Annotated in this window: 213 protein-coding genes, 1 other RNA gene, 1 pseudogene and 1 riboswitch; of the genes and pseudogenes, 130 read left to right on the forward strand and 85 right to left on the reverse strand. The window is 65.2% G+C overall.

Annotated elements, in window-relative coordinates; genetic code table 11:
• Positions 1–100: 100 nt before the first annotated feature.
• From ACFPO9_RS12815 to ACFPO9_RS12830, 4 genes are read right to left on the reverse strand one after another with little or no spacing between them, the layout of a single operon-like run.
• The gene (locus tag ACFPO9_RS12815; RefSeq protein ID WP_379771319.1) at positions 101–877 is read right to left on the reverse strand and encodes an SDR family NAD(P)-dependent oxidoreductase; all 777 of its coding nucleotides are present in this window, start codon (positions 875–877) and stop codon (positions 101–103) included.
• A 52-nt stretch (positions 878–929) separates the two neighbouring features.
• Positions 930–1451: a TPM domain-containing protein gene (locus ACFPO9_RS12820; protein WP_379771321.1), complete on the reverse strand. Its 522-nt coding sequence runs from the start codon at positions 1449–1451 to the stop codon at positions 930–932.
• Positions 1451–2305, reverse strand: a complete 855-nt coding sequence (locus tag ACFPO9_RS12825) for a TPM domain-containing protein (RefSeq protein WP_379771323.1) — start codon at positions 2303–2305, stop codon at positions 1451–1453. Before ACFPO9_RS12825 ends, ACFPO9_RS12820 begins: the two co-directional genes overlap by 1 nt.
• A 13-nt stretch (positions 2306–2318) precedes the next feature.
• Positions 2319–2945, reverse strand: coding sequence for a LemA family protein (locus ACFPO9_RS12830; RefSeq protein WP_379771326.1), 627 nt, complete (start codon positions 2943–2945; stop codon positions 2319–2321).
• A 165-nt stretch (positions 2946–3110) separates the two neighbouring features.
• Here ACFPO9_RS12830 and pyrF point away from each other — a divergent pair, with 165 nt between their 5' ends.
• On the forward strand, positions 3111–3932 hold the full coding sequence (pyrF, locus tag ACFPO9_RS12835; RefSeq protein ID WP_379771329.1) for an orotidine-5'-phosphate decarboxylase: 822 nt from the start codon (positions 3111–3113) through the stop codon (positions 3930–3932).
• A 35-nt stretch (positions 3933–3967) separates the two neighbouring features.
• On the opposite strand, the gene sbcB is transcribed toward pyrF, so the two are convergent.
• Together sbcB and ACFPO9_RS12845 are read right to left on the reverse strand one after the other, a co-directional pair.
• Entirely contained in the window at positions 3968–5419 is a 1452-nt protein-coding gene (gene sbcB / locus ACFPO9_RS12840) for an exodeoxyribonuclease I (RefSeq protein ID WP_379771331.1), read from the reverse strand.
• Between the two features lie 88 nt (positions 5420–5507).
• Positions 5508–6467: a GGDEF domain-containing protein gene (locus ACFPO9_RS12845; RefSeq protein ID WP_379771684.1), complete on the reverse strand. Its 960-nt coding sequence runs from the start codon at positions 6465–6467 to the stop codon at positions 5508–5510.
• A gap of 109 nt (positions 6468–6576) precedes the next feature.
• Here ACFPO9_RS12845 and ACFPO9_RS12850 point away from each other — a divergent pair, with 109 nt between their 5' ends.
• Complete coding sequence (locus ACFPO9_RS12850) at positions 6577–7383, forward strand: helical backbone metal receptor (protein ID WP_379771333.1); 807 nt, start codon at positions 6577–6579, stop codon at positions 7381–7383.
• Here the strand turns inward: ACFPO9_RS12850 and ACFPO9_RS12855 are convergent.
• The 5 genes from ACFPO9_RS12855 to ACFPO9_RS12875 all read right to left on the reverse strand — a co-directional run bounded on the left by ACFPO9_RS12855 (position 7377) and on the right by ACFPO9_RS12875 (position 11828).
• Positions 7377–7781, reverse strand: a complete 405-nt coding sequence (locus tag ACFPO9_RS12855; RefSeq protein WP_379771335.1) for an HPF/RaiA family ribosome-associated protein — start codon at positions 7779–7781, stop codon at positions 7377–7379. The genes ACFPO9_RS12850 and ACFPO9_RS12855 overlap by 7 nt on opposite strands.
• Positions 7782–7857: 76 nt before the next feature.
• On the reverse strand, positions 7858–8538 hold the full coding sequence (locus ACFPO9_RS12860; RefSeq protein WP_379771338.1) for a DUF1345 domain-containing protein: 681 nt from the start codon (positions 8536–8538) through the stop codon (positions 7858–7860).
• Positions 8535–9794, reverse strand: a complete 1260-nt coding sequence (locus ACFPO9_RS12865) for an MFS transporter (protein ID WP_379771340.1) — start codon at positions 9792–9794, stop codon at positions 8535–8537. Before ACFPO9_RS12865 ends, ACFPO9_RS12860 begins: the two co-directional genes overlap by 4 nt.
• Before the next feature lie 237 nt (positions 9795–10031).
• Positions 10032–10769, reverse strand: a complete 738-nt coding sequence (locus ACFPO9_RS12870; RefSeq protein ID WP_379771341.1) for a methyltransferase domain-containing protein — start codon at positions 10767–10769, stop codon at positions 10032–10034.
• 30 nt (positions 10770–10799) lie between these two features.
• Positions 10800–11828, reverse strand: a complete 1029-nt coding sequence (locus ACFPO9_RS12875) for a CDP-6-deoxy-delta-3,4-glucoseen reductase (protein WP_379771343.1) — start codon at positions 11826–11828, stop codon at positions 10800–10802.
• Positions 11829–11840: 12 nt separating this feature from the next.
• On the opposite strand from ACFPO9_RS12875, the gene ACFPO9_RS12880 reads away from it, so the two are divergent.
• Both ACFPO9_RS12880 and ACFPO9_RS12885 read left to right on the forward strand, forming a co-directional pair.
• The gene (locus ACFPO9_RS12880; protein ID WP_379771345.1) at positions 11841–12728 is read left to right on the forward strand and encodes an NAD-dependent epimerase/dehydratase family protein; all 888 of its coding nucleotides are present in this window, start codon (positions 11841–11843) and stop codon (positions 12726–12728) included.
• A 158-nt stretch (positions 12729–12886) separates the two neighbouring features.
• Positions 12887–13162 (forward strand): hypothetical protein, encoded by a 276-nt coding sequence (locus tag ACFPO9_RS12885; protein ID WP_379771347.1) that lies wholly within the window; start codon positions 12887–12889, stop codon positions 13160–13162.
• 63 nt (positions 13163–13225) lie between these two features.
• On the opposite strand, the gene ACFPO9_RS12890 is transcribed toward ACFPO9_RS12885, so the two are convergent.
• The 3 genes from ACFPO9_RS12890 to ACFPO9_RS12900 all read right to left on the reverse strand — a co-directional run bounded on the left by ACFPO9_RS12890 (position 13226) and on the right by ACFPO9_RS12900 (position 18196).
• On the reverse strand, positions 13226–14035 hold the full coding sequence (locus ACFPO9_RS12890) for a glycine-rich domain-containing protein (RefSeq protein WP_379771349.1): 810 nt from the start codon (positions 14033–14035) through the stop codon (positions 13226–13228).
• Positions 14036–14328: 293 nt separating this feature from the next.
• Entirely contained in the window at positions 14329–16179 is a 1851-nt protein-coding gene (locus ACFPO9_RS12895; protein ID WP_379771351.1) for a sensor histidine kinase, read from the reverse strand.
• Positions 16180–16438: 259 nt separating this feature from the next.
• Positions 16439–18196 (reverse strand): glutamine--tRNA ligase/YqeY domain fusion protein, encoded by a 1758-nt coding sequence (locus ACFPO9_RS12900; RefSeq protein ID WP_379771353.1) that lies wholly within the window; start codon positions 18194–18196, stop codon positions 16439–16441.
• 124 nt (positions 18197–18320) lie between these two features.
• Between ACFPO9_RS12900 and ACFPO9_RS12905 the strand changes: the two genes are divergently transcribed.
• The 7 genes from ACFPO9_RS12905 to ACFPO9_RS12935 all read left to right on the forward strand — a co-directional run bounded on the left by ACFPO9_RS12905 (position 18321) and on the right by ACFPO9_RS12935 (position 23038).
• A complete protein-coding gene (locus ACFPO9_RS12905; RefSeq protein ID WP_379771356.1) occupies positions 18321–18461 on the forward strand; it encodes a hypothetical protein in 141 nt (46 codons plus the stop codon).
• 113 nt (positions 18462–18574) lie between these two features.
• A complete protein-coding gene (locus ACFPO9_RS12910; RefSeq protein WP_379771358.1) occupies positions 18575–18865 on the forward strand; it encodes a DnaJ domain-containing protein in 291 nt (96 codons plus the stop codon).
• A 33-nt stretch (positions 18866–18898) separates the two neighbouring features.
• Positions 18899–19414, forward strand: a complete 516-nt coding sequence (locus ACFPO9_RS12915; protein WP_379771360.1) for a hypothetical protein — start codon at positions 18899–18901, stop codon at positions 19412–19414.
• Entirely contained in the window at positions 19411–20208 is a 798-nt protein-coding gene (locus ACFPO9_RS12920; protein WP_379771363.1) for a hypothetical protein, read from the forward strand. The genes ACFPO9_RS12915 and ACFPO9_RS12920 overlap by 4 nt, the downstream gene beginning before the upstream one ends.
• 17 nt (positions 20209–20225) lie before the next feature.
• Entirely contained in the window at positions 20226–21110 is an 885-nt protein-coding gene (locus ACFPO9_RS12925; protein WP_379771365.1) for a hypothetical protein, read from the forward strand.
• A 139-nt stretch (positions 21111–21249) separates the two neighbouring features.
• Positions 21250–22458 (forward strand): MFS transporter, encoded by a 1209-nt coding sequence (locus tag ACFPO9_RS12930; protein ID WP_379771367.1) that lies wholly within the window; start codon positions 21250–21252, stop codon positions 22456–22458.
• A gap of 259 nt (positions 22459–22717) precedes the next feature.
• Positions 22718–23038, forward strand: coding sequence for a hypothetical protein (locus ACFPO9_RS12935; protein WP_379771370.1), 321 nt, complete (start codon positions 22718–22720; stop codon positions 23036–23038).
• A 161-nt stretch (positions 23039–23199) separates the two neighbouring features.
• Here ACFPO9_RS12935 and ACFPO9_RS12940 read toward each other — a convergent pair whose 3' ends face one another.
• Both ACFPO9_RS12940 and ACFPO9_RS12945 read right to left on the reverse strand, forming a co-directional pair.
• Positions 23200–24444 (reverse strand): CaiB/BaiF CoA transferase family protein, encoded by a 1245-nt coding sequence (locus tag ACFPO9_RS12940; RefSeq protein ID WP_379771372.1) that lies wholly within the window; start codon positions 24442–24444, stop codon positions 23200–23202.
• 35 nt (positions 24445–24479) lie between these two features.
• Positions 24480–26243: a cation:proton antiporter domain-containing protein gene (locus ACFPO9_RS12945; protein WP_379771374.1), complete on the reverse strand. Its 1764-nt coding sequence runs from the start codon at positions 26241–26243 to the stop codon at positions 24480–24482.
• 85 nt (positions 26244–26328) lie between these two features.
• Between ACFPO9_RS12945 and ACFPO9_RS12950 the strand changes: the two genes are divergently transcribed.
• Positions 26329–28131 carry a sensor histidine kinase gene (locus ACFPO9_RS12950; RefSeq protein ID WP_379771376.1) on the forward strand — a complete coding sequence of 601 codons (1803 nt, stop codon included), beginning with the start codon at positions 26329–26331 and terminating at the stop codon, positions 28129–28131.
• Here ACFPO9_RS12950 and ACFPO9_RS12955 read toward each other — a convergent pair.
• Complete coding sequence (locus ACFPO9_RS12955; RefSeq protein WP_379771378.1) at positions 28121–29035, reverse strand: MORN repeat-containing protein; 915 nt, start codon at positions 29033–29035, stop codon at positions 28121–28123. The genes ACFPO9_RS12950 and ACFPO9_RS12955 overlap by 11 nt on opposite strands.
• Before the next feature lie 18 nt (positions 29036–29053).
• Positions 29054–29878 (reverse strand): MORN repeat-containing protein, encoded by an 825-nt coding sequence (locus ACFPO9_RS12960; RefSeq protein ID WP_379771381.1) that lies wholly within the window; start codon positions 29876–29878, stop codon positions 29054–29056.
• A 189-nt stretch (positions 29879–30067) separates the two neighbouring features.
• Between ACFPO9_RS12960 and ACFPO9_RS12965 the strand changes: the two genes are divergently transcribed.
• Positions 30068–30325: a hypothetical protein gene (locus tag ACFPO9_RS12965; protein ID WP_379771384.1), complete on the forward strand. Its 258-nt coding sequence runs from the start codon at positions 30068–30070 to the stop codon at positions 30323–30325.
• Between the two features lie 4 nt (positions 30326–30329).
• On the opposite strand, the gene ACFPO9_RS12970 is transcribed toward ACFPO9_RS12965, so the two are convergent.
• On the reverse strand, positions 30330–32657 hold the full coding sequence (locus ACFPO9_RS12970; protein ID WP_379771386.1) for a family 1 glycosylhydrolase: 2328 nt from the start codon (positions 32655–32657) through the stop codon (positions 30330–30332).
• A 288-nt stretch (positions 32658–32945) separates the two neighbouring features.
• Here ACFPO9_RS12970 and trpS point away from each other — a divergent pair, with 288 nt between their 5' ends.
• Both trpS and ACFPO9_RS12980 read left to right on the forward strand, forming a co-directional pair.
• Entirely contained in the window at positions 32946–33986 is a 1041-nt protein-coding gene (gene trpS / locus ACFPO9_RS12975) for a tryptophan--tRNA ligase (protein ID WP_379771389.1), read from the forward strand.
• A 388-nt stretch (positions 33987–34374) separates the two neighbouring features.
• The gene (locus ACFPO9_RS12980) at positions 34375–35424 is read left to right on the forward strand and encodes a serine endopeptidase (RefSeq protein ID WP_379771391.1); all 1050 of its coding nucleotides are present in this window, start codon (positions 34375–34377) and stop codon (positions 35422–35424) included.
• On the opposite strand, the gene ACFPO9_RS12985 is transcribed toward ACFPO9_RS12980, so the two are convergent.
• The 3 genes from ACFPO9_RS12985 to ACFPO9_RS12995 are packed head-to-tail and all read right to left on the reverse strand — an operon-like array spanning position 35408 to position 37539.
• Positions 35408–36526: a sensor histidine kinase gene (locus ACFPO9_RS12985; RefSeq protein WP_379771394.1), complete on the reverse strand. Its 1119-nt coding sequence runs from the start codon at positions 36524–36526 to the stop codon at positions 35408–35410. The genes ACFPO9_RS12980 and ACFPO9_RS12985 overlap by 17 nt on opposite strands.
• A gap of 44 nt (positions 36527–36570) precedes the next feature.
• A complete protein-coding gene (locus ACFPO9_RS12990; protein WP_379771397.1) occupies positions 36571–37005 on the reverse strand; it encodes a DUF3597 domain-containing protein in 435 nt (144 codons plus the stop codon).
• Positions 37006–37023: 18 nt separating this feature from the next.
• The gene (locus ACFPO9_RS12995) at positions 37024–37539 is read right to left on the reverse strand and encodes a hypothetical protein (protein ID WP_379771399.1); all 516 of its coding nucleotides are present in this window, start codon (positions 37537–37539) and stop codon (positions 37024–37026) included.
• A 171-nt stretch (positions 37540–37710) separates the two neighbouring features.
• Between ACFPO9_RS12995 and ACFPO9_RS13000 the strand changes: the two genes are divergently transcribed.
• Positions 37711–38679, forward strand: coding sequence for an alpha/beta fold hydrolase (locus ACFPO9_RS13000; protein ID WP_379771401.1), 969 nt, complete (start codon positions 37711–37713; stop codon positions 38677–38679).
• A 1-nt stretch (position 38680) separates the two neighbouring features.
• Here ACFPO9_RS13000 and ACFPO9_RS13005 read toward each other — a convergent pair whose 3' ends face one another.
• Positions 38681–39772, reverse strand: coding sequence for a S41 family peptidase (locus tag ACFPO9_RS13005; protein WP_379771403.1), 1092 nt, complete (start codon positions 39770–39772; stop codon positions 38681–38683).
• Positions 39773–39916: 144 nt separating this feature from the next.
• Here ACFPO9_RS13005 and ACFPO9_RS13010 point away from each other — a divergent pair, with 144 nt between their 5' ends.
• From ACFPO9_RS13010 to ACFPO9_RS13055, 10 genes are all read left to right on the forward strand, one after another.
• Positions 39917–40249, forward strand: a complete 333-nt coding sequence (locus tag ACFPO9_RS13010) for a DUF1294 domain-containing protein (RefSeq protein WP_379771405.1) — start codon at positions 39917–39919, stop codon at positions 40247–40249.
• Positions 40250–40253: 4 nt separating this feature from the next.
• The gene (gene ugpQ / locus ACFPO9_RS13015; protein WP_379771408.1) at positions 40254–41003 is read left to right on the forward strand and encodes a glycerophosphodiester phosphodiesterase; all 750 of its coding nucleotides are present in this window, start codon (positions 40254–40256) and stop codon (positions 41001–41003) included.
• A 78-nt stretch (positions 41004–41081) separates the two neighbouring features.
• Positions 41082–41294 carry a flagellin gene (locus tag ACFPO9_RS13020; RefSeq protein ID WP_379771411.1) on the forward strand — a complete coding sequence of 71 codons (213 nt, stop codon included), beginning with the start codon at positions 41082–41084 and terminating at the stop codon, positions 41292–41294.
• Between the two features lie 175 nt (positions 41295–41469).
• The gene (gene alaS / locus ACFPO9_RS13025; RefSeq protein WP_379771414.1) at positions 41470–44079 is read left to right on the forward strand and encodes an alanine--tRNA ligase; all 2610 of its coding nucleotides are present in this window, start codon (positions 41470–41472) and stop codon (positions 44077–44079) included.
• Positions 44080–44224: 145 nt separating this feature from the next.
• Complete coding sequence (locus tag ACFPO9_RS13030) at positions 44225–45646, forward strand: MFS transporter (RefSeq protein ID WP_379771416.1); 1422 nt, start codon at positions 44225–44227, stop codon at positions 45644–45646.
• Between the two features lie 172 nt (positions 45647–45818).
• Entirely contained in the window at positions 45819–46046 is a 228-nt protein-coding gene (locus tag ACFPO9_RS13035; RefSeq protein ID WP_230027656.1) for a sulfurtransferase TusA family protein, read from the forward strand.
• Between the two features lie 202 nt (positions 46047–46248).
• Complete coding sequence (locus tag ACFPO9_RS13040; protein WP_379771418.1) at positions 46249–46998, forward strand: electron transfer flavoprotein subunit beta/FixA family protein; 750 nt, start codon at positions 46249–46251, stop codon at positions 46996–46998.
• A gap of 17 nt (positions 46999–47015) precedes the next feature.
• A complete protein-coding gene (locus tag ACFPO9_RS13045; RefSeq protein WP_379771421.1) occupies positions 47016–47948 on the forward strand; it encodes an electron transfer flavoprotein subunit alpha/FixB family protein in 933 nt (310 codons plus the stop codon).
• A 130-nt stretch (positions 47949–48078) separates the two neighbouring features.
• Positions 48079–49869 (forward strand): acyl-CoA dehydrogenase, encoded by a 1791-nt coding sequence (locus ACFPO9_RS13050; RefSeq protein WP_379771424.1) that lies wholly within the window; start codon positions 48079–48081, stop codon positions 49867–49869.
• 163 nt (positions 49870–50032) lie between these two features.
• The gene (locus tag ACFPO9_RS13055) at positions 50033–50746 is read left to right on the forward strand and encodes a hypothetical protein (protein WP_379771427.1); all 714 of its coding nucleotides are present in this window, start codon (positions 50033–50035) and stop codon (positions 50744–50746) included.
• Positions 50747–50765: 19 nt separating this feature from the next.
• Here the strand turns inward: ACFPO9_RS13055 and ACFPO9_RS13060 are convergent, their stop codons facing one another.
• On the reverse strand, positions 50766–51179 hold the full coding sequence (locus tag ACFPO9_RS13060; protein ID WP_379771429.1) for an NINE protein: 414 nt from the start codon (positions 51177–51179) through the stop codon (positions 50766–50768).
• A 274-nt stretch (positions 51180–51453) separates the two neighbouring features.
• Between ACFPO9_RS13060 and rpsP the strand changes: the two genes are divergently transcribed.
• The 10 genes from rpsP (at position 51454) to ACFPO9_RS13110 (ending at position 60152) form a co-directional block, all read left to right on the forward strand.
• Positions 51454–51702, forward strand: a complete 249-nt coding sequence (gene rpsP / locus ACFPO9_RS13065; protein ID WP_258844542.1) for a 30S ribosomal protein S16 — start codon at positions 51454–51456, stop codon at positions 51700–51702.
• Positions 51703–51726: 24 nt separating this feature from the next.
• Complete coding sequence (gene rimM, locus ACFPO9_RS13070; RefSeq protein ID WP_379771433.1) at positions 51727–52272, forward strand: ribosome maturation factor RimM; 546 nt, start codon at positions 51727–51729, stop codon at positions 52270–52272.
• Positions 52273–52276: 4 nt separating this feature from the next.
• On the forward strand, positions 52277–53038 hold the full coding sequence (gene trmD, locus ACFPO9_RS13075; RefSeq protein ID WP_379771436.1) for a tRNA (guanosine(37)-N1)-methyltransferase TrmD: 762 nt from the start codon (positions 52277–52279) through the stop codon (positions 53036–53038).
• A gap of 109 nt (positions 53039–53147) precedes the next feature.
• Entirely contained in the window at positions 53148–53528 is a 381-nt protein-coding gene (gene rplS / locus ACFPO9_RS13080; protein ID WP_379771439.1) for a 50S ribosomal protein L19, read from the forward strand.
• Positions 53529–53588: 60 nt separating this feature from the next.
• A complete protein-coding gene (locus tag ACFPO9_RS13085) occupies positions 53589–54254 on the forward strand; it encodes a CoA pyrophosphatase (protein ID WP_379771441.1) in 666 nt (221 codons plus the stop codon).
• Between the two features lie 99 nt (positions 54255–54353).
• Entirely contained in the window at positions 54354–55313 is a 960-nt protein-coding gene (locus tag ACFPO9_RS13090) for a CobD/CbiB family protein (protein WP_379771444.1), read from the forward strand.
• A 105-nt stretch (positions 55314–55418) separates the two neighbouring features.
• Positions 55419–55769 (forward strand): DUF3579 domain-containing protein, encoded by a 351-nt coding sequence (locus tag ACFPO9_RS13095; protein ID WP_230027493.1) that lies wholly within the window; start codon positions 55419–55421, stop codon positions 55767–55769.
• An 81-nt stretch (positions 55770–55850) separates the two neighbouring features.
• Positions 55851–56300 carry a CBS domain-containing protein gene (locus tag ACFPO9_RS13100; protein ID WP_379771447.1) on the forward strand — a complete coding sequence of 150 codons (450 nt, stop codon included), beginning with the start codon at positions 55851–55853 and terminating at the stop codon, positions 56298–56300.
• Between the two features lie 156 nt (positions 56301–56456).
• On the forward strand, positions 56457–59207 hold the full coding sequence (locus ACFPO9_RS13105; protein ID WP_379771449.1) for a M16 family metallopeptidase: 2751 nt from the start codon (positions 56457–56459) through the stop codon (positions 59205–59207).
• 153 nt (positions 59208–59360) lie between these two features.
• The gene (locus ACFPO9_RS13110; RefSeq protein ID WP_379771452.1) at positions 59361–60152 is read left to right on the forward strand and encodes an SDR family oxidoreductase; all 792 of its coding nucleotides are present in this window, start codon (positions 59361–59363) and stop codon (positions 60150–60152) included.
• A gap of 2 nt (positions 60153–60154) precedes the next feature.
• Here ACFPO9_RS13110 and ACFPO9_RS13115 read toward each other — a convergent pair whose 3' ends face one another.
• The 7 genes from ACFPO9_RS13115 to ACFPO9_RS13145 form a co-directional block, all read right to left on the reverse strand.
• The gene (locus ACFPO9_RS13115; protein ID WP_379771455.1) at positions 60155–60895 is read right to left on the reverse strand and encodes a GntR family transcriptional regulator; all 741 of its coding nucleotides are present in this window, start codon (positions 60893–60895) and stop codon (positions 60155–60157) included.
• A gap of 63 nt (positions 60896–60958) precedes the next feature.
• Positions 60959–62026: a flavodoxin family protein gene (locus tag ACFPO9_RS13120; protein WP_379771457.1), complete on the reverse strand. Its 1068-nt coding sequence runs from the start codon at positions 62024–62026 to the stop codon at positions 60959–60961.
• 142 nt (positions 62027–62168) lie between these two features.
• Positions 62169–63476, reverse strand: a complete 1308-nt coding sequence (locus ACFPO9_RS13125; protein WP_379771459.1) for a tetratricopeptide repeat protein — start codon at positions 63474–63476, stop codon at positions 62169–62171.
• A gap of 140 nt (positions 63477–63616) precedes the next feature.
• Entirely contained in the window at positions 63617–65098 is a 1482-nt protein-coding gene (gene nagZ / locus ACFPO9_RS13130; RefSeq protein ID WP_379771462.1) for a beta-N-acetylhexosaminidase, read from the reverse strand.
• 3 nt (positions 65099–65101) lie between these two features.
• Positions 65102–66112 (reverse strand): SIS domain-containing protein, encoded by a 1011-nt coding sequence (locus ACFPO9_RS13135; protein ID WP_379771685.1) that lies wholly within the window; start codon positions 66110–66112, stop codon positions 65102–65104.
• 13 nt (positions 66113–66125) lie between these two features.
• Positions 66126–67229, reverse strand: coding sequence for an N-acetylglucosamine-6-phosphate deacetylase (nagA, locus tag ACFPO9_RS13140; protein WP_379771465.1), 1104 nt, complete (start codon positions 67227–67229; stop codon positions 66126–66128).
• Positions 67226–68110, reverse strand: coding sequence for a glucosamine kinase nucleotide-binding domain-containing protein (locus tag ACFPO9_RS13145; RefSeq protein ID WP_379771468.1), 885 nt, complete (start codon positions 68108–68110; stop codon positions 67226–67228). Before ACFPO9_RS13145 ends, nagA begins: the two co-directional genes overlap by 4 nt.
• Positions 68111–68603: 493 nt before the next feature.
• On the opposite strand from ACFPO9_RS13145, the gene ACFPO9_RS13150 reads away from it, so the two are divergent.
• Positions 68604–69056, forward strand: a complete 453-nt coding sequence (locus tag ACFPO9_RS13150; protein WP_379771471.1) for a hypothetical protein — start codon at positions 68604–68606, stop codon at positions 69054–69056.
• Positions 69057–69147: 91 nt separating this feature from the next.
• The gene (locus tag ACFPO9_RS13155) at positions 69148–69705 is read left to right on the forward strand and encodes a dihydrofolate reductase family protein (protein WP_379771473.1); all 558 of its coding nucleotides are present in this window, start codon (positions 69148–69150) and stop codon (positions 69703–69705) included.
• Here ACFPO9_RS13155 and ACFPO9_RS13160 read toward each other — a convergent pair.
• Entirely contained in the window at positions 69702–70784 is a 1083-nt protein-coding gene (locus ACFPO9_RS13160) for an AI-2E family transporter (RefSeq protein WP_379771476.1), read from the reverse strand. The genes ACFPO9_RS13155 and ACFPO9_RS13160 overlap by 4 nt on opposite strands.
• Before the next feature lie 30 nt (positions 70785–70814).
• A complete protein-coding gene (htpX, locus tag ACFPO9_RS13165; protein WP_379771479.1) occupies positions 70815–71684 on the reverse strand; it encodes a protease HtpX in 870 nt (289 codons plus the stop codon).
• 165 nt (positions 71685–71849) lie between these two features.
• Between htpX and ACFPO9_RS13170 the strand changes: the two genes are divergently transcribed.
• Positions 71850–72266 (forward strand): hypothetical protein, encoded by a 417-nt coding sequence (locus tag ACFPO9_RS13170; RefSeq protein WP_379771481.1) that lies wholly within the window; start codon positions 71850–71852, stop codon positions 72264–72266.
• On the opposite strand, the gene ACFPO9_RS13175 is transcribed toward ACFPO9_RS13170, so the two are convergent.
• Both ACFPO9_RS13175 and ACFPO9_RS13180 read right to left on the reverse strand, forming a co-directional pair.
• Positions 72267–72758, reverse strand: a complete 492-nt coding sequence (locus ACFPO9_RS13175) for a phage regulatory CII family protein (protein WP_379771484.1) — start codon at positions 72756–72758, stop codon at positions 72267–72269. It lies immediately after the preceding gene.
• A 57-nt stretch (positions 72759–72815) separates the two neighbouring features.
• A complete protein-coding gene (locus ACFPO9_RS13180) occupies positions 72816–73178 on the reverse strand; it encodes a hypothetical protein (protein WP_379771487.1) in 363 nt (120 codons plus the stop codon).
• Here ACFPO9_RS13180 and ACFPO9_RS13185 point away from each other — a divergent pair.
• The 6 genes from ACFPO9_RS13185 (at position 73177) to ACFPO9_RS13210 (ending at position 78488) form a co-directional block, all read left to right on the forward strand.
• Complete coding sequence (locus ACFPO9_RS13185) at positions 73177–73716, forward strand: hypothetical protein (RefSeq protein ID WP_379771490.1); 540 nt, start codon at positions 73177–73179, stop codon at positions 73714–73716. The genes ACFPO9_RS13180 and ACFPO9_RS13185 overlap by 2 nt on opposite strands.
• Before the next feature lie 4 nt (positions 73717–73720).
• Positions 73721–74503 (forward strand): hypothetical protein, encoded by a 783-nt coding sequence (locus ACFPO9_RS13190; protein ID WP_379771492.1) that lies wholly within the window; start codon positions 73721–73723, stop codon positions 74501–74503.
• Between the two features lie 26 nt (positions 74504–74529).
• Positions 74530–75294 (forward strand): hypothetical protein, encoded by a 765-nt coding sequence (locus ACFPO9_RS13195; RefSeq protein ID WP_379771494.1) that lies wholly within the window; start codon positions 74530–74532, stop codon positions 75292–75294.
• Positions 75295–75466: 172 nt separating this feature from the next.
• Positions 75467–76045 carry a sugar phosphate isomerase/epimerase family protein gene (locus tag ACFPO9_RS13200; protein ID WP_379771496.1) on the forward strand — a complete coding sequence of 193 codons (579 nt, stop codon included), beginning with the start codon at positions 75467–75469 and terminating at the stop codon, positions 76043–76045.
• A gap of 8 nt (positions 76046–76053) precedes the next feature.
• On the forward strand, positions 76054–76347 hold the full coding sequence (locus tag ACFPO9_RS13205; RefSeq protein WP_379771498.1) for a hypothetical protein: 294 nt from the start codon (positions 76054–76056) through the stop codon (positions 76345–76347).
• Between the two features lie 101 nt (positions 76348–76448).
• Positions 76449–78488, forward strand: a complete 2040-nt coding sequence (locus tag ACFPO9_RS13210) for an acyltransferase family protein (protein WP_379771501.1) — start codon at positions 76449–76451, stop codon at positions 78486–78488.
• On the opposite strand, the gene ACFPO9_RS13215 is transcribed toward ACFPO9_RS13210, so the two are convergent.
• The 3 genes from ACFPO9_RS13215 to ACFPO9_RS13225 form a co-directional block, all read right to left on the reverse strand.
• Complete coding sequence (locus ACFPO9_RS13215; protein WP_379771505.1) at positions 78425–80380, reverse strand: CocE/NonD family hydrolase; 1956 nt, start codon at positions 80378–80380, stop codon at positions 78425–78427. The genes ACFPO9_RS13210 and ACFPO9_RS13215 overlap by 64 nt on opposite strands.
• 172 nt (positions 80381–80552) lie before the next feature.
• Positions 80553–80951 carry a hypothetical protein gene (locus ACFPO9_RS13220; protein ID WP_379771508.1) on the reverse strand — a complete coding sequence of 133 codons (399 nt, stop codon included), beginning with the start codon at positions 80949–80951 and terminating at the stop codon, positions 80553–80555.
• A 4-nt stretch (positions 80952–80955) separates the two neighbouring features.
• A complete protein-coding gene (locus ACFPO9_RS13225; RefSeq protein ID WP_379771510.1) occupies positions 80956–82326 on the reverse strand; it encodes a GIN domain-containing protein in 1371 nt (456 codons plus the stop codon).
• A 149-nt stretch (positions 82327–82475) separates the two neighbouring features.
• On the opposite strand from ACFPO9_RS13225, the gene ACFPO9_RS13230 reads away from it, so the two are divergent.
• The 9 genes from ACFPO9_RS13230 to bufB all read left to right on the forward strand — a co-directional run bounded on the left by ACFPO9_RS13230 (position 82476) and on the right by bufB (position 89565).
• Entirely contained in the window at positions 82476–83300 is an 825-nt protein-coding gene (locus ACFPO9_RS13230; RefSeq protein WP_379771512.1) for a metal-dependent hydrolase, read from the forward strand.
• Between the two features lie 75 nt (positions 83301–83375).
• Complete coding sequence (locus ACFPO9_RS13235) at positions 83376–83561, forward strand: hypothetical protein (RefSeq protein WP_230027521.1); 186 nt, start codon at positions 83376–83378, stop codon at positions 83559–83561.
• Complete coding sequence (locus ACFPO9_RS13240; RefSeq protein WP_379771515.1) at positions 83543–84040, forward strand: hypothetical protein; 498 nt, start codon at positions 83543–83545, stop codon at positions 84038–84040. The genes ACFPO9_RS13235 and ACFPO9_RS13240 overlap by 19 nt, the downstream gene beginning before the upstream one ends.
• A gap of 132 nt (positions 84041–84172) precedes the next feature.
• On the forward strand, positions 84173–85816 hold the full coding sequence (locus ACFPO9_RS13245) for an ExeA family protein (RefSeq protein ID WP_379771517.1): 1644 nt from the start codon (positions 84173–84175) through the stop codon (positions 85814–85816).
• A 1-nt stretch (position 85817) separates the two neighbouring features.
• Positions 85818–86609: a general secretion pathway protein GspB gene (locus ACFPO9_RS13250; RefSeq protein ID WP_379771519.1), complete on the forward strand. Its 792-nt coding sequence runs from the start codon at positions 85818–85820 to the stop codon at positions 86607–86609.
• Positions 86596–87138, forward strand: coding sequence for a molybdopterin-guanine dinucleotide biosynthesis protein B (mobB, locus tag ACFPO9_RS13255; RefSeq protein ID WP_379771521.1), 543 nt, complete (start codon positions 86596–86598; stop codon positions 87136–87138). The genes ACFPO9_RS13250 and mobB overlap by 14 nt, the downstream gene beginning before the upstream one ends.
• 76 nt (positions 87139–87214) lie before the next feature.
• The gene (locus tag ACFPO9_RS13260; RefSeq protein WP_379771523.1) at positions 87215–87415 is read left to right on the forward strand and encodes a YjfB family protein; all 201 of its coding nucleotides are present in this window, start codon (positions 87215–87217) and stop codon (positions 87413–87415) included.
• Positions 87416–87600: 185 nt separating this feature from the next.
• The gene (locus tag ACFPO9_RS13265; protein ID WP_379771526.1) at positions 87601–87888 is read left to right on the forward strand and encodes a BufA1 family periplasmic bufferin-type metallophore; all 288 of its coding nucleotides are present in this window, start codon (positions 87601–87603) and stop codon (positions 87886–87888) included.
• A gap of 6 nt (positions 87889–87894) precedes the next feature.
• Positions 87895–89565: an MNIO family bufferin maturase gene (gene bufB, locus ACFPO9_RS13270; protein ID WP_379771529.1), complete on the forward strand. Its 1671-nt coding sequence runs from the start codon at positions 87895–87897 to the stop codon at positions 89563–89565.
• A gap of 42 nt (positions 89566–89607) precedes the next feature.
• Here bufB and ACFPO9_RS13275 read toward each other — a convergent pair whose 3' ends face one another.
• From ACFPO9_RS13275 to fumC, 3 genes are all read right to left on the reverse strand, one after another.
• Positions 89608–89898: a DUF883 family protein gene (locus ACFPO9_RS13275; protein ID WP_379771531.1), complete on the reverse strand. Its 291-nt coding sequence runs from the start codon at positions 89896–89898 to the stop codon at positions 89608–89610.
• 167 nt (positions 89899–90065) lie between these two features.
• Entirely contained in the window at positions 90066–90278 is a 213-nt protein-coding gene (locus ACFPO9_RS13280) for an RNA-binding S4 domain-containing protein (RefSeq protein ID WP_230027530.1), read from the reverse strand.
• A 208-nt stretch (positions 90279–90486) separates the two neighbouring features.
• Positions 90487–91881 carry a class II fumarate hydratase gene (fumC, locus tag ACFPO9_RS13285; protein WP_379771534.1) on the reverse strand — a complete coding sequence of 465 codons (1395 nt, stop codon included), beginning with the start codon at positions 91879–91881 and terminating at the stop codon, positions 90487–90489.
• Between the two features lie 95 nt (positions 91882–91976).
• Here fumC and ACFPO9_RS13290 point away from each other — a divergent pair, with 95 nt between their 5' ends.
• Both ACFPO9_RS13290 and ACFPO9_RS13295 read left to right on the forward strand, forming a co-directional pair.
• A complete protein-coding gene (locus tag ACFPO9_RS13290; RefSeq protein WP_379771537.1) occupies positions 91977–93182 on the forward strand; it encodes a type IV pilus assembly protein FimV in 1206 nt (401 codons plus the stop codon).
• A 370-nt stretch (positions 93183–93552) separates the two neighbouring features.
• Positions 93553–93945, forward strand: a complete 393-nt coding sequence (locus ACFPO9_RS13295; protein ID WP_379771539.1) for a winged helix-turn-helix transcriptional regulator — start codon at positions 93553–93555, stop codon at positions 93943–93945.
• On the opposite strand, the gene ACFPO9_RS13300 is transcribed toward ACFPO9_RS13295, so the two are convergent.
• The 4 genes from ACFPO9_RS13300 to ACFPO9_RS13315 all read right to left on the reverse strand — a co-directional run bounded on the left by ACFPO9_RS13300 (position 93940) and on the right by ACFPO9_RS13315 (position 96269).
• Positions 93940–94569 (reverse strand): FadR/GntR family transcriptional regulator, encoded by a 630-nt coding sequence (locus ACFPO9_RS13300; RefSeq protein ID WP_379771540.1) that lies wholly within the window; start codon positions 94567–94569, stop codon positions 93940–93942. The genes ACFPO9_RS13295 and ACFPO9_RS13300 overlap by 6 nt on opposite strands.
• Positions 94566–95093: an alginate lyase family protein gene (locus ACFPO9_RS13305; RefSeq protein ID WP_379771541.1), complete on the reverse strand. Its 528-nt coding sequence runs from the start codon at positions 95091–95093 to the stop codon at positions 94566–94568. The genes ACFPO9_RS13300 and ACFPO9_RS13305 overlap by 4 nt, the downstream gene beginning before the upstream one ends.
• A gap of 12 nt (positions 95094–95105) precedes the next feature.
• On the reverse strand, positions 95106–95906 hold the full coding sequence (locus ACFPO9_RS13310; RefSeq protein ID WP_379771542.1) for a hypothetical protein: 801 nt from the start codon (positions 95904–95906) through the stop codon (positions 95106–95108).
• A 123-nt stretch (positions 95907–96029) separates the two neighbouring features.
• Positions 96030–96269, reverse strand: a complete 240-nt coding sequence (locus ACFPO9_RS13315) for a hypothetical protein (RefSeq protein WP_379771544.1) — start codon at positions 96267–96269, stop codon at positions 96030–96032.
• Positions 96270–96556: 287 nt separating this feature from the next.
• On the opposite strand from ACFPO9_RS13315, the gene ACFPO9_RS13320 reads away from it, so the two are divergent.
• Both ACFPO9_RS13320 and ACFPO9_RS13325 read left to right on the forward strand, forming a co-directional pair.
• Positions 96557–96718 carry a hypothetical protein gene (locus ACFPO9_RS13320; protein WP_379771690.1) on the forward strand — a complete coding sequence of 54 codons (162 nt, stop codon included), beginning with the start codon at positions 96557–96559 and terminating at the stop codon, positions 96716–96718.
• A pseudogene (locus tag ACFPO9_RS13325) lies at positions 96706–97191 on the forward strand (NAD-dependent epimerase/dehydratase family protein); the annotation flags it as partial. The gene ACFPO9_RS13320 and the pseudogene ACFPO9_RS13325, both read left to right, overlap by 13 nt.
• 24 nt (positions 97192–97215) lie before the next feature.
• Here the strand turns inward: ACFPO9_RS13325 and ACFPO9_RS13330 are convergent.
• The 6 genes from ACFPO9_RS13330 to ACFPO9_RS13355 form a co-directional block, all read right to left on the reverse strand.
• Positions 97216–99468 (reverse strand): alpha/beta hydrolase family protein, encoded by a 2253-nt coding sequence (locus tag ACFPO9_RS13330; RefSeq protein ID WP_379771545.1) that lies wholly within the window; start codon positions 99466–99468, stop codon positions 97216–97218.
• Between the two features lie 131 nt (positions 99469–99599).
• Entirely contained in the window at positions 99600–100247 is a 648-nt protein-coding gene (locus ACFPO9_RS13335; RefSeq protein ID WP_379771546.1) for a dihydrofolate reductase family protein, read from the reverse strand.
• Complete coding sequence (locus ACFPO9_RS13340; RefSeq protein ID WP_379771547.1) at positions 100244–100642, reverse strand: VOC family protein; 399 nt, start codon at positions 100640–100642, stop codon at positions 100244–100246. The genes ACFPO9_RS13335 and ACFPO9_RS13340 overlap by 4 nt, the downstream gene beginning before the upstream one ends.
• A gap of 1 nt (position 100643) precedes the next feature.
• A complete protein-coding gene (locus tag ACFPO9_RS13345) occupies positions 100644–101213 on the reverse strand; it encodes a hypothetical protein (RefSeq protein WP_379771548.1) in 570 nt (189 codons plus the stop codon).
• Complete coding sequence (locus ACFPO9_RS13350; protein ID WP_379771549.1) at positions 101210–102604, reverse strand: amino acid permease; 1395 nt, start codon at positions 102602–102604, stop codon at positions 101210–101212. The genes ACFPO9_RS13345 and ACFPO9_RS13350 overlap by 4 nt, the downstream gene beginning before the upstream one ends.
• A 22-nt stretch (positions 102605–102626) precedes the next feature.
• Entirely contained in the window at positions 102627–103241 is a 615-nt protein-coding gene (locus ACFPO9_RS13355; protein ID WP_379771550.1) for a tetratricopeptide repeat protein, read from the reverse strand.
• Between the two features lie 138 nt (positions 103242–103379).
• Between ACFPO9_RS13355 and pdxR the strand changes: the two genes are divergently transcribed.
• Positions 103380–104846, forward strand: coding sequence for a MocR-like pyridoxine biosynthesis transcription factor PdxR (gene pdxR / locus ACFPO9_RS13360; RefSeq protein ID WP_379771551.1), 1467 nt, complete (start codon positions 103380–103382; stop codon positions 104844–104846).
• 199 nt (positions 104847–105045) lie between these two features.
• On the opposite strand, the gene ACFPO9_RS13365 is transcribed toward pdxR, so the two are convergent.
• Positions 105046–105327: a flagellar protein FliT gene (locus ACFPO9_RS13365; RefSeq protein ID WP_379771552.1), complete on the reverse strand. Its 282-nt coding sequence runs from the start codon at positions 105325–105327 to the stop codon at positions 105046–105048.
• A 334-nt stretch (positions 105328–105661) separates the two neighbouring features.
• On the opposite strand from ACFPO9_RS13365, the gene ACFPO9_RS13370 reads away from it, so the two are divergent.
• The 5 genes from ACFPO9_RS13370 to ACFPO9_RS13390 all read left to right on the forward strand — a co-directional run bounded on the left by ACFPO9_RS13370 (position 105662) and on the right by ACFPO9_RS13390 (position 112131).
• Positions 105662–108277 carry a M1 family metallopeptidase gene (locus ACFPO9_RS13370; RefSeq protein WP_379771553.1) on the forward strand — a complete coding sequence of 872 codons (2616 nt, stop codon included), beginning with the start codon at positions 105662–105664 and terminating at the stop codon, positions 108275–108277.
• 47 nt (positions 108278–108324) lie between these two features.
• Positions 108325–110376 carry a M13 family metallopeptidase gene (locus ACFPO9_RS13375; protein ID WP_379771555.1) on the forward strand — a complete coding sequence of 684 codons (2052 nt, stop codon included), beginning with the start codon at positions 108325–108327 and terminating at the stop codon, positions 110374–110376.
• Positions 110377–110514: 138 nt separating this feature from the next.
• Complete coding sequence (locus ACFPO9_RS13380; protein WP_379771686.1) at positions 110515–111138, forward strand: class I SAM-dependent methyltransferase; 624 nt, start codon at positions 110515–110517, stop codon at positions 111136–111138.
• A 199-nt stretch (positions 111139–111337) separates the two neighbouring features.
• The gene (locus ACFPO9_RS13385) at positions 111338–111517 is read left to right on the forward strand and encodes a CsbD family protein (RefSeq protein ID WP_379771556.1); all 180 of its coding nucleotides are present in this window, start codon (positions 111338–111340) and stop codon (positions 111515–111517) included.
• A gap of 71 nt (positions 111518–111588) precedes the next feature.
• Entirely contained in the window at positions 111589–112131 is a 543-nt protein-coding gene (locus ACFPO9_RS13390) for a DUF2939 domain-containing protein (protein ID WP_379771557.1), read from the forward strand.
• On the opposite strand, the gene ACFPO9_RS13395 is transcribed toward ACFPO9_RS13390, so the two are convergent.
• On the reverse strand, positions 112128–112598 hold the full coding sequence (locus ACFPO9_RS13395) for a hypothetical protein (RefSeq protein ID WP_379771558.1): 471 nt from the start codon (positions 112596–112598) through the stop codon (positions 112128–112130). The genes ACFPO9_RS13390 and ACFPO9_RS13395 overlap by 4 nt on opposite strands.
• A gap of 45 nt (positions 112599–112643) precedes the next feature.
• Entirely contained in the window at positions 112644–113717 is a 1074-nt protein-coding gene (locus ACFPO9_RS13400) for an AI-2E family transporter (protein WP_379771559.1), read from the reverse strand.
• Between the two features lie 121 nt (positions 113718–113838).
• Here ACFPO9_RS13400 and ACFPO9_RS13405 point away from each other — a divergent pair, with 121 nt between their 5' ends.
• Positions 113839–114018, forward strand: coding sequence for a CsbD family protein (locus ACFPO9_RS13405; RefSeq protein ID WP_379771560.1), 180 nt, complete (start codon positions 113839–113841; stop codon positions 114016–114018).
• Positions 114019–114115: 97 nt separating this feature from the next.
• Here the strand turns inward: ACFPO9_RS13405 and ACFPO9_RS13410 are convergent, their stop codons facing one another.
• The 4 genes from ACFPO9_RS13410 to ACFPO9_RS13425 form a co-directional block, all read right to left on the reverse strand.
• Positions 114116–116326, reverse strand: a complete 2211-nt coding sequence (locus tag ACFPO9_RS13410; protein WP_379771562.1) for a S9 family peptidase — start codon at positions 116324–116326, stop codon at positions 114116–114118.
• A 104-nt stretch (positions 116327–116430) separates the two neighbouring features.
• Entirely contained in the window at positions 116431–116682 is a 252-nt protein-coding gene (locus tag ACFPO9_RS13415; RefSeq protein WP_379771563.1) for a hypothetical protein, read from the reverse strand.
• Positions 116683–116761: 79 nt separating this feature from the next.
• Positions 116762–118168: an MATE family efflux transporter gene (locus ACFPO9_RS13420; protein ID WP_379771564.1), complete on the reverse strand. Its 1407-nt coding sequence runs from the start codon at positions 118166–118168 to the stop codon at positions 116762–116764.
• Between the two features lie 40 nt (positions 118169–118208).
• On the reverse strand, positions 118209–119108 hold the full coding sequence (locus ACFPO9_RS13425; protein WP_379771566.1) for a c-type cytochrome: 900 nt from the start codon (positions 119106–119108) through the stop codon (positions 118209–118211).
• Positions 119109–119333: 225 nt separating this feature from the next.
• On the opposite strand from ACFPO9_RS13425, the gene ACFPO9_RS13430 reads away from it, so the two are divergent.
• The 4 genes from ACFPO9_RS13430 to ACFPO9_RS13445 all read left to right on the forward strand — a co-directional run bounded on the left by ACFPO9_RS13430 (position 119334) and on the right by ACFPO9_RS13445 (position 121817).
• On the forward strand, positions 119334–120263 hold the full coding sequence (locus tag ACFPO9_RS13430; RefSeq protein WP_379771567.1) for a DnaJ C-terminal domain-containing protein: 930 nt from the start codon (positions 119334–119336) through the stop codon (positions 120261–120263).
• A 2-nt stretch (positions 120264–120265) separates the two neighbouring features.
• Complete coding sequence (locus ACFPO9_RS13435) at positions 120266–120577, forward strand: chaperone modulator CbpM (protein ID WP_230027565.1); 312 nt, start codon at positions 120266–120268, stop codon at positions 120575–120577.
• A 74-nt stretch (positions 120578–120651) separates the two neighbouring features.
• Positions 120652–121227 carry a type 1 glutamine amidotransferase domain-containing protein gene (locus tag ACFPO9_RS13440; protein WP_379771568.1) on the forward strand — a complete coding sequence of 192 codons (576 nt, stop codon included), beginning with the start codon at positions 120652–120654 and terminating at the stop codon, positions 121225–121227.
• Positions 121224–121817 (forward strand): type 1 glutamine amidotransferase domain-containing protein, encoded by a 594-nt coding sequence (locus tag ACFPO9_RS13445; RefSeq protein ID WP_379771570.1) that lies wholly within the window; start codon positions 121224–121226, stop codon positions 121815–121817. The genes ACFPO9_RS13440 and ACFPO9_RS13445 overlap by 4 nt, the downstream gene beginning before the upstream one ends.
• Positions 121818–122282: 465 nt before the next feature.
• Here ACFPO9_RS13445 and ACFPO9_RS13450 read toward each other — a convergent pair whose 3' ends face one another.
• The 4 genes from ACFPO9_RS13450 to ACFPO9_RS13465 all read right to left on the reverse strand — a co-directional run bounded on the left by ACFPO9_RS13450 (position 122283) and on the right by ACFPO9_RS13465 (position 125334).
• Positions 122283–122957 (reverse strand): hypothetical protein, encoded by a 675-nt coding sequence (locus tag ACFPO9_RS13450; protein WP_379771571.1) that lies wholly within the window; start codon positions 122955–122957, stop codon positions 122283–122285.
• 519 nt (positions 122958–123476) lie between these two features.
• A complete protein-coding gene (locus ACFPO9_RS13455) occupies positions 123477–124457 on the reverse strand; it encodes a hypothetical protein (RefSeq protein ID WP_379771573.1) in 981 nt (326 codons plus the stop codon).
• A gap of 1 nt (position 124458) precedes the next feature.
• Positions 124459–124842, reverse strand: coding sequence for a hypothetical protein (locus ACFPO9_RS13460; protein WP_379771574.1), 384 nt, complete (start codon positions 124840–124842; stop codon positions 124459–124461).
• An 18-nt stretch (positions 124843–124860) separates the two neighbouring features.
• Complete coding sequence (locus ACFPO9_RS13465) at positions 124861–125334, reverse strand: ribbon-helix-helix domain-containing protein (RefSeq protein WP_379771576.1); 474 nt, start codon at positions 125332–125334, stop codon at positions 124861–124863.
• A gap of 128 nt (positions 125335–125462) precedes the next feature.
• Here ACFPO9_RS13465 and ACFPO9_RS13470 point away from each other — a divergent pair, with 128 nt between their 5' ends.
• From ACFPO9_RS13470 to ACFPO9_RS13480, 3 genes are all read left to right on the forward strand, one after another.
• On the forward strand, positions 125463–126152 hold the full coding sequence (locus ACFPO9_RS13470; RefSeq protein ID WP_379771577.1) for a recombinase family protein: 690 nt from the start codon (positions 125463–125465) through the stop codon (positions 126150–126152).
• Positions 126153–126472: 320 nt separating this feature from the next.
• Positions 126473–126811 (forward strand): hypothetical protein, encoded by a 339-nt coding sequence (locus tag ACFPO9_RS13475; protein ID WP_379771578.1) that lies wholly within the window; start codon positions 126473–126475, stop codon positions 126809–126811.
• 498 nt (positions 126812–127309) lie between these two features.
• Complete coding sequence (locus ACFPO9_RS13480) at positions 127310–128425, forward strand: hypothetical protein (protein WP_379771579.1); 1116 nt, start codon at positions 127310–127312, stop codon at positions 128423–128425.
• Positions 128426–128482: 57 nt separating this feature from the next.
• Here ACFPO9_RS13480 and ACFPO9_RS13485 read toward each other — a convergent pair whose 3' ends face one another.
• Entirely contained in the window at positions 128483–130090 is a 1608-nt protein-coding gene (locus ACFPO9_RS13485; RefSeq protein WP_379771580.1) for a DUF6538 domain-containing protein, read from the reverse strand.
• Between the two features lie 96 nt (positions 130091–130186).
• Positions 130187–130545: a transfer-messenger RNA gene (gene ssrA / locus ACFPO9_RS13490) on the reverse strand.
• A gap of 159 nt (positions 130546–130704) precedes the next feature.
• Here ssrA and ACFPO9_RS13495 point away from each other — a divergent pair.
• Positions 130705–131556 carry a class I SAM-dependent methyltransferase gene (locus tag ACFPO9_RS13495; RefSeq protein ID WP_379771582.1) on the forward strand — a complete coding sequence of 284 codons (852 nt, stop codon included), beginning with the start codon at positions 130705–130707 and terminating at the stop codon, positions 131554–131556.
• Positions 131557–131571: 15 nt separating this feature from the next.
• On the opposite strand, the gene ACFPO9_RS13500 is transcribed toward ACFPO9_RS13495, so the two are convergent.
• The 4 genes from ACFPO9_RS13500 to ompA form a co-directional block, all read right to left on the reverse strand.
• Positions 131572–132201 carry a glycine zipper 2TM domain-containing protein gene (locus tag ACFPO9_RS13500; RefSeq protein WP_379771583.1) on the reverse strand — a complete coding sequence of 210 codons (630 nt, stop codon included), beginning with the start codon at positions 132199–132201 and terminating at the stop codon, positions 131572–131574.
• A gap of 102 nt (positions 132202–132303) precedes the next feature.
• Entirely contained in the window at positions 132304–132999 is a 696-nt protein-coding gene (locus tag ACFPO9_RS13505; protein ID WP_379771585.1) for an HAD family hydrolase, read from the reverse strand.
• A 24-nt stretch (positions 133000–133023) separates the two neighbouring features.
• The gene (ubiG, locus tag ACFPO9_RS13510) at positions 133024–133725 is read right to left on the reverse strand and encodes a bifunctional 2-polyprenyl-6-hydroxyphenol methylase/3-demethylubiquinol 3-O-methyltransferase UbiG (protein WP_379771688.1); all 702 of its coding nucleotides are present in this window, start codon (positions 133723–133725) and stop codon (positions 133024–133026) included.
• A 171-nt stretch (positions 133726–133896) separates the two neighbouring features.
• Entirely contained in the window at positions 133897–134610 is a 714-nt protein-coding gene (gene ompA / locus ACFPO9_RS13515) for an outer membrane protein OmpA (RefSeq protein WP_379771587.1), read from the reverse strand.
• Between the two features lie 408 nt (positions 134611–135018).
• On the opposite strand from ompA, the gene gyrA reads away from it, so the two are divergent.
• From gyrA to cysM, 16 genes are all read left to right on the forward strand, one after another.
• Positions 135019–137634 (forward strand): DNA gyrase subunit A, encoded by a 2616-nt coding sequence (gene gyrA / locus ACFPO9_RS13520; RefSeq protein ID WP_379771589.1) that lies wholly within the window; start codon positions 135019–135021, stop codon positions 137632–137634.
• Between the two features lie 153 nt (positions 137635–137787).
• Positions 137788–138336: a DUF2059 domain-containing protein gene (locus tag ACFPO9_RS13525; RefSeq protein WP_379771591.1), complete on the forward strand. Its 549-nt coding sequence runs from the start codon at positions 137788–137790 to the stop codon at positions 138334–138336.
• A gap of 10 nt (positions 138337–138346) precedes the next feature.
• Positions 138347–139435 (forward strand): 3-phosphoserine/phosphohydroxythreonine transaminase, encoded by a 1089-nt coding sequence (gene serC, locus ACFPO9_RS13530; protein WP_379771592.1) that lies wholly within the window; start codon positions 138347–138349, stop codon positions 139433–139435.
• A 126-nt stretch (positions 139436–139561) separates the two neighbouring features.
• Entirely contained in the window at positions 139562–140632 is a 1071-nt protein-coding gene (pheA, locus tag ACFPO9_RS13535; RefSeq protein WP_379771593.1) for a prephenate dehydratase, read from the forward strand.
• A 31-nt stretch (positions 140633–140663) separates the two neighbouring features.
• Positions 140664–141767, forward strand: a complete 1104-nt coding sequence (hisC, locus tag ACFPO9_RS13540; RefSeq protein WP_379771594.1) for a histidinol-phosphate transaminase — start codon at positions 140664–140666, stop codon at positions 141765–141767.
• Positions 141768–142673: a prephenate dehydrogenase gene (locus ACFPO9_RS13545; RefSeq protein WP_379771595.1), complete on the forward strand. Its 906-nt coding sequence runs from the start codon at positions 141768–141770 to the stop codon at positions 142671–142673. It abuts the gene before it with no gap.
• Entirely contained in the window at positions 142670–144001 is a 1332-nt protein-coding gene (gene aroA, locus ACFPO9_RS13550) for a 3-phosphoshikimate 1-carboxyvinyltransferase (RefSeq protein ID WP_379771596.1), read from the forward strand. The genes ACFPO9_RS13545 and aroA overlap by 4 nt, the downstream gene beginning before the upstream one ends.
• 4 nt (positions 144002–144005) lie before the next feature.
• Entirely contained in the window at positions 144006–144668 is a 663-nt protein-coding gene (gene cmk, locus ACFPO9_RS13555; protein ID WP_379771598.1) for a (d)CMP kinase, read from the forward strand.
• 88 nt (positions 144669–144756) lie between these two features.
• A complete protein-coding gene (gene rpsA, locus ACFPO9_RS13560; RefSeq protein ID WP_379771599.1) occupies positions 144757–146463 on the forward strand; it encodes a 30S ribosomal protein S1 in 1707 nt (568 codons plus the stop codon).
• 18 nt (positions 146464–146481) lie between these two features.
• Positions 146482–146787 (forward strand): integration host factor subunit beta, encoded by a 306-nt coding sequence (locus ACFPO9_RS13565; RefSeq protein WP_072787195.1) that lies wholly within the window; start codon positions 146482–146484, stop codon positions 146785–146787.
• 216 nt (positions 146788–147003) lie between these two features.
• The gene (locus ACFPO9_RS13570) at positions 147004–147306 is read left to right on the forward strand and encodes a LapA family protein (protein WP_230027580.1); all 303 of its coding nucleotides are present in this window, start codon (positions 147004–147006) and stop codon (positions 147304–147306) included.
• Positions 147307–147334: 28 nt separating this feature from the next.
• Positions 147335–148510, forward strand: a complete 1176-nt coding sequence (gene lapB, locus ACFPO9_RS13575) for a lipopolysaccharide assembly protein LapB (RefSeq protein ID WP_230027581.1) — start codon at positions 147335–147337, stop codon at positions 148508–148510.
• A 12-nt stretch (positions 148511–148522) separates the two neighbouring features.
• A complete protein-coding gene (locus ACFPO9_RS13580) occupies positions 148523–149890 on the forward strand; it encodes a UDP-glucose dehydrogenase family protein (RefSeq protein ID WP_379771600.1) in 1368 nt (455 codons plus the stop codon).
• 8 nt (positions 149891–149898) lie between these two features.
• Positions 149899–150897 carry a D-glycero-beta-D-manno-heptose-7-phosphate kinase gene (gene rfaE1 / locus ACFPO9_RS13585; protein ID WP_379771602.1) on the forward strand — a complete coding sequence of 333 codons (999 nt, stop codon included), beginning with the start codon at positions 149899–149901 and terminating at the stop codon, positions 150895–150897.
• Positions 150898–151013: 116 nt separating this feature from the next.
• Positions 151014–151385 carry a ComEA family DNA-binding protein gene (locus ACFPO9_RS13590; protein ID WP_379771603.1) on the forward strand — a complete coding sequence of 124 codons (372 nt, stop codon included), beginning with the start codon at positions 151014–151016 and terminating at the stop codon, positions 151383–151385.
• Between the two features lie 202 nt (positions 151386–151587).
• Positions 151588–152490: a cysteine synthase CysM gene (cysM, locus tag ACFPO9_RS13595; protein ID WP_379771604.1), complete on the forward strand. Its 903-nt coding sequence runs from the start codon at positions 151588–151590 to the stop codon at positions 152488–152490.
• 140 nt (positions 152491–152630) lie between these two features.
• Here the strand turns inward: cysM and ACFPO9_RS13600 are convergent, their stop codons facing one another.
• From ACFPO9_RS13600 to ACFPO9_RS13620, 5 genes are all read right to left on the reverse strand, one after another.
• Positions 152631–152969 carry a hypothetical protein gene (locus tag ACFPO9_RS13600; protein ID WP_230027585.1) on the reverse strand — a complete coding sequence of 113 codons (339 nt, stop codon included), beginning with the start codon at positions 152967–152969 and terminating at the stop codon, positions 152631–152633.
• Positions 152970–153419: 450 nt separating this feature from the next.
• Positions 153420–154595: a lytic murein transglycosylase B gene (mltB, locus tag ACFPO9_RS13605; protein ID WP_379771607.1), complete on the reverse strand. Its 1176-nt coding sequence runs from the start codon at positions 154593–154595 to the stop codon at positions 153420–153422.
• Positions 154592–156610, reverse strand: coding sequence for a transglutaminase TgpA family protein (locus ACFPO9_RS13610; protein WP_379771608.1), 2019 nt, complete (start codon positions 156608–156610; stop codon positions 154592–154594). Before ACFPO9_RS13610 ends, mltB begins: the two co-directional genes overlap by 4 nt.
• Positions 156607–157620: a DUF58 domain-containing protein gene (locus ACFPO9_RS13615; RefSeq protein WP_379771609.1), complete on the reverse strand. Its 1014-nt coding sequence runs from the start codon at positions 157618–157620 to the stop codon at positions 156607–156609. The genes ACFPO9_RS13610 and ACFPO9_RS13615 overlap by 4 nt, the downstream gene beginning before the upstream one ends.
• Before the next feature lie 17 nt (positions 157621–157637).
• On the reverse strand, positions 157638–158558 hold the full coding sequence (locus tag ACFPO9_RS13620; protein WP_379771610.1) for an AAA family ATPase: 921 nt from the start codon (positions 158556–158558) through the stop codon (positions 157638–157640).
• 71 nt (positions 158559–158629) lie between these two features.
• On the opposite strand from ACFPO9_RS13620, the gene ACFPO9_RS13625 reads away from it, so the two are divergent.
• The 6 genes from ACFPO9_RS13625 (at position 158630) to ylqF (ending at position 164478) form a co-directional block, all read left to right on the forward strand.
• Positions 158630–159559: a histone deacetylase family protein gene (locus ACFPO9_RS13625; RefSeq protein ID WP_379771611.1), complete on the forward strand. Its 930-nt coding sequence runs from the start codon at positions 158630–158632 to the stop codon at positions 159557–159559.
• A 56-nt stretch (positions 159560–159615) separates the two neighbouring features.
• Complete coding sequence (locus ACFPO9_RS13630; RefSeq protein WP_379771613.1) at positions 159616–160488, forward strand: hypothetical protein; 873 nt, start codon at positions 159616–159618, stop codon at positions 160486–160488.
• A gap of 211 nt (positions 160489–160699) precedes the next feature.
• A complete protein-coding gene (locus ACFPO9_RS13635) occupies positions 160700–161587 on the forward strand; it encodes a hypothetical protein (RefSeq protein WP_379771614.1) in 888 nt (295 codons plus the stop codon).
• Entirely contained in the window at positions 161577–162869 is a 1293-nt protein-coding gene (locus ACFPO9_RS13640) for a hypothetical protein (RefSeq protein ID WP_379771615.1), read from the forward strand. Before ACFPO9_RS13635 ends, ACFPO9_RS13640 begins: the two co-directional genes overlap by 11 nt.
• 10 nt (positions 162870–162879) lie before the next feature.
• Positions 162880–163497, forward strand: a complete 618-nt coding sequence (locus ACFPO9_RS13645) for a hypothetical protein (RefSeq protein WP_379771617.1) — start codon at positions 162880–162882, stop codon at positions 163495–163497.
• 30 nt (positions 163498–163527) lie between these two features.
• Entirely contained in the window at positions 163528–164478 is a 951-nt protein-coding gene (gene ylqF / locus ACFPO9_RS13650; protein ID WP_379771618.1) for a ribosome biogenesis GTPase YlqF, read from the forward strand.
• Between the two features lie 15 nt (positions 164479–164493).
• On the opposite strand, the gene ACFPO9_RS13655 is transcribed toward ylqF, so the two are convergent.
• Positions 164494–165414 carry a LysR family transcriptional regulator gene (locus tag ACFPO9_RS13655; protein WP_379771620.1) on the reverse strand — a complete coding sequence of 307 codons (921 nt, stop codon included), beginning with the start codon at positions 165412–165414 and terminating at the stop codon, positions 164494–164496.
• Positions 165415–165513: 99 nt separating this feature from the next.
• Between ACFPO9_RS13655 and ACFPO9_RS13660 the strand changes: the two genes are divergently transcribed.
• Positions 165514–166896 (forward strand): S41 family peptidase, encoded by a 1383-nt coding sequence (locus tag ACFPO9_RS13660; protein ID WP_379771622.1) that lies wholly within the window; start codon positions 165514–165516, stop codon positions 166894–166896.
• Complete coding sequence (locus ACFPO9_RS13665) at positions 166893–167054, forward strand: hypothetical protein (RefSeq protein ID WP_379771623.1); 162 nt, start codon at positions 166893–166895, stop codon at positions 167052–167054. The genes ACFPO9_RS13660 and ACFPO9_RS13665 overlap by 4 nt, the downstream gene beginning before the upstream one ends.
• Here the strand turns inward: ACFPO9_RS13665 and ACFPO9_RS13670 are convergent.
• The 3 genes from ACFPO9_RS13670 to ACFPO9_RS13680 all read right to left on the reverse strand — a co-directional run bounded on the left by ACFPO9_RS13670 (position 166976) and on the right by ACFPO9_RS13680 (position 171155).
• A complete protein-coding gene (locus tag ACFPO9_RS13670; protein WP_379771624.1) occupies positions 166976–167800 on the reverse strand; it encodes a DODA-type extradiol aromatic ring-opening family dioxygenase in 825 nt (274 codons plus the stop codon). The genes ACFPO9_RS13665 and ACFPO9_RS13670 overlap by 79 nt on opposite strands.
• Before the next feature lie 200 nt (positions 167801–168000).
• The gene (locus tag ACFPO9_RS13675; protein ID WP_379771625.1) at positions 168001–168933 is read right to left on the reverse strand and encodes a hypothetical protein; all 933 of its coding nucleotides are present in this window, start codon (positions 168931–168933) and stop codon (positions 168001–168003) included.
• Positions 168930–171155, reverse strand: a complete 2226-nt coding sequence (locus ACFPO9_RS13680; RefSeq protein ID WP_379771626.1) for a M1 family metallopeptidase — start codon at positions 171153–171155, stop codon at positions 168930–168932. The genes ACFPO9_RS13675 and ACFPO9_RS13680 overlap by 4 nt, the downstream gene beginning before the upstream one ends.
• Positions 171156–171267: 112 nt before the next feature.
• A riboswitch (cobalamin riboswitch) is annotated at positions 171268–171502 on the forward strand.
• Between the two features lie 73 nt (positions 171503–171575).
• Between ACFPO9_RS13680 and ACFPO9_RS13685 the strand changes: the two genes are divergently transcribed.
• The 4 genes from ACFPO9_RS13685 (at position 171576) to ACFPO9_RS13700 (ending at position 175531) form a co-directional block, all read left to right on the forward strand.
• Positions 171576–173528 carry a TonB-dependent receptor gene (locus ACFPO9_RS13685; RefSeq protein WP_379771627.1) on the forward strand — a complete coding sequence of 651 codons (1953 nt, stop codon included), beginning with the start codon at positions 171576–171578 and terminating at the stop codon, positions 173526–173528.
• 200 nt (positions 173529–173728) lie between these two features.
• Complete coding sequence (locus tag ACFPO9_RS13690) at positions 173729–174391, forward strand: thiol:disulfide interchange protein DsbA/DsbL (protein ID WP_379771628.1); 663 nt, start codon at positions 173729–173731, stop codon at positions 174389–174391.
• The gene (locus tag ACFPO9_RS13695; RefSeq protein ID WP_379771630.1) at positions 174388–174729 is read left to right on the forward strand and encodes a hypothetical protein; all 342 of its coding nucleotides are present in this window, start codon (positions 174388–174390) and stop codon (positions 174727–174729) included. Before ACFPO9_RS13690 ends, ACFPO9_RS13695 begins: the two co-directional genes overlap by 4 nt.
• 127 nt (positions 174730–174856) lie before the next feature.
• Positions 174857–175531 (forward strand): thiol:disulfide interchange protein DsbA/DsbL, encoded by a 675-nt coding sequence (locus ACFPO9_RS13700; protein WP_379771632.1) that lies wholly within the window; start codon positions 174857–174859, stop codon positions 175529–175531.
• Between the two features lie 2 nt (positions 175532–175533).
• Here the strand turns inward: ACFPO9_RS13700 and ACFPO9_RS13705 are convergent, their stop codons facing one another.
• Positions 175534–176850 carry an ATP-binding protein gene (locus ACFPO9_RS13705; protein ID WP_379771634.1) on the reverse strand — a complete coding sequence of 439 codons (1317 nt, stop codon included), beginning with the start codon at positions 176848–176850 and terminating at the stop codon, positions 175534–175536.
• Positions 176851–177088: 238 nt separating this feature from the next.
• Between ACFPO9_RS13705 and ACFPO9_RS13710 the strand changes: the two genes are divergently transcribed.
• The 4 genes from ACFPO9_RS13710 (at position 177089) to ACFPO9_RS13725 (ending at position 180724) form a co-directional block, all read left to right on the forward strand.
• Entirely contained in the window at positions 177089–178321 is a 1233-nt protein-coding gene (locus ACFPO9_RS13710) for a hypothetical protein (RefSeq protein ID WP_379771635.1), read from the forward strand.
• Between the two features lie 65 nt (positions 178322–178386).
• Positions 178387–179265 (forward strand): MipA/OmpV family protein, encoded by an 879-nt coding sequence (locus tag ACFPO9_RS13715; protein ID WP_379771636.1) that lies wholly within the window; start codon positions 178387–178389, stop codon positions 179263–179265.
• A gap of 2 nt (positions 179266–179267) precedes the next feature.
• Positions 179268–179948: a hypothetical protein gene (locus ACFPO9_RS13720; RefSeq protein ID WP_379771637.1), complete on the forward strand. Its 681-nt coding sequence runs from the start codon at positions 179268–179270 to the stop codon at positions 179946–179948.
• A gap of 26 nt (positions 179949–179974) precedes the next feature.
• Positions 179975–180724 (forward strand): SDR family oxidoreductase, encoded by a 750-nt coding sequence (locus tag ACFPO9_RS13725; RefSeq protein ID WP_379771638.1) that lies wholly within the window; start codon positions 179975–179977, stop codon positions 180722–180724.
• A 13-nt stretch (positions 180725–180737) separates the two neighbouring features.
• On the opposite strand, the gene ACFPO9_RS13730 is transcribed toward ACFPO9_RS13725, so the two are convergent.
• Positions 180738–181424 carry a response regulator gene (locus tag ACFPO9_RS13730; RefSeq protein ID WP_230027611.1) on the reverse strand — a complete coding sequence of 229 codons (687 nt, stop codon included), beginning with the start codon at positions 181422–181424 and terminating at the stop codon, positions 180738–180740.
• 254 nt (positions 181425–181678) lie between these two features.
• On the opposite strand from ACFPO9_RS13730, the gene ACFPO9_RS13735 reads away from it, so the two are divergent.
• On the forward strand, positions 181679–183910 hold the full coding sequence (locus ACFPO9_RS13735) for a heparinase II/III domain-containing protein (RefSeq protein ID WP_379771640.1): 2232 nt from the start codon (positions 181679–181681) through the stop codon (positions 183908–183910).
• A 68-nt stretch (positions 183911–183978) separates the two neighbouring features.
• Here ACFPO9_RS13735 and ACFPO9_RS13740 read toward each other — a convergent pair whose 3' ends face one another.
• From ACFPO9_RS13740 to ACFPO9_RS13750, 3 genes are all read right to left on the reverse strand, one after another.
• Positions 183979–184557 carry a superoxide dismutase gene (locus ACFPO9_RS13740; RefSeq protein WP_379771642.1) on the reverse strand — a complete coding sequence of 193 codons (579 nt, stop codon included), beginning with the start codon at positions 184555–184557 and terminating at the stop codon, positions 183979–183981.
• A gap of 95 nt (positions 184558–184652) precedes the next feature.
• Positions 184653–186014 carry an exodeoxyribonuclease VII large subunit gene (gene xseA / locus ACFPO9_RS13745; protein WP_379771643.1) on the reverse strand — a complete coding sequence of 454 codons (1362 nt, stop codon included), beginning with the start codon at positions 186012–186014 and terminating at the stop codon, positions 184653–184655.
• A gap of 815 nt (positions 186015–186829) precedes the next feature.
• The gene (locus ACFPO9_RS13750; RefSeq protein WP_379771644.1) at positions 186830–187132 is read right to left on the reverse strand and encodes a hypothetical protein; all 303 of its coding nucleotides are present in this window, start codon (positions 187130–187132) and stop codon (positions 186830–186832) included.
• 141 nt (positions 187133–187273) lie between these two features.
• On the opposite strand from ACFPO9_RS13750, the gene ACFPO9_RS13755 reads away from it, so the two are divergent.
• From ACFPO9_RS13755 to ACFPO9_RS13785, 7 genes are all read left to right on the forward strand, one after another.
• A complete protein-coding gene (locus ACFPO9_RS13755; RefSeq protein WP_036237285.1) occupies positions 187274–187879 on the forward strand; it encodes a MotA/TolQ/ExbB proton channel family protein in 606 nt (201 codons plus the stop codon).
• Positions 187879–188331, forward strand: coding sequence for an ExbD/TolR family protein (locus ACFPO9_RS13760; RefSeq protein ID WP_230027662.1), 453 nt, complete (start codon positions 187879–187881; stop codon positions 188329–188331). The genes ACFPO9_RS13755 and ACFPO9_RS13760 overlap by 1 nt, the downstream gene beginning before the upstream one ends.
• Before the next feature lie 245 nt (positions 188332–188576).
• On the forward strand, positions 188577–189620 hold the full coding sequence (lpxK, locus tag ACFPO9_RS13765; RefSeq protein ID WP_379771646.1) for a tetraacyldisaccharide 4'-kinase: 1044 nt from the start codon (positions 188577–188579) through the stop codon (positions 189618–189620).
• Positions 189601–189774 (forward strand): Trm112 family protein, encoded by a 174-nt coding sequence (locus ACFPO9_RS13770; RefSeq protein WP_379771648.1) that lies wholly within the window; start codon positions 189601–189603, stop codon positions 189772–189774. The genes lpxK and ACFPO9_RS13770 overlap by 20 nt, the downstream gene beginning before the upstream one ends.
• Before the next feature lie 7 nt (positions 189775–189781).
• The gene (kdsB, locus tag ACFPO9_RS13775) at positions 189782–190534 is read left to right on the forward strand and encodes a 3-deoxy-manno-octulosonate cytidylyltransferase (RefSeq protein WP_379771649.1); all 753 of its coding nucleotides are present in this window, start codon (positions 189782–189784) and stop codon (positions 190532–190534) included.
• A gap of 160 nt (positions 190535–190694) precedes the next feature.
• Positions 190695–191351: an adenylate kinase gene (adk, locus tag ACFPO9_RS13780; protein WP_379771650.1), complete on the forward strand. Its 657-nt coding sequence runs from the start codon at positions 190695–190697 to the stop codon at positions 191349–191351.
• Positions 191352–191520: 169 nt separating this feature from the next.
• Entirely contained in the window at positions 191521–193728 is a 2208-nt protein-coding gene (locus tag ACFPO9_RS13785) for a sodium-translocating pyrophosphatase (RefSeq protein WP_379771651.1), read from the forward strand.
• Here ACFPO9_RS13785 and ACFPO9_RS13790 read toward each other — a convergent pair.
• Entirely contained in the window at positions 193652–194188 is a 537-nt protein-coding gene (locus ACFPO9_RS13790) for a DsbA family protein (protein ID WP_379771652.1), read from the reverse strand. The genes ACFPO9_RS13785 and ACFPO9_RS13790 overlap by 77 nt on opposite strands.
• Positions 194189–194262: 74 nt before the next feature.
• A complete protein-coding gene (locus ACFPO9_RS13795) occupies positions 194263–195561 on the reverse strand; it encodes an acetyl-CoA hydrolase/transferase family protein (protein WP_379771654.1) in 1299 nt (432 codons plus the stop codon).
• 139 nt (positions 195562–195700) lie between these two features.
• Between ACFPO9_RS13795 and ACFPO9_RS13800 the strand changes: the two genes are divergently transcribed.
• The 17 genes from ACFPO9_RS13800 (at position 195701) to ACFPO9_RS13880 (ending at position 217231) form a co-directional block, all read left to right on the forward strand.
• Positions 195701–196087, forward strand: coding sequence for a VOC family protein (locus ACFPO9_RS13800; protein ID WP_379771656.1), 387 nt, complete (start codon positions 195701–195703; stop codon positions 196085–196087).
• A gap of 86 nt (positions 196088–196173) precedes the next feature.
• A complete protein-coding gene (locus ACFPO9_RS13805) occupies positions 196174–196974 on the forward strand; it encodes a hypothetical protein (RefSeq protein WP_379771658.1) in 801 nt (266 codons plus the stop codon).
• A gap of 91 nt (positions 196975–197065) precedes the next feature.
• Positions 197066–197833: a 3-hydroxyacyl-CoA dehydrogenase gene (locus ACFPO9_RS13810; protein WP_379771659.1), complete on the forward strand. Its 768-nt coding sequence runs from the start codon at positions 197066–197068 to the stop codon at positions 197831–197833.
• Positions 197834–197941: 108 nt separating this feature from the next.
• Positions 197942–199726 (forward strand): gamma-glutamyltransferase, encoded by a 1785-nt coding sequence (gene ggt / locus ACFPO9_RS13815; RefSeq protein ID WP_379771660.1) that lies wholly within the window; start codon positions 197942–197944, stop codon positions 199724–199726.
• Between the two features lie 93 nt (positions 199727–199819).
• Positions 199820–204079 (forward strand): hybrid sensor histidine kinase/response regulator, encoded by a 4260-nt coding sequence (locus ACFPO9_RS13820; protein ID WP_379771661.1) that lies wholly within the window; start codon positions 199820–199822, stop codon positions 204077–204079.
• Between the two features lie 169 nt (positions 204080–204248).
• Positions 204249–204941 (forward strand): response regulator, encoded by a 693-nt coding sequence (locus tag ACFPO9_RS13825; RefSeq protein WP_379771662.1) that lies wholly within the window; start codon positions 204249–204251, stop codon positions 204939–204941.
• Between the two features lie 109 nt (positions 204942–205050).
• Positions 205051–207186, forward strand: coding sequence for a hybrid sensor histidine kinase/response regulator (locus ACFPO9_RS13830; RefSeq protein WP_379771664.1), 2136 nt, complete (start codon positions 205051–205053; stop codon positions 207184–207186).
• A gap of 47 nt (positions 207187–207233) precedes the next feature.
• Complete coding sequence (locus ACFPO9_RS13835; protein ID WP_379771666.1) at positions 207234–207794, forward strand: hypothetical protein; 561 nt, start codon at positions 207234–207236, stop codon at positions 207792–207794.
• A 31-nt stretch (positions 207795–207825) separates the two neighbouring features.
• Positions 207826–208038 carry a ParD-like family protein gene (locus ACFPO9_RS13840; protein ID WP_230027629.1) on the forward strand — a complete coding sequence of 71 codons (213 nt, stop codon included), beginning with the start codon at positions 207826–207828 and terminating at the stop codon, positions 208036–208038.
• Complete coding sequence (gene map / locus ACFPO9_RS13845) at positions 208035–208802, forward strand: type I methionyl aminopeptidase (RefSeq protein WP_379771668.1); 768 nt, start codon at positions 208035–208037, stop codon at positions 208800–208802. Before ACFPO9_RS13840 ends, map begins: the two co-directional genes overlap by 4 nt.
• 177 nt (positions 208803–208979) lie before the next feature.
• Positions 208980–210440 carry a tyrosinase family protein gene (locus ACFPO9_RS13850; protein ID WP_379771670.1) on the forward strand — a complete coding sequence of 487 codons (1461 nt, stop codon included), beginning with the start codon at positions 208980–208982 and terminating at the stop codon, positions 210438–210440.
• A 17-nt stretch (positions 210441–210457) separates the two neighbouring features.
• A complete protein-coding gene (locus tag ACFPO9_RS13855) occupies positions 210458–211624 on the forward strand; it encodes a GNAT family N-acetyltransferase (RefSeq protein ID WP_379771672.1) in 1167 nt (388 codons plus the stop codon).
• A 286-nt stretch (positions 211625–211910) separates the two neighbouring features.
• Complete coding sequence (locus tag ACFPO9_RS13860) at positions 211911–213035, forward strand: GNAT family N-acetyltransferase (protein ID WP_379771673.1); 1125 nt, start codon at positions 211911–211913, stop codon at positions 213033–213035.
• Positions 213032–214123: a GNAT family N-acetyltransferase gene (locus ACFPO9_RS13865; protein ID WP_379771674.1), complete on the forward strand. Its 1092-nt coding sequence runs from the start codon at positions 213032–213034 to the stop codon at positions 214121–214123. The genes ACFPO9_RS13860 and ACFPO9_RS13865 overlap by 4 nt, the downstream gene beginning before the upstream one ends.
• Positions 214120–215319, forward strand: a complete 1200-nt coding sequence (locus ACFPO9_RS13870) for a glycosyltransferase family 4 protein (RefSeq protein WP_379771675.1) — start codon at positions 214120–214122, stop codon at positions 215317–215319. Before ACFPO9_RS13865 ends, ACFPO9_RS13870 begins: the two co-directional genes overlap by 4 nt.
• Positions 215243–216094 carry a WecB/TagA/CpsF family glycosyltransferase gene (locus tag ACFPO9_RS13875; RefSeq protein WP_379771676.1) on the forward strand — a complete coding sequence of 284 codons (852 nt, stop codon included), beginning with the start codon at positions 215243–215245 and terminating at the stop codon, positions 216092–216094. Before ACFPO9_RS13870 ends, ACFPO9_RS13875 begins: the two co-directional genes overlap by 77 nt.
• A gap of 12 nt (positions 216095–216106) precedes the next feature.
• The gene (locus tag ACFPO9_RS13880; protein WP_379771678.1) at positions 216107–217231 is read left to right on the forward strand and encodes a hypothetical protein; all 1125 of its coding nucleotides are present in this window, start codon (positions 216107–216109) and stop codon (positions 217229–217231) included.
• Here ACFPO9_RS13880 and ACFPO9_RS13885 read toward each other — a convergent pair.
• Positions 217219–217439 (reverse strand): hypothetical protein (locus ACFPO9_RS13885; protein ID WP_379771679.1); only part of this gene is annotated, 221 nt, incomplete at its 5' end. The two genes, ACFPO9_RS13880 and ACFPO9_RS13885, sit on opposite strands and share 13 nt — an antisense overlap.

The following is a 217439-nucleotide window of genomic DNA, read 5'->3' on the forward strand; positions in this document are numbered from 1 at the left end:
ATAGTGGAGACAGGTGAGATTATGCTGCGCTGCGATATATAGGTCCAATTTTGAATTCAGATAGCAGACATTCGCCGATCTGATAACTGGTGGGCTCGGATCATTCCTTCACCGGCACCGTGTAGTTGAGCGCCATCCGGCCGCCGTCCGCGTACAGGGTCTGGCCGGTCATGTAGGAAGCGTCGTCGCTGGCCAGGAAGGCCGCGATGCCGGCGATCTCTTCCGGTTCGCCGCAGCGTCCCAGCGGGGTGCGCGACAGGATGGTATGGCGCGCCTCGGGGCTGCCCATCACCGCATTCTTCGCCAGCTCGGTCAGGATGGTGCCGGGGCCGATCGCGTTGACGCGGATGCCATGTTCGGCCAGGGCAATCGCCGCCACGCGGGTCAGCTGGTTCACGCCGCCCTTCGAGACCACGTAGGGAATCTGGTTCGGGATGGCCAGTTCGGCGTTCACGCTCGACATGTTGATGATGCAGCCGCGCTTGTCCGTATCCGTGCGCTTGACCATTTCGCGCGCCACCGCCTGGCTGCACAGGAACATCGATTTCAAGTTGACGCGCAGGACGCGGTCGAAGTCTTCCTCGGCCAGTTCGAGGAAGCCGGCGGCATGGGTGACGCCGGCATTGTTGACCAGGATGTCGACCTGGCCGAAGGCCGCCAGGGTGGCCGCCAGCATGGCGTCGACGTCCGACTTCTGGCTGACGTCGGCGACCACGAAGCGGGCGTTGTCGCCCAATGCTTCGGCGGCGGCCGCGCCTTCCGGACGCACGTCGACCAGCATCACGCGCGCGCCTTCGCGCACCAGGCGCTCGGCGCAGGCATAGCCGATTCCGCGGCTGGCTCCGGTAACGATGGCGACTTTCTGGGCAAGTTTCATGGCAGGCTTTCCTGGATAGAGAAAGCGCCATTGTAACGGGGCCAGCCCCGGGCTACAGCATCAAAGGCTTGTCCGGCAACTCGTTCGGCCGCGCGCCGTTCGACGGGAAGTGCTGGCGCAGCAAGCCATTGACCTGCTGGACGGCGTCCAGGGTGGCGTCGTGGAAGCGGCCCTGGGCAAAGCCCGCCGTCATGGTGTTGCAGATCGCCTGCCAGGTGGCGGGTTCGATGCGGCGGTTGATGCCGCGGTCGGCCACGATGTCGACCTTGTGGTCGGCCAGGTTGACGTAGATGAGGATGCCACAGTTGTCCTCGGTGTCCCAGATGCCGTAGTCGGCAAACAGGGCCAGCGCGCGCTGGCGGTTGCTGATGGCATCCCATACCGCCGACAGCGGCAGGGATTTCTCGACGATCAGGCGGACCTCGCCGCGGTGGGTCTGTTCGCCGGCCGTGATCGCTTCGGCGATGGCTTCCAGGGTCGCCGGCGGAAACAGGCGGGCGGCCTCGGTCCGCGTGCTGAGCAGGTGGCGCAGGCTGCGCTTCAAGCGGCCGGGATTGTTCTGTGCCGTGTCCATTACCAGTCTCCCGAGGCGCCGCCGCCGTCGAAGCTGCCGCCGCCGCCGCCGGAAAAGCCGCCGCCATCCGAAAAGCCGCCGCCGCCCGAGAATCCACCGCCGCCGCCGCGGTTGTTCAGGTTACTGAGGATGCTGCCGAGGATGAAGCCGGTGGCGCCACTGTTCCAGCCATTGTCGAAGCGGCGTCCGATACCCGGCTGGGACAGCCGCGAGCGGCGCGGGCTGAACAGCGAGCGCAGCACCGTCAGGCCGATGACGATCAGGAAGATGCTCATCACGATGCCCGGACCGCCGTCCTCGTCCTGCGCCTGCTGTTGCGCCTGGCCCTGCTGGGCCTGGGGCGCGGGGAATTTTTCCTGGTTGAGCAGGGCGGAAATCGCACCGACCCCGGCGACCAGGCCGCCGTAGTAATCGTTCTGGCGGAAGTGCGGGGCGATCGTGTCCTGCAGGATGCGTTTCGACTGGGCGTCGGTCAGCACGCCCTGGACGCCGCGCCCGGCCTCGATGCGCAGGCGCCGCAGCGAGGCGGGATTGTCGCGCGCGACCAGCAGCAGCACGCCGTCGTCGACGCCCTCGCGGCCCAGTTTCCAGGCCTCGGCCACACGGATGCCGTACTGCTCGATGACCTCGGGCTCGGTCGATTTCACCAGCAGCACGGCGATCTGGCTGCCGGTCCGGGTTTCATGGTCGGCCAGCACGCGTTCCAGGTTCTGGCGCTGCTCGGCGGTGAGCATGCCGGCCTGGTCGGTGACGCGCGCCGTGTACGCGGGCACCTCCTTGAGCTGTGCCTGCGCCTGCCCGCTCAGCAACAAGGCAAGCGCGAAGACCCACAGCAGGCGCAGCAGCGGCTTCATCGTCGGCATCCGCTTACTTGCCGAAGTCGACCTTGGGCGCGGTCGAGATCGAACGCTCGTTCTCGACCGTGAACGAAGGCTTGGGCGCGTAGCCGAACATCTTGGCGGTGAGGTTGGTCGGGAAGCTGCGCGCCAACACGTTGTAGTCCTGGACCGCGGCGATGTAGCGCTGGCGCGCCACCGTGATGCGGTTCTCGGTGCCTTCCAGCTGCGATTGCAGGTCGCGGAACTGGGTATCGGCCTTCAGGTTTGGATACGCCTCCGACACCGCCATCAGGCGCGACAGCGCGCTCGACAGCTCGCCCTGGACCTGCTGGAACTTCTGGAAGGCTTCCGGGTTATTCAGGACTTCCGGCGTGATCTGGAAGCTGGTCGCGGCGGCGCGCGCACGGGTGACGGCTTCCAGGGTTTCGCGTTCGTGGGTGGCATAGCCCTTGACGACATTGACCAGGTTCGGGATCAGGTCGGCGCGGCGCTGGTACTGGTTGACCACTTCGCCCCAGGCGGCCTTGGTCGCCTCGTCCTTGGCCTGGAACTGGTTGTAGCCGCAGCCGGACAGCAGGGCGCTGGCCAGGACCGCGGACAGCAGCAGGGCGGCCCAGCGCGTGAACAGGGAAGGCGCCGCAGATGATTTCTTCATGATGAAGTCCGTCGCGAGTTGTCGAATAACTAAAAATATACCTGAATTGGCCGTGCGGCGGCGTCCGGCCGAAACGTCGGGCGGCCGGACCGTACGCCGGGGCGGCCGGGGCTGGTTTTTGCGCGGTACAATAGAGGGTTTGCAACAAGTGACCAAGGGCCTGCCATGAACTTCATCGACAAGCTGAACGCCGCCTGGCGCAGCAACGATTCCCTGCTGTGCGTGGGACTCGACCCGGACATCGAGCGCTTCCCCGCGCACCTGCGCGATCACCCGGAAGGCATCGCCGAATTCTGCAAGGCCATCATCGATGCGACCGCCGACCTGGCCTGTTCCTTCAAGCCGCAGATCGCCTACTTCGCGGCGCTGGGCGCGGAAGACCAGCTGCAGACGGTCTGCGACTACCTGAAACAGCGCTATCCGCACATCCCGCTGATCCTGGACGCCAAGCGCGGCGACATCGGCGCCACCGCGCGCCAGTACGCGCGCGAAGCCTTCGACCGCTACGGCGCGGACGCCGTCACCGTCAACCCCTACATGGGCTTCGATTCGGTGGAACCCTATATGGCGTGGGCCGACCGCGGCGTGATCGTGCTGTGCCGCACTTCGAACGCGGGCGGCTCGGACCTGCAGTTCCTCGACGTCGGCGGGCGCCCGCTGTACCAGCATGTGGCGCAACTGGTGGCCGAGAAGTGGAACAGGAACGGCCAGTGCGCGCTGGTGGTCGGCGCCACCTTCCCGGAAGAACTAGCCCAGGTCCGCGCCATCGTCGGCGACATGCCGCTGCTGGTGCCGGGCATCGGCGCCCAGGGCGGCGACATTGCGGCGACCGTGCGCTCGGGCCGTACGGTGAACGGCGCCGGGATGATGATCAATTCCTCGCGCGCGATTTTGTACGCGCAGCCGCAGGGGGATGAGGATTTCGCCGCCGCGGCAAGGCGGGTGGCGATGGAGACGCGCGACGCGATCAACCAGCACCGCGCGTAATCGGTAGGGCGGGCACCCCGTGCCCGCGTTCACAATCAATACCGTTGTGGCGCAATCGACTCCGCATAATCGTACAACGCGCCGAGAATCTGTTCGGCCCGCTCATCCGCCGTCTCCGACAAGGCATCGATCTCGGCAAACAACTGGTCGATCGTCCTCGCTCCGCCAGCGCCCTCGAACAGCCGCGCCGCGCGGTGCGCTTCCCAGCTTTCCACTTCCTGCTCATGCAAGGTATGCGGGAAGTTGCGGCAGCGGTAGCGGAACAGGATCTCGGACAGCCGCTCGTCCTCGAAGCTCGGCTGCCGGTCCACCAGGCGGGCAGGGGGCTCGGCCCGCAGCGATTCCAGCTGGCGCCGGTCGCCCTGCGAGACGAAGCCGTTGTACAGGCCCTCGTCGACGTCGGTATCGGCGCCGGAGCCGCCGTCGCGCTGGAACACCTTCTGCCACACCGCGCTCATGTCCGGCCCATCGGCCGCGATGCGCGCATGCGCCATGCACTGCTCGATATCGAGCTGCCATTTCGCCGCCAGCTTCGGGTCCAGCGTGCGCAGGTTCCCGACCAGCATCGGCGATTTATTCAGGTGCACGCTCTTGATCGGCAGGCGGGATACCCCTTCCGGCATCTCGGCGGCGCGCGTGAACAGGCGCTCGCGGATCGTCTCCACGCTCAGGGCGAACAGCTCGGACGGGTCGTGGCGGCAGTCCCAGACCAGCACCTCGTTCTTGTTGGTCGGGTGCGAGGCCAGGGGATAGACCAGGCCCAGGCAGCCGCGTTCGGCCGGGAACATGCCGGACACGTGCAGGAAGGGCTTGCGCTGGCCGCGCTCCAGGTGCAGGCCCATTTCGCTGGCCACCTTGTCCTTGCGGCGCAGCTCCAGGCAGAAATCGAACAGCTTGGGCTGCTTGCTGCGGATCAGGCGCGCCATCGCGATGGTCGCACGCACGTCGGACAGCGCGTCGTGCGCGGCCTCGTGCACCAGGCCGTTGGCGCGGGTCAGGTCCTCCAGGCGGAAGCTGGGCTTGCCGTCCGGCCGCATCGGCCAGTGGATGCCGTCCGGGCGCAGTGCATAGGTCATGCGCACCACGTCCAGCAGGTCCCAGCGGCCGCAGCCGTTCTGCCATTCGCGCGCATACGGGTCGATCATGTTGCGCCAGAAGAGGAAGCGGGTGACTTCGTCGTCGAAGCGGATGGTGTTGTAGCCGACCCCGATGGTGCCCGGCTCGCTGAACACTTCGCACACGCGTTTCGCGAACTCGTGCTCCGGCACGCCGTGCTCCAGGCAGTGCTGGGGGGTGATGCCGGTGATCAGGCAGGCCTGCGGATCCGGCAGATAGTCGGGCGCCGGCTGGCAGTAGAGCATGACCGGCTCGCCGATCTCGTTCAGCTCGGCGTCCGTGCGGATTGCGGCGAACTGGGCCGGGCGATCGCGACGCGGCACCGCGCCGAAGGTTTCGTAGTCGTGCCAGAGAAAGGTGTGGTTGCTCACGGAGAGGCTGCTCAAGAATTACGATGGGCCATTCTAACTTGCCGCTCCAACCATGCCCAGCCCGGCCGCAAGCGGTGAAACGGAACCTTCACACGTGAATGCGGTCCCGTCCGGCCTCCTTGGCGCGGTACAGGGCGGCATCGGCGGCCTCGACCAGGCTGCGTTCGTCCTGCTCCGCCCCCAGGCTGGCCACGCCGAAGGAACCCGTCAAGTGGGGCAGGGCGATGCGCATGTCGTCGAACACGACCGCCTCGCGCATCCGTGCGCACAGGCGCTCGGCCACCATCACGGCCAGCGTGCGGTTGGTGTTCGGCAGGATCGCCATCAGTTCCTCGCCGCCATAGCGCACCGCAAAGTCCGAGGGACGCAGGGCGCTGCGGATCACGGCGGCCGCGGTGGCGAGCGCCGTGTCGCCGGCCATGTGGCCGTGGGTGTCGTTGAAGCGCTTGAAGTGGTCGAGATCGATCATCACAAGCGACAACGGGCTACGGTCCATGCGGCTTCGCGCCACCAGCTTGGGCAGCATGTCGTTCAGCCAGGCGCGGTTGTAGAGGCCGGTCAGGCCGTCGTTCATCGACAGCTGGCGGTAGAACTCGCCCAGCTTCTGGCGCCGCCGCAGCAGGGCATTGGCGGCGCGGATGCGGAAGGACAGCAGGCGCAGCAGGTTGCGGGCGACGCCGTTGCCTTCGTCGATCAGGCGCCAGACCAGGGCCGGCTCGATTACCAGCAGCTCGCTGTCGTCCAGCGCCGTGATGGCGTCCAGGTTGGCCGCATCGTCCAGCACCGACTGCTCGCCCACGCTCTCGCCGGGCAGGACGCGCTGGATCTCGCCTTCGCCGGCGGCCGTCGCCGGCTGCACGCCGAGCGAGCCGGACAGCACGACGTAGAGGCGTGCGCGCAGGCCGTCCTCGACCGGTTCGCCCTTCGCCACCTTCACCACCGGGCAGGCGGCCAGCAGCGCCGCCACGGCCGGGGTGTCGGCGTCGCGGAACAGCTCCAGCTCGCGGATGGTGTAGCGGGACGCGCCGAAGGCGCCGATGATCTTCAATGCAACCCCAGGTAGATGACGAATATTGACGAGCTCGAAATCATACCGCATTGCAACTTCTAATCGTCACTTGGCGTCCGATAAACAACAGTGTGTTTCAATAGCGGCCATGAATACAGAGATAACTTTCACCGACGCGCTCGGCCAGCGCCACGCACCGGCCCCGGACGCCCGCATCGTCTGCCTGGTGCCCTCGATTACCGAACTGCTGTGCGAACTGGGCCTGGCCGATCGGCTGGTCGGACGCACCGGCTTCTGCATCCACCCGCGGGAGCTGGTGGCCGCCATCCCCAAGGTGGGCGGCACCAAGGACGTCAACATCGACAAGATCCGCAAGCTGGCGCCGACCCACGTGGTGGTCAACATCGACGAGAACGAGAAGCCGACCGTCGACCGCCTGGCCGAGTTCGTGCCGCACGTGGTGGTCACGCACCCGAACGCGCCGCGCGACAACCTGGATCTGGCGCGCCTGATGGGCGGGATCTTCGGCGCGGGGGACGCGGCCGAACGCTGGTGCGCCGAATTCGAGAAGGAATACGCCGCCCTGAAAGCGCTGCCGCCGGGGCCGCCAAGGACGGTCCTGTACTGCATCTGGCAGGACCCGTGGATGATGGTGTCGGGCGAGACCTATATCGCCAGTATGCTGGCCGAGCTGGGCTGGCAGGTGCCGCAACTGGGGACGGGGGAGCGCTATCCGCGTTTCGACTGGTCGCAGGCGCTGGTGGACGGGCTGGATGTGGTGCTGTTGTCGACCGAGCCCTACCGCTTCACGGAAGAACATGCCGACGCGCTGGAAAAGCAGCTCGGGATTCCGGTATTCCTGGTCGATGGGGAAATGATGTCCTGGTACGGCAGCCGCGCCCTCGAAGGCCTGCGCTATCTGCGCAGGCTGAGGGCAATGATGGAAACTTACTGATTATCGGTCAGACCCTTGAAGGACTCGGCAGGGATCTCGTCGTCGTCGACGTCGGCGATGGCGCCAACCGGCATCGGTTCGCGTTTGGCCTTGTCGTTCAGGCGGCCTAGGGCGCTGTCCAGAGCGCGCTTGAGCTTGCTGGCGGCGCCCGAAATCGACAGGTGCAGGTTCTCGGCGTGGGCATGCACGACCACCGCGTCGTAGCCGGCCACGCGCGCTTCCATCATGCAGTAATTGTCGCCGTCCGCATGTTTCTGGCCGTTCTGGTTGCTCAGGTGGACGTCCACGCGGCGGACTTGCTCGAAACGGCCGACGCTGGATTCGACGGCTTCGCGCACGCGTTCGTCGAGGCCCTGGTGGCGGTCGATGGTGTTGTCGGTATTAACGTTGATTTCCATAAATCGCTCCAATAGTTGACACTGTTGAAACGATCTTACACCGTCCGGCGCATTTCCCGCGTTTCGATTGGCGCCATCAAGTGTTCACCAGGCTGGCGGCGATGTTGATCGACAGGCCGAGGATGGCCAGGTTGAAGAAGAAAGCCAGCACCGACTGGCCCAGCACCAGCTTGCGCATGGGACGCGACATCACCGTCACGTCCGAGGTCTGGACCGCCACCGCGATGGTGAAGGAAAAGTAGAGGAAGTCCCAGTAGTTCGGCTCGAGGCGCGCGCCTTCCTGGTCCTGTTCCGGGAAGCGCAGCGGGCGCCGGTCCTGCGGCGCGCGATAGTACAAATGGGCATAGTGGAAGCAGAACAGCACCCCGACCAGCAGCCAGGAGCCGATCACGGTCAGCGCCGTGAAGGCATAGCGCAGCGCGACCTGGTCGGACGGCATGTGGTCCATGCGGGTCAGCTCGGAGACGATGGCGTACAGGCTCAGCACCGCGCCGGCGACCAGGGTGAACAGCACCGTGCCGGCGTTCTCGTCCTGCCGGCTCGCGATCTCGCGCACCTTGCGATGGTCGGCGCGCGACATCAGCCAGGCCATGCCGAACAAATAGATCCAGACCCCGGCATTCCAGCCGATCAGGGCGCGCTGCTGCCAGAGATGCGAATCCGGCCAGGCCAGGCCGACCACCGCGCCGAATGCGATGGCCAGCGTCAGGTGCGGGCGCGAACGGATGAAGTGGTGCAGCAGAAGTTTGTCCATCATCCCGCCTTCCGCGCGGCTTCCTCGGCCTCGTGGTGCGGGAAGCGGTCCATGCGTGAGAGCACCGGGAACAGCTTCATCCAGGCGCCGGTGACCACCAGGGTGGCGGCGCCGCCGAGCAGGATCGCGCGCACCAGGCCGAACCAGCTGGCGGTAAGGCCCGATTCGAACTCGCCCAGTTCATTCGAGGCGCCGATGAAGACGGAATTCACGGCGCTGACGCGGCCGCGGATCTCGTCCGGGGTCTCGTACTGTACCAGCAGGTGGCGCACGTAGACGCTGACCATGTCGCCGGCACCCAGCAGGAACAGGGCGGCCAGCGCGATGGCGAAGCTGCCGGTCAGGCCCATCGTCACCGTGGCCAGGCCGAACAGCGCGACGCCGCCGAACATCCAGGCCCCGACCTTGCGGCGGATCGGGAAGAAGGCCAGCAGGATCGAGCACAGCGCGGCGCCGGCGCCGGGCGCGGTCCGCAGCAGGCCCAGGCCGGTGGGGCCGGCCGCCAGCACGTCGTGCGCATAGGCGGGCAGCAAGGCGGTCGCGCCGCCGAACAGCACCGCGAACAGGTCCAGCGAGATCGCGCCCAGCACGATCGGGCGCGACCACACGAAGCGCAGGCCCTCCAGCAGCGTGTGCCAGCTGACCGGGGCCTTGTTCATGACCTGTGGCGCGCTTTTCGTGGCGGCCATCAGCAGCACCGACAGCGCCAGCAGCACGCTCGATACCGTGTAGACGACGTTCGGCCCGAACACATACAGCAGGCCGCCCAGCACCGGGCCGGCGATCACCGCCACGTGAAAGGTCGAGGAGCTGAGCGCCACCGCCTGCGAGAAGTCCTCGATCGGCACGAGGTTGCGCAGCACGGCCTGCGAGGCCGGCATCATGAAGGCGCGCGCGCTGCCATACAGGACCAGGATCGCGAACACCGGCCACACGACATGGCTGCCGGACAGGGTGAAGCCCACCAGCAGCAGGCTGCACAGCAGCTGGGTGCACATGCACAGCAGGATGATGGTGCGGCGGTTGTGGGTGTCGGCCACGTGGCCGGCCCACAGGATCAGGGCCAGGAAGGGCGCGAACTGCGCCAGGCCGATCAGGCCGAGGTCGAACAGGCTTTGGGTGATCTGGTAGACCTGCCAGCCGACCGCCACGCTCTGCATCTGGACGGCCAGGGTGCCCAGGAAGCGGGCGGAAAGATAAAACGAGAGATTACGGTTGCGCAGGACGCCTAGGCTGCCCGTGGGGGAATTCAGTGACATGAGATGGAAAGAGGGTGCTGGCAGGGATGCCAACGCTCATTGTGCCTGATGTCGGATGAGTGTGCAGTCAATACGGTCGAACGCTGGGCACTGGACGCTCGCACGTCGTTCCCGCGCAGGCGGGAACCCAAGTTGGTCGCGCTAAGGCAACGCCTGCAAACTTGGGTCCCCGCCTTCGCGGGGACGACGAGTTAACTCGCGGGGACGACGCGTTAACTCGTGGGGACGACGCGTTAACTACTTCTTGAATCGGACAGCAAACTTGTCGTCCGGCTTATCCATCTTGAAAAAAGGCTGCTCCCGCGGATCCGACGCCACGTGCAGGTAGTCGCCGCGCCCGTCGACCTTGAAGCCGGCCGCGGTGACTTCCTCGACCAGGGTCTCCTCGTCGATGCGGTGCAGGGTCTTGGTGGCGGACAGGCCCGCCCCCTTCTTGGCCGCGTTGTCGACGATGACGAGCAGCCCGCCCGGCTTCAGGGCTTCGTACAGGCGCTTGTTCATCGCCGCGCGGTCGGCGGGGGTGTTGGCGATGTCGTGGTAGGACATGTTGATGGTGATGAGGTCCAGCGGCGGCGTGCCTTTCGGGACCGGGTCGTTGAAGTCCGCCACCACCGCGTGCAGGTTGGGCAGGGTCGCATTGCCCACGCGTTCCTGCAGCTTGGCGTTCGGCTTCGCGTTCTGGGCCCACACTTCGCCTTTCGGTCCCACCGCCGCGGTCAGCAGGGCCGCGGTGGCGCCGCCGCCCGACGAGACGTCGAGCGCCTTCATGCCGGGCTTGACCTGGGCGAAGGACAGGAACTCGGCCGGCTTGCGCTTGGCGTCGTCCTTGTGGTCGTCGGCGGTGCGGATCGGGCTGGCGACCGCGGCCTGGTAGCTGGAGGCGTTTGCCTGCCCGGCGGCATGGGCGGGCAGGCCGGCCAGCAGGGCGGCGGAGATGGCGGAGAAGACGAGGGCGGAACGGAGCGAAGTACGCATGGAGTAGCCTTTCATCGAATGAGAAAGCAATCAGGACTGCGCGAGGTCGGCCTCCGTCGTGAATGCGTCCGCGTAGAATTCCTCGGCCGGCAAGCCGCACTGCGCCACGTAGTCGGATCTGGCCGAATCGACCATCACCGGCGCACCGCAAGCATACACCTGGTAGCCCGACAGATCGGGGATATCCTGCATCACCGCGGCGTGCACGTAACCTGCACGGCCGGTCCACGCATCTTCCGGCAGCGCGTCCGAGATCACCGGCACGTAGCGGAAGTGCGGCAGCTCGCGCGCCCACTGTTCGCACAGCGCGTGCATGTACAGGTCCTGCGGGCGGCGGCCGCCCCAGTACAGGTGGACCGGGCGTTCGGACTTCAGGTGCATCATGTGCTCGACCAGGGCCTTGACCGGCGCGAAGCCGGTGCCCGAGGCCAGCAGGACGATCGGCTTGTTCGATTCTTCGCGCAGGAAGAAGGTGCCGAGCGGGCCTTCGAAGCGCAGGATGTCGCGCTCCTTCATGGTCGAGAACACGTGGTCGGTGAACAGGCCGCCCGGCAGATGGCGGATATGCAGTTCCAGCGGGCCGCTGAACGAGGGCGCATTGGCGATGCTGTAGGCGCGGCGCTTGCCGTCTTTCAGCAGGAACTCGACGTACTGGCCGGCGCGGTAGGCCAGGGCCTCGTTGGCCGGCAGCTGCAGGCTGAGGATGGCGACGTCGGGCGCGGCGCGGCGGATGCCGGTCACGCGGGTCGGCATCTTGCGCACCGGGTAGTCGGTGCTGCCGCCCACTTCGCGGGCCTCGATCGTGACGTCGCCTTCGGGCACGGCGCAGCACATCAGCGCGTAGCCCTGCAGCTTTTCCTGCTCGGACAGGGCGCGCGGCTGGTGCGGCTTGTGGTGGATCGTGCCTTCGACGACCTTGCCCTTGCAGGAGCCGCAGGCGCCGTTCTTGCAGCCGTAGGGCAGTCCGATGCCCGAGCGGATCGCCGCCGCGAGCACGGTTTCGTCCTGCTCGCATTCGTAATGGTGGCCGCTGGGCTGAACGGTAATCTGGAACGTCATACAATCCTCGGAATGAATACTCAAAATAAGATCAGATTCGATAAGCCGCGCCTGCTGATCGTCGGCTGCGGCGATGTCGGCATGCGCCTGCTGCCGCTCGTGGCGAAGCGCTTCCGCGTGTTCGCCGTCACCAGCCAGCCGGCGCGTTGCGCGGAGCTGCGGGCGGCGGGCGCGGTCCCCATCGTGGCCGACCTCGACCGGCCGGCCAGCTTGACACGCCTGGCGCGGCTGGCGCCACGTGTGGTGCACCTGGCGCCGCCGCCGCGGCAGGGCGCACTGGACCTGCGCACGCGAAATTTGACCGCCATTCTACCCGAGGGCACCCATGTCGTTTATATCAGCACATCCGGTGTCTACGGCGACCGCAAAGGCGCCCTGATCGACGAGACCGCGCCGCGCGCCGCGCGCAACGCCCGCGCGCAGCGCAGGGTCGACGCCGAGCAGGTGCTGCGCGCCTGGGCCGTCGGCGCCGGCGGCAAGGTATCGATCCTGCGCGCGCCCGGCATCTATGCGAAGGACCGCCTGCCGCTCGAACGCCTGCGCCAGGGCACGCCGGCGCTGGCGCCGCAGGACGACGTCTACACGAATCACATCCACGCCGACGACCTGGCCCGGCTTGCATTGCTGGCGCTATTCCGTGCGCGCCCGGGCCGCGCCTACAACGCCAGCGACGACACGCACATGAAGATGGGCGAGTACTTCGACCTGGTGGCCGACGCCTTCGGGCTGCCGCGCCCGCCGCGCCTGGCGCGCGCCGATCTGGAACAGGTGGTGTCGCCCATGCTGCTGTCCTTCATGTCGGAGTCGCGCCGGCTCGACAACCGCCGCCTCAAGCGCGAGCTGCGCGCCGGCCTGCGTTATCCGCGGGTCGAGCAGGCGGTGGCGGACATGGCGAAATAAGGCGGTCTTAAGCAAAAGATAATGGGTCCGTGTATCATTCGGGGTTGCTGCTCTGCGGCCATATAAATACTACAAATACCCCAAAACTAGCTTATTTTTCACGATCCCACGAGGGAAGTGAAGAATATCCCACGGACTGTCATTTTCGAAGGAAGACCATGCCTATTAGAAGGATACCGGCAGGTGGCGTCTACGACCCCAACCGGGTTCTCGACGCCATCATCACCAAACTCAGGCTGAAGAACGATGCCGCGCTGTCGCGCGTGCTGGAAGTCGCGCCGCCGGTGATCAGCAAGATCCGCCACAACACGCTGCCGATCGGCGCCACCATCTTGCTGCGCATGCACGAGGTGTCCGATTACAGCATCCGCGAATTGCGCGCGCTGATGGTGCGTGCGGATGCGGATGCGGGCCTGGGTCTGGGCCTGGCCTGAACGGCCAAAAAAAATCCGTCCCGGCGAGGGGACGGACCAGGGATACGCCTGCCGGCGCTTGCTTCAGGCTGCGAGCGCTTCTCGGGCTTCGCGGCGTGTGGCCGTGCTGATCGCCGCGCCGCAGTAGGCGGTCGAGGCCTTCACGGCAGCGCCGCAGTACGCGCTTGCCGCCTTGACCGCCGCGCCGCAGTAAGCGACGTCGGTCCTGGTCGCCGCTCCGCAGTAGGCGGTCCGGGCCTTGATGGCCGCTCCGCAATAGGCGGTCGCCGCTTTCACTGCGGCGCCGCAATAGGCCGTCTCTGCCTTCACAGCCGCACCGCAGTAGGCCGTCTGCGCCTTGACCGCAGCGCCGCAGTAGGCGGTTTCGGCTTTTACGGCCGCGCCGCAGTAGGCCGTTTCGGCCTTCACCGCGGCGCCGCAGTAGGCCGTTTCGGCTTTCACAGCAGCGCCGCAGTAAGCGGCAGCCTGGCCGGCGACGTCCGCGCGCAGTGCCGGATAGGTGTCGCCGAAGGTCCGCTCATACAGCTCGCGCATGCGCTCGCCGCTGTCGACACGCACCTGCTCGTCGGCTTCCCCACCCAGGCCGACGTAGGGATAGTGATGCAGGAAGTAGCCGAAAGCCTTTTCGCAGTCGGTGGCGTATTTCATGGTGTCGAGAATGTGGTAGTGCCAGAAGGTGTCGACGTCGGCCAGCGGGGCCGTATCTTCATGAGGATACTTTTTCATGAGGCACAAGAAACGGCGGTATTCCTTTTCAACGGCATTGGCCTGTTCCAGGCTCCAGCCTTCACCGGATTCGACATGCATGAGCTTTACCTTGATCGGTTCCAGATCGAGTTCCATTACTGCTTTGAATTGGTCGTTCGCATTCATGGCCATCCTCATTTTTCGAATGATTTTATGGAATTGCAGTTCCTAGTTTCGGTTGTCGACGTGCTGAATGGGTGAGCCCTCTCTTTCTGCTGTCAGCCAGCAAATGGGATGCTTGTCCTTGAGCTGCGTTGCAGGAATTCAATGTAGTAGAGCAAAAACTTGGGACGTTTGTGCCGGCGCAAATTTTGCCAAGTTGATTCCTAAACGTTGCGAAATCGGCCTACACGCAAAAGAATTGGTTTGAAAGCGTGCAACCGGAATATTCTTATTGACTACTTGCAAAAAAAGGGCGGCTAGACGATGGCGGGGCTTGGTAAGGGTGCCTCCTGGGGCACCGCCGCCGTGTCCTGCACATGGTTGATCGGCACCGAGACACGGACCACCGTGCCGCCTTCCGCGCCGCTGTAGATGGCGCAACTGCCGCCCAGAATGTGGACGCGTTCTTCGATGCCCACCAGGCCGAATGAGCCGTGCTTGTTGCGTCCGCCGGGCGGCAGGCCGCAGCCGTTGTCGCTGATCTTGAGGGTCAGCAGGCCGTTCTTCACCTCGAGCTCGACCGCAGCCTCGGTGGCGTGCGCGTGCCGCACGATATTCGTCAGCGATTCCTGGAGGATGCGGAAGACCGCCGTCGCGCAGTGGTCGCTCAGGGCGATTTCCTTGTGGTCGTCGCGCAGCGTGCATGCGATGTCCGTGCGCCGCTGGAACTGGTTGACCTGCCATTCGACCGCGGCGGACAGCCCGAGGTCCAGCACGGTCGGGCGCAAGTCGTTGATGATCTGGCGTACGCTCTTGATCGTGGTGTCGATCTGCTGCACGGTCGTGTGGGCGCGCTTGTGCAGGTGCGGATGATTGGCCCTGGTGCGCTCGGCCAGCATCTCAGCCTCGATCCGCAGTGCGAGCAGGTTCTGACCCAGGTCGTCGTGGATTTCACGGGCGATCCGCTTGCGTTCGAGTTCCTTGATCTGGTACGCGTGATCGGCCAGGCGCCGCAGCCTTTGGTGCGACAACTGCAGCTTGTGCTGGCTCTCCCTGAGCTCCCGCGTCATTTCCTTGGCGATGCTCAAGGCCGCCCGCCGCGACGAAGCCAGCGTGTACAGCAGCGCGTACAGCAGGACCGAGCCGATGAAGCCGAAGCCCATCATGAATTTCGGAGAGTAGGTGTCCAGACCGGAGTACAGGGCCGACTTGCGTACGCTGTAGGTGGTCTTCCAGGGCCGGCCGATGAAGTCCAGCGGCAGGGTGATGGAGAAGGCGTCGTCGCCGGTGTCGAGCGGCGGCGAGGGGTTCGCGTGGGTCCCCTTGCTGTCGAAAAGGATGCGTGGACTGAAGCGCGCCGCGTCCTGCGTGGCGTCGGCGCGCGGGCCGGTGTCGAACAGGGTCATGCGCACGCCGGGAATCGGCGTTTCATCGAGCACGCCATGCAGCAGCCTGGGCAGGCTGAAGGCGATGCCGATCGATCCCTGGTAGAACTCACGGCGCTGTTCAAGCGTGTCGAGCGGCGCGCCATGGCGGTAGATCGGCATGCGGATGCCGAGGAAGATGTTGTTCGGGCCAGACAGTGCGGCGATCGGCGTGCCGGAAGCCTGCATCCTGCCCGAATCGCGCGAAGCCAGGATCTGCCCTGCCACCCACTGGTTGGCCATCAGGTCGATCCCGTAATGCTCCGTCGTCCTCGGTACAGGTTCGATGAACAGCGTCGCCAGGTAGTGCTCGCGTATGCCGGGAGGCTTGACGACGCCCCGCATCGGACGGCCCATCAGGTCGGTCATCACTTTGGTCAGACGGGCTTCGAAAGCGGGGCGCTGAGCCTCGTCGAGGTAGACGCCATAGTTGAGCGTCTCGACCGCGGGATAATGCCGGTCCAGGTGCAGCCGCTGCACATAGTCGTGGAACTGGCGATAGTCGACCTGGTCGGCGCTTCCCAGCATGCTGCCCGCGTTGCGCAGGAGATCGCTGTACGACTTGATGCGTACATTGATGATGTTCTGGGCTTGCCTGGCGTGGTTGGCGAACCGTTCTTCCGCATCGCTTTCGATTGAGCGCTGGGTCACCTCGTACAGCAGGCCGCCAATCAAGGAAGAAAGGAGTATCCCGCTCCAGAACGAAAACTTGATGCCCGAGAACCTGTCTCCCAGTACCTTCATGACTGAACTCCCTGGTAACGTCCCGGCAAGCACTGCCGCAGTCCGCGTTTCCTAAAATTACGGAATTCAGGAGTTCTTGCCAGCCTATCAGTTTGGAGGGTTGTAAAACGTTTTTGTCAGCGATGGCTAGTTGATTTTTGTCAACTTTGTGTCATGCTGTATAGAATTAAATTTGCGTTCCCCGCATGCAGGCAATAAAAAGCCCGGTTCGTAAACCGGGCTCCTTCATCGATCCGTTTGGGCAGCCAATGCAGGCGGCTTATTTGGCCCAGCTGTCCTTCAGCGTCGTCACGCGGTTGAACACCGGCTTGCCCGGCTGCGAATCGACGCGGTCGGCCACGAAGTAGCCGTGGCGCTCGAACTGGAAGCGCTGCTCCGGTTCCGCCGCCTTCAGGCCCGGCTCCAGGTAGGCGGTGACGGTTTCCAGCGCGTTCGGGTTCAGCACTTCCCTGAAGTCCTTGCCGCCGGCGTCCGGGTTCGGGTCGCTGAACAGGCGGTCGTACAGGCGCACTTCCGCTTCCAGGGCCTGCGCGGCGCTGACCCAGGTGATGTTGCCCTTGACCTTGTAGTTGTCGGCGCCCGGCGTGCCCGATTTCGAGTCCTCGAAATAGTTCACGTGGACCGCGGTGACCTTGCCGTTTTCGTCCTTGTCGTAGCCGGTGCACTCGACCACGAAGCCGTACTTCAGGCGCACGCGCGCGCCCGGCTTGTCGGCGGTCGGCGGGGTGAAGCGATGGTAGCCCTTGCTCGGGACTTCCATGAAGTCTTCCTGCTCGATCCACAGCTCCTTCGTGAACGGGAAGGAGCGCTGGCCCATTTCCGGATGGTGCGGGTGGACCGGGGCGCTGCACTCGACCACTTCGCCTTCCGGGAAGTTGTCGACGATCAGCTTCAGCGGACGCAGCACGGCGATCGCGCGCGGCGCCTTCGGATCGAGGTCGTCGCGCAGCGCGCCTTCCAGTGTGCTCATGTCGATCCAGCCGTCGGCCTTGCTGACGCCGATGCGCTCGGCGAACAGCTGGATCGATTCGGGCGTGTAGCCGCGGCGGCGCAGGCCGACGATGGTCGGCATGCGCGGGTCGTCCCAGCCGGTGACGATCTTGTCGTCGACCAGGGCGCGCAGCTTGCGCTTGGACATCACCACATAGGTGAGGTTGAGGCGCGAGAATTCATACTGGCGCGGCACCGGGCGCTGGACGAAGCCGCCTTCGGCCAGGGTCTCGACCAGCCAGTCGTAGAAGGGGCGGTGGTCCTGGAACTCGAGCGTGCACAGCGAGTGGGTGATGTTCTCCAGCGCATCCGAGATCGGGTGCGTGTAGTCGTACATCGGGTAGATGCACCACTTGTCGCCGGTGCGGTGGTGATGCGCGTGGCGGATGCGGTACAGGGCCGGGTCGCGGTTGGTCATGATGGGGGAAGACATCGCGTCTTCGCTCATTTTCGCGCGCAGGATGTGCTCGCCGTCCTTGTACTTGCCGGCCTTCATGTCGCGGAAGATCTGCAGCGATTCCTCGGCCGGGCGGTTACGGAAGGGCGAGTTGGTGCCCGGCGTGCCGAAATTGCCGCGGTTGCGCGACATGTCCTCGGCGCTCTGGCTGTCGACGTAGGCATAGCCCTTCTCGATCAGGTACTCGGCCATCGCGTACAGCTGGTCGAAATAATCGCTGGCGTAGTGCAGGTGTTCCTGGCCGCCTTGCTCCCAGGAAAAGCCCAGCCACTTGACGCTGTCCATGATGGTGTCGACGTATTCCTGGTCTTCCTTTTCCGGATTGGTATCGTCGAAGCGCAGGTTGCAGCGGCCCTGGTAGTCGCGCGCCAGGCCGAAGTTCAGGCAGATCGATTTTGCGTGGCCCACGTGCAGGTAGCCGTTCGGCTCCGGCGGGAAGCGGGTGATGACCGAAGGCATGCCTTCGCGCTTGTGGGTGCCTGCCGCGAGGTCGGATTCGACGATCGCGCGAACGAAATTCGACGACGGCGCGGGCGTTGCCGCAGCCGCGGCGTTCTTATCAATGCTCATGAAAAAGGTGTTTGGATGGGTTAGATGACAGGCATTTTACCGTAGCTATGTGGTCAAGCGCACGGTTTGCAAGGGACGCCTCTGGGCATACTTGGGAATATTGTCTCTCACCACAAGGCTAACCATGCAAACGCCTTCCTCTCACCGGGACCTCGTCACCGCTTATCTGCTGGCCCTGGCAGGCTTGCCGTTCACGCTGCGCCGCGACGCCGCCGGCCGCCTGCAGCCGCTGCCTTTGCCGGTCCAGCCGCTGCGCCGGCGCTAAGCGGCCATGACGTCGCCGCGCCGGCAAGCGCCTGGCCTGCCTGTCAAGTTGGCGTTTTCTATAGCATAATCGCGGATTATTGTTTTTTTCGCGCACCAGCCGGAGACTTCCAAGTGGAAAATTTATACGCGATCCTCGGCGTCGCGCCGAATGCGACGGATGACGAGATCAAGAAAGTCTACCGTTCGCTCGCGATGCGCTACCACCCGGACCGCAACCAGGCGCCGGGTGCGGAGGCGCGTTTCAAGGCCGTGACCAAGGCCTATGAGGTGCTGTCCGACCCGGCCAGGCGCGCCGAATACAACCAGAGCGTCAACCACCGCATCGTCCTCGACGCCGAAGGCGAGGCCTTCGAATTGTGGCGCTCTTTGTTCGCCCTGAATGGCGTGAACCTCCCGCATTGATGGCGGCATTAACAGACAGAGATTGAAGCAACCATGAAAAAAGTACATCCGGAATTCGCTTTCCAGTCGCGCGAACTCGAAGGCCAGATCGACGGCACCCTCGGCGATCCGCCCAACCGCAAGAACTACGACATGATGGTGCAGGCCCTGGTGTCGGAGTACGGCAATGGCGACGGCCTCGACGACGTCAACATGATGGCCTTCGCGCTGGTCGACCGCATCCGCTTCAGCGACCCGAAAGGCCTGGTCCGCGAAGCCATGGATTATGAAAGCGACGACCCGGCCAAGGTGTTCGCGATGGCGAATTGCGACGGCGACGACGAAGGCAAGGCCATGTACGCATCCATCTGCGAAAATCATCCGGAGCTGGCGCGCCAGGCGATCGTCACCGCCTTCCTGTACAAGAACCAGGCGCGCTGGGAAGACGACGACCAGTCGCTCGACCAGCTGGCGCGCGGCGACGAAGGCGACGACGACGAGCTGGACGACACCTCGGCCGGCGACGACTTCACCCAACTCTTCGACCAGGACGGAGGTGACCGCGAATGAGCGACGAATCCAAATCCAGCGAATCCAACTCGAATTTGCCGGCGCTGACCAGGCAGGTCAATGAACTGGTGCTGGCCGGCTCCCTGCAGCACGCCGAGGAAGCCCTGTCCAAGGCCGCCGACGAGCACGGCGACTATGCCGTGGCCGAGGTGCTGGCTACCCTGCCGCCGCAGGTGACGGCCCTGCACCTGGCCGGCTTCGACGGCGCCAAGACCTCGGTCGCGACCCTGCTGGTGCCGCCGAAAGCCTGGGCCGAGAGCCTGGCCTACCTGGCCGCCACCTGGCCGGACGACATGATCGAGGACGATCCCGAGCGCATCGCCGAGAACCTGTTCAACCACATGCACGGCGTGGTCTACGCCACCGACGACGAAGAGCGCCGCCACGAGCTGCTGAGCGAAGCCTCGTCCTCGGACTGGGGCGCGACCGCGTTCGCGATCGTCTGGTCGCTGGCGCCGAAAGAAATCCTGGAAGTGGCGGGCGAGATCGGCAGCAAGGGCCGCTACGTGACCGGCCAGACCAGCGCCGACAGCGACATCGTGCCGCTGGCGATCGACCTGGCCAAGGCCAGCGAGGACGGCTGGGAACGTTCGCTGCTGGAGCTGTTCCCGGAATTCCGCAACGCCGCCGACCTGGCCGACGTCGAGCTGCCGGAAGACGAGGACGAAGAGTCCGAGTTCCCGCACCGTAGCACCCGCGAACTGCTGTACCGCCTGCGCAAGCAGGTGCCGTCGGTGCGCAGCGCGCCCAAGCGCAGCAGCCGCCGCAGCATCGGCACGGACATCTTCTCGTGAGCGGCGTGTCTGCATCCATGCTCCCTGCAATCGTCATCGAGAAGCTGCCGCGCCTGATCCGCGCGATCCGGCATCTGGCGCAAACCGCCAGTCCCGACGAAGCCGCCGGCCTGGCCGACGAGCTGGCCGGGATCACGGCGATGGTGGCCGAGAAGTTCACCAACGACCGCACCGCCGAAGGGATCCAGCGCGCGCTGCTCTTGAGCGTCGGCGGCATGTCGCTGGGCCTGGAATACCTGCTCGAAGACGAGACCGACGACGAGGTCGGCGACAAGGCCGCGGCCTCGCTGCTGATCTCGGAAGGCGCGGAACTCGTGTTCCAGCAAGGCTTCCGCCTGGTCCGCGAACTGGCCGCGCTGCCGGAAGACAGCCTGGTGGGCGAGTACGACACCGACCCGGTCTACGCCCAGCGCCGCTTGAAGGAACTGTTCGTCGACCTCTGCACCGCCGACCCGGGCGAGAGCTGGACCGGCTACGAACGCTACCAGGCCCAGCTCAAGCAGCGCAAGAGCGTGCAGGCGATCGTGCGGGCGGCCCAGTGGCTGCGCCGCCATCACTACGAAGGCGCGGTGCAGGACCCGGACCTCAACGCCGAGGGTGTGATCGCGCTGGCGATTGTGTTCGGCATCGAAGGGGCAGGGCGCATCGTCGCGCGTACCAACCACAGGGAGTTCGAGACCCTGGTCAAGACGGTGCGCAAGCGCAAACCTGACTTCCAGGCCGGCTGGGCAAAGCTGCTGGAGAACGTCCCGGCGCCGCACCACGCGGTCATCGCCGAGCGCATCGCCCTCTACCGCAACAGCGACATCCTGCGCGACATCGCGGGGGCCGCGCCGATGAAGCAGCTGTTCGTCGAGCTGGAAAACTTTGCCGGGTCGGAGCTGGACGCCGAGTATCCGTGATTGTTGGCGTGGGCACGGCGTGCCCACCCTACGTTTGTCGCAATGCCGTAGGGTGGGGTCTTGAGGCCGGGGGCCTCAAGACGAACGAGCCCACCGCCGTATTGACATGGCTGCCGACGTTTGCGGCTAAGATAGCCGCATGTCCCACACCCCCATCGCCGCCGGCAGCCACGAATTCAGGCGCATCAACCGCGCCATGGTCTTCGGCGGCTTCTCCACCTTCGCCCTCCTGTATTGCGTGCAGCCGCTGATGCCGCTGCTGGCCCACGATTTCCAGCTGACCCCCGCGCAGAGCAGCCTGGCGCTGTCCGTCGCCACCGGCACCCTGGCGGTGTCGCTGCTCGCATCGAGCGTGCTGTCCGAGCGCTACGGCAGGAAGCCCCTGATGGCCGGCTCGATGTTTTGCGGCGGAGTCCTGACCCTGCTGGCCGCCTTCGCCCAGGGCTACGGCCAGCTGCTCCTGCTGCGCGCGCTGCTCGGCCTGCTGCTGGGCGGGATGCCGGCCCTGGCCATGGCCTACCTCAGCGAGGAAATCGCCGGCCCCTCGCTGGGCCACTCGATGGGCCTGTACATCGGCGGCAGCGCCTTCGGCGGCATGACCGGGCGGGTGCTGGCCTCCGTCATCAGCGACTTCTACGACTGGCGCATCGCCGTCGGCGCGATGGGCGCGATGGGCCTGTACGCGGCCTGGGAATTCAATCGCAGCCTGCCGGCATCAACCAACTTCCGCGGCGGCCAGGGCGGCTGGCGCGCGCTGTTCAGCGGCACGGCAAAGCACGTGCGCGACGCCGGGCTGCCCTGGCTGTTCTCGCTGTCCTTCCTGCTAATGGGCGTGTTTGTCAGCATGTACAACTACATCGGCTACCGCCTGCTGGCCCCATCCTTCGGCCTGCGCCAGAGCGCGGTCGGGGCGCTGTCCATCCTTTATTTGCTCGGCATCTTCAGCTCGGTCTGGGCCGGCAAGCTGGCCGATCGTCTGGGCCGCCGCAACGTGCTGTGGATGGTGATGCTGGTGATGCTGGGCGGGCTGCTGCTGACCCTGTCCAATATGGTCGTGCTGATCGTCGCCGGCATGGGCCTGTTCACCTTCGGCTTCTTCGCCTCGCACTCGGTGTGCAGCAGCTGGGTCGGCCGGCGTGCAAGGCCGCCGCAGGCGCTGGCCTCGGCCTTGTACCTGTTCTTCTACTACCTGGGTTCGAGCGTGGTCGGCTGGGTGTCCGGCATCGTCTGGGCCTGGGCCGGCTGGGCCGGGGTGGTGAGCATGCTGGGGGCGGTGCTGCTGGCGGCGATGGCGGTGGCGCTGCGGCTGCGGGGTCTGGCGCCGCTGGAACCGGCCACGACGGCTTAGCTGCCGTCGAGCCTGCGCCAGCAGGAAGGCAAGCCGCGGATCGGCCCTGTTCGGCGAGACTTCCAGGATCTTCGCCATGAGCCTGCTTGACTGATTGTTACTTGAATCCGACAAATATCTCTTTAAAAACAGCGGCATGGCGGCGAGTGATGCTCAAATCCGGCAAATTTCGCCATCCCAGCCATACCGTTCGTGCGCCGCCAACTCGCCAACGGGTCTACCATTTAGCTCCTGTTTCAACCACTGCAAGGAGCACGTCATGTTGCAAGCAAACGAAATCCAGCAGCGTTTTACCCACATCCAGCAAACGATCAAGGAAGCCGAGCAAGCCTGCCGTTCGGGCGATGCCCCGGACGACCTGAAGGATTGCATCGAAAAAATGGCCCGCGAATCCCAGCAGGCCCAGCAGGTGATGCAGTCGCAGGACCAGCAGCGCATGGTCCAGGCCGTTGATGACCTGGAATCGATGGGCGACGAAGCCAAGCGCATCAGCCGTTCATCGAGCATGTCGCCGCAGCTGGAGTCGGCGGTCAGCAAGGTGCATGCTGAACTGTCCCAGCTCAAGCACCAGCTGCATTAAAGGCTCGCAAACCTACTGCGCGGCTGCGGTGACGGTCTGCGATGCTCACCGTACTTTCGTACGGTTGTGCTTCTCGGCCGCCACCGCAGTCGCTCGCTACGGTTTTCGAAGCCTTTAATTAAAGAACCTGAATCGTGGGCACGGAGTGCCCACCCTACAGATTAAAGAACCTTCTTTTCCCTCAGAGCGGCGATCGCATCAAAGCTCATGCCCAGGATCTCGGCCAGCACCTCTTCGGTATGCTGGCCGAGCAGCGGCGGCGCCTTGGAGCTGGTGGCTGGCGTCGCCGACATCCGCATCGGGCTGCGTACCAGTTTCACTTCGCCCGCTGTCGGATGGGGCAGGGCGATCTCGATGCCGCGCGCCTTGACCTGCTCGTTGGCGAAGACCTCGTCCAGGTTGTTGATCGGGCCGCAGGGCACGCCTTTCTCTTCCAGCATCGCAATCCACTCGTCGCGGCCGCGCGTGGCAACCATTTCGGCCAGCAGCGGCACCAGCACCTCGCGGTTTTTCACGCGCTGCGGATTGGTGGCGAAGCGCTCGTCCTCCGCCAGCTCGGGCCGGCCGCCGGCTTCCACGAATTTCCGGTACTGGCCGTCGTTGCCGGCGGCGACGATGATGTGGCCGTCCGCGCAGGCGAAGGTCTGGTAGGGCACGATGTTGGCGTGGGCATTGCCCCAGCGCCTGGGGCGCTTGCCGCTGTTGAGGTAATTGCTGCCGACGTTGGCCAGCATCGCCACCTGGGTGTCGAGCAGGGACATGTCGATGTACTGGCCTTCGCCGCTGCGGTCGCGGTGGGTCAGCGCGGCCAGCACGGCGATGGTCGCGTACATGCCGGTCATCAGGTCGGTCAGGGCCACGCCGGCCTTCTGCGGGCCGCCGCCCGGCAGCTCGTCGCGCTCGCCGGTCACGGACATCAGGCCGCCCATGCCCTGGATCAGGAAGTCGTAGCCGGCGCGGTGGGCGTAGGGGCCGTCCTGGCCGAAGCCGGTGATCGAGCAGTAGACGATGTCCGGTTTCACCGCCTTCAGCGATTCGTAGTCCAGGCCATAGCGCTTCAGCTGGCCGACCTTGAAGTTCTCCAGCACCACGTCGCAGTGTTTCGCCAGTTCGCGCAGCAGGGCTTGGCCGTCCGGGCTGGCGATATCGACCGTCACCGAGCGCTTGCCGCGGTTGGCGGACAGGTAGTAGGCGGCTTCGCCGGTCGCCTTGCCGTCGGCGTCGGGCGCGTAGGGCGGGCCCCAGGCGCGGGTGTCGTCGCCGCTGTCCGGGCGCTCGATCTTGATCACGTCGGCGCCGAGGTCGGCCAGGTTCTGCGAGCACCAGGGGCCGGCCAGCACGCGCGAAAGGTCCAGCACGCGGATGTGGCTCAGCGCGCCGGGCAGGGTGTTCGTCTCGGATGCCATCTTGTCCTCAATGGATGCGTTATCGTCGGGCAGGATTATACGGCGCTGCCCGGGGCCGTCAGCGCCTGCGCGAACCGGTCGCGTTCGCGGTCGACGATGCCGTCCACCAGGCGTTCGTCCAGGCCCATCGCTTCCAGCACGAAGGCGGACAGCTGCAGGCTGGCTTCCAGGGTCTCCGGCACCACCACGCTGGCGCCGGCGAGTTTCAAGGCCCGCGCATGCTTCTCGTCGCGCGAGCGGGCGAACAGGCGCGCGTGCGGGAATTCACGGCGGATTCCGCGCACCGCATGCAGCGCCGAACTCGGATGGTCCATGGTCAGCACGATGGCGGGCGCCTCGTCGGCATGCACGCGGCGCAGCAGTTCGGGGCGCGAGGCGTTGCCGAAGTAGACCGGCACGCCCTTGGCATGCAGCTCGGACACCAGCTTGGCATTGTTCTCGAAGGCGACGTAGGGAATGCCCTGGCTTGCCAGCAGCTTGGCGAGCTGCTGGCCGACGCGGCCGAAGCCGGCGATCACCACGCGCCCGCGCGCATCTTCGAGTTCGCCCTGCGCCTGCTGCGTTTCCTGTTCGCGCGCCTGGCTTTCGGCGCGCTCGCCGATGCCCTTGCCGATGCGCGCCAGCAGCGGCGTCAGGAACAGCGACAGGCCCACCGCCAGCATCACGCGCCCGCCCAGGCCGGGCTCGAGCAGCTTCGAGCTGATCGCATAGCCGATCACGATGAAGGCGAATTCGCCGCCCTGGCCCAGCAGCAGGGCGCCCTCGACGGCGCGGCCCCAGGACAGGCCGCCGAGGCGCATCACCGGCGCGATCACGATGGCTTTCAACAGCACCAGCAGGGCCACCGCGCAGGCCAGCCACAGCGGCGCATGGAGGATCTGCAGCGGGTCCATGCCCATCCCGACCGTCATGAAGAACAGGCCCATGAGCAGGCCCTTGAAGGGCTCGACCATCAGCTCGACCTCGTGCTTGAACTCGGTCTCGGCCAGCAGCAGGCCGGCAATCAGGGCGCCCAGCGCCATCGACAGCCCGGCCATGGCCGACAGGCCGGCAATGCCGAAGGTGCTCAACAGGATCAGCGCCATGAACACGTCCGGCTGGCGGTGCCGGGCGAAGGCGCGGAACAGCGGGTGGACGACTCTTCCGCCGATCAGGTAGATGAGGGCGATCGCCAGCGCCGCCTTGGCCATCGCCAGCAGCGCGATCAAGGCCACGTTGTCATTCGCGCCGCTGCCGCCGCCCAATGCGCCGATCAAAATCAGGATCGGCACCACCGCCAGGTCCTGCAGCATCAGCACCGCGAACGCGGCCTGGCCCAGCGGCGTGCCGGTGGTATGGCGCTCGCTCAGCAGCTGCATCACCACCGCGGTGGACGAGAGCGACAGCACCAGGCCCAGCACCAGCGAGGCTTCCATGGACTGGCCCAGCAGCAGCCAGACGGCGCCGCCGAGCAGCAGGGCGCACAGCAGCACCTGCGCGCTGCCGGCCCCGAACACCCAGCGCCGCATCGCCCACAGGCGCGCCGCCGACAGTTCCAGGCCGATCATGAACATCAGGAACAGCACCCCGAGTTCGGCCAGCATGGCGATGTCCTCGTTGTTCGGGAAGGTGAACCAGGCCAGCCAGGGCTGGTCGGCGGCCATGCGCCCCAGGCCGAAAGGCCCGAACAAGGCGCCGACCGCCAGGAAACCCAGCACCTGGTTGATGCGCAGGCGCTGCAGGGTAGGGATCAGGATGCCGGCGAGGCTGAGGAACAGCAGGATTTCCCGGAGGAAGGGGAAGGGGTGTTGCTCTTGCACTGGGTACGGCCTTTCAGTAAAAATATTTCAACATATACATAAATGATAATATGGACGGTTTTACAAGGTCCAGCATTGGCGTCCGATGAAAACCCGCACCTATCTGTTACTGATGCTGGTGGCCATCATCGTTCCGGTCGCCTTCCTGGCCATACTGGGCCTGTCGATGCTGCTGCGCTTCGAGCGCGAAGCGCGCATCCACGGCATCGAGGAAGTGGCGCGTTCCACCTCGCTGCTGATCGACAGCGAAATCGCCATCGCCGAAGCCTCCATCAACAATATCGCGAATTCGCAGGACATTGCGACCGATAATTTCGAGCGCCTGCACCGGCTGCTGTCCGCCACCCGCAAATCACCGCTGAGCTGGACCCTGATCGCCGATTACGAAGGCAACGGCCTGATGAACACCTATGTGCCCTACGGGACGCCGCTCGCCAGGAAATCGGGTGCCTGGGCCGCCGAAATCTACGACGGCCAGAAGACCAAAGTGAGCGGCTATTTCGTCGGCGCCAGTTCGAAGCGCGGCGTGGTGTCGGTGAGCGTCCCCTTGCCCCTATCGGCGGGGAAGAAATACGTGGTCACCCAGATCTTCGATCCGGATTATTTCAACAAGGTCTTCAAGCGCAGCACCATGCCGGCGAGCTGGATCGTCGGCGTGTCCGGCGCCAGGGGCATCACCATCGCGCGCAGCAGGAATGCGGCGCGCTTCGTCGGCACGCCGGTGCGCCCGGAACTGCGCGCCGCGTCGCAAGCTTCGCTCAGCGGCGTGCTGCGGCACCCGACCCGGGAGGGCGTCGAGGTCTACGACGTGTTCGTGCGTTCCGAATTGACTGGATGGACCGTGGCGATCGGCGTGCCGGTCGCGGAAATCGAATCGGCCTCGCGCCTGGCCGCCTGGTCCGCGGCGATGGCGCTGCTGGCGGTGCTGGGCGGCGCGGTCGGCATCGCCTTCCTGTTCGGCCGCCGGATCGACAAGTCGCTCCGGTCTGCGACCCTGGCCGCCCATGCCCTGGCGCGCGGAGAAGTCACGCCGGTCACGCGCTCGCAGCTGAAGGAGGCGGACGTGCTGCTGGGCGAACTGCACCGCGCCAGCGTCGCCCTGTCGCAGGAAAGCGCCGCGCGCATGGCGCTCGAAGGCGAGCGCGAACGGCTGCTGGACAGCGAGCGCGCCGCGCGCCGGCAGGCGGAGGCGCAAAGCGACGCCAAGGACACCTTCATCTCGATGCTCAGCCACGAGCTGCGCAACCCGCTGGCGGCGATCAGCGGCGCCATCGCCGTGATCCGCCTGCCGGACATGGCGCCGGCCAGGCTGGATAAGGCCTGGGAGATCGCGCTGCGCCAGCTGCGCCACCTGACGCGGATGGTGGACGACCTGCTCGACGTGCGGCGTGTCCTGTCCGGCAAGGTCACGCTGGAGAAGGAGCGGGTCGACATCGGCAAGCTGCTGCGTTTCTGCTGCGATTCGCGCCGCATCGCCGAGACCAGGCGCCATCACTGGCAGGTGCAGACCGTGGAGGCCTGGGTGCTGGGCGACCGCACCCGCCTGGAACAGGTGGTCGACAACCTGCTGGTGAATGCGATCAAGTACACGCCCGAAGGCGGCAGCATCACGGTGCATAACGCGATCGAGGACGGCATGGTCGTGCTCGAGGTGCTCGATACCGGCGTCGGCATCGATGCCGATGTGCTGCCGACGATCTTCGATTCCCTGGTCCAAGGGCCGACCACCATCGACCGCTCCCAGGGCGGCCTCGGGCTCGGCCTGTCGATCGCGAAGGGGCTGGTCGACATGCATGGCGGCGCCATCGCGGCCGCAAGCGGGGGCCTGGGCAAGGGCAGCGCGTTCAGCGTGCGCCTGCCGCTGGCCGCCGGCAGCCTCAATAGCTGACGGTCAGCGACAGGTTGAAGGGCACCACGCCGGGGCAGGGCTGGCCGCCGCACCGCGCCGGCTTGTACTTGAGCAGGCCCGCGGCAGCGCCGATCGCACGCTTGATGTCCGGCGCCAGCTTGCCGAAGGTGCTGACGGAGCTGACCTTGCCGTTCGCATCCACCGCCACGTACAGCAGGAGGTCGTCGTGCAGGTTGAGGCGGCCGGCCAGCTTGGCGAGGGCGGTGTACAGCTCCTGCGCGCCCTTGGCGGGGTAGGGCGGATCGTCGCCGACGTCGAGCGCCGGGTAGTAGGAGCGCACGAAGCGCTGCTGGTCGGCGGTCAGCTCGTCGAAGCCCTTGTCCAGCGGCAGCGAGCCGTAAGCCACCTTGTTGGGCAGGTGGGAGCCGGTGGGCGTGTTGCCCGCCAGCGAAAAGGTGGCCGACTTCGTGGCCGCGGATGGGCGCTCCACCGGCACGTCGACCCGCTGGCCGTTTTCGAAGCGCACCTCGGCGCTGCGGCCGCTGCCGGCAAAGGTCATGACGCCCTTGCCGTGGCGGCGGCCCTGCTTCCACTCGCCCTCGTAGGCGCCGCCCAGCATGTAAGTCATCTTGCCGGCGCCGTCGGGCAGCCCATCCTTCCATTCACCCCGGTAGCGGTCGCCCTTCGGCGACAGGGCCTCGGCGATGCCGGTGCGGCGCCCCATGTGGACTTCGCCTTCGTACTGCGTGCCGTCCGGGTCCTGGAAATAGCCCTTGCCGTCGGGGACGCCGTTGGTGACGGTGCCGATGTAGGTGGCGCCGTTGGGCAGCTTGAGCTGGACTTCGCCTGGCGCCATGGCCGGCGCCGGTGCGGGCGCCTGGGCGAAGGCGGCGGATGGGCCCAGGGCCAGGAAGAGGGCGAACAGCAGCGGTACGGTTTTCACGAATGGGGCGGTCACTTTTTAGTAGAGGGTGCGCAGCTTCAGGTTGAAAGGCACGACGCCGGCGCAGGGCTGGCCGCCGCATTGCGCCGGCTTGTACTTGAGCAGGCCGGTGCCCAGGGAGATCAGGTCCTTGTACCTGGTGTCGATGCTGCTGATTGTCGTTACCGAGGTCACATTCGCCTCCGCATCCACCGCCACGTAGACCAGGATGTCATCCATGATTTCCAGATGGCGTACCAGGGCCACCAGCAGCCGGTACAGTTCCTTCCCGCCCTTGAGCGGATAGGGCGGTGCGTCGCCGGCATCCAGCGCCGGGTAGGAGGAGCGGACCAGGCGCTGCTGGTCGGGCGTCAGCTCGTCGTAGCCCAGGTCCAGCGGCAGGCTCGCATAGACCACCTTGTTCCGGATGTGCGAACCGGTCGGCTCTTCGCCCGACCGCAGCCAGAACCTGGCCGCGGCCGTGGCGGCGGACGGATGCTCCTCCGTCACGTCGACCCTGTGGCCGTCCACGAAGCGCACTTCGGCGCGGCGCTCGCTGCCGGCAAAGCGCATCACGCCCTTGCCGTCGCGCTTGCCGTTCTTCCATTCGCCTTCATACGAGCCGCCCAGCATGTAGGTCATGGTACCGATACCGTCGGGCTTGCCGTTCTTCCATTCGCCCTCGTATAGGTCGCCGTTCGAAAAACGGCCCCTGGCCAGACCGTTGATGACCGGGCCGTGATAGGTGCCGCCGGCAGGCATCGCGAGCTGGATCTCGGGTTGGGATGGCTCGGTCGATTTCGCAAAGGGAGCGATGCATCCCAGCGCAAGGCCGAGGGCGGACAGGAACACGGCGGATCTCACGAAGAGCCTCCTCGCTATTGAAGATGCATTGATTTTCAGCCAATTTTTGACTGGCAGTCAACAATATCGACACAATGTGGCGCAGGCGCATCCAGGCGACGGGGTTGCTACATTCCGAGAGTTTTCGTGGGCACGAAACTGCTAAGCTTGCCGGTTGAACAAGCTGTAAACCGGAGAACAGCAAAGCGCATGAAAACAGTGCTATCGATCATCCTCGCCAGCCTGGCCTGCGTACCAATGCGGCCTTCAGGCGCAGCGGCCGCGGACACGCCCAAGCGCGTGACCGTCACCGGCGGCGCCGGGTACAAGACCTCGCTGAGAACGTGCAAATACTACGTGCCGGCCGCGACCGACGTCGGCGCCAATGCCGACATCGCTTTCAACGCCGAGCCCGACATCGTGGTACTGCAGTCGGTCTCGCGCGCCGAAAGCGGCTGCGCGCCCTGAGCGCTCAGGAGCGCTGCGCCTGGAAAGCCTCCACCGGCGTTTCCGCCATCTGGCGCCCCTCGCCGGCCACCGGCTGGCGGGTTTCCATCGCCCGGATCAGCTCTTCCATCTCCGGATCTTCCTGCTTGCGCAGCTCGAGGTAGCGGGCCAGCGCGTTGTCCAGCGCCGGCAGCAGGATGCCGCGCTCGCTGCTCATGGCCGTGTAGCCGGGGCGCGCGGCGACGAAGCCGCAGTGCGCGGCCGGCTTCGCTTCCAGGCGGCTGGCGTCGATGCCGGCCGCCTGCGCCGCCTTCAGGGCCAGCTCGGCCCAGCTGACGCCGCCCGCATTCGACAGGTGCCAGATGCCGGCCTCGCCGTCGATGGCGAGGTCCAGGCAGGCGTGCACCAGGTCGGGCACATAGGTCGGCGAGACCACCATGTCGCTGGCGGCCGTGAAGGGCTCGCCGCGCTCGAAGGCCTGCAGGGCAAGCGTCACGAAGTTGTGCTTGTCCCAGGGCCCGAAGAAAGCCGAGGTGCGCACCACCAGCGCGCCCGGATGCTTGTCCAGCACGCGCTGCTCGGCTTCCGCCTTGCTGCGGCCGTACACGTTCAGCGGCGCGACGGCGCTGCTCTCGAGGTACGGGCTGTCCTGCGCGCCGTCGAACACCAGGTCGCTCGAGAAAGTCGTCAAGTGGATGCCATGGCGGGCGCAGGCGGCGGCCAGGATCGCCGGGCCGATGGCGTTCTCGCGCATGCAGCGCTCGACGTCGTTCTCGGCCTCGTCCACGCGCACGTAGCCGGCGGTGTTGACCACCGCCCACGGCTGGTGATGGGCCAGCGCGCGTTCGACCGACTCGGCGTCGGTGATGTCCATGTCCTGGCGCGACAGCAGGCGGTAGGCCAGGTTGCGCTTGCGGCACAGGCGGGCGAAGGCGCGGCCCAGGGTGCCGCTGGCGCCGGTGATCAGGATCGGACGGCTGCCGGTGCCGACCACGGTGTGGCCGTCGGCGGTGATCGAGGTGAGGGCGGCCGGGGTCGCGACCGGCGGGCACAGGAAGCGGCCCGGACGGCGCCACCAGCCCTGGCCGCGCAGCACCGGGTGCGACAGCGGCTGGCTCGAGGCCAGCTCGCGCATCATGCGCGCCAGCGCGGTCGGACGCGGCTCGGGCGAGCGCACGTCGAAGGGACCGGGCTCGTAGTAGCCGCGGTTCTGGGTCACCAGGCTGTTCCAGTCGAAGGAGCCGAGCAGCGACCACACCGTCACCGCGCGCAGGTCGACCCCGTTGTGGCGCGATTCCTTGGCCGCTTCCCAGATCTCGAGCAGCCAGCGCAATTGGTCTTCGCGATTGGCGTCGATGTGGGCTTCGGTGATCGCCAGCGGGATGCGGTAGCGCTCCCAGATTTCCGACAGCAGCGGCGCGATGCCGGCGGTGGGCGTGGCCAGCGCGCGCGAGGCTTCGATATCGGCGCAGGGGATGCCGTCGGCCATGCCGCGATGGTGCGCCGGGTAGCGGTCCGGGCGGTGATCGAGCCAGCGCTCGCTGGTCACGTAGTAATTGACGCCGATGATGTCGGGCGGGCAGGGGTTCTCGCGGAACCACAGGAATTCGTCTTCGGCGATGCCGGTTTTGGTGAGATAGCTCCACAGCGGGTGCTCGGGACCGACCATGCCGCACAGCAGGTCCCAGGCCAGCCAGCGGCGCTCGTTGTAGAACTCGGCCACATGGGCCAGTTCCGGCGTGCTGTAGGTTTTACCGAGGTCGTCGGTCTGGACCAGCTTGGCGTTCGGGTTGACGGCGCGGATCGCGCGCATGGACAGCACCACCGCGCGGCACTGCACCAGCAGGGCTTCGATGAAAGTGCGGTCGTCGCGGCCGTGCGGGTACCAGACGCCGTACAGGCCGGCGAAACGTGCGGTGGTACAGGGTTCGTTGACCGGGGTGTAGTATTCCAGCCAGGGGTAGCGCGCGGCCACCGCGCCGGCATACTCGGCCAGCTGTTCGGCGAAGGCCGGGTCGACCAGGCTGGTGTGGCGCGGTCCGCTGCCGTGGTGCACCAGGCCGGCGATCGGCGTGACGCCGGCTTCGCGCAGGGCGTTCAGGCGCTCGTCCGGCCAGGACCAGTCGGCTTGATCGACGCCATCCGGCGCGGTGCGTTCCCAGATGATGGGGTAGCGGATCGCGCGGATGCCGAGCGAGGCGAAACGCTCGATGTCGGCCGGGCGGGTGGCGTGGCCGTTGCGGTCGAGCTGGTGGAAGTAGTCGTCGCGGACGCGGTTGACGGTGCATTCGAGACCGCCCCAGAGCTGGAGCGGGTGTGGATCGTGGCTGTTCGTGCTCTTCGTGGAATTCATATTACACCAATCTTAGTTAATTTTATAGCAACAAAAAAATCATGGCGGTCCCTGCCAGTCCATATGTCTGGGATCGACGGCGCGCATTGACGGTTGACAGCGATGCGGCAACCTGCAACCATGCCATCCATGAATTTTTCGAATACACATTCCGTCCTCGTTTCCTGGTGGCGCCGCTGACAGCGCGCGGCCAGAGAGTTGAATGTGAATCAATGAACGCCGCCTCGATTCAAGGTGGCGTTTTTGTTGGCGCGGCAGGATCGGGGCAAGGATAAAAAAGGAACCCCGATGAGTCTGCAAACCCCTGTCACTCCCGCTTCGCCCAACAGTGCTGTCATCCTCACCGGCGACCGTCCTACCGGGCCGCTGCACCTCGGCCACTTCGTCGGCAGCCTGCGCAATCGCGTCACTTATCAGGACCAATATCGCCAATTCATCATGCTCGCGGACGCCCAGGCGCTCACCGACAACATGGATGACATAGGTAAGGTACACCGGAACGTGATCGAAGTGGCGCTCGATTACCTTGCCGTAGGGATCGACCCGAGCAAGTCGACCATCCTGATCCAGTCGCAGATTCCGGAACTGGCCGAGTTGACCTTCTATTACCTGAACCTTGTCACCGTCGCGCGCCTCGAGCGTAATCCGACCGTGAAGGCGGAGATCGTCCAGCGTGGCTTCGAGCGCGACATCCCGGCCGGCTTCCTGACCTACCCGGCCAGCCAGGCCGCCGACATCACCGCCTTCAAGGCCGGCATCGTGCCGGTGGGCGACGACCAGATCCCGATGATCGAGCAGTGCAACGAGATCGTGCGCAAGTTCAACCGCACCTACGGCCAGGGCAAGGACATCCTGGTCGAGGCCAAGGCCATCGTGCCGGAAGTCGGCCGCCTGCCGGGCACCGACGGCCGCGCCAAGATGAGCAAGTCGCTCGGCAACACCATTAACCTGGGCGCCAGCGCCGACGAGATCCGCGCCGCCGTCAAGGGGGTCTACACCGACCCGCTGCACCTGAAGGTGTCCGACCCGGGCCACCTGGAAGGCAACGTCGCCTTCATCTACCTGGACGCCTTCGACACCGACAAGGCAGGCCTGGCCGACATGAAAGCCCACTACACCCGCGGCGGCCTGGGCGACTCCATCGTCAAGAAGCGCCTGGAAGGCATCCTCCAGGACATGCTGGCGCCGATCCGCGAACGCCGCGAGGAGTTCGCCAAGGACAAGGGCCAGGTCATGCAGATCCTGAAGGAGGGCACCTTCAAGGCGCGTGAAGTGGCGGCGCAGACGATGGATGAGGTGCGCAAGGCCTTGGGGCTGTCGTACTTCTAATGTATGCAGGGTTTGAACAGTTCGTGAGGAACCTACTTGTTCTGACGAAGTCTTATTCAGTATGAGCAAGTCCGTTCCCATCAGTGTTGCCGCTCGCGATGTGAAGGCGGCTAAGAACCTGAGGAATCTGGCGGTCAGTTCGACCGCGACGGCCTGTGGAGGGGATGGCTCTGGCCCGGTGTACATACACTGGGCGAAACCGGTCCAGCGAAGCAGGAATCCAATGGCGAGGCAGCTTCAAGAAACAATGGCTTGCTTCGCGTAAGTTTGGAAGAACGGTAGCGCGATACGGGACCTGCGGTAGCGCAAACTGCCTGGTTTGCGCTTTCTGATAGCACCCTGCTGTCATCGGTGGCAACCTGCGGTTTTTAAACCGACGGAGGCTCCGATGAACAAAGGTTTGCGCCTGACCGAGGCATGGATGCGGCGGGCCTTGTGGCTGGTTGCGTTCGTGTTTGCCTGGTTCCTGATCGGCCTGGGCAGCCAGGTCGTCGATAATCTGGCCTACCTTGGCCCGCCGCCGCCGGAAGACGCCTTCGTCGATCCGGACAAGGCCGCGCCGCTCAAGGGCGCGATCGAGCAGGCAGGCCGGACGCGCGTGGCTGCCGGCGAGGCTCTGGAGCAGGCACAGCATAAGCATGAGGTTGCGGAGGCGAAGACGCGCAGTGCGCGCCAGGCCTTCGACAACTGGATCGCTACGCGCCAGACCACCGCGCGGCCGGACCAGGACGGCGAATTGATCGCGCGCACCCGCGAGCTCGACAGGCTTGTGGCAACCGAGCACGATGCTCTCCAGGCCGTCGAGGCGCAACAGCAGATTCTTCTCGATGCGAAGCAGGCCGAGAGCCGGGCCGACGACGCCTATGAAGCCTTGCTGCAGCCTTCGCGCAAGCTGGCCTATGAACAAGCGAAGCGCGAAGCGCGCAAAGTCTTCCTGTTGCGGATCGGCGTGACGCTGCCTTTACTGGGTATCGCCGGCTGGCTGTTCAGGCACAAGCGCAACGGTACTTACTGGCCGTTCACCTGGGGCTTCATCTTCTTTGCGCTGTTTGCCTTTTTTGTCGAACTGGTGCCTTACCTGCCGAGCTATGGCGGCTACGTGCGCTATGGCGTCGGGATCGTCCTGACCGTCGTCGTGGGACGCTACGCGGTCCGTTGGCTCCAGGCCTGGCTGGAGCGCCAGAAGGCGGCGGAAGCTCTGCCCGAGCAGGAGCGGCGCACGACCATGCGCTACGACCTTGCTTTGGAAAGGATGGGCAAGAGCCTGTGCCCGTCCTGCGAACGGCCAAGCAACTTCAAGGACAAGACGCTGGCCCACTGTCCGCATTGCGGCATCGGCCTGTTCGATCGCTGCCAGGCCTGCCGCACGCGCAAGAATGCGTTTGCACGCTTCTGCTTTTCCTGCGGCACGCCGGCCGAAGTCAGCCTTGCGGATTGAACTCGCGCCCGTCGATCGGGATGTCGAGGGTGAAGGTGGTGCCGGCCTGTTCCGAGCTGTCGAGCACCACGGTGCCGCCGTGGCGCTTGGCGACTTCCTGGACGAAGGGCAGGCCGATGCCCCAGCCGGTCTTGTCCGATTCTTCGCCGCGGTTCAGGTATTCGAAGATGTCCTTGCGGCGCTCGTCCGGGATCGGATTGCCGAAGTTGTGGACCGAGATGATCACGCGGCCGTGGGTCTGGGCGACGTTCAGGCTGACCTGCTTGCCGTCGCCGTACTTGGCCGCGTTCAGGGCCAGGTTTTCGAGCGCGCGCCGCATCGCGCTTTCGTTCCACCAGCCGACCACGGCCTCGCCGCTGACCTCGCAGTGCGCCGGCGTCGTGTCGTTCACGTGCTCGCCGACCTTGACCGCCAGCGCCAGCGCATCGACCTGGGCCAGCGCCAGCGGCGCGGCCTGCGCCGTCGGCTGGCTGAGGGCGTCGAGCTGTTCCTGGAACATGCGCTCCAGGCGCAGGCCGTTGTCGAGGATCTTCCGGACGATCTTGTCCGACTTGCCGGGATGCGCCGCCAGCAGCAGTTCCGCGCCCGAGATGATGACCGACAGCGGGCTGCGCATGTCGTGCGTGAGCGAGGCCGCGACCCGTTGGCGGAAGGCCCGCTGCAGGGCCGTGAATTCTTCGATGGCGTCGCGGATCGCCTGGTCGAAGGAGGAGCCGATGATGCGCAGTTCTTCATCGCTGAAGCGGATGCCGCGCGCATGCGCGACCTCCAGCAGGGCGTCGCGCAGCAACTGGTATTCGTAGACGATTTCGACCGCCTTGTACTCGGTCGTGCGGGCCCGCTCGCTGCCATGGCCGGTGGCGGCGCTCGAATCCGCGGCGGCGTTCTCCCGGTCGAAGCCGGGGCTCAGCGCTTCCGCGATGTTCCCGTAGAACAGGGGCAGGGTGTCGAGCAACACCGGATGGCTGACCTCGTCCGCGCCCGGGATCAGGCTGCGCACACGTTTTTCCCATTCGGCAAAAACTTCGTCGCGGATGGCCAGTACTTTCCTGGACTGTTCGGATAGCTTGCTGCTGCTGGATTGTTGGTTTGTCGAAAGCATTTTCACCTTAAGGCTGCGGCGGGGGCGCCGCCGCAGCCCTTGCCTTAATCCTGCAGGTCGGCCGGCACCTTGCCGCCGTTTTGCGCGAGCTTGGTCATGACCTGCTTGTGCAGCCAGATGTTCATGCTGGCCGAGTCGTTGGTGTCGCCGCTGTAGTGCAGTTCGGCCGCCAGGTCCTTGCGCGCCTGCAGGCTGCTGTCCAGGTTCAGCAGTTTCAGCAGGTCGACGATCGAGGTGCGCCAGTTGAGCTGCTGGCCGGACTGCGCCTGCATGTTGGTCAGGACCTGCTCGACGTCTACCTGCTGGGCGGCGGGAGCGGCCGCAGCGCCGCCGGCTGGCGCCTGGGCTTGGGGCGCCGGCGCCGGTGCGGCTTGTGGAGCACTTGGCGCCGGAGCGGCAGTGCCGCCGGCTGGTGCTTGCGTATTGGCCGGATGGTGGCCGGGGAAGATTTTGTGGAAGATGTCGCCGAGGATACCCATTGTGTTCTCCTTTTTACGTTAGTGACGTTGCATGCCTTGCGCCATGTGGCCCAGCGCGATCGCCAGCGCGGCGCCGCCCAGGGCTTTTACCAGGGTCGGATGGTCCGAGTAGAAATTGCCCATCTGATCGACGATGCCCGGATCCTGCTTTTCCGCGTGGGCGGCGATGTCCTGCACCTGTTCAGGCGAGAGCTGGGACGCCTGTTCCGGCGTCACGCGGTTCTGGCCGCCACCGAGGAGATTGCCGAGCACACCGCCGGCCGCGCCGGACAGCAGTTGCGGGCCGAGGCTGGCGATCAGCTGGTTGAGCATGCCGGCGCGCTGGTTCGGGTCGCTGTGGCCGAACAGCTGGCCGACCATCTGCGGGAACGGCGGCGTCTGGTCCGAGCGCAGCGCCTGGGTCACGCCGCGCGCCACTTCTTCGCGTGGGGCCTGCTGCGCCACGCGGTCGAAATCGTCGCTGGCCTGTGCCTGGTTGGCATTGGCGGCGCCGCCCAGGTACTGGTTCAGCAGGTTGCCTAGATCAAAACCCATGATTTCCTCCTGTATTAGGACAGTCGAAGGAGGAGAGTAGGCGCATCAAAGGATTTGCTCCGTACGTTCATTAACGGACAGTGCGGACAGTGCGAACAGGCGGGCCGCTTCGCCGGCGCACAGATCGTCTTTATAATTGCGTAATTACAACAACAACGGGCTCCGACGATCATGCGTTGCGCGACACTCCTTACCGTTTTGCTGGCTGCGCTTGCCTGCCTGCCCTCCGCCCAGGCGGCTTCTACAACCGGCGCCATGCAGGCCGGCGAACACCAGGCTGTCGTCAACGATGTGCGTCTGTGGTACAAGGTCGCCGGCCATGCCGCCGCCGGCACGCCGCCGCTGCTGTTCCTGCACGGCGGTCCCGGCTACAACAGCTACAGCTTCGAGGCCCAGGCCGGCAAGGCGCTGGAAAGCAGCCTGCAGCTGGTCTACCTGGACCAGCGCGGCAGCGGCCGGTCCGAACGTCCATGGACCGGCGCCTATTCCATTCCCGCCATGGTCGAGGACGTCGAAGCGCTGCGCAAGCAGCTCGGCGTCCCGAAGCTGGCCCTGATGGGCCATTCCTTCGGCGGCGCCCTGGCGCTGGAATACGCCGCCGCTTATCCGCAGCACGTCAGCAAACTGGTGCTGGTCAGCGCCGCCTCCGATATCCCGTCTGCCTGCGCGGCCCGCGTCGCCTTCCTCGACAAGCGCTATCCGGCCGATCTCGCCAGGGCGCGCGCTGCTGCCACGGAACGCAAGGAAACGCCGGACAACTGCTTCTTCGCCTTCAACTCGGTGGCCGACGACATCCGCGAACGCGTCAACGACGAAACGATGTTCCCGGACATGAAGCAGGCCGCTGAGCAGCGCGCCGTCGATGCGAAGAGCGGGCTGCGCAATACCGGCGAGCTGGGCGGGGCGCTGTGGAACAAGGGCTTCCTGTCCTACCGCTTCAGCCGCTTCGATCGCTTGAGCATGCCGGTGCTGGTGCTGGCCGGGCAAGAAGATCATGCGATCGGCCTGCCGGCCCAGCGCGCGCTGCAGCAGTCGCTACGCCAGGGCAGGCTGGTCGAGTACGCCGGCGCCGGCCACTTCCCCTACCTGGATGCACCGCAGCGCTTTACCCGGGATGTGGTCGACTTCCTGAAGAAATAGCTCAGCGAACCAGGGCGGCCTGCGCTGCCGCCCGTGCCGCTGCGTAGCTGCGTGCGTTTGCAGCCGGCATCGCGATATCCGGCCGCACGCCGGCGCCTTCCCAGTTGGCGTGGGTGATCGGACTGATGGTCTCCGCAACAGGTATCAGCGCAAGAAAATACGGGCTCAGGCGAAATGGCGCCATCGGATGGGCGCCGCCTCGCGTGGTTTCGCCGACCACGATCGCCCGTTTCCGGGTCTGCATCGCATAAGCAAAATCTTCGCCGGCGGAGAAGGTGGCATGGCTGGTCAGGATATAGACGGGCCGGGCCGAACCATAATGCGCGCCCTCGACCTTCCCGCGTGTCCACATCTGCAGGCGCTCCCCGCTGCGCGGCGCCACCACGTCGCTGAGGTGGGTCGGCTGGTCGAAAAAGTAGCTGGCCAGAAGTGCCACGCCATCCCGGTTGCCGCCGCTGTTGTTGCGCAAATCGATGATCAGCGCCCTGGAGCCGGCAAGGCGATCCATGGCCGCCGCAAATTTTTCGGCCGACCGATGCGGCCGTTCGAAACCGTCGATGCGGAGGTAAGCGATGCCAGCCTCCGACTGCGTCGCTTCTTCGACACCAAACTTCGCCATGTAGCGGCCGAGACGATCCACCAGCCACGCCGGCAGCGGTTGCTCGTCCTTGTATGGCGGAGGGAAGTTACGCTCTTCCAATACGGGCACGCCCTCGGGCGCGAAGATGACCTGCATATGCCGGTCATCGCTCAGCCGCTGTAATTCGCTTGTCAGCAAGCGGGCAAACTGGCCTGGAGAGCTGATGCCGTCGTATTCCTTGTCACGTTCGGCCTGCCTCAAGGCAGCGGCGACACCTGCCGCCTTTGCGGCGTCGAGATAGCGCCGCGACACTTTGTCCGCCAGGGATTCGACCAGTTCGGCACGCATCGCCGGCGTCACGTCGAGTCTGCCTGCCGTATGCGCCTCCTGCCAGGTCGCCAGGGTGCTCGGAAGGATGACGGCAAGGGTCAGGTAGGCGATGGCCAGGAAGGCGATGCCTTTCGCCAGCCGGTAGGGATCGGAAAATTCGCGTCTCAGGCGCGCTGCCAGCATGTCTGTCCTAGGTTGGTAAAATATTTACTTTAATGTAGCAATTAAAAATTCCCTTGGCTAGCATTTCATGCCGGCGGCCTGCAAGACCACCTTGAACCGGTTTGCTCGGTGGACACCTGGAGCGGCTGCGCGTAAGCTGCCGCCATGACGCCCTACCTGCCCATCTTCGTATTCGCGCTGCTGTACGGCGGCGCCACTGTCGCCTGGCAGCTGCCGCCGCTGGTGGGCGCCGCCTACCTGGCGATGAGCCTGGTTTGCTTCTGCAGCTACGCGCTGGACAAGTCGGCGGCGCGCAAGAACGAGCGGCGCACGCCGGAAAGCACCCTGCTGATGCTGGGCCTGTTCGGCGGCTGGCCCGGCGCGCTGCTGGCCCAGCAATGGCTGCGCCACAAGACGGTCAAGCAGCCCTTCCGCCAGATGTTCTGGTTCACGGTGGCGGCGAATATCGTGCTCTTCCTGTGGCTGTCGAAGAGCTAAGACCATGTGGCGATACCCGCAAGTCCTGGCCCACCGCGGCGGCGGCACCCTGGCCCCCGAAAACACCATGGCAGGCCTCCTGCGCGGCATGCGCGCGGGCTTTCGCGCCATCGAATACGACGTGATGCTGGCGCGCGACGGCGTGCCGGTGGTGATGCACGATCCCTTCCTGGGCCGCACGGTGCCCGGCTCCGGCCATGTTTTCGATTACGATGCGCTGGAGTTGGCCGCCATGGACGCCGGCGGCTGGTTCGGCCGCGAATACGAGGGCGAGACCGTGCCCCTGTTCGTCGAGTTCGCGCAGTTCTGCAAGTCCCACGGCGTGTGGATGAACATCGAACTCAAGCCGGCGCCGGGCCACGATATCGAGACCGGCGGGACGGTGGCGCGGATCGCCGCCGCCATGTTCGCCGGCGAACTGGAGCGGGCGCCGCTGCTGTCCTCGTTCAGCATGGACGCCCTGCTGGCGGCCTACGAAGTCGCGCCGCAACTCCCGCGCGCCTGCCTGGTGAACGAACTGCCGCCCGACTGGGAGCGCTGCGCGCGCGCGGTGGACGCCGTCGCCATCCACGTCAACCACCGCCACTTGACGCCGGCGCAGGCGCGCGCCGTGAAAGCGGCAGGATTCGGACTGTTTTGCTATACCGTCAATGAGCCCGCGCGCGCCGCGGAACTGCTGGGCTGGGGCGTGGACGCCTTCTGCACCGACCGGATCGATCTGATCGGTCCGGAATTTGCAACCCGCGTTAAGTAAATGCTATTGCACCCTTCAGATTTATAAGACTTGTCGTTAAGTCATGGACCGCTCGATGAACATGCAGTCGCTGCCGAAATGGTTCACGGAAGGCAGGGCGGCGCTGATCCAGGGCGCGGACGAGCGCCTTCGTCGATCAACCTGGCATCGTCGCAAAGCCGGATCCAGGACGTCGACTACGCCAGCACCACGGCCAAGCTGACCCGCTCGCAGATCCTGCAGCAGGCGGCGTCGGCGATGCTGAGGCAGGCGAACGGGCAGCCTGGCGCGGTGCTGGCTCGTTTACGCTGATTGAACCGTGGGCACAGGGTGCCCACCCTACCATTCGCTGTAGGGTCGGCACCCGTGCCCACGGCAATTGTTGCATTTAGTGCAATTCCTCGATTCAGCGCCTGCAATTCCTTCCGACAGCTACGCTATAATCATTTTCTTTATATAGCATGCTGCCCTCACACGCCCCTACGACATGAAATCCACCGAAATACGCGAAAAGTTCCTCAAATTCTTCGAGTCCAAAGGTCATACCATTGTCCGCTCGAGCCCGCTCGTGCCGGGCAACGACCCGACGATGTTGTTGACCAACAGCGGCATGGTGCAGTTCAAGGACGTGTTCCTGGGCCTGGATTCGCGTCCGTACAAGCGCGCCACCACCGTGCAGCGCTGCGTGCGCGCCGGCGGCAAGCACAACGACCTGGAAAACGTCGGCTACACCGCGCGCCACCACACCTTCTTCGAAATGCTGGGTAACTTCAGCTTCGGCGACTACTTCAAGCGCGACGCCATCAACTTCGCCTGGGAGCTGCTGACCAAGGTCTACGCGCTGCCGGCCGAGAAGCTGACCATCACCGTCTACTTCGAAGACGACGAAGCCTACGACATCTGGGCCAATGAAATCGGTGTGCCGAAAGAGCGCATCATCCGCATCGGCGACAACAAGGGCGCGCGCTACGCCTCCGACAACTTCTGGCAGATGGCCGACACCGGCCCTTGCGGCCCCTGCACCGAGATCTTCTACGACCACGGCGCCGACATCTGGGGCGGTCCTCCGGGCTCGCCCGAGGAAGACGGCGACCGCTTCATCGAGATCTGGAACCTGGTGTTCATGCAGTTCAACCGCGACGAGTCCGGCGTCCTGACCCCGCTGCCGAAACCCTCGATCGACACCGGCATGGGCCTCGAGCGCCTGGCCGCGGTGCTGCAGCACGTCCACTCGAACTACGAGATCGACCTGTTCCAGGCACTGATCAAGGCCGCCGCCCGCGAAACCGGCGCGACCGACCTCGAGTCGAAGTCGCTGCGCGTGATCGCGGACCACATCCGCGCCGCATCCTTCCTGATCGTCGACGGCATCATCCCGAGCAGCGAAGGCCACGGCTACGTCCTGCGCCGCATCATCCGCCGCGCGCTGCGCCACGGCCACAAGCTGGGCCAGACCAAGCCCTTCTTCTTCAAGCTGGTCGAAGACCTCGACATCGAGATGGGCGGCGCCTATCCGGAACTGCGCGAAGCCAAGGCCCGCGTGATGCAGGTGCTGAAGGCCGAGGAAGAGCGTTTCGGCGAGACCCTGGAAAACGGCATGAAGATCCTGGAAGCGCAGCTGGCCAAGGATCCGCAGAACCTGGACGGCGCCACCGCCTTCACCCTGTACGACACCTACGGCTTCCCGCTCGACCTGACCGCAGACATCTGCCGCGAGCGCAACGTCACGCTGGACGAGGCAGGCTTCGCCGCCGCCATGGAGCAGCAGAAGAAGACGGCGCGCGCCGCCGGCAAGTTCAAGATGGCCGCCAACGTCGAATACGCGGGCGAGAAGAACAAGTTCGTCGGCTATGACGCGCTGGTGCACGACAGCCACGTGGTCGCGCTGTACGCCGACGGCGTGAAAGTAGAAGAACTGAAGGCCGGCCAGGACGGCATCGTGGTGCTGGACACCACGCCGTTCTACGCCGAATCCGGCGGCCAGGTCGGCGACAAGGGCCTGATCAAGGCAAGCGCCGGCGTGTTCGAAGTCGAAGACACCCTGAAGATCCAGGCCGACGTCTTCGGCCACCACGGCGTCCTGCAATCGGGTTCGCTGAAAGTGGGCGACACGGTCGATGCGCAAGTCGATGAAGCCAAGCGCGCGCGCACCATCCGCAACCACTCGGCCACCCACCTGATGCACAAGGCGCTGCGCGAAGTGCTCGGCTCCCACGTCCAGCAGAAAGGCTCGCTGGTCGATCCGGACAAGACCCGCTTCGACTTCGCCCACAACGCCCCGGTCACCGCCGAGGAAATCGCGAAGGTCGAGCAGATCGTCAACGCCGAGATCCTGCAGAACCACCCGACCCAGTCGCACCACATGTCGATGGACGACGCCATCAAGCACGGCGCGATGGCCCTGTTCGGCGAGAAGTACGGCGACACCGTGCGCGTGCTGGACATCGGTTCCTCGAAAGAGCTGTGCGGCGGCGTGCACGTCACCCGCACCGGCGACATCGGCCTCTTCAAGATCGTCTCGGAAGGCGGCGTCGCCGCCGGCATCCGCCGCATCGAGGCGGTGACGGGCGAGGGCGCGCTGGCCTGGGTGCAGGCGACCGCTCGCCGCCTGCAAGAAGCAGCGGCCAGCCTGAAGACCGGCCCGGACGAACTGCCGTCGCGTATCAATCAGGTACAGGACCAGGTCAAGGCGCTGGAGAAGGAAGTCAACGCGCTGAAGTCGAAGCTGGCCGCCGGCCAGGGCGACGAACTGGCCGGCCAGGCCGTCGACATCAACGGCGTCAAGGTGCTGGCCGCGACCATGGAAGGCGCGGACGTCAACGCCCTGCGCGAAACCATGGACAAGCTGAAGGACAAGCTGAAGACCGCTGCCATCGTGCTGGCCTCGGTGGCGGACGGCAAGGTCAGCCTGATCGCCGGCGTCACCAAGGACGCCACCGGCAAGGTCAAGGCCGGCGAGCTGGTCAACTTTGTCGCCCAGCAGGTGGGCGGCAAGGGCGGCGGCCGCCCGGACATGGCCCAGGCCGGCGGCACCGACGCCGCTGCGCTGCCGCAGGCGCTGGCCGGGGTGGCTGGCTGGGTCGGTGAGCGCGTTTAAGCAATAAGTCAGCTTTTAAACCGTAGTTAGCAGTAAAACCGTCGTCCCCGCGCAGGCGGGGATCCAAGTTCTCTTTGCGTCACGTTAGCGCAGGCAAACTTGGGTCCCCGCCTGCGCGGGGACGACGTCCATATAAAGGAGCCGCATGAGCAGCCTGCCCCCGCATTGCGACCGCGCCCTCGCCGAAGGCAAGCCCGACGCGGCCCGCGCCGCGCATCCGAACCTGGTGCTGGCGACGTCCATCCTGTCGAGCAGCCTGGCCTTCATCGACGGCTCGGTGGTCAATGTCGGCCTGTCGGCGATCGGCAAGAACCTGGCCGGGACCGGGGCCGACCTGTCCTGGGTCGTCAGCGGCTATCTGCTGCCGCTCAGTTCCCTATTGCTGCTGGGCGGCGCGCTGGGCGACCGTTATGGCCGCAGGCGCATCCTGCTGACCGGCATCACGATTTTCGGGCTGGCTTCCCTGCTGTGCGCGTTCGCCATCAACCTGTGGATGCTGGTCGGCGGCCGCGCCTTGCAAGGCATCGGCGCGGCCTTGCTGCTGCCGAACAGCCTGGCGGTCCTGGGCGCGACCTTCGAGGGCAAGGCGCGCGGGCGCGCGATCGGTATCTGGGCCGCGGCCGGCGCGGCGGCAGGGGCGGTCGGGCCGCTGATCGGCGGCTGGCTGATCGACGCGGTCGGCTGGCGCGCGATCTTCTATATCAACCTGCCGGTGGCGGCGCTGGCGATCTTCATGGGCTGGCGTTTCGTCCACGTGAAGACCAGCGACAAGCCGGTCGCGCTCGATCCGCTCGGCGCGCTGCTGGCCAGCCTGGGCCTCGGCTGCGTGACCTGGGGCCTGGCCGCCGCCTCCGCCGAAAAGCGGATGACGGCGGCGTCCGGCATCGCCCTCGCGGCCGGCGTGCTGATCCTGCTGGTGTTCCTGTGGATCGAGCATCGCGCCGGCGAACGCGCGATGCTGCCGCTGAAGCTGTTCGGCGCCAGCAGTTTCTCGGGCCTCAACCTGATGACCTTCCTGCTCTACGGCGCACTGGGCGCGCTGATGCTGCTGGTGCCCTACGTGATGATCGAGTCGCTGCATTACTCGGCCAGGGAGGCCGGCGCCGCACTGCTGCCGTTTCCGATCGTGCTGGCGATCGGCTCGCCGCTGATGGGGAAGTTCGCCGGCAGCCACGGCTCGCGCCTGCCGCTGGGGATCGGCGCCATGATCGTGGCCGGCGGATTCCTGCTCGGCACGCGCATCGGTTCGGGGTCCTACCTGGCGACGGTGTTGCCGGCGATGGTGTTGATCTCGCTCGGCATGGCCTGCGTGGCGGCGCCCCTGACCACGGCCGTGCTGTCCTCGGTGGACGCCAGCCATACCGGCATTGCGTCCGGTTTCAACAGCGCGGTGGCGCGCGGCGGCGGCCTGATCGCCACCGCCTTGCTGGGCATGGTGCTGACCGTACGGGGCAGGGCGCTGCTGGCGCCGTTCCACGCGGCGATGGTCGTCTGCGCCGTCGCCGCGGCGCTGGCCGGCGTATGCGCCTTTGTGTGGGTGAAAGGAAACAACCGGCAGCAAATGTAAAGCGCCTGTTCCTCGGATGTTCCATGAACTATAATAGTCGTTGTTAAAATGCAACGGCTGGGTGCGTCTTTTGGTGCGGTGCGTCATAATCCCGCAATTGGAGTACTATCCGGGAATCTGCCCAACTTACGCAGGCATATCGATGAGCGAAACCATACTTGATACCGGCACCATCGAGGTCCAGAAAGACCTCGATGCGCGTGGCTTGAACTGCCCGCTGCCTATCCTGAAGGCCAAGAAGGCCCTCGCCGAACTGACGAGCGGCGAAGTCCTGCGCATCGTCGCGACCGACACCGGTTCCGTGCGCGACTTCCAGGCCTTTGCCAAGCAGACCGGCAACGCGCTGCTGGCCCACACCCACATCAACGGCGAATTCACCTTCTGGCTGCGCCGCAAGTAAGCGCGCACCTTACCGAACGGGGCAGGGCGGCAGCGGCCCCGTATGACATCAGATTGAACAGACAAGCTTCCCGTAAAATTAGGGGATTTCTTCTACCTGAAAAACGCACGATCGTGCTTTAATTCTGTGTTGAAGCCCTTTTGCTCTTATAATTCGGATCATTTTTCGCTTTAGTCCTCATTCCATTTTCCAAAGGCCCACTATGAAAGTCCTGGTACCCGTCAAACGCGTGGTCGACTACAACGTCAAGGTCCGCGTCAAGTCCGACGGCAGCGGCGTCGATATCGCCAACGTCAAAATGTCGATGAACCCGTTCGACGAGATCGCGCTGGAAGAGGCGACCCGCCTGAAGGAAGCGGGCAAGGTTACCGAGATCGTGGCGGTGACCTGCGGCGTGACCCAGGCCCAGGAAACCCTGCGTACCGGCATGGCCATCGGCGCCGACCGCGGCATCCTGGTCGAGACCGGCCCCGAGATCGAGCCGCTGGGCGTGGCCAAGGTGCTGAAGGCGCTGGCCGACAAGGAGCAGCCGCAGCTGATCATCCTGGGCAAGCAGGCAATCGACGACGACTCGAACCAGACCGGCCAGATGCTGGCGGCCCTGCTGGGCTGGCCGCAAGCGACCTTCGCCTCGAAGGTCGTGCTGGAAGACGGCAAAGTGACCGTGACCCGCGAAGTGGACGGCGGCCTGGAAACCGTGGCCCTGACCCTGCCGGCCATCGTCACCACCGACCTGCGCCTGAACGAGCCGCGCTACGTGACGCTGCCGAACATCATGAAGGCCAAGAAGAAGCCGCTCGAGACCATCAAGCCGGAAGACCTGGGCGTCGACGTGACCCCGCGCCTGAAGACGCTGAAAGTGTCGGAGCCGGCCAAGCGCTCGGCCGGCATCAAGGTCCCGGACGTGGCGACCCTGGTGCAGAAGCTGCGTACCGAAGCCAAAGTCATCTAATTTAGGATAAGAAAATCATGGTCGCACTCGTTATTGCAGAACACGACAACGCCTCGCTGAAGGGCGCCACCCTGAACACCGTGACCGCGGCCGCCCAGTGCGGCGGCGAGGTGCACGTGCTGGTCGCCGGCGCCGGCTGCGGCGCCGTCGCCGAGCAGGCCGCGAAGATCGCGGGCGTCTCGAAAGTGCTGGTCGCCGACGCGCCGCACTTCGCCGACGGCCTGGCCGAGAACGTCGCCGAGCAGATCCTGGCGGTCGCCGGCAGCTACTCGCACATCCTGGCCCCGGCCACCGCCTACGGCAAGAACATCCTGCCGCGCGTGGCCGCCAAGCTGGACGTGGCCCAGATCTCGGAAATCACCAAGGTCGACGCCCCGGACACCTTCGAGCGTCCGATCTACGCCGGTAACGCCATCGCCATCGTGCAATCGGGCGACAAGGTCAAGGTCATCACCGTGCGCAGCACCGGCTTCGACGCCGCCGCCGCCGAAGGTGGTGCGGCAAGCGTCGAAAGCATCGCGGCCGTCGCCGATTCGGGCAAGTCCTCCTTCGTCGGCCGCGAACTGGCCAAGTCGGACCGTCCGGAACTGACCGGCGCCAAGATCGTCGTCTCCGGTGGCCGCGGCATGGGTTCGGGCGACAACTTCAAGCTGCTGGAGCCGCTGGCCGACAAGCTGGGCGCCGCCATGGGCGCCTCGCGCGCCGCCGTCGACGCCGGCTACGTGCCGAACGACTGGCAGGTCGGCCAGACCGGCAAGATCGTCGCCCCGACCCTGTACATCGCGGTCGGCATCTCGGGCGCCATCCAGCACCTGGCCGGCATGAAGGACTCGAAGACCATCGTCGCCATCAACAAGGATCCGGAAGCGCCGATCTTCTCGGTGGCCGACTACGGCATCGTGGGCGACCTGTTCGAGGTCGTGCCGGCGCTGGTCAAGGAACTGGGCTAATAGTTATACCGTCGTTCCCGCGCAGGCGGGAACCCAAGTTCGTCGTGTACCACTAGCGTGTGACGCTACCGCTGCACAAATAAACTTGGGTTCCCGCCTCCGCGGGAACGACGCATTTAAGGAGACCACGGTGAGCTACAACGCCCCCCTGAAAGACATGCTGTTCGTCGTGAACGAACTGGCCAACCTGGCCGCGATCAACCAGCTCCCCGGTTGCGAAGACGCGACTCCGGACACCGTCGAGGCGGTGCTGGAAGAAAGCGCGAAATTCTGCGGCGGCGTGGTCGCTCCGCTGAACCATGCCGGCGACAAGGAGCCGAGCTTCTGGCACGACGGCCAGGTCACCACCACCAAGGGCTTCAAGGAAGCCTTCCGCGGCTTCGCCGAAGCCGGCTGGCAGGGTGTCCAGCACCCGGCCGAATTCGGCGGCCAGGGCCTGCCCAAGCTGGTCGCCACGCCCTGCGTGGAGATGCTGCACGGCGCCAACCTGGCGTTCGCGCTCGTGGCGCTCCTGACCGACGGCGCCATCGAAGCCCTGCTGACCGCCGGCACCGACGAGCAGAAGGCGCGCTTCATCGAGCCGCTCATCTCCGGCAAGTGGACCGGCACCATGAACCTGACCGAGCCGCAGGCCGGCTCCGACCTGGCCGCCGTGCGCACCCGCGCCGTGCCGCAGGGCGACGGCACCTTCAAGATCTTCGGCACCAAGATCTTCATCACCTACGGCGAGCACGACATGGCCGAGAACATCATCCACCTGGTCCTGGCGCGCACGCCGGACGCGCCCCCGGGCGTGAAGGGGATCTCGCTGTTCATCGTGCCGAAGTTCCTGGTCAACGAAGACGGTTCGCTGGGCGAGCGCAACGACGCCCATTGCGTTTCGATCGAACACAAGCTGGGCATCAAGGCCAGTCCGACCGCGGTCCTGCAGTTCGGCGACAACGGCGGCGCCATCGGCACCCTGGTCGGCGAAGAGAACCGCGGCCTCGAATACATGTTCATCATGATGAACGCGGCGCGCTTCGGCGTCGGCATGCAGGGCGTCGGCCTGGCCGAACACGCCTACCAGCAGGCGGTCGCCTTTGCAAAAGACCGCGTGCAGTCGCGCGCCGTCGAAGGGTCGAGCGGCCCGGTCGCCATCATCAACCACCCGGACGTGCGCCGCATGCTGATGTCGATGCGCTCGCAGACCGAGGCGGCGCGCGCGCTGGCCTACGTGGGCGCGGCCTACAGCGACCTGGCGCACAGCCATCCTGACGAAGCCACCCGCAAGGCCAATCTCGCGATCTACGAATACCTGGTCCCGGTGATCAAGGGCTGGTCGACCGAGATGTCCGAGAACGTCGCCCGCGACGGCGTGCAGGTGCATGGCGGCATGGGCTTCATCGAAGAAACCGGCGCGGCCCAGCACTACCGCGACGCCAAGATCCTGACCATCTACGAGGGCACGACCGCGATCCAGGCCAACGACCTGGTCGGCCGCAAGACCGTCCGCGACGGCGGTGCTGTGGCGAAGTCCATCATCGCCCAGGTCCGCGCCACCGAGGCCGCATTGGCCGAGAAGCAGGGCGCCGATTTCGCCGCCATCCGTGAACAGCTGGCGGCCGGCAGCGCGGCGCTGGAGCAGGTGGTCGACTTCGTGGTCGCGGCTACCCGCGCGGATCCGCGCGCCGTGTTCGCCGGCAGCGTGCTCTACCTGAAGCTGGCCGGCATCGTGCTGGGCGGCTGGCAGATGGCGCGTGCGGCTTTGGTCGCGCAGCAGAAGCTGGATGCGGGCGAGGGCGACGCCGCCTTCTACCGCGCCAAGATCGGCACGGCGCGCTTCTTCGCCGACCACGTGCTGTCGGGCGCGGCCGGCCTGCGCCACGCGATCGTCGACGGCAGCGCCGGCGTGCTGGCGCTGGAGGTCGAGCAGTTCTGATTCGGCAGGCTGCGTAGGCGCTGCATTCTCGATACAAGGGCAGCCCGCGGGCTGCCCTTTTTCATTGCTTCGCCGCGCACTTGAGTTTTCTTAAACTTCCGGCTGAACCGGGCCGCATAGAATCAGCTCATCCGCATTCACCTGAGGAGCGAGCATGATTTCCATGAAGCCGAGACGTGTGTTGCAGATGACGATGCACCTGGCGATGCTGTCCGCCCTTGCCGCCTGCGGCGGCGGCGGCGATTCGTCGTATACGCCTGTCCCCGATCCGCAGACCCCGACCTCGCCCACCCCGCCGACACAGCCGATACCCCCGACGGGGCCGACCACGCCCACCAATCCGCCGCCGACCGACCCGGCGCCGCCCGACGAGATCGTCGTGACCCTTGCCGATGCCTGGTCGGACATCGGCCTGACTGTCAGTACCAGCGTGCGGACCTGGCCCGACTGGGTCGGCACCGGCCAGCCGGTGGACGGCGTCGGCTGCGCCAGGAACGAGGATTACCACATCCACACGCTGCTCACGATCTACCGCGACCGCGCCCGGCTGGCGATGCCGGACATGATAGGCCGCAGCGGCTGCACCTACGAGCTGCACACCCACGATGCCTCGGGCGTCATCCACATCGAGACCGACGTACCCAAGAAATTCATGCTGAGCCAGTACTTCTCGCTATGGCGCCAGCCCTATACCGGCACCAATATCGCCGGGCTGAGCGGACCTTTCCGCTTCTACCTGATCGAGGGCGGCAAGCTCACGCGCTACGTCGGTGACCCGATGGCGATCGAGCTGAAGGCCTACCGCGAGATCGTGATCCTGAGCGGAAAGAACCCGCCGCCGGTGTTGCCGAAGTACCGGTGGACACCGGGTCTATAAGCTTTGGCAAGGCTGTAATTCAGCCGTAGGCGCCGCCGGTCCACAGCAGGTCGAACAGGCGCGACAGCGTTGCAATGACGCTGGTCGCGCCGACCAGCATGGTCAGCACCAGCAGCACCGCCAGGATCCAGTGCGAGTCCGATTTGCGGCCCGGGGATGGGTTGAACTTCGCGTCCCATTTCTCGTCCGGCGTCAGGCCGATGACCAGCGCCTCGATGAAGCCGACGATGCAGGAAATGAAGATCGGCAGCAGGGTCCAGAAGGGATTCGGCGCGTGTCCGAGGCCGTAGATCATCCCGGCCACCGGCAAACTGCAGACGTGCAGCAGGCCGAGGCGGTCGACGCTGCCCCTGAGGTAGAAGCGGTGGACGCTGAGGCCGCCGAGGGCGAAGGCGAGGGCGGTGGCGAGGGTCTTGTTCTTGTGGTTCGACATCAAGGCTGGGACAGCGGCGTGTCTTTGCTAAAAGGAAAGATCGCAGTATGGTCGAAAACGGCTGGCGGAGCAGCATTTTTCGTGGTTTTCAACGGCATGCACGGGGCGGCGAAGCGCCGTCACTGTGGCGTTGTTGGGAAAAATAGGCGATAATGCTGGATTCGGCCGGTCTGCGCGCCGGGTTTTTTGTTTTTTGACAAATGCTTGCTGAGGCACGGCGCGGCGCGCTATAATCGTCGGCTTTCTCCGTCCAGCACAATTTTTTGGAAATATTATGGTCGTTATTCGTTTAGCTCGTGGTGGTGCCAAGAAGCGCCCGTTCTACAACATCGTTGCAACCGATTCGCGCAACCGTCGCGATGGCCGTTTCATCGAGCGCATCGGCTTCTACAACCCGATGGCATCGGGCAAGGAAGTTGGCCTGAACATCACCGCTGACCGTCTGGCCTACTGGCAAGGCGTTGGCGCACAACTGTCGCCGACCGTTGCTCGCCTGGTCGCTGGTCAGAAAGTCGCCGCTTAATCATTAAGCGAAAGTATTACTGGTTTGACCGATTCAGCAGCAATTCCTGACGACCTGGTACAGGTCGGACACATCACCGGCGCCTACGGGCTCCGGGGCGGCATCCGCGTCACGCCCTATTCGGCCGACGCCGATGCGCTGCTGAGCGTGAAAACCTGGTGGCTCGACAAGCCGGCGCTGCATCCCGTCAAGGTGCGCAGCGCGAAGTACCATAGTGGCGATGTTACTGCCACCCTGGTGGATGTCACCGACCGCAACGTGGCCGAGGCGCTCAAGGGCGCAACGGTGCAGGTGTCGCGGGCGGAATTTCCGGCGCTGCCGGAAGATGAATACTACTGGTCCGACCTGATCGGGCTGGATGCCGTGAACCTGCAGGGCGAAGCCCTCGGCAAGGTCGCCGACATGATGAGCAACGGTCCGCAATCGATCCTGCGCATCGTGCCTGTTCCCGACGCCAGTGCGCCCGAGGCGAAGCTCGAGGAGCGCCTGGTGCCGTTCGTGGACCAGTTCGTCAAGACCGTCGACCTCGAGGCAAAGCTGATTACCCTGGACTGGGGCCTGGATTTTTAACGCGATGCAGTTCGACGTCGTGAGCTTGTTTCCGGAGATGTTCGCCGCGCTGACGCAGTCGGGCGTGACCCGCCGCGCGCACGAGCAGGGCCTGTGGAAGCTGTCGATCTGGAATCCGCGCGATTTCACCCAGGACCGCCACCGCACCGTGGACGATCGCCCGTATGGCGGCGGCCCAGGCATGGTGATGCTGGCGAAACCCCTGGAAGCGACGATTGCCGCGGCCAGGCAGCGCCAGGTCGACCTGGGTTTGCCGCCGCCGCGCGTGGTGTTCATGTCGCCGCAAGGCAAGCCGCTGACGCATGAGCGTGTGATGGCGCTGAAGGACGAGCCCGGCCTGGTCCTGCTGTGCGGCCGCTACGAAGCGGTCGACCAGCGCCTTCTTGACCGCTGCGTCGACGAGGAGATTTCCCTCGGCGACTTCGTGCTGTCCGGCGGCGAACTGCCGGCGATGGCGCTGATGGACGCCGTGGTGCGTAACCTGCCCGGCGCGTTGGGCGACGAAGCCTCGGCAGTCGAGGACAGCTTCGTCAACGGACTGCTGGATTCGCCGCATTACACGCGTCCGGAAGTCTACGAAGACGTGGCCGTGCCACCCGTGCTGATGGGCGGCAACCATGCAGAAATCATGAAGTGGCGCCGCCGGCAGCAGCTGGAAGCGACCGCGAAGAAACGGCCCGATCTGCTGGACAAGGCGCGCAGCGCCGGTCAGCTGAGCAAGGCCGATGAAAAGTTTCTGGCAGAGCTGGACAAGCCTGCTACTTAGGATTTGCGCCATGTTGGCGTGAAGACGGGCATCACACCCCGTATGTTTTAATCCCATCCTCTACTGGGCAATAGTACAGCGCCAGCACGATGGTTATTGGAGTCACAAAATGAATCTGATTCAGCAACTCGAGCAAGAAGAGATTGCGCGCCTCGGCCGCAACATCCCTGATTTCGCACCCGGCGACACCGTTGTCGTCAGCGTCAACGTCGTCGAAGGCAACCGCAAGCGCGCCCAGGCATACGAAGGCGTGGTCATCTCGCGTCGTAACCGCGGCCTGAACTCGAACTTCATCGTTCGTAAGATCTCGTCGGGCGAAGGCGTCGAGCGTACCTTCCAGCTGTACTCGCCGCTGATCGCTTCGATCGAAGTGAAGCGTCGTGGTGATGTGCGCCGTGCGAAGCTGTACTACCTGCGTGAGCGTTCGGGCAAATCGGCACGTATCAAAGAGAAACTGCCGACCCGCAAGACCGCCGCTGCCGCTAAGTAATTGCGCCAGTAGCATGGAAAAGGCATCCGAACGGATGCCTTTTTCTTTTTGGAGCCCCTTTTGGCAAAACTGCATCTCGATCCCCAGCGTCTCCCCATCGACGCGATCGCCGGCGAAGCCGCGCTGCCGTCCGAGCGCCTGCAGGCGGCCTGGCTGCGCGAACGCCTGGCGCGCCCCAGTGCCTGGGAACCCGAGTTGCCGGAAGACTTGCGCGCGCGCTTTCCCAAACTGCGCCGCGCCGCCGTGCTGGTGCCCATCGTCCAGCGGCCCGAGGGCCTGACGGTCCTGCTGACCCAGCGCACCGCCCATCTGAACAATCACGCCGGCCAGATCAGCTTTCCCGGCGGCAGCGCCGAAGAGCTGGATTCCTCGTCCATCGAGACTGCGCTGCGCGAGACCGAGGAAGAAATCGGCCTGGCGCGCCGCCATCTCGAGGTCATCGGCGTGCTGCCCGAACATGTCACCGCCTCGGCCTATCTGGTGACGCCGGTGGTCGGCCTGGTCACGCCGCCCTTCGAGCTGATCGCCGAATCGAACGAAGTCGCCGAGATCTTCGAAGTGCCGCTGGCCTTCCTGATGAATGGCATGCACCACCAGCGCATGTCCTTCGAGCTGCCGGAAGGGGCAGGGCGGCGCAGCTTCTACGCCATGCCCTACGAGCGTTTCTTCATCTGGGGCGCCACCGCCGCCATGCTGCGCAACCTGTTCCATCTGCTGCGCGCCTGAAAAATCCACGGTCCTGTATTTGATTCATTCGGCCCACTGCGCTATCGTAGCGGGCAATGAAGTAAAGCAACACGAAGTTTGGAACAATAAGGGACCGCAATGACTTTCTTCTCCATCCTGTGCGCACTGCTCATCGAGCAGCTGAAGCCCCTGCGTGCAGATAACCAGATCTATGCCGAGATCAAGCGCTTCGCCATGCGTATCGAAGCCTGGTTCAACGCCGGCCAGGTGAGCCATGGCCGCCTCGGCTGGTTCCTGATGATGGGCTGCCTGATGGTTCCAACCGCCGCCATCTACTGGGTGCTGATGTACTACGGCTGGGTGTTCGCGGCCTTCGCCTGGAACATCCTGATCGTCTACCTGACCCTGGGCTTCCGCCACTACAGCCACTACTTCACCTCGATCCAGTTCGCGCTGAACGCCGGCGACGAGGCCACCGCGCGCGCCCTGCTGGCCGAGTGGACCAAAATCGACACGGTCGGCATGGACGGCGCCGAGATCGCCCGCCTGGCCGTCGAAAAGTCCCTGATCACCACCCACCGCAACGTGTTCGGCGTGTTCTTCTGGTTCCTGATGCCGCTCGGCCCGGCCTGCGCGGTGATGTACCGCGTGTCGGAATACCTGGCGCGCGCCTGGAACGAACCCGACCATATGCGCAACGAAGCCTTCGGCCAGTTCGCCGCACGTGCTTTCTACTGGATCGACTGGATCCCGGTGCGCCTGACGGCGATCGCTTTTGCCGTGGTCGGCAATTTCGAGGACGCCATCTACGCCTGGCGCAATTTCGCCGGCCGCTGGGCCGACGAGTCCAGGGGCATCATCCTCGCGGCCGGCGGCGGCGCCATGGGCGTGCGCCTCGGCTCGCCGATCGAGACCGCGCCGCGCATCGTGCCGATGGACGCGGCCACCGTCGACCTGTCGGACAGCGAGGCCGATGTGCTGCCGGGGGAGGAACCGAACGTGCGCGCACTCCAGAGCACCGTCGGCCTGGTCTGGCGCGCGCTGTTATTATGGATGCTGCTCCTGCTTCTGCTTTCCGGCGCGGTATTGCTTGGTTGAACACTCCCGGATGGGACGCGCTGTTAAGGCTCGTCCGCAGGTCTTCTATAAGATATAATACTGGGGTTGTTCTCATCCACGCCTCATGTTTCAGTAAGCAGCACTATGGCCGATTTACCGCAAACCGGGAAAGAACACGCCGACGAATTCTTCATTCTCGGCGTTACAAGCAAGGGCCGGCAGTTCCGTCCGAGTGACTGGGCCGAGCGTCTGTGCGGTGTCATGTCGTGCTTCCGTCCGGAGGGTAGCGGCGGCCGCAATGCCCACTTGCAGTTTTCGCCTTACGTGCACCCGACCGTCGTCAACGGCGTCAAGTCCGTCGTCGTCAACAATGCCCTCAAACGCGTCGAACCCCTGGCTTACCACTTCGTGGTGAATTTCGCCAAGGACAATGACTTGCAGGTAGTCGACGCCTGCTACGTGCCTCCTCCCGGCGAGACGAAGCCGTCCGCCTGATCGCTCCCACGGCTTTGATCCATGTCAAAGCCGTTTTGCTTTCCAGCGTTAGCGTAACTCCTTGACCACGGGGAGGCGGCCATGGAAGTCGGCAAGCTCAGCACCACAGACACCATCTGCTGCGCGCGCGACGAAAGCGTGCAGGGCGCAGCCTTACTCATGCGCAAGCACCACGTCGGCGACCTCGTCGTGGTCGAGGAGCCGGACGGCGAGCGCATTCCCATCGGCATCGTCACCGACCGCGACATCGTCGTGTCCGTCATTGCGCTGGGCCTCGATCCGCTCGGCCTGCAGGTGGGCGACATCATGACCGACGACCTGCTGACGGCCGGCGAGAACGACGACATCTACGCCACCATCGAACGCATGCGCCTGCGCGGCATCCGGCGCGTGCCGGTCGTGACCGACAGCGGGGCGCTGGCCGGCATCGTCAGCGCCGACGACCTGCTGACTTTCCTGGCCGAGGAGATGGAAGAACTGTCGCGCATCAGTCCCTACCAGCAGCAGCACGAAAAGCGGGCGAGGCAGTAGTGGGCGGCGACACCCTGCCAGGCTCGCTGAATTGCAACTAACCGACAGTGGACGCAAGACAGGCCAAACCGGTAAGCCAGGCCTAAGCCCGGCTCTGTTACCATGCTGTGCCGCCACGCAACACCTGCGTGGCATCACACAGACATACGGGGTGACATGAGCACGAGCTTCCTGCAGCGCGGCGCGGCCGCATACATCATTGCCGGCGGCCTGGCCCTGGCGGCCAGCGGCCCGGCATGGTCCCAGAAAGCGCCGGCCGCCGCCTTGCCGCCAGGCGTGGTGCAGGGCCCGTCGGCCGAGGGCATCACCGAATACCGCCTGCCGAACGGCCTGAAGGTGCTGCTGTTCCCGGATTCCTCGCGCCCGACGGTGACCGTCAACGTGACTTACCTGGTCGGCTCGCGCCACGAGAACTACGGCGAGACCGGCATGGCGCACCTGCTCGAACACCTGATGTTCAAGGGCGCGACCAGGCATCGCGACATCGTGACCCAGTTCGCCGACCGCGGCATGCAGTACAACGGCACCACCTCGCTGGACCGCACCAATTACTACGAGGTGTTCCAGGCGTCGCCGGAGAATCTGCAATGGGCGCTGGAGATGGAAGCCGACCGCATGACCCATTCCTTCATCGCCAGGAAGGACCTGGATTCCGAGATGACAGTGGTGCGCAACGAATACGAGAACGGCGAGAACTCGCCCGCTTCCGTGCTCATGAAACGCATGCAGAGCGTCGCCTACGACTGGCACGCTTATGGCCGCTCGACCATCGGCAACAAGAGCGATATCGAGAACGTCCGGATCAAGAATCTGCAGGACTTCTATCACACCTATTACCAGCCGGATAACGCCGTGCTGCTGGTGGCCGGCAAGTTCGATCCGAACCAGACCCTGCGCTCGATCAGCAAGCTGTTCGGCGCGATTCCCAAGCCCAAGCGCACGCTGCCCGAGTTCTGGACCGTCGAGCCCACCCAGGACGGCGAGCGCAGCTTCACGGTGCGGCGCCAGGGCGACGTCCAGATCGTGGCGGTGGCCTACCACGTGCCGTCCGGCCTGCACGACGACAGCGACGTGCTGAGCTTCTCCTCGAGCATCCTCGGCGACGTGCCGACCGGCCGCCTGCACAAGCTGCTGGTCGACTCCGGCAAGGCCAGCCAGGTGTTTTCCTTCGGCCAGACCGGCTATGCGCCCGGCCTGCAATTCTTCGGCGCCGTGGTCAAGAAAGGCGAGCCGCTCGAGCCCGTGCGCGCCGCGCTGACCGAGGCGGTGGAAGATTTCGCCAAACATCCGCCCACCGCGGAAGAGATGGAGCGCACCAAGCGCAGCTACCTGAACAGCATCGAGCGCAGCCTCAACGATCCGCAGCAGGTGGGGGTGGCGCTGTCCGAAACCATCGCGCTTGGCGACTGGCGCCTGTTCTTCGTCGGCCGCGACAAGGTCGAGAAGATCACGGCGCAAGAAGTGGCCGACGCCTCGGGCCGCTACTTCAGGCGCGACAACCGCATCACCGGCAGCTTCCTGCCCGAGGACGATCCGCAGCGCGCGGTGGTGCCCCCGGCGCCCAGCGTCGAAAGCCTGCTGAAGGACTTCAAGCCGCAAGCCTCGAACCTGAGCGCCGAGGACTTCGAGCCCAGCCAGGCCAACATCATGAAACGCACCACGCTCACCACGGCCGGCGGCGTCAAGCTGGCCCTGCTGCCGAAAAAGAACCGCGGCCAGACCGTCACGGTGGACCTGCGCCAGCACTTCGGCGACGAGCAGAACCTGTTCGGCAAGGGCGCTCTGCCGGGGCTGGCCGCAGCCATGCTGACGCGCGGCACCACGCAATACGACCGCGTGCAGCTGGCCGACGCCTTCGATAAGCTGAAGATGGCCGGCGGCCCGACGCACTTCCAGACCACGCGCGAGAACCTGCCGGCGGCGCTGAAGCTGGCCGCGCACATGCTGAAGGAGCCGGGCTTTTCGGCAGCCGAATTCGAGCAGCTGCGCAAGCAGTCGCTGGTGGCGCTGGAAGCCGGTCGCGCCGAACCGTCCAGCCTCGCTTCGCGCGCACTGAACGAGTATTTCGACATCTACCCGAAGGGCGATATCCGCCACGAAACCACGCTGGACGAGGACATCGCCGACATCACGAGCGCCACCCTGGACCAGGTCAAGGCCTTCCACCGCGACTTCTACGGCGCCAATCCGGCCGAGCTGGCCATCGTCGGCGACTTCGATGCGAAAGAGATCCTGCCCCTGGTCGATCAGCTGTTCGGCCAGTGGAAGGCGCCGATGCACGTCGCGCCGGTCCTGCGCAAGAACGGCGACATCCAGCCCATACATCAGACGTTGAACACGCCGGATAAAGAGAACGGGTTCTACGCCGCGCGTATGAATCTCGACCTGAACGTCGACGATCCCGACTATCCGGCGCTGATGCTTGCCGACTATATCTTCGGCGGCGGCGGCGGATTGAAGTCGCGCCTGATGGATCGCATCCGGCAGAAAGAGGGCCTGTCCTATGGCGGCGGCACGCAGCTGTCGGCGGGCGAGCTTGACCGTGCCGGCATGTTCGGCATCAGCGCCATCGCCGCGCCGCAGAACCTGGCCAAGGTCGACGTCGCCGTGCGCGAGGAACTGGCGCGCGCGCTCAAGGATGGTTTCACGGCGGCGGAACTCGCCGGCGCCAAATCCGGTCTCATGCAGCAGAGGGTGCAGAATCGCACCGACGACGGCACGCTGGCGGCCGGCTGGACCTCCTACCTGTACCGCGACAAGACCTACGAGTGGTCGGCCGATTTCGAGAAACGCATGATGGCGGTCACGCTGCCGCAACTGAACGCGGCCTTCCGCAAGGCCATCGACCCGGCCATGCTGTCGGTCGTGATGGCCGGCGACCAGGCGAAAGCGAAGCCGGCGCGATAGGAAACGCACGAATGCAACACTCAGCCGTTCAAATTTTCAGGAAAACGGCTGAGAAACTTGGACGATGCCCGGCGCGGGCGCTATGATGTTGCCTGCTAGAAGTGTTTCTAGCAGGCAGCAAACATTGCGTCTGGATATTGCAAAGGAAGCATCATGAAGGGCATGACCAAACAAGCACCGAGCGGGATTTCTTATGCCGGCAAGGTTGTTCTGGTGACGGGCGCCGCAAGCGGCATCGGACGCGCGATAGCACTGGCATTCGGGCGCGCGGGCGCCTGCGTCGTCGTTGCCGATGTGTCGGTCGACGGCGGCCACATGACCGCCGCGTTGATCGTCGAAGCCGGCGGCAAGGCGCTGTTCGTTAAAACAAATGTAACTGTCGTCGCCGAGGTCGAGGCACTGGTCGACAAGGCGGTTTCGCATTACGGCCGCATCGACGTCGCGGTCAACGGCGCCGGCACCGAGGAAGAATCGCTGCCGCTGGCCGAAGGCGAGGACGAACAGTTCGACCGCATCATGAACGTCAACGTCAAAGGCGTCTGGCTGTGCATGAAGAGCCAGCTGCGCCAGATGCTGAAGCAGGAAGGCGGCGGCACGATCTGCAACGTGGCCGATGCCGGCGGCCTGGTGGCGGCGCCGAACCGCGCCATCTATGCCGCTTCCAAGCATGCCGTGGTGGGCCTGACCAGGACCGCGGCGGTCGAATACGCCAAGTCGGGCATCCGCGTGAACAGCCTGTGCCCTGGCGCCGTGAAGACCCCGATGCTGGCGCGCATGCTCGAACGCGAGCCGGGCCGCGACAAGAAGCTGAAGGCGGCGCACCCGATGGGCCGGATTGCCGAGCCGGCGGAAGTGGCCAGCGCGGCGCTGTGGCTGTGCTCGGAGCAGGCTTCGTTCGTGACCGGTCACCAGCTGGCGATCGATGGCGGTTTGACCGCGATGTAATTTTACGTCGCGCTTAATTCGGCCACGAAATCGTACATATCGCCGCGGAAATACGACCGGCAAAACTCCACCGCCTGCCCATCCGGCAAAAAGCCCAGCCGCTCCACGCACAGCCCGGCATCGCCTTCCTTCGACTGCAGCAGCTTTGCCTGCTCGGCGTTCAGCAGCAGCGCCGACAGCCGCTGCAGCGCGCGCACCGGGCGCTTGCCGGCCGCTTCCAGCGCTTCGTACATCGAGGTGTCGACGGCGTCCAGCGAGGGCAGGGCGGAGGCGGCAATGGTCGCGTATTCCAGGCACATCGGCATGTCGTCGGCGTAGCGGATGCGGTTGAAGCGGTACACCGCGGCGCCCGGCGACAGGTTCAGACGCATCGCCTCGTCCGGCGTCACCAGTCCCTCCGAGCGCTTGAGCCAGACGCTGCGCGGCGTGCGTCCGCGCGAGCGCATGTCCTCCGAGAACGAGGTCAGCTTGGCGAAGTTCTTTTCGATGCGCGTGTTGATGAAGTTGCCCGAGCCGGGGCGGCGCACCAGCAGGCCTTCTTCCACCAGCCCGTCGATCGCCTTTCGCACCGTGATGCGCGAGATGTCCAGCTCGGACGCCAGCTGGCGCTCGGCCGGCAGGGCTTCGGCCGGCCCGTAGACGCCGCGGTCGATCGCTTCGCGCAGGGCGCGCTGCAGCTGCTGGTACAGCGGCAGCTTGCTGGTGGTGGAGAGGTGGTGCATCAGCTGCGACAAAGAGGACATGCGGCGGGGTAATCTATGTGAATCCGTTGATAATACCAAAAACGGACCGCCTTATTGACCCCGTTATTTCGGCCGCGGATTCCCCAGACCCCGGTTCGGCTGGATCAGCTTGCCCGAGCGGATGTCGCGCACGGCGGCGCCCACCGCGCGCGCCACGTTGCGCACCTCTTCCTGGAAAGCGGTGTCCTTGTCCAGCGTCGCATGGCTGTCGGCGTAGGATTCGTAATAACCGACGTAGCGGTCGAGCTGGGAGGTCGGGCTGCTTGAAATCAGGCCCATCCAGTCCAGCCAGTCCGACAGGGAGCGGCGCATGCTCTCGATGCCGGCGACGTCGCCATGCACCACCAGGCCGTAGGCGCGGCCGGCCAGGTGCTTCGGATAGTCCCAGGTCTTCTCGAGTTCCTTGGCTTTTTCCGCGTCCTTGCCGTGGGTCGAGCTGGGGTCGGGGTTGCCGCCGTCGGCGCAGACCAGGCGGTCGATCATCAGCTTGAGCACGGACGGCGACTGGTACCAGTAGACCGGGGTCAGGATGATGACGCCGTGCGCCGCCACCCATTTCTCGTAGATCTCGTTCATCCAGTCGTTGTTCTGGTGCAGCGAGTGGTTCGGGTAGCAGCTGCAGGGCCAGTGGCACAGCGGCATCGCGGTCGAGACGCAAGCCTTGCAGGGGTGGATGTGGCGGTCGAAGTCGGAAATGATGCGCGAGAGGTCGAGCAGGTCGGTGTCGAAGCCCTCGGCCAGCAGCAGCTCTTCGCACATCTTGGCGAGGCGCCAGGTCTTCGAGATCTCGCCGGGGCAGCTGCCGTCGTTGCGCGCGGCGCCATTGATCAGGAGGATGCGGCTGAGCGTGCCGGGGTCTTTCTGCTTCGCCTCGGCCGCGAGCAGGCGGTCGTGCGCTTCCTTCCACTCGACCGAGAGCTCGTAGTCGGGATCGGCAAAGCCCGGTCCCGCTTTCACCGTCACCGGCGCCTTGTGCGAGCCGACATAGGCTTGCCAAGCAATTTCCTCGACGGCCGCCAGTTCATGGCCGACGTTTTCGTAGAGCGGATCGAAGAAGTTGCGCGAGAAGCGCAGGCGGAACTCATTACGGTTGAGCTTGGCGGGCGCCTGGCCCTTGCGTACGGTGGTCATGAGCGGCCTTATGGAAGATGTGCCGTCCGATTATGGAACAGCGGCATCGCATAAGCCGGTACGCCAGCTAACATAGACATGAAAAAGGCGGTGCGGCCCCGGGGACCGCACCGCCTTCAGGCGATTGAATCTGGCGAATCGCTTACTTGTTGTTGCCGCCCGGGTTAGGGTGGTTTGCCAGGATGATGCCGTACTTGGCGATGTCCGACAGGCCGCCGCCCGCTTTCACGGACTGGAAGGTCGAAATCGCCTTGTCCTTCTGGCCGGCGCGCAGGTAGGCCATGCCCAGGCGCACCTTGGCTTCGTCAGGCGCCTTCAGGCTGCCCTTGGCGATGCCCTGCTCGATGAAGCCGATGCCTTTGTCGAACTGGTCCATGGTCACATAGGCCCAGCCCAGGTTGACCAGGCCGGCGCCGGTCTTGGCCTTGGCGGCCGAGGCTTCGCCGGCGGCGATGTTCTTGGCGTCGTTGGCGGCTTCCTTGGTCGCGCGGTCGCGCAGCTTGCCGTGCGCGGCGGCCGAGCCGCCGGTGCCCAGGACGCCGGCCGCGAAGCCCGCATCCATGACCTTCTTGGCTTCGGTCGGGAAGCCGTCCTTCAGGGCCAGCTCGGCCAGCTCGGTGTACATCTCCGGGGTCAGGACCTTGACGGCGGCGAATTCGAGACGCAGGACGTCCGGATAGTTGGTTTCATTGAAGCCCGGCTTGCGCACGACGCCGCGGTAGATCGAATCCATCCAGACATCGTCGTTCGGATAGAAGGTGATCATCTGCTCGAGGCCGTACAGGTAGGCGTTGTCGTCCTTGAGCTTGTTGGCGGCCGACGCGTACAGGCGCAGGTCTTCCGAGGACGGGGTCTTGCCGGCCTTTTCGGCGGCTTCCAGTTGCGGACGCAGCAGTTTCGTCGCGTTCGCGTAGTCGTTGCTCAGGTAGTAGGCGCGGACCAGCGGTGCGTTCGCCGCGTCCGAGTTCGGGTTTTCAGCCTGGAAGCGCTTGAACCACTCGATTGCCTTCGGATAATTCTTGGCGTTGTAGTACATGCCGGCCAGGGCTTGCGTGAACTGCGGCTTGTCGCTTGCCGGCAGCTTGCCCGAGCCCAGGATGGCTTCCAGCGCGGCGATCGAGGCCTGGTCGTTGTTGGTGGCGGAGGCGTGCGACAGCTTGATGCGGTTCAGCACATATTCTTCATACGGCGTCTTGTTCGGGAAGGCTTCGGCCTGGGCGATGCGGTTCTGAACTTCGGTATAGTTCTTCGCGTCCATCAGCGGCTTGATCTGTGCCGAGTCGAGCAGCTTGAACAAATCCGGGCGGACCGTGTCCGGTTTCGGTTGAGCCGCGGCATCGGCCGGGGCGGCCTTGTCTTGCGCGGAGGCGCTGTGCATGAGAGCCGGTGCAGCGTTCAGGCCGATAGCGGCCAGCATCAGGGCAAGGCGGGCAAAACGGAATTGGGACATGAATAATCCTTCTCTTTGATTAACTCGGACAAAGCGTGCATTGTCCCACAAACGGCTTTGCGGGGCCGGACAATTGTGCCGCAGGCGGGCCTGCGGCAAACGCGTCGTTACAATGGGTTACGCTACCTGCATAAAAGAAATTATTCGAAGCCGGGCACCGGGCACACGCCCTCGGCGTCGATCTCGCCGGCGAGCCAGGCATTCACCGCCTCCAGCGCCGGCGGCGCGAAGCCGTAGGTCATCAGGGCCGGGGCGCCGAAGTCCAGCGCCTGGTAGGGGTTCCACAGCGCGATGTGCAGGTCGGGCCGCCAGTTGTCGCGGGCGTGCGGGCCGTAGCGGCGGCGCGAGGTCGAGGCCAGCATCGTGAAGCGGCCGTCCTGCGGCAGCGTGTTCCAGTCGAAGGCTTCGGGATCGGCAAAGGTCACCAGTTCCACGTCGTAGAGCTTGCCGAGCGAGGCCGCGATGTTGGCCGCCGGCACGCCGGCTTCCGAGACGCCGTCGCTGACCACGTCCTGGCGCGCCACCAGGCGGACCTTGCCGCCCGGCGCGGGACGCTGCGGCTTGCCGCGCGCGGTGAGGGCGCGGCGCCAGGCGCGCGCCATCAGGGCGCGGTCTTCGGCTTCGGTCGCATATGGGACACTGCCGGCCGGATGCGCCTGCGCCAGCTTGTCCAGCCTGGCCAGGCGCCGCTGCACGGACGCCATCGGCAAGGTGCCGTCTTCGATCGCGGCGGCAATCGCTTCCAGCGTCGCCTCCTGGGTCTCGCGGCTGCCGATCGCCATCACCATGTCGGCGCCGGCCACCAGCGCGTTGACGGCTGCTTCGCCGGCGCCGTAGCGGTGCGCGATCGCATGCATGTCCATGCCGTCGGTGATGATCACGCCTTCATAGCCCATCTTCACGCGCAGCAGGTCGGTCAGGATGGCGCGCGACATGGTGGCCGGATTGTGCGGATCGAGGGCCGGGTAGACGATGTGGGCGGTCATCACGGCCGGCGCGTGCGGGGCGGCGGCGCGGAAGGGCGCGAACTCGAAGCGTTCCAGCTCGGCCAGGTCTTTGTCGACGGTCGGCAGGTCGCGGTGCGAGTCGACGTGGGTGTCGCCGTGGCCGGGGAAGTGCTTGACGCAGCAGGCCACGCCCTCGGCATCGCTGCCGTCCATCCAGGCCATCGCCAGCGCGGCCGCGCGCTCCGGATCGGCGCCGAAGGAGCGCTCGGCGATCACCGGATTGCGCGGGTTGTTGTTCAGGTCCAGCACCGGCGCGAAGTTCCAGTTGAAGCCCATGGACTTCACGGCGCGCGCGACGGCGGCGCCGACTTCCTTGGCGAGTATCGTGTCGTCGGCGGCGCCCAGCGCCATCGCCGACGGCGGCGGCGGCACCCACAGCGAGCGCACCACGGCGCCGCCTTCCTGGTCGAGCGCGATCAGGGCGTTCTCGCCCATGGCGTCACGCAGGCCGGCGTTGAAGCGGGTCAGCTGGGCCGCATCGACCATGTTCTGGCGGAACAGGCAGGCGCCGCGGATTTTGTTCGCGCGGATGAAGGCGGCGGTCTCTGGATCGAGTTCGGTGCCGAACAGCCGGATCATGATCAGCTGGCCGGCGAGTGTCCTGTATTCGTTCATGTCTTAATTCGTCTTGGTGACTTTGCTCAGGTGGCGCGGCTGGTCCGGATTCATGCCGCGCGCCCTGGACAGCTGCGCCGCCATCACGTAGAAGGCCTGGATCGCGACGATGGGGTCGAGGTCGGGCGTACTTGCCACCGGCAGGTCGAGGTCGCGGCCAGCCACGTCCTGCGGCGCCGCCAGCAGCACGCGCGCGCCGCGGCCGCGCATCTCTTCGGCCAGCGCCACCAGGCCGGCCTGGGCCGGGCCGCGGGTCGCGAAGATCAGCAGCGGATAGCCTTCCTCGATCAGCGCCATCGGGCCGTGCTTGATCTCGGCGCCGGAGAAGGCTTCCGCCTGCAGGGCCGAGGTCTCCTTGAATTTCAGGGCCGATTCCAGCGCCACCGGGAAGCTGATGCCGCGGCCGACCACCATGATGTTCTGCGCCGGGGCCAGCACCTCGATCGCTTGCGACCAATCGGCATCAAGAGCGCGCTGCAGATCGTCGGGCAGGGCGCGCAGGCCGTCCTTCAACTCGTCGTCGCCCTGCCATTCGGCCACCAGGCGCGCGCCGGCCGTGAGGCTGGTGATGAAGCTCTTGGTCGCGGCCACCGATTTCTCTTTACCGGCGTGCAGCGGCATCGCCCATTCGGCGGCATGGGCCAGCGGCGAATCGATGTCGTTGACCAGCGCGACCGTGGTGGCGCCGCCGTCGCGGAAGTAGCGGATCGGCTCGACCACGTCCGGGCTCTGGCCGGACTGCGAGATCGACACCGCCAGCGTGCCCTGGGTCTGCAGCGGCGATTTATATAAGGTCACCAGCGACATCGGCAGCGAAGTCACCAGGCGGCCCAGGCGCGCCATGGTCAGGTAGGCGAAGTAGCTGGAGGCGTGGTCCGAGCTGCCGCGCGCCACCGTCACCACGTTATTGAAGCTGGCCGCGCGGAGATGGCGGCCGAGATCCGCGTAGCGCTCGACGTCGTTCGACAGTTGCAGGGCGACGCAATGGGCGGCGGACTTGGCTTCTTCGAGCATCAGCGAGGTGGCTTCAAGGCTCACAGACTTCTCCTTCGATATAAACGGCTTTGAGATTCAGGTTGCGGTCGAGGACGACCAGATCGGCGAAGCAGCCCGGCGCCAGGCGCCCGCGGCGACTTTCGCCAAGGTAGTCCGCGGCATTCGTGGACACGCGGCGCGAGGCGTCTTCAATGGAAAGGCCGATCGAGACCAGGTTGCGCAGCGCCTGGTCCATCGTGAGCGTGCTGCCGGCCAGGGTGCCGTCGGCCAGGCGCACGCCGCCCATGCACTTGTGGACTACCTGACGCCCCAGCATGTACTCGCCGTCCGGCATGCCGGCGGCGGCGGTCGAATCGGTCACGCAGTACAGCTTCGGGATGGCGCGCAGCGCGGCCTTGATCGCACCCGGATGCACGTGCAGCAGGTCGGGGATGATCTCGGCGTACTGCGCATGCGCCAGCGCGGCCCCGGCCATGCCGGGCTCGCGGTGGTGCAGGCCGGGCATCGCATTGAACAGGTGGGTAAAACTGGTGGCACCGTGTTCGAGGGCCTGGACCCCGTCTTCGTAGGAGCCGGTGGTATGCCCGATCTGCACGCGGATGCCGGCTTCGGCCATCTGCCGCAGCAGGGCCAGGTGCCCGTCGATCTCCGGCGCCACGGTAATCGCCCGCATCGGCGCCTGGCCGTTGAAGCGCTTCACTTCATCCATCGAGGCTTCGCGCGCGAAAGGCGGCTGGGCGCCCAGCTTGCCCGAGTTGATGTACGGGCCTTCCAGGTGCACGCCGAGGATGCGCGCTTCGTTCCTGCCGCGCTCCTTGCAGGCGCCGCCGATCGCGTCCAGCGCGCGCTCGATGTCCTCCACCGGCGCGGTCATGGTCGTGGCCAGCAGGCTGGTGGTGCCGTGCTTCGCGTGCAGGCACGCGATCACGTGCGGGGCGTCGCCGCCTTCCATCATGTCGCGGCCGGCGCCGCCGTGCACGTGCAGGTCGATGAAGCCGGGCAGGATGTAGTCGTCGCCGTTGTCCGTGGGGTCGCAGGCCTGGCCGTCGATGGCGGCGATGGTGTTCGGTTCGCTATCCGCCAGGCGGATTTCGCCGCGGATCCAGCCGTCGGGGGTGAGGATGTTGCCTCTCATTTGCTGTCCTTGAGTTGAAGCGCAATCATTTGCAGGGCGCCGGCCGCGGAATCGCCGCGCGGCGGCGTGGTGCGGGCCAGCAGGCCGGCGGGCAGGAAGTCGCGCAGTGCCGCGCCCAGGCCGCCGCACAGGGCCAGCGGCAATTTGCCGTCCGGATCGAGTGCATGGGCGATGGTCGCCACTTCCTGGCCGGCGTCGAGCAGGATGGCGCGCGCGACGGGGTTGCCGGCATGGTGGAGCACCAGCGGGGCGAGGCTGGCGTAAGCGGTCTGGCTGGCCTTGCCGAGCCAGGCCTGGATCGCGTCGCGCTTGTTGCTGCCGATGGCGCCGCAGGCTTCGATGAGCGCATCGGCGAAGGCGCTGCGTTCGCGGCGGCCGTCCAGCACCTGTTCGATGTGGCCGATGGCGCGCAGGCCGATCCAGCCGCCGCTGGCTTCGTCGCCGGCCGGGAAGCCCCAGCCGCCGACTTCGTGCCGGCTGCCGTCTTCGCGCAGCACTTCGCCGACGCTGCCGGTGCCGATCGCGACGATGGCGCCGGCCGCGCCGCCGTGGGCGCCCATCAGGGTCGTGAAGGCGTCGGTCTCGAGGCGGATGGCCCCATACCCGGGATTGGCGGCCACGAATTCGGCCGCCCACTGCTTGTTGTGGACGCCCGCCAGGCCGAGGCCGATGGCGATGTGTTCGAGTGGGGGCTGTTCGACGCCGGCCGCGGCGAAGGCCTGGCTGGCCGCCTGCCGGACCGAGGACCAGGCAGGTGCGATGCCCAGGCCGAGGCCGGAAGGGCCGCCGCTGCCCTGGGCGAGTTCGGCGCCATCGCGGCGCGCCAGGCGCACGCGGGTGCCGGTGCCGCCGCCGTCGACGCCGATGAGAAAGTCGATCATTGTTGTTCGTTGTGCCGGGAAAGTCAGGGCACTATAGGAGGGGCTGTCAAGCTTGTCAACAGGTATTTAATTGGTATTGTAAAGTGCCGCTGTGAATTAGACCGGGAATCGGCATTGTTGAACCTAAGTTGCTGATCCATAAGGAAGTATCTGGTATTGTGACTGGTATTGTCCGTTTTCCGTTTCGAGAAGCCTGACGAAAGACCTTTCCTGTCTGCCGATAAGCCTAGGCTGCGGTACGTCTACCTCATCAAGCCTGCTTTACAGATGTTGCCGGAGTTGTTCCCAAGCGCCGTGACAATGTGCGACCATCAGCCCTTATCGTTCTGGTAATTTGCCATCACCAAAAACCACGCTCATCGGAGACGCAAATGAGGCTCGTCATTCTCGCTGGACTGTTGTTGATCGCGCAGGCACACGCAGCAACGATTCCGGCCCGCGGCACCTACAGTCCCCCATAGGCGATTTCAAGTGCCGGGATTACCCTTTCGATGTGGATGTTGTTGAGGCGGTCGGGCCGCACGGCGGCACAATCCGTCTTCGGGACGGCGTGCGGGAAATACGATTCGACCTGGAAGCGTTCAATCCTGTGCTCGACAAGGGAACGCTGGCAGCAAATCGGGTGGCGTTGTATGAAGGCTATCTCGCGAAAAACACGCTTCCGCTATTGCAAGGCGTTAGCCCGGATGCAGAGCTGCTGGAGGCAAGATTTCTTGTTCTTGAGAAGCCGGATATGCATTTGCCTGTATATCAGTCTGCGGTACTGATGACCAAGGGCGAAGGTGTTCGCGGCCAGATTCAGTACAGCGACGGTCGTTTCATGTACACGATAAGTCATTTTGCGCGGGTTGAAAAAAACGCGTCGAGAGAGAGCCAGCTTCACGCAGCTTATGAGCAACTGCTGATTGGTCTGAGCTGGTGCCATTTCCCTGACCCGTCACGATGAATGCGCGGGCTGTCCACGATGGTGTCGAAGAAGCAGGCGCCAATAAACATCTCGCCGTTGCTAGAATCGATTGCCTCGAACGGAGGACACGATGGGACGCTTGACCTTCAGTATCAACCTCACCCTGGACGGCTGCCTCGACCACCAGGAGGGCATCGCCGACGACGAGACCCATGCCTTCTTCACCCGCCTCATGGACGAGAGCGGCGCGATGCTGTGGGGCCGCGTCACCTACGAACTGATGGAGAGCTACTGGCCGGCGGTCGCCAGCGGCGAGGTGGAGGCCCCGGCGGCGATGCGCGAGTGGGCGCGCAAGCTGGAGGACAAGCCGAAGTACGTGGTGTCCTCGGCGCGAACGGACTACCCCTGGACCAATAGCCGCCACATGGCCGGAGACCTGCTCGCGGGCGTACGGAAGCTCAAGGACGCGACGCCGAACGGGGTGCTGCTCGGCAGCGGCAAGCTGGCCAGGGAGCTGGACCGGCTGGGCCTGATCGACGAGTACAAATTCCTCGTCCACCCCAGGATCGCCGGCCACGGCCCGACCCTGTACGAAGGCGGGCTGCCCGCCACGCGGCGGCTCGCATTGGTCTCGGCGACGCCGCTCGGCAACGGCGCGGTCGCCATGCACTACCGGCGGGAAGTTTAAAGGTCGGCGGTCGTGTCGGGCGCGCCGGCGCGTTCCGGCGCATGGATCGACGCCGCGTGCTCGCCGCCGCGCAGCCAGCCGAACAAAATCGCCATCATGAAGGGGCCGACGAACAGGCCGATCACGCCCAGGGTCGAGACGCCCCCGAGCAGCCCGAACAGCACGGCCAGGAAGGGCAGGTTGACGCGGTGGCCGATCAGCTTGGGGCGGATGAATTTGTCGACCATGAACAGCTCGACGGCGCCCCAGCTGAACAGGCCCAGCGCCGCGCCCGAATGGCCCTGGCCCAGCAAGAGCAGCGACACCATGGTGAAGGACAGCGGCGCGCCGCCCGGCACCAGGGCCAGGTAGCCGGTGATCACGCCCAGCAGGGCCGGCGCAGGCGCGCCGGCGAGGGCATAGGCGATGCCGAGCACGATGCCTTCGAGGATGGCGACCGAGCACAGGCCCAGTGCCGTGCCGCGCACCGACAGCGGGAAGATCCGGCGCAGCGTGGCGTAGTGGGCCGGCAGCAGGCGGTCGCCGGCGCGGTCCATCAGGCGCACGACGGCGGGGCCGTGCAGGTAGAGCATGAAGAGGGTGAGCAGGGCCAGGAACAGGTACAGGGCATTGGCGAGGATGATCGAGCCCCAGGTGCGGGCGGCGCCGGTCAGGTGCGGCATCATGTCGCCGACGATGCTGCGCACCAGGCTGCTGATGCCGCCCGGCCGGGCCAGGTGCTCGTTCCACCACTTGACGGCCGGCTCGGCCACCATCGGCAGCCTTTCGAGCCAGGCCGGTACCGGCACGCCGGCTTCGTTGAGGTGGGCCAGCAGGCGCTGCACGCCGGCCAGCTCGCTGCTCAGGGCATTCACCAGCACGAAACCCGGACCGGCGAAGGCGGCCACCAGCAGCAGCACCAGGAACACGGCGCTGAGCGGCCGCGGCCAGCCGCGCCGGCCCAGGCGCTCATGCAGCGGCCAGGTGATCACCGCCAGCAGGCCGGCCCAGGCCAGGGAGCCCACGAAATGCTGCAGCACGAACGCGAGTCCGATCGCAAATAAAACGGGCAGCGCGGACTGCGCGAATGAATACCGCATGTGTTCCCTGGTCTCCTGGCTGGGCCTGTCTTACGCGCGCTGCAGGGCTGCGATGCGCTCTTCGCAGGACGGGTGGGTGCTGAACAGGGACAGCATACCACCGCCGGCGATGCCGGAGGCCGCCATGTTCTTCGGCAGCTCGCCCGCTTCCATGCCGCCCAGGCGGCGCAGCGCGGCGATCATCGGACGCGGGGTGCCCATGATCTGGGCCGAGCCGCGGTCGGCGCGGAACTCGCGCTGGCGCGAGAACCAGGCCACGATGATGCTGGCCAGCAGGCCGAACAGCAGGTCGCAGACGATCGAGGTGACGTAGAAGGCGATGCCCGGGCCGCTGGATTCCTCGTCCTTGCGGATGAAGCTGTCGACCGCGTAGGCGACCACGCGCGCCAGGAACACCACGAAGGTATTCACCACGCCCTGGATCAGGGTCAGGGTGACCATGTCGCCGTTGGCGACGTGGGCCACCTCGTGCGCCAGCACGCCCTCGATTTCTTCATGCGTCATCGATTGCAGCAGGCCGGTCGACACCGCCACCAGCGAAGCGTTTTTCGTGGCGCCGGTAGCGAAGGCGTTCGGCGCGCCTTCGTACACCGCCACTTCCGGCATCGCGATGCCGGCGCGCTGGGCCTGCTTGGCGACGGTATTCATCAGCCAGGCTTCGGTGGCGTTGGACGGCTGCTGGATCACGCGCGCGCCGGTCGACCACTTGGCGATCGGTTTCGACATCCACAGCGAGATGAAGGCGCCGCCGAAGCCCATCAGGGCCGCGAAGCCGAGCAGGGCGCCGAGGTTCAGGCCGTTCGCCGTCAGGTAGCGGTTGACGCCGAGCAGGCTGGCCGACACGCCCAGCACCAGCATGATGGCGATGTTCGTAGCGAGAAAAAGAAAGATGCGTTTCATGATTGCTTACCCCATGGAGGTTATATTTCCAGTGTGGAAGCATACGGCAGCGCGCCCTCTTGAAAAAGCGCAGTTTTCGGAAGAATGTCTTCGGAAAAATCTGAATGTATCAGCCTTGGTCTTTTGCTATAGTTTCAGCGTCTTTTCCCAACCATGGAGGCGGCAATGCGCGGAGCAGGCGGAACCAGCGGCGGTACCGGCCAGTTTTTCCTCGGCCTGATGATGATGTGCGGCGGCTTTTATCTCTTGCTCAACAGCGTGGTGGTCAGCTCGGCCTTCGGCTGGGGCACGCGCCTGTTCGGCTTCGGCAGTGCCGGTATTACGGGCGGCATCGTCCTGATCCCGCTGATCATCGGCGTGGCCATGATCTTCTATAACGCCCGCAGCGCGTTTGGCTGGCTGCTGGCGCTCGGCTCGCTGGCCGGCCTCGTGTTCGGCGTGATCGCCTCGCTCAGCATGAGCCTGCGCACCATGTCGGCCTTCGAACTCCTCTGCATCCTGGTGCTGGCCTTCGGCGGGCTGGGGTTGTTCCTGCGCTCGCTGCGCAGCCAGGCGCGCGAGGAGGCCGCGGAGGTCGCTTGATTAATGGATGCCGGCGTCCGATTCGTTGCGGAGCCGGGCGCGCCAGGCGCCCAGCGCCGACAGGGCCGAATGGAATTTGCGCTCGATCAGATCGGCCTCCGCCTCGGTGACCCTACCATCGATCAATGCGCTCGACACGGCTTCCGCCACCGCGCCCACTTCGCTCATGACGCGGCACACGGTCTGCGACAGGTCGTCCTGGCGCGCGGTGTCAGGCTGCGGCACCAGGAAGGCGGCCATCCCGTGGCGCACCAGCAGGGCATGCAGCGGCAGGTGGGCGTCGGGCACGCCGGCCGCGTGGCAGCATTCGACGATCAACGAGACTTCCTCGAACGAGGGGTAGTGCGAGGCGATCGTCGGCGCCAGCTTGTTGCGCAGGACGTTCACCGACATATCGAGCTCGCGCGCCAGCGCATCCAGTCCTCCGGGATACTTGCGCGCCACCGTGTAGAGGGCATCGTGCTGGTTCATGTCGAGGTAGCGTCGCGTCATGGTAATCCTTTGATATTTTTACCGGTGCATGTCAACATGCCCTTCGTTATCCTGATTCTAACTTTCGACGGCCCTCCTGACCATGCTGAAGACCTTTACGAAGTATGCACATGTCGCACTGGCGCTAAGCCTGGCCCTGTCCTTGGCCCCCGTGCCGGCGGACGCCAAGCCTTCGAGCTCCTCGTCCTTCAAGAGCGGGTTTTCGTCGCAGCGTTCGTCGTCCTCGTCGTCGAAGGGCGGCTTCGGCTCCTTCAGCAGCCGCTCGGCCTCGAAGCCGTCCGGTAGCGGCGACAGCGGCGCGGCCAGGAAGTCGGGCGGCGGCTTCGGCTCCTTCAGCTCGGGGCCGTCCGCGGCCTCGCGCAAGCCGGATTCGGCATTGTCGCGCAAGCTGGATAGGGAAAGCTCGGAAGCGAACGCCATGCGCACGCTGGATGAACGGCGTGCGGCGCAGGCGGCGCGCGACAATCCGCCCCCAAGGCCCAGCTACGAGCAGCGCGATGCGCGCACGCCGCCACCGCCGCAAGGCTATGGCTACGGCTACGGGAATGCGCCGGCGCCCGCGCAAGCGCCGGTCATCATCAACCAGGGCGGCGGCGGCGGACTCGGGCACGTGATCGCCGGCGCCGTCCTCGCCAACTCGGTCGCGAACGCGCATGCCCGCAACAACAACAATGCCAACAACAATGGCGGCGGCTACTACCCGGCCCCGAGCGGTTCCGCCGGCGGCCTGGCCAACCAGGCCGGCGCCGGCAGCGTGGGCGGCAGCACCGGTGCACCGGTTACCGCATCGCCGGGCGCACCGGCCCCCGCGGCGCCGGCAAAAGGCGGCTCGGTGTTCGGCACGATTGTGTGGCTTGCGGTGCTGGCGCTGATCGGCTGGGTCGTCTACCGCCTGTGGAAGCGCGCGAAGGCCCGCCGCGCCGCCGACAAACCGAATTATTCGTTCGAAAGGAATTAAGCAGATGGCCTGGAAGGATGTATTCAGCTACGTGCGCGGCATCGCCGAAAAGAAGGGCGTGGCGGAGGGCGAAGCGCGGATGGACGCAGGCGTGCCGCTGGACGCGCGCATCGGCAGCGTGGTGCAGATGCAGCACTCGCCCATCATCCGCGCGCAGGCCAACGGTTCGCTGATCGCCATGCCGGAAGCGGGCGACACGCGCATCCTGGCGGTCTCGCAGATGCGCCTGCAGCCCGACACCGAGCTGTATCGCCTCTACCTGGACAAGGGCGACGAGGACGCCAAGGAAAAATTCCTACAGGTGTTCTGCGGCGACGACGGCAAGGTGGCCGAGATCCTCTACTGCACCCAGCTGGCGCGCGTGATACCGGAAACCGCCGACGACCAGGACGCCTACACCGGCCAGGCCGGCTACGGCCTTGGCGACCCGGGCTACACGCTGTGGCGCGAGCAGCTGGCCGACACGCTGGACGGAGCGACCCTGGCCACGGCCTTCGGCGACGGCGAGCGCATCGACTACCAGCGCGACGCCGGCGGCGCGGCCAGCTTCGTCAAGCCCTTTACGGGCCGCGAGATCCGCATCGACGATGCCAAGGGCGTGCACGGCCTGCGCCAGGAAATGTATTTCATGCCCTATGTGCGCGAACTGGCGGGCGGCGGGCGCGAATATCTACTGATCACCACGGAGATCATCGAAAGCGTCGATGGCGATACTTCGAAGCGCGGCATCCATGTCGACTTCGTGATCGGCATCCCGATGGAGCAGGAACGTATCGTCATTCAATGACATCTTCACCCACGAAAGGAAAGACAATGAGCAACGCAAGCGGATGGGGCCTGACTGCACGACTGGTGTCGAAGCACTTCGGCGCACTGGGCGACCGGATCTCGGAGGCGATCGCCAACTTCGATCCCGAAACCGCGACCGAGGCCGACCGCGACCGCCTGGTCGACACCCTGCGCGACACCGCGCAACTGCTGGCGACCGCCCGCGCGTCCTTCGACAAGGAGCACAAGGACGTGGCCAACCTGCAGACCCTGATCGCCAGCGACGAGCGCGCCGCCGAGAAGCTGGCCGAGCGCCTGGCGGCCGGCACCATCTCGGAAGCGACCGTGACCCTGTTCTGCGACGAATTGGAAGCCAATAAAACGCGCCTGCCGCAGGAAATCCAGGAAGAAGCGGACGCGAAGGCCTACATGGACGAGCTGCAGAAGATCGTCGACGCGCTGTCCACGCAGCTGGCCGAGTTCGACGCCCAGGCGCGCAAGGCGATCCAGCAGCTGGCCGCCGCCAAGGCCCAGAAGGAACTGCAGGAACTGCGCATGGAGCGCCAGAGCCAGCTGGCCGGCCTCACCAGCATGAAGGGCAATTCGACCGCGCTGAACGCGCTCACCAAGCGCGCGCAAGCCGTCAGCAACGAAGCGGCCGGCCTGCGCATCGTCGCCGACATCGGCCAGAAGCCGCTCGACCAGCAGGCCGAACTGGATGCGATCCGCAAGTCGGTGAGCCAGCCGGAGACGGCCGGGGAGAGTGCGCTGGAGCGCCTGAAGCGCTTGTCGGGCAAGACCGCGGCCTGATCTTTACGCCGAATCGCGCAGCCAGGACTTGCTGCTCGGCTTTGCGGGGACCGGAACGGCGGGAACGGCCGCCGACCGGACCCGCTGGTCGAACCTGGGGGCAAGCTTGGATTGCCTTGCCTTGTCTTGCCTTGGCCAGGCAGGATTCGACGCCCACCGTGCAGTGGAAAATTTGAAGCACGACTTCGAAGGCACCCTGGGCAAGCTGGCGGCGATGGGTTTTGAGGGCGTGGAATTCGCCGGTGGTTTCGGCCGCTACGCCAACGATCCCGCCGGCCTGCGCGCCTTCCTCGACAAGCTGAAGCTGGCATGCGCCGGCGCCCACCTCGATTTCGCCGCGCTATCCGATGCGCGCTTCCCCCAGACCACCGCCTTCTACCGGGACGTCGGCTGCCGCAACCTGGTCATCGCCTGGGACACGATCGCCGCCGGCACGCCCCAGCAATCGATCCTGCAGCAGGACATCGGCTGGACGGTCTTCGCCGGCAAGGACCCGGTGGCGCTGATCCGGCGCTACCCAGGCCGCACCGTCTCTTCCCACTTCAAGGCCAAGCTGGCGCAAGGCACGACCGGCAAGCCGCTCATCGGTCAGGATAACACCGACTGGCCCGCCGTCTACGCGGCGGCGCGTGGGCAGGGCGGTGCGGAGTGGATCGTGCTCGAGCAGGAAGAGTATCCGGACGGGATGCGGCCGCTGGAGGCAGTGGCGGCCTCGATGCGCGGGCTGCAGGGTTTCCTGAAGCGGCATTGAGGATGGCGATGCTGCGTTATCTCGGCATGGCCGCACTGGTTGCGGTCTGTTTCGCGGTGGATTATCTGTTTGGGCCCATCGGGACCAAGCGGCTGGTGGGCGCATTCTTCCTGCTGTTTGCCGCCATCGGCATCGGCGCTCCCGAGGTCGGGTTCGGCTTCAAGGGCTTCGAGGAATGGCCCCTGCGCGGCTGGAAGAAGGCCTTCGTGCTGGTTCCGGCCGCCGCCATCGGCATCGTCCTGCTGGTCTACGCCACCGAGATCACCTGTGCCAGCCATCGCTACAGGCACCTGTGTACTTGATAGCGATAAGCAAAAACCTTGAGGCGCACGATAGACAGCTTGTTTGACACCGAATAATCGTTGAGCAAGACTGCGATGATGTGTCACGTGGAGGTTGCTACATGGATATTCGGCGAGACAGTACCGACGTTCTCAAGGCAAGCGCAGCACACACGATCATCTACCGCCCCGACATCGACGGCCTGCGCGCCGTGGCCGTCGGCCTTGTCGTCCTGTTCCACGCCTGGCCCAAGTGGCTGCGCTCCGGCTTCATCGGCGTCGACGTCTTCTTCGTTATCTCCGGTTTCCTGATCACCTCGATCATCCTGAAGGACCTGAGGCAGCGCGCCTTCACCATCCGCGGCTTTTACGTGCGCCGCATCCGGCGCATCTTCCCGGCCTTGATTACCGTCGTGCTGGCGGTGCTGGCCTTCGGCTGGTACGTGCTGCTGCGGCAGGAGTTCGCCCAGCTGGGCAAGCACGTCGCGGCGGCGGCGGCTTTCGTGTCGAATCTGGTGCTGTGGAGCGAGGCCGGCTACTGGGACAACGAATCCGTCACCAAGCCGCTGCTGCATTTGTGGTCGCTGGGTGTGGAGGAGCAGTTCTACCTGGTGTGGCCGATTGCGATGGCGCTGTGCTTCCGCGTCCGCTTCGGCATCCTGGCCTTCCTGGCGCTGACCCTGGCGGGCTCCTTCCTGTACGGCCTGTACGCCACCTTCAACCATCCGGCCGAAGCCTATTTTTCGCCCGTCACCCGCTTCTGGGAACTGGCGTCCGGCGGCCTGGTGGCGTATGCGATGACCAAGCGCAGCCCGCTGCTGCCGGCGCCGCTGCTGATATCGTCGTTCGGCTTGCTGCTGCTGGTGCTGGGTGCGGTGCTGATCAAGGGGCAGGCCGATTTTCCCGGCGCATGGGCGCTGCTGCCGGTGCTCGGCACGTGCGCGCTGATCGCCGCCGGCAACGTTTCCTTCATCAACCGGCGCCTGCTCGGCAACCCGCTGATGGTGAAGATCGGCCTGGTCAGCTATCCCTTCTACCTGTGGCACTGGCCGCTGCTGTCCTTCGGCTACATCATCGAAGGCGAGAAGCCGGAGCCGCTGGTGAAGGCCGCGCTGGTGCTGGCGGCGCTGGCGCTGGCCTTCCTGACTTACCGCCTGATCGAGCGCCCGGTGCAGAAGTCGCCGAACAAGCGCCGCGCGATCCAGGGCCTGGTGGCCGCCATGGCCTGCTTCGGCGTGCTGGGCGTGATGGTCAAGGCCGGGCTGCTCCAGGAGCGCATGCCTTCGAGCGCGGTCGCGCGCTACATGGGCGCGCTGAACGATCTGGGTTTTCCGGATCCGGCGATGAAGCCGCTGCGCTATAAGGGCTCGCTGTTCCAGCAGCTCGATGGCAAAGGGCAGGGCACCACGGTGCTGATCGGGGATTCGGTGATGGAACAGTACGCGCCGCTGGTCTCGCAAGGCTTGCGCGATGGCCGCTTCGACCGCAGCAAGGTGATCTTCGCCACCCAGGGCGGCTGCATGCCGGTCGAGGGCGCGGTACGCCTGCCGCGGCTACGCTACCCGACCTGCACCACGACCGTCACCGACGCCTGGCGGCTGGCGGCCTCGCCGGAGGTCGATACCGTGGTGGTCGCGGCCTCCTGGTACGGCTATTTCGCGAACTGGCAGCAGGATGTGCAGATGCCGGTGGATGGCCAGCTGCAGGCCTTCCCGGCCGCGTCCGCGCACGAAGCGGCGTATGCGACGCTGCAGCAGTCGATCGCGCGCCTGCGCACGGCCGGCAAGCGTGTCTACCTGATCCTGCAGCCGCCTTCGGGCAACCAGTTCGATCCGCGCTCGATGATTACCGGCTCGCGCTTCGGCGAAATGAAACCGCGTACCGATATGGAAGCTTATCGCGTGGAGCGCTTCTACAGCGACAACGCTGCGCCGCGCCAGCGGCTGCTGCGGATCGCGCAGGCGACCGGCGCGCTGCCTGTCGACCCGGTCGAGACCATCTGCAAGGACGGCATCTGCCCGACCGTGAACGCGGAAGGGGAGCCGATCTACACCGATCCGGTGCACATGCGGCCCTTCTACGTGAAAAGCAGGGTGCATTACCTCGACCCGGCGCTGAACGGGACCATCTCCACCATCGGCAGTTCGATGAAGCTGCTGTGATAGATCCGCTGGGTCGCCTTCTTATAATCCTCCGGCCTGGCGTTGAAAATGTTCTCCACCCAGGTCTGCGGATTGCGGTCGTACAGCGGGAACCAGCTGGACTGCACCTGCACCATGATGCGGTGCCCCGGCAGGAAGACGTGGTTGGCGGTCGGCAGGCCGAAGCGGTAGGACAGCGGCTTGTTGGCGGCCAGCGGCTTCGGCTTGTCGTAGCCTTCGCGGTAGCGGCCGCGGAAGATGTCGCCCGAAATCATCAGCTGGTAGCCGCCCATGCTCGGGTTGCTGCCCACCTGGTCCGGGTAGACGTCGATCAGCTTGACGACCCAGTCCGAATCCGTGCCGCTGGTGGAAGCGAGCAGGTTGGCGACCGGCTCGCCGCTGATCTTCACCGGCGCGGTGAGCACATCGGAGACGAAGGTCGCCACGTCGGTGCGGCCCGAGGCTTCGCGCTGGTCGTCGACCATCCAGCGCGGCCACGACTGCCCTTTGGCTTCGTCGTAGCCGTAGGGCGGGATCGGGCGCTGGCGGAAGGGCACCGGTTTCGAAGGGTCGGAGACGTATTCGTCGTAGGCCTTGGCATCGGCGGCGGCGCCCAGCACCGCTTTCTGACCGGCCGCCAGGCGCAGCGCCACCGGCTTCGACGCGCCCGGCCACGAAGCCAGATTGCGCCACTGGTTGGTGCCGGTCTCGAAGGCCGTCACGGCCGGGATGTCCGGCGCCGCTTGATTCCCTTTCAGATGCCGGTCGAGGAAAGGCCGCAGCACCGCCTGGCGCCAGTACAGCGCGGTATCGCTGCCGAACTTGATCGCGCCCAGGCTGCTGCCTTCGCCGATCGCGCCGCCGTGGTTCCACGGTCCCAGCGACAGATGGACCAGGTTGTCCTTGTCGTTCGGCTTGATCGCCTTGTAGACGGCGACCGGGCCGTAGATGTCTTCGGCGTCCCACAGGCTGTGCACCAGCAGGGTCGGCACCGTCACCGGCTGTTTGGCCAGGATCTTGTCCATCGCCTGCTGCTGCCAGAAGCTGTCGTAGCCCGGATGCTGCACCAGCTTGCGCCAGAAGCCGCTCTGCTCCAGGCCGCGCTGGCGCGCCAGCTCCCCGGCCGATCCGGCGCGCATGTACATGTCGTAGTCGTCGTAGTTCGAGGTGTACCACTTGGCGGTGTTCCCGCGCGTGACCACCTGCTCCATGATGTAGGACAGATTAATCTGGCGGAACGCGCCGTGGTGGAACCAGTCGTCGCCCATCCAGCCGTCGACCATCGGGTTCATCGGCACCGCGGCCTTCAGCGCCGGGTGCGGGTTCACCAGCGCCATCAGGGGCAGGAAGCCGTCGTAGGAGATGCCGATGATGCCGACACGGCCATTGGTCTCGGGGATGTTCTTGACCAGCCAGTCGATGGTGTCGTACGTGTCCGTCGAGTGGTCGACCGGGGTCGGGTTGAGCGGGCCTGACAAGGGCCGGTTCATCACGTAGTCGCCTTCCGAGCCGTACTTGCCGCGCACGTCCTGCACCACGCGGATGTAGCCGCCCTGGACGATCACGTCGGCGGCGTTGTCGTAGCCGCTCAGGATGGATTCCAGGTCCGAGCTCTCGGCATGGCTGGTCAGGCTGGCAGCGTCGTAGGGCGTGCGGGTCAGCAGGATGGGTGCGTTCTGCGCGCCCTTGGGCACGATGATGACGGTGTTCAGGCGGGTGCCGTCGCGCATAGTGATCATCACGCTGCGCTTGGTGTAATTGAAGCCCACGGTCGGGGCATTGAATTCCGCCGGGGTCTCCGAGGGCAGGGCGGGGTATTGCGGGGCCGGCGTTTGCTGCGCGTTCTGGGCGTGGGCGAAGCTGGCGAAGGCCATCGCGCAAGCCAGCGCGATGCAGGTGCTAGGTGACTTCATTGGACGTCCTTATTCTTTTAGAGCGTCTAACAAAGCCTCCATGGCGGCGTTGCAGCGTCTCGCCGTACTAAAGTACTGTCTTCGACGCTGCGCCTTGCCCTCAAGGTTTTGTTAGACGCTCTTAATGTGTGAAGTGTTGCCATCAACACATTAGCACAAGGCGCCGACGCGATCAGCCGTGCGTGAAGCGCTCGAACAGGGTGACGCCCTGGCGCCGCGTGCCGGGTCCGCCGAGGTGGTCCCACCAGCCGAGCGGGAAGGTCATCTTGCGGTCGGCCATGGCCACGAAATCGTCGAAGCCGCGCTGGGCTTCGCTGAGGGTGATGATGCGGGCGTCGACTTCGGCGCTGATGTCCAGGCAGATGTCGCCGTGCAGGTCGCGCCAGGGCTGGGCGCCGCCGGACGGATCGCCGCGCCAGGCCCTGATCCGGCTGACCGCCTCCCAGGGCACGGCCAGGCCGCGCACCGTGAAGCCGCTGTCGGCGACGAGAATCGAAGGCGCGGACGGCATCCGCAGCCAGCCCGGCCGCCGCAGCAGCCGGGTTTCGAGGACGTTGAGAATGCCTTTCATGCTTTTACTGATGACGCGAACCGCTGCGGTCGACCAGCAGCAGCTGGCCGAGGCCGCGCGCATCGCCCTTGCCGCCTGCGTCCTTGCCGACCACGTTGACCGAGGCGCTGCCCGGGCCGCGCACCGAGATGTCGGTCTGGCCCACGTTCAGGCGCCGGCCTTCGAGGCTGCCGGAGCCGTTGATCTGGATGCTCACCTGGGCCACGCTGCCGTCGATGCGGGCGTCGCCGGGGCCGTCCATCTTCAGCAGCAGGCGCTTGCCGGACATGCTGGCTTCCAGCTCGCCGGAGCCGTGCATTTCGGCGTCCAGGGTGTCGGAAACGTTCTGCAGCTTGACGCCGCCCGGCCCGCGGCTGCGCACGACGGCCTTGGCCACCTTGAGGCTGTCGCCATTCAGGTCGCCCGAGCCGCTCGCCTCCACGGTCAGGTTGCCGACGCTGCCGCTGAGCGCCGCGTTGCCGGGGCCGCCCAGGCGCAGCTGGCTGACAGCCGCGTTCAAGCCGCGCGCATCCAGCTCGCCCGAGCCCTGGACTTCGGCCTCGAACTTGCGGATGTTCCCGGCGATGCAGGCGTTGCCCGGGCCACGCTGCACGCTGCGCACGCCTTCGACCGCCAGCTCGCAGCCTTCGAAGTCGCCCGAGCCGCTGCTCTCCAGGCTTAGTTCGCGGCTGCTGCCGGACAGTTTCAGGTCGCCCGGGCCGCGCATGCGCGCCGTCACGCGGGAGGCGCGCAGGCCGTCGGCTTCAAGGTCGCCCGAGCCGCTCATCTGGGCCGCCAGCTCGTTGGCGATGCCGGCCAGGTGGACGTCGCCAGGGCCGCGCATGGTGATGTCGGCGTCGCCGGTCTTCATGCGGCGCAGGTCGAGATCGCCGCTGCCGCTGCTTTCCACCACCAGCTGGCGCACCGCGCCGCTGGCGTGCAGGTCGCCGGGGCCGGTGCTGACCAGCGTGAAGCGCTCGCCGCCGACCTGGGACAGTTCGACGTCGCCGCTGCCGCTCATGCGCAGGCTTTTCAGGCCGGCGGCGCCGATGGTGACCGTGGTGACGGTCTCGCGGCGCTTGCCGAAGCTGAAGGAGAAGCCGTTGCGCGAGAGCGGGCGCACCACCAGGGTGTCGCCGCGCACCAGGACTTCCATCTCGTCGAGCTCCTTGCGCAGGCCCGACACCGTGACGGCCTGGCGGGCCTGGGCGTCGATGATCACGCGGCAGGGGCCGCCCAGCTCGATCGCGCTGAAGGCGCCGACCTGGCGCTGCTCGGTAACGGTGCCTGCGCCCTGGGCTTGCTGCGCCTGCGCCTGGGCGAGGCTGGCGTGGCTGGCGATGGTGGCGCAGGCGAGGGCGGCGGCGATGGCGGTCAGTTTGATGGCGGTCTTCATGATCTCGTTCTTGTGTGATGAAAGGTGGGTGCTACCGGGAGCCTGAACGATAGGGCAAGCTTGCCGTGTCTGCATGCGCAAAACGACAGACGTGCGAAAACGCGGCGCGAAGTGTAAAAGAACGGGGCTGAGCGGTGTATATTTAATGGATGTCCTCGCTGACCGTCCGCAAGCTGAACGTCGACCTGTCCCAGGGCTTCCCGCGCCACTGGATGGGCGGCGACGTCTATCGCACCGCCTTCCTGAATGCGCTGTCGATGAGTTTCCCGCTCGGCGAGCAGATGTTCATCGACAGCGTGCGCGCGGCGCCTGCTGACGCCATCCTCGACCCGGTGCTGCGCGCCGAGGTGAAGGACTTCGTCGGCCAGGAAGCCAGCCACCGCTTCGTGCACCAGCAGTACAACGCCGAGCTGGCGCGCCAGGGCTTCGAGTACACCATGGAGCCGACACTGCAGGTGCGCGTGGAGCGCATCCGCAAGCTGCCGGTGCAGGACCGCCTGGCCATCACCTGCGCGCTCGAGCACTACACGGCCATGCTGGCCGACTACGTGCTGCGCAATCCGGCCTGGCTGGACGGCGCCGATCCGCAGCTGCGCACCCTGTGGAACTGGCACGCCGCCGAGGAGCTGGAACACAAGGCGGTCGCCTTCGACGTCTACCGCGCAGCCGGCGGCGGCTACCTGAAGCGGGTGCTGTGGTACCTGCACGTGAGCCTGGTGTTCTGGCTGGACACCACCACGCAGACCTTGCATAACCTGCGGCGCGACGGCGCGGCCTGGCGCCTGGCAACCTGGGCCAGTGCGGCGCGCATGTGGTTCGGGCGCCGCGGCCTGGCCTGGAGCCTGTTCAAGCCCAGCCTGGGCTACCTCTCGCCGCGCTTCCACCCCTGGCGGCACGACAATCGCGCACTGTTGCAGATGTGGCTGGAGAGCAACGACGATACCTGGCGCGCGGTCGGCAGCACATCGGCCTGAAAACGCCTTGCGCGTTGCGCGTGGCTGGATCGCGGAGCGAATGTCATAATGGATGGCTCGTAAAGGAGACTATTCGTGATTCGCTATCTTGGCACCCGCAAGAATGCGGAAGGTGCTGCCGTCTATATATTCCTGGTCAATGGCATGGAGAAGGAAGTGCGCGAGCACGCCCTCAAGCAGCATCCCGGCTGCTATGACGCCCTGCCGGCGTCGGTGAAGGCGAAGATCGCCGCCAACCGCGCATGGCTGTCCAAGCTGTGACGGCCCTGCGGCTGCTGCCGCTGGCCTTGGCCATCCTCGCCGGCGCGGCCTCCGCCCAGGCCCAGGACAAGCAGCCTTCCACCTTCGGCCCCGTGATCGGCGGTGCGCTGCTGTGCCGGGACCAGATCGACAACAAATACTTCTATTCCTGGCTCAGCAGCCATTTCGGCGCGCCCTACAAGCACGAGGGCGGGGCCTTCTGGTTCCGCACCGGCGAGGCGACGCTGTGGGGCGCGCCTGTTACCGAGGTGATGGTCAGCGACGATACCAGCGAGCTGGTGTTTCTGGCCGCGGTGGCCGAGGTGCCGCCGGACCAGCTGGAGCAGTCGGTCCGCGGCGCGGCCGGCGTGCGCTATCCTCCGGCGGATAGTTCCCAATATCCTTTGCGGGTTTCCGCCACCGGCAGCAAGATCGCTTACTACAATAGCAAAAGCAAAATATACTGCGCGAAGTTCAAACCGCTGCCGCCGGGCCGCTAGGGTTCAAGTAAGCTCGTAAAACCGTAGCGAGCGGCGGCAATGCTGGCCGAGAAGCGCAGCTGTACGAGTAGTACAGCGAGCATCGCAGGCCGGCAGTGCAACGCGTAGTAGGTTTTTCGAGGTTACTTAGGTATGTACACCAGCTATTTCAATTTGAAGCAACAGCCGTTCTCGATCGCGCCCGATCCGCGCTACCTCTTCATGAGCGAGCGCCACCGCGAGGCGCTGGCGCATCTGCTGTACGGTATCGGCAGCGGCGGCGGCTTCGTCCTGCTGACGGGCGAGATCGGCGCCGGCAAGACCACGGTGTGCCGCTGCTTCATCGAGCAGATCCCCGACAACTGCCGCCTGGCCTATATCTTCAACCCCAAGCTGACGGTCGAGGAACTGCTGCTGACCATCTGCGACGAGTTCCGCATCGAGCTGCCGCCCGCGTCCGCCGGCGCGCTCGGCGTGAAAAGCTATGTCGATGCGATCAACGGCTACCTGCTGGACAGCCACGCCCAGGGCAACAACAACGTGCTGGTGATCGACGAGGCGCAGAACCTGTCGCCCCAGGTACTGGAACAGCTGCGCCTGCTGACCAACCTCGAGACCAGCGAGCGCAAGCTGCTGCAAATCATCCTGATCGGCCAGCCCGAGCTCCGCACCATGCTGGCCCAGCCCGAGCTGGAGCAGCTGGCCCAGCGCGTGATCGCGCGCTACCACCTCGGGCCGCTGTCCGAAGCCGAGACCGGCGCCTACGTCACGCACCGCCTGACGGTGGCGGGCGCCCATCCGGGAAACCCGATTCCCGGCGCGCTGGCGCCGCTGATCCACCGCTTGACGCACGGCGTGCCGCGCCGCATCAACCTGCTGTGCGACCGCGCGCTGCTCGGCGCCTATGTCGAGAACAGCAGCGTGGTGACGCCGAAGATCCTGCGCCGCGCGGCCCAGGAAGTGTTTGCCGGCGAGGGCCCGCCGCCAGGCGGGCGCGGCGCGCCTCCGCTGCGCTGGCCGCTGGTGGCGGGCGGGGTGCTGGCCGGGGCGGCGATCAGCGCGGCGGCCTGGCAGGCGGTGCCGCGTGCTGCGGCGCCTTCCGCGCCGGTTGCTGCTACGGCGCCTGCGCCTCAGCATGCGAAAAAGGATGTGCAGCCGGTCAAGGGTGCGGGCTCGATTCCTGTCGGGGGAAGCACGGCCAAGCCGCTGTTATTGGCAACCCAGACCGAAGCCCTGCGCGAGCTGGGCACGCTGTGGGGCCGGCAGCTGCCCACCGACGAACCCTGCCAGGGCGCGCCCAAGCTTGACCTGCGCTGCTACCAGGGCCGCGGCGGCCTGTACGAGTTGCGCCTGCTCGACCGCCCGGCCATCGTCGCCCTGCACGACGGCCAGAAGCTGGGCTACGCGGTGCTGTCCTCGATGGACGCCGACAGCGCGGTGCTGAGCGTGAACGGCCAGCGCCAGAAAGTCAGCCTGGGCGCGCTGGCGACCCGCTTCGACGGCGAATTCACGACCCTGTGGAAGCAGCCGCGCGCCTTCCGCGACGAGATCCACCCCGGCGACACCGGCCCGGACGTGGACTGGATCGCCGGCCGCCTGGCGGAACTGAACAAGCTCGAAGCGCCGCGTACCGACCGGCCGCTGGACGAACCGACGCGCCGCCTGCTGCGCACTTTCCAGGCAAAGCAGAACCTGAAAGCGGACGGCGTGGCCGGGCCGCGGACCTTCATGCGCCTGAACCAGCTGAGCGGGGTCGACGAACCGCACCTGCTGGCGTCGAACGGGACGGGAAAATAATATGTCATACATCCTCGAAGCGCTGAAGAAGGCCCAGGCCGAACGCCAGCTGGGCAACGCGCCGACCATTCACGCGCCGCAAGCGGCACAGCTCGAACAGCCGGGCGTTGCGGCCAGCCGCAAGCCGCTGTTCATCGGCCTGGGGGCCGGTGCGCTGGTCGTGTTGCTGGGCGGGCTGTTCATGTGGCAGCGGACGCCGGCGCCGGCTGCGCCGGCAGTGCTTGCGGCAGGTTCGACGGCCAGGCCGGCTGCGTCGACTGCCACGCCGGCCGCCGCCGCGCCCGCAATGCCAGGGGCGGCTGAGCGCGCGCCCGCTGCGTCCGCGACTGCCGTGAACGCCGCCTCGAACACGCTGGAAGTGAGCGCACCGCCTGCGCCGCCGCCGCGTCCCGCCCATATGGCCGAGCCGCCCGCACGCCCGGCGCCGGCCCCGGGCAGCAGGGCAGGGGGCGATGCCCCGGCATCCCCGGTCGGCGCCCGCAGCCCGGCCGCCTCGCCAGCTGTTCCATCCGCGCCCGCCGCAGCGCCGCGCCCAGGCGCCGCACCGTCGCCGTCGCCCGAAGACAGCCTGCCTTACCTGCAGCAGCTGCCCGACAACATGCAGCGCGAGGTCCCGCGCGTGGCCTTCGGCGGCTACATGTATTCGGCCAATCCGGCCGACCGCCTGCTGCTGGTCGACAAGACCCTGCGCCACGAAGGCGAGGAGGTCGCGCCCGGACTGGTGCTGGAGAAGCTGTTGCCGAAGGCGGCGGTGATGAATTACCGCGGCGTCCGCTATCGTGTCGCCTACTGAGGCGGGGAGGGCCGCCGGCGGCCAGGTGCTGGGCGTGGTCGGCTGGTCCGGCAGCGGCAAGACGACGCTGCTGGAATACCTGGTCGGCCAGCTGGCAAGCGAGGGCCTGCGGGTCAACGTCATCAAGCACAGCCACCACGACATCGTGCTGGAGCCGCCGCACAAGGACAGTGCGCGCCTGCGCCTGGCGGGCGCCGGCGAGGTCATGATCGCCTCGCCCTACCGTTTCGCGATCCAGCACGAGCTGCGCGGCGCGCCCGAGCCCACGCTCGAGGAGCACCTGGCGCGCCTGGCGCCGGCCGACCTGACCCTGGTCGAGGGCTACAAATGGGCCGCCATCCCGAAGCTCGAGGTGTTCCGGCCCGAACTCGGGCGCACGGCCATGTATCCGGAAGACGCGAACGTGGTCGCGGTGGCATCCAATGCGCCGGCGCCGGCCGGGCTGCGGCGGGACCTCACCTGGCTCGAACTGGACCAGCCTGCGGCGATATTGCGCTGGCTCAGACGGCGCCTGGCGACCGCATCCTAAAGTTTTGCCCGAAGCTGACGTTAATACATGATGACCCGCATCGGGCCCGTAGTTCGCCCTCACACAGGAGACCGTCATGGACGTCATGAGTATTGCCAAACTCGCCACCAGTATCGCCGACACCGGCACCCGCCAGGATGTGGGCATCGCCATGCTCAAGAAGGCGCAGGACGTTCAGGCAACGACCGCCACCCAGCTGCTGGACGCCGTCCAGGCTGCGTCGCCGGCGCCGAACCTGCCGGCCCACCTGGGCAAAAACGTCAATACCACGGCCTAAAAACGTTCCGTAAAAAAATCAACCGGGCGCGTCAACAGGATCGCGGCCCGGTGCGTTAAACCGTCCACGTACCCGGCGCGAGGCAGGCCGCACAATAGTCCCGCTCTTGCCGCCACCATCGCTGCCCACGCGCAGCCACACAAGGCCGACCCCGCCGGTGTACGCATTTCGAAGGAGACTCCCCCATGAATAAACGTCAAGCACTCGTTGCTGCCGCGCTCGCGAGCGTCTGCGCCGCGAACGCGTCGGCCACCGGCCAGATGGACATGCAGCCGAAAGGTGAGCAGGAAAAATGCTACGGCGTGGCCAAGGCCGGCCAGAACGATTGCGGCACCGCCACCCACGGCTGCGCCGGCCAGGCGGCGGTCGACAATGACCCGGCGGAATGGCGCACGGTGGCAAAGGGCAGCTGCGAGAAGTCCGGCGGCAAGCTGAACCCGCCGCAGCAGGCCAAGCAGGGCAAGGCCGGGTAAAAAGCCGTGCTCGAGACGCTGGACGCGCGCGGGGTCGGCATCGGCCTGCGCGCGCCGCATTACCGCCAACTGATGGAAGAGCGTCCACCGCTCGCCTGGCTGGAAGTTCATACGGAAAATTACCTGGCCCGCTCGGGCTGGGACTGGCATGTGCTGCAGTCGCTGCGGCGCGACTATCCGCTCAGCCTGCACGGCGTCGGGCTGGGCCTGGGGTCGAGCCACGGCTTTTCCGAAGACCATCTGGAGCGCGTGCGCCAGCTTGCCGATGCAATCGAGCCGGCCCTCGTCTCCGAGCACCTGAGCTGGGGCGCGCTGCGCGACCGGCAACTGAACGACCTGCTGCCGCTGCGCCTGGATGGCGCGGCCCTCGGCCTGGTCGCTGCCCGCGTCGAGCGGGTGCAGGCCGTGCTGAAGCGGCGCATCCTGGTCGAAAACGTCTCCACCTATCTGCGCTTTGCCGGCGATGCGATGAGCGAAGCCGAATTCCTGGCGGCGCTGGCGCAGCGCACCGGCTGCGGCATCCTGCTCGACGTGAACAATCTCTACGTCAACCAGTGCAACCACGGCGAGGATGCCCTGGCGGCGCTGGAGGCGCTCGCTGGCCTGGCGCCGGGGACGGTCGGCGAGCTGCACCTGGGCGGCCACCTGGTCACCGGACTTGCCGTCATCGATCACCATGGCGACCGTGTCGCGCCGCCGGTGTGGTCCTTGTACCGCGAGGCTTTAGGGCGTTTCGGCGACGTGCCGACGCTGATCGAGTGGGATACCGGCGTGCCGGCGCTCGAGGTGCTGCTGGACGAGGTTCATATAGCGCAGCGCATTGCCGCGGAGACGGTAAGGGCTTTTTCGCCCGCGGCGGCCGCGCACCGGTCCTTGTCTCTGCCGGTGGAAGCGCCGGTTGACAGCAATGCCGGTCTCCAGCAAGACTTCGGTGATGCCCTGGCCGACCCCGGCCGGCTGCCCCTGCTGGCGCCCGAGCTGAAGGGCGATCCCGCCCGCTTCGGCATCTACCGCGGCAACCTCACGAGCGTTTGGCGCCGCGCGCTGGCCAATGCCTATCCGGTGCTGCGCAAGCGCCTGGGGCAGGACGCTTTCGACGCCCTCGCGCGCGCCTACGGACGCGCCCACCCTGCGCAAGACCCGGACCTGAACCGCTTCGGCGCCGAACTGGCCGCGTTCATCGGCGCTGACGATGGTCCCGAGCTGCCCGACCTGGCGCGGCTCGAATGGGCCATCCACGAATCCTGGCACGCGCCCGATGCACGGGCGGACGACGATCCGCGCGCCGCGCTGGCGACCCTGAGCCCGCAGCAGTTCGAAGCCAGCCGCGCCATCCTGCACCCCTCGCTGCGCCTGCATGCCTCGCGCTGGGCCACGGCTGCGATCTGGCTGGCCGAACAGCCCGAGGGTCCGGACGCTCCGCAAGAAGCCGGGCGCCCAAGCCACGCGCTGATCCTGCGCGCACGCTGGCAAGTGACGGTGCGCGAGATCGATGCGGCCGAATGGGCGGCATTGGCGCGGCTGGCGGAAGGGGAGAGCTTTGGCGCGGCCTTCGATGCAGCCTTCGACCTGGATGAGGAGGCGCCGATCGCGGCCTGGCTGGACGGCTGGCTGAAGAACGGGGTGCTGACGGGAATCGTGAAGGAAGTCCGGGAAGCCGACCCGCCCGCGCTGTAAGGCGAGGCCGGCGCGGGCGCGGTGGCCCGGTGGACTACGGTGTCAGTGATACTGGAAGGCGCGCAGGATGCGTTCTTCGCCGGTCCTGTCATGGTGCAGTTCGTTGGCTTCCCGGGTCGCTTCGATCATTTTGGACAGCTGTTCCTCCTCGAAACGGACCAGTTCTTCATTGGCCGCATTCAAGGCCATGGCCAGCTTGGCGCGCGCACTCTGATACACCAGGCCGGTGTAATGGTCGGTGTTCTTGAGCAGTTCTTCCGCGTTTTCGATGACGAGACGCAGGTCGCCGATCAGCCGCTGCTGCGTCATTGAGCTTGGGTCTGGGGTTTCCATCTTCCTCACCTTTAGCCGAAATACGTCTTCAATATAGAGAAGGAGGACTGCCCAAGTTTGTCAGTGCGCAAACGTCACCCCTACAGCCGGGGACGGCTACTCGGGTGCGACCGGCAGGTGCACCCGGCAGGACGCACCATTTTTTTGGTAAGCGGCAGGGAACTTTGTTAGCGGACAGTGATCCGCATATCGCCCACGCTTACGACCTGGCCGGCACGGATCTTCGCAGTCTTGCGCAGTTCCTTCTTGCCGTCGACCGACACCACACCGCTGGCCACCATGTTCTTGCCGGCGCCACCGCTGTCGACATAGCCGACGAGCTTGAGCAGCTGGTTGAGTTCGATGAACTCCGATGTCAGTTCAAAAGTTGTTGTTTGCATTCTATCCTCGGTTAAAAATCGGCGTCGTACTGTTGAGGCCGACAAGAGGTCGTCCCCGCCTTCAAATACGTCGTCCCCGCCTTCAAATACGTCGTCCCCGCGAAGGCGGGGACCCAAGTGTGCCGGCGCTAAGGTAACGCGTACAAAACTTGGATCCCCGCCTTCGCGGGGACGACGAAGGCGCCTGCGCGGGGTAATACTTAAATACTCAGCCCGGATCCGGCCGCGTCATCTCGATCGGCACGATCCACTGATCGAACTGCTGCTCGTCGACAAAGCCGGACCGCAGCGCCGCCTGGCGCAGGGTGAGTCCCTCGTGCTGGGCGGTCTTGGCGATCTGCGCGGCGCGATCATACCCGATATGCGGGGCCAGGGCGGTCACCAGCATCAGCGACTGCTCCATCAGCTCGCCGATGCGCTTGCGGTTGGGCTCGATGCCGCGGGCGCAATGCTCGTCGAAGGAGTGCATGCCGTCGGCCAGCAGGCGCGCACTTTGCAGGAAATTGTGGGCGATCATCGGCTTGAACACGTTCAGCTCGAAATTGCCCATGGACCCGCCGATGCTGAGGGCGACGTCGTTGCCGAGCACCTGGCAGCACAGCATGGTCATCGCCTCGCACTGGGTCGGGTTGACCTTGCCCGGCATGATCGAGCTGCCCGGCTCGTTTTCGGGGATGGTGATCTCGCCCAGGCCGGAGCGCGGGCCGGAAGCCATCCAGCGCACGTCGTTGGCGATCTTCATCAGCGCCGTGGCGAGGGTCTTGAAGGCGCCGTGCGCCTGCACCATCGCGTCGTGGCCGGCCAGGGCCATGAACTTGTTCGGCGCGCTCTTGAATTGCAGGCCGGTGCGCGAGGAAATCTCCGCCGCGATGCGGTTCGCGAATTCCGGATGTGCGTTCAGGCCGGTGCCGACCGCGGTGCCGCCGGCCGCCAGTTGCAGCAGGCCGGGCAGGGCGGACTTGAGCGCCTGCTCGGCGAATTCGAGCTGGGCGACGTAGCCGGAAAATTCCTGGCCCAGGGTCAGCGGCGTGGCGTCCTGCAGGTGGGTGCGGCCGATCTTGACGATGTCGGCGAAGTCGCGCGCCTTGACGTGGAGCGTCCCGCGCAGCTGGGCCAGGGCCGGCAGGACGTCCTTGGCGACGGCGGCCGCGGCGGCCACGTGCATCGCAGTCGGAAACATGTCGTTCGAAGACTGGCCCATGTTCACGTGGTCGTTCGGGTGCAGCAGGCGGGCCTCGCCGCGCTCGCCGCCGATCAGCTCCGAGCCGCGGTTGGCCAGCACCTCGTTCATGTTCATGTTGCTCTGGGTGCCGGAGCCGGTCTGCCAGACCGACAGCGGGAACTCGGTCGGATGGCGGCCGTCCAGCACTTCGTCGGCGGCGGCGATGATGGCGTTGGCCTTGTCGGCGGGCAGCTTGCCGAGCGAGCGGTTGACGGCGGCGGCGGCGCGCTTGACCTGGGCCAGCGCGGCGACCAGTTCCGGCGCCATCTTTTCGCTCGAAATGTGGAAATGATGCAGCGAGCGCTGGGTCTGCGCGCCCCACAGTTGTCCGGCTGGCACTTCGATCGGGCCGAAGCTGTCCTTCTCGATCCTGTTATCCATAGACTGGTCCTGAGTTTTTGTTAGTTGGGAAGGTTCACTAAAGAGTGTACCGCAACGGCCGTTAACGACGCTGAGGCTTCAAATACGTGAACTATATGCTCCGCTGCTCCCGCCATTTCCTGTCCACGCTCGTCCTTGCCAGTGCCCTGGGTTCCGCCCACGCGGCCGAACTCGGCGAGGCGCGGGTGTCCTCCCACATCGGGCAAGCCCTGGTGGCCGACATCGAACTGGCGATGGTCGACGATCCCGCGCAGACGGTGTCCGTGCGCGTGGCCAGCCCCGAGGTCTACAACGGCGCGGGCATCGCCCTGCCGCCCGTGCTGGCCAGCCTGAACTTGTCGGTGATGCGGCGCGACGGCCGCCAGTTCCTGCACCTGACCTCGCTGCGGCCGGTCGACAGCGATCACCTGCACCTCTACCTGGAACTGGTCGACAAGGGGCAGCGCACGGTGCGCCTGGCCACCTTGTGGCTGACGCCCGATCCGAATCCGGCGCCGCTTGCGGCCCCGGTTGCTGCTCCGGCGCCCGCTGTGGTCCCGGCGCCGGTGGCGCATGCGGAACCGGCGCCCAGGGCCGCGCCGATGCCCGCGCTGGCGCGCAAGCCTGCGGAAGAAGAGGGCACGAAGCAGCCGGCGCCGGTCAGAACACGCCTGCACGCCAGGAAGCCTGCCGAGACCGCCCAAGCGGAAGCGAAAGCGGCGGCCGTGCTGCCACTGCCCATCCACGGCCAGCAGTCCGCGGCCCCGGCGGCCTGCGTCCAGCAAGCCGAGCAGGCCAAGGTCTGCGCCGCCCTCGACGACAAGAACGCCGCCCTCCAGGCCAAGCTGGGCGCGCTGGAGGGCAAGGTGAAATCGCTGCAGGCCACGCTCGGCGCCGCACCGGCCGCCGCCGAGTCCGCAGCCGCTGCCGCGCATGCCGCCGCATCTGCTCCCGCGCCCGCGCCCGGGGCCGATCACGCACCTGCTCCCGCGCCGGAACCCGAAGCCGCCAAGGAAGCACCCGGCCCGAAACCCATCGGCGCCATCAAGCCGCTGGTGCCGCGCAAGCCCAAGACGCCGCCGCCCGAGCCCGAGTCCGGCTTGCCCTGGGGCTGGATCGGCGGGGCCGCAGCCCTGCTGCTGGCGCTGGGTGGCGCAGGGGCGCTGCTGCGCCGCCGCGTCCGCACGGTGCAAAACGTCGACATGCCGGCCGAGCCGCGCCTGCTGGAACGCCTGCGCCAGCGCTTCGCTTCCCGCACCAGACCGGCCCCGGCCGCCGCGCCGGAAGCGATCGAAGAAGCGGTCGAACCGACTTTCGAATAGGCGCGCACAAACTCGTCTACACAAGTCAAAAATTTGCGTTATACTAATTCCCATGTGATCTGAATGACCACAAAAACGGCTCAGGATCCGGCGCAGCCACCACCGATAGCGTGGCGCGGAAACCGGATGTTCGTTGAAGAAACGCCTGTCCCCGGAAGCGGTTCGCCTGACTACAGTGGCAGGTGGACGCCGGATGCAACCGGCAAGAGGCGACGCCAGGAGATACCTGGTGCTCGCACTCCCCGATTCCAGAAGCCCGCGACGCGCAAACGTCGCGGGTTTTTTCTTGCCCGCGCACGGCTGGCGCCAACGCGACGGCTGGGTTCGGCCGCTTGGCTTAGGATATCGACATCGACGGAGGAACCTTCAGATGAGCGATACAGATCCAGCCCAGGCGCCACGCGGCGACCTGTTTTCCGAAAGCTGCCCTTCGCGCGAAGTGCTCAAGCACGTGACCAGCCGCTGGGGCGTCCTGCTGCTGGTGGCCCTCGGCGACGGCGCCCAGCGTTTCGGCGAACTGCGCCGCAAGGTCGGCGGGATCAGCGAGAAGATGCTGGCCCAGACCCTGGTCTGGCTGGAGCAGGACGGTTTCGTGCAGCGCATCGTCCAGTCGGCCGCGCCGCCGCGCGTGGAGTACCGCCTGACGCCGCTGGGCGAGGAGATCAGCCGCAAGATGGGCGAGCTGGCGGAGTGGATCGAGACGAACATGGGCGCCATGCTGGCCGCCCAGCGCAAGACGGCCGGCGCCGTCCACGCCTCATAAAGAAGGCTTGCGCATTCTTTCGCCGCTGTTCGACAGGTGGGTGCGCATCGCGGCGCGCGCGCTGTCGGCATCCTGGCGCGCGATGGCGTCGACGATGTCCTCGTGTTCGTGATGCATGCGCTCGAAGCTGCCGGCCGGCCGCTCGCGCAGGGACAGCAGCTTGCCGAGCTGGCCCTGGAGCTCGACGAAATAAGGATTGGCGCTGGACTCGGCGAGGATGCGGTGGAAGCGCACGTCGGCCTCCACCGTCGGCTCGCCGGCCGCCTGCGCACGGCGCATGTCCTCCAGCGCCGCGCGCAGCGCCGCCAGCTGGGCCTCGGTGCGGCGCGCGGCCGCCAGCGCCGCAGCCTCGGTTTCCATCCCCATCCGCAGTTCCAGGATCGCCAGCGCGGTCTGCTGCTGCGGTTCGAGCACGAAGGTGCCGATGCCATGGCGCGTCTCCACCAGTCCGGCCGCCTGCAGGTGCGAGATCGCCTCGCGCACCACGGAGCGGCTGACGCCAGATTCCGCCACGATCGCGGCCTCGGTCGGCAGCCGGTCGCCGGGCTTCAGCTGGCCCTGGCGGATGCGCGCCGCGATGCCTTCGACGACACCGTGGGCGAGGCTGGGACGGCCCTTGTTCATGGCGCGCTCATTTTTGCAGGATGCTCCAGCGGATTGGCGAGGCCGATGTCGCCGCCCATGCGCGGTTCCCACAGCGCGGACGGCGCCGGCGTGCCTGCGGTCGCAGTACTGGTGTGCCGGTCGTACACGATCTTCCAGCCAGGCGTGCCCTTGATGCGTTCCTGGGCGGCCCACTTGCGCGTGTAGTAGGACTGGTTGCTCGTCATCTTGCCCAGCATCGCGTTCTGCTGGGCCCAGGCGGACAGCCATTGCAGGCCGCAGCGGGCTTCGTCACGGTTCGCCGGCGCCGCCTGGAAGGCGCTGGCGCGGCGCGCGACCGCGTCGAGGAATTCGTCGACCGGTTTCGTTGCGGCGACGTTGCGCGCCTTGCGCACCGGGTCGATGATGGAATGGTTCTTGTCGCTGTAGTAGCTGTTGGCGTCGATGTCGTGGACGGCCGGCGGCGGCGCTTCGCAAGCCTGCGCCGCCTGGACGCACAGCGTCAGCAGCGTCGCCAACAGGGTGGTGCGGATCTTGTTCGGCATGGCGTCCTTCCTTCAACGATAACGCAGGGTCCACTTGATCGTCAGCGGACGCTCGAAGCGGAAGCCGGTGCTGGCGCAGCTGACGTGGCTGGCCATCGGCCCTTCCGGCGCGCGGTACGGGTCCGCGCCGTGCGTGGCCTCGACCGTGCAGGCATCCAGTCCGCTCACCTCGAAGGCGCTGACATCGCCCTGGCCGAAGCGCACGGTCTTGCCCTGCAGCGCGGGCGCCTCCGAATAGGACGCGAACTCCAGGCTGGCGCGCGCCACCTGCAGCGGCATCGCCGGCGTATAGGTGTCGGTGCGCGTGATGATACCCGGTTCGAAGCTGTAGGTGGTCTCCAGCTTGATGCGCTCGTCCTTGATTGGCCCCTTCTTGCCGAGCTTCGCCAGGGCGTCCTGGCGGTAGCTGACGCGCGCCGTGTTGCCGCGGCTGGCGCTGCGGATGTCCTTGATGTAGGAGACCGGCAGCAGCTGGCTGCCGTCAAGCAGGGTGAACTTCGGCAGCAGCTGGGCGTGTTCGGCGCCGCTGTCCGGCGTGCCGGCGATGATGCCCGATGCGAAGGGCAGCGGATTGTAGGGGCTGGTGTCGAACTGGCTGTCGCCGCCGTTGATCATCGCCAGGCTGAAGACGTGGCCCTTGTCGCGGTAGATGGCGAGTGCACGGTCATGGTCGCCGCGCGCGAACCAGGTCGTGCCGAAACGCGGGCGCGTCTTGTCCAGCCAGGCCTGCAGGTCCGCCTTCGGCTTGGCGTCCTGCATGCCATAGGCGTACCGCTTTTCCTGGGGCGTGAGCACGCCCGGGTAGCCCGACACCGACAGGATATCCAGCGCCGCGGTCTCGCCATAGGGACCGAGGCTGCGGCCCCAAGGTAAAGCCTTCGCCGGCGGTGTTGGCGAAGTTCAGTTCGACGTCGACCGACTTGCGCAGCAGGGCTTTCAGAAGCGGCCTTCTCCGGGCGTCTCATCGGAAAACCCGAACTTGCCGGAGTAGGTCGCGTAATGCGTCGTCATCTTCTCGAGCAGGACCTTGCTGGCGCTCTCGTCTTCCCGGCCGAGCAGCATGCGCAGGCGCGCCACGCTGAAGGCCACGCCATAGTAATTGGTCGGCAGCCGGATGAGGTCCCACTGCGGCGTGACGCAGGCCGCTGGCGATCTTCCCCTGCAAGAACTTGTCATTGCTCTTCAGCGCCTCCACGCCGGCGATGGCGACGTGCTCCTTTTCGGCTGCCATCTTGTCGAACAAATACTCGAGCTGGGGGCACAGCTGCTGCTTGACGATCCGATTCATCGGCGTCATGGCCAGCGGCGGGACGTAGCGCGAGGACGGCGGACGCGGCGTGTCCGCAGTTTGCGCGGCGCCGAAAGCAGGGTGGGAGAAGCGCGCTTGCGAGCAGCGCCGCCAGGATCGACTTCACGATCTTCATGTGTCTCCGATCCTCAATTAGCTTGGAGGCAGCGGGGAGATGAAGAAAAACTGGAAAGCGCGGATAGCCGTCGCGGCGGCACTGGCAGCGTTCGCGGGCGCGGCCTTTGCCGGCGGCGATGCGGATATCGCGCAGCGGGTCGAGGCGCTGCTGCTCCAGATGACGATCGAGGAAAAGGCCGGCCAGCTGAACCAATCATGAACGCCAACATCCTCGGCCTGCACCACCTGTACGAGGCGGTGCACAAGCGCGGCATCCGGCGCGTGATCTACGCCAGCTCCAGCCACGTGGTCGGCTACTACCCGACCACGCAGGTCGTCGACGCCACCGCGCCGCTGCGCCCGGACGGCATCTACGGGGTCTCGAAGTGCTTCGGCGAAGCCCTGTCGCGCTACTACTACGACCGCTTCGGCATCGAGACCGTCTGCCTGCGCATCGGCTCCTCCTTCGACGCGCCGCGCGTCGGCCATACCATCACCTACGGCGTTTCCGACAATCCGGTCAAATGGTGGGATAACCGCGAGGCGGCGCACCTGGGCTTCGTGCCGCAAAAGAGCTCGCGCGAATTTGCGGAGCGCTTTCCGCAGAGCGGGGCCTGGCCGCCGGCGGACGACATCGCGGCGACCTACCAGGGCGGGCCTTTCCTGCTGGCGGGGCCGATCTACAAGGATTGAACTTGCGGGCGCCGTCGTCAGAAGCTATTTTGCGCCGTCACCGATGTGCTGCTGAAGGAACTTCTCGACCCGTCCCCAAAAATCCACGCGCGTGCTGGCAAGGCCCCAACCGTGCCCTTCCTTTTCGTAGACAGTCATCAAATCGACGCTTTCGTAGGCCGGTACATCCGTGTATTCGTTATACGTCCTGCCTTGCTTTTGGTAGACGACCCATTCGACATTCTGGTTGGTTTGCCGGACCGGGTCATAAACGGTCACGCCTTGATAGACGGGCGCGCGTGGGCCGTTCCTGCCGTCGACCAGGCCCCCTCCGTTCCCTTCCTTGTCGTAGACGATCCATTCGACGTTCTTGTTGGTTTGCCTGACTGCCTCATACAACTGGCGGCCGTGGGAGAGCGGCACGCGCCGGTCGTCGCCGCCATAGACCAGCAGCAGCGGCTGGACGATGCGTGCGGCTTGCTTCAACGGTGAGCTTGCCGCGAACCGGGCAGCGTCCTTGACAGGATCGCCCACCAGAGCCGGGAAGCCGTAGCGCTTGTATTCATCGGACAGGTCGCTGCCGCCGATCGCGTCTCCTTTGTAAAGCAGATCGAGGTCAGTGACGCCAGCCCAGGCGATCCCGCATCGGTACAGAGCCGGATCGCGGATCAGGCCCATCAGGGCAGCATATCCACCGTAACCGCCGCCGCCGATGCAGATGCGCCGCGGATCGGCGATGTTCTCGGCAATGGCCCAGCGCGTCACATCGGCGATATCGTCTTGCATCGACAGGCCCCACTGCTTCCAGCCGGCCTGGAAGTGCGCCTGGCCAAAACCGGTGCTGCCGCGGAATTCCGGTTCCAGCACGATGTAGCCGCGCGACGCCAGGAACTGCCTCTCGCTGCTCCAGCCCCATTCCTGGCCGCGCGTCCACGGGCCTCCATGCACCAGCACGACCATCGGCAGCTTCTTGCCCTGGCTATGGTTCGGGACCGTTATCCATGTCGGAATCGGCAGTCCATCGCGCGCCTTGACCTGTTCCAGCACCTGCTCCGCCATTTGACCAGGCGCGATGGCCGGGCGGCTTTTTCCAAGGTTGGAAAGCTTCCGGGTCTCCCGGTTGAACAGCAGGAAGACAGGCGGCTCGCGGTCGGACCACGATTCCACCAGCACGAATGGCGTTTCGGAACGCGCCCCGACGCTCAAGGTGTTGACCCGGCCAGGCAGCAGCTGGTCAACGGCGTCCTGCACCTGCTTCATGGCGGGATCGAACCAGCGCGTACTTTCAGCATCGACGGTGTAGCGAACCCCAAGCAGCCTGGTGGCAGACGTGACGAGTGTGCCGTGGAAGTCGTATGCCTCCAGATCCAACAAGGGACGATCGGCCAATTTGCCTGTGACGATGTCGTAGGCGAACAAGGCGTCCTTGTCGCGCTTCTTGTGGCTGATCACATACAGCTCGCCCTCGGGCGTGAAGCCCAGCGGGGTGAACTTCAGTGTCGCCGCGCGTGCGCTGACGATCACCTTGTCGATCTTGTCGTCCGATGCGGCTGCCGGGACCGACGCGGAGTCGATGTCGGCGAAGCCCATGTTCGCCATGCTGCCCAGTTGGCGCCAGCTGCCGGTCCCGGGGTCAAGGTAATACAGCAGCTCCATGCCGTTCTCGATCGTGGTCGCCAATGCCGGTTCGCCTCTTGTGTCGAACCACCATCTGCGCGCGGGACCCGGCCCTTTCACCTCCTTGCTGAAGCCGCTCACGGTATTGACCCTGATCAGATCGACCCGTTCGCTCGAGAAATCGGGGCTGAGGACATAGACCCAATCCGAGTCCTGTGCGCCCGGCTGTCCAAGCATCAGCGTATTCGCTGGCAGCCTTTTGCGGGCGGTAGGCGATGGAGGGAGCTGGCCCATGTGGGCCAACTGGCGTTGTCCGCTGCCGTCGATATTCACGGCGAACAGGCCGGGCGCTTTGTCCACATCGCCTTGCGCTGTGCGTTTGTCGCGCGAGTTGTAGATTAATCTGCCCTTATTGACCCACTCGAAACGCCCGACATCCATGTCTGAAAATACGGCGACCACTTTCATGGACTCGTCTTCCAGGTTGACGACGCCGAGCTGGTCACGACCCTGATCGTTCTTGACCAGCATGGCCAGTCGTTTGCCGTCCGGTGAGAGCTTGGCGCCGCTCAGGTGGAGGCTGTCGAAGAATGCGGCAATGGGAATGCGCTGCTCGCCGGCGAAAGAAGCCGGCGCCGTCAACAAGGCAACACTCAGCACCAGAGCGTGACGCAGTTTCATAAGGACCTCAACCGGAGAAGGGCAGAGTCGGATATCGTCCAACCTTAGCAGAAAACGATATGTGAAAACTCACGAACTTCCACCGGTTGAACCCACCGGCAGGGCCGCTCTACGAGGATTGAGCGCCCGCCTCAGTCCTTGCGCAGCACCACGTGCGTCGCCGCTGCGGTGGGCACATGCGCGGTACAGCGGAAGCCCATGGCGTTCAGGTCCAGCCCCGCGAACAGGGATTCGCCGGACCCCAGCAGAACCGGTGAGATCGCCAGGTGCATCTCGTCGACCAATCCGGCCTGCAGGAACTCGCGCACCGTCGCCACGCCGCCGCCCAGGCGTATGTCCTTGCCCTTGGCGGCGGCGCGGGCCTGCTCGTAGGCGGACTGGATGCCGTCGGTGACGAAGTAAAAGGTGGTGCCGCCTTTCATCTCCAGCGGCGCACGCGGGTACTGGGTCAGCACGAATACCGGCACGTGGTAGGGCGGCTCATCGCCCCACCAGCCTTTCCAGCTGTCGTCCGGCCAGGGACCGCGGACCGGCCCGAACATGTTGCGGCCCAGGATCCAGGCGCCCACGTTCTCGAAGCCGCGCGCGGCAAAGTCTTCGTCCGGGCCGTCGGTTCCCTTGCCTGCGTTGCCGATCATGCTCTGGAAGGTGCGGGTGCCGCGGAACCACTGGTGCAGGCCGCCGGCGCCTTCACCCATGGGGTTCTCGAGGCTCTGGTTCGGACCGGCGCCGTAGCCGTCGAGGGAAATGGAAAAGCATCGTACTTTTAGTTCGGTCATTCTGTCTCCATGATGAAAGGCTGAAGGCCAACGATGCAGAAACCGTGGCCAAACGGATCGCTGCAAAATGCTACAGGAGGATAACCGGCCACGCGGTGTACCTGTTCGGTTTTTGCGCCGGCGCCCAGCGCCTTCGCCAGCGTCGCTTCGAAATCCTCGACGCGAAAATCGATGTGCACCGGCGTCCAGTGCCGCTCGTATCTGCGCACGTCGTCGCTGCCTTTGGCGGGATGGCTGCCCGCCGGCTTGGCGACGAGGCCGATCGTCGCTTCGCCGGCGCTTAATAAAGCATAGCCGGGATGCGGCCGGGAGGCTTCGGAAAATCCGAAGGCTTCTCCGAAGAATTTTAAACCCGCTTCGATGGAGGGCACATCGATGGAAACCGTCACTTTCATATCATTTTCCGGTAGGTGAAACATTTGTCGACGCGCGTTCGCGACGGGTGTCGATGGCGATCCAGTTGGTCTCCCAATGCTGGCCGCCGTCCTTTGAGTAGGCCTGCTCGAAGCGCCAGCGGCCCGCATCCATCGGCAGGATCAGGAAGCGCACCAGGATCGCGCGTCCGTCCAGGGTGTCCTGGCCGTAAAAGCTGCCCCGGCCGTCCTTGAAGACACCGTGCATCGGCTCCGTCATCAGGCCATTGGCCAGGTTGGCGAAATGCAGGGTCCACTGGCCGCTCGCCGGCTGGTACAGGCGCAGCGACACGCCCGCGATCCGGCCGGCACCGCCGCGCACGTCGAGTTCCACGAGGTTGGCGCGCTCGCCCATCACGGGTTTGACGACCGAGGTGCCCGCGTACTCGACCCAGTCGGTCTTGCCGCTGAGCGGCTCGCGCAGGCGTTTCAGCTGCGTGCCCCAGGCGCCGATCTCCCAGTCGAAATCGTGCTGGCCGTCGCGCGGCGCCGGTGCGCCGCCGATCGCTGCATTCGACAGCAGCAGGAGAGTCAATGCGAGAAGCTTTTTCATGCCCGGTTCAGCAGGGAGCGAGGCCGCGCATACGCAAAATACACCACCAGGCCCAGCGCCAGCCAGGCCAGGAACGCCATCCAGGTGGTCTTGCCGAGGAAGGCCATCAGCACGGCGCAAAAGGCGATCGCGAGCATGGGTACGTAGGGCACGCCGGGACAGCGGAAGGCGCGGTGCAGGTCGGGGCGTTTCTTGCGCAGCACGATGACGGCCACCGAGACCAGGCAAAAGGCCGCCAGCGTGCCCATGTTGACCAGTTCGCCGAGCACGCCGAGCGGCACCACGGCGCTCAACAGGCCGAAGATGATCCCGACGATCCAGGTGGCGAAGAAGGGCGTGCCGAAACGCGGATGGACCGTCGACAGCCTTGGCGGCAGCAGGCCGTCGCGCGACATGGCGAACAGGATGCGCGTCTGGCCATAGGCCATCACCAGGATCACGGTGGTCATGCCGAGGATGGCGCCGAGGTCGACGAAGGCCGCGAACCAGGTTTCGTGCGCATACTGCAGCGCCAGCGACACCGGGTGGTCGATGCCGAGGAACTGCGCATACGGCACGATGCCGGTCATGATGGCGGTGACGATGATGTACATGACCGTGCAGGTCGCCAGCGTGCCGATCAGGCCGATGGGCAGGTCGCGCTCCGGGCGCTTCACTTCCTCGGCGGCGGAGGTGACGGAATCGAAGCCGATGAAGGCGAAGAACATGAGCGCGGCGGCGCTCAGCGTGCCGCCGGCGCCGTGCGGCATGAAGGGATGCCAGTTGGCCGGCTGGACGTGGCGCGCGCCGACCAGGATGAACAGCAGCACGACGCCGAGCTTGATGACGACCATGATGTTGTTCACGCGCGCGGACTCGCGTACGCCCAGCGACAGCATCCCCGTCAACACCATCATGATGCAGAAGGCCGGCAGGTTGAACCAGGTGTGCTGTCCCGGCAGCGCACCGGGCGCGGCCCGCAGCGCTTCCGGCAGCATCAGGCCGAAGCTGGCCATCAGCGACTGGAAATAGCCGGACCAGCCCACCGCCACCGCGGACGTCGCCAGGCCGTATTCGAGCAGCAGGTCCCAGCCGATGATCCAGGCCACCAGCTCGCCCATCGTCACGTAACTATAGGTGTAGATCGAACCGGCGACGGGGACGGTGGACGCGAACTCCGCATAGCACAGCGCCGCCAGGCCGCAGCACACGCCGGCGATGACGAAGGACAGCGTCAGGGCGGGGCCGGCCGTGACGACGCCGGTCCCGGTCAGCACGAAGATGCCGGTGCCGATCACCGCGCCGATGCCCATCAATACCAGGTCGAAGGGACCCAGCACTTTTTTCAGGCCGCCGGGCTTGCGGCTCGTGACCATCATCTGGTCGAGATTTTTTGTTCTGAATAGGCTCATGTGCGCTCTAGGTAAAAGTGAGTCAGGATGTGCTGCTGCTCTTGTGCGGCCGGGACGGCAAGGGCATGCCCGGCTGCCAGTTGCGGGACATGCATTGCGCTTCTTCGATCTGTTCTTCCGTCATCCGGCGCGCGATGTCGGCTCGCTGCTCGCCCGCATTGCGGTGGCCCCTGGCGGCCGCCAGGTCCCATAGCATGTAAGCAAGCACCGCATCCTCGGGCAGGCCGGCCACGTGATAGCGGTACATCAGGCCGAGGGCGTACTGGGCGTCCGGATGGCCCTGGCCAGCCGCCTTGCGGAACCAGGACACGGCCAGCGCCTGGTCCTGGGGCACCGCATTGCCGGTGTAGTACATGGCGCCGACCACGTACTCGGCGGCCGGCAAACCCTGCAGCGCCGCCTTGTGGTGCCAGCGGAAGGCCTGCTTGTAGTCGCGCGGGACGCCATGGCCCATGTAGTACATCAGGCCGAGCAAATGCTCCGCATCCGCGTTGCCGGTATTGGCAAGGGGCGCGATTTCCTTCAACGCGGCTGCGTAATCCTGCTCCTTGTAGGCCAGCACGCCTTCGGCCAGGCCTGCAAGCGAAGGGGCGTGCAGGCCAAGCAGGAGCATCATTGTGGCGATCTGCTTTTTCATGGTCTTCTCACGTTTCCTGATCGACGAATGAAAAGGACCGAATTCGACATAGCCGGAAAAAGATATTTATTGGCAAACTATATGCAGTGGACTGGTACCATGTAAGGGCCACCCGGCGCCTGTTCGATAGGACTACAGATGGACTACGGCCTCCTGCTCGCGGATTTCGAGCGCCACCACGACGTGAGCGGCTGGCCGCGGCAGCGCACGGTGCACGCCTGCCTGCGCGCGGCCATCCTTGGCGGACGCCTGGCTGCCGGGCACCGCCTGCTGTCGACGCGGACCCTGGCGCGCGAGCTGGGCATTGCCCGCAACACGGTTTTGTATGCCTACGAGCAGCTGATGTCCGAAGGCTTGCTGCTGACTTCCCGGCGCGGCACCGAAGTGGCGCAAGTGGCGACCGCGCCCGAAAAGGGCGGTGGGCCGCCGGCGCCTTCCACCCTGTCGCGCCGCGCGCAGGCGCTGGCAGGCATGGCCACGCCCGGCTTCCTGAGCGGCGCCTTCGCGCTCGGCGTGCCCGCCCTCGACGCCTTTCCGATGGCGGCCTGGCGCCGCCTGCTGGACCGCGCCTGGCGCGAGACCGGGCCCTTCGAGTTCGATTACTGCGACCCGACCGGCCTGCCGGTGCTGCGCAAGGCGATCGCGGACTACCTGCAGGCCGCGCGCGGCGTGCGCTGCGACCCCGCGCAAGTGGTGGTCACCAACGGCACCCAGGCCAGCCTGGAGCTGTGCGTCCAGCTGTTCGCCGACGCCGGCGACACGGCCTGGATCGAGAGCCCCGGCTACCTGGGCGCATTGTCCGCCTTCCGCGGCGGCCAGCTGCGCACGGTCGGCATCCCGGTGGACGAGGAGGGCATCGTCCCGGCGGACGAGGACTGGCGCCGCACGCCGCCGCGCCTGATCTATGCCAGCCCCTCGCATCAGTATCCGAGCGGCGGCGTGCTGGACATGCGGCGCCGGCTCGAGCTGCTGGAAAACGCGGGCCGCGCCGGTGCGCTGATCATCGAAGACGATTACGACAGCGAGTTCCGGCATGACGGCCCGCCGCTGCCGGCGATGCAGGGCCTGGCGCCGGCCGCGCCGGTGATTTACCTGGGCACCTTCAGCAAGACCATGTTCCCGGCCATGCGCACCGGCTTCATGGTGCTGCCGGCGGGCCTGGCCGAGGCCGCGCGCCCGGCGCTGGCGCGCCTGCCCATGCACGGGCGCGTGCCCGAGCAGCGGGCGCTGGCGGCATTCTTGAACAGCGGGCAGTTCGTGCAGCACCTGCGGCGCATGCGGCGCCTGTACCGCGAGCGGCGCGACGCCTTGCTCGAGGCGCTAAGCCTGCATTTTGGCGACACCGTGCTGGTGCATGGCGCCGGCACCGGCATGCACTTGTCGCTGCGCTTTGCCGATCCGGCCTGGCGCGACGACCGCATCAGCGATGCCGCACTCGCCGCCGGCATCGCCGCGCATTGCATGACGCGGCACGAGACCGGCTTGCGCAAGACCGCGTGGAACGGTCTGCTGCTGGGCTACAGCCAGGTGCCGGCCGGGGACATCGACGCTGCAATAAGGCGCCTGGCGCGAGTCCGCAGGCAAACGTTTTCGCAGAGCGGCTGAAAGCACGGCGGCTTGCGTGCAAGATGCTTCGTCTCCTTGTGCCTCTGATTATTGAGAGAATCCTAATCACAAGAATTGGCCATTTCAACAACTTTGGGAAGTCAGGCGGGATGAGAGAAAACGTTTTGCTTGCCGGGAACGGGCAACAAAAAACCCCTGGGACGTGAGTCGCAGGGGTTGTCCGGGAGAGGTGAAACGCTTAATGGGCGCTCATCGCCCGCTCGATCTGGCCGTGCCAGGGTTCGGTGACGTCGCGCACGGCGCGGTCATTGGCCATGATCTGCTTGAGCAGGTCGATCTTGCGCAGGCGCTGGACGCCTTCCAGCGGCGGCACGCCCGATTTGGTGGCGCTCACCTGCAGGGACACCTGGGTTTCCAGCCGTGCCAAACCATCGAAGTCGCCATCCTGGGCAGCAACTGCCATCCGGCCGCTGAGGGCGGCGATATTTTCGTACATGGCGAGGACTTCGTTGGACGTCATGATGCACCAAGAGCAAGTTTTCCGGCCGAATTACCGGGTATCTAAGGTCCTTAACGGCCCTGATTTTTGAAACTTTAGGGTTGACGAAAGATTTTTTTAAAAATTTCTCGCAAACTCGAGTATTGAGATTTTGCACGTTTCTGAATTGATCCAGCGCAAAGAGCAGATGGACATAAAGCGTCCTGCTCCCCGGTTCGTGCAATCCAGCCCGGCTTTCTGCAGTCTGTCGCAAAGCTGCCATTCTTGCCCTTGGACTTGCTTATAGTGCAAGCTGGATCGGTGCGCCATAGCAGCGCCGACGAAAAACAAGATGAGAGAGAAAGGGAGACTGTCCATGAGACGATTCCAGGCGATCGGCGCTACCGCGCTCGCCCTTGCCGCCATTGGCGCCCATGCCGAGGCACCATATTCTTTTGACAAGACCCCGGGCAAGCTGCCCAAGGACGTCATCCCGGTCGAATACCAGGCCCACCTGGCGCCGGACATAGCCGCCAACACTTTCAGCGGCACGGAAACGGTCGAGATCGAAGTGCTCAAGGCTACCTCGACCATCATGCTGAACGCCGCCGCGCTGGAAATCGACAGCGCCGCGCTGTCCGGCAAGGGGATCAAGGAGCTCAAGCTGACGCCGGTGCTGGACGAGAAGCAGGAAACCCTGAGCTTTACCCTGCCGCAGCCGCTGGCGCCGGGCCGCTACCGCCTGGCGCTGGCCTTCCGCGGCAAGATCAACCGCGAAGGACGCGGCCTGTTCTATGTGAATTACCAGGCCGGGAAGGCGGACAAGAAGCTGATCGCCACCACCATGGAGCCGACCGATGCGCGGCGCATGCTGCCGACCTGGGACGAGCCGGCCTTCCGCGCCAGGTTCCGCCTGTCGGTCGACCTGCCGGCCGGCCTCAAGGCCTATTCCAACACCCCGGTCGACAAGCAGACCGGCATCGCCGGCGGCAAGCAGCGCATCAGCTTCAAGCCGACCCCGAAGATGCCGAGCTACCTGGTGGTGCTGGCCGCCGGCGAGTTCGAACGCATCAGCACCAAGCAGGACGGGGTCGAGATCGGCGTCGTCACCACCGAAGGCAAGAAGGAGAAGGGCGCGTTTGCCCTGGGCGCCAGCCGCGACCTGCTGCACTTCTATAACAATTACTTCGGCGTGCCTTACCCGCTGGCCAAGCTGGATCAGATCGCGATCCCGAACGGGTTCAATGGCGCGATGGAGAACTGGGGCGGCATCGTCTATAACGAAAACACCCTGCTCTACGATCCGAAGACCAGCCCGGAGTCTATCCGCCAGCTGACCTTCTCGGTCAATGCCCACGAGATGGCGCACCAGTGGTTCGGCAACCTGGTGACCATGGCCTGGTGGGACAACCTGTGGCTGAACGAAGGCTTCGCGTCCTGGATGGCGTCCAAGGCCACCGAGCACTTCCACCCGGAGTGGCGCCCCTACCTGGCCAACATCGGCGACCGCGAGCGCGTGATGAACCTGGACGCCCGCAAGACCACCCATCCGATCCAGACGCAGGTCGAGACCGAGGCGCAGGCCGCGGACGCCTTCGACGACATCACCTACGAAAAGGGCCAGGCCTTCCTGCGCATGCTCGAGGCCTATCTGGGCGAAGACGCCTTCCGCAAGGGCATCCGCGCCTATATGCAGAAGCACCAGTACTCGAATACCACCTCCGCCGACCTCTGGACGGCGCTCGAACGCGCCTCGGGCAAGCCGGTCGGCAAGCTGGCCTCGGACTGGACCACCCAGCCTGGTTTCCCGCTCATCAAGGTGGAGCAGGCCTGCGAGGACGGCAAGCGCAAGGTGACCCTCAGCCAGCAGCAGTTCCGCCTGGACGAGCCGGCCACGGACAATCGCCTGTGGAACGTGCCGCTGCAGGTCGGGACCGTCAACGGCAAGGCGATGACGACCCTGCTCGCCAATGCCAGTACCAGCGTGATGCTGCCCGGCTGCGAGGGCGCGCTGGTGGTCGATCCGCACAGCGTCGGCTACTTCCGCATCCAGTACGACCGCGCCACCTTCGACACCCTCGCCGGCCAGGCCGCGCGCCTGCCCGACGCCACCCGGCTCAAGCTGCTGAACGATACCTGGACCCAGGTCGCGGCCGGTCTGGTCCCGCTCGACGCCTGGCTGAAGCTGGCCGCGCAACTGCGCGACGAACCGCGCCTGGCGGTGTGGGAATCCATCATCGGCAACCTCAACTTCCTGGACAGCCTGGCGCGCGGCGAGCCGGAGCGGCCTCTGGTGCGGCGCTTCATCGCCGGCTTCGCCAGGCCGAAACTCGTGCAGCTGGGCTGGGACGAGAAGCCCGGCGAGGCCGTCGAAGACGCCCAGTTGCGCGCGCTGCTGGCCGGCGCCCTGGCCAGGTCCGGCGACGAGGAAGCGATCGCGCAGGCGCGCAGCCGCTTCCAGCGCTGGCTGGCCGACCCGGCGGCCGTTAGCCCGGCGATGATCGGCTTCGTCACCTCGGCCGCCGGCCGCTACGCCGACCAGCCGACCTTCGACGCCATCGCCCGGCGCATGCAGCAGACCCAGAACAACGAAGAGCGCTCGCGCCTGCTGGGCGCGCTGATCCAGGTGCAGGATCCGGCCCTGGCGGACAAGGTGCTGCGGATGGCGCTGTCGCCGAACACGCCGCCGACCCAGGTGGCCGGCATCGTGCAGGGCGTGGGCCGCTCCCACCTCGACCAGGCCTGGAACTTCGCCGTCGCCAACCGCGAGCAGCTGATGAAGTCCCAGGATTCGGTGGGCCGCAACCGCGCCTTCCCGGGCATCGTCGACGCCTCGTCGAGCGTCCAGGACGCCCAGCGCATGGAAGACTTCGTTCGCCAGAACTTCGAAGCCGATGCGCAGGTCGAAGCGCAACGGGTCGCCAGCGGCGTGCGCGTGCGCGCGGCCCAGAAGGCGCGCCTGCTGCCGCAAGTGCGCGAGGCGCTGAAATGAATGCCAGGTACTACAATAAGACGATCACTCACCAAGAAGGGAAATACATGAAGACAAGTTGGACTCCAGTAAAGACGGCCATCGTGCTGGCCCTGTGCGGCGCGGCCGTCGTTTCGATGCCGGGCCAGGCGCGGCAGGCCGCTGCGCCGAAGGCCGAAGCCGCCCAGGCGAATGCCGCGGTGAAGCCGGGCGACGATTTCTTCGCCTACGCCAATGGCGACTGGCTCGCGAAAACCGAGATCCCGGCCGACCGCAGCTCCTGGAGTTCGATGGGCGCGCTGGCCGAAGAGACCAACCAGCGCATCGTCAAGATGATCGAGGACCTCGCCGGCGACAAGAAGCTGAGCGGCGAAGGACGCAAGGTGTCGGACTACTTCCGTGCCTACATGAACGAATCCGCCATCGAAGGCAAGGGTGTCACGCCCCTGAAGCCGATGCTGGCGAAAATCGATGCGATCAAGGACAAGGCCGGCCTCACGCGCGCGCTGGGCGAATCGATCCGCGCCGACGTCGACCCGCTGAACAACACCGACTTCTTCACCGAGAACGTGTTCGGCCTGTGGGTCGCGCAAGGCCTGCACGACACTGGCCGCCACATGCCCTACATCCTGCAGGGCGGCCTGGGCATGCCGGACCGCGCCTACTACCTTGACAACAGCGAGCGCATGGCCGGGCTGCGCACCAAGTACCAGCAGCACATCGCGGCGATGCTGAAGATGGCCGGCTACAACGATGCCGAAGCGCGCGCCGCCAAGGTATTCGCGCTGGAAGTGGACATCGCGAATTCGCACGGCACCCGCGCCGATTCGGCCGACGTGCTGAAAGCGGACAATACCTGGACCGTGAAGGACTTCACGTCCAAGGCCCCGGGCATGGACTGGAACGCCTTCTTCAAGGCCGCGAAGCTCGGCGACCAGCAGAAATTCATCGTCTGGCATCCGTCGGCGGTGGTCGGCGAAGCCGCGCTGGTGAACAAGGTCGACCTGGCCACCTGGAAGGATTACCTGGCCTTCCACCGCATCAACCAGATGGCGAACGTGCTGCCGAAGGCCTTCGCCGACCAGCGCTTCGATTTCTACGGCAAGTCGCTGAGCGGCACGCCGCAGCAGTCGGTCCGCTGGAAGCGCGCGCTGGGCGCCACCAACGAGGCGATGGACGAGGCGGTCGGCAAGATCTACGTGGCCAAGTACTTCCCGGCCGAGAACAAGGCGCGCCTGCAGCAGATGGTGAACAATATCGTCGACGCCTTCGGCAAGCGCGTCGACAAGCTGGACTGGATGGCCCCGGCCACCCGCGCCCAGGCCAAGGAAAAGCTGAAGACCCTGTACGTGGGCGTCGGCTACCCGGACAAGTGGAAGTCGTATGAAGGCCTGAAGGTCGTGGCCGACGACGCCTTCGGCAATGCCGCGCGCGCCGACGAATTCCATACCGCACAGGAGATCGCCAAGCTGCACCGCAAGCCGGAGCGCACCGAATGGTCGATGCCGCCGCAACTGGTCAACGCCGTCAACCTGCCGCTGCAGAACGCGCTGAACTTCCCGGCCGCGATCCTGCAGCCGCCGTTCTTCGATCCGAAGGCTTCCGACGCCACCAACTACGGCGCGATCGGCGCCGTCATCGGCCATGAGATCAGCCACAGCTTCGACGACCAGGGCGCCCAGTTCGACGCCCAGGGCCGCCTGCGCGACTGGTGGACCAAGCAGGATGCGGAGCACTTCAAGACCGCGTCCGGCAAGCTGGTGGAGCAGTACAACGGCTACAAGCCTTTCCCGGACCTGGCCATCAACGGCCAGCTGACCCTGTCGGAAAACCTGGCCGACCTGGCCGGCCTGGCCGCGTCCTACGACGCATACAAGGCAGCCTCGGGCGCCAAGGCCAATGTGGAAGGCGACCGCCAGTTCTTCCTCGGCTTTGCGCACAGCTGGCGCAACAAGGCCCGCGAAGCCGCCGAGCGCCGCGGCATCCTGACCGACGGCCACGCGCCGGGCCAGTACCGCGCCGCCACCGTGCGCAACCTGGATGCCTGGTACAAGGCCTTCGACGTGCAGCCGGGCCAGAAGCTCTACCTGGCGCCGGAAGACCGTGTCCGCGTCTGGTAATTAGTTTGTAGAAGGTAACGGACACCTGCGGCGGGCATGCCGGGCCTAGAATCAATGGCCTGATGTTCTCATCGCAGGTGCTCCATGAAGCAGCATTATCTCGACCTCAAGCGGCGCATCCTGCGCGCACACCCCTATATGGAACAGGACGACTTCCGGGACATCGCCGAGCGCACCCTGCATCACTACGACGTCAACGCGCCGCGCTTCTTCGCGGGCACGATCGATCACGACGTCAGCCAGAACATCGCGGCCCTGCTCGATGCGATCGAGGCGGAAGCGCCGTTCACCATCCTCGACCTCGGCTGCGGCCCGGGACGTGACCTCAAGACCTTGCGCAGCATGGGCCACCGCGCCATCGGCCTGGACGGCAGCGCGCGCTTCGTGGAGATGGCCGCGCAATACAGCGGCTGCGAAGTCTGGCTGCAGAATTTCCTCGACCTCGATTTGCCGGATGAATTATTCGATGGCATCTACGCCAACGCCTCGCTGTTCCACGTCCCGCGCAGCCTGCTGCCGAAGGTGCTGAAAGAACTCTACGCGGCCCTGAAGCCGGGCGGCGTGCTGTTCAGCTCCAACCCGCGCGGCAATAACGAAGAGGGCTGGAACGGACCGCGCTGGGGCAGCTTTCACGATTATCCCGCTTGGGAAGCATTTGTGACCGAGGCCGGTTTCGAGCCGATGCATCACTACTACCGCCCGGCCGGTTTGCCGCGCGACCAGCAGCCCTGGCTGGCATCTGTATGGCGAAAGCTAATTTAAGTTTCGCCTAACAAAATTGATTCCGCTACGTTAACCGGCGAACAGAGTGCAGGCGGCAATGGGCACAAGATGAACCCATACCGCTCGACAAGCGAACGGTACGAACGGGATCTCGACACCGCCACCAATCTCGGCGGTCCACCGGATGGGATGCGCAGCGGGTCGAGGGTTCGTTAACCAACCGAAAGGAGGTGTCCATATGAACGAGGACCAGATCAAAGGCAAGGCCAAAGACATTGGCGGCAAGATTCAAGAAGGTGTCGGCAAAGCCATTGGCAGCAGCGAGCAGCAAGCCAAAGGCCTGAACAAGCAGGTCGAAGGCAAGGTGCAGGAAAAAGTCGGCGACGCTAAAGATATCGTCGGCAAGGGTAACCGCTGATCTGCGTTGCCTAAGCGTGTACCTCCCAAACAGCCGCCTCCGGGCGGCTGTTTCCATTTAGAATCCCGATCATGAACACTTTACAGAAGCGGATTCTCGCGGTCCTTGCGATCCTTGTTGCTGCCGGCGTGGCGGCCTACTGGTACTGGTCGCCCTGGCTGGCGATGCGCGAGCTGCGCGATGCCGCAGTGGCCGCCGATGCCGCGCGCTTTAACGAGCATGTCGATTTTCCGCGCGTGCGCGCGAGCCTGAAGAGCCAGTTCTCGGCGCGCATGCAGCGCGACCCGGCGGACGCCGGCAACAATCTCGGCAGCCTGCTGGCAGGTGTGCTGGTCGACAAACTGATCGACACGGCCGTGCGCCCGGAAACGATCATGTTTGCGATGCGCGAAGGGAAGTTCAAGATCGGGAACGGTCATGGCAGCGCCCCTGAAGACGGCCAGGACACCGGCGAGGCCAGGAAGACCGTCTGGCGGACCGAAAGGCAAGGCTTGAACACCATCCTCTTCCATGGCGAAAGGGAAGGCGGCGCCAGGGGCGACGCGATGGCGCTGGTCATGCAGCGCCAGGGTTTCGCCGACTGGAAGCTGACCGATATCCGGCTGCCGGATTAAGATTCCGGCCGCGTCGCCAGCGCCACGATCGCGGCGCCTGCTGCGACAATCAAGGCATCTTCGATCAGCCCGCTGCGCGTCTGGCCCATCCGCGCCATGGCCTTCTTGCGGGCGGCCAGCGTCAGGTAGGCAAGCGGTACGGCGGTGGCCACCGCGACCGCCGCTCCGGCCTTTTCCCGGCCCTTCGGCGCCAGCGCCGCACCGGCGATTCCTGCGCTCATCACGCGCGCCAGCAGGCCCAGGAAAACGGTGCGGTCGGGCGCCGTCTTCATCTTGTCGCCGAACAGTTCGCCGACTCCCATGGCGAGGGCGCCGTATTTGAACAAGGGGCGGTCCAGCAGGGCGAGTTCGCCCGGCGTATCGCGGTCGGCGAGGCGGGCCGTGGCAATGGTTGCCATGGGCGTCATCGAGCGCGCGCTGGCGACGGCGCCGATCAGGGCGGAAGGGAGCAGGGCGGGCGTGTTCATCGTCGTGTGGTCCTTTGCATGGGTTGGGAAGGGCCATGCTAGCCTTTATCCGGCGGGCGGCGCGCCGTCTTGCTCCTGAGATCGGTCGCCGAGGATGTCTTCCACGTACAGCATCTTCACCAGCAGCATCAGCGTGGCCGTCATCGGCGTCGCCAGCGCGATCCCGGCGAAGCCGAAGATGGTGCCGAAGATCAGTTGCATCACGATGATGACGGCCGGGGCGATCTGCACGGTATGGGAGTCGATCAGGGGCTGGATCACATAGCCGTGAATCATCTGGATGCCGAGGAATAGCAGCACCGTGTACAGCGCCAGGTGCGGATCGATCGACAGGGCGATCAATACCGCGGGCACGCCTGCCATGACGGGGCCGACGTAGGGGATGAAATCGAGCAATCCAGCGATGATGCCGAGGATGAGCGCCAGCGGCACGCCAAGCAGGCTCAGCCCGATCGTGGTGGCCACGCCGGCGATCAGCATCGAGACCGACGTGCCGAGCAGCCAGCGCCCCAGCGTGCCGCCGATCTCGCTCAGCACCTGGCGCGCGCGTTCGCGCCTGGATTGCGGCACCAGTTTGACGAAGCCGTCGATATAGCTGCGCGGCGCGATCGCGAAATAGATGCCGACAAACAGGATGATCGCGACGTTGCCGACCGCGCCCAGGGCGCCGCCAAAGAACAGGCCGGCGTTCGGCACCATCTGCTCAAGGTAGTGCATGAACTGTTTGGGCTGCGGCAGCTCACTCGCAAGGCGCTTGAGCAGGGGGTGCTTCTCGACCATCTGCTGCAGGCGCTGCAGCGAGGTGGGGATGTCCCTGGCGAGCTGGCTGGCCTGCTCCGACATCTGAGGCGCCATTGCCCAGCCGCCCAGGCCGATCACCAGCAGCAGCACGATCACCACGATGCCCAGGCCCAGCTTGCGGTTCAGGCCGAAGCGGCGGCACAGGATCGCACTCAGCTCGTACAACAGGATCGCGAACAGGACGCAGGCAAATACCAGCAGCAGCGCACTGGCCGCGAACCAGACGCCGGCCAGCAGCGCCAGGAACAGGACGGCGACGCCATCGACGATGGCGAAGCGGCGCAACAGGCGGCGATGTGTGGACGAGGGCTCGCTCATGACAAAAGACTAGCAGTGCGTGATATCGACCGTCGCGCGGCTGAGCTATGTGCGTGCGCTAACGGAGCCGCCGGTCAAGTTTTCTTATTATTGAGTCACTGATTAACGAAAGGAGAGCACCATGAACTCGAATCAAGTCGAAGGCAAACTGCAGGACATCGGCGGCAAGATCCAGGAAGAGGCCGGCAAGCTGGTCGGCAGCGAAGAGCAGCAAGTGAAAGGCCTGAAAAACCAGGTCGAAGGCAAGACCCAGGAGAAGCTGGGCGATGCGCAGGAAAAACTGCACGACGCTACCAAGTAATACCGTAGGGCGGGCACTCCGTGCCCACGAATGAAAACAGCCGCTCGAGAGCGGCTGTTTTTCGTTGTGCGCGTGGGCTCGGAGAGCCCACCCTACATTACTTCGGTTCCAGGTTCTTCTTGAAGAACGCCTCGATCATCCCATACACGTGGCGCTGGCCGGCGCGCGAGGAGATGCCGTGCTTGGCGCCCGGGTAGGTCATCAGCTCGAAACGCACGTTGCGGTTCACCAGGGCGTCGATCAGGCGCGTCGAGTTGGTGAACAGGACATTATCGTCGGCCATGCCGTGCACCAGCAGCAGCGGCGACTTCAGGCCGTCCAGGTGGGCGAACACGCCACTCTGCTTGTAGGCTTCCGGATTCGACTTCGGCGTCGCGCCGACGAACTGCTCGGTGTAGTGGGTGTCGTACAGCGACCAGTCGGTCACCGGCGCCACCGACACGCCCATTGCGATCTTATCCGAGCCGGCTTCCAGCAGGCGCAGGGTCATGTAGCCGCCGTAGCTCCAGCCGAACACGCCGACGCGCTTCGGATCGACGAACTTCTGCTTGGCCAGCCAGTCGACGCCGGTCAGCTGGTCTTCGACTTCGTGCTTGCCGAGTTCGCCGTAGATGACGTCGGTGAAGGCGCGCTCGCGGCGCGAGGAGCCGCGGTTATCCAGCGTGAACACGACGAAGCCCTGCTGCGCCATGTATTGCTTGAACAAATTGCCCCAGCCGCGGGTGACCTGCTGCGAGTGCGGGCCGCCGTAGACGAACAGGAACACCGGATAGCGCTTGGCCGGGTTGAAATTGGCCGGCTTGATCATCGAGTAGTACAAGGTCTGGCCGTCGTGCGCCTTGATGTTGCCGAATTCGGTCGGCAGGTGGTTGGCCATGTACTTGGCGTACGGGTGGTCCTTGTTCAGCTCGTTATGCTCGAGCCACTCGACCATGGAGCCGTCGGCATTGCGGATCGACACTTGCGGCGGGGTCTTCGGATCGGAGAAGGTGTCCACGAAGATCTTGCCGTTGCGCGCGAACGCAGAGCTGTGCATGCCATCGGTCTTGGTGATGCGCACTGGCTTGTCGGCATTGCTGCCGTCCAGGTTCAGCGCGTAGGTCTGCTTGTCGATCACCGCATCCTTGTTCGAGCCGATGTAGACCTTGCCTGCGTCTTCGTCGACGGCCAGGATTTCATCGACGCCCCAGTCGCCCTTCGTCAGCGGATACAGTTCCTTGCCGTTCAGGTCGAACAGGTAGAGGTGGTTGCGGCCGGTGCGCTCCGAAGCCCAGATGAAGGCCGGACGGTTCTTCAGGAACTTCAGGTCATCGTGGATGCTGACCCAGGTCTTCGAGGTTTCGGTCAGCAGGGTGCGCTGGGCCAGGCTGGCGGCGTCGACGGCGATCAGGTCGAGGCGCTTCTGGTCGCGCGATTGGCGCTGGTAGACCAGGGTCTTGCCGTCCGCGCTCCAGTCGGCGCGCACCAGGTAGATGTCTTTCTCGGCGCCGAGGTCGACCTTCTTCTGCGCGCCCGAGGCCGGATCGACGATCATCAGGTCGACCAGCACGTTCGGATCGCCGGCGGCCGGGTAGCGCTGGTCGATGACTTCGGTGCGGTCAGCAAAGATCTCGAAGCGGCGCGCGACCGGCACCGGGGCTTCATCGTAGCGCTTGTAGGCGATCGCGGAATCGTCCGGCGCCCAGTAGTAACCGGTGCGCTGGCCCATTTCTTCCTGGGCGACAAATTCGGCTTCGCCGTTGTGGATGGTGCCCTTGCCATCGGTGGTCAGCTGGTGTTCCTTGCCGGTCGACAAGTCGATCACGACCAGGTTCTGGTCGCGCACGAAGGAAACGTAGCGGCCTTTCGGCGAGATCTTCGGATCGCCCACGTTACCCGAGGCAACCTTGCGCGCGTTGTCCGGATTGGCGACGTCGACCAGATAGAGGTCGCCGGCGATCGGCACCAGGATCTGCTTGCCGCTCGGCGCCCAGCTGTAGCTGATGATGCCCGACAGGCTGGCGGTACGCGCGCGTTCGCGGCGTGCCTTTTCTTCCAGCGACAGGTTCTCGGTGGGGACCAGCTTCTTGGAGTCGACCAGGCGGTGCGTGGTCTTGTCCTTCATGTTGTATTCCCACAGGTCCAGCTGGAACTGGTTGTCGGCGCGGCCGCGCAGGAAGGTGACGCGTTCGCCGTCGGGCGACACGCGCACGTTACGAACGCCTGGGCCGGACAAGGCCGGGTCGGCGTAGATGCGGTCCAGGGTCAGGCGTTCCGCGGATGCGGGAACCGCCGCCAGGGCGGCAACAAGGGCAAGGATGAGGCGCATGGATTGTCTCGCGGGGAAAAGATTAATTATGTGCAACGGGCGAGACGATACCAGAGTCAGGAGCGAAAAGCTGTAATTACTGCGTGCATTGGCTGGCCGGATGCTCAGCTGGAGAAGGTGTTGCGGGCGGCATTTCTCCGGGCGAGCAGCACGCCGAGCATGAGCACAGGCACCTTCAGAAGGGAAGCGACCGCCAGCACGCCGATATCGGGCATCTGCATCCCCCTGAACAGGAGGCTCATGAGGAGATGAACGACGGGGCTTGCAGGCAGGCAGAGCAGGTAAGGCAGGGCTGAGCGTGGAATGAGGGCGCCCAGGGCATAGCCGGTCAGGATCGCGGCCAGAATTGGCAACATGGAGGGTCTCCTCTCTTGAAAAGGCAAGGATAGCGCCTGTATTTGCCCGGCTATGCGCGCTGCATCAAATGGATGGGATTCAGCGCGCCGCCGCTTCTTGCACGCGTTGCTTCGACAGCTTGTCGAGCGACCACGCCAGCAGCACCGCCGCCACGGTCAGCCCGAGAATCAGCCCGATCCAGAAGCCGGTCGCCTGCATCGGCGCGCTCGGCCCCCACGGGAACCAGGCCGGCGCCCAGCCGAGGATCCAGCCGACCGGCAGGGCTACGCCCCAGAAGGCGATCATCTGGATCACCATCGGCGAGCGCGTGACTTTATAACCGCGGATTGCCGACGCCGCCGCAACCTGGGTCGAATCGGACAGCTGGAAGATGGCGGCCAGCAGCAGCAGGGTGGCGCAGGTGGACTGCACCGCCGGGTCCGAGCTGTACATGGCGGCGATCTGCCAGCGGAACAGGGCGATGCCCAGCGCCGACAAGGCGCCAAAGGACACGCACATGCCGGTGCCGATCCAGGCCACGGAACGCGCCTTGACGGGATTGCCTTCGCCCATAGCCTGGCCGACCCGGGTCAGCGCGCCGATCGAAAAGCTCAGCGGCACCATGAACACCAGCGAGATGAAATTCAGCGCCACCTGGTGCGCCGACACCTGCACCACGCCGAAGCGCGCCACCAGCAGGCTGACCACGCCGAAGGCGCTGACCTCGGCAAAGTGGGTCACGCCGATCGGCAGGCCGAGGCGCAGCATGCTGCCGATCTCGCTCCAGTTCGGGCCTTCCCAGCGCGTAAACGGATAGGTCGTGCGGTAGACGCTGGAGACCTTGATCCAGCCGACCATCGCCGCCAGCATCAGCCAGAGGCCGGAGGCGGTCGACACCGCGCAGCCCAGCGCGCCCAGCTTGGGAAAGCCGAAGCTGCCGAAGATGAACAGCGAGTTGACGGCGATGTTGTACAGCAGGCCGAGGATGGCGATGACCATGATCGGCTTGGTCTGGTTGATGCTGGTGGTGTAGCCGTACAGCGCGCGGTAGCAGGCGAAGGCCGGCATGCCCAGGCTGATGATGTGCAGGAAGGCCTTGGCGCGGTCGGCCACGGCTTGCTCGAGGCCGATGTGGTCGAACAGCAGGGCGCACAGGTTGGCGGCGATGCAGCCGGCGATGCCGACGAGCGCGCCCATCCACAGCGATTCGCGCACCGAGTGCGAGATCTTGTCGAAGCGGCCGGCGCCCATCTCGTGCGCGACCACCGAATTCACTGCCATCATGATGCCCATCACGGTCACGAGGATGATGGACCAGACCGAGGTCCCGAGCGACACGGCGGCCAGCTCGGCGGCGCTGACGTGGCCGGTCATCGCCACGTCCGCCACGCCCATGCCGACGGTGGCGAGCTGGCCGACCAGCATCGGCCAGGATAGGCGCCACAAGGTCGCGAGCTCGGTGCGGATGGGAGGAGCGGAATGCGTGGCGGTAAGTGTCGAAGTCATGGCGCGGGGTCCGGATGGGAGCCCGCCATTTTACCCGGACTCAACGCAGCCCAGTCTCCTTTGCCGGCACCGTTTTCAGGAAGGCATACAAGGCCCGCGCATCGGTATCGTTGATCTGCTTCAGCGAAGCGAAAGGCATGACGGCGATCGGCTTGCCGTCGGGCCGGTGCCCGGAGCGCAGCATGGCGATGAAGGCGTCCGGCGTCGGGTAGCGCGCCATGGCGCTACCCTTGCCCGGCGTCAGGTTGGCGGCCGCGGGCCAGGCCGGCGGGCTGCCGGGGATCCTGCCGCCGCTCAGGGTGGCGCCGTGGCAGCCGATGCAGGCATTGGCCATGTAGGCGCCGTGTTCGACGGTGACGGCGGCGGCGACCGGCCGCGCCGGCGCCAGCGTGTGGTCGATCTTCTCGGACGCGTCCTTGATGAGCCCGAAGGCGTACATGGCCTTGACCGGCGTCGGCAGCGCGATCACGGCCTGCCTGCCGGCCACCGGCGGCAATTGCTGCACGTAGGCGATCAGGGCCGCGGTGTCCTCGTCGGTGAGGCGGGCGTAGTCTTCGCTGGGCATGACCATGAGCGGCCGGCCGTCGGGCTTGATGCCGTGGCGGATGGTGCGCACCCAGTCGATGACCTGGTACCTGGCCGTCGTCCCCTTGGGCCCGGCCGTGATGTTGGGCGCGACGACCAGCATGCCGCCATCCTGGATCACGGTCTTGCCGGCGCCATCCGCGCCGTGGCACTCCGCGCAGCCGCGCGTGCTGTACAGGTAGCGTCCGTGCTCGACGCGGCCTGTGTCTGGCGCGACAGCGAGCGCCGGCACCTGGATGGCGACGGTGCGCACCATTTTCTTTTCGCCGATCGACTTGCCGAGTACGGCCGCGGCGACACCGCACAGTGCCAGTGCGCCGAGCGCGATGCTGGTCCGTTTGACCCATTTATTCATTATCGTCTCCCGTAAAGACATCCCATTGCCAATTTAGCATTGCGCAGCGCTTATGCCTAGCTGGTCGGATGTCGGGACCCATGCCTTACCCATTCTGGGCAAAACGATGAGCCGGGGGATGTGCGGGATCAGAACTTGTACGCGTCGTGCATGGGTAGTTGAACTATCAACTTCCGCCCATAGATAAAGGATAATTAATCGCATCCCTCATCCAGGAGCAGGCTCGTGGAATACAAGGACTACTACCAGACGCTCGGCGTCGAACGGACCGCGTCCGCCGACGACATCAAGAAGGCTTACCGCAAGCTGGTCCGGCAATACCACCCGGACGTCAGCAAGCACAAGGACGCGACCGAGAAGACCAAGGAAATCAACGAGGCCTACGATGTCCTGGGCGACGCCGAAAAGCGCGCCGCCTACGACGGACTCGGCCAGGGACGGCGCCACGGCCAGGACTTCCAGCCACCGCCCGACTGGGGCCAGCAGTACGATTTCGGCGGCGGCGGCGGCGGCGGTAGCGCCGAGGACATCTTCGCCGACCTGTTCGCCCACATGGGACGTGGCCGCGGCCAGCGCGCCGGCGGCATGGGCGGCATGGGCGGCGGCGGCTTCCAGATGCGCGGCGAGGACATCCACGCCGCCATCGCCATCGACCTGCGCGACGCCTACCAGGGCGCCACGCGTACCATCAGCCTGCGCGCGGGCCAGAAGGAAAAGACGCTGAGCGTGAATATCCCGAAAGGCGTCACGCCGGGCCAGCAGCTGCGTCTGAGCGGCCAGGGCCATCCGGGGATGGGCGGCGCCGCGGCGGGGGACCTGTACCTGGAGATCCAGTTCAACCAGGATGCGCGCTACCGCGTCGAGGGCGCCAGCGTCTACCAGAACGTGCCGGTGACGCCGTGGGAAGCGGCGCTCGGCGCCGGCATCTCGGTGCCGACGCCCTCCGGCGCGGTCGAGGTGACGGTGCCGGCGGGCTCGCAGAGCGGCCGCAAGCTGCGCCTGAAGGGCAGGGGGATTCCGTCGTCGCAGCCCGGCGACCTGTACCTGATCCTCGAGGTGGTGCTGCCGCCGGCCACCAGCGAGCGGGCGCGTGAACTGTACGAGCAGATGGCGCGCGAACTCGCTTTCAACCCACGCGAACGCATAGGAGCCTGACGATGCAAGAGATGACGATCGTGAGCGGCGTGCTGCTGGATGACGCCGCGCTGACCCTCGAGGAACTGGCGCGCGCCTGCGGCGTGGAACAGGATTGGGTGGTGCGGCGGGTGCAGGCGGGCATCCTCGGCGGCCAGCCGGCGGTGCAGGTGACGTCCTGGCGCTTCCGCAGCGGCGACCTGCTGCGCGCCCGCAGCCTGCTGCGCGTGGAGCGCGACTTCGACGCCAACGAGGACGTGGCCGCGCTGGTGGTCGATCTCGGCGACGAGGTGCGCCGCCTGCGCGCGCGCCTGCACGCGCTGGGCATCGAATAGCTGCCGGCAGGCACGCGCGCGCCGCCCTGTCGCGGGCAAAACTAGAATCGATCCTCCGACCACAAGGAGGTGCTATGCAACAGAATTCGCAACAGAGCGCGGGCCGCGCCTTGCAGGGCAAGCGCGTGGCCATCCTGATGACGGATGGCGTCGAACAGATCGAGTACACCGGGCCGCGCGGCTTCCTCGAGGAGCAGGGCGCGCAGGTGACGCTGGTCTCGCCCAAGCCGGCCGGCGAGGAAATCCAGGGCTTCAATCACATGGACCTCGGCGACAAGTTCAAGGTCGAGATGAACGTGCGCGATGCACGCCCGGCCGACTTCGATGCGCTGGTGCTGCCGGGCGGCGTGGCCAACCCGGACCAGCTGCGCCTGTCGACGGAGGCAATCGGCTTCATCCACGAATTCGGCCTCGGGAACAAGCCCATCGCCGCGATCTGCCACGGTCCCTGGACCCTGATCGACGCCGAGCTCGTCGCCGGCAGGCGCGTGACCAGCTGGCCGACCCTGCAGACCGACCTGCGGAACGCCGGCGCCGAGTGGAGCGACGAGCAGGTGGTCGTCGACGGCAAGCTCGTCACCAGCCGCAAACCGGACGACATCCCGGCCTTCAACCAGGCCATCCTGCAGCAACTGGGGGCGATGCAATGATGGAACAGGTTTCAGGCAAGCCCTTGCAGGGCAAGCGCGTCGCCATGTTGATGACGGATGGCGTCGAGCAGATCGAGTACACCAGCCCGCGGTCCTACCTGGAAGAGCGCGGCGCCACCGTGGTGCTGCTGTCGCCGAAGGACGCCGGCGAGGAAGTGCAGGGCTTCAATCACATGCAGCCGGGCGACAGGTTCCGGGTCGAGATGAACGTGCGCGATGCGAACCCGAGCGACTTCGATGCGCTGGTGCTGCCGGGCGGCGTGGCGAATCCGGACAATTTGCGCATGAGTCGCGAGGCCATCGATTTCATTCGCGGCTTCGATGTCGAGGACAAGCCGGTCGGTGCGATCTGTCATGGCCCTTGGACCCTGATCGATGCGGGTATTGCTGCCGCCAAGCATTTGACCAGCTGGCCTAGTTTGAAACGGGATCTCGTAAATGCCGGGGCTGAGTGGACCGATGATGAGGTGGTGGTCGATGCGCGGCTTGTTACCAGTCGCAAGCCGGATGATTTGCCGGCTTTTAATGATGCGTTAGTGAAGGCGTTGACGATGGCGGCGGCGGGGGCGGATACCGGACCTTCGTCTTGAAGACTGTTGCGGCTTTACTGCACAGTCGCTGCGCGACTGCTTAGTTGGACGAATCGGGGGGATTGGCGCCTGCCGGCGCCAATCCGCTCCGCCGGCTCGTCGCGATGCGACGAGAAACCCCGGCTCCGCCCCTCGTCCGTGCCGGACGCGGATTCGATTCCTCGTTTCAAGCAAGTATTCAAAACAAAGGCCCCGTCAGCTTGCGCCGACGGGGCCTTTATTTTGAATACTGGTGGAGGCGGAGGGAGTCTCCAACCTCCACCACCTGTTCCGTTAACTCTTTGATTCTGTTGAGTGTCGGTCCCGGCGTGGCGCTAAAAACGCACCCCACTTGGAGTGCTAGGTTGGGATTCTACCTGGGTGCCGACGCCGACGCTACGAGCACCTGAAGGTCGACTACGTGCGCCTGTACGGCTGCGCTTCGCGACCGCCAGTGCTGCCGTCGGACAGGCTTGCGCAACATCCCTATTGCATATTAATTTCCACGCCATTCGCGAGCGTTTCAAATTTAGCCGCCTCGCTTTCTCCCACGCTCTTTCCAACAGAACTCATTGCAGTGATCCACTGCGCCACCATTACCTTCGCTTCATTCTGCTGCTGAGCGGTTTTAAAGGAAGCAATAAATCCTTTGGTTCGAGGTAGCAAAAGTTCTTTCGATTTCTCGATACACAGAACATGATATTCGGGCGTTTCTTGGAGCTTTGTTGGGGGTATGCCGCGCGCGTCTTTCCCTTCCGCCGCTTCGAGTCGCGCCATTGATTCATCAGCTTGGCGCCCAGTCTCATACGCGTACTGATTCATACGTCTTAGTTCGACGAATTGACGGTATTTGGAATTGCAAAGACTTATAGTATTTTTCGCGTCCGAAATGAAGTCCGTTTGCATTTGTCGCTTAGGTAGAGATTTGTCTGCGCATTGAGCGCTTATTGCGCAGATGCTCAATAGAGCCGCGAGGCCAAGTTCGGCGCTTTTCTTGTACATGTTCTCTTTCGCTAATGTTAAGGAAGATCGTTTGCTGTGTCGGGTGAACGGGCCGTTGAAACTATAAGGTTTAGCGTTCCGTAGCCCAAAGTTGATGAACGCTACCCCATCCCGGTAGTCGAAAAAACCTAAGATATTCACTTTTTCACGCGTGGTCACTGGCGCTGGCGTTAGTCACTAGTGACTTACTGGGTAAGGCGACAAGGAAAGCGGGGTAATCCGCTTTCCTTGTTGTCCTACTTGGTGGTGTTACTGGATGAGGTAGCAGTCTCCGGTGCCGTAGTAAGTCGAGATGGCGATTGTCGGTACGCCTCCGACGTAGCCGGCGTGTGTGATCGCGAAGCCGCTGGCGGTGGACTGTGTGATGGTCATTACTTCCAAAAGGTCAGCCATTTGTTCAAACTGTCACATGCCGCATGTTTACGTTTGTTCCTTTACGATTATTTGGTTGTATGTTGGAAAACTGATAATACGGTTCGCGGGACAGTGTCGTCAAGCAAGTGCTTAAAAATGTGGCAAAATGGTCAGCGCGCAGCCAGCATGTTCTCTGCACAAAAAATAGGCAGCACAGAGGCGATCCGGGCGTGGTGATTGTCTGGTGCGAGAGGTTGAGTCACGCATGTTAGTAGTAGAACTTACTATCCCTTTGCAGAGCACCCCTATAGCTCCACCGGTCGCTCATCCGCGATCCCCAATAAAATCAAGGCTTTCCGCCGGAATCCACCGATCATCGACGCGCGTTTTTTCTGGCAGTTTTAACGCCGTGAGGTGCTGCCCCAACCTGTGCAAAGCATCGCCGATGCGTTTGTGCGCCTGCTTGTCGGGGTTGACTGCATAACCATGCCGCACTGCCCACATAGCGCCCTGGTTGGCCCAGCCTGCTTCCACCCGCGCGATCTCACGGTCGTTCGCCTTGATGGTCTTTTGCGCGATCCTTGTGCCTTCTTTGTGCCGCGTCCTTTTGATCTTCGGTTTAATGCAGTCGGCGATGTAGAAGGCGGACGACAGGGTGCGGCGTAGGTCGGCGCCGAACTCTGCAAATTGCCATACGCGTCCCAAGCTCATGCTTGAGCATGCGGCCATGCTGAACCAAGCCTCCAACCGTACGGATGGGCGCTCTACAGGTTCGCTCTGGTCTTCGAATTTGACGTATAGGCGCTGCTTGATTCGCTCCAGACCATCACGCCAAAGGTGGGTAGTCAGGGTATCGCTAGGGCCAGGCGGTGCCGGGGAGAATCGGCCTTTACCGTTGGCGGTATCTTCGTAACGCAGTCGCGTTGCCTTGCTCGTAACCGGATACATGCTGTCAGCGAACCATCTGAATACGGGGGCCAGCTCATCCAGGCCCGCAGGTCCAACGCCCGTAGGACGAAAGTCGATAGTGAACTCGACTTCGTAGACATCCAGGTTCGGACACAGGTCGATCATCCTTTGGAGCTGCGCGATTGTGGGGTCATGGATTGTGAGCACAGTTCGCATGTCATCGCGCGCGACTGTGACATGTGACGACAGCTTCGGCTCCGTCTTTTTCATCGCGCGCGCGAGTCGGTGAAGCAGTGTGTCCGACGCGTTCGTGAATTTGACGAAGTCGATACTCGGGGCAACGATCCACTCGTCGAGCGGAACCGGCAGTGCGATTTCTCGCGCGTGGTGCCTCATGTTAGGCGCTCAGGCTGCCAGCGCCAGCTACAGCTCTGGGCGCCGCGAAGGTCGACCGGGCCACCGGCAGCTTGCGCGTGTACCAGGGCCGGGTGTCGGTCGGGTCCGTGAGTGCGGTTTTGACCTGGTAAGGCGCATGTCGTACGGCGCCAGGGTCGGCGGCGAGCACGGCCTTGATAAAGGCCAAAACATCGGCAGCCGCGTACATGGGGCGCCAGGCGCCCTGGTACTTACCCTTGCAGATGGGCAGGAGGGTCGCACCGTGCACGCTCTCGACTCGGCCGCGTCGCATATCAGACAGGGTGTCATCCCAGTTGCGCAGCGGGCCCAGTTCTCGCCGGAGCAGGTAGGCCGTTTCCGGCGCGGTCATGACTTTGAGTTTCATAGTCGGGTTCCTTTTAGGTTAGGGTGCCTGGATGGCGAAGTGCTTGCCATTGCGCAGGCCGTTCTTGATCCAAATGCAGTCGGTGCCAAACTCATCGAAGCCGAACAGGACCTCGAAGCCCCCGAGGTCCGCGCCACCCAGGACCTTACCGTGCTTGAGGGTCGACTTGAGCAAGGCGTCGTCGATGGGCGCGGCGTTGCGCATTAGAGCGTGGTTCTTCTGCAGCGCCAGCTGTTCCGCGCGGTCCTGCAGGGCCGCCAGGTCCGGCATGATCGTGGCACCGAGCACGCCAGCCATTGCAGCCTCTCGCAGCGTTGCCGTTTGGTTGTCTATGCCGGTGACTTCGGCCAGGACTTGCTTGCACCAGTCCTGCCAGGTCAGGCCGCGCTCGCGCGCAAGCCAGTCCACCGCCTGCCAGGTCGGCTGGTCCAGCTTGATAGAAGATCGCTTGCCGGTGATGCTGGTAAGCATGCGTTGGGTGATTTCGGGCATTTGCAACTCCGTTAGAGAAAATCAGAGTGTACCTTATTAGGTGTAGTTGCACCATATAAGGTTTTGCTCTACAATTGACCACACATTAAACGTCGAACCTCTAGTGTGGTCAAAGGGAGAAAGTCATCATGGCGAACGGCAAATACATTTCGTACATCCGGGTGAGTACATCCCGCCAGGGTGCATCTGGTCTGGGTCTGGAAGCGCAGCGGCAAGTGGTTGCACGGTTTCTTAACGGTGGCGAGTGGCAGCTAGTCGGCGAGTTTCAAGAAGTTGAGTCCGGTCGCAAAGTATCGAGGAGCCGTCCCCAACTGATGGGCGCGCTGGCCGCATGTAAGCGCGAGAAGGCGACGCTGATCATTGCTAAAATCGACCGCTTGAGCCGTGACGTTCGGTTTTTCTTGGAAGTGCTGGACGATTCTGGAGTAAATATTCGTTTCGCTGACTTCCAAGACGTCGATCCAAAGACTGATGAGGGACGTATGCTTCTCATCAACTTAGCGAGCTTCGCAGAATACGAGGGCCGCAGGATTGGCGCGCGTACGAAGGCGGCGCTGGCGGTCGCGAAAGCGCGTGGTGTGAAGCTGGGCACCTCTGGCGCTGTCAATCTGCGCCCGAACATTGAGCAGCGCCAGGCCTCAGCCGATGCCTTCGCCGAGAAGCTGCGCCCGATCTTCGCCGGTATGGCGTCCGAGAAGTTGAGCCAGCGTGGCATGGTGGATCGCTTGAACGCGGTCGGTATCCCAACATCCACCGGCGAGGTCGGCAAGTGGAGGTTGAGCCAGGTACAGCGAATCCTGGGCCGGTTGGACGCGTGATCGTAAAAGCGCCTATGCCGCCCGGCTTGAGCGGACCCATTCGGGCCTGGAGCATGGAAAGACGCAGAGCAAGACGCTCGGGCGTCCGGTCAAAGGACCGAACAGCAGTGCCATGCGATCAAAGCCGCGCTCGGCACCATGATGTTGGTAAGCATACTGACGCGTCAATCCGGCATCAGTTGCGCCTGTAGCTTGAACATCATCGGGTAATGCTAATTTGGCCCAACAGCTTGTCGACCTCAGCAGATCGAAATTGCCTAAAAGTTTTGGTCGACAGGTACTCTACTACTGCAGTCGTTCACTAAATAAGCTATAGTCAAATGACTAATGTAAAGGTCGGCGCGATGGAGTGGGTTAATTTAGTCGGCGTCGTCGAAGAATTGTTCAACCACAACTATTTCCAAACTATGCCAACAACTAACCTTACGATTGCAGCTGAACCCGTTCTTGACTTTGAATGCGCAGGATGGCCCATTGAAAAGCGCCAAGACCTGTTTCAGGCCGTTCAAGGGATTCAAGGAGTGACCGGTGTCGGTGGTGCTGGCCACAGCACTATGCGCGTCCGGTACGATCCGTCTAGCACTAGTATTTCTGCTCTGACTCTGGCGGTGGATCAGGCTGCGGACACCATACTTCCGGGCCACAACTTTTCCGGATAAGGTGGCAGGTGGACTTAACAAGGTTGCTACCTAGTTCGCAAAACGGGGCCTGTGGGCCTCGTTTGCATTTGAAGTAAGGCGATTACGTCCGGGCGCAAAAACGGCGCTTGTAGCCGGTTTGGGCTTGGCAGCGCTATTTAATCGGTCGAGCGCCAGCTGTTAGCTGTTAGCTGGGTTTTGAGGTAGTCGTCGATCTGGTGCGAGCCTGGCGCGCAGGTGTCCGAAGCTCCGGCGCCGCTGATTACTAGCGCCAAGCCATCATGGCTGCAGACGGCGCCGGGCAGTCGGTAAGCTCCTGGCGCGTGAGTACGGCATCAGCCGCGCCAGCATCCTAAATATTGTGGGGTAAAACATTTGGGATGGCGAACGAACGAAATTTTAGGGAAGGTCGCATAGTGTCTGAACAGACGCTCTGACCTCGAGACCGTCGTCTACGTACAGCCGCTACTCATAAGATGAAAGTAAAATGTTCTAAATTGCAACTTTAACGAGGCGGTGATGAATAACAACGAAAAGTATGCTGAGCATATTAAAAAAACTGGATTTGTGCTTGAGTTTCAAGTCACCAAAGCGTTACAGGCGCATGGATGGAACGTGATTACGAATAAGTATTACGTTGATGATGTACAGGAAAGTGTTCGTGAAATCGATCTAGTAAGTTATAAAATCTCTTATGTTGGGAAAATGAGAATTTATACTGCGCTCATTATTAGTTGCAAAAAAAGCGAAGAAAATGCTTGGGTTCTACTGGCCAGGAAGCCAAATCACAACGATCCAAATATCGATTGGAATCCGCGCCATGTTTGGTCTAACGATAAAGCAATTGATTACATGCTTAGCTTGAAGGACTCTAAGCAGAGCTATCAGGATCACTTGGTTAATAATTCTCTTTCTTTTTTCGCGGACAAGCCTAAGCGTCACATATTCGCTTTTCAGGAAATGGCAAAGGAATCTGGCAAACCTAAAAATGATAAAGCTATATTTGATTCCGTTACTTCTTTAATGAAAGCGCAAACCTACGAAATGAGCGTGTTGCCGGAGAGAAGATCAGATACATTGCCCTCAGTCTACCAATTTAATCTCCTAAATGTCGTAGGGACTGACCTTCTATGCCTAGATTTCGAAGGTGATGACATAGTTCCTGATGCGGTACTTGAGGAAACCTATGTGGCAAGCTACATTGTTAACAAAAAGCATGTTTTTTCAAGAATCCATTTTATAAACCCAGAAATTCTTGATGCAGTTCTAAATCGCTATAACGAGTTGCACAGGGAAAACGTTCGCTTCTTCGAAAACGTCTCACAACAGTTCTATAAAGATGCCGCTGCGGATCGAGATAAGCGAAATGTTTTTAGGGTCGAATTTCTGAAGGAGGCGACGTTTGTTGCTGAGCTATACACGGATTTCGAGCCTGGGTGGATCAAGGAAAAGGATATTATGCTTTCGTGGGATGAAAAGAATGAGCGGCTTAAAATTTATGTTAGCCGTGCAAATCAAGAAAAAATTGACGCTCTTAACGAGCCGGAAGTAACGAAAGAAATCAGAGAGTTGCTAGTTAAGTTCTATCGGTATAGTGGAGATTTCAAGTTTTTTGAATTCTCTTTAGATTTTTAAAACTGGCATCTAATTGGATCTCCGATGCCAGTCACCTCAGCGCCAGCATCATGGCACTTATGCAAATTTGCTGACAGTGTCGCGAGTCCGATTGCGAGCACGTGTTACAGCTTGGCGCAGTTCAGCCAGCGTCGGGTGCAACAATCTCAACCGATCATAGTCGAGTACGTTGTCGAACTTGAGAGCGTCGATCGCAGCTTTGCGGTCGACGATGCTGAAATCGTTCTTGATGTCACCGTAGCCGTCGTGGACGTCGTCAGCCGGACTATGGCCGACCACGATCATTCTGAGCTCCTTCGCTATACCAGCCGCGCGCATGCGGCCAACGGCGCCATGACGGAAGCTGTGAAACACAAGGTCGGGGTCTTTTAGCCCGACCCGATCGCAGTAACGGGCAAACTGCTTTGATGCGGGCTGGCCGGGGCCATCGCGCCCGCCGGTGAGTTCAGGGAACAAAAAGCTGTGGCCGTCTTGGCGTACGGTCTGCACGTATTCGAGCAGTCCCAAGTTGAGCAGGGCATGATGAACCGGAACGATGCGGCGCCCAGCGTCGGTTTTCACTCGCTTTGCACGCCGACCTTCCCTTTCATCGTCGCCGTCATCGGTCACATGAAAGCATGCGATTCCGCCCTGAGCACCGATGTCGGCAAGCGCGAGCTGAGCGATCTCATTGAGGCGCATCCCGGTGTGCAGGCCAATAAGAGGCAACCAATACATGTAGGGGCTTTGTTGGCGGCCCTGCGCGTACGTTGTCGGGCTGAATAGTGTATGCAGCTCATCGTCCGTGAACGCGCGCCGGTGGACCGTCTTTGCCCGTTCCTTGATGCGCACGTTGCCCATCAGCTCAAAGGGCGGCTTGTTGCCCTCGCGTCGGAATGCCCAGCTCAGGAAATTGTTCGTGCGCTGGGCAGTGTTCTTGGCGGTTTGAGGACTGAGCTTCGGCACGTCCAGAGCGGTCATCTCGTCGATGTTCAACATGCGCGCTATCGCTAATTTGGTGCGGTTCACCGGCACCTTTCGAATAACGTCTTCGAACCGGTTCTGATCGGCCACGCTGAGGGCGTGCAAAGGTTTGTCGCCAATGATGTCGATGAACAGGCTGATCGCTGCGCGGTAGGAGTCAAGCGTCTTCTCGGTCGGCTTGTTATGCGCGAGAACGTATGCCAAGTATCGCTCGACGTAGTCGGATAGGAACTGTGCATTAGCGCCAATGGTAGTTCCTGTAGCAGTCGACACCGAAGGCGGGGAGCTTGCCGACGTCGCCGCGCCAGCGCCAGCGATGCCTACAGCCTGCATGAACTCAACTTGTGCTTGAACCCGGTCTTCCGGAGTGTCTTCCGGTTCCGGTGTCAGCTTCAACTTTGGGCGCATGAACTCATCGAAGGATATCTCGGATATGACGCCCCATTCAGAGTCATCGGAGGGGCCTGCAAGGGGTTTTTTCGAGCTAGACATAGATTGGGCGCGGAGTTGCAGAAAAACGCGCTTAGCAGCGCGCGCGAGCGCCTGGGCGGTAGGAACCGCTTCGTGAACACTTGCCGTGCGAAGGCTACGGTAAATCTCTCGGATTGTGAAGTGCCGGTAGAGATCGGGCGGGATTGCGATGCGAAAGTGCAGGATGCCCGACCGCGCGCGGTGCAGGTGGGACGGAAGTTTGATAGCCATGCCGGTGTCGTTTGGGGTGTTGACTTGGGGTGAAAGCCACAACCGGACGGCACAAAAAAGAAAACCCGTTGACGAATCAACGGGTTATCGGAGTTCTGGTGGAGGCGGAGGGAATCGAACCCTCGTCCGCAAGCACTCTACAGACAGTTCTACATACTTAGCACTATCATTTAATTTAACCAGGACAACGGGGATGTGCACCCTGTGTACTAGCGAGTCGCCTTAAATTTCGGAAGCACCCAAGTGACCCGAGTGATTCCTAGCCTCTCTAAATGACTCTACTTGCCTTGCGGCCCACCCGAGAGGCGAGGTGGTGTAGAGCTAGCAGCGATTAAGCTGCGAGTGCGTACGAGTTATCGTTTGCAGTTATTGATTTCTGGATGTATTTACGAGGTAACCAGTCCTCGGTATGCCCTGCGCTGCTTTGCAACCCACGTCGAAACCAGGTCGCCCCCCAACGAAGAACTTCCATTGTATCGCAAACAGAGGCGGTGTGCAGCGATGCGGATCTCATGAATCGTCTGCGAAAGTTAACTTTCGATAGATTTTTGTTGTCAAACTCAGACTATCATCTCAGCTGCAGGAGATTCCGAATGAATAACGATGAGGTTCGAATGACTTGTATCGTCTGCGGCACCCCGCAAGCTGCCGGTTTGACCGGCTGGCATGCGTCCTGTCATGAATGCGGGTACGAAAGCGCCGCGTTGCAAGGCGCGATCAACGAGAAGACGGAAGGCAGCAAGGTCGACGAGGATGCGCGCGAGCTGGGCCTGAAGGCGCTGCGCCAGGAGAATTTCCGGGATATCGTCGATCTCGCGCGGCGGCTGGCCCGGCCGGGTGCGGGCAGCCTGCTCGACGTCGGCTGCGCCCATGGCTGGTTCCTGGAGACGGCCCGCGAGCGCTTCGAGGTGCTCGGTATCGAGCCGGATGCCGTGGTCGGCGGACGCACCGCCGCGCGCGGGCTGCCTGTGCGGCAGGGCTATTTTCCGGATGCGCTGCAGCCCGGCGAAGCCTTCGACGTCATCGTCTTCAACGACGTCATCGAACACATTCCGGACATCCGCACCGCGCTCGACGCCTGCCACGCGCGCCTGAAGGAGGGCGGCCTGCTGATCCTGAACCTGCCCAACAGCGCCGGTTTCTTCTACCGCCTGTCGAAGGCCTTCGCCACGATGGGCTGGCGCAGCCCCTTCGAGCGTCTGTGGCAGAAAGACCTGCCGTCGCCGCACGTGCATTACTTCCGTCCCGCCAACCTCGAGCGCCTGGTGGGCAGGCATGGCTTCGAGCGCGTCCATTCCGGCGAACTGCCTTCGCTGCGCGCCAAGGGACTGCTGGAGCGCATCCGCTGTGCCGGCAACATCTCCGGCCCTTCGCTCTACCTGCAGTATGCCGCCGCGCTGTGCGCGATTCCGGTGCTGGGGCTGTTCCCGAGCGACATTATCGTCAGCGTGTTCCGCAAGACGTAAAAAGCAAATCAAGGATCAGCGGTTGATCATCTGGTTGCCGATCATGCCGCCGCCGATGATGCCGGCCACGGTCGCCAGTTTCTTGCCGTTGCCGCCGCCGACCTGGTTACCGATCAGGCCGCCGATCACGGCGCCGGTGCCGATGCCGATGTAGTTCGGCTGCGGCGCCGGACGCGGCGCCGGGGCGTAGTAATCGTTGCGGGCGTAGGTGTGGTGCACCACGGTGCGCGGACGCGGTGCGGCCTTGGCCGGCACTTCCTTGATGATGGTTTCCTTGATCACCACCGGGGCCGGCTGCGCGGCTGCAGCGACGGGCTGGGCGTACATGGCCGCGGCCGGCTGCGCATAGGCGCCCTGCACAGGCTGGGCATAGGCGGACGGCAGCGCCTGGGCCTGGATCGGAGTCATCTGGGCGGCGGGACCGGCCATCGGGGCCGGTGCGGCGGCGTATGCCGGAGCGGCAGCAGGCATATAGCCGTTTTGCGAGCTCATCAGTGCCGAGGCTTGCGGCGACGGTGCGCTATTCGAGCTCGGCAGGACGCCGGTGATGGCGGCGGTGCCGACCAGGCTGACGACGATGACCGATGCGGCGGCCGCTGCCATCAGCGGGTGGATACGGTTGGTGGTGGTCTTGATCGCTTCCATGTTCTCTGCTCCCGGTGGTATTGCGTTGTTCGATGGGAGTAGATTACTGGCGGGAACCGTCAAGAGATAGACGCTTCCCTGTATCAATCGTAAAGATATGTATCAGGCGGCCTGTGCTGCGCTGAGCACCTCGTGCAGGACCTGCAGCAGCTGCAAGGGCGTATCGAGCAGGTAATCGGCGCCCCAGGTGGCGGGCGGGATCTCGCCGCAATAGCCCCAGCCGCAGGCCACCGTCACCATGCCGGCGGCGCGGCCGGCTTCGACGTCGCGCAGGTCGTCGCCGACATACCAGCAGGCTTCCGGCGGCAGGCCCAGCAAGCGCGCACCTTCCAGCAGCGGAGCAGGGTGGGGCTTGGCGAAGCCGGTGGTGTCGCCGGACACCACGCAGCCGGCGTGCGCCAGGCCGATCTGCGGAATCAGCGGGTCCGTGAAGCGCATCGGCTTGTTGGTGACCACGCCCCAGGCCATGCCGGCGTCCTCGATGCCCTTCAGCAGTTCCGGCACGCCGTCGAACAGCGTGCTCTCCACCGCCATTGCCGCCTGGTAGCGGTCGAACCATTGCAGGCGCAGCTCTTCATAGCCCTCGTCGCCGGGCTGCAGGCCGAAAGCGGCGCCGATCATGCCGCGGGCGCCGGCCGAGGCGGTCGGGCGCAGTATTTCGTAGGGCGTCGGGGCGAAGCCGCGCTCGGTGCGCAGCCAGTTGACGGCGGCGGCGAGGTCGGGCGCGGTATCGGCCAGCGTGCCGTCGAGGTCGAACAGGACGGCGCGCGGGGCGGGCAGGCGGGAAGTAAAGGTCATGAACTGCGCTTTATCGGTGCGGGATTACAGAGGCCTGGTGCAGGCGACCATGTAGTTCACGTCGGTATCCTGGTTCAGCGAATAGATTTTGGTCAGCGGGTTGTAGCTCAGGCCCTTCAGGCCGTCGACCTGCAGGCCGGCGGCGCGGATGAAGCTGGAGAGCTCGGCCGGCGTAATGAACTTGGCGTAGTCGTGGGTGCCGCGCGGCAGCATGCGCAGCACGTACTCGGCGCCGATTACCGCGAACAGGTAGGACTTCGGGTTGCGGTTCAGGGTCGAGAAGAACACGTGCCCGCCAGGTTTCACGAGGGTCGCCGCGGCGCGCACGATGGCGGCCGGATCGGGCACGTGCTCGAGCATTTCCATGCAGGTGACGACGTCGAACTGGCCCGGTTCCTCGGCGGCCATGTCTTCAGCGGCGATCAGTTTGTAGCGCACTTCCACGCCCGATTCCAGACTGTGCAGGTCGGCCACTTTCAGCGCCTTCTTCGACAGGTCGATGCCGGTCACCTTGGCGCCCTTGCGCGCCATCGATTCGGACAGCACGCCGCCGCCGCAGCCGATGTCGATCACGTTCTTGCCGGCCAGCGGCACGCGCGCGTTGATCCACTCCAGGCGCAGCGGATTGATCTCGTGCAGCGGGCGGAACTCGGACGTCGGGTCCCACCAGCGGTGGGCCAGCTCGCTGAATTTCTGGATTTCCAGGGGGTCGGCGTTGGCCGTCATCGGTGCTTGTGTCGTCATAGGTCGGAATAATAGCGGAAATGCCGCAGCGCTACGTTTCAGGAGGAGAAAAAACTTGGGGCCGTAGCGCCTGGGAGGCGCTGTGGCACCTTCGCGGGGGTGACGTAAAAAAAAACCCCGCCGAAGCGGGGTTCATGTGGCGGTCAGGCCAGCTTATTGCTGCTGGGTGCTGCGGGTACCGACCACTTCGATTTCCACGCGGCGGTTCTTGGCGCGGCCGGCGGCGGTCTTGTTGTCGGCCACAGGCTGCTTCTCGCCCTTGCCTTCGGTGTAGATGCGGTTCGACTCGACGCCCTTGCTCTGCAGGTAGGCCTTGACGGCTTCGGCGCGGCGGACCGACAGCTTCTGGTTGTAGGCATCGGTACCGATCGAGTCGGTGTGGCCGACGGCGATGATGACTTCCAGGTTGAGGTCCTTCAGCTTCGAGGTCAGGTCGTCCAGCGATGCCTTGCCGGCCGGCTTCAGCACAGCCTTGTCGAAGTCGAAGAAGGCGTCAGCCGAGTAGCTCACTTTTTCCGAGGTCGGGACCGGAGCCGGTGCCGGGGCCGGAGCCGGGGCAGGCGCCGGTGCTTCGACTGGAGCCGGCGGCGGCGGCGGAGCGACGCACTTGCCGTTTTCCAGTTTCTCAGGCGGGACGCACAGCGGCGCGTCGCAGCCCGGGACCGCGTCGGCCGGGGTCCAGTAGCCGGTACGCCAGCACAGGCCGAAAGGATTGCGCGCGATCACGCCGCGGGCATCCTGCACGTAGGCGCTGTACGGCGTCGGCGCCATGATGTCGGTCGTCAGCGGCGCGTAGGGCGGTGCGCTTTGCGCGAAAGCGCTGCTGGCTGCCGAAGCTGCGAGCATGAGGATTGCCAATTTTTTCATATTTTTTCTTCCTTTCGGTAAATTCTTTCCCGCTGCGAAACAGTGCAAAGCAGAGCTTGGAGCTAGCACATGGGCAGAATCATAACATTCTGCATAGACGTGTCTGTTTCGCATTGTGAAACATGCAATTAACTTCTCGGCCATTTTGCCACATACGCCACATCCGCACGACCGCGGCCAGCGCAATTGCGGCGCATGGGATTTGTCGCGTTGTTTCTGCGCAACAACGTGTTGTGAGCAGTTCGCAAGCTTGACGAAAGTTTATGACAGGCATGTGTCAACTTAGCAATTGTGCACATTCTTGCCGTGCTGATCTTGCTTTCAAAATCGGCTGCTGATATATGGCGCGCGTGGTAAAATCATGAGCTTAGGAATTCAAAATTTACTGCTGAAAAAGTCGACCCGCCAATGGATCAATTCGCAAAAGAAACAATTCCAATTTCGCTGGAAGAAGAGATGCGCAAGAGCTACCTCGATTACGCCATGAGCGTGATCGTGGGCCGCGCTCTGCCGGATGCGCGTGACGGTCTCAAGCCGGTGCATCGCCGCGTCCTGTTCGCGATGCACGAGATGAACAACGTGTGGAACCGCCCTTACCTGAAGTGCGCCCGCGTGGTCGGCGAGACCATGGGTAAATTCCACCCGCACGGCGACGCCTCGATCTACGACACCCTGGTCCGCATGGCCCAGGATTTCTCGCTGCGCTATACGCTGGTGGACGGGCAGGGCAACTTCGGCTCGATCGACGGCGACAGCGCCGCGGCGATGCGTTATACCGAGTGCCGCCTGGACAAGATCTCCCAGGAGCTGCTGGCCGACATCGACAAGGACACCGTCGACTTCCAGCCCAACTACGACGGCAAGGAAAAAGAACCGACGGTCCTGCCGACCCGCATCCCGAACCTGCTGGTGAACGGCTCTTCGGGTATCGCGGTCGGCATGGCGACCAATATCCCGCCGCACAACCTGTCCGAAGTCCTGAACGGCGCGCTGCACGTGCTGCGCAACCCGGACTGCACGATCGACGAGCTGATCGAACTGATCCCGGCGCCGGACTTCCCGACCGCCGGCATCATCTACGGCGTGTCCGGCGTCCGTGACGGTTACCGCACCGGCCGCGGCCGCGTGGTGATGCGCGCCAAGACCCACTTCGAGGAATACGGCAAGGACGGCGGCCGCGTGGCCATCATCGTCGACGAGCTGCCGTACCAGGTTAATAAAAAATCGCTGCTCGAGCGCATCGCCGAAAACGTGCGCGACAAGAAGCTGGAAGGCATCTCCGACATCCGCGACGAGTCCGACAAGTCGGGCATGCGCGTGGTGATCGAGCTGAAGCGCGGCGAAGTGCCGGAAGTGGTGCTGAACAACCTGTACAAGCAAACCCAGCTGCAAGACACCTTCGGCATGAACATGGTGGCGCTGGTCAACGGCCAGCCGAAGCTGCTGAACCTCAAGCAGATGCTCGAGAGCTTCCTGTCGCACCGCCGCGAAGTGGTCACCCGCCGCACCGTGTTCGAGCTGCGCAAGGCGCGCGAGCGCGGCCACATGCTGGAAGGCCTGGCGGTCGCGCTGGCGAACATCGACGAGTTCATCGCCATCATCAAGGCCGCGCCGACCCCGCCGGTCGCCAAGGTCGAGCTGATGCAGCGTACCTGGGATTCGTCCCTGGTGCGCGAGATGCTGAGCCGCACCGAAACCGGCGCCGCCGGCGGCATCGAAGCCTTCCGTCCGGAGCACCTGCCGAAGCACTACGGCATGCAGGCCGACGGCATGTACCGCCTGTCCGACGAGCAGACCCAGGAAATCCTGCAGATGCGCCTGCAGCGCCTGACCGGCCTGGAGCAGGACAAGATCGTCAACGAGTACAAGGACGTGATGGCCCACATCGCCGACCTGCTCGACATCCTGGCCAAGCCGGAACGGGTGACCGCGATCATCGTCGACGAAATGGCGCAGATCCGGGCCGACTACACCGAGAACGGCAAGGATGCGCGCCGCTCGGCCATCGAGCACAACGCCAGCGACCTCGAAACCGAAGACCTGATCACCCCGCAGGACATGGTGGTGACCCTGTCGCACACCGGTTACATGAAGTCGCAGCCGATCTCGGAATACCGCGCCCAGAAGCGCGGCGGCCGCGGCAAGCAGGCGATGGCGACCAAGGACGAGGACTGGATCGACCAGCTGTTCATCGCCAATACCCACGACTACATGCTGTGCTTCAGCAACCGCGGCCGGATGTACTGGCTGAAGGTGTGGGAAGTGCCGCAGGGCTCGCGCAACTCGCGCGGCAAGCCGATCGTCAACATGTTCCCGCTGCAGGACGGCGAGAAGATCACCGTGATCCTGCCGCTGTCGGGCGAGAACTCGAGCTTCCCGGAAGACCACTACGTCTTCATGTCGACCAGCCTGGGCACGGTCAAGAAGACCCCGCTGAAGGACTTCAGCAACCCGCGCAAGGCCGGCATCATCGCGGTCGACCTGGACGAGGGCGACTTCCTGATCGGCGCCGCGCTCACCGACGGCAAGCACGACGTGATGCTGTTCTCGGACGCCGGCAAGGCCGTGCGCTTCGACGAGAACGACGTGCGCCCGATGGGCCGTACCGCGCGCGGCGTGCGCGGCATGAACCTGGAAGAAGGCCAGAACGTGATCGCGCTGCTGGTGGCCGAGAACGAGCAGCAGTCCGTGCTCACTGCCACCGAGAACGGCTTCGGCAAGCGTACCCCGATCACGGAGTACACCCGCCACGGCCGCGGCACCAAGGGCATGATCGCGATCCAGACCTCCGAGCGTAACGGCAAGGTCGTGGCCGCGACCCTGGTGGACGCCAGCGACGAGATCATGCTGATCACGACCGGCGGCGTGCTGATCCGCACCCGCGTGTCCGAGATCCGCGAGATGGGCCGCGCGACCCAGGGCGTGACCCTGATCGCGGTGGAAGACGGCACCAAGCTGTCCGGCCTGCAGCGCGTGGTCGAGAGCGACGTCGACGAAGTGGAACTGGAGCCGGCGCCGGAGTAATCCTGCCCGCTTCCCGTCGAGACGGCCCCTGCAGCGATGCATGGGCCGTTTTTATTTGGCCGCGTTTGCTGCAATGCGGCGAAAAATCGGCCGGGCTGAGGATTTTTTGCAAGTTTCGTGCGAAAATCGAGTTCCCCGTCATTGAGGACTCCCATGAAAAAGCATCTCGCTGCCATCGTTTCCGCTTTTGCCTTCGCGACCGTTCCAGCTTTTGCGCAGACGAAGCCGGCACTCGATCCCGCCGCGGTGCAGGCGACCCGTCAGATGATGGAGGCGATGAAGATCCGCGAAGTGATGATCCAGTCGCTGAAGCAGGCCGAGCAGGCCATGCCGGCGCAGATCCGCGGCTCGCTGACAAGCCTGGTCCAGAACGACAAGAACCTGAATGCGCAGCAGAAGCAGGCCGCGCTCGCCGATCTCGAGAAGAAGCTGCCCGCCCTCCTGGCGGCGAACCACGCTCTGTTCTCGGATGCGTCGCTGGTGGATGAAATGCTGCAGGAAATGGTGCCGCTCTACGCCGAGACCTACACGGTGGACGAGATTCACCAGCTGAGCGCCTTCTACGGTTCGCCGGTGGGCCAGAAAATGCTGGCGAACATGCCGAAGCTGATGACCCAGAGTATGGCGATCAGTAACCGCATCATGATGCCCCGGATTCAGAAAATGATGGAGCAGACCGCCCAAGCTGTCATGGCCAAGTAAAGGAGACGTGGTGACCCAGGTATTCAATTTCTCCGCCGGCCCGGCCGTCCTGCCGAAAGAAGTGCTGCAGCAGGCAGCGAGCGAGATGCTCGACTGGCACGGCAGCGGCATGTCCGTGATGGAGATGAGCCACCGCGGCCCCGAATTCATTTCGATCTACCAGCAGGCCGAAGGCGACCTGCGCGAATTGCTGGCCGTCCCCGCCAACTACAGGATCCTGTTCATGCAGGGCGGGGGGCTGGGCCAGAATTCCCTGATTCCGCTGAACCTTGCCGGCCGCAAGGCCCAGCCGGCGACGATCGACTTCGTGCAGACCGGCTCCTGGTCCAGCAAGTCGATCAAGGAAGCGCGCCGTTACGCCAACGTGAACGTGGCCGCCTCCGGCGAGCCGGACGCCTTCACCGCCGTGCCGCCGCAGGATATGTGGAAGCTGAGCCAGGACGCCGCCTACCTGCACGTCTGCACCAACGAAACCATCGACGGCGTCGAATTCAACTTCGTGCCGACGGTGCAGGGCGATACCCCTTTGGTGGCAGACATGTCCTCGCACATCCTGTCGCGCACCATCGACGTCTCGAAGTACGGCGTGATCTTCGCCGGCGCCCAGAAGAACATCGGGCCGGCCGGCCTGACCCTGGTGATCGTGCGCGACGACCTGCTGGACAGCGCGCTGCCGATCTGCCCGGGCGTCTTCAACTGGCGCGCGGTAGCCGATGCCGACTCCATGCTGAACACGCCGCCGACCTACGCGATCTACATCGCCGGCCTGGTGTTCGCCCACCTGAAAAAGCTGGGCGGCGTGGCGGCGATGGAGCAACGCAATATCGAAAAAGCGCGCCTGCTGTACGCCGCGCTGGACGCCGACGATTTCTACCGGAACCGCGTGGCGCCTGACTGCCGTTCGCGCATGAACATACCGTTCTACCTGCGCGACGAATCCCTGAACGACCAATTCCTGGCCGGCGCCAAGGCGCGCGGGCTGCTGCAACTGAAGGGCCACAAGTCCGTCGGCGGTATGCGGGCATCGATCTACAACGCGATGCCGATCGAGGGCGTGCAAGCCCTGGTCGATTATTTGAACGAGTTTGCGGGTCGGTGATTCGCCTGCTGCTCGTCGTCCCCGCGAAGGCGGGGATCCAAGTTTTGTTTGCATCTCGACTGCTCGACGAACTTGGGTTCCCGCCTGCGCGGGAACGACGGCTTAACTCATCATCATGAGCAAACAATGACAGACAAACTACAACCCCTGCGCGAACAGATCGACGCCATCGACGCGCAAATCCTCGAGCTCCTCAGCCGCCGCGGCAAGGTGGCCCAGGAAGTCGGCCACGTGAAGGCCGAGACCAACGCCCCGGTGTTCCGCCCCGAGCGTGAAGCCCAGGTGCTGCGCAAGGTCGCCGACAACAACCCCGGCCCGCTGAAGGACCAGGACGTGCAGACCATCTTCCGCGAGATCATGTCGTCCTGCCGCGCGCTGGAAAAGCGCGTGACGGTCGCCTATCTCGGCCCTACCGGCACCTTCAGCGAGCAGGCCGTGTTCCAGCATTTCGGCAGCGCCGTCGAAGGCTTGCCCTGCGTGTCGATCGATGAGGTGTTCCGCGCCACCGAAGCCGGCACCGCCGATTACGGCGTGGTTCCGGTCGAGAACTCATCGGAGGGCGCGATCAACCGCACCCTCGACCTGCTGCTCGGCACCACCGCCATCATCGGCGGCGAAGTCTCGATCCCGGTCCACCACAGCCTCATGACCCGCACCGGCAGCATGGATGGCGTGACGGTCGTGTGCGCGCATTCGCAGGCGCTGGCGCAGTGCCAGGCCTGGCTCAACCTGCACCACCCGAACATCGAGCGCCGCGCCGTCGCCTCGAACGCGGAAGCCGCCGTGCTGGCCAGCCAGGACCCGCGCATCGCCGCGATCGCCAGCGAGATGGCGGGCGAGCAGTACAAGCTGGGCGTGGTCCAGGCCCACATCCAGGACGATCCGCACAACCGCACCCGCTTCGCCGTGATCGGCCGCCAGGCCGCCGGCCCGTCCGGCACCGACCGCACCTCGCTGGTGCTGGCCGTGCCGAACACCGCCGGCGCGGTCTACAAGCTGCTGGCCCCGCTGGCCGTGCACGGCGTGTCGATGACGCGCTTCGAATCGCGCCCGGCCCGCATCGGCACCTGGGAGTACTACTTCTACGTCGACGTCGAAGGCCACCAGCAGGATGTGGCGGTCAGGCGCGCGCTCGACGAGCTGAAGGCCAACGCCGCCTTCTTCAAAATTTTGGGTTCGTATCCAGTCGGCCTGTAATCCATTCTTCAATTAGTCATCGAGAGTCCCCATGTCGCAATTCGGTCCAGAATACGTCCGCGCCATCGCCCCCTACCAGGCAGGCAAACCCATCTCCGAAGTCGCCCGCGAGTTCGGTCTTGATGAAGCCAATATCGTCAAGCTGGCTTCCAACGAAAACCCCTTCGGCGTGCCCGAATCGGCAAAACAGGCGATGGCGCAGGCAGCCGCGGAACTGGGCCGCTACCCGGACGCCAACGGCTTCGAGCTGAAGGCCGCGCTGGCCAGGCGCTACGACGTGCCGGCCGACTGGATCACCCTCGGCAACGGCTCCAACGACATCCTCGAGATCGCCGCCCATGCCTTCGTGCAGAAGGGCCAGTCCGTGGTCTACGCGCAGTACGCCTTTGCCGTGTACGCGCTGGCGACGCAGGGCGTGGGCGCGCGCGGCATCGTGGTGCCTGCAAAGGATTACGGTCATGACCTCGATGCGATGGCGGCGGCGATCGACGCGGACACCAAGCTGGTCTTCATCGCCAATCCGAACAACCCGACCGGCACCTTCATCGCGGCCGCCGAGATCGAGGCCTTCCTGGCCAAGGTGCCGTCGAACGTCGTGGTCGTGCTGGACGAGGCCTACAACGAATACCTGGAGCAGAAGGACCAGTTCGAATCGACCCAGTGGGTGCGCAAGTTCCCCAACCTGATCGTCTCGCGCACCTTCTCGAAGGCCTATGGCCTGGCCGGCCTGCGCGTCGGCTTCGCGATCGCCCAGCCGGCGGTCACGGACCTGATGAACCGCATCCGCCAGCCTTTCAACGTGAATTCGCTGGCCCAGGCGGCCGCCATCGCCGCCCTGAACGACAAGGACTTCCTGCAGAAGGGCTTCGAGAACAACCGCGCCGGCTACGCCCAGCTGACCGCCGCCTTCGATGAACTGAAGCTGGAGTACGTGCCTTCGCACGGCAACTTCGTGCTGGTGAAGGTCGGCGACGACGAAGGCGCCGGCGCGCGCGTCAACCTGGCGCTGCTGAAGCAGGGTGTGATCGTGCGTCCGGTCGGCGCCTATGGCCTGCCGCAGTGGCTGCGCATTTCCATCGGCCTGCCGGAAGAGAATGCGCGTTTCGTCGAAGCCCTCAAGCAGGCGCTGGCCTGAATGTTCGATAAAGTCGTCATCGTCGGCGTCGGCCTGATCGGCGGCTCCTTCGCGCTGGGACTGAAGGCGGCCGGCGCGGTCAAGACCGTTGTCGGTCTCGAGCGCTCGGGCGAAGCCCTGGCGCGGGCGCTCCAGCTGGGCATCGTCGACCAGGCCTACACCACGCCCGAGCAGGCGCTGCGCGGCGCGGATCTGGTCATGATCGCGGCGCCGGTGGCGCAGACCCCGGCCATCCTGGCCGGGCTGCTGCCCTGGCTGGAGCCGCACACCATCGTCACCGACGCCGGCAGCACCAAGTCGGACGTGGTCGCCAATGCCCGCGCCGTGCTGCAGGAGCGCATAGCCCAGTTCGTGCCCGGCCATCCGATCGCGGGACGCGAATCGAACGGTCCGGACGCCGCCATCCCCGACCTCTACCGCGGCAAAAAAGCCGTGCTGACGCCGCTCCCGGAAAATCCGCAGGCTGCAGTCGACAAGGTTGCCGCCGCCTGGCGCCAATGCGGCGCCATCATCCACGTCCTCTCGCCGGGCGAGCACGACAAGGTGTTCGCCGCCGTCAGCCATCTGCCGCACCTGCTGGCCTATGCGCTGGTCGACGATATCGCCAACAAGGCGCATGCCGATTTACTTTTCCAGTATGCGGCCAGCGGCTTCCGCGACTTCACGCGCATTGCCGGCTCATCGCCCGAAATGTGGCGCGACATCAGCCTCGCCAACCGCGACGCGCTGCTCGGTGAGCTGGATGCCTATCTGGCACAATTACAGGGCCTGCGCGCCTGCCTTGCGGACGCCGACGGCCCCGGGCTCGAGGCCGTCTACGGCAACGCCCAGCGTGCCCGGCGCGCATGGATCGATGCGATCGAGGCCGCCGAAAAACCGCCAGCCCAGGAATCAGGAACAGAATGAGTCAAGCCAAACACTACCCCGAACACCTCGATCTCGAGCCCGTGATGCATGTCGAAGGCACGGTGCGCCTGCCCGGTTCGAAGAGCATCTCCAACCGCACGCTGCTGCTGGCGGCGCTGAGCGAGGGCACGACCACCATTCACGACCTGCTGGCCTCGGACGACACCCTGGTCATGCTGGGCGCCCTGCAAAAGCTGGGCATCCGGTGGGACCAGCTCGACGAGCGCACCCACGTCGTGCACGGCGCGGGCGGCGTGCTGCCGATTCATGAGGCCGACCTCTTCATGGGCAATGCCGGCACCGCGATCCGCCCGCTGACAGCAAGCCTGGCCGTGATCGGCGGCGACTACACGCTGCATGGCGTGCAGCGCATGCACGAGCGCCCGATCGGCGACCTGGTCGACGCCCTGAACGCGGTCGGCGCCCAGATCGAGTACACCGGCAACGCAGGCTATCCGCCGCTGCGCATCCGCCGCGGCCACATCCATGCGAACCGCATGTCGGTGCGCGGCAACGTGTCGAGCCAGTTCCTGACCGCGCTGCTGATGTCCGCGCCGCTGATGGCGAAAGACCATCCGGTGACCATCGCGGTCGAGGGCGAGCTGATTTCGAAGCCGTACATCGAGATCACCCTGAACCTGATGCGCCGCTTCGGCGTGACGGTGGAGCAGGACGGCTGGAGCAGCTTCACCGTGCAGCCGGGGCAGAAGTACCGCTCGCCGGGCAGCATCCACGTCGAAGGCGACGCTTCCTCGGCTTCCTATTTCCTGGCGGCTGGCGCGATTGCCGGCGGTCCGGTGCGGGTCGAGGGCGTGGGCCGCGACAGCATCCAGGGCGACGTCCGCTTTGCCGACGCGCTGGAGCAGATGGGCGTGAGCATCGTGAAGGGCGATACCTGGATCGAGGCGCGTTCGAACGGCGTGCTGAAGGCCATCGACGCCGACTTCAACCACATCCCGGACGCCGCCATGACCATCGCCGTGGCCGCGCTCTACGCCGACGGCACCAGCACGCTGCGCAACATCGCCAGCTGGCGCGTGAAGGAAACCGACCGCCTGGCGGCCATGGCGACGGAACTGCGCAAGGTCGGCGCCATCGTGGAGGAGGGCGAGGACTACCTGCGCGTGACCCCGCCCGAGGCGCTGCAGCCGGCCACCATCGACACCTACGACGACCACCGGATGGCGATGTGCTTCTCGCTGGCCTCGCTGGACGGCAAGGCGCGCCGCGGCAACGCCATGCGCATCAACGACCCGAAATGCGTGGCCAAGACTTTCCCGGATTATTTCGAAACGTTTGCCGGGATCGCCAAGAACGATTTATTCTGAACACATGCCACATTCAAATATCCCCGTCATTACGATCGACGGCCCGACCGCGTCCGGCAAGGGCACGGTGGCCCACCGCGTGGCCGACCACCTCGGCTTCCACCTGCTCGATTCCGGCGCCCTGTACCGCCTGACCGCGCTGTCGGCCTTGCGCCGCGGCACCGACATGAAGGACGAGCACGCCCTCGCCAAGGTGGCCGAGCACCTGACGGTCCGCTTCAACGGCGGCCACATCTACCTCGGGACCGAGGAGGTCGGCAACGCCATCCGCGCCGAGGAAGTCGGCAACACGGCCTCGAAGATCGCGGCCCTGCCGGCGGTGCGCCAGGCCCTGTTCGGGCTGCAGCTGGGCTTCCGCGAGACCCCCGGCCTGGTGGCCGACGGCCGCGACATGGGCACCGTAATCTTTCCTGGCGCGAAGTGCAAAGTGTTCCTGACCGCAAGTGTTGAGGCACGTGCGCAACGCCGGTATAAGCAATTGATTGACAAAGGATTTTCTGCTAATATGGACGATCTGCTGGAAGATTTGCAGTCCCGCGATGCGCGCGATACCCAGCGCGCCGTGGCGCCGCTGGTTCCGGCAGAGGGTGCGCATATCCTCGATACCTCGGAAATGACCGTTGACGAAGCGGTCGCCAAAGTACTCGGCTGGTACGCGCACAGCTAGTGGTGCCTGGGGCTCGCCCCGGGTGTGTTTCAACCTGACCCAGTTCAGAAGGCACCCGCCATTCTGCTGGCTAACCTTTAAAAATCTCATGGCTACTGCAGCAAATCAAGATACCGGTATGGAAAGCTTCGCAGCACTCTTCGAAGAGTCGCTGTCGCGTCAAGACATGCGTTCGGGCGAAGTCATCTCGGCCGAAGTCGTGCGTCTGGATCACAACTTCGTGATCGTCAACGCAGGCCTGAAGTCGGAAGCTTTCATCCCGGTCGAAGAATTCAAGAATGACCAGGGCGAACTGGAAGTCCAGATTGGCGACTTCGTTTCCGTGGCCATCGAATCGCTGGAAAACGGTTTCGGCGATACCATCCTGTCGCGCGACAAGGCCAAGCGCCTGGCATCGTGGCTGGCTCTGGAAAAAGCAATGGAGTCGGGCGAGATCGTCACCGGCACCGTGAATGGCAAAGTCAAGGGCGGCCTGACCGTCCTGACCAACGGCATCCGCGCATTCCTGCCGGGTTCGCTGGTCGACACCCGTCCGGTCAAGGACACCACCCCGTTCGAAGGCAAGACCCTCGAATTCAAGGTCATCAAGCTGGACCGCAAGCGTAACAACGTCGTGCTGTCGCGTCGCGCCGTCATCGAAGCATCGATGGGCGAAGAGCGTGCGAAGCTGATGGAAACCCTGAAAGAAGGCACCGTGGTCACCGGCGTCGTCAAGAACATCACCGACTACGGTGCGTTCGTCGACCTGGGCGGCATCGACGGCCTGCTGCACATCACCGACCTGGCATGGCGTCGTGTGCGTCACCCGTCGGAAGTCCTGACCGTCGGCCAGGAAATCACCGCCAAGGTCCTGAAGTACGATCAGGAAAAGAACCGCGTCTCGCTGGGCGTGAAGCAGCTGGGCGACGATCCGTGGACCGGTCTGTCGCGTCGCTACCCGCAAGGCACCCGTCTGTTCGGCAAGGTCACCAACCTGACCGACTACGGCGCGTTCGTGGAAGTCGAGCAGGGCATCGAAGGCCTGGTGCACGTCTCGGAAATGGACTGGACCAACAAGAACGTGGCCCCGAACAAGGTTGTCCAGCTGGGCGACGAAGTCGAAGTCATGGTCCTGGAAATCGACGAAGAGCGTCGCCGTATCTCGCTGGGCATGAAGCAGTGCAAGGCGAATCCGTGGGACGACTTCGGCATGACCCACAAGAAGGGCGACAAGGTCAAGGGTTCGATCAAGTCGATCACCGACTTCGGCGTGTTCATCGGCCTGCCGGGCAACATCGACGGCCTGGTGCACCTGTCGGACCTGTCCTGGACCGAAGCCGGCGAAGAAGCCGTGCGTCGCTTCAAGAAGGGCGACGAGCTGGAAGCCGTGGTTCTGGCAATCGACGTCGAGCGCGAGCGTGTCTCGCTGGGCGTGAAGCAGCTGGAAGGCGACCCGTTCAACAACTTCGCTTCGCTGAACGACAAGGGCACCCTGGTCACCGGCACCGTGAAATCGGTTGAGCCGAAAGGCGCCGTGATCGCGCTGAACGAAGAAGTCGAAGGCTACCTGCGCGCTTCGGAAATCTCGCGTGACCGCGTGGAAGACGCCGGCACCCACCTGAAAGTGGGCGACAAGGTCGAAGCCCTGGTCATCAACGTCGACCGCAAGGCTCGCAGCATCCAGCTGTCGATCAAGGCGAAAGACAATGCCGACACCCATGAAGCCATGCAGAAGCTGGCTTCGGACAACAGCGCTGCTTCCGGCACCACCTCGCTGGGCGCACTGCTGAAGGCCAAGTTCGACAACAAAGGTTAATAACCTGGATACGCGCAGATGACCAAGTCCGAGCTGATCAACCGCCTGGCCGAGCGTTACTCTCAGCTGGTGGCAAAAGATGCGGAATACGCCGTCAAGACCATTCTGGATGCGATGACCAACGCTTTGTCGACTGGCCAGCGCATCGAGATCCGCGGTTTCGGCAGCTTCGCGCTGAACAGCCGGCCGCCCCGCATCGGACGCAATCCGAAGTCCGGCGACAAGGTGATGGTGCCCGAAAAGCGGGTTCCCCACTTCAAGCCGGGCAAGCAGTTGCGCGAACGGGTCGACGCGATGGTCGGGCAACCGATCATCGAAGACTGAGTCGTCTGCCGTCGAGCGGACAGAAACGGCGTCCTTTACGGGATGCCGTTTTTTTTCGCTTAAACGTCGTCCCCGCGAAGGCGGGGACCCAAGTTCGTGGCAAATAGCAAAACTTGGGCTCCCGCCTTCGCGGGAGCGACGTAGCTGTGTTTTGAAAACTCATCCCAAATATGCGACACTTCGCCTTTGACGTGTTTCCTGACAGGACCTAATGAGATGAAGATTGTTTCCGCCATCCTCGGATGCATCCTGTTCGTCCTCTTTTTCGGCTTCGCCCTCAAGAACACCGACCAGGTGGACCTGCATTTCTTCCTGGGCTATGAGCTGCGCGGTCCCCTGGTGCTGATGCTGCTGGCTTTCTTCATTGCCGGCGCCTTCCTCGGCATTCTCGCGGTCACGCCGACCGTGTTCCGCCACCGCCGCGAAAGCTCCCAGCACAAGAACACCATCCAGGCCCTGCAGAGCGCCGCCGGCACCGCCGCCAGCGCCCCGCAACCCGACAGCGTCACGCCGCGCTGAACTGTCGTCACAACAAAAAAAGAATCACATGGAATTTGAAATCTGGTGGTTGCTCGGCATCCCCGTCTTTTTTGCCCTCGGCTGGATCGCCGCCCGCGTCGACATCAAGCAGCTGGTTTCCGAATCGCGCAGCCTGCCGCGCGGTTACTTCAAGGGCCTGAACTTCCTCCTCAACGAGCAGCCGGACAAGGCGATCGACGCCTTCATCGAGATCGTCAAGCTCGACCCGGAAACCGCCGAGATGCACTTCGCGCTGGGTAACCTGTTCCGCCGCCGCGGCGAGACCGAGCGCGCCATCCGCGTCCACCAGAACCTCCTCTCGCGTCCCGACCTGCCGATCGAGCAGCAGGTGCATGCCCAGTACGAACTCGGCATGGACTACCTGAAAGCCGGCCTGCTCGACCGCGCCGAGGAAACCTTCAACCTGCTGGTCGACACCCAGTACGGCGTGCAGGCCCGCAGAGCTCTGTTGGAAATCTTCCAGCGCGAAAAGGAATGGCGCCGCGCGATCGCCGCCGCCGAGGGCCTGCAGGAATCCGGCGCCGGCGCCCAGCACAAGGAGATCGCCCAGTTCTATTGCGAGCTGGCCCAGGACGCGCTGGTCCACATGCAGCCGGCCGACGCCATGCAGTTACTGGACAAGGCGCTGCAGGCCGACCGCAAGAGCGTGCGCGCGACCATGCTGTACGGCGACGCCCAGACCGCCCAGGGCGACATCGAAGGCGCACTGAAGACCTGGCGCCGCGTCGAGCAGCAAAGCGTGCCGCACGTGGCCCTGGTGGCCGCACGCCTGATGGACGGCTACCGCAAGGTCGGCCGGCCGCAGGAAGGCGTCAACCTGTTGCGCTCCTACCTGTCGGAGGCGTCGTCCATTGATCTGATCGAGGTGGTGTTCAAGGCCGTCATCGAACTGAACGGCGTGGACGCTGCCAAACAGCTGGTGGTGGAAGAATTGCGCCGTAATCCGACCCTGCTTGGCCTGGACAAATTGCTCGAAGCGCGGCTCATGGACGCGCCGGCAAACGTCTGGGAAGAACTCTCGATGGTGAAGAACCTCGTCCACGGCTATACGCAAAAGCTCGCGCGCTACCAGTGCAGCCACTGCGGTTTCAAGGCCCGCCAGTACTATTGGCAGTGCCCCGGTTGCAGCAAGTGGGAGACCTACCCGCCGCGCCGCACCGAAGAACTGAATGTGATGAACTAAGGTCCTGAAAAGATGAAAATTACGATTATCGGCACCGGCTACGTCGGTCTCGTCACCGGCGCCTGTCTCGCGGAGCTAGGCAACGATGTGTTCTGCCTCGACGTCGACCAGCGCAAGATCGACATGCTCAACGAAGGCGGTATCCCGATCCACGAACCCGGCCTGGAAGAAGTCGTCGCGCGCAACCGCGCCGCCGGCCGCCTGCGTTTCTCGACCGATGTCGCCGCCAGCGTGGCCCACGGCCAGCTGCAGTTCATCGCCGTCGGCACCCCGCCCGACGAAGACGGCTCGGCCGACCTGCAGTACGTGCTGGCCGCCGCCCGCAACATCGGCCGCCACATGGACGGCTTCAAGGTCGTGGTCGACAAGTCGACCGTGCCGGTGGGCACCGCCGACCGCGTTTCCGCAGCCATCAAGGAAGAGCTGGCGGCACGCGGCGCCCAGACCGAGTTCACCGTGGTCTCGAACCCGGAATTTCTGAAAGAGGGCGCCGCCGTCGAGGACTTCATGCGTCCCGACCGCATCGTCATCGGCCACGACAGCTCGGCCAACGGCCAGCGCGCGCGCGAGCTCATGAAGCTGCTGTACGCGCCGTTCAACCGCAACCACGAACGCAGCTTCTGGATGGACGTGCGCTCGGCCGAGTTCACGAAATACGCCGCCAACGCCATGCTGGCGACCCGTATCTCCTTCATGAACGAACTGGCCAACCTGGCCGATAAAGTGGGCGCCGACATCGAGGCGGTCCGCCACGGCATCGGCTCGGACCCGCGCATCGGCCACAGCTTCCTGTACGCCGGCGCCGGCTACGGCGGTTCCTGCTTCCCGAAGGACGTGCAGGCGATCGAGCGCACCGCGCGCCAGTATGGCCAGGACCTGCTGATCCTGAGCGCGGTGGAAGCCGTCAACGAGCGCCAGAAGCACGTGCTGGGCCGCAAGGTCGTGGCGCGCTTCGGCGAAGACCTGGCCGGCAAGCGTTTCGCGGTCTGGGGCCTGGCCTTCAAGCCGAACACCGACGACATGCGCGAAGCGCCGTCGCGCGTGCTGCTGCAGGAGCTGATCGCGCGCGGCGCCAGCGTCGCCGTGTACGACCCGGTGGCGATGCCGGAAGCGCGGCGCGTGCTGGAGCTCGACCTCGGCGCGGACAAGCTGTCCCGCATCGAGTTCAAGGATGCGCCGATGGAAGCACTGGATGGCGCCGAGGCGCTGGTCATCGTCACCGAATGGAAGGCCTTCCGCAGCCCCGACTTCGAGCAGCTCAAGGCGAGGCTGAAGCAGCCGGTGGTCATCGACGGCCGCAACCTGTACGAGCCGGCGCAGATGACCGGGCTGGGCATCGAGTACCACGGCATCGGCCGCTCGGTCCTGACCAGCAAGTGAGGGAAATCATGGCCAAGGACATTCCCAGCCGCCTGCTGCCCACCGACAGCTACCGGCAAGCCGAAGCGCCGGACCTGGACGCCGTCCGCCTGCTGGTGGTCGGCGACGTCATGCTCGACCGCTACTGGTTCGGCGACGTCTCGCGCATCTCGCCGGAAGCCCCGGTGCCTGTGGTGCGCATCGAGAAACGCGAAGCCCGCCTCGGCGGCGCCGCCAACGTGGCGCGCAACGCCGCCGCCCTCGGCGCCCAGTGCGGCCTGCTGGGCGTGGTCGGCAACGACGAAGCCGGCGACGAGGTCGAGCAGATCCTGCGCGAATCCAGCATCGCCACCTACCTGAAGCGCGACGAGCAGATCTCCACCATCGTCAAGCTGCGCGTGATCGGGCGCCAGCAGCAGATGGTGCGCATCGACTTCGAAGAGGCGCCCAGCGAGACCACGCTGCGCGACAAGCTGACCCAGTTCAAGGCCGTGCTGCCGGATTACGATGTCATCATCTTTTCCGACTACAACAAGGGCAGCCTGGTGAACGTGGCCGAGATGATCCGCATGGCGCGCGACGCCGGCAAGACCGTGATGGTCGACCCGAAGGGCGACGATTTCTCGCCCTATGCCGGCGCGACCATGCTGACCCCGAACAAGTCGGAACTCAAGCGCATCGTCGGCAGCTGGAAGACCGAAGAGCAGCTGACGCAAAAGGCCCAGGACCTGCGCGAGGAGCTCGGCCTGACCGCGCTGCTGCTGACCCGTTCGGAAGAGGGGATGAGCCTGTACACGGCCGATGAGGTCCTGCACGTGCAGGCCGACGCACGCGAAGTGTTCGACGTCTCCGGCGCCGGCGACACCGTGATCGCGACCATGGCCGCGATGCTGGGCGCAGGCAGCCCGCTGGACGAAGCGCTGGCCACCGCCAACCGCGCCGGCGGCATCGTGGTCGGCAAGCTGGGCACCGCCACCGTCACCCGCGACGAACTGTTCGCGCATCGCCGCCGCAGCGACGGCTCTTGAGTTCCGCGGCGTTGATTGAGCGCTCACAAGCGCCTGTGTCAACGCCCGGCGATCTAATCCGTTAGAGAATCCGGGCGGCGCCTGCCGTCCGCTTTCCAACCAACGGAGAAAACCAGATGATCAAGAAACTGTTCCTTGCAATCGCCGTGCTCGCGGCGTCGGTGAACATGGCGTTCGCCCAGGTCGACGTCAACAAGGCCGATGCCGCGGCACTGGACTCGGTGAAGGGCGTCGGCCCGAGCATGTCGAAGACCATCCTCGACGAACGCGCGAAGGGCGAGTTCAAGGACTGGGCGGACTTCCAGAAACGCGTCAAGGGCGTGGGCGACAAGCGCGCCGCCAAGCTGTCGGAAGCCGGCCTGCAGGTGAACGGCAAGTCGAAGGACGGCGCGCCGATGGCGAAGCCGGAAGACAAGGCTGCGGCCAAGCCGGCCAAGGCATCCAAGTCGGCTGCGAAGCCTGAGGCTGCCGGCAAGGCAGCCAGCTAAAACGTAGGGTGGGTTCCCCGAGCCCACGCGGGCGCTCGCGACACGCCGGCGTCCTCGTGGGCACGCCTTTCAGTCCCCCGGACTGAAAGGCCCCACCCTACGTCTTGCCGTGAATCATGCTCTCTGCAGCCGGCCCCATACGCCGCTGTTGATCTCGGATTAGAATGGCGTTTTGAGATCGCAAGAAAGCAGACGCACACCCATGGCATACAAGACCATCCAGGACACGATCGGCAACACCCCGCTGGTGCAGCTGGTCCGCATTCCCGGCGCTGAGGCCGCGGCCCGCAACAACGTCATTCTCGGCAAGCTCGAAGGCAACAACCCGGCAGGTTCGGTCAAGGACCGCGCCGCCATCTCCATGCTGAGCCGCGCCGAGGAGCGCGGCCAGATCAAGCCGGGCGATACCCTGATCGAGGCCACCAGCGGCAACACCGGCATCGCGCTGGCCATGGCGGCCGCGATCAAGGGCTACAAGATGCTGCTGCTGATGCCGGACAACCTGTCGATCGAACGCCGCCAGAGCATGGCGGCCTACGGCGCCCAGATCATCCTGACCCCGAAGACCGGCGGCATGGAGTATGCGCGCGACCTCGCCGAATCGATGCAGAAGGACGGCAAGGGCATCATCCTCGACCAGTTCGCCAACCAGGACAATCCGCGCGCCCACTACGAGACTACCGGCCCGGAAATCTGGCGCGATACCGAAGGCCGCATCACCCACTTCGTCAGCGCCATGGGCACCACCGGCACCATCATGGGCGTGTCGCACTACCTGAAGGAAAAGAACGAGGCGATCCGCATCGTCGGCGCCCAGCCGGAAGAGGGTTCTTCGATCCCCGGTATCCGCAAATGGCCGGAAGCCTATCTGCCGAAGATCTTCGACAAGGCGCGCGTCGACCAGGTCGAGAACGTGACGCAGGCTGCTGCGGAACAGATGGCGCGCCGGCTGGCGGCCGAGGAGGGGATCTTCTGCGGTATTTCCGCGGCCGGTGCCTGCGAAATCGCCTTGCGCATTTCGCAGACCGTGGAGAATGCGACGATCGTGTTCGTCGTCTGCGACCGCGGCGATCGTTATCTGTCGACGGGTGTGTTCCCCGCCTGATTCTGCTGGACTGGCTCTTGATGCCCGGCGCGGGGTTTTGGCGCTGGGTGTCTCCCCTCACGAGGAAGAATTGCTGCAACGATGACTGCTACGACGGTGCGGCGGCATGCTGTGCCGCCGTCCGTAGTCGCGCCCACGGTTTATTCCGCGCCGACGCTGTTGTCCTTGTCCTTCGGCTTGAACTGCTTGTCGCTGATGCGGAATTTCGCACGGCGGTCGCCCATCAGGTAGCGCAGGTCGCGGATCGACAGGTCGCTGACTTCGTGCATGCGGATCAGCAGCGAAGCGCCGACCGGCAGGCGGTGGTGGCGGATTTTCGAGATGACCGGCGGCGCGACTTCCAGGGCACGCGACAGGGCTGCGTCGTTCTTCAGGCGCAGGTTCTCGATCAGGGTGTCGAGCAGGCGGTTCGGGTTGTACTGCAGCAGTTCGTCATTCTCCGAATCGCTGTTCATATCAATGCCGACTTGGTTCGTCATGATGTCACTATTCCTATTTTGGGGTTGAAGGAGCTCGCTGGCGGCTGTTATTTCCCAACAAGGTTACGATAATTTCTACTAAATTATACAACTTATTTCTAATTTAGTACTTAAGAGCAATAAGGATCAGTCGCGCTCGCTAAGTCCGTTGTCTTGCTGCAACAATAGCCGCAATGCAATTCTCTCACAAACTCACTGAAAAATTAATTGCTTTTTATTTAAACTTAAGTGTAAAGCAATTCTCGATGCGCTGCCGCACGTTTCCAAACGGCATAGTGAAACGCCAAGAATAGTGGGGGTATGGGGATGGAGGGACTGTTTCCTAGAAGAACTAGCGAGAGGAAACAAGGATACCCCCGGGGAGTATCGTGTTGTCAGTACTGCATTAACTCAGCAATAACAGCTGTTGCATCGTTACAAAGAGATACAAAGTTTCTGTCCAATTAACAGTCAAAAGCCGCGCGCCAGGCGCACCGCCCGGCCCAGTTCGACCACCGACATGGCATAGAAATAACTCCGATTATATTTTGTAATAGCAAAGAAGTTAGCATTCGCCACCCAGTACTCGGTCGGGTCGGCACCATTCTGCAGGTCGATCAGGCCGTAATGACGCTGATCCGGCAGGGCGGTGCGGGTGACCACGCCGGCCCCTTGCAGCTCGGCCGCCGCGTAGCGCGCCTCCAGGCCGCCCAGCAGCGGTTCCCAGGACAGGCTGGGGGCGACGTCGGCGGGGAATACGGACGGGCCCGTCGCATTGCGGTCCCAGCCATGCGCGACCAGGAAGTTCGCCACGCTGCCGATCGCATCGGCCGGCGAGTTGCGCAGGTCGACGATGCCGTCGCCGTCGAAGTCGACCCCATATTTCAGGATATTGCTCGGCATGAACTGCGGCATGCCGACCGCGCCGGCAAACGAGCCCAGCAGCGAGAACGGGTCGATGCTTTCCTTGCGCGCCAGCAGCATGGTCTGCTCCAGCTCGCTGCGGAAGAACTGCATGCGGTCGTTGCGGTTCGGCGATTCCGGATAGGCGAAGGCAAGGGTGGCCAGCACGTCCATCACGCGGAATCGCCCGGTGTCGCGGCCATAGATGGTCTCGACGCCGATGATGCCGGCGATGATCTCGGCCGGCACGCCGTAGAGGGCTTCGGCGCGCGCCAGGTCGGCCGTGTTCTCGTTCCAGAAGCGCACGCCGGCATTGATGCGGATCGGTTCGATGAAGCGCTCGCTGTAGGCTTGCCAGTTCTTCGGCTTGCCCGGCGGCGCGGGCTTCACCAGCTGGACCGCGGAATCGATGAAGCGCAGCTTCGCCACCACGGCTTCCACCTCGGCGCGCTCGAAGCCGTTGCGGTTCACCATGTCGTCCTCGAAATCGCGCACCGCCTGCCATTCGCCAAAGTTGACCTGCTCGCCGTCGTAGTCGATGGCGGGGCGCTTGGGCGCAGGCGCGGCCTTGGCGGCCTTGCCCTTTTTGCCAGCTTTGAGGGCGGTCCTGGCCGCCTTGCCGGACTTGGCCGATTTGGCGGCGGCCTTGGCGCCGGTATGGTGGATCGAGGAAGCGGCGATGGCGTGGGACGCCTGCCCGGCGCCGACGGCGAGGGCAAGCAGTAGCGAAGCAAAGGATTTCATCGAACTCGGGACAGCAACTGTTTCAAGGTGGTCAGCAGGCCGGCGCCCTGGGGCTGGGACTGCAATGGCGGTGCGTAGCGCCAGGCGCTGTAGCGGCGCAGGAATTCGGCCGCGGCGGCCTTCGGTTCGGGGGCCAGGGCGGCGCCGGCGACACGTGCGGCATAGGCCGTCGGTCCTTCGTCCGGTGCACGCGGCAGGCCCAGCTGGCCGAGGCGGTGGCACAAGGCCGAGTATAGCTTATCGACAGGGTCCACTCGCCTTTGCCGGGAGAATTTTCCTGCGATCAGCAACAGCACCCAGGCCAGCGCCAGCAGGGCCAGGCTGCGCCAGCCGAACAGGTTTTCCTGCAGGGTTTCCATCAAGGCTAGCTGGCGCTGCGCCGTGTAGTTCAGCACCCACTGGTTCCAGCCATTGTTGGCGGCCGCGATCGCATAGCGGACTCTTGCCAGGATGGAATCGGGCGCCGGCTGCATCAGCCGGCCGAGGGCCCTGAAGCCGAAAGGCTCGGGCGCAGGCAAGGCCTGCGCCAGGTTGCGCTGCACGCGGTCGGGCGCCACCGCCGCGGTCGGGTCGATCCGCACCCAGCCCAGGCGCGGCAGCCAGACCTCGCTCCAGGCATGGGCGTCGGACCGGCGCACCGTGAAGTAGCCGTCGATGGGATTCAGTTCGCCGCCCTGGTAGCCGGTCACCACGCGCGCCGGGATGCCGGCCGCGCGCATCAGGAACACGAAGGCGCCGGCGTAGTGCTCGCAGAAGCCGGCGCGGGTCTGGTACAGGAATTCATCGACCGCGTCGCCGCCCAGCAGCGGCGGCTGCAGCGTGTAGGAATAGCCGCCCGTCGCGAACTGGCGCAGCACCGCCTGCACCCGCCGCATCGGCTCCGTGTAGTCCTGGCGCAGGCGTTCGCCGGCCGCCAGCGCCCGCGGATTGCGGCCATACGGCAGCAGCAGCCATTGGTAGGCGTTTTCCAGGGTGTCGCCGGCCTGGAGGCTGAAGTCCACGTAGGAGCTCAGCTCGTAGCGGATCCGTTCGCGCACCGGGCTCGCGGCCTGCAGTTCGAGCTGCGGGGTGACGCTGGCGGCGCCGCCAGCCAGCTGCGGCAGGGCGCGCGGGATCTCGAGCGCGAACAGCCAGCGCGTGTCGGTGGGCTCCAGCGTGATTTCGTAGTGCAGCGGCTGGCCGCGCACCGCGATCGCCACCGCCGGCGGCGCCTTGCGGCCGAACTGGGGGCGCGGCAGCAGGCGGGTCCAGGTGCGTCCGTCATAGGCGCCCAGCACCGGGCCGCGCCAGTACAGCTGCGGCTGGGCCGGGGGCGGGCCGTCGAACTTCACGCGGAAGGCCGGGTCGTCGGACCGGGCCAGGTTCGAGAACTGGCCCGGCGCCATGCTGTCGGACAGGCCGGCGCGGGCGCTGTGCGCATCGTCGGGCAGGCCCCACAGCGGGCCCTCGACGCGCGGGAACAGGACGAAGCCGAGCGCCGCCAGCGGCGCCGCCAGCGCCAGGATCCTCGCCCCCATCAGCAGCCGGGTGCGCAAGGGCGGCACGGCGCCGGTCAGCTGGAACGACAGCTGGGTGGTCAGCAGGGCCAGGATCGAGACGATCATCAGGAAAGCGGTGCCCATGCTCTGCGAGTAGAAGAAATTCGTCAGCACCAGGAAGAAGCACAGGAACACCACCACGAACAGGTCGCGCCGCGCATGCATCTCCAGCATCTTGAAGGCGACCAGCAGCACCAGCATCGCGACCCCGGCATCGCGCCCGAGCACCGTCTGGTAGGTGGCCAGCACGCCCGCCATCGCGGCGATCGCCAGCGGCACCAGCAGCAGGTTGGTCGGCATGCGCCTGCCCAGCATCGTCAGGACCGCGCGCCAGACCAGCGTGGCGCCGCATACCAGCGTCACCCAGGGCGGCAGGTGGGACGCGTGCGGCAGCAGCACCAGCACCGTGCTGGCGAGCAGCAGCAGGGTGTCCTGCTTGTCGCGCGACAGCGGCAGCGGGAAGCGCGGGAGGCTCATCGCTCCTCGCCCGCGATGCCGTACAGGGCCAGCGCTTCCAGGCAGGCCGCCTGGTGGGCCGGGCCGAGCGCCGAGGCGATGCTTTGGCGGCCCAGGCGCAGCGCGTAGGGCAGGGAGCGCAGCTCCGCCTCCAGCACCCAGCGCGTCAGCCGCGAGAGCTTCAGCTCCAGGCCAAGGCGCGGCTCGATCGCCTCCAGGTCGAGCACCAGTTCGTCGAGCGAGCCGCCTTCGAACAGCTTGCTCACCAGCTGGCCGCCCAGTGAAGGGTCGAGGCGGGCGATCTGGCGCCACGCCAGCTGGCGCAGCGGGTCGCCGGGCTGGTAGCTGCGCACGCCGGCGAAGTCGTCGCTGCCGGCGCTGCCGAAGCCGTCGGGGCTGGGATGGCCGCTGACCGGCAGCGGCGGCGCATCCTGTTCGGGGAAGGGATAGACCAGGGCGCGGCTGTCCGGCTGCCAGTAGCTCCAGGCATTGAACAGGCCGAGCGGAAAGCGGGTCGACAGGCGCACGCGCGGCGCCTTCATCCAGCCGCGCTGTTTGCTGGCGCCGCCGAGGACCACGGTGGCGCCGGAGCCGGCTGCGACGTCGACCGCATGGCGCGGGTCCGTGGCCGTATCGAGGTCGATCCAGACCGCGAAGCGGGCCAGGCGCGTGCGGTTGGACAGCTGCAGCTCGAAGGGCGCTTCCTCGCCCGCGAACACGGCGCCGGCGCGGCCTGGGCGCAGGTGCAGGTGGGCCAGGTTGCGGTAGGTATAGATCATGTCGACCAGCCCGCAGGCGGCGGCCACGAAGGTCAGGCCGAAGCCCAGGCCCAGGCTGTAGTTGATCGAACCGACGAGCAGCGCCAGCAGCAGGGCGCCGAAACCGAGGCCGGCGCGCGTCGGCAGGATGTAGACGCGGCGCTGGTCCAGCTCCACTTCGCCGCGGTCGCGCGCGGTGGTGCGCTCGCGCCAGGTGCTGCGCCGTCCGCGCAGCCAGGCAAAGATGCGGGCGCCCAGCGGGAGTCTTGCCACAGCCGCCGTCGTCATTCTCAGACCGGCACCGACTTCTGCAGCTGCAGCACCAGGTCGCGGCTGGCGCCGCCGCCTCCATGGGTCGCTTTCAGCGGCCGCAGGCGGTGCGCGCAAACGGGCACCAGCAGGGTCTGGATGTCTTCCGGGATCACGTGGTCGCGTCCCTCCAGCGCGGCCCAGGCGCGGGCGGCCTGCAGCAGGGCCAGCACGGCGCGCGGCGACAGGCCTTCGGCAAACAGCTTGCCGGAACGCGATTCCTGGGCCAGGGCCTGCAGGTAATCGATCAGCGCGCCCGAGGCATGGATCGCGCGCAGCGAGCGCTGGGCGTCCATCAGCTCTTCCGGGCGCATCACCGGCTGCAGGGTCTTCAGCATGGCGCGCCGGTCCTCGCCCATCAGCAGGGCGCGCTCGGCGCCGGCGTCGGGGTAGCCCAGCGACAGGCACATCAGGAAGCGGTCGAGCTGGGATTCCGGCAGCGGGAAGGTGCCGACCTGGTGCGCCGGGTTCTGGGTCGCGATCACGAAGAAGGGTTCGGGCAGCGGCCGCGTGACGCCGTCGGCCGTGACCTGGCGCTCCTCCATCGCTTCCAGCAGGCCGGATTGGGTCTTGGGCGTGGCGCGGTTGATCTCGTCGGCCAGCAGCACCTGGCTGAAGATCGGGCCGGGGTGGAACACGAAGCCGTTCTTTTCGCGTTCATACACCGAGATGCCGGCGACGTCGGCCGGCAGCAGGTCGCTGGTGAACTGCACGCGGTTGAACTGCAGGCCGAGCGTGAGCGCGAGGGCATGCGCCAGGGTGGTCTTGCCGACCCCGGGCACGTCGTCGATCAGCAGGTGGCCGCCGGCCAGCAGGCAGGTGAGGGCAAGGCGGACCTGCTGGTCCTTGCCCACCACGATCTGGCCGACCTGGCGGGCGGCGGAATGTAATTGTTTGAACATGGATGGCTTTTTCTCGTCGATCCTGCGCGCATGGTAGATTAGCGCCATTGGCAATCTACCATGCGCAGCACATGAGCACAGCAATATACAGCCACCCCGACTGTTCCCTGCACGAGATGGGCGACTGGCATCCCGAAACGCCGGCGCGCCTGCAGGCGATCGAGGACCAGCTGATCCTGGCGCGCCTGGATGGCCTGGTCGAGCGCCGTGGCGGCGACCCGGCGGCGGAGGCGGCAATCCTGCGCAACCACAGCCGCGGCGTGCTGGACCTGGTGCGCGAGAACCTGCCGGCCGCCGGCGAGCATTATCCGCTCGACGGCGACACCCTGCTGTGCAAGCACAGCTACCAGGCCGCCTTGCGCGCCGCCGGCCTGGCGCTGGCCGCCACCGACGACGTCATCGCAGGCAGCGTCGACAATGCCTTCTGCGCGATCCGCCCGCCCGGCCACCATGCGCGTCCCGCCGAGCCGATGGGCTTCTGCCTGTTCAATAACGTCGCCATCGCCGCCCGCCACGCGCTGGACGTGCATGGACTGGAGCGGGTCGCCATCGTCGATTTCGACGTCCACCACGGCAATGGCACCGACGAATCCTTCCGCGACGACCCGCGCGTGCTGATGGCCAGCTTCTTCCAGCATCCGTTCTATCCATACACCGAACCGACCCCGGTGACGGCGACCAGCGTCAACATTCCAGTCCCGGCCTACAGCGGCGGCGACGTGGTGCGCAAGCTGGTGCAGGAGCACTGGCTGCCGGCCCTGCATGCGCACCGCCCGCAGATGATCTTCATCTCGGCCGGCTTCGACGCCCACAAGGAGGACGACCTGGGCGGCATGGCCCTTGTCGAAGCCGATTACGCCTGGATGACCCACCAGCTGATGGAGGTCGCCCGCCAACACGCAAGCGGACGCATCGTAAGTTGTCTGGAAGGGGGCTATAATTTATCGGCACTGGGCCGCAGCGTGGCGGCGCACGTCAAGGTGTTGGCCGACCTCGACTGAGAACCTACGCAACGCAGCGGTATCTAACTCTTCAAGATAACGAGACTGGAGGAGATATGAAACTGCTGCGCACGATCGTTGCGTTGTGCCTGCTCGCGGCCGCAGGCATGGCCTCGGCGACCAACTACACCCTGTGGATCAACGGCCGCACCGGCGGCGGCGCCATCGGCAACTACAACAGCTGGAACTACTGGGGCCTTTCCACGGCCCAGGCAGGCGTCAACAAGAAGTCCGTCAACTGGGATGGCCGCAGCAGCGTTGCCAACCAGAGCGCCCTGATCCGCAATGCGCTCGACTGCTTCTGCACCGGTAACAACTGGTGCTACATCGCCACCCATAGCGCCGGCGACCTGATCCTCGGCTACACCCTGGCCAACTACGGCGGCTCGGCGCGGCTGCGCAAGAACGCGGTGGCGAATTCGTCCGGCGTGTGCGGCAACGCCGGCGGCTCCCAGGCCGGCTGGAACATCAAATGGGTGCGCGCCGCGGCCGGCTCGGGCGGCGGCTCGGAGCTGGCGGACGTCGGCGCCTGGACCACCTCCGAGCCGCTGGTGCAGGACGTCAAGACCAGCACCGCGCGCGCCATGTACGACCACAACCAGACGCGCGGCATCTGGTTCTACATGTACGCCGGCGCCGCCGGCGGGCTGGGCTCGGCCATCCTTCCGGGCCAGGACGATGGCGTCGAGGCTTACCACAGCGCGGGCGGGGTATCGGGCAGTTCCGGCCGCTCCCTCTGCAATCCCGACGACTGGTTCTGCAACGACCTGCGGCTCGGCACGGAAACGAACCAGGGCGGCAGCACCAAATGGGCTTACCACTCGGTCGCCTTCCGCGACGACAACGAAGCCTTCAGCCACTTCACGGAAGGGAACTGGAGCGGCATCGTGGCCGTGGTCCGAAGCGCGATGGTGAGCTTCGCCCGCTAGGTGTTCATGCCTGGTCCATGCGTGTTCATGCGGTGGAAATGGCCCCTGCGCCATTTCCGCCACACTCATCAATTTGGCTCGTGCGGTAATTGACTAGTACATACGTCCCATCTACATTCGACTCAGCCCTAGCACGGTCGTGCGGATTTTTTTTGCGTGCGCCCATGCGTCGGCAAACACAATCAACGATAACGATACGAGTGGAGACAAGATGAGACTACTGCGCATGATGATGGGGCTGTGCCTGCTCGCCGCTGTTTCATTGACACCGGGGCTGGCATCGGCAACCAACTACACCTTATGGATCAACGGCCGCACAGGAGGCGGCACGATCGGCGACTACAACAGCTTCACCTACTGGGGTCCGTCGTCGAACGCGGCGGGCGTCAACAAGAAGGCCGTCAACTGGGACGGCTACAACAGCATCTCCTCGCAGAGCGGCCACATCCGCGATGCACTCGATTGCTTCTGCACCGGCAACAACTGGTGTTATGTCGCGACCCACAGCGCCGGCGACATGATGATCGGCTATGTGCTCGCCAACTACGGCGGTTCGGCGCGCGTGAAAAAGAACGCGGCCCCGAACTCTTCCGGTGTCTGCGGCAACTCGGACGGGACCTCGCAGACCGGCTGGAACATCAAGTGGGTGCGCGCCGCCTCGGGCGCCGGCGGCGGTTCCGAGCTGGCCGATTATGGTTCCTGGGCCGTGGGCGACCCGCTCACCAAGGACCTGAAAACCGCCACCGCACGCGCCATGTACAACCACAACACCACGCGCAACATCTGGTTCTACATGTACGCCGGCGCCAAGGGCACGGCCTATTCGGGCATCCTGCCGGGCCAGGACGACGAGGCGGTGGCCTACCACAGCTCGGGCGGCGTCTCGGGCAGCTCCGGCGGCTCCTACTGCAATCCCAGCGACTGGCTGTGCAACGACCTGACCCTCGGCACCGCCGCCAACGAAGGCGGCTCGACCAAGTGGAGCTACCACGCGGTGTCGTTCCGGGATGACGGGGAAGCCTACAACCACTACGCGAACGGGAACTGGCAGGGCATCGTTTCCGTCGTCCGAAGTGCGATGGTGAGCAGTGCCCTCTAAAAAGCCACCGCAGCAGCCGCGCCGTCCGGCGCAACCCAGGTCCGCACCGCGGCCCTGGCTGCGCCGGCTGGCGCTTCCCATTCTTGCGCTGGCGGGGCTGGCCGCCCTGGTCTGGAGCCTGCTGCCCCATCCGGCGCCGCTCCCCGCCACTACCGCGGCCGCGGCGCCGCCGCCCCAGGGCCAGCCTTTCTTCCATCCGGTGGGGGAGAGCGGCCTGCCGGCCGTCGACGAACGCGCGCAGCGCCGCCGGCAGCTGGTCAGCAACTACCAGCTCGCCGACCACACCTTCTGCAGCTACCGCGACGGCAGCCAGTACCCGGTCGGTTCGCGCCCGATGGCCGAGAACGCCGACCAGAACACCCCGAACAACCCGGTCACCGACATGCAGCCGATGCGCCTGCAGGGCGGCGGCGTGGAGGCCAGCGTGCAGCTGCAGACTTCGCAGTCGCGCGTCTACATGGCGTCCAACGAAGCGGTCGCGTTCTCCCTGCGCGCCGTGAACGCCGCCGGCCAGGTGCAGCCGCTGGTGATCACCCGCGCGGTTTCGCAAGGCATCACCTACAGCGGCGCCCGCCAGACTCCGCAGGTGAGTGTTCCCTTCGCCGACGATGGCGGCGGCGCCGACCCGGTCCCGAACGACGGCGCCTTCGCCGGCGTGCTGGCGCCCGCGCAGACCGGCCTGGCCGGCTTCAACGGCACTATCCGCACCCAGGTCAGCTACAACGTCAACGGCAAGAACGGCATGGTGGTGTTCGACGTGATCTACACGCCGGAACTGCCTGCGGTCTGGACCGGCCAGGTCCGCGAGGCGGTCGAGAACGGTTCGCTGGTTTTCCTGCTGCCCGCCGAGGTGCGCATGCCGGGGCGCTACGTCATCAGCGGCAGGGTCGACGATGCGCGCGGCAGGCCCTTTGCGCTGCTGACCTTCAACGACCTGCTCGGCCCCGGTCCGAATGTCGTCAAGCTGACCATGTTCGGCAAGCTGATGCGCGACCAGGAAGCGGCGCTGCCGCTGACCCTGCGTGACGTCGACGGCTACCTGCTGAAGGAGAACACCGACCCCGACCGCGCCCTGATGCCGCGCCTGGAAGGCAAGGTCTTCACCGGCAAGAACCATCCATTGAAGGGTTTTTCGGATGCCGAATGGCAGAGCGAGGAGCGGACCCGCTACCTGACCGAGTTCGCGAAAGACCGCACGCTGGCGAAGAACGAACTGCAGGCCTTCGACCCCAGCCAGCCCTTGCCGCCGAGCGAATGCGCGATCAAGGAGGTAGCGCGTTAGAATATAGGCAATGACTGCATCCTTATTCTCCTACGACAAGCCGCGCTTGCTCCAGGCGCTGGCGGCAATGAGTCCGCCGGCGCGGCTGGCCTGCGCCACCGCGGCCGCGACCCGTCTGATGCCCGTCTGCGAGCGCTTCGCGGCCGTGCAGGCGACCGGCAAGCAGGACCGGGCGCGCGAGATCGTCGCCGAGCTGTGGCAATGCATCCTCGCCGACGATGCCGGCCAGCAGCCATGGACGGCGGTGCTGGGCGAGGTGATGGCCATGATCCCGGGCGAAGAGGTGAATGGCGGCCTGTTGACGATGATGGCCGAGGATGCGCTGGCCTCGCTGGCCTATGCGGTGCGCTGCCTGCTGGTCGACACACCCCAGGAAGCCGAGTGGGCGGTGGGACGCGAATACGACGCCACCGACCAGGCCGCCATCAAGTTGATGGGCGTGGTCCCGAACACCCCGAAAAAGGAAGCCCGGCTGCTGGCCCATCCCCTGATCCAGCGCACGCTCGGACGCCAGCACGAAGACCTTGTTTTACTGCGGCGCGGCGACTTTGCCGGGCTGCTGCGCCAGGCCGTGGCGAACCCGACCTTTACCGAACAGGAGCTGACGGGCTTTGCCAGCGTAAAATAGCGTCTTGTACGCACAATATTGAGAGTAAGCATGTCGATTCAATGGTTCCCGGGCCACATGGCCGCTGCCCGCAAGGCAGCCGCGGAGCAAATGGAAAACACGGACGTGGTCATCGAGGTCCTGGATGCCCGCCTTCCCGAGGCGAGCAGCAACCCGATGGTCGAGCAGCTGCGCAAGTTCCGCAACAAGCCCTGCCTGAAGGTCCTGAACAAGACCGACCTGGCCGACCCCGTGGCCACCGCCGCCTGGGCCGCCTGGTACGACGCCCAGGACGGCGTCACGGCCTATCCGATGACGACCAAGAAGCCGTCCGACGTCGCCCGCATCCCGGAGCTGTGCAAGCAACTGGCGCCGCATCGCGGGGTGCCGACCAAGCCGCTGCGCATCATGATCATGGGCATCCCGAACGTCGGCAAGTCGACCCTGATGAACGCGCTGCTGAAAAAGCGCGTGGCCAAGGTCGGCGACGAGCCGGCCGTCACCAAGGCCCAGCAGAAGATCTACCTGGACAAGTTCACGGTGCTGGTCGACACCCCCGGCATGCTGTGGCCGAAGATCGCCATGGAAAGCGACGGCCTGATGCTGGCCGCCAGCCACGCGGTCGGCACCAATGCCGTGATCGAGGAAGAAGTCGCCGAATTCCTGGGCACGCTGCTGCTGCAGCGCTACCCGCAACTGCTGGCGGCGCGCTACGGCCTCAAGACCGAGGGCATGGACGGCTTCGGCGTGATCGAAGGCGTGGCCCAGCGCCGCGGCTTCCGCGTGCGCGGCGGCGACTTCGACTACGAAAAAGCCTCCCACGTTTTCCTGCAGGACTACCGCCAGGGCGCGCTGGGCCGCATCAGCCTCGAAACGCCGGTCACCCGCGCCGAGGCGCTCGAGACGCACCGCATCGAGATGGAAGAGAAGGCGCGGATTGCCGAAGAGAAGGCGGCGAAGAAGGCCGAGGAAGCGGCGCGCGGCAAGCGCGGGAGTGATTGATGCCGGGGGCATCAATCACGGCGAGCCGCAGGCCCAGGGCCGGGCGCCGAGCGACTGCCTGAGCAGATCGAGAAAGCGCATCGTCCTGGCCGAGCGCTGCCTTTGCACGGAGCCGAGCAGGGCGACGATGTCGGCGCCGGGCAGCGCATGATCGGGGAGTATCCGCAGCAGCGCGCCGCTGCGCAGTTCCTGCGCCACGTCCCACTCGGACCGCATCATGATGCCGTGTCCTTTCAGGGCCCACTGCTTGACGACCCGGCCATCGTTGCTGGTCAGGCGCGGCCGTATCCTGATCGAGGTGCAAGCGTCCGCACCCGGCGCCTGCAAACGCCACATCGTCACGTCCTCCGCGTTCTCCTGCAGGGAAATGCAGGCGTGCTGGCGCAGCTCCGCAATACTGGCCGGCTGGCCATGGCGCGCAACATAGTCCGGGGCGGCGCACAGGAAGCGGCGGTTCTTCGCCAGCACCGTCTGCAGCATCGATGAATCGGGCAGGGCCCCGATATGGATCACGATGTCCCATGCCTCCGGGGTCTGGCGGTTCGGGCTGTCCGACAGCACCAGTTCCACCGATACGTTCTTGTGCTGCGCCTGGAATTGCGCGGCAAGCTCGGCGACGTATTCGTTGCCGAAGCCCAGCGGCGCCAGGATGCGCAAACGCCCGACCAGTTCGTTCTTGCGGTCGTGCAGGGACGCCTGCAGCTCCTCCATGTCCGCCAGGATCAGGCGCGCCCGCTCGGCCAGCAATTGCCCCTCGTCCGTCAGCGTGGTCGTCCGGCCTTGGCGGTTGAGCAGTTTCAACTTCAGCTTGTCCTCGATCGCCTGCAGGCGCTGGGTAACGGAGGAGGGCGTTACGTTGAGCACACGCGCAGTCTGGGCGAGTGAGGGCTGGTTCGCCAGTACGCAAAAAAATCGCAGGTCTTCGCTATTGATCATTAAGCCCCGGCTTCATTAATGAGTTAGAAACATTAAGCATAATCCCACAATGGCATTGCTAGAATGAATCACATTCAAACTTATTGAACGATTATGAAAATGCCTGGGAAACTGAATGCGGTGCTGGTTGCGCTGTGCCTGTTGGGCAGCGCGCCGGCGCCGGCGCAAACGGCGTCCGCCGAACCGGTCTACTCTGCGGCGGCGATGCAACAGGACTTCCGCTTCATGCGCGCGGAAATCGACAGGATCCATCCCGAGCCCGGCCTGTTCACCAGCCGCGAAGCGCTGCGCAAGGCCTACGACCAGGTCGAGGCGCAACTGCGGCAGCCGCTGACCCGCGACCAGGCATGGCGGGCGCTGGCCACGCTCAATCCGGTGTTCGCCGATGGGCACATGTCTGTCGTCTTTCCGGACCTGCAAGCCCTCACCAGGGCGCACCTGGCGGCAGGTGGATTGCTGTTCCCGTACGAAGTGGAGGTTTCCGCCGACGGCGAGATTGCTATCCGCTCGGACATCGACGGTAGCGCCAGTGCGCTGGCCGGCATGCGCATCGAACAGATCAACGGCATGCCTGCCGCCCGCGTCGCGCGCGAGCTGCTTGCGCGCGCGCAGGGCGACACGCCCGCGCTGCGGGCACACGTCCTGTCCCGCCACATGTGGTTCGAATACTGGCATATGTTCGGCGCGCCGCGCCAGTTCGATCTGGTCGTCGCCAAACCGGCCGGACCGGCACACCTGCGTGTGGCAGGCAGCGGCAAGATCCCCGCCGTGCTGGACACGGAAGGGCCTTCCGGCTTCAAGAAGATCTTCCAGTTCGCGCTGTTGCCCGGGAATGCGGCGCTGCTGACCATCAATCACTTCTTATGGCCCGACCAGCAGGCCTACAATGCCTTTATCAGGGATGCTTTCGCCAAAATCCGCGATGCAAAGGTCTCGACCCTGATCATCGACGTCCGCCAGAATCCCGGCGGCGACGACGGCATGTGGAAGGAGCTCTTGTCTTACCTTGCCGATAAACCCTTCCGCAATGGGTCCAGCTACGTCAAGAAAGTGATTGCGGGACGCGCGAGCGGCAGCGAAAAGGTCGGCGACGTCGTGCACGGATTTGGCGACACCTGGTGCGAGCCGGGCTTGAACAATCCGCTGCATTATTCCGGCAAGACCTATGTGCTGGTCGGGCGCATGACGTATTCGTCGGCCGTCCTGTTCAGTAATGTCGTACAAGACTTCGGCTTCGCCCAGCTGGTCGGCGCCGGCGGGTATGCGCGCACCCGGCAGACCGGCGGCGTCCAGAACATTATCTTGCCTAACACCGGCCTGCAAATGGTCATTCCGCGTTTCGTGCTCGACCGTCCGTCGGGCGAACGCGATCCCGCGCTGGTGCATCCGGATATCCTCTTGCCGGATAGTCCCTTCGACCGCATGGTGACCGTGGACGCCTTGCTCGAACATCTGCGCCGCACACGGGAGCCATCCGCATGAGCACGAACATCAGCTCCCTTTCGGCGCTGCCGGGCATGGGCCGCATGATGGCCGAGACGCAGGAAGAGATGGCGCGGCGTTACGCGGCTTCCTTGCAGGCCGCCTCGCCGAACCTGAAACTCGACACCGTCAGCGCCCCGAAGAAGCTGTCCTCGTGATACACGCAGGCCGCCTGCTCCTGCTCGGCCGCGCCCAGCGCCACCCATAACGGCGCCAGGTGATCCTCGCGCGGATGCGCATGGCGCGCGTAGGGCGCTTCGCTCCAGCCCAGCAGCGCCTGTTCGCGATCCGAAGGCGCCAGTTCCAGCAGCACGTGCTGCAGCCAGGTGTCGAAGGCGTGCGAGGCGAGCGCGCCGCCGGGGCCGAACTGGCGCAGGTTGTGGAAGGACAGGCCGCTGCCGACGATCAGCACGCCCTCGTCGCGCAGCGGCGCCAGCGCGCGGCCGGCGGCCAGGTGCACGGCCGGGTCGTAGCCGTGGCGGATCGACAGCTGCACCACCGGCATGTCGGCGTCCGGGTAGACCGGTTGCAGCATCGAAAAGGTGCCGTGGTCGAAGCCGCGTTCCAGGTCGACGCTTGCCGGGTGGCCGGCGGCATTCAACAGCGCCGCGACCCGTGCGGCCAGCTGCGGGTCGCCCGGCGCCGGGTACTGGATCTGGTAGGTGTGGGGCGGGAAGCCGCCGTAGTCGTAGATCATGCCGGGCGCGGGGCTGCCCGATACCGTGAACTGCGCGGTCTCCCAGTGGCCGCTCACGACCAGGATCGCTTTCGGGCGGCTGCCGATCTGGCGCTTGATGTCGACCAGCGAGGCTTCGAGCTTGTCGTAGGCGCCGCCGTACTGGGCCTTCATCCAGGGCCAGGGGCCGCCGCCGTGGGAGACGAAGTAGGTGGGCAGGCGGGTCATGGTGGCTCCTTCATGCAGGCGGTGAGCTGCAATGGTAGCCGATTCCCACCCGCGTCGTTCCCGGCACTGCCGGAAACGACTTCCCGCGAAGGCGGGAATCCAAGTTCGTGGTGTTGCCTCCAGCCTCACTGCTCACACGAGCCTTGGGTCCCCGCCTCCGCGGGGACGACGGCGAAATATGCGCGGGAACGACGAGCTATCTACTGCGGCCGCGCCCGCACCATCGCCATCATCGCAAACAGCCTTGCACTGCGCATCCATCCCAGCACCAGCACCGCCAGCTGCGTCAACAGGAAGGCAGCCGCGGTGCCGCCCGCGCCGATTGCAGGAACGTGCAGGCGCGCCAGCGCCAGCAGGGCGGCCAGCAGCAAGCCGGCACCGGTGACGATCACGTACACGGCCAGCAGCGTGAGCGGACGGCGCATCATCAGGCGCACGCCGCCCCACCAGGCCACGATGGCCGAGCGGCGCCGGCGTTCGTTGGCGAGCAGGGCGCGGCCGGCGTCGATGGTCGCGTGCACCAGCACGAAGGCCAGCGCGGTGACGAACAGCGCGATATGCGAGGCGCGCTCGGCCTCGCTTTCCAGGATCGCACTCTCGGCGCTCTTGCCGGCCACCTTGAAGGCGATGCCGGCGACGATGCCGACGATGAGCAGCGGGACCGCGCTCCACACCAGCATGCGGAACATGCGCGCGTATTCCTGGGCGCCGCCGGCCAGCAGGTCGATGAAGCCGGGGCGCTTGGTCGCGCGCGCGGCGTGGATCGTCATCCCGGCCAGCAGCGGCGACAGCAGCAGGGTCAGCGCCAGCGCGACGATGCCGCCGCTGCCGATGGCCGCGCCGAAGCGCTCGCGCACACCGCCGATCAGGTCGGCGATGGCGAGCATGTCGAGCTTCTGGGCCAGCTGCGGCGCGTGCACCGAGTGGTCGAGGCTGGCGCCCAGCATCTGCCACACCGGCAGGCTGGCGACGACGGTCGGCAGCAGGAGCAGCACGGCCCACCACAGCATCAGGCGCCACTGCAGCGCGGCGCGCATCGCGCCGAACAGGGGGCGCAGGCCATGGCGGCGGCGCACGCCCGTGTTTTGCGGCGCCAGGGAAGGGGAGTCGAGGGTCTGGTCGGTGCTCATCATACGGTCGCGATCAGGGTGAGGAGGTATTCGATGAAGGCGGAAACATCCATGCCCCAGCGGCGCGACGCACTGGCATCGGCCTTGATGGTGCGGCTGTCATCGAGCTTGTTGACGTCGAGGTAGTGCGAACGCTGCGGGTCGAGTTCGGCCGAGACGGCTTCGGCCGGTTTGGTCCAGCTGAATTTATGCCAGCTCTCATTGGCGTCCCAGCGCACGTTCTCGACGCTGCCGTCTGCGAACTTCACGGTCAGCAGCTGGGGCACCGCGGCGCCGTTGCGGCGCACCAGCACCTCGGTGCGGAAGGGGTAGGGCCCCGTGCCTTCCTTGGCTTTCGGGTTCGCCTTCTTCCAGGCTTCGCGTTCCTTCTCGACGCGCTTGTCGATGTCGTCCTGCTTGTCCTCGACCCAGTTGCTGCCTGCCTGGCGGGTGCCCGGCAGCGGCAGCTGCTCGCGGCTGGTCAGTTCGGCGACGCGGTCGTCGACCCTGGTCACGGCATACACCTGCTGGGCGAACACGGCTTCGACGGCGGCGCGCTGGCCGGTGACTTCGGCCAGGGTCTCGCGCAGGTCGGCGGTGCTCGGATGGCGGAATTTCCAGCGGCGGTAGTATTCCTTGAAGGCGCGCTCCATCGGCTCCTTGCCGACGCGCGCCTCGAGGTCGCGCATCAGGGTCGCGGTGCGGCTGTAGACCGGGCCGATGTCCTGCAGGCGGTCGTAGGCGTTCTGGCCCGGCGCGTCGGCCGGGTCGTTGCGCGGGGTGCCGGTGCGCTCGGCCGCGAAGGCGTCGAAGCTCGGCGTGATGCCGATCCGGCGCATGAAGGGCGAGGCGGCGTGGATCTGCTGGCCGCGCTCGCGGATCATGCGCAGGTCCCAGTATTCGTTCAGGCCTTCGTCCAGCACCGGCTCTTCGAACTCGTTGTTCGCGAGCAGGCCATAAAAGTAGCCGTGGCCGAATTCGTGGATCGTGACGAAGTCCAGCATGTACTGGTTCATGAGGTCGGGCTCGACCCGGGCATAGCCTTCGGCGGTGAAGAAGGTCGGGTACTCCATGCCGCCGGCTTCCTCGGCGTTGTGCGGCGGGATCACGACCGTCAGCGTTTTATAGGGATACGGGCCGAGCGTGTTCGAGAAATAGGTCAGCGAATCCTTGGCCGCCTTCATCGCCGGCGCCGCGCTGGCCGCGTATTCGGGCGGGTAGAGCACGGTGACGGTGACGTTCGGGCTGCCCGGGCCGGTCCAGGTCTCGACCATCGGCTTGCTGCTCCGCTTGTCGGCGGTCCAGGCGAAGTCGTGGACGTCGCCCTGCACGTAGCGGTGGGTCAGCATGCCGTTCTTCTCGACCGGGGCGCCCTGCGGCTCGCCGGTGGCGCCGACCGTGTACTCCTTCGGCGCCGAGATGCGCACGTCGTAGCTGCCGAAATCGGCGTAGAACTCGGAGTTCAGGTGCATCTCGTGGGCGTTCCAGCGCGGGGCGGTGGCGCCCCGTTCGCCCGGCAGTTCGAGCACGCCGATCTTCGGGAACCACTGGCCGACCAGGTGGAAGCTGCCGAAATAGCCGGTGCGCGCCATCACCCGCGGCAGCTGGGTGTGGAAGTCGATGTCCAGCAGGGTCGAGGCGCCCGGCGCCACGGCTGCCGGCAGGTCGAAGCGCACCACGGTGTGGTCGGTGGCAGGTCCGTTGTCCGGGTGGACGAAGGTCCAGGGCACGGTGGCCTCGCCTTGCGTGACCGTGCGCAGGGCGATGTGGCCCCATTCGCCTTCCTTGATTTCGACGCCGGAGCGGAAGGCGCCCTCGCGCTGGCGCTTCTCGGTGAAGAAGGTGCTGCCCGCGCCTTCGAAGGCGTTCATGTACAGGTGCACGTAGACGCTCTTCACCGGCACGCTGCTGCGGTTGCGCCAGGTGAGCTTTTCGCGGCCCGTCACCGTGTGCTTGACCGGGTCGAGGGTGGCGTCGATGTCGTAGTGGACGACCCGGTCCGACAGCGTCGGCTCGAGGCCGGTGCGGGCGCCGCCCCAGGCGTTCTGGCTGCTGGCGACCTGCACCGCGGCGGCGTTCGGCGCCGCCAGCGCGATGCCGTCCGTTGACGCTGCCGGCGCGGCGGCTGCGGCGGGCGCAGGTGCGGCGGCATCCGGCCCGGCCAGCAGGTCGGCGGTGACCGCCACCCCCGCCGCCAGCAGGACCGCGGCTGCGCCCGTGCGCAGGAATGTGGAACCCAATCTCATCTAAGACCCCCAAAGTCGAACTTGCGTTTTGTTAAGTTGCTTTTGTGGACACACTATATTCGAAAATCACCCTGAATAGACCACCCACCGGTAGAGATGTTGCTTATTAGGTTTATAATTTCGGGGTTCTGGTGCCCGCACGCGTCTTCCCTCGCGTGCAGTTAAACGGGAAACACGGAGCGCAGGCGCCCCCGGCGCCGCGCCAACGTGTGCTGCCCCCGCAACGGTAAACAAGCGCCATCGTGATGATGGCTGGCTGCTTCAAGGACCACTGCGCGCTTCGCGTGCAGGAAGGTGAAGCAGTTCGTCTTGCTAGCCCGGATACCGGCCAGACAGGGGGAAGCGGGCGGTTTGCCGCGCTTCCATATTGAGCCGGCATGCGGGGACGCGCGCCGGCCTAACGATCCAGCTTTGAATATCATGAATTCCAAGAATCAGCCCGCGCTCGCGCTGGCCTGCGCCATTGCCATTACCCTGCCTTTTGCCGCCCACGCGGATGAACCCCTGGCCAGCACCGTCGTCATCACCGGTTCGCGCTTCCCCAGCGCCGAATCGCTGGAGCCGATCGGCGCCACCGTCATCACCCGCGACGAGATCCGCCAGGCCGGCGTCAACGACGTCAATGGCGCGATCCGCAAGATCGGCGGCGTGTTCGGGCGCCAGAGCCTGGACTCCTCGCCCGACTTCGCGCTCGACCTGCGCGGCTTCGGCACCAACGGCGCGCAGAACATGGTGATCCTGGTCGACGGCGTGCGCCTGAACGAGAACGAACTGGCGAACTCGGTGCTGTCGACGATCCCGATCGACACCGTCGAGCGCATCGAAATCGTCCGCGGCGGTAGCAGCGTGCTGTACGGCGAAGGCGCGACCGGCGGCGTGATCCAGATCGTCACGCGCAAGGACGCTCGCTATGCCCGCTCGGGCACGCATGGCTCGGTATTCGCCGAGGCCGGCCAGTTCAAGGAACGCGACCTGCGCGCTTCCGTGTCGCACGTGGCAGGCAATCTCAGCGTCGATGCCGCCGTGGCGCGCCAGGACAACGACAACTACCGCGCCAACAGCGCCTTCACGCAGAACAGCCTGTCGGCCGGGGTGCAGGTGGCCTATGCGGGTGGCCGCGCCGGTGTGCGCGTGGAAAGCGCGCGCCAGGATACGCGCCTGCCGGGCTCGCTGACCCTGGCCCAGTTCCAGGCCGATCCGCGCCAGAGCCAGACCCCGAACGATTTCGGCACGCTGGATACGGACCGCGTCAACGCCTTTGCCGAATACCGCATCGGCGAAGTCGACCTGGCGGCCGAGCTGTCGCACCGCGAGCGCGACGTCGACTCGAACTACTATTTCGGTACCAGCGCCTCGGTGACGAAGTACAAGGGCCGCCAGAACCAGTTCTCGCCGCGTGCGCGCTGGCTGCATACGCTGGACGGCGGCATGCTGAACGAGCTGGTGACCGGCGTCGACGTCATCGACTGGCAGCGCAAGACGACGGCCGACTATTCGCTGGCCGACGCCAGCCAGAAATCGAAGGCCTTCTACGTGCGCGACGAGCTGCGCTTCGACCCGGCCCACGACGGCCGCATCGCACTGGGCGCGCGCCGCGAGATCTTCGACAAGGATTACATCGACGCGATGGCCGGCGGTGTCGCGGACAATGGCTCGCAGGGCCAGAACGCCTGGGAGGCGCAGGGCAGCTACCGCCTGCTGCCGCAGCTGGAACTGACGGCGCGGGCAGGGCAGAGCTACCGCGTGGCCAACGTCGACGAGAACAGCTTCCGTACCAGCCTGAGCCTGCTGAAGGTGCAGACTTCGCACGACCTGGAATTCGGCGCCAGCTGGGGTGACGAAATGCGCAAGCTGACTGCCCGGGTGTTCCGCCACAAGCTGGACAACGAGATTTTCTACGACCCGACCGCCTTCGCCAATACCAACCTCGATCCGACCCGCCGCCAGGGCGTCGAGATCGACGCCGAGACCGCGTTGACGACCGGCTGGCGCGCCACCGCCCACTTGCAGCACGTGAACGCCAAATTCACCGACGGCCCGAACGCCGGCCGCGAGATGGTGCTGGTGCCGAAGAACGTGCTGACGGCCCGCCTGAGCTGGCTGCCGGGCAGTGGCCAGAGCGCAGACTTCGGCGCGCAATGGGTCGGCCGCCAGCGTTACGGCAGCGACTTCGACAACCGCTGCGCCGCCGCCATGCCGTCCTACGTGACCTTCGACGCACGCTACGCCGTCAAGCTGGGCGCATGGGAAGTCGCCGTCAACGGCCTCAACCTGGCCGACCGCCGCTACTTCAGCTACGCCTACGGCTGCCAGACGGGCATCTACCCGAGCGACGGCCGCCAGCTGAAACTCTCGGCCCGCTACGACTTCTGACAAAACGCAAACCGGGGTCAGACCCCGTTTTTTGGCAATATCCACCAGGCTGTTGCCAAAATTCGGGGTCTGACCCCGGTTTGAGGTAAGTCGTCGTTACAGCGGTAAGCAATTGCAAAAAACGGGAGGTGGGTTCGGCTTTGGGGCGAAAAAGTGGTAATCTCGCGGTCGTTTGCTCAATCAATTCGAGAAGGATACTTATGCGTTCCCTGCGTTTCGCCCTGCTTGCCGCCAGCCTCATCGCTAGCACCGCTTTTGCTTCGCCGACCGATCCGAAAAGCGGCGTCGAATACGTGACGCTCGCTCAGCCGCAGCCGGTGCAGGCGGCCGGCAAGAAGGTCGAGGTGATCGAGTTCTTCATGTACCACTGCCCGCACTGCAATGCGCTGGAACCGCAGTTCGAACAGTGGGTCAAAAAGCAGGGCGACAATATCGTCCTGAAGCGCGTGCACTTCCCGTTCACCGGCCCCAACGATCCGGAAGCCCACCTGTACCTGACGCTGGAAGCGATGGGCAAGGTCGACGAGATGCATGCAAAAGTGTTCAAGGCCATCCACCAGGACCGTATCCGCATGAAGGATGACGCGACCGTGATCGACTGGGCTTCGCGTAACGGCCTCGACCGCGCCGCGTTCACCAATACCTGGAATTCCTTCGGCGTGATGACCAAGCTGCGGGGACTGAACCGTATCGTCGAGGCCTACAAGGTCGACGGCGCGCCGACCATCGTGATCGACGGCAAGTACCAGACCTCGCCGGCCAAGGTCTACGAGACGGTCAAGACGAATAGCGAACCCCAGCTGTTCGCGGCCACCCTGCAGGTCCTGGATGCGCTGGTCGCAAAGGCAGCCAAAACGAAATGAGCGATGCGGAAGGCAAGATCCTGAAGATGTACGACAAGTCCAAGCCGGAAGACGAGGACTTGCACGACGTGAGCTACTACCTGCACTGGCTGTGGGGCGTGGTCGCGGTCCTGGCCGGCATGGTCTTCTGGCTCTGCATCGCCCTCGTGAATGCCGAAAACCAGCGCTATGCCCTGGTGTCGAACAAGTGCGCCGACCCGGTGTTCAAGGGCGAGATCGACCGCGCCTGCCTGCGCACCGTGCACTCGCGCGAGCACTGGTGGGAACACCTGTGGTACGGCGTCAGCCATATCCGCGCGGAGTTGCCCGAACCGCCGCCCAAGCCCAGGAAGCATTGATTTTCAGCGATCCCGAAAATCCCGCCACCGAGCGGGATTTTTTACGCCTCCTAAGTTTCCTTTAAGGCAATCTTTGCATGGAAGAATGCTAAGCTATGCATATCGCCCACGTTCAAAGGACCCCCAAATGCGTCTCCTGCGCCTTGCCGCCGCCTGCCTGCTCGCCACCGCTGTCTCGGCCACGATCCCAGCCTTCGCCTCGCCGGCGAACCCGCAGAACGGCGTCGATTACCTGACCCTCGCCCAGCCGCAGCCGGTGCAGGCGGCCGGCAAGAAGGTCGAGGTGATCGAGTTCTTCATGTACCACTGCCCGGTGTGCAATGGCCTGGAAGCGGGATTCGAGGACTGGGTCAAGAAGCAGGGCGACCGCATCCAGGTGCGCCGCATCCACATGCCCTATACCGGCGCCGCCGACCCGGAAGCCCACCTGTACCTGACCCTGGAAGCGCTGGGACGCCTGGACGACATGCACGCCAGGGTCTTCAACGCCGTGCACCAGCAGCGCATCCGCCTGAACCAGGACGCCGCCATCATCGACTGGGTGTCGAAGAACGGCATCGACCGCGCGAGCTTCCTGGGCGCCTGGAATTCCTTCGGCGTGCTGGCCCGCCTGCGCGGCCTGGAGCGCGTCATCGCCAACTACAAGGTGGAATCGGTGCCGACCATCATCGTCGATGGCAAATACATGACCTCGCCGTCCATGGCCCACGACAGCATCAAGACTAACAATCCGCAGGAAATGTTCCAGGCGACACTGCAGATCGCCGACGCGCTGGTGGCGAAGGCGGCGGCATCGAAATAATCTCAGGTGCTGAGGACGCCGTCGGGCAGGGTGATCACAAAACGCGCCCCGCCCAGCGGCGATGTCTCTACCTTCAGCTCGCCGCCATGCAGCCGGACCGCCTTGCGCGCGATCGACAGCCCGAGCCCGAAGCCGCCGGTGGCGCGGTCGCGGCTGCGGTCGAGCCGGTAGAAGGGCTCGAAGATGCGTTCCCGCTCCGCCTCGGGAATGCCGGGGCCGTCGTCGTCGACCAGGATCTCTAGCAGGCCCTCATGGTGGCGGGCGCTCAGCGCCACCGTGTGCGCCGCGTATTTCTGGGCATTGCGCAGCAGGTTGCCGACCGCGCGCGCCAGCAGTCGGCGGTCGCCGTCGACGCTGCCCAGCCTGGTCCCGAGTTCGGCGTGCAGGCTGGCCGGGCGCGGATGCAGGGTGTCGAGACATTCGCGCAGCACCGGCTCGACCTCGAACAGGGCGCGCTGCGGCTCGCTTGCGTTGTCCAGCTTGCTCATCGAGAGCAGTTCGTTGACCAGCTCGTTCAGCTCGGCCAGGTCGCCATCCATCGCCGCGATCCGCTTGCTCAGGGCCGGGTCGCCGGCCTGGTCTTCGAGGATCTGCAGCGCGAACTGCAGCCGCGCGATGGGGGTGCGCAATTCGTGCGAGACCGAGTGCAGCAGGTTCTTTTGCGATTCGAGCAGTCCCTGGATCCGCTCGGCCATCGCATTGATGCGCTCCGCCAGCGGATAGGCCGCGTCCGACGGCTTCATCTGCGCGCGCGCGGACAGCTTGCCGGCGCCGAATTCGTCGGCCGTGCGGGCCAGCATCTGCAAGCCCTGCCAGTGCGCACGCGACCACAGCGCGATCGGCACCAGCAGCGCCAGCGCCACCACCACGTAGCGCACCACTTCCATCAGCAGGGCCTGGTTGAGGTCGATCGGCAGGCTGGAGGCGCGGATCGCTTCCTCGTTGCTGCCGATATAGCGGTCGCCGAGCAGGTCGACGCGCCGGAAGAAGCGCTTGCGGGCCGGGTCGAGCACGATCTCGCCGCGCTCGAAGGCGGCCAGGGTGGCGCGCGGCAGGGCGGATCTGGCCTGGTCCAGCGGGACCAGGTCGAAATGCGCGGTCGACACTTCGCGCACCTTGTTCAGGCGCCCCAGCCACTCGTCGGCCGGGGCCTGGTCCACGTACTGTTCGAGCAGGAAGATCTGGGCCGAGGCCTGGCGCCGCGCGATGTCTTCCAGCGGATCGCCGAACAGGCGCGCGAAGACGAAATAGACGACGAACGTAGCTGCCGTAATCGACAGCATGACCAGGATAAAGAAACGGAAGAACAGGCGGTTCACGCCACCGAAGAAGTCGTCTTGCTCATAGGCGGAATTGTATAGGAGTAATAATTAAAAAAACCATATCTTACAAAATCAAGACAAAAGCCTGACATGTCGAGGGGGATTCGCTTGCAAGCCATGCGTACGATGGCTACTCATCAGGTTTTTCCGTTTGGCCCACCTGATGCGCGACTGACGGTGGGCCTTTTTTTATTCCCCCAACAAGACTTCGTAGGAGAGGAAGCAGGAGATGGCGATGTTTGAACGTGCAAAGTTTTCGCTGCCGCTCGCCGGCGCAATCCTGGCAGCCGGATTGGCCGGCTGCGGTGGCGGTTCCAGCGCCCAGCCCGACCGCCAGGCAGGCCAGGTCAGCCAGGGCGTGGCCGTGGGTGAGCCGGCGCCGTCGCTGGTGATGACCGACTTCCAGAACATGGCGCGCGAAGCGAGCTGCGCCGAAAGCCGCAACCGCCTCTTCATCATCGACGGCAAGCAAGTCTTGTGGGACCGCGCCGGCAATTGCGCCGATGCCTCCTACGAACAGGTGCTGTTCGGCGCCAGGCCGGACCAGGTGCTGTGCTCGGCCGGCGACACCATTGCCGGCCCGCGCACCACCTGCCCGGACACGGCCTCGCGCGGCATGTTCGACACCATCGTCCAGAACCTCGACAAGGCCGACCTCGGCCTGGGCAGCGCCCACAAGGTCGAACGCTTCAGCTTCCTGCCGAAAGCCGGCACGCAGATGCCTTTCGAGCGCGTCGCCAAGGACAGCTTCTCCGGCGTCGTCGACAAGAAGAACCTGGTCATCAAGGATGAGGCCGCATGGGCCCGCCTGTGGACCGAACATACCGCCGGCCGCAACCCTGTGCCCGAACTGCCGAAGGTCGACTTCGGCAGCAAGATGCTGGTCGCCGTGTTTGCCGGCGAATCCGGCAGCGGCTGCCACACGATCGCGATTCCGCGCGTGGTCGCCGGCGCCGCCTCGATCCAGGTCGAGGTCGACGAGCGCGAACTGCAGACCTTCGATGTCTGCCCGGCCGTGCTCACCCATGCGATGCAGGTCGTGGCGATCGAGCGCAGCGATGCTCCGGTCGAGTTCGTCAAGCCTGGCGCGGGCACGGACATCGCGTTCAAGACGATCAGCCAGACCACCGCTTCCGGCGTGGAAGAAGCGCGCAACGTGGTGATCAAGGATGCCGAGGCCTGGAAACTGCTGTGGGCCTATCATGCGCCCGGGCAGCCGGCGCCGGTGGTCGATTTCGGCACCACCATGGTGGTCGGCGTCTTCATGGGCAGCACCAGCCCCTGCTACTCTACCTCGATTGCCGGCGTGCGCCGCGGCGACGGCAAGATCGTCGTGCAGAAAGTCGACCGGCATCCGCCGATCGGCGTGATGTGCGCGATGCTGGTGACCCACCCGGCGCACCTGGTGGCGATCGAGCGCAGCGAGCTGCCGGTCGAATTTGCGACAGAAGTCGTGCAGCAGAACTGACAGAGTTGGGAGAGGGAAGACAAGCACGTAGAATATTGTTTTCCTGAATCTTTTTACTCGGCTATATGAACAAGCTTCTCTCCTTCGTCCTGAGCGCCGGCGCCGTGGCAGGCTCGTTGGCCAGCGGCACGGTCCTGGCCCAGACGCCGGCCACCAATCCGATGCCGGACGGCAGCCGCGACATGTATGCCGGCCTCGGCTTGCAGTCGGCCGCGCGCTACGAAGGTTCGGGAAGCCGCAGGGTGTCCGCACTGCCGGTGCTCCAGGTTCAATGGAGCAACGGCGTCTTCGTTTCGGGGATGAGCGCAGGCATGCATCTGTCCAGTTCGCCCACTGTCGAGTACGGCCCGCTGCTGGCGATCCAGCCCGGCCGCGACGAATCCGGCACCGGCCTCGGCGCCGACGGCGTCGGTGCAAGCGGCCTGAACGGCATCGCCCCCGCCGCGCCGGGCGAGAAAGCCATGATCCTGAGCGGGCGCCTGGCCGGTATGGATGAGATCGGTGCGCGCCTGCAAGTCGGCGCCTTTTACAATACCTACCTGAATCCGCAGTGGCGCCTGACGTCGAGCCTGCTGGCCGGTGCGGGCAAGGACCATGACGGCGCGCGCCTGGACCTGGGCGTCCAGCGCCTGGCCTTCGTCGCCGGCGAGCGCCATCGCGTCTCGCTGTCGGCCGGCCTCGGCCTGGTCAACCGCCAGTACAACGAAAGCTATTTCGGCGTCACCCAGGCGGAATCCATGCGCAGCCGCTTTGCCGCCTGGCAGCCGGGCGGCGGCCTGCAGGACGTGCACCTGGGTGCGCGCTGGAACTGGGTCCTGGGCCCATCCTGGATGCTGAGCTCGAACCTGCAGGCCAAACGCCTGCTGGGCGATGCCGGCAAAAGCCCGCTTACCGAGCGGTCCACCAACCTGACGGTTTCGACCGCCCTCGCTTATCGATTCTGACGATGCGTCCCGTCCGACAATTCATCGCATCCCTTGCCCTGCTGCTGGCGGCCGGTTCGGCCGCCGCGCAGGCGCACGACGGGGATGCCCTGAGTTACCGGGACGCCTACCGGGCCATGGTGGTATTCGAGAAATATGGCGGCCCGAAAAACCTGCTGGTGAACCAGCTGCAAGTGCTGCCGAAAGAGCGCGGCGCGCTGGCCGAGGGCCTGCAGCTGAGCCTGTCCGGCCGCTCGACCCAGGTCAACCTGCCGCTCGACCCGCTGGGACGCACCGTGTTCCCGCTGCAGAAGGCCGCCTACGACGAGAATGCGGCCCTGTCCCTGAACCGCAAGGGCCTGGGCTTCAGCCTGCGCCCGCAGGTGTCGATCGCGGTGCGACCGGACGGCGTCTACGACATCGCCGAGCTGCGCGCCGCCTGCCTGCAGGCCCTTGACTTCGCACGCTACGTCGACGCCTCCCAGCGCGCGCGCCAGTGCGCCGGCGTGCGCTTGCTGTTCCCGAAAAAGGCCGAAGGCGGGGCGCGACTGCGCCGCCCGGACAGCCAGGAGCAGGCCTTGCCGCTGGCCGTGGGCGAGCCGGATGCGTTGCCGTCCGTGGTCTACCGTTTTGCCGGCAGCCCCGAGCGCGGCCAGGTGGCGACCTTCAATGCGCCGCTGGCGATTCTTCCCCTTTTCGAGTAAGCGCGTCATGCGCTATGCTCGAGCGCATGACCGATAAAACCATCCTCATCACCGGCGCCAGCCGCGGCATCGGCGCCGCCTGCGCGATGCTGGCCGCCGCGCGCGGCTACCGGGTCTGCATCAACTGCCGTTCCGATACCGTGCCCGCCCTGCAGCTCGTGCGCGCCATCGAAGATGCCGGCGGCAGCGCCTTCGCGGTGCAGGCCGATGTCTCGCGCGAAGACGAGGTGATGCGCATGTTCGCCGAACTCGACGCCCGCTACGGCCGCCTCGACGCCCTGGTCAACAATGCCGGCATCCTGGCGCGCCAGATGCGGGTCGAGCAGATGGATGCTTCCCGCATCGAGCGCATCTTCGCCACCAACGTCACCGGCAGCTTCCTGTGCGCGCGCGAAGCGGTGCTGCGCATGTCGACCAAGCGGGGCGGCGGCGGCGGCGCGATCGTCAACGTGTCCTCGCGCGCCGCCGTGCTCGGGGCCAGCGGGGAGTACGTCGACTATGCGGCCTCGAAAGCGGCGCTGGATGTGCTGACGATCGGGCTGGCGAAAGAGGTGGCCGGCGAAGGCATCCGCGTGAATGGCGTGCGGCCCGGGCTGATCGCCACGGAGATGCACGCCAGCGGCGGCGAACCGGGGCGCGTCGAGCGTCTGAAGAATTCGGTGCCGATGGGACGGGGCGGGGAGGCGGACGAAGTAGCGCGGGCCGTGCTGTGGCTGCTGTCCGATGAAGCTTCCTATACCACCGGCAGCTTCATCGATGTTTCTGGCGGACGTTGATTTTCTCAGGCGCTCAGTTCCACGCCGAGGGCGAGAACAGGTAACCCTCGCCCCACACGGTCTTGATCTTTTCCGACAGGTTGTCGTCGAACTTCTTGCGCAGCTTGGAGATGCAGTTGTCGATGCTGCGGTCCAGGCCATCGAACTCGATGCCGCGCATCTTCTTGAGCAGCTCGTCGCGCGACAGCACCCGGCCGGCCGCTTCGGCCAGCACCAGCAGCAGCTTGTACTCGGTATTGCTGAGCACGCAGGGCTGGCCGCGCCAGCTGACGCTGCGGTCGTTGGTCATGATGCGCAGGCCGCCGAATTCCAGCACCCGGGTATCCGGCGCCGCCTTCTGCTGGGTCCGGCGCAGCAGGGCGCGCAGGCGCGCCAGCAGCACGCGCGGCTGGACCGGCTTGTTGACGAAGTCGTCCGCGCCCTGTTCCAGGCCCGAGACTTCGTCATAGGTGTCTTCGCGCGCCGTCAGGATCAGGATCGGCACTTCCGACTGCTCGCGGATCTGGCGGCAGACGACCATGCCGTCCATGCCGGGCAGCATCAGGTCGAGCACGACGATATCGGGCTGGCTCTGCTTGAAATGCTCGAGCGCGGTGTCGCCGCGCGTGACGAGGTCCACCGAGAATTCATAACTGGACAGGTATTCCGTGACGAGTTCCGCCAGGCGGGGATCGTCTTCGACCAACAGTACACGATACATGATGCCTCCTTGAGCCCGGCATTGTATAAGAGCACGTCCCCCGAAAGCGCAATTGCCGTAAAGACTGGACATTTTGATACAGTTTCACGACAAAAGACGACTTGTAAGCGAAAAAATCCGCTGTGACGGATTTCTTTTGGTTACAGGGCCATGCGTTCAGCGCATACGCGGGCTGGCAGGCCTTCGGTGACATGAAAACGGTAGTATGCGAGCGGACCTCCGGCCGCCCGGGCCGGCATTCGCGGAGTAAGACCATGACATTGCATCGGAAAGGCATCATCGCTGCGGCAACCCTCAGTTCGCTTCTGTGGCCGCTGGTCGCGCGCGCCGACTGGACGCAATCGACGGATCCGCTGGTTGTCCGGGCGAACCCGTCCAACAGCGAGGTGCAACTGCAGAACCCGCCCACGTTCACCTGGGCCCGTTACCCGGGCAGTGCGGCCCGCTACGAGATCGAGATCGCAGCGGAGGGCGGGGCGCCGGCAAGCAGCACGGTCGACCGCAACTGGTACCTGCCGGCCAAGTCCCTGGCGTCCGGCAACTACACATGGCGCGTGCGCCCGGCCGGCTCGAGCGACTGGTCGGCACGGCGCAGCTTCTCGATCACCGGCAAGTCGATCACCTTCGAAGTGCCGGACAACGCCACGCTGCGCGTGCGCATCCTGGCCAATGCCCGGCCGCGTTCGCTGCCGTCCTCGTTCACGCCGGCCTCCGCCTGGAGCGCCGCCAGGAAGAAGGCGCTTGCACCCTACCTGAGCCGCCTGGTCAGCGAGGTCAAGCTGCAGATCGGGGCGCTGCCCGACCTCGACGATGCCCGCTGGCCGCTGGCGATCAAGGCGCCGCTGAGCGCGGCGATGGCCGCCCAGCAGCGGGAGATCGCGCACCGTGTCGACGAAGCGTCGCGCCAGCTGGAAGCGGCAGCCATCCTGTGGCGTCTGACGAAGGATCCCGCCTACCTGGACGAGGCATGCAAGCGCGGCGACCAGCTGGCCGGGCTGGGCCCGCAAGGGCCGACCAGCTATGCGAACCAGGACCAGGCGACACGCCAGGTCGCGCTGGCGCTGGTGAAGGCGGTCGACCTGCTGGCCGGCGACCTGGACAAGGGCCGCAAGGCAAGGTGGCTGAAGATCGTCAATGTGCGCGCGAACGACATGTTCCAGGACCTGGCCGCGGACCGCGGCCGCCTGGACGAGCATCCCTTCGATTCGCACGCCACCACGCTGCTCGGCTACATGGCGCTCATTTCGACGCTGGCGCTGGGCGAGCTGCCGGACGCGCAGAAGTGGTTCGACTTCAGCTTCCGTGCGCATGCCGGCATGCCGGACCCCTGGTCGGGCCAGGAAGGCGGCTATGCCAACGGTACCGCCTACGCGGAATACGCGGCCAGCTACATGATCGCGCTGTGGGACCCGATCCTCCAGGCCACCGGCGTGAACCTGTACGCCAAGCCGTGGACAGTGGGCTTCATGGATTTCCTGATCGAGTTCGTGCCGCCTGGCGCGCCCGTGCATGCCTTCGGCGACGGTGCCGAGACCAGGCCCGATGCGCGCGTGCTGCGCGCGCTCGCGAACCGCATGGTGTCGCCGCGCGCCGCCTGGTATGCGAGCAAATTGGCGGCGGCCGAGGATGCGCTGACCGTGTTCGAGGGACCCTACCCGATGCCCGTGACCGCTACTCGCCGCAAGCTCCAGCCGGCGAACGCGGCCTGGTTCCCCAGCATCGGCTGGGTGGCGATGCACCGCGACATCGGCGCGAAGGGCGACAGCGCGTTCTACTTCAAGTCCAGCCCCTACGGCTCGTTCAATCACAGCCATGGCGACCAGAACGGCCTGCTGCTGACCGTGGCCGGCCAGCCGCTGCTGGTCAAGGCAGGCTGGTATGACTGGTACGGCTCGCCGCAGTGGAGCGACTGGTACCGCCAGACCAGGTCGCAGAACGCGGTGACGTTCGATGGCGGCAAGGGCCAGCTGGTGGACGGCTACCGCGAGCAGCTGCGGCGCAACGGCCGCATCACCGCATTCTCGGCAAAACAAGCGTATGACTACGCGGAGGGCGACGCGACGGCGGCCTACGGCGGCCAGCTGACCCAGGCCGTGCGCCAGATCGTCTACCTGCATGGCCCGAACGCGATGGTGGTGCGCGACAAACTATCGGCGAAGGCGCCGCACACTTACGAGTTCAATCTGCATGCCCCTGGCCTCATAAAGATCGAAAGCCCGTCGAGCGTGAAGATAGTGGCAGGCCGCCAGTCCGTGTGCCTGCTCGACCTGAACGGCAACGCGCCCTTCGCCAAATGGACCGGACCCAGGCCGAAGAAGGGCGTGACGGAAGACCATGGCGCCTTCCATCTGAAGAACGACGGCGGATCGATGGCGGAATTCCTGGTGTTGCTGGACGTCGGCTGCAAGCGCCCGCGCGTGAGCGTGAAAGCCGAAGGGAGCTGGCGCATGGTGACGGTCGGCGGGCAGGCCTTCGGGTTCGATTGAAGTGCGGGCTTGAAAAGATACGGCCCGCACGTGGCGGGCCGTCACAGGCTACAGGATATTCCGCTTGATTACGCGAAGTTCTGGTTCACGAAGTCCCAGTTGACGATGTTCCACCACGATTCGACGAACTTCGGACGGGCGTTGCGGTAGTCGATGTAGTAGGCGTGCTCCCAGACGTCGACGGTCAGCAGGGCCTTGTTCTCGGTGGTCAGCGGGGTGCCGGCGTTCGAGGTGTTGACGATGTCGACGCTGCCATCGGTCTTCTTCACCAGCCAGGTCCAGCCCGAACCGAAGTTGCCCACGGCCGATTTCTGGAACTCTTCCTTGAACTTGTCGAACGAGCCCCACTTGGCGTTGATGGCGTCGGCCACCGGACCGGTCGGCGCGCCGCCGCCGTTCGGGGTCATGCAGTTCCAGAAGAAGGTGTGGTTCCATACCTGGGCGGAGTTGTTGAAGATGCCGCCCTGCGATTTCTTGATGATTTCTTCCAGGGACAGGTTTTCGAACTCGGTGCCCTTGATCAGGTTGTTCAGGTTGGTGACGTAGGCCTGGTGGTGCTTGCCATAGTGGAATTCCAGCGTTTCAGCCGACATGGTCGGCTGGAGGGCATCCTTGGCGTACGGCAGTGGCGGCAGAGTATGTTCCATGTCTTATTCCTTGATTGGTTGGAAACGGGTCGTTCTTCCTAAACGGTCGCATATTCTAAACCGGATGCGCGACGGTTGCATGTTTGGCTTTCGTTTCAATCAAGCAGGTCCTGTACGCTCGCCACGCCGACTTCGGCGCTGCCCTCGGCCAGCCGCACCACGATGGTGTCGCGCGGCTTGATCTGGCCTGGCGAGTGCAGCACCTTGCCCTTGGCATTGCTGACGATCGCATAGCCGCGCTCCAGCGTGCGCTGCGGGTTCAGCAGTTCAAGCTGGGCCGACAGCGCGCCGAGCCCCTCGCGCCGCTGGCGCAGCTGGCTGCTCATGCTGGCCGCCAGCTGGCGCCGTTCCGACGATAGCAGCGCCCGCAGCGAGCGCACATCCGGCAGGTGGCGAGCCCAGCGTTGCTGCAGCTGGGCCAGCAGCACGCCGTTGCGGTTGACCGGCGTGCGCACGGCATGCGTCAGACTGCTGGCCATGCCCAGGAGTTTCAGGCGCTGGTGGGCGATGCGGTCCGACGGGCTGATCATCCGGCGGCTGAGGCTGTCGAGGCCCTGGTTGGCCTCGGACAGGATGCGCTCCATGGCGCGGCGCAGGTCGCCGGCGTCCGCTTCCAGCGAGTTCATCCAATCGTCGCGGGCCGTCGCGGCCAGCTCGGCGGCGGCGGTCGGCGTGGCGGCGCGCAGGTCGGCGGCAAAGTCGGCGATCGTGAAGTCGGTCTCGTGGCCGACGCCCGAGATCACCGGCATCGAGGCGGCGGCAATGGCGCGCGCCACCACTTCCTCGTTGAAGCTCCACAAGTCCTCGATCGAGCCGCCGCCGCGGCAGACCAGCAGCACGTCCACTTCCTTCCGGCGCGAGGCGGTGGCGATGGCTTCGGCGATCTTCTCGGCCGCGCCCTGGCCCTGCACCGGGGCAGGGTAGAGCACCACACGCACGTGCGGTGCGCGGCGCTTCAGGGCGGTCAGGACGTCGCGCAGGGCCGCCGCCTGCAGGCTGGTGACGATGCCGATCGCGCGCGTGAACAGCGGCAGCGGCCGCTTGCGCTCCTGGTCGAACAGGCCCTCGTTGCCCAGCCTCTCCTTCAGGCGCATGAAGGCTTCGTACAGGGCGCCGACGCCGGCGCGGCGGATCGCCTCGACGTTGATCTGGTAGTCGCCGCGCGCGCCGTACAGGGTGACCAGGGCGCGCACCTCGACCTTGTCGCCTTCACGCGGCGTGAAGCCGGCGTACTGGGCGCGGCCGCGGAACATCACGGCGCGTACCTGGGCGGCATCGTCCTTCAGCGTGAAGTACCAGTGGCCGGACGCGGCGCGGGTGAAGTTCGAGATTTCGCCGGCTATCCACACCAGCGGGAAGGAACGCTCCAGCAGGCGCGCCACTTGCTGGTTGAGCGCGGTGACGGTAAGGACGGGCGGGGCGGCGTAGGCGGGATCGGCGTCGGATGGCGGGAACATAGGAATGGGCTTTTAACTGTCCACAAAAACATGGCTGCATATTGTGGGCGCCATATCTAAGGGTGTACAACAAATAGTTTTTGTAAACGCTTGATTTTTAATGTTAATTTCGCTGCCTGATTTCGATGCAGAAACAAAATTTCCTTACGGATCAAGCACTTGGCAAGTGTGGATGGCACTTGGCCACAATCTTATCCACAGAAATTGTGAGGAAGTGGATAAGCCAACCGGCTCATCCTTGCTGCGTAAAGAACAGGCATGCAGTTGTTTTATCAAGGCAATCAATGACTTAGCTTGCTGTTCGCGGTCTTGCTCACATTGTTTTCCACAATTTATGTGTAAACCTGGGCTATCCGGAGCCTGATTCAGTTCTACAGAGCATAAGTCATACTGTGCTCAAAAATGTTGCAGCACATGTTTATCCTTTAAATTCAAACACTTTGATCTTGATCAAGGTCCTTGCTCACAATCTTTTCCACAAAATTTGTGAAGAAGCACGGGCCGCAAAGAAGATTTCTGCGGCGAATGGCAATGCCTGGTTCAGGTGCAAGCCGGGCCGTCCATCGACCGCTCCCCGGTGTTCGTCAAGGATGGGACTATACCAGTCCAGCTTCAAGATTGCCGCCTACGCAAGCCGGACTGATATGGAGGCGCCTGCCTAAATTTTGTGCGTGCAGAGCTTTATTCTTTGGATTCAAACACTTGGACACTGGTCGCCGGGCTTGCGCACATCGTTTTCCACAGTTTATGTGCAAAGCCGGCATGAGTCGTGGATAAGTCTGGCTGCCCAAAAAACGGGCTCCGATACTTTTCCCTTATGAATCAAGGGGTTTGGTGCCGCTACGTGCGCTTGCGCACAATTTTGTCCACAAAAAATGTGCAGAAGCGGGCCGGGCTGTAGGCAAGTTACGCGGCTGCGGTGCTGCTACAAATTTAATCGCTAAAATTTCCATCAGTAAAATCAATGACTTACCGTATGGGAAGGGTATTCCACACAAATTTATCCACAGAAATTGTGGGCAAGTTTCATCCGGCCGGCGTGCCTTGGTTGCAACATGGAAATTGGATGAAGCGCCTGCCAAGTTTTTACGCATGGAAAAATATCCTTTAAGAATCAAGGATCTTTCCTGCAGTAAAGCCTCTTGCGCACACTTTTATCCACAGAAAGTGTGCAGAACTCTACTTGCCGCAAAGCTGGCAACACGTTACATTGCGCAATTCGTTTCCGCCTTGTTTTTCTACCCATTCAGGAGTTCCTTTTGCTCGCCATTCTTCAAGCCGCCGGCTGGCCCATCTGGCTGTTGCTGATTGCCTCGATCATCGCACTGGCGCTGATCATCGAACGCCTGATCTACCTGCGCCGCGAGAAAATCCTGCCGCGCCAGCTGCTCGACGAAGTCATCCAGGTCTATCGCAGCGGCAAGGTCACGCCCGACATCATCGACAAGCTGCAGACCAATTCGCCGCTGGGCGCCGTGCTGGCCGCCGCGCTGCGCAACGTCGACGCCCCGCGCGACGTGATGAAGGAGTCGATCGAAGAGGCGGGCAGGGGCGTGGCGCACGTGCTCGAGCGCTTCCTCACCACGCTCGGCACGATCGCTTCGCTGGCGCCGCTGATGGGCCTGTTCGGCACCGTGGTCGGCATGATCGAGATCTTCGGCGCCCAGAATGCGAGCGGCACGAATCCGGCCCAGCTGGCCCACGGCATCTCGGTGGCCCTGTACAACACCGGCTTCGGCCTGGCGATCGCGATGCCGGCGCTGGTGTTCTACCGCCACTTCCGCGCCCTGGTCGACAGCTTCATCATCGACATGGAGCTGCAGGCCGTGAAATTCGTCGACGTCGTCCACGGTGCCCGCAAATGATGGACTTCCGCCGCGGCCGCAAGCGCGAGGATCCGGAGATCAACCTGATCCCGTTCATCGACGTGCTGCTCGTGGTGCTGATCTTCCTGATGGTCACCACCACCTACAGCAAGTTCACCGAACTGCAGATCACCCTGCCGACCGCCGACGCCGAGAAGGCGATCGACAAGCCCTTCGAGATCAACGTGACCGTCGATGCCAAGGGTAACTACACCGTCAACAATGTGCCGGTCTCCTTCCACGGCGTGGCCGGCCTGGCCGAGGACCTCAGGCACGCCGCCGCGACCGGTCCGGACGGCCAGCCGCTGGCGAACCCGGCCAAGGACCCGGTGATCATCGTGAATGCCGACCAGTTCGCCATGCACCAGATGGTGATCAATGTACTGGAAGCAGCGCGGATGGCGGGGTATGACAAGCTGACGTTTGCGGCGCAGAGCGGCGGGCAGAAGTAAGCGCACCGCGTACATTTGAACCGTCGCCCCCGCGACCTTGCCCGTCGCCCCGCGACCTTTTCCATCGCCCCGCGACCTTTTCCATCGCCCCGCGACCTTTTCCATCGCCCCGCGACCTTATTTCGTCGTCCCCGCGCAGGCGGGGATCCAAGTTTGCAAGCGTTTCGTTAGCTCAAGCAGAACTTGGGTCCCCGCCTTCGCGGGGACGACGTGCTTGAGCTAACGCTTTTTGCTGACGGCCTGACATGGCATCTTCCCTCGAATCAACCCTCACCCGCGCCTGGCTCCGCCGCGGCCCCCTGGCCCTGGCCCTGTGGCCCCTGTCCCTGCTGTTCCGCCTCCTCGCCGCGCTGCGCGTAACCCTGTTCCGCGCCGGCATCCTGAAATCCGAGCGCCTGCCGGTCCCCGTCATCGTGGTCGGCAACATCTTCATCGGCGGCACCGGCAAGACCCCGCTCACCATCTGGCTGGTCGCGCAGCTGCGCGCCGCCGGCATGACACCCGGCGTGATCTCGCGCGGCCATGGCGGGGAAGGGGACAGCGGTCCGCGTGAAGTCCTGCCGGGCTCGAGCGCGCGCGAGGTGGGTGACGAGCCCTTGCTGATCGGCATGCGCAGCGGCTGCCCGGTCGTGGTCGGGCGCCGCCGCTTTGATGCCGGCCGCCACCTGCTGGAACGCCATCCGGAAGTGGACGTGCTGGTCACCGACGACGGCCTCCAGCACTACGCCTTGCAGCGCGACGTCGAGGTGGTGCTGTTCGACGGCCGCGGCGTCGGCAATGGCTGGACCCTGCCGGCCGGGCCGCTGCGCGAGCCGCCTTCGCGCCGCCGCGATTTCACGGTCGTGAACACGCCCGAGCTGACGCCCGCGCTGGCGCTGGCGGTCGGCGGCCGCCCCTACCGGATGCAGCTGGCCGGCGAGTACGCAGAACAGTTGCGCGACCCGCGGCAGCGCCTGCCGCTGTCCACGCTGGCCGAAACCATGGCCGGCAAGCGCATCGTGGCCGCCGCCGGCATCGGCAATCCGGCGCGCTTCTTCGGCATGCTCAAGGCGGCCGGGCTGCGGATCGAAGAGCTGCCGCTGCCCGACCACCACGACTTCCTCGACGACCCCTTCAAGGACCTCGATGCCGAGCTCATCCTGATCACGGAGAAGGATGCAGTAAAATGTCGGCAACTTGAACATCTGAACAACGACCCGCGCCTGTGGGTCGTCCCGGTCAACGCGCAGATCGATGCTGCGCTGGCCGCTCAAATCGTGGAGAAATGTCGTGGACGCCCGACTGCTTGATATCCTGGTCTGCCCCCTGTGCAAGGGACCGCTCGAATATGACAAGAAAGCGCAGGAACTGATCTGCCGCCCGGACCGCCTGGCCTATCCGATCCGCGACGGCATTCCGATCATGTGGGCCGACCAGGCCCGCAAGGTCGAGCCGTCGGTCTGATCCTGCCATGAGTTTCGTCGTCATCATCCCGGCCCGCCTGGCCTCGACCCGGCTGCCGAACAAGCCGCTCGCCGACCTGGGCGGCAAGCCGATGGTGGTGCGCGTGGCCGAGCGCGCCCGGGAATCCGGCGCCGGGCGTATCGTCGTCGCCACCGACCACCCCGACATCCTGGCTGCCTGCGCCGAGCACGGCATCGAAGCCTGCCTGACGCGCGCCGACCATCCGTCCGGCACCGACCGCATCGCCGAAGTCGCGCGCACGCTCGGGCTGCCGGATGACGCCGTGGTGGTCAACCTGCAGGGCGACGAGCCGCTGATCGACCCGGCCCTGCTGTCCGCCTGCGCCGCCCGCATCGGCCGCGAGGTGCCGATGGCCACCTGCGCCCATCCGCTGCACGAGGCTGCGGACGCCTTCAATCCGAACGTGGTCAAGGTCGTGCTCGACAAGCTCGGCCGCGCTTTGTATTTTTCGCGCGCCACCATCCCCTGGCATCGCGACGCCTTCGCGCAAAGCCGCGAGCAGTTGCCGGCAGGCTATGTCCCGCTGCGCCATATCGGCTTGTATGCTTATAGCAACGCTTTCCTGCAACAATATCCGCAGCTGGAGCCCTCGCCGCTGGAAACGATCGAAGCGCTGGAACAGCTGCGCGTGCTCTGGCATGGCGTGCCGATCGCCGTCCATGTGACCGACAGCGCGCCGGCAGCGGGCGTCGATACGCCGGAAGACCTGGTGCGGGTGCGCGCTTTCTACGCATCTTGATCCGGTTGGAAATATCTTCGGATACGGTCTGCGTCATCTCAAGCAGCCCCTGCGATCGATTCCCCGCAGTGGCGTTTAGTGCTGCTTTTGTGGTAACTTTCGTATCCAGTTAGTCAAATATGCATCAACATCTGCATCAACACCTTTTAGGAAATCCTTCATGCGTCTCATTCTGTTAGGAGCCCCCGGCGCCGGTAAAGGCACCCAGGCGAATTTCATTAAAGAAAAATACAACATCCCCCAGATCTCCACCGGCGACATGCTGCGTGCCGCCATCAAGGCCGGCACCGAGCTGGGCCTGGCAGCGAAAAAGGTGATGGACGCAGGCCAGCTGGTGTCGGACGACATCATCATCGGCCTGGTGAAGGAGCGCCTGAAGGACGCCGATTGCGCCAATGGTTACCTGTTCGACGGCTTCCCGCGCACCATCGCGCAGGCCGACGCCATGAAGGAAAGCGGCGTCACCATCGATTACGTGCTGGAAATCGACGTGCCGGACGAGATGATCGTCGAGCGCATGACCGGCCGCCGCACCCACCAGCCTTCGGGCCGCGTGTACCACGTCAAGTTCAACCCGCCCAAGGTGGAAGGCCAGGACGACGTCACCGGCGAGCCGCTGGTCCAGCGCGACGACGACCAGGAAGAGACCGTCAAGAAGCGTCTGGCCGTCTACCATAACCAGACCGAAGTTCTGCTCGGCTATTACAACAAGTGGGCCCAGTCGGGCCTGCCCGGCGCGCCGAAATACCGCAAGATCACGGGCGTGGGCCCGGTCGATCAGGTGCGCGAAGCGGCGTTCGCCGCGCTGGCCGAGTAAGCCGGGCACATCTATACAGGCGGCCTTTCGGGGCCGTCGAAGAGTTTTCCGGGCGCCGCACATCGCGCCGCCCGTTGGCTCCGGATGACATTCGCCATCCGTCCAGGTTTTTGGATCCAAGTTTCGCAACACTGCGTAGTACTTGATCGAAGGACAATGGGGGAACAATATGGCATTGGCATCCACACAGCTGGGCTTCGCCGTCGCATGCGGCGTCATCGCGGTACTTTACGGGTTGTGGTCACGAAGCTGGATCCTGCAACAGGATCCCGGCAACGGCCGCATGCAGGAAATCTCGCTGGCCATCCAGCAGGGCGCGTCGGCCTACCTGGCGCGCCAGTACCGCACCATCGCCATCGTCGGCGTCGTCCTGCTGATTGCCATCTTCTTCCTTCTCGGCGGGCTCACCGCGGCCGGCTTCCTGGCCGGGGCCGTGCTGTCCGGCGCCTGCGGCTTCATCGGCATGAACGTCTCGGTGCGGGCCAACGTCCGCACCGCCCAGGCCGCTTCGCACGGACTGGACCGGGCTCTCGACGTCGCCTTCCGCGGCGGCGCGATCACCGGCATGCTGGTGGTAGGCCTGGGGCTGCTCGGCGTCTCGCTGTTCTACTGGTTCCTGATCGCGGCCACCGGGCCGTCGCTGACGCCGCATGACGCCATCCAGCCGCTGGTCGGCCTGGCCTTCGGCGCCTCGCTGATCTCGATCTTCGCGCGCCTGGGCGGCGGCATCTTCACCAAGGGCGCCGACGTCGGCGCCGACCTCGTCGGCAAGGTCGAGGCCGGCATTCCCGAGGACGATCCGCGCAACCCGGCCGTGATCGCCGACAACGTGGGCGACAACGTCGGCGACTGCGCCGGCATGGCGGCCGACCTGTTCGAGACCTATGTCGTGACCCTGGTCGCCACCATGCTGCTGGGGGCGCTCATGGTGCCGGCCACCGGCAGCGCGGCGGTCATCTTCCCGATGCTGCTGGGCGCGGTGTCCATCATCGCCTCGATCGTCGGCTGCATGATGGTCAAGAACAAGCCCGGCAAGAAGATCATGTCGGCCCTGTACACGGGGCTGTGGTGGGCGGCCGGCCTGTCGCTGATCGGCTTCGCCGTCGTCACCTGGATGGTCTGGGGCGAGGACGCGATGCGCTGGCGCATGCTGGGCTGCGCCCTGGTCGGCATCGTGCTGACCGGCCTGATGGTCTACATCACCGAGTACTACACCGGCACCGAGTTCCACCCCGTGCAGCACATCGCCGAGGCCTCGACCACCGGCCACGGCACCAACATCATCGCCGGGCTGGGCGTGTCCATGAAGTCGACCTCCTACCCGGTGCTGGTGGTGTGCGCCGCGATCCTGGTGGCCTACGCGCTGGGCGAACTGTACGGCATCGCGATCGCCGCCACCTCGATGCTGTCGATGGCCGGCATCATCGTCGCGCTGGACGCCTACGGGCCGATCACCGACAACGCCGGCGGCATCGCCGAGATGAGCGGCCTGCCGGACAGCGTGCGCGCCGTCACCGATCCGCTGGATGCGGTCGGCAACACCACCAAGGCCGTCACCAAGGGCTATGCAATCGGCTCGGCCGGCCTTGCCGCGCTGGTGCTGTTCGCCGACTACACGCATGCACTGGAGGCACGCGGCACCCATATGAGCTTCGAGCTGTCGAATCCGATGGTGATCGTCGGCCTGTTCATCGGCGGCCTGGTGCCCTACCTGTTCGGGGCGCTGGCGATGGAGGCGGTGGGGCGGGCCGCCGGCGCCGTGGTGGTCGAGGTGCGGCGCCAGTTCCGCGAGATCGTCGGCATCATGGACGGCACCGGCAAGCCGGAGTATGACAAGGCCGTCGACATGCTGACCGCTTCGGCGATCCGCGAGATGGTGCTGCCTTCGCTGTTGCCGGTGGTGGTGCCGGTGGCGGTCGGGATGCTGCTGGGCCCGGCGGCGCTGGGCGGCATGCTGATGGGGACCATCGTGACCGGCCTGTTCGTGGCGATCTCGATGACCACCGGCGGCGGCGCCTGGGACAATGCCAAGAAGTACATCGAGGACAACCACTTCGGCGGCAAGGGCTCGGATGCGCACAAGGCGGCCGTCACCGGCGACACCGTGGGCGACCCCTACAAGGACACGGCCGGCCCGGCGGTGAATCCGCTCATCAAGATCATCAACATCGTCGCGCTGCTGCTGGTGCCGCTGCTGCCGGTCGGCGGTGGCTGGCTGGCCGTCAAGGCGCCGCAGATGACGCCGCAGATGATGCGCGCGCCCGGTGCGCCGCCGCCCTCGGCGGTGGCCACGCGGACGCTCAGCGCCCCAGTGCCGCCGTCAGCGCTTGCCGCAGCGACGCCTGGTCCGAATCGCCCCGATAGCGTTCGCCGTTGATGAAGAAGGTCGGTGTCTTGCTGGCGCCGTCCTGGTGGGCGCGTTCCAGGTCGCCCTGAATGCGCGGGCGATGGCGGCGCTCCAGGACCTCGGCGCGGAAGCGTTCGATGTCGAGGTCCAGGCTTTCCGCCAGCACCGCCAGGTCCTGCTTGTCCATGACCGTGCGCTGCTGCTCGAACAGGATGTCGTGCATGTCCCAGAACTTGCCCTGGCTGGCGGCGGCTTCGGCCGCTTCCGCCGCCAGTTCGGCCAGCGGGTGCAGGTCGGCCAGCGGCAGGTGGCGGAACACCAGCCGGATGCCGCCCAGCTCATCGGCCAACTCGGCGCTCAAGCCGCTCAGCGCTTCGTGCGCCCGCGCACAGTAGGGGCACTGGAAGTCGCCGTATTCGATCAGGGTCAGCGCCGCATCCTGCGGGCCGCGCACGTGTTCATCGGGGCCGATCCGGTCCACACGATCCATGAAATCTCCTGTGTTCGCAATGGAGTGCATCATGGCATGCGTGCAGGATCGCCGCCGCGAGTTTCGCGCAGGAATCAAAACACGCACATCTTGTCGGCTTCTTCACGCAGCCACGGCCGAAAATCCGGATGCGCAATCGCAATCAGCGCCTGCGCCCGCTGCTTGGCCGACTTGCCGCGCAGCTGGGCCACGCCCCATTCGGTGACCACGTAGTTGACGTCGTTCTTGCTGGTGGTGGCATGAGTGCCGGGCGAGAGCGTCGGCACGATGCGCGAGAGCGTGCCGTCCTTGGCTGTCGAGGGCAGCACGATGAAGGACTTGCCGCCGCGCGAGCGGTTGGCGGCGCGCACGAAGTCGACCTGGCCGCCGGTGCCGGAATAGGGCAGGTGGCCGATGCTCTCGCTGCCGCACTGGCCCAGCAGGTCGACCTGCAGGCTGGCGTTGATCGTCACCAGCTTGTCGTTCTGGCCGGCGATGTAGGGGTCGTTGGTGAAGTTGGACGGGTGCATCTCCAGCATCGGGTTGTGGTGCATGAACTCGTACAGCTTGCGCGAGCCGAGCGCGAAGGTGGCGACCATCTTGCCGGGCAGGAGGGTCTTCTTGCTGTTGTTGACCGCGCCGGACTCGACCAGGGTCAGGATGCCGTCGCCGATCATCTCGGTGTGGATGCCGAGGTCGCGCTTGCCCGTCAGCTGCATCACCACCGCGTCCGGGATGCCGCCGTAGCCGATCTGCAGGGTCGAGCCATCCTCGATGTGCTCGGCCACCAGGGCGCCGATGGCTTCCTGCACCGGCCCGATCCTCGGCAGGCCGACTTCCAGGATCGGCTCTTCGCTTTCGACGATGCTGCTTACCTGCGACAGGTGGACGTGGCACTGGCCGTGGGTGAAGGGCACGTTGGGATTCACCTCGAGCACCACCGCGCGCGCCCTGGCGACCGCCGCCATCGTGTAGTCGGCGCCCAGGCTGAGGGCGAAGTGGCCGGACGCGCTCATCGGCGAAGCCATGGCAAACACGACGTCGGCGGGCATCAGGCCGCGCTCGATCAGGGCCGGGATCTCGGAAAAATAATTCGGGATGAAGTCGCACCAGCCGCCCTGGCCGCCGGCGCGCGAGGCGCCGCCGAAGAACAGCGCGGCGTGGCGCACGTGGGGCCGGCAAGCCGGGTCGAAATAGCCGTACTTGCGCATCGCCAGGATCTGGGCGACCTTGATGTCATTGAAGCGCCGGTGCTGTTCGGACAGCGCATGCAGCAGGGTGGGCGGCTCGCCGACGCCGGTCGGCACGACGATCATGTCACCGTCGAGCAAGTGGTCGAGGGCGTCGAGGGCGCTGCCGCGCTTCGACTGATACATCTCCTGCAGGTTCTGCATGGTCGTCTCCTGTCGTTTTTTGTAGGATGCATCGATGCTTTCCAGCATAGCAAACTACCTGCGGAAGATGACAGGGACCTGACAGCTTATGCTAGAGTGAAACAGTTTTAAACCGACAACTTTTCCAAGCGGAGACCGTATGAAACGCGTGACTGGCATTGGCGGCATTTTCTTCAACGCGAAAGACCCGGCGACGATGCGCGCCTGGTACAAGCAGCATCTCGGCATCGACGTGATGGACTGGGGCGGCACCGCCTTCAGCTGGAGCGACGACGAGGGCAAGCCGACCGGCGGCATGACCGTGTGGTCGATCAACGGGGCCGACACCACGCTTTACGAGCCGAGCAAGTCCAGCTTCATGATCAACTACCGCGTCGCCGACCTGGCCGCGCTGCTGCAGGCCCTGCGCGACGAGGGCTGCCAGGTGCTGGAGAAAACCGAGGACGGTGAATACGGCAAGTTCGGCTGGGTCATCGACCCCGAAGGCAACAAGGTCGAACTGTGGGAGCCGCCGCCGGGGCAGTAAGGTCTTCATGCCGGGGGAGGGCAGGCGCGCGCCCTCCGCCACCACGGCGGCCGATAATGGACTCATCCAGCTAAACGAGGTGAGCCATGAAACAGATCCTCCTATCCGGTGCGATCGCGCTGCTTGCGGGCGCGGGGGCGACGGCGCAGGTCCAGGCGCAGCAATCCCAGGCGCAGCCGCAAGTCCAGAGCCCCCAGCAAACCCAGCAGGCACAGCAGGCCCGCCAGCAGGCCGAAGCCTTCCTGCGCAAGGAAGAATCCGCCGCCACCGGGCGCCAGACCCAGAGCACGGACCGCGCCAACCAGGACGCCACCGTGGCCGACGAGGCGGCCGGCCACAGCGATGCCGCCCGGCCCGCGCGCACCACCGATCCGAATAGCGGCGCGAACGCGCTCCCGCCTTCCACGCGGCCGAGCGGCAGGTCGCAGGGGCCCAGCTACGGTCCGGTGCTGAACCCGCGCCAGCCGCAGGCCGGCGATCCGGCGCGCAAGGACCCGGCCGAGGTCCACGACGAGACCGACAGCCTGACGCGCGAGGCGCCGCCCCCGCAGTCGCAGCAGCCATCGCAGCAGCCGAAGCCGAAGCAGCAGAAGCAGGCCAGGCAGGCGCCGCGCCGGCGCGAAGCGTGGCAGCCCGCGGGCCCGCTGGCGCCGCGTCCGTTGAGCGGGAATGAGGCCGCGGCGATCGGCGATGTCGCCGTCCCGGTGCCGGCGCCGGCCCAGGCGCCGCAGCCGGTGCTACCGAGTACGACGCCGCTGAATTCCTGCGTCGGCGGGGCTTGCCGCGATGCCGCCGGCGCCACTTACAACCTCGGCACCACCGGCTCCGGCGTCAACAGCGCCGGGCGGCCATGCACCCGCAACGGCGCGACCGTCCAGTGCTTGTAAACATGGCGTTGAAGGCTGAAGCTCGCTACAATCCGGGAGTTGACGTTTACGTAAACGTTAGACCTACCTAATTCCTGGAGGAGACAGCAGCATGCAGATTCAGAACAACGTATTCATCGTCACCGGCGGCGCGTCGGGCCTGGGCGCCGCCACCGCGCGCATGATCGTCGACGCCGGCGGCATGGTCGTGCTGGCCGATGTGCAGCTTGACGCGGGCGAGAAACTGGCCGCCGAGCTGGGCGCCGGCAAGGCGCGCTTCGTGAAGTGCGACGTGACTTCGGAAGCCGACGGCATGGCGGTGGTCGAAGCGGCGACCGCCATGGGCACGGTCCGCGGCCTGGTCAACTGCGCCGGCGTGGCGCCCGCCATCAAGACCGTCGGCAAGGACGGCCCGCACCCGCTGGACGCCTTCCAGCGCGCGATCAACATCAACCTGGTCGGCACCTTCAACATGTGCCGCCTGGCGGCCGACGCGATGGGCAAGACGGAAGGCCTGGAGCACGGCGAGCGCGGCGTGATCATCAACACCGCGTCGGTCGCGGCCTTCGACGGCCAGATCGGCCAGGCCGCCTACGGCGCTTCGAAGGCCGGCGTGGCCGGCATGACGCTGCCGATGGCGCGCGACCTGTCGCGCAGCGGCATCCGCGTGATGACCATCGCCCCGGGCATCTTCGAGACCCCGATGCTGATGGGCATGCCGCAGGAAGTGCGCGATGCGCTGGGCAAGATGGTTCCCTTCCCACAGCGTCTCGGCATGCCGGGCGAATACGCCCACCTGGCCAGGACCATCATCGAAAACACGATGCTGAACGGCGAAACGATCCGCCTGGATGGCGCGATCCGCATGCAGCCGAAGTAAGTGTGCATGTGAGCGCTTTGCCAATTTAGGGTAGGATGCTCCGTGATATCGGGCGCACAGGCCGGCCACATCGCCGGCCGCGCGCCCTGTTTTTTTCCGGAGAACCGAATGAAGTTGAAGTGCAAACTGCTCGCCATCGCAGCCTTCCTGGCCTGCGCCCAACACCTCCCCGTCCTTGCCCAGGACTCGCTCCAGAAATCCCCCGAAGCCGGCAGCGGTTTCACCGAGAAAGCCGGCTGGGCCGCGCGCAAGTACATGGTTGCGGCCGCCAATCCGCTTGCGGTCGAGGCGGGCTACGAGATGCTGAAGCAGGGCGGCACCGCGATCGACGCCGGCATCGCGTCCCAGCTGGTTCTCACTCTGGTCGAGCCGCAGTCGTCCGGCATCGGCGGCGGCGCCTTCCTGATGTATTACGACGGCAAGAAGGTGCAGGCTTTCGATGGCCGCGAGACCGCGCCCTCGAAGGCCGACGAGCATTTGTTCCAGCATCCGGACGGCACGCCGCTGTCGCGCACCGAAGGTATCGTCGGCGGCCGTTCGACCGGCGCGCCGGGCGTGCTGCGCATGATGGAACTGGCCCACAAACAGCATGGCAAGCTGCCCTGGAAGACCCTGTTCGGGCCGGCGATCCGCCTGTCCGAGAACGGCTTCAAGGTCAGCCCGCGCCTGAACGGCCTGCTGGCCTGGGATCCGCATATCCGCAAGGACCCGGCCGCGCGCGCCTATTTTTACGGCCCGGACGGCAATCCGCGTCCGGTCGGCTATCTGCTGAAGAACCCGGCGCTGGCCAAAACCCTGCGCGAGATCGCCGAGGGCGGCGCCGAAGTCTTCTATGAAGGCCGTATCGCGCGCGACATCGAGGCCAAGGTCAAGAGCCACCCGACCAATCCGGGCCTGCTCACCGCCGCCGATATCGCCGCCTACCAGCCCAAGCTGCGCGAGCCGGTCTGCAACGATTACCGCAGCTACACCGTGTGCGGCATGCCGCCGCCATCCTCGGGCGGCATCGCGGTGGCCCAGATGCTGGGCATGTTCGAGACCCGCGACATGAAGGCGCTGGCGCCGAGCAATGGCATCCCGGGGCTTGAGGCGGTGCACCTGTTCTCGGAAGTCGGGCGCCTGGCCTATGCCGACCGCGACCGCTACGCCGCCGACACCGATTTCGTGCCGCTGCCGGGGCGCGGCATCCCGGCCCTGCTGGACAAGCACTACCTGGCAAAGCGCGCCAGCCTGATCGGGCCGCGCTCGATGGGCAAGGCCGAGGCCGGCAACCCGCCGGGCGTCGAGACCGCCTGGAACTGGGGTCTCGACAATTCGATCGAAGCACACTCCACTTCGCACATCGTGGCGGTCGACCAGTACGGCGCCGGCCTGTCGATGACCACCAGCGTCGAGGATGCCTTCGGCTCGCGCCAGATGGTCGACGGTTTCATCCTCAACAACCAGCTGACCGACTTTTCCTTCGACTCGAAGGACGCTAGCGGCCCGATCGCCAACCGCGTCGAGCCGGGCAAGCGTCCGCGCAGCGCGATGAGCCCGACGATCGTCTTCGACAAGAAGACCGGCCGCTTCGTCGAGGCGATCGGTTCGCCGGGCGGCCCGCTGATCATCAACTACGTGGCCAAGGTCCTGGTCGGCACCCTGGACTGGGGCCTGAACATGCAGCAGGCGATCGCCTTGCCGAACTTCGGCAGCCGCAACGGTCCGACCGAGCTGGAAGCGGGTCGCTTCCCCTCCGCGACCATCGAGGCGCTGAAGGCGCGCGGGCATGCGGTCCGTATCGGCGAACAGACCTCGGGCCTGCAGGGCATCGAGCGCATGGAACTGCACGGCGTGTCGCTGTGGTTCGGCGGCGCCGATCCGCGCCGCGAAGGTGTGGCAAAAGGCGACTAAAACGATAGCAAAAGAATAATTATTCCACTCGGTAGGGCCAGAGTTTGCTACTCTTGCCGGGTGGATATTAAACATGACTTTTCTTGGCGCTCGTTGCAGCGCCTTTGCGCGTTGCTGCTGGTGACGCTGGGTTGCCTGCTGGGCGGGTCGGCGTGCGCCGCGCCGGCGCCCAGCCTGCGCTTCGAACACCTGTCGGTGGAGGACGGCATGGCCCAGGAGTCGGTGCTGGCGATCGTCCAGGACCGCGACGGTTTCATGTGGTTCGGCACCCAGTCGGGCCTGTCGCGCTACGACGGCTACCGCTTCACGAATTTCCGCAACGTGGTCGGCGACTCCAAGTCGCTGGCCAACAACTGGGTGCGCGTGCTCTACGCCGACCGCAAGGGCCGGCTGTGGATCGGCACCGACGGCGGCCTCGCGCTCTACCATCCGGAGAGCGGCGGCTTTTCCAACTTCCTGCCGGACGAGCCGGCCAAGCGCGGCAACGGCAACCGCCATATCCGCGCCATCGTCGACGACGGCAAGGAAGGCCTGTGGCTGGCCACCGGCGACGGTCTGCAGCACTTCGACATCGCCACCAGGCGCTTCGCCACCTGGCACCACGTGCCCGGCGTGGCCGACAGCCTGGTGTCGGACCAGCTCCACGCGCTGGCGCTGGACGCCGGCGGACGCCTCTGGATCGCCACCGCCGATGGCCTGGACAGTCTGGAGCCGGACCTGATGCGCTTCAGCCACCACCCGTCGCAGCAAGGCGGCAGATTCGAATCGATCCATGCCTTGCTGATCGACGCCGACCAGCGCCTGTGGATCGGCAGCGTGGGCGGACTCGAACGCCGCGCGCTGGACCCCGGGGCCAAGGACGGCCTGGCCCGATTCGATGAGGCCCAAGGCATGCCGCATGGCGAGATCACCACGCTGTACCAGGACGGCGCGCGCCGCCTGTGGGTGGGCACGCGCGACCGCGGCCTGTACCGCTGGGCGCCGGCGGCCGGCCGTTTCGAGCATCATCCGCACCGCATCACCGACCAGTTCAGCCTGGGCGACAACCAGGTCTCGGCGCTTTTCGGCGACCGTGTCGGCACCTTCTGGGTCGGTACCTGGAACAACGGGGCCTCACGGGCCGACCTCGGCGGCGGCGGCTTCGCGCGCATCGTCCGCGGTCCCGACCTGCCGGCCACCCTCGACGACAACAAGGTGCGCGGCATCGCCTGGGACGGCGCCGGCAAGCTGTGGCTGGCCAGCAGCGGCGGCCTGCACCATTTCGATCCGTCTACCGGGCAGGAAAAGACCTGGCGCCTGCCGAGTCTCGATTCCAGCGTGGCGGCCGACACCGCCGCCGCGGCGGTGGTCAGGGCGCCGGACGGCAGTCTGTGGATCGGCGTGCAGTACGGCCTGATCCACTTCGAGCCGAACAGCGGCCGCATGACGCGCAGCCAGCTGGTGCCCGGCAACGTCGACGCCAACTTCGTGCGCAACCTGATGCTGGCGCGCGACGGCACGCTGTGGATCGCCACCCGCGGCGGCCTGCACAGCCGCGATCCCGCGAGCGGCAAGATCACCACCTACCGGCACGATCCGGCGGTCGGCGCCAGCCTGGCCGACAACATGGTGCGGCCGATGCTCGAAGACCGCCAGGGCCGGCTATGGGTCGGCACCTTCGACGGCCTCGACTTGCTCGATCGCGCGACCGGCAAGTTCCGCCATTTCCGCCACGATCCGAACGACCCCACCAGCCTCAGCCACGACGAGGTCCACCATATGATGGAGGACCATCACGGCACCCTGTGGGTCGGCACCGCGGTCGGCCTGAACAAGATGGTGATCGGCAGCGACGGCACCCCGCGCTTCCAGCGCTATACCAGCGCCGACGGTCTGGTCGACGACGCCGTGGCGGCGATGCTGGAAGACCGGGACGGCCAGATCTGGGTCAGCACCTCCAGCAATATCGCGCGCCTCGATCCGGTCGGCGGCAGCTGGCGCATCTACGACGCCGCCGACGGTACCATCGAGGGCGCCTACTACGACGCCTCGGCGCTGTGCACGCCCGACGGCACGCTGTACTTCGGCGCCATCAAGGGCATCACTGCCTTCCACCCGCGCGCGCTGCACGACAACCTGATCGCGCCGCGCGCCGTGATCACCGGCCTGCGCATCTTCGGCGAGCCGGTGCAGAAGCGCCATCCCGGTTTGACCTCATGGCCGATCGAGCGCGCGGCCGGGATCACGCTGCCGGCTTCGGATTCGGTGTTCTCGCTGGAGTTTTCGGCGCTGCACTTCGCGGCGCCGCAGCGCAACCGCTTCGCCTACCGCCTGGCCGGCTTCGACCAGGACTGGACCGCCGCCGACGCCGGCAAGCGCTTCGCCACCTATACCAACCTCGATCCTGGCCACTACACCTTCCAGGTGCGCGCCGCCAACAAGGACGGGGTCTGGAGCGATGCGCCGGCCAGCTTCGAGATCACGATACTGCCGCCGTACTGGAAGACCTGGTGGTTCCGCGCCCTGGTCGTGCTGCTGGTGATCGGCATCGGCTACGGCATCTTCCGCATCCGCGTGGACGGCCTGCGGCGCCAGAAGGACCAGCTCGAAGTCCAGGTCAGCGCGCGCACCGAGCGCATCGAACAGCAGAACCGCCTGCTCGAGCACCAGACCGCAGAGTTGCGCGAGCAGCAGCGCCAGGTCCGCCGCCGCACCGACGAGCTGGCGCGCGCCAACGGCGCGCTGCAGGAAAACGAGGAGCGCCTGTACCTGGCCAAGCAGCGCGCCGAGGATGCCACGCGCCAGAAGTCCGAGTTCCTGGCCAACATGAGCCACGAGATGCGCACCCCGCTGGCCGGCGTGATCGGCATGCTCGGCTTTGCGCTGCGCGACGGCCTGCTGAAGGATTCCACGCGCGAGCAGATCCTGCGCGGCCAGGCCAACGCCCAGTCGCTGCTGGCGATCATCAACGACCTGCTGGACTTCTCCAAAATCGAGGCCGGCAAGCTGACCTTCGAGAACATCGACTTCGCCCTCGACGAAAGCATCGGCCACGTGGTGACCCTGTTCGAAGAGCATGCCGGCGCCCACAGCGTGGGCTTCACGGTCCACCTCGACCAGGACCTGCCGCGCTTCGTGGTGGGCGACCCGACCCGCCTGCGCCAGGTGCTGGTCAACCTGGTCGGCAATGCCTTCAAGTTCACCGAGAACGGCACCGTCACGGTCCGGGTCGAGCGCCGCGCCGAGGACCAGACCGACGCCGAGGGCCGCAACATGATCCGCTTCTCGGTCGAGGACACCGGCATCGGCATCGAGCCGGATGCGCTGCCGCGCCTGTTCCAGCAGTTCGAGCAGGCCGACGCCACCACCACGCGCCGCTACGGCGGCACCGGCCTGGGCCTGGCGATCTGCCGCCAGCTGGTGGAGCTGATGGGGGGCTCGATCAGCGCCGCCAGCACGCCGGGCGAGGGCTCGACCTTCAGCTTCCTGCTGCCGCTGGCCGACGGCGTGCAGCCGCCGGTGGTGGAGCAGGTGCCGCTCGAGCCGCATACGCACCGCCTGCGCGTGCTGTGCGCCGAGGATTACCCGACCAACCAGATCATCGTGCGCACCATGCTGGAAGAGCTGGGCCACCAGGTGGACGTGGTCGACAACGGCGCGCTTGCCGTGGCGGCCTGCGCGCGCACCCGCTACGACCTGATCCTGATGGACGGCCGCATGCCGGAGATGGACGGCGCCACCGCCACCCGCCTGATCCGCGCCGGCGGCCCGCTCGAGGCCCCGGTGCTGGACCAGAGCCTGATGATCGTGGCCCTGACCGCCAACGCCAGCGAGGAAGATCGCTCGCGCTACCTGGCCTGCGGCATGGACGCCTTCCTCACCAAGCCGATCGACGACGCCCATCTGCACTTCCACCTGAGCCGCGCGATCGAGCGCCAGCTGCAGCGCGGCGTCGAGCTGCAGCCGATGCTGCCTTTCGCGGCGCGCGGTCCCGCCATGCCGAGCACGGCGGACCTGGATGCGATGTTCGGCGTGGCCAGCGGTCCGCCGGCCTCGCCGCCGGCGCCGGACGTGCCGCCGCGCTACGGCCGCCGCGCCACCGATTTGAAGGGACGCATGCGCGCCGCCTTCGCCGCCGACCTGCCGCGCCGCCGCGGCGAGCTGGATGCGGCCCTGGCGGCCGGCGACCTCGACACCTGCGGCCGCCTGCTGCACGGCATGCGGGGCAGCGCCGGCTACCTCGGCGAAGCCGAACTGCACCAGCTGTGCACCGAACTCGAGCGCGATGCCGACAGCGGCCGCCTGGAGCAGCTCAAGACGCGCCTGCCCAGGTTATTGAACATGCTGGCCCGTTTCGAAGAAACCACGGCCTGAGAGCGCCTAACAAAACCTCCATGGCGGCGTTGCAGCGTCTCGCCGTACTAGCGTACTGTCTTCGACGCTGCGCCTTGCCCTGAAGGTTTTGTTAGACGCTCTGAATCGTGCGCACCGGCGTGCTCTGTATAATTTGCTCCATAACAATAGCTGGATTGGCGGAGGCGCGGTGAAAGTTCTGATAGTCGATGACGACGTGGTGTCGCGCATGATGCTGATGCACATGATCGACAGCGCCGGCAGCTATGACGTGCTGGAAGCCGAGGACGGCGAAGAAGCCTGGCGCCAGCTCGACACCGGCGCGCGCCCGGCGATGCTGTTCTGCGACCTGCGCATGCCGCGCCTGTCCGGCATGGAGCTGCTGGCCCGTGTCAAGGCCGACGAGCGCTTTGCCGGCCTGCCTTTCGTGCTGGTCTCGGCGGCCGCCGACGGCGCCACCATGGAGCAGGCGCTCGGCCTGGGCGCCGACGGCTACATCGTCAAGCCCTTCGATGGCGACAAGGTGCGCGGTTTCCTGGACAGCCTGGCCAGGGATGAGGAAAGCCCGGAGGCCACCCTGCGCCGCCTGGGCATCGACGCCAGCCGCCTGCTGCTCTACCTGGGCGGCCTGCACCGCCAGCTGGCGGGCGCCGGCGCCGATCTCGGACAGCTGCTGGCGGCCGGCCAGCTCGACCCCGCGCGCGCGCACCTGGGGCGGCTGGCCGAAGGCTGCCGCACGCTCGGCCTGCTGCAGTCCGCCGCCGCGCTCGAGACCCAGGCCGCCTTTCCACTGAGCGCCGCGGCCACCGCGAGTGTGCTCGAGTCGGCCTGCGCCGTGGTGCTGCGCCAGCTCGAGGCGGCGCGCCGCCTGGCGCCACTCTAGAGCGCGTCACCGCACAGACCGCTTTTGGCAGGCTGTGCCAATTGCGCGCCGTCCAAAAGACATTTTTTATTACAATCCGCCGGATGAGTGTTTTTCCATGGACAGTACGGTGAACGATTCCCTCGGCTTTCTCTCGGGCGGCGGCCTGATGGGGGAGCGCATCGCCGGGCATGACTGGTCGGCAACAAGCCTGGGACCGATCGACGCATGGCCGGCGGCCCTGCGCACGACGCTGGGCACGGTCCTGAGTTCCCGGTTTCCGGCCTATATGTGCTGGGGACCCGAGCTGATCGGTTTTTACAACGACGCCTACCTGCCGATCCTGGGCCTGAAGGAGGCGCTCGGCCTGCCGTTCCGCGAGGCCTGGGGCGAGGCCTGGGACACGGTCGGCCCGATCGCCGAACGCGCGTATGCGGGCGAAGCCAGCTACTACGAAGACCTGCCGGTGACCAGCGAGCGCCTCGGCTACCCGGCGCAGCACCATTACAGCTTCTCCTACAGCCCCGTGCGCGACGAGCATGGGCGCGTCGGCGGCATCCTGTGCACCGTGTTCGAGACCACGCACAAGGTCCGGGCGATCGACGAGCTGCGGCGCCTGAACGAGAGCCTGAGCCACCAGGTGGCCGCGCACGCCGCCGATCGCGACCGCCTGTGGCGCATCTCGCCGGACGTGATGGCGGCGGCCTCGCTGGCGACCGGGCGCTTCCTCACCGTCAATCCCGCCTTCACCGAGAGCTTCGGCTGGACCGCCGAGGAGGCGACCACCCGGCCCTTCATGGACATGGTCCATCCGGACGACCGCGAGGACGTGGCGCGCCACCTGCTGATCCTGGCCGGGGGCGCGCCCCTGGTCAACTACGAGACCCGGGTGCTGCACAAGGACGGCTCCTGCCGCTGGGTGCAGTGGACCATCTCGCCGGAAGGGGAGCTGCTGTACGGCGTGGCGCGCGACATCACCGCCGAGAAGCACCAGGCCGACGCCCTGCGCCAGGCCGAGGACGCGCTGCGCCAGTCGCAGAAGATGGAAGCGGTGGGCCAGCTGACCGGCGGCCTGGCGCACGACTTCAACAACATGCTGGCGGGCGTGGCGGGCCACCTGGAGCTGATGAGGCTGCGCCTGCGCATGGGCCAGACCGGCGACCTGCCGGCGCGCATCGATGCCGCCCTCGGCGTGACCCAGCGCGCGGCTGCCCTGACGCACCGCCTGCTGGCCTTCTCGCGCCGCCAGGCGCTGGATCCGAAGCCGACCAGCGTCAACGCCCTGGTGGAGTCGATGAGCGACCTGGTTAAGCGCTCGGCCGGCCCCGCGATCACCCTGCGCACCCACCTGCAGCCGGCGCTGTGGACCACGCTGTGCGACCCCAACCAGCTCGAGAGCGCGCTGCTGAACCTGGCCAACAATGCGCGCGACGCCATGCCGGAAGGCGGCGCCATCGTCATCGAGACCGAGAACGCCGTCATCGCGCCGCTGCAGGCGGGCCGCTACGGCGACCTGAAGCCCGGCGAATACGTGCTGGTGACGGTGCGCGACAGCGGCGCCGGCATGCCGCCGGACGTGCTGGCGCGCGCCTTCGATCCCTTCTTCACCACCAAGCCGATGGGGCGCGGCACCGGCCTCGGGCTGTCGATGGTGTACGGCTTCGCGCGCCAGTCGGGCGGCCAGGTCCGCATCGATTCGGTCCCGGGGCAGGGCACCGAAGTGCGCCTGCTGCTGCCGCGCCTGGCGGCCGAGGCGCCGGCGCCGCAGGCCGTGGACGGCGACGCGCCGCTGCCGGCCGCTTGCCGCAAGGGCACGGTGCTGGTAGTCGACGACGAAGCCGACATCCGCAGCGTGATGGCCGAAGTCCTGCGCCTGCAGGGCTATACCGTGATGGAGGCGGCCGATGCGCCGCAAGCCCTGCGCCAGCTGCAGGAGCGGGGACAGGAACGGGGGCGCAGCGGCCGCCCGGACATGCTGGTGACCGACGTCGGCCTGCCGAACGGCATGAACGGCCGCCAGCTGGCCGACCAGGTGCGCATGCTGTGGCCGCAGATTCCGGTGCTGCTGGTGACCGGCTACGCCGAAAGCACCGTGATGCGCAACGAGACCCTGCCGGCGCAGATGGAGCTGCTGACCAAGCCCTTCGCCATGATGGCGCTGGCGGCGAAGGTGGGGGCGATGCTGGCGGCGGGTACGGGCGCCGGTGCGGCGGCTGGCGCGGCCCAGGCTGCGGATAGCGGCGCGGCCGACGAGGTGCCGGCCTGAGCGGACCGGCCCAGCGGCCGGCGCGCAGCATCCTGTTCTCCGCGGCGATGGTGCGCGCGCTGCTGGCCGGCGCCAAGACCCAGACCCGGCGCGCCCTGCGTTCCCCTGAAGATGCCGCGCGCAATCGCTTCGGCCGCCCCGGCGACCTGCTCTGGGTACGCGAAACCTTCTTTGCCTACGGCCGCTGGGAGACGCGCTTCAATCTTCGCAAGCAGCATGCCGAATGGTTTTTTACCGACATGACGCAGGCCGCCGGCCATGCCTGGCGCTATGCCGCGGACGAGGGCCCGGGCGCGGATGCGCACGCGCGGCGCGAAGCCAGGGTGGCGCCGGCCTGGCACAAGCGTCCCGCGCTGTTCATGCCGCGTGCGGCGAGCCGGATCCTGCTGGAGATCGTCGAGGTAAGGGTCGAGCGCTTGCAGGAGATCAGCGTGGCGGATGCGCTGGCGGAGGGCTTGCCGCCCGGTGCGGAGCGCGATCCGGTCCTGGCTTATCGCGGCATCTGGGAAGGAATCAATGGCGCAGGGAGCTGGGACGAGAATCCGCTGGTGTGGGTGCTGGCGTTTGTGAAAAGACCACTTGCGTCCATGTCGATTCCGAATATATGATCCGTATATGGATCGTATATGGAGAATATAAATGGGCATCGTCAACATCGAAGAGGATCTGCACGACCAGATCCGCAAGGCGAGCGGCGTGTCCTGCCGCTCGATCAATGCGCAGGCCGCGTTCTGGGTCAGGATCGGCATGCTGGCCGAGCTGAACCCGACCCTGAGCTTCAACGAGATCATGGCGCGCGAGCTGCGCGCGGCCGGGGTGGTGACGCCCCATCTCAAGGTGGCGGGATCATGACCAAGCGGCCGGAAGAGATCGTCCTGATGGCGGAAGCGGGCCGGCTGCTGGCAAGCGTGTTCGGCTACCTGGACAGTCTGCAGCTGATCGGCATGTCGACCATGGCCGTCAACAACCTGGTCGACGCCTACATCGTGGAGACACTCAAGTCGCGCCCGGCCAGCAAGGGCCAGTACGGCTATGCCTACGCGCTGAATTCCTCGCGCAACAACGTCGTGTGCCACGGCGTGCCGTCGCCGAACGAGATCCTGAAGAGCGGCGACATCGTCAACTTCGACATCACACTGGAGAAGAACGGCTATATCGCCGATTCCAGCAAGACCTATCTGGTGGGCGAGGTGTCGCCGCTGGCCAAGCGGCTGGTGCAGGTGACCTATGAAGCCATGTGGAAGGGCATCAAGGCCGTGCGTCCCGGCGCGCGCCTGGGCGACGTCGGGCATGCGATCGAGCGCCATGCGCGCAGGCACGGCTATTCGGTGGTCAGGGAATATTGCGGGCACGGCATCGGCCGCGAAATGCACGAGGAGCCGCAGGTACTCCACTGGGGCAAGCCGCAGACCGGGCTGATGCTGCGCGAGGGGATGGTGTTCACCATCGAGCCGATGCTGAATCAGGGCCGGCATGCGGTGCGGACCGAGGACGATGGCTGGACGGTGGTGACGCGCGACGGGCAGCTATCTGCGCAGTTCGAGCATACCGTGGCGGTGACCCGGCATGGGGTGCGGGTGCTGACGCTGCGCGCCGGGGAAGTCGCAGCGGCCTGAGCCAAAGAGACAAGGGCGAACGGCTGGGTTGTTTTCAGGGGAAACAGCAAATGATATGAGATAGATCAAACACTCCTTGGGCCCGCTTCCCTATGGTCAGTGATTACGCTTCAGGCTGCTTAACATTAACTGGCGGCGTAATTGTTGAGGTAGAACAAATCTACCAAGGAGTTTGAGATGAACCATGCAGATATCCGCAGAAGGGCCTTCCTGGAACGCTCGGCGCTCGCCCTGGGCGCAGCTGCCTTGCCGGCTGGTGTATTCGGACAGACGCTGCTTCTGACCGTACGCCCCGAATGGCAAGCCTTCAAAACCACGCCGCGCTACGATTCCCTGCTCAAGGCGATCAGGCTGATGAAGGCGAATACCAATGCCAAGGATGCGAAGAGCTGGGCGTATTGGACGAACGCCCATGTGAATTACTGCCCGCACGAAGTGCCGTACTTCCTGGCATGGCATCGTGGCTACCTCTACTATTTCGAACGGGCGCTGCGTACCGTTTCGGGCGACCTCCAACTGGTCTTGCCATACTGGGACTACTATACCAACGCCCAGCTACCGGCCGAGTTCACGAATCCGAACAACAATAATCCCCTCTATGTCGAGCGGGTCAACACGAATGTCCAGCAGGCCTTGAGCATGGCGCCTTTTTCGGGCACGGTGCTCAACTTCCAGCGCGGCCAGGAACAGGCCTTCGAACCGACCTTCGAAGACGCGCCGCACAATCCCGTCCATAACATCATCGGCAATGCGATGGCGGACATGATTTCCCCCAACGACCCCATCTTCTGGCTCCATCATGCCAACGTCGACAGGCTATGGGTAGCATGGGTCGCCGCCGGCGCCGGACGCAAGATGCCCGCCAAGAACACGACGTATTGGTCGGGCAAGCACGTCTATGCAAGCGGCCTGAGCATAAACCGATCGCAGACCTACGATACCCGAACCAATCTCGGCTATCGCTATCAGAAAGAAACCATGCCGACCGCACTTCCATTGGCGCAAGCAAGCGGTGGCCGGCAGGATGCGCGCCTGTTCCGCGTACAGGCGACCATGGACAGCATGCCAGGCGCCATGCCCTCCACTGGTTCGTTCCAGCTGTCCCTGCCACGCCAGACCAGCGACGCCACGTTCGCCCTGGGCGGAGCGATGAACGTCGGGCTCTCCGAACGCTCGGTGAGCGTCCAGCTGCCGGTGAGCACGGAACACAGCCAGGTGCTGGCCGCGATCGCAAAAGGCAAACAGGCAAGCATCGCCGGGAGGGCGCAGATCTATCGCTCGGCGCATCTGGTGCTCGACGGCATTGAAATGTCCGAGGAGGGCAGGAAGGGCGGTTATTTCTACAAAGTCTACTTGAACGTCCCATCCGACAATCGCTCATCGGGCAACGCCAATGCCGTCTATCTAGGCACATTCGGTCCCTTCGAAATCCATGCCGCGGCCCACCACGGCGGCGGACATGGAGGCTTGCAACTTCGCTACAAAATCAAGCGTGCGTTTGCCGGCGCCACGGCCAAGCAACTCGGCATGATGTCGGTCTCCTTCGTGCGCGTCAGCGGCGACAGCACGCCGAAAGGCGGGGTCATCGGTATCGGGGAAGTGCGCCTGGAAGCCGCTACCGACGCCGACGGCTCCTAAAGCCGCCAAGGGCCGCCATGACGAAACGCTTGTTGAACGATATCGGGACAGTGGAGGGCGCGGACTGGCACGCGGGTTCCGCGCATGGTTTTGGCGCCGACATCCACTGTTTCGATGCCCTTCCTCCCCAGCTCGAAACCGAACTCGACGCGCTGTACCAACATTTCAATTCGTCGCTGAAGCATTTCGCATTTCGCGCCCGTGCCCAGGGCGCACGCGCTTATGTCGCCCGGCGTGACGGGCGCACGCTTGCCATTTTCCTGTTCCACCTGGAGCACGGACGGATCACGGTGCTCAACGAAATGGTGGCGATTCCAGCGGAGGAGATCGAGCGTTTCGCGCGTTTTGCATTTGCCCGTTTTAGCGCGGCCTCGGTGATCGCCTTTTCCCTCATCGGCATCGATAGCGGCGCGCTTTCGCTGCCTTTCCAGCAGCATGGTCATTCGGAAGACATCATCGTCAGCCTGCCGGCGTCGGCAGACGCCTACCTGGCAAGCCTGGGGCCAAAGACCCGGCATAATATCCGGCACCAGATGAAGGCGATTTCCCGCGACCGGCCGGAGCTGCAGTTCCAGACCTTTGAAAATGCCGGCATCCGGCGACAGCAATTGATGGATTTATTCGCGCTGAAGCAAAGCAACACGGACCGGAAGGGCATCGCTTTCGGCATTTCCCCCGAAGAAGCCGAATGGATGGTGCACCAGGCGCAGGCTGGCGGCCTCCTTCTCGTGGCCATGGCCGGCGATAAGCTATGCGGCGGCAGTTTGAGCCTGAAACTGGGCGACCGCTATTTCGCCTACGTCGTCGCATTCGAGCCCGGGCTGGGAAAATACAGCCTCGGCATGCTGTGCTGCTACCTCGCCATGCTGGAAAAGATCGCGCGCAAGGGCAAGCAGGCGCATTTGAGCTGGGGACGCCAGCAGTACAAGTTCAAACTGCTGGGCGTTCAGCACGATATGGCGAACATCGACATTTACCGCTCGCGCATGGCGTATTGGCGCCATGCGCCTGGCCGTGCAAAACATGCCGCCGCCGACTATGTGGACCGGTGCAAGCGAACACTGCTGGATAGCGAGCATCGCGCCGGGAGCCTCGCCGCCATGGTCCGTACGGCCATTGGCGCCATGCGTTTTGTGAAGCGTTCCCGCTTCCGCCATCGACTCAAATCACAGCCGCCTGCATGAGCAAGGGTAGGGATCCAGACCATGGATCCTTTTTTTTTATATGCCTCCAGTTTGTTGGCTGAACTCTATTCATCGTTTAAAAGCGTTTTGATTTAAATCAAACGTAACAGGTTCAGTTCCGCTTTTCTTTGGGACGACATCGATTTGTCTTGGTCAGAAAAAAACTGTATTGCGCTAACCACCTCAGGCCGTTTGATCTAAATCAAGCACAGATGAACTCGCCTCCGCAATCCATGCAGGGTAGCTACCATGAGTACATAGATCACGGGTAAGAGCGAGGCTAGTCATGGCACAAACGATCGCTGACGACCGGCATGGTGCTTTTGCCTCGATGACGTCGGAACTGCATTGTCATCGCCAGGGCATTCCGAATGGGCTGGCGCAGAAAATCGATTTGCACTATGGCGCCCTGTTTTCCTCGCCACGCCAGCTCCAGCTTTCCGGGAAATTAAGTGATGAAATCTGGGTTTATCAATCGCAGCCGGCAGCTTCCAGTCAGTCGATTTTCCTGTTCGAATGCCACGGGTCTGACATCAAGGTATTGAACGAACAGATCAGGGCGCCCGCATCCGATATCGAGCAATTGATCGAGTATCTGTTCGGACGGCATCCTGCGGTGAGCTGCATTGATTTCTTCGGCCTCGATACGGGCAAACTTGCCTTGAGACGGCCCTATCAGCGATTTTTCTGTGCAGAAGATATTGTCATTCCAGAATATGGTTCGGATCTGGCCTACGCGGACGACATTGGCAAAAGCACGAAAAGGAATATCCGACGACGCAGCGCTGCGCTGGCAGAGGCGTATCCGGCTTCGCGCTTCGAGGTGATCGAAGCGGGCGCCATCACCCCCGAATTGGTCGAGCGTGTCATCGCATTCAATCGCAGCAGCATGACGCGCAAGAACAGGACCTCCACCTATCAAGACGATGCGCTGCGCCTGGCTCTCCTTGCCGCCCACGAGGGCCTGGCCGGCACCGTGCTTGTCGATGGCGACATTGTCGCGGGAACCGTTTGTGCGCGGATAGGCAACTGCTTCTACATGCTCGTGACCGGGCGTGACTTCAGGTTCGACGCTTTCAGCCTTGGTATGTTGTGCTGCTACTGGACGGCGCGCGAATGTTTTCGGCGCGGCGCCCGGGAAATCAACATGATGGGCGGGAGGCTCGATTACAAATACTCCCTGCTGGGCAGATCGCGGAAATACGATGCGCTCTGCGTGTATCGCTCGCGCACGGCGATGCTGCGCCATGCCGGCAGAGTGGCCGACATGGCGCTGCACGGCGCCTGCCTGGAAGCGAAGTTTGCCCTGCTCGATTGCGAACGTGAAGACGGCGCCGCGGCCAGGCTGGTCGCGCGCGGCATTCGGGCATGGCGTTCCGCAAAAGCCCGTCATCGCCAGGACATCGCATGAACGCCGGGCGCCATGAGGGCGGCGGGACCGGCGCGCAGGCATGCTCTGCCGAAGTGCATGAAAACGCGATTCCCGCCTTCGTGCCCGCCGAACTGGAGCGCCTGTACGGCAACATCTTTTCCTCCATCCTTGCCGAACACGTGCAGGAAGCCGACACCTCGACCTATGTTGCCTGGACCGAGGGCGTGGTGGAGGCCATCCTGCTGTTCAAGATGCACAAGCGCAGGATCCACGTGCTCAATGCGGCGGTCCGCATCGCCCCGGAACACGTCCGTCGCTTCGCGGCCTTCATCTTTGCGCATTACCCGGCCGTACAGGCGATCGGCATGCTGTCGGTGACATCGGGGGTGCTGGATGCCGCATTTCCCTGCCAGCGGTTCCGGATTTCCGAGGATTACGTGCTTTCCCTTCCGCCCACGGAGGAAGCTTACCGCGCCGGCCTCGGCAAGTCGACGGCATCGGGCTTGCGCACCAAGCAGAGAAGGCTCAAGCGCGACATGCCCGCGGCGGTGTTCAGGATCCTCGAGGGAGCCGATGTCGATGAGAACACGATCGAGGCGATTTTTTCCCTCAAGAACGCAGTCCGGCATGGACGTGGACGCCTGGACGATGCGCAGCAGGCCTGGTTGCGCCAGGTCGTGCGCACGCATGGCTTTGTCGGCGTGACGACCATCGATGGCCGCGTTTGCGCCGCCACGGTGTCCACACGGATCGGTTCGCATCTGTTCCTGCATGTGCTGGCCCACGATCGTGCTTTCGACAGTTATAGCCCGGGCATGCTGAACGCCTACCTGTGCGTCTGTGCGGGAATTCGGCAGGGCGCCACGGAATTCCATTTCTTGTGGGGGAATGGGGTCTGGAAAAAGCGGCTCGGGGCCGCTGAACGGCAGCTGGAAAATATCTTCGTATATCGCTCGCGAAAGGCTTGCCTGGCTTGTGCGGGCATGGTTCTGGGGAACCTGGTCTCGGCACACTGGCGGCGGCTGCGCCTCGGCCTGCTTGCCGCAAGCGGGTCGGATGGCCGCTACGCCCCGCTGGTCCGGCACTGCCTGAATGGCTGGTACCGCTTCAAGGGAGCGCTGGCATGAAGGTGCTCCTGGTCCATAACCGCTACCAGCAAGCCGGCGGCGAAGATGCCGTGGTGCGTGCCGAAGCCGCGCTCTTGCGCAGCCATGGCCACGAAGTCCGGCTGTACGGCCGCAGTAACGACGAGTTGGTCCGCATGCCGGTGCTGAAGGCGGGCATGGACGCAGTGTGGTCGCGCAGCGCCGCCGGCGAGATCGACGGCTTGTGCGCGTTCTATCGGCCGGACGTCGTGCACGTCCATAACACCTTCCTCATGATTTCGCCGGCGGTGTACTGGATCGCGGCGCGCCGGAAGATTCCAGTGGTGCAGACCTTGCACAACTTCCGCCTGTTATGCCCGCAGGGGACTTTCTTGAGAAATGGCGCCGTGTGCCAGGACTGCCTCAAGCGACTGCCCTGGCGCGCCATACCCCGCAAGTGCTACCGGGGCTCGGTACCGCAGTCAACACTGCTGGCGGGCCTGCTGTCAGCCCACGCCTGGCTCGGCACCTATCGCCACAAAGTGACGCGCTATATCGCGCTGAGCGGCTACTCACGCGCCTGCTTCATCGACGGCGGTCTGCCAGCCGAGAAGATGCGCATCAAACCCAACTTCGTCGACTGCAGCGGTACGCCGGAATGGGGCAGCCGCAGCGGCGGACTGTATGTGGGACGGCTATCGCCTGAAAAAGGCGTGGAAACCCTGCTCGAGGCGCTGCGCATCCTGGGCCGCAATCCGCTGACCGTGGTCGGCGGCGGACCTTGCGCGGACGCCGTCGCGCTGGCACTGGGCGAGCGCTATCTCGGCATACAGGACAGCGGGACGGTTGCAGCCCGGATGCGCGCCGCCGCCTATCTCGTCTTGCCGAGTATCGGGCATGAGCAGATGCCCATGACGGTGCTGGAAGCCTTCGCGAATGGCTTGCCGGTCATTGCAAGCCGGCGTGGCGCGCTGGCCGACATCATCCAGCACGGCGTCACCGGACTTCTGGCCCGCCCGGGCGATGCCGCGGATCTGGCCGCGGCCATCGAATGGGCGGAAACACATCCTGACGACATGGAGGAAATGGGGCGCGCGGCGCGCACCGAGTGGGAGAGGAAATACACCGCACCGATCAACTACAACATTCTGGTGGATATCTATGAAGACGCAATCGCAGCTGCGCATGGAAGAGGGAGCGTCACGCAAGGGGAGCAAGGTGCTTGGCACCTGGATTGATGCCGTCGGATGGGACGAAGCGGTCGAACAGGTCGTCAGTTGGGGGAATTCGCGCGCGTCGCGCTATGTTTGCGTCTGCAACGTGCATTCCGTCGTGACCGCGACGGGCGATGCCGAATTCCGGCATGCCCTCGGCGCCGCCGACATGGCGACCTGTGACGGCGCGCCGATCGCCTGGACGCTGCGGCGGCTCGGCTTTCCGAAGCAGGAGCGCATTGCCGGGCCCGACTTGATGTGGCGCTATCTGCGCCGCGCCGAAGCGCTCGGGCACCGGGTCTACCTGTACGGCAGCACCGACCAGACCCTGCGCAAGCTCAGGGACCGCTGCGCGCTCGAATTTCCGCGGATGCTGGTGGCCGGCACGCACGCACCCCGGTTCGGACACTGTTCCCTCGCCGATGACGAAGCCGACATCGCCGCGATCAATGCCAGCGGTGCCAATGTCGTGTTCGTGGGACTGGGTTGTCCAAAACAGGAGAAATGGATGGCGGCACATCGCGAACGCATCCATGCCGTCATGGTCGGCGTCGGCGCCGCCTTCGACTACCATGCCGGCACCCAGCGCCGCGCACCGGTCTGGTTGCAGGATCACGGCCTTGAATGGCTGTACCGCCTGGCCGCCGAGCCGCGGCGGCTGATGCGGCGCTACCTGGTGACCAATACCTTGTTCGTCGTCCGGATTTCCCTGCAGCTCGCGCACAGCAAGTGGGCATCGAAGCGCCATCCCTGGTCCGGCGAGATCGAGACCGGCGAGGTCTATCAGGACCTGCACTGACAGGAGAGCCCTATGCGCATTTGCATCCCCCAGATCCTGGGCCATCGTGGCGCAGGACTCGGCAATGAACTTTTTCCCTGGGCCAAGGCCTTCCTGGCTGGGCAGGTCCTGGGCGCGCACGTGATGCATCCCGCCTGGGGCTTGAACAAGCGCCGGTATCACCGCGACTTCGGTACCGGCAGGCTGGACTGGATACAGCAGGGCCTGATCAAAAGCGTTCTGCCCGTGATCCACTTCGATGAAGCAGCCTACCGCGCCACTGGCAAGGCGGCCTACGGTGAAGCGGTCGCGCAGTTCATGGCGAGCGAGGAACTGGACCGGCGTGGCGGCTTCGTCTTTCTTGCAAGCGGCATGTGGGGTGGCTTTCACGCCATCCAGCAGGCGCGGCCCTTCGTGCTGGCGGAGCTGTTAAAAGCGAGACAGGCCGTGGCGAATCTCCACGCCACGCTGGCGCGGGTAAGGCCTGGCCGGGCGCTGGTGGCGGTGCATATCCGGCGCGGCGATTTCCTGAACGCCGACGCCGTCGGGGCTTACCGTGGCCGCTTCAACGTGGCGCTGCCGCTGGCCTGGTATCTTGCAACATGTTCCGCTCTCAAGCGGGACTGTGGAAACCGGATCGATTTTCTCCTGATCACGGATGCGTCGGAAGGCGAAGTCCAGCCGTTCATCGATGCCTTTCACCCTTTGACGACCTTCCACCTCCGCCAGACCGCCTGCAGCGACCTGTTGTCGATGGCTTTCGCCGATGCCCTCGTGTGCTCGGTTTCATCCTACAGCATGTGGGGGGCATTCCTGTCGCGATCACCCTATATCTGGTGCGCGGCGAACCTGCAGGACCACGAAGGGTATGGCTCGCTCTGGGGCGATGAGCCGGCCCAGCAGGCGCCAATGGGGCCGACCGCCATCAACATGTGGCGCTCCCGCACGCGTGCGCGGCATGGGCATGTATCGAGCAGTGGACGAGGTACGCCGGTTGACTGGTCGGGCGAGGTGCCGGCGGCGTTTACCGAGAGCCTGCTCGCGCGCCTGGACGAGCGCGCGGAAGAGCGGGACCTGATCCTGTACGGCGTGGTGCCGGTCGAGGAAACCGCAGCCTCGGCGGCCTCTGGTACCGCACTGGGGTGTCATCCGCCCTGATCCGATTCGCCGCGGTGTTTGCGCAGGATGAACTTCGAGTCCTTGTCCTGGCCCGACCAGGCCTTCCAGCCGGTGTAGCCGTTGGTGACGCCGGCCGACTTGCCATCCCAATAGCGCTGGAACACGTTCACGTTGTTGCCGGTGTAGGTGTTGTAGTTGAAGGTCGCATAAGTCTTCAGGTTCGCGCCCGTCTCCATGTTGTAGGTCT

This window comes from Massilia aerilata, assembly GCF_042656905.1.
Classification (GTDB): Bacteria; Pseudomonadota; Gammaproteobacteria; order Burkholderiales; family Burkholderiaceae_D; genus Telluria; species Telluria aerilata.

Excerpts from the sequence above, each read along its gene's own strand:
- ACFPO9_RS12815 (WP_379771319.1), bottom strand. The coding sequence starts at position 877 with ATGAAACTTGCCCAGAAAGTCGCCATCGTTACCGGAGCCAGCCGCGGA.
- ACFPO9_RS12820 (WP_379771321.1), bottom strand. The coding sequence starts at position 1,451 with ATGGACACGGCACAGAACAATCCCGGCCGCTTGAAGCGCAGCCTGCGC.
- ACFPO9_RS12825 (WP_379771323.1), bottom strand. The coding sequence starts at position 2,305 with ATGAAGCCGCTGCTGCGCCTGCTGTGGGTCTTCGCGCTTGCCTTGTTG.
- ACFPO9_RS12830 (WP_379771326.1), bottom strand. The coding sequence starts at position 2,945 with ATGAAGAAATCATCTGCGGCGCCTTCCCTGTTCACGCGCTGGGCCGCC.
- pyrF (WP_379771329.1), top strand. The coding sequence starts at position 3,111 with ATGAACTTCATCGACAAGCTGAACGCCGCCTGGCGCAGCAACGATTCC.
- ACFPO9_RS12850 (WP_379771333.1), top strand. The coding sequence starts at position 6,577 with ATGAATACAGAGATAACTTTCACCGACGCGCTCGGCCAGCGCCACGCA.
- ACFPO9_RS12855 (WP_379771335.1), bottom strand. The coding sequence starts at position 7,781 with ATGGAAATCAACGTTAATACCGACAACACCATCGACCGCCACCAGGGC.
- ACFPO9_RS12860 (WP_379771338.1), bottom strand. The coding sequence starts at position 8,538 with ATGATGGACAAACTTCTGCTGCACCACTTCATCCGTTCGCGCCCGCAC.
- ACFPO9_RS12865 (WP_379771340.1), bottom strand. The coding sequence starts at position 9,794 with ATGTCACTGAATTCCCCCACGGGCAGCCTAGGCGTCCTGCGCAACCGT.
- ACFPO9_RS12870 (WP_379771341.1), bottom strand. The coding sequence starts at position 10,769 with ATGCGTACTTCGCTCCGTTCCGCCCTCGTCTTCTCCGCCATCTCCGCC.
- ACFPO9_RS12875 (WP_379771343.1), bottom strand. The coding sequence starts at position 11,828 with ATGACGTTCCAGATTACCGTTCAGCCCAGCGGCCACCATTACGAATGC.
- ACFPO9_RS12880 (WP_379771345.1), top strand. The coding sequence starts at position 11,841 with ATGAATACTCAAAATAAGATCAGATTCGATAAGCCGCGCCTGCTGATC.
- ACFPO9_RS12885 (WP_379771347.1), top strand. The coding sequence starts at position 12,887 with ATGCCTATTAGAAGGATACCGGCAGGTGGCGTCTACGACCCCAACCGG.
- ACFPO9_RS12890 (WP_379771349.1), bottom strand. The coding sequence starts at position 14,035 with ATGAATGCGAACGACCAATTCAAAGCAGTAATGGAACTCGATCTGGAA.
- ACFPO9_RS12895 (WP_379771351.1), bottom strand. The coding sequence starts at position 16,179 with ATGAAGGTACTGGGAGACAGGTTCTCGGGCATCAAGTTTTCGTTCTGG.
- ACFPO9_RS12900 (WP_379771353.1), bottom strand. The coding sequence starts at position 18,196 with ATGAGCATTGATAAGAACGCCGCGGCTGCGGCAACGCCCGCGCCGTCG.
- ACFPO9_RS12905 (WP_379771356.1), top strand. The coding sequence starts at position 18,321 with ATGCAAACGCCTTCCTCTCACCGGGACCTCGTCACCGCTTATCTGCTG.
- ACFPO9_RS12915 (WP_379771360.1), top strand. The coding sequence starts at position 18,899 with ATGAAAAAAGTACATCCGGAATTCGCTTTCCAGTCGCGCGAACTCGAA.
- ACFPO9_RS12920 (WP_379771363.1), top strand. The coding sequence starts at position 19,411 with ATGAGCGACGAATCCAAATCCAGCGAATCCAACTCGAATTTGCCGGCG.
- ACFPO9_RS12925 (WP_379771365.1), top strand. The coding sequence starts at position 20,226 with ATGCTCCCTGCAATCGTCATCGAGAAGCTGCCGCGCCTGATCCGCGCG.
- ACFPO9_RS12930 (WP_379771367.1), top strand. The coding sequence starts at position 21,250 with ATGTCCCACACCCCCATCGCCGCCGGCAGCCACGAATTCAGGCGCATC.
- ACFPO9_RS12935 (WP_379771370.1), top strand. The coding sequence starts at position 22,718 with ATGTTGCAAGCAAACGAAATCCAGCAGCGTTTTACCCACATCCAGCAA.
- ACFPO9_RS12940 (WP_379771372.1), bottom strand. The coding sequence starts at position 24,444 with ATGGCATCCGAGACGAACACCCTGCCCGGCGCGCTGAGCCACATCCGC.
- ACFPO9_RS12950 (WP_379771376.1), top strand. The coding sequence starts at position 26,329 with ATGAAAACCCGCACCTATCTGTTACTGATGCTGGTGGCCATCATCGTT.
- ACFPO9_RS12965 (WP_379771384.1), top strand. The coding sequence starts at position 30,068 with ATGAAAACAGTGCTATCGATCATCCTCGCCAGCCTGGCCTGCGTACCA.
- ACFPO9_RS12970 (WP_379771386.1), bottom strand. The coding sequence starts at position 32,657 with ATGAATTCCACGAAGAGCACGAACAGCCACGATCCACACCCGCTCCAG.
- trpS (WP_379771389.1), top strand. The coding sequence starts at position 32,946 with ATGAGTCTGCAAACCCCTGTCACTCCCGCTTCGCCCAACAGTGCTGTC.
- ACFPO9_RS12980 (WP_379771391.1), top strand. The coding sequence starts at position 34,375 with ATGAACAAAGGTTTGCGCCTGACCGAGGCATGGATGCGGCGGGCCTTG.
- ACFPO9_RS12985 (WP_379771394.1), bottom strand. The coding sequence starts at position 36,526 with ATGCTTTCGACAAACCAACAATCCAGCAGCAGCAAGCTATCCGAACAG.
- ACFPO9_RS12990 (WP_379771397.1), bottom strand. The coding sequence starts at position 37,005 with ATGGGTATCCTCGGCGACATCTTCCACAAAATCTTCCCCGGCCACCAT.
- ACFPO9_RS12995 (WP_379771399.1), bottom strand. The coding sequence starts at position 37,539 with ATGGGTTTTGATCTAGGCAACCTGCTGAACCAGTACCTGGGCGGCGCC.
- ACFPO9_RS13000 (WP_379771401.1), top strand. The coding sequence starts at position 37,711 with ATGCGTTGCGCGACACTCCTTACCGTTTTGCTGGCTGCGCTTGCCTGC.
- ACFPO9_RS13005 (WP_379771403.1), bottom strand. The coding sequence starts at position 39,772 with ATGCTGGCAGCGCGCCTGAGACGCGAATTTTCCGATCCCTACCGGCTG.
- ACFPO9_RS13010 (WP_379771405.1), top strand. The coding sequence starts at position 39,917 with ATGACGCCCTACCTGCCCATCTTCGTATTCGCGCTGCTGTACGGCGGC.
- ugpQ (WP_379771408.1), top strand. The coding sequence starts at position 40,254 with ATGTGGCGATACCCGCAAGTCCTGGCCCACCGCGGCGGCGGCACCCTG.
- ACFPO9_RS13020 (WP_379771411.1), top strand. The coding sequence starts at position 41,082 with ATGGTTCACGGAAGGCAGGGCGGCGCTGATCCAGGGCGCGGACGAGCG.
- alaS (WP_379771414.1), top strand. The coding sequence starts at position 41,470 with ATGAAATCCACCGAAATACGCGAAAAGTTCCTCAAATTCTTCGAGTCC.
- ACFPO9_RS13030 (WP_379771416.1), top strand. The coding sequence starts at position 44,225 with ATGAGCAGCCTGCCCCCGCATTGCGACCGCGCCCTCGCCGAAGGCAAG.
- ACFPO9_RS13040 (WP_379771418.1), top strand. The coding sequence starts at position 46,249 with ATGAAAGTCCTGGTACCCGTCAAACGCGTGGTCGACTACAACGTCAAG.
- ACFPO9_RS13045 (WP_379771421.1), top strand. The coding sequence starts at position 47,016 with ATGGTCGCACTCGTTATTGCAGAACACGACAACGCCTCGCTGAAGGGC.
- ACFPO9_RS13055 (WP_379771427.1), top strand. The coding sequence starts at position 50,033 with ATGAAGCCGAGACGTGTGTTGCAGATGACGATGCACCTGGCGATGCTG.
- ACFPO9_RS13060 (WP_379771429.1), bottom strand. The coding sequence starts at position 51,179 with ATGTCGAACCACAAGAACAAGACCCTCGCCACCGCCCTCGCCTTCGCC.
- rpsP (WP_258844542.1), top strand. The coding sequence starts at position 51,454 with ATGGTCGTTATTCGTTTAGCTCGTGGTGGTGCCAAGAAGCGCCCGTTC.
- trmD (WP_379771436.1), top strand. The coding sequence starts at position 52,277 with ATGCAGTTCGACGTCGTGAGCTTGTTTCCGGAGATGTTCGCCGCGCTG.
- rplS (WP_379771439.1), top strand. The coding sequence starts at position 53,148 with ATGAATCTGATTCAGCAACTCGAGCAAGAAGAGATTGCGCGCCTCGGC.
- ACFPO9_RS13090 (WP_379771444.1), top strand. The coding sequence starts at position 54,354 with ATGACTTTCTTCTCCATCCTGTGCGCACTGCTCATCGAGCAGCTGAAG.
- ACFPO9_RS13095 (WP_230027493.1), top strand. The coding sequence starts at position 55,419 with ATGGCCGATTTACCGCAAACCGGGAAAGAACACGCCGACGAATTCTTC.
- ACFPO9_RS13100 (WP_379771447.1), top strand. The coding sequence starts at position 55,851 with ATGGAAGTCGGCAAGCTCAGCACCACAGACACCATCTGCTGCGCGCGC.
- ACFPO9_RS13105 (WP_379771449.1), top strand. The coding sequence starts at position 56,457 with ATGAGCACGAGCTTCCTGCAGCGCGGCGCGGCCGCATACATCATTGCC.
- ACFPO9_RS13110 (WP_379771452.1), top strand. The coding sequence starts at position 59,361 with ATGAAGGGCATGACCAAACAAGCACCGAGCGGGATTTCTTATGCCGGC.
- ACFPO9_RS13115 (WP_379771455.1), bottom strand. The coding sequence starts at position 60,895 with ATGTCCTCTTTGTCGCAGCTGATGCACCACCTCTCCACCACCAGCAAG.
- ACFPO9_RS13120 (WP_379771457.1), bottom strand. The coding sequence starts at position 62,026 with ATGACCACCGTACGCAAGGGCCAGGCGCCCGCCAAGCTCAACCGTAAT.
- ACFPO9_RS13125 (WP_379771459.1), bottom strand. The coding sequence starts at position 63,476 with ATGTCCCAATTCCGTTTTGCCCGCCTTGCCCTGATGCTGGCCGCTATC.
- nagZ (WP_379771462.1), bottom strand. The coding sequence starts at position 65,098 with ATGAACGAATACAGGACACTCGCCGGCCAGCTGATCATGATCCGGCTG.
- ACFPO9_RS13135 (WP_379771685.1), bottom strand. The coding sequence starts at position 66,112 with ATGCTCGAAGAAGCCAAGTCCGCCGCCCATTGCGTCGCCCTGCAACTG.
- nagA (WP_379771465.1), bottom strand. The coding sequence starts at position 67,229 with ATGAGAGGCAACATCCTCACCCCCGACGGCTGGATCCGCGGCGAAATC.
- ACFPO9_RS13145 (WP_379771468.1), bottom strand. The coding sequence starts at position 68,110 with ATGATCGACTTTCTCATCGGCGTCGACGGCGGCGGCACCGGCACCCGC.
- ACFPO9_RS13155 (WP_379771473.1), top strand. The coding sequence starts at position 69,148 with ATGGGACGCTTGACCTTCAGTATCAACCTCACCCTGGACGGCTGCCTC.
- ACFPO9_RS13160 (WP_379771476.1), bottom strand. The coding sequence starts at position 70,784 with ATGCGGTATTCATTCGCGCAGTCCGCGCTGCCCGTTTTATTTGCGATC.
- htpX (WP_379771479.1), bottom strand. The coding sequence starts at position 71,684 with ATGAAACGCATCTTTCTTTTTCTCGCTACGAACATCGCCATCATGCTG.
- ACFPO9_RS13170 (WP_379771481.1), top strand. The coding sequence starts at position 71,850 with ATGCGCGGAGCAGGCGGAACCAGCGGCGGTACCGGCCAGTTTTTCCTC.
- ACFPO9_RS13175 (WP_379771484.1), bottom strand. The coding sequence starts at position 72,758 with ATGACGCGACGCTACCTCGACATGAACCAGCACGATGCCCTCTACACG.
- ACFPO9_RS13185 (WP_379771490.1), top strand. The coding sequence starts at position 73,177 with ATGCGCACGCTGGATGAACGGCGTGCGGCGCAGGCGGCGCGCGACAAT.
- ACFPO9_RS13180 (WP_379771487.1), bottom strand. The coding sequence starts at position 73,178 with ATGGCGTTCGCTTCCGAGCTTTCCCTATCCAGCTTGCGCGACAATGCC.
- ACFPO9_RS13190 (WP_379771492.1), top strand. The coding sequence starts at position 73,721 with ATGGCCTGGAAGGATGTATTCAGCTACGTGCGCGGCATCGCCGAAAAG.
- ACFPO9_RS13195 (WP_379771494.1), top strand. The coding sequence starts at position 74,530 with ATGAGCAACGCAAGCGGATGGGGCCTGACTGCACGACTGGTGTCGAAG.
- ACFPO9_RS13205 (WP_379771498.1), top strand. The coding sequence starts at position 76,054 with ATGCTGCGTTATCTCGGCATGGCCGCACTGGTTGCGGTCTGTTTCGCG.
- ACFPO9_RS13210 (WP_379771501.1), top strand. The coding sequence starts at position 76,449 with ATGGATATTCGGCGAGACAGTACCGACGTTCTCAAGGCAAGCGCAGCA.
- ACFPO9_RS13215 (WP_379771505.1), bottom strand. The coding sequence starts at position 80,380 with ATGAAGTCACCTAGCACCTGCATCGCGCTGGCTTGCGCGATGGCCTTC.
- ACFPO9_RS13220 (WP_379771508.1), bottom strand. The coding sequence starts at position 80,951 with ATGAAAGGCATTCTCAACGTCCTCGAAACCCGGCTGCTGCGGCGGCCG.
- ACFPO9_RS13225 (WP_379771510.1), bottom strand. The coding sequence starts at position 82,326 with ATGAAGACCGCCATCAAACTGACCGCCATCGCCGCCGCCCTCGCCTGC.
- ACFPO9_RS13230 (WP_379771512.1), top strand. The coding sequence starts at position 82,476 with ATGTCCTCGCTGACCGTCCGCAAGCTGAACGTCGACCTGTCCCAGGGC.
- ACFPO9_RS13240 (WP_379771515.1), top strand. The coding sequence starts at position 83,543 with ATGGCTGTCCAAGCTGTGACGGCCCTGCGGCTGCTGCCGCTGGCCTTG.
- ACFPO9_RS13245 (WP_379771517.1), top strand. The coding sequence starts at position 84,173 with ATGTACACCAGCTATTTCAATTTGAAGCAACAGCCGTTCTCGATCGCG.
- ACFPO9_RS13250 (WP_379771519.1), top strand. The coding sequence starts at position 85,818 with ATGTCATACATCCTCGAAGCGCTGAAGAAGGCCCAGGCCGAACGCCAG.
- ACFPO9_RS13260 (WP_379771523.1), top strand. The coding sequence starts at position 87,215 with ATGGACGTCATGAGTATTGCCAAACTCGCCACCAGTATCGCCGACACC.
- ACFPO9_RS13265 (WP_379771526.1), top strand. The coding sequence starts at position 87,601 with ATGAATAAACGTCAAGCACTCGTTGCTGCCGCGCTCGCGAGCGTCTGC.
- ACFPO9_RS13275 (WP_379771531.1), bottom strand. The coding sequence starts at position 89,898 with ATGGAAACCCCAGACCCAAGCTCAATGACGCAGCAGCGGCTGATCGGC.
- ACFPO9_RS13280 (WP_230027530.1), bottom strand. The coding sequence starts at position 90,278 with ATGCAAACAACAACTTTTGAACTGACATCGGAGTTCATCGAACTCAAC.
- fumC (WP_379771534.1), bottom strand. The coding sequence starts at position 91,881 with ATGGATAACAGGATCGAGAAGGACAGCTTCGGCCCGATCGAAGTGCCA.
- ACFPO9_RS13290 (WP_379771537.1), top strand. The coding sequence starts at position 91,977 with ATGCTCCGCTGCTCCCGCCATTTCCTGTCCACGCTCGTCCTTGCCAGT.
- ACFPO9_RS13295 (WP_379771539.1), top strand. The coding sequence starts at position 93,553 with ATGAGCGATACAGATCCAGCCCAGGCGCCACGCGGCGACCTGTTTTCC.
- ACFPO9_RS13300 (WP_379771540.1), bottom strand. The coding sequence starts at position 94,569 with ATGAACAAGGGCCGTCCCAGCCTCGCCCACGGTGTCGTCGAAGGCATC.
- ACFPO9_RS13305 (WP_379771541.1), bottom strand. The coding sequence starts at position 95,093 with ATGCCGAACAAGATCCGCACCACCCTGTTGGCGACGCTGCTGACGCTG.
- ACFPO9_RS13315 (WP_379771544.1), bottom strand. The coding sequence starts at position 96,269 with ATGACAAGTTCTTGCAGGGGAAGATCGCCAGCGGCCTGCGTCACGCCG.
- ACFPO9_RS13320 (WP_379771690.1), top strand. The coding sequence starts at position 96,557 with ATGAAGAAAAACTGGAAAGCGCGGATAGCCGTCGCGGCGGCACTGGCA.
- ACFPO9_RS13330 (WP_379771545.1), bottom strand. The coding sequence starts at position 99,468 with ATGAAACTGCGTCACGCTCTGGTGCTGAGTGTTGCCTTGTTGACGGCG.
- ACFPO9_RS13335 (WP_379771546.1), bottom strand. The coding sequence starts at position 100,247 with ATGACCGAACTAAAAGTACGATGCTTTTCCATTTCCCTCGACGGCTAC.
- ACFPO9_RS13340 (WP_379771547.1), bottom strand. The coding sequence starts at position 100,642 with ATGAAAGTGACGGTTTCCATCGATGTGCCCTCCATCGAAGCGGGTTTA.
- ACFPO9_RS13345 (WP_379771548.1), bottom strand. The coding sequence starts at position 101,213 with ATGAAAAAGCTTCTCGCATTGACTCTCCTGCTGCTGTCGAATGCAGCG.
- ACFPO9_RS13350 (WP_379771549.1), bottom strand. The coding sequence starts at position 102,604 with ATGAGCCTATTCAGAACAAAAAATCTCGACCAGATGATGGTCACGAGC.
- ACFPO9_RS13355 (WP_379771550.1), bottom strand. The coding sequence starts at position 103,241 with ATGAAAAAGCAGATCGCCACAATGATGCTCCTGCTTGGCCTGCACGCC.
- pdxR (WP_379771551.1), top strand. The coding sequence starts at position 103,380 with ATGGACTACGGCCTCCTGCTCGCGGATTTCGAGCGCCACCACGACGTG.
- ACFPO9_RS13365 (WP_379771552.1), bottom strand. The coding sequence starts at position 105,327 with ATGACGTCCAACGAAGTCCTCGCCATGTACGAAAATATCGCCGCCCTC.
- ACFPO9_RS13370 (WP_379771553.1), top strand. The coding sequence starts at position 105,662 with ATGAGACGATTCCAGGCGATCGGCGCTACCGCGCTCGCCCTTGCCGCC.
- ACFPO9_RS13375 (WP_379771555.1), top strand. The coding sequence starts at position 108,325 with ATGAAGACAAGTTGGACTCCAGTAAAGACGGCCATCGTGCTGGCCCTG.
- ACFPO9_RS13380 (WP_379771686.1), top strand. The coding sequence starts at position 110,515 with ATGGAACAGGACGACTTCCGGGACATCGCCGAGCGCACCCTGCATCAC.
- ACFPO9_RS13385 (WP_379771556.1), top strand. The coding sequence starts at position 111,338 with ATGAACGAGGACCAGATCAAAGGCAAGGCCAAAGACATTGGCGGCAAG.
- ACFPO9_RS13390 (WP_379771557.1), top strand. The coding sequence starts at position 111,589 with ATGAACACTTTACAGAAGCGGATTCTCGCGGTCCTTGCGATCCTTGTT.
- ACFPO9_RS13395 (WP_379771558.1), bottom strand. The coding sequence starts at position 112,598 with ATGAACACGCCCGCCCTGCTCCCTTCCGCCCTGATCGGCGCCGTCGCC.
- ACFPO9_RS13400 (WP_379771559.1), bottom strand. The coding sequence starts at position 113,717 with ATGAGCGAGCCCTCGTCCACACATCGCCGCCTGTTGCGCCGCTTCGCC.
- ACFPO9_RS13405 (WP_379771560.1), top strand. The coding sequence starts at position 113,839 with ATGAACTCGAATCAAGTCGAAGGCAAACTGCAGGACATCGGCGGCAAG.
- ACFPO9_RS13410 (WP_379771562.1), bottom strand. The coding sequence starts at position 116,326 with ATGCGCCTCATCCTTGCCCTTGTTGCCGCCCTGGCGGCGGTTCCCGCA.
- ACFPO9_RS13415 (WP_379771563.1), bottom strand. The coding sequence starts at position 116,682 with ATGTTGCCAATTCTGGCCGCGATCCTGACCGGCTATGCCCTGGGCGCC.
- ACFPO9_RS13420 (WP_379771564.1), bottom strand. The coding sequence starts at position 118,168 with ATGACTTCGACACTTACCGCCACGCATTCCGCTCCTCCCATCCGCACC.
- ACFPO9_RS13425 (WP_379771566.1), bottom strand. The coding sequence starts at position 119,108 with ATGAATAAATGGGTCAAACGGACCAGCATCGCGCTCGGCGCACTGGCA.
- ACFPO9_RS13435 (WP_230027565.1), top strand. The coding sequence starts at position 120,266 with ATGCAAGAGATGACGATCGTGAGCGGCGTGCTGCTGGATGACGCCGCG.
- ACFPO9_RS13440 (WP_379771568.1), top strand. The coding sequence starts at position 120,652 with ATGCAACAGAATTCGCAACAGAGCGCGGGCCGCGCCTTGCAGGGCAAG.
- ACFPO9_RS13445 (WP_379771570.1), top strand. The coding sequence starts at position 121,224 with ATGATGGAACAGGTTTCAGGCAAGCCCTTGCAGGGCAAGCGCGTCGCC.
- ACFPO9_RS13455 (WP_379771573.1), bottom strand. The coding sequence starts at position 124,457 with ATGAGGCACCACGCGCGAGAAATCGCACTGCCGGTTCCGCTCGACGAG.
- ACFPO9_RS13460 (WP_379771574.1), bottom strand. The coding sequence starts at position 124,842 with ATGAAACTCAAAGTCATGACCGCGCCGGAAACGGCCTACCTGCTCCGG.
- ACFPO9_RS13465 (WP_379771576.1), bottom strand. The coding sequence starts at position 125,334 with ATGCCCGAAATCACCCAACGCATGCTTACCAGCATCACCGGCAAGCGA.
- ACFPO9_RS13470 (WP_379771577.1), top strand. The coding sequence starts at position 125,463 with ATGGCGAACGGCAAATACATTTCGTACATCCGGGTGAGTACATCCCGC.
- ACFPO9_RS13475 (WP_379771578.1), top strand. The coding sequence starts at position 126,473 with ATGACTAATGTAAAGGTCGGCGCGATGGAGTGGGTTAATTTAGTCGGC.
- ACFPO9_RS13480 (WP_379771579.1), top strand. The coding sequence starts at position 127,310 with ATGAATAACAACGAAAAGTATGCTGAGCATATTAAAAAAACTGGATTT.
- ACFPO9_RS13485 (WP_379771580.1), bottom strand. The coding sequence starts at position 130,090 with ATGGCTATCAAACTTCCGTCCCACCTGCACCGCGCGCGGTCGGGCATC.
- ACFPO9_RS13495 (WP_379771582.1), top strand. The coding sequence starts at position 130,705 with ATGACTTGTATCGTCTGCGGCACCCCGCAAGCTGCCGGTTTGACCGGC.
- ACFPO9_RS13500 (WP_379771583.1), bottom strand. The coding sequence starts at position 132,201 with ATGGAAGCGATCAAGACCACCACCAACCGTATCCACCCGCTGATGGCA.
- ACFPO9_RS13505 (WP_379771585.1), bottom strand. The coding sequence starts at position 132,999 with ATGACCTTTACTTCCCGCCTGCCCGCCCCGCGCGCCGTCCTGTTCGAC.
- ubiG (WP_379771688.1), bottom strand. The coding sequence starts at position 133,725 with ATGACGGCCAACGCCGACCCCCTGGAAATCCAGAAATTCAGCGAGCTG.
- ompA (WP_379771587.1), bottom strand. The coding sequence starts at position 134,610 with ATGAAAAAATTGGCAATCCTCATGCTCGCAGCTTCGGCAGCCAGCAGC.
- gyrA (WP_379771589.1), top strand. The coding sequence starts at position 135,019 with ATGGATCAATTCGCAAAAGAAACAATTCCAATTTCGCTGGAAGAAGAG.
- ACFPO9_RS13525 (WP_379771591.1), top strand. The coding sequence starts at position 137,788 with ATGAAAAAGCATCTCGCTGCCATCGTTTCCGCTTTTGCCTTCGCGACC.
- pheA (WP_379771593.1), top strand. The coding sequence starts at position 139,562 with ATGACAGACAAACTACAACCCCTGCGCGAACAGATCGACGCCATCGAC.
- hisC (WP_379771594.1), top strand. The coding sequence starts at position 140,664 with ATGTCGCAATTCGGTCCAGAATACGTCCGCGCCATCGCCCCCTACCAG.
- ACFPO9_RS13545 (WP_379771595.1), top strand. The coding sequence starts at position 141,768 with ATGTTCGATAAAGTCGTCATCGTCGGCGTCGGCCTGATCGGCGGCTCC.
- aroA (WP_379771596.1), top strand. The coding sequence starts at position 142,670 with ATGAGTCAAGCCAAACACTACCCCGAACACCTCGATCTCGAGCCCGTG.
- cmk (WP_379771598.1), top strand. The coding sequence starts at position 144,006 with ATGCCACATTCAAATATCCCCGTCATTACGATCGACGGCCCGACCGCG.
- rpsA (WP_379771599.1), top strand. The coding sequence starts at position 144,757 with ATGGCTACTGCAGCAAATCAAGATACCGGTATGGAAAGCTTCGCAGCA.
- ACFPO9_RS13565 (WP_072787195.1), top strand. The coding sequence starts at position 146,482 with ATGACCAAGTCCGAGCTGATCAACCGCCTGGCCGAGCGTTACTCTCAG.
- ACFPO9_RS13570 (WP_230027580.1), top strand. The coding sequence starts at position 147,004 with ATGAAGATTGTTTCCGCCATCCTCGGATGCATCCTGTTCGTCCTCTTT.
- lapB (WP_230027581.1), top strand. The coding sequence starts at position 147,335 with ATGGAATTTGAAATCTGGTGGTTGCTCGGCATCCCCGTCTTTTTTGCC.
- ACFPO9_RS13580 (WP_379771600.1), top strand. The coding sequence starts at position 148,523 with ATGAAAATTACGATTATCGGCACCGGCTACGTCGGTCTCGTCACCGGC.
- rfaE1 (WP_379771602.1), top strand. The coding sequence starts at position 149,899 with ATGGCCAAGGACATTCCCAGCCGCCTGCTGCCCACCGACAGCTACCGG.
- ACFPO9_RS13590 (WP_379771603.1), top strand. The coding sequence starts at position 151,014 with ATGATCAAGAAACTGTTCCTTGCAATCGCCGTGCTCGCGGCGTCGGTG.
- cysM (WP_379771604.1), top strand. The coding sequence starts at position 151,588 with ATGGCATACAAGACCATCCAGGACACGATCGGCAACACCCCGCTGGTG.
- ACFPO9_RS13600 (WP_230027585.1), bottom strand. The coding sequence starts at position 152,969 with ATGACGAACCAAGTCGGCATTGATATGAACAGCGATTCGGAGAATGAC.
- mltB (WP_379771607.1), bottom strand. The coding sequence starts at position 154,595 with ATGAAATCCTTTGCTTCGCTACTGCTTGCCCTCGCCGTCGGCGCCGGG.
- ACFPO9_RS13610 (WP_379771608.1), bottom strand. The coding sequence starts at position 156,610 with ATGAGCCTCCCGCGCTTCCCGCTGCCGCTGTCGCGCGACAAGCAGGAC.
- ACFPO9_RS13620 (WP_379771610.1), bottom strand. The coding sequence starts at position 158,558 with ATGTTCAAACAATTACATTCCGCCGCCCGCCAGGTCGGCCAGATCGTG.
- ACFPO9_RS13625 (WP_379771611.1), top strand. The coding sequence starts at position 158,630 with ATGAGCACAGCAATATACAGCCACCCCGACTGTTCCCTGCACGAGATG.
- ACFPO9_RS13630 (WP_379771613.1), top strand. The coding sequence starts at position 159,616 with ATGAAACTGCTGCGCACGATCGTTGCGTTGTGCCTGCTCGCGGCCGCA.
- ACFPO9_RS13635 (WP_379771614.1), top strand. The coding sequence starts at position 160,700 with ATGAGACTACTGCGCATGATGATGGGGCTGTGCCTGCTCGCCGCTGTT.
- ACFPO9_RS13645 (WP_379771617.1), top strand. The coding sequence starts at position 162,880 with ATGACTGCATCCTTATTCTCCTACGACAAGCCGCGCTTGCTCCAGGCG.
- ylqF (WP_379771618.1), top strand. The coding sequence starts at position 163,528 with ATGTCGATTCAATGGTTCCCGGGCCACATGGCCGCTGCCCGCAAGGCA.
- ACFPO9_RS13655 (WP_379771620.1), bottom strand. The coding sequence starts at position 165,414 with ATGATCAATAGCGAAGACCTGCGATTTTTTTGCGTACTGGCGAACCAG.
- ACFPO9_RS13660 (WP_379771622.1), top strand. The coding sequence starts at position 165,514 with ATGCCTGGGAAACTGAATGCGGTGCTGGTTGCGCTGTGCCTGTTGGGC.
- ACFPO9_RS13665 (WP_379771623.1), top strand. The coding sequence starts at position 166,893 with ATGAGCACGAACATCAGCTCCCTTTCGGCGCTGCCGGGCATGGGCCGC.
- ACFPO9_RS13670 (WP_379771624.1), bottom strand. The coding sequence starts at position 167,800 with ATGACCCGCCTGCCCACCTACTTCGTCTCCCACGGCGGCGGCCCCTGG.
- ACFPO9_RS13675 (WP_379771625.1), bottom strand. The coding sequence starts at position 168,933 with ATGATGAGCACCGACCAGACCCTCGACTCCCCTTCCCTGGCGCCGCAA.
- ACFPO9_RS13680 (WP_379771626.1), bottom strand. The coding sequence starts at position 171,155 with ATGAGATTGGGTTCCACATTCCTGCGCACGGGCGCAGCCGCGGTCCTG.
- ACFPO9_RS13685 (WP_379771627.1), top strand. The coding sequence starts at position 171,576 with ATGAATTCCAAGAATCAGCCCGCGCTCGCGCTGGCCTGCGCCATTGCC.
- ACFPO9_RS13690 (WP_379771628.1), top strand. The coding sequence starts at position 173,729 with ATGCGTTCCCTGCGTTTCGCCCTGCTTGCCGCCAGCCTCATCGCTAGC.
- ACFPO9_RS13695 (WP_379771630.1), top strand. The coding sequence starts at position 174,388 with ATGAGCGATGCGGAAGGCAAGATCCTGAAGATGTACGACAAGTCCAAG.
- ACFPO9_RS13700 (WP_379771632.1), top strand. The coding sequence starts at position 174,857 with ATGCGTCTCCTGCGCCTTGCCGCCGCCTGCCTGCTCGCCACCGCTGTC.
- ACFPO9_RS13710 (WP_379771635.1), top strand. The coding sequence starts at position 177,089 with ATGTTTGAACGTGCAAAGTTTTCGCTGCCGCTCGCCGGCGCAATCCTG.
- ACFPO9_RS13715 (WP_379771636.1), top strand. The coding sequence starts at position 178,387 with ATGAACAAGCTTCTCTCCTTCGTCCTGAGCGCCGGCGCCGTGGCAGGC.
- ACFPO9_RS13720 (WP_379771637.1), top strand. The coding sequence starts at position 179,268 with ATGCGTCCCGTCCGACAATTCATCGCATCCCTTGCCCTGCTGCTGGCG.
- ACFPO9_RS13725 (WP_379771638.1), top strand. The coding sequence starts at position 179,975 with ATGACCGATAAAACCATCCTCATCACCGGCGCCAGCCGCGGCATCGGC.
- ACFPO9_RS13730 (WP_230027611.1), bottom strand. The coding sequence starts at position 181,424 with ATGTATCGTGTACTGTTGGTCGAAGACGATCCCCGCCTGGCGGAACTC.
- ACFPO9_RS13735 (WP_379771640.1), top strand. The coding sequence starts at position 181,679 with ATGACATTGCATCGGAAAGGCATCATCGCTGCGGCAACCCTCAGTTCG.
- ACFPO9_RS13740 (WP_379771642.1), bottom strand. The coding sequence starts at position 184,557 with ATGGAACATACTCTGCCGCCACTGCCGTACGCCAAGGATGCCCTCCAG.
- xseA (WP_379771643.1), bottom strand. The coding sequence starts at position 186,014 with ATGTTCCCGCCATCCGACGCCGATCCCGCCTACGCCGCCCCGCCCGTC.
- ACFPO9_RS13760 (WP_230027662.1), top strand. The coding sequence starts at position 187,879 with ATGGACTTCCGCCGCGGCCGCAAGCGCGAGGATCCGGAGATCAACCTG.
- lpxK (WP_379771646.1), top strand. The coding sequence starts at position 188,577 with ATGGCATCTTCCCTCGAATCAACCCTCACCCGCGCCTGGCTCCGCCGC.
- kdsB (WP_379771649.1), top strand. The coding sequence starts at position 189,782 with ATGAGTTTCGTCGTCATCATCCCGGCCCGCCTGGCCTCGACCCGGCTG.
- adk (WP_379771650.1), top strand. The coding sequence starts at position 190,695 with ATGCGTCTCATTCTGTTAGGAGCCCCCGGCGCCGGTAAAGGCACCCAG.
- ACFPO9_RS13785 (WP_379771651.1), top strand. The coding sequence starts at position 191,521 with ATGGCATTGGCATCCACACAGCTGGGCTTCGCCGTCGCATGCGGCGTC.
- ACFPO9_RS13790 (WP_379771652.1), bottom strand. The coding sequence starts at position 194,188 with ATGGATCGTGTGGACCGGATCGGCCCCGATGAACACGTGCGCGGCCCG.
- ACFPO9_RS13795 (WP_379771654.1), bottom strand. The coding sequence starts at position 195,561 with ATGCAGAACCTGCAGGAGATGTATCAGTCGAAGCGCGGCAGCGCCCTC.
- ACFPO9_RS13800 (WP_379771656.1), top strand. The coding sequence starts at position 195,701 with ATGAAACGCGTGACTGGCATTGGCGGCATTTTCTTCAACGCGAAAGAC.
- ACFPO9_RS13805 (WP_379771658.1), top strand. The coding sequence starts at position 196,174 with ATGAAACAGATCCTCCTATCCGGTGCGATCGCGCTGCTTGCGGGCGCG.
- ACFPO9_RS13810 (WP_379771659.1), top strand. The coding sequence starts at position 197,066 with ATGCAGATTCAGAACAACGTATTCATCGTCACCGGCGGCGCGTCGGGC.
- ggt (WP_379771660.1), top strand. The coding sequence starts at position 197,942 with ATGAAGTTGAAGTGCAAACTGCTCGCCATCGCAGCCTTCCTGGCCTGC.
- ACFPO9_RS13835 (WP_379771666.1), top strand. The coding sequence starts at position 207,234 with ATGGTGCGCGCGCTGCTGGCCGGCGCCAAGACCCAGACCCGGCGCGCC.
- ACFPO9_RS13840 (WP_230027629.1), top strand. The coding sequence starts at position 207,826 with ATGGGCATCGTCAACATCGAAGAGGATCTGCACGACCAGATCCGCAAG.
- map (WP_379771668.1), top strand. The coding sequence starts at position 208,035 with ATGACCAAGCGGCCGGAAGAGATCGTCCTGATGGCGGAAGCGGGCCGG.
- ACFPO9_RS13850 (WP_379771670.1), top strand. The coding sequence starts at position 208,980 with ATGAACCATGCAGATATCCGCAGAAGGGCCTTCCTGGAACGCTCGGCG.
- ACFPO9_RS13855 (WP_379771672.1), top strand. The coding sequence starts at position 210,458 with ATGACGAAACGCTTGTTGAACGATATCGGGACAGTGGAGGGCGCGGAC.
- ACFPO9_RS13860 (WP_379771673.1), top strand. The coding sequence starts at position 211,911 with ATGGCACAAACGATCGCTGACGACCGGCATGGTGCTTTTGCCTCGATG.
- ACFPO9_RS13865 (WP_379771674.1), top strand. The coding sequence starts at position 213,032 with ATGAACGCCGGGCGCCATGAGGGCGGCGGGACCGGCGCGCAGGCATGC.
- ACFPO9_RS13870 (WP_379771675.1), top strand. The coding sequence starts at position 214,120 with ATGAAGGTGCTCCTGGTCCATAACCGCTACCAGCAAGCCGGCGGCGAA.
- ACFPO9_RS13875 (WP_379771676.1), top strand. The coding sequence starts at position 215,243 with ATGAAGACGCAATCGCAGCTGCGCATGGAAGAGGGAGCGTCACGCAAG.
- ACFPO9_RS13880 (WP_379771678.1), top strand. The coding sequence starts at position 216,107 with ATGCGCATTTGCATCCCCCAGATCCTGGGCCATCGTGGCGCAGGACTC.